This window comes from Thioalkalivibrio sp. ALE28, assembly GCF_000377425.1.
Lineage (GTDB): Bacteria > Pseudomonadota > Gammaproteobacteria > Ectothiorhodospirales > Ectothiorhodospiraceae > Thioalkalivibrio.
Genome location: NZ_KB898093.1, coordinates 112,973 through 341,444, shown reverse-complemented (window position 1 = coordinate 341,444; position 228,472 = coordinate 112,973). Strand labels below are relative to the sequence as shown.

Here is a 228,472-nt window from a genome sequence, read left to right as displayed (position 1 = left end):
CGGATGGGTATAGGCCACCGACGGGATCGCGCGCGCGTCGAAGTGCACCTTGTGCCCGGCGATCACCTCGGCCGCCACCTTGCCCTCGTGGGTGGCCTTGTGCGCCAGCATCGGCTGGCCGACCACGTCACCGATGGCGAAGATGTGCTCGACATTGGTGCGCTGCTGGCTGTCGACCTCGATAAAGCCGCGGTCGGTTACCTGCACGCCCGCCGCCTCGGCCTTGATCTTCGCACCGTTCGGGCTGCGCCCCACGGCGACCAGCACGCGGTCGAAGGTATCCTCTTCCGGCAGGCCCTTGGCCTCGCCCTCGAACTGGCAGACGATGCCGGCCTTGGTGGCCTTGGCCTCGGTCACCTTGCTCTTGAGGAAGATGTTCTCGAAACGCTTCTTCGCGCGCTTCTCGAACGGACGCACGATGTCGCGATCCGCCCCCGGCATCAGGGTGTCGGACAGCTCGACCACAGTCACCTTGCTCCCCAGCGCCTCGTACACGCAGGCCATCTCCAGACCAATGATGCCGCCGCCGACCACCAGCATGCGCTCGGGGATCTCCGCGAGATCCAGGGCGTCGGTGGAGTCCATCACCCGCTCGTCGTCCCAGGGGAAGCCGGGCAGCTTGATCGCCTGTGAACCGACCGCGATGATCGCGTGCTCGAAACCGATCACCTCGCGACCGTCATCGCCCTCAACCGCGATGCTGTTGGCGCCGACAAACTCGCCGACACCCTGCACCACGCGCACCTTGCGCTGCTTGCACAGCTGCTTGAGCCCGCCGGTCAGCTTCTTGACCGCGTTGCCCTTGTAGCCACGCAGTCCGTCGAGGTCGATCTCCGGCTCGCCGAACTTGATGCCCAGCGCGGCGAAGCGCTCGGCCTCGTGCAGCACCTCGCCGGCATGCAGCAGCGCCTTGGACGGGATGCAGCCAACGTTCAGGCAGACCCCACCGATCTGCGGGTAGCGCTCGACCATCACCACGTCCAGCCCCAGGTCCGCCGCACGGAAGGCGGCGGTGTAGCCGCCGGGGCCGGAGCCCAGCACCAGCACCTGGCACTGGCTGTCGGTATTCGGGTCGGCGGCCGCCTTGGGCGCGGCCTTCTGCGGCTCGCTCGCGGCGCCGGATTCCGCTTTGTCGGACTCGGTCTTGTCGCCGCCGGACACGGGGGCGTCATCGCTTCCGCCCGCGGCCTCGCCGCTGGCCTCAAGATCGAGGAGCTTGCTGCCCTGGGACACCTTGTCGCCGACCTTCACGTGCAGCTTCTTCACGGTGCCGGCCTCGGGGGCGGGAACGTCGATGGTCGCCTTGTCGGACTCCAGCGTGATCAGCGGGTCCTCCGGCGCAATCTCGCTGCCCGGCTGTACCAGGACCTCGATGATCTCGACGTCCTTGAAATCCCCGATATCCGGGACCTCGATGGTCTTGGTCTGGCTCATCCAGTCACTCCGGTTCGAATTGGCTTACAGCAACATGCGGCGCATGTCGGACAGCAGCGCGCTCAGCGTGGTGGCGAAGCGGGCGCCCAGGGCGCCGTCGATCACCCGGTGATCGTACGACAGCGCCAGCGGCAGGATCAGGCGCGGCTCGAACTCCTTGCCGTTCCAGACGGGCTTCATGCTGGAGCGCGACACACCGAGGATCGCCACCTCGGGGGCGTTCACGATCGGCGTGAACTGGGTGCCGCCGATCCCGCCGAGGCTGGAGATGGTCAGGCAGCCGCCCTGCATGTCCGCGGGCTTGAGCTTCTTGTCGCGGGCGCGCTGGGACAGGTCCATCAGCTCGGCGGCGATGTCGACCAGGCTCTTGCGGTCGACGTCGCGCACGACCGGGACGACCAGGCCGTCCGGCGTATCCACCGCGATGCCGAGGTTGTAGTACTGCTTCAGGATCAGGTTCTCGCCGGTCGCATCCAGCGAGGCATTGAAGCGCGGGTACTGCTTGAGCGCGGAGACCACCGCCTTCATCAGGAACGGCAGGAAGGTGACCTTCACGCCCTTCTTCTCGTACTCGGCCTTCAGCGACTTGCGGAAGTCCTCAAGCTCGGTGATGTCGGCCTCGTCGAACTGCGTCACGTGCGGGACGGTGACCCAGTTGCGATGCAGGTTCTTGCCGGTGAGCTTGTTGATCTTCGACAGCGCCTGGGTCTCGATCGGGCCGAACTCGGAGAAGTCGATCTCCGGCATCGGCTCCACGCCCAGGCCGCCGCCGGCACCCTGGCTCAGGGCGCGCTTCACAAAGCCCTGCACGTCCTCACGCAGGATGCGGCCCTTGCGCCCGGAACCCTCGACCTTGCTGAGGTCCACGCCCAGCTCGCGCGCGAACTTGCGCACCACCGGCGAGGCATGGGCCTTGCGGAAGGCCGACTCGTCACGGATGTGTTCGGTCGGCGACGGCCGCGGATCGGCCCGGTCGGCGGCCTTCGGGGCAGGCTGCGACTTCTCAGCCTCGGGGGCCGGCTCGGCCGGGGCTTCCGCGGAAGACGACGCTTCCTGCTTCGGTGCCTCGTCCTTGGCGGAGGTGTCCTCGGCGGCACCCTCGTCGGAGGGCTCCAGTTCCAGGATCGGGTCGCCCTCGTTCACGCGGTCGCCGGCCTTTACCTTCAGCGCCTTCACGGTGCCGCCCTGCGGGGCGGGGATCTCGATGGAGGCCTTGTCGGACTCCAGCGTGATCAGCGGATCCTCGGGGGCCACGGTGTCGCCGGGGCTGACGATGACCTCGATGATCTCGACGTCCTTGAAGTCGCCGATATCCGGGACGTGCACAGTAGTCGTGTTGCTCATGTCTGCTCCTGCCTCGGGTCCGGCGGCCTCAGGCCTGCAACGGGTTGGGCCGTTCGACGTCGATCTTGTACTTCTTGATCGCGTCACTCACGGTCTTGACCTCGACGGTCCCGGCATCGGCCAGGGCCTTCAGGGCCGTGACCGCGATGTGGTAGCGATCCACCTCGAAGTGGCGGCGCAGCGCGGCGCGGGTATCCGAACGGCCGAAGCCGTCGGTCCCCAGCACGCGGTAGTCGGCCGGCACAAAGGCACGGATCTGGTCGGCATAGGCCTGCACGTAGTCGGTCGCGGCGACCACCGGCGCATCCAAATCACCCAGGCATTCCTCCACCCAGGATGTGCGCGGTTTGGCGTCCGGGTGCAGGCGCGCATGGCGCTCGGCATCGCGGCCGTCGCGGGCCAGTTCGTTGAAGCTGGTCGCGCTCCAGACCTCGGCGGCCACGCCGAAGTCCTGGTCCAGCAGTTCGGCGGCGGCAATGGCCTCGCGCAGGATGGTACCGGAGCCCAGCAGGCGCACCTTCTTTTTCTTGCGCCCGCCCGCCTGCAGCCGGTACAGGCCGCGGCGGATGCCTTCCTCGGCGCCCTTCGGCATGGCCGGCTGCGGGTAGTTCTCGTTCATCACGGTGATGTAGTAGAAGACGCTTTGTTGCTCCGCGTACATGCGGCGCATGCCGTCCTGCACGATCACCGCCAGCTCAAAGGCGAAGGTCGGGTCGTAGGCGATGCAGTTGGGCACGTTGGCGGCCATCATCAGGCTGTGGCCGTCATCGTGCTGCAGGCCCTCGCCGGCCAGCGTGGTGCGCCCGGCGGTCGCCCCCATCAGGAAGCCGCGGGCACGCATGTCGCCGGCGGCCCAGATCAGGTCGCCAACGCGCTGGAAGCCGAACATCGAATAGAAGATGTAGAACGGCACCATCGCCACGCCATGCGTGGAATAGGACGTGGCCGCCGCGATCCAGGAGGACATGGAGCCGGCCTCGTTGATCCCCTCTTCCAGGATCTGGCCCTTCTTGTCCTCCTTGTAATACATCACCTGGTCCTTGTCCTGCGGCTCGTAGAGCTGGCCGACCGAGGAGTAGATCCCCAGCTGACGGAACAGCCCTTCCATGCCGAAGGTACGCGCCTCGTCGGGCACGATCGGGACGATGTTCTTGCCGATCTTCTTGTCGCGCGCGAGCAGGGTCAGCAGACGCACGAAGGCCATGGTGGTGGACATCTCGCGCTCGCCGGAGGCCTCCAGCAGACCATTGAAGGCATCCAGGCCGGGCACTTCGAGCGGGGTGGCCAGCGGGCGGCGCACCGGCAGATGGCCGCCGAGGTCCTTGCGCCGCTCGTGCATGTACTTCATCTCGTCGGAATCGGGGTCCGGCTTGATGTACTCGGCCTTCTCCACCTGCTCGTCCGACAGCGGGATATTGAAGCGGTCGCGGAACTGCTTCATGTCGTCCGCGTCCATCTTCTTCTGGCTGTGGGTGCGGTTCTGCGCCTCGCCCGCCGCGCCCATGCCGTAACCCTTCACCGTGTGCGCGAGGATCACGGTCGGCTGGCCCTTGTGCTCGGCCGCCGCCTTGTAGGCCGCATAGACCTTGACCGGGTCATGGCCGCCGCGATTCAGGCGCCAGATGTCTTCGTCGGACATGTTGGCCACCATGCGCTTGAGCTCGGGGTACTTGCCGAAGAAGTGCTCGCGCACGTAGGCGCCGTCGCGCGACTTGTAGTTCTGGTAGTCGCCGTCGACCGCCTCCATCATGCGTTTCTGCAGCAGGCCGTCGGTGTCCTTGGCCAGCAGCGGGTCCCAGTAGCGACCCCACAGCACCTTGACCACGTTCCAGCCGGCGCCGCGGAAGATCGCCTCCAGCTCCTGCACGATCTTGCCATTGCCACGCACCGGGCCGTCCAGACGCTGCAGGTTGCAGTTCACCACCCAGGTCAGGTTGTCCAGCTTCTCGCGCGAGGCCAGGGTAATCGCGCCCAGGGTCTCCGGCTCGTCCACCTCGCCGTCACCGACAAAGCTCCAGACGCGACGGTTCTCGGTCTGCGCCAGGCCGCGATCCTGCAGATAGCGCATGAAGCGCGCCTGGTAGATGCTCATGATTGGTCCCAGACCCATGGACACGGTCGGGAACTGCCAGAAGTCCGGCATCAGCCACGGATGCGGGTAGGAGGACAGGCCCTTGCCATCGACCTCGCGACGGAAGTGGTCCAGCTGCTCCTCGCTCAGGCGGCCCTCCATGAACGCGCGGGCATAGATCCCCGGCGAGGAATGCCCCTGGGCAAACAGCAGGTCGCCACCATGATCGTGCGACGGGGCATGCCAGAAGTGGTTGAAGCCGACGTCATACAGCGTGGCGGCGGACGCGAAGGTCGCGATATGCCCACCCAGCTCGGCCGAGGCGCGGTTGGCCTTGACCACCATGGCCATCGCGTTCCAGCGGATGTAGGAACGGATGCGGTGCTCCACCGCGCCGTCGCCCGGATACTCGGGCTCCAGGTGGGTGGGGATGGTGTTCACATAGGCGGTATTGGCGGAGTACGGCAGGTAAGCCCCGCTGCGGCGCGCCTTGTCGACCAGCCGTTCGAGGAGGGCATGCGCCCGCTCGGGGCCATCCGTCTCCAGCACGGAGGCCAGGGCGTCGATCCACTCCTGAGTCTCCTGCGGGTCGATATCGTGTTCGGTCGCGTTCGGGTCCATGCGCTCTACCCCTGAAAACGGGTTGGAAGTCGGGTTGCCACTAAAGGGCCGGGCCACCGGGCGGTCGGGCATTTGCTACCATGCGCCGGTGTCGGGCGGGCATAAAAGGCGCAAGTATCCCGACTGTGCCGCCAACAGGTCAAGCGAAAGCCTTCTATGGCGCCGATCGTCGGGGAAAACTGAGGGAACGTGCGCAATCCGCCCCCCATTCCGACCGGCCCAATGGAATCCGGACCGGCACCCGACCCGACACCGCCCACATCCCGAACCAACGCCCCGCGCGAAACCGAGTACCCCAATGCCCGAATCCCTGCAGCTGGACCCCAACCACCGCCCGATGGCGAACCGCTTCCGCGGCTTTCTTCCGGTGGTCGTCGACGTGGAAACCGGTGGTTTCGACTGCCGCCGGCATGCCCTGCTGCAAATCGCCGCGGTATTCCTGCGTCGCGACGCGAACGACCACCTGGTGCGCGATCGCACGGTGAGCCTGCATGTGCGCCCGTTCGAGGGCTCGGAACTGGACCCGAAGTCACTGGAAGTAAACGGGATCGACCCCTACCACCCGCTGCGGGCGGCCTGGCCGGAGGATCAGGCCATGGGCAAGCTGTTCAGCGAGGTGCGCCGGGAGGTCAAGGTGAACCACTGCAAGCGCGCGGTCCTGGTCGGGCACAATGCCCACTTCGACCTGGGCTTCGTGCACGCGACGGCGGAACGCTGCGGCATCAAGCGCAACCCGTTCCACCCGTTCTCCAGCCTGGACACGGTATCGCTGGCGGCCCTGGCCTTCGGCCAGACCGTTCTGGCGCGCGCGGCCGATGCCGCGGGGCTGGGATGGGATACGGAGGCCGCCCACAGCGCCTCCTTCGACGCGGAAAAGACGGCGGACATCTTCTGCCAGATCACGAACCGCTGGCAGGACGGGGTCGGCGTACCGGCGAACGCCCTGCGTCTGCCCGATCCGGAAGAACTGCCACCAGGCAGCTGAGCCCGACGTCGCCCCCGTCATGACGAGGCGCCGCAGGGTCGGTGGCACAAAAGCGCGAAGGGCATTGAAAGGCCGCGGGGCCACCCGAGGAGATCGCCACGCCGCTGCGCGGCTCGCGATGACACAACCGCAACCCCGTCATTGCGAACCCCGCAGGGGTGAAGCAATCTCCCGGCGCGCGGGCACGAAGCGGGGGCAGGTGGCCACGTCAGGAGATCGCCATGGCCCCGGACGGGGCCTCGCGACGACGGATCTCGGGTGTGCCGCAGCCAGCGGCTGCGGCACAAGCCGCTTTAGCTCGCGGCGCGCTTGGCGTGGGCCTCGTCGACCATCTTCTTCAACTCGCCGCTCTCGAACATCTCGAGGGTGATGTCGCAGCCGCCAATCAGTTCGCCGTCGATATAGACCTGGGGGAAGGTCGGCCAGTCGGCGAAACGCGGCAGGTTCTGCATAACCTCCTGGTCCGCGATCACGTTCACGTAGCCGAATTCCTGGTCGCAGCGCTTCAGCGCCTCCACTGCACGGCTGGAGAAGCCGCACATGGGGAACTGCGGGGTGCCCTTCATGAAGATCACCACCGGGTTGTCTTCCACCTGCTGGCGGATACGATCCATTACGTCCATTACTGTACTCCGAGATTGGGTGCCGAACAGGGCGCCAGGCGGCAGGGCCCGACGCCCCCGGGTCAATTCCTAGTATAACGCTCAGACATTGAAGCGGAAATGTACCACGTCGCCTTCCTTGAGCACGTATTCCTTGCCCTCGAGGCGCCATTTCCCCGCGTCCTTCGCGCCCTGCTCGCCATTGTGGGCCACGAAGTCCTCGTACCCCACCACCTCGGCACGGATGAAACCGCGCTCGAAATCGGTGTGGATCACCCCGGCCCCCTGCGGCGCGCTGGAGCCCTGGCGCACGGTCCAGGCGCGGACTTCCTTCTCGCCGGCGGTGAAAAATGTCTGCAGGCTCAGCAGGCGATAGGCGGTGCGGATCACCCGGTCCAGCCCCGGCTCTTCCAGCCCCAGATCGGCCAGAAATTCCGCGCGCTCCTCCGGGTCGAGCACCGCGATCTCCGCCTCGATGGCAGCGCAGACACTGACTACCTCGGCACCCTCCTCGGCCGCGCGGGCCTGCACTGCCTCCACCATCGCGTTACCCCCGGCAAGCGAGGCCTCGTCGACATTGGCGATGTACATCAGCGGCTTGAGGGTCAACAGATGCAGGTCGTACAGTGCCCGGCGCTCGTCCTCGTCCAGATCCTGGGCCCGCGCAGGAATCCCCTGATCCAGGCCGGCCCCGACCTTCTCGGCGGCCTTGAGCTGGGCGATCGCGGTCTTGTCCTGCGACTTGGCCGCCCGTTCCAGACGCTTCAGCGCCTTGTTCACGGTCTCCAGATCCGCCAGCATCAACTCGGTGCTGATGGTCTCGATGTCGGCGATCGGATCGACCTTGCCGGCGACATGCACAATGTCGTCGTCCTCGAAGCAGCGCACCACCTGCGCGATGGCGTCGGTCTCGCGGATGTGCGCCAGGAACTGGTTGCCCAGCCCCTCGCCCTGCGCCGCCCCTGCCACCAGCCCGGCAATGTCCACGAACTCGACCGTGGTGGGAAGCGTGCGCTGGGGCTTCACGATCTCGCTCAGCCGGGTCAGGCGCGGATCCGGGACCTCCACCACGCCCACGTTCGGATCGATGGTGCAGAAGGGATAGTTCTCCGCGGCGATCTCCGCACGCGTGAGGGCATTGAACAGGGTGGACTTGCCGACGTTCGGCAAGCCCACGATCCCGCATTTAAGACTCATCGGGTTTCCTCGGAATTCGTGGCCGGCTTCGAGTTGCCGCCATGCAGATTGCGCACCGCCTCGTCCCAGCGTCCGGCCACCAGCGCAGGCACCTGATCCAGCGCCTTGTCGATGGCTTCCTCGATCGCCTGCGTGTCGGCCTTGCCGGGACGATCCAGCACGAAGGGCACCACATCATCGCGATGCCCCGGGTGGCCGATGCCGACCCGCAGCCGAGCGTAGTTCGGGCCGCCCAGGTGTCGATGCAGATCCCGCAGGCCATTGTGGCCGCCATGCCCGCCACCCATCTTCAGCCGCACCACGCCCGGATCGAGGTCCAGTTCGTCATGGACGACCAGGATGGCCTCGGGGGGTATACGGTAGAAATCGGCGCACTTGCGCACCGGCAGGCCGCTCTTGTTCATGAAGCTCATGGGCTTGAGCAGCCAGCAGTCGCCCGTGGGCAGGCTGAGGCGGGCCGCCTCGCCATCGAAGCGGCTCTCGGGGCGAAAGTCCACGCCATGCCGGCGGGCCAGGGTGTCCACAAACCAGAAACCCGCGTTATGCCGGGTTTCGGCATAACGCGGGCCCGGGTTGCCCAGCCCGACCACCAGACGGATCGGTTCGGGTTGGATCGCCATCGTTCAGGCGGCAAGCCGCAGGGGCTTACTCCTTGTCCCCGGACTCCGACTCGTCGCCGGACGCCTCTTCGCCACCCGCGGCTTCCTCGCCACCTTCGGCCTCGGCAGCCTCGCCTTCCCCGACCTCTTCTTCCTCGGTCTTGGCGGCGCGCGGCAGCAGGACGCTGACCACGGCGTAGTCGTATTCCTCGCCATGCATCAGCGCGACACTCTGCACGCCTTCCGGCAGCTTCAGCTCGGAGATATGCAGGGTGTCGCCGACATCCATCTCGACGACATCGATATCGATGGACTCGGGCAGATCGCCCGGCAGGCACTCGACCTCGAGCTCGTTGATCATGCGGCTGACCATGCCGCCGCCCAGCTTCACGCCCTTGGCCTCTTCCTCGTTATGGAAGTGCAGCGGCACGCTGACGCGGATCGGCTGGTTGGCGCTCACGCGCATCAGGTCGACGTGGTAGATGGTCGGCTTGAACGGATGGCGCTGCACGTCGCGCAGGATCGCCTTCTCGGTCTTGCCGTCCAGCTTCACGCTGAGGATGTGCGAGTAGAACGCGTCTTCCTTGAGGTTATGGACCATCGCGTTGTGATCCAGCGTGATGGCCACGGCGTCCTTGTCCGCCCCGTACAGGATGGCGGGCAGCTTGCCGGCGCGACGCAGGCGGCGGCTCGCACTCGAACCCTGTTCGTCACGCTTCTCGGCTTCAATGGTAAAGCTCATGCTCATTGCTACGGTCTCCAAAATGAAAGGCGCTTCACCCGAAGCGCCCTGAACACACCCCGCCCGCGACCAGGCGGGGCGCTGAAGGGAGGCGAACCTCCCGAAATCGTTTTCGGCCCGACGCTCTCGCTAGTCCATGAACAGCGAACTGACGGATTCCTCGCGGTTGATGCGGCGGATGGTCTCGGCCAGCATCTCCGCCACCGACAACTGCCGGATCTTGTCGCAGCTCTGCGCGTTGGGCTGCAGGGCCAGCGTGTCGGTCACCACAAGCTCGTCAAGCGCCGAACCGTTTATGTTATCAATTGCCGCGCCAGAAAGCACGGGGTGCGTGGCGTAGGCCATCACCGAGTGCGCCCCGTGTTCTTTCAGGGCCTTTGCGGCCTGGCACAGCGTGCCGGCGGTATCCACCAGGTCATCGATGATGATGCAGGACTTGCCGCGCACGTCACCGATGATGTGCATCACCTCCGACTCGTTCGCGCGCGGGCGGCGCTTGTCGATGATCGCCAGGTCGGCGTCGTCCAGCCGCTTGGCGATCGCGCGGGCGCGCACCACCCCGCCGACATCCGGCGACACCACGGTCAGATCGCCCGAGACATGCCGCCAGACATCGCCCAGCAGGACCGGCGAGGCATAGATGTTGTCTACCGGGACGTTGAAGAAGCCCTGCACCTGGTCGGCGTGCACGTCAATCGTCAGCACGCGGTCCGCGCCGACCGCCTCGATCATGTTCGCGACCACCTTGGCCGAGATCGGCACCCGCGCCGAGCGCACGCGCCGATCCTGGCGCGCGTACCCGAAATACGGGATCACCGTGGTAATGCGGCCGGCCGAGGCGCGGCGCAGCGCATCCACCATGATCACCAGCTCCATGATGTTCTCGTTGGTTGGCTGGCCGGTCGGCTGGATCAGGAACACGTCGCGACCGCGGACGTTCTCCAGCAGCTCGACCTGCACCTCGCCATCACTGAAACGTCCGACGATGGCCTTGCCCATGGGCAGCCCCAGGTGCTCGGCAACGGCCTGGGCGAGACGCGGGTTCGCATTGCCCGCGAAGATCATCATGCGATTCTTGTCGACCACGGTTCGTCCCGGTCTGGATGGAGTGGGGCGGGCTGCGATATCGCCCGGGCCCCAGTATAGACCCCGGTGCTGGGCCGGGGTCTTGGTAGCTGATGACCCGTACCAACGGCGCGGATCAGGTTGTATGGCTGGGCCGGCAGGATTCGAACCTGCGCATGGCGGGATCAAAACCCGCTGCCTTACCGCTTGGCTACGGCCCAATAACTCGCTGGACTCTATTGTACTGCCTGGCCGGCATCGTGCCCGGTCCATCCCGCGGATCGGCGTTGCCGATCCGGGCCGGCAGGATGATGGCGCTGCGCGCCACCCTTACGGGCCGTCACCTTCGGCGACGGTCGGTCGCGGCTGCGCCGCTCGCGTCGAACCTGGCGCTTAGCGGGATCAAAACCCGCTGCCTTACCGCCTGGCTACGGCCCAATAACTCTGGACTTATTCTGTCTCGACACCGCCTGGCGGCAGCCAGGCCCGCAGGGGCGACACGTTTACCAGCGGTGTCACCCAGCTGCGCCACGGAGCCGGCTGCGCGGACTGCGCCGCCCCAGCGGCCGCTTCGTCGGGGAACACCCCGAACACGCAACCGCCACTCCCACTCAGGCGCGCCCGCGGCGTCTGCTCCGCCAGCCAGTGCAGCGCCCGATCCACCTCGGGATAACGAGCCCGCACCACCGGTTCGAACACGTTGACGAACCGGCTGGCGTCGACGGCGGACGAAATTGTCTCGGTGGGGCAGTCGCGTGTCAATTCCGCACACCCGAACATCGCCCCGGTGGCGACCGAAACCCCGGGGTCGATCAGCAGGATCCAGCCGGTATCCGGGGCCACGGCCGTGAGCCGCTCGCCCACACCCTCGGCCCAGGCTGCCTGGCCGACCACGAACACCGGTACGTCGGCACCCAGCTCCAGGCCGATCCCCACCAGCTGCTCGACATCACACCCCAGCTCGAACAGGGCATTCAAGGCCACCAGCGTGGTGGCGGCATCGGAACTGCCGCCCCCCAGGCCACCGCCCACCGGGATCCGCTTGTCGAGATGGATACGCACGCCAAATGGGGTCTTCGCCACCCGGGCCAGGCGCCGGGCCGCGCGCAGGCACAGGTTGTCGGCCCCGTCGATGGCCGCGCCCGCCATCTCGAAGCGCCCCGCCGGCAGGGGCTCGAAGCGCAGGCGATCCTCCAGCCCGAGGAACTGGAACACCGTCTGCAGCTCGTGATAGCCGTCCGCCCGCCGGCCGGTGATATGCAGGAATCGATTGATCTTGGCGGGCGCGGGAAAAGTGGTGTCGAAGGCCCCGCCCGCGACGGCAGCGGTCATGACGGATCACCACCAAGCTGCCAGCGACCGATGCGGGCCCGCAATTCCACCCCTTCGCGCTCCAGCACCATGGTGACCGGCATCGCCAGGCCGTCGATTTCCTCGAACTCGTTGTACTCGATGGTCCAGCCGGACTGGTGGATCTCCAGTGGCCGCCCGTCCGCGTCGATATCCAGCTGGTACGAGGCCTCGGGGTGGAGCAGGCCACGCACCCAGTAGACCATGCCGCTGACCGGGATCGACTCGCCCAGGACCCGCGCAACGAGCGCATCCGGGTCCTGCGCCTGGAAACGCTCGCCGGACCGGGTCACCAGCAGCGCGCGGCCGTTCTCCGACAGCGTCAGCCGACCACCACCGCGCCCCATCGGGCCGGACAGGTCCAGCACGTGCTGACCTTCCTGCACCCGCCAGTTGAGCTGGGCGGACCAGTATTCCTCGCCGGAGGCCAGCCCCAGGCGCGCGACCAGTCGCCAGCTGTCCAGCGCCTCCAGCTGTGCGGTGCGGGCCTCGAAAGCGGCCTCGGCGGCCGGCGAGGTATCCGCCTCTGGCAGGGGCGCGGCACAGCCACCCAGCAGAAGACCCAGGCCGACCAGCAGACCGGCCAGCCTCGCCCCGCCCGCAAGATCCCCGGGCTTCCGCATCCCCGCAGCCCGGATCATTCGATCAGGTCGTTGCGTACGCGCTGCAGGCGTTCATGATCGGGCTCGCGCTCCAGCGCAGCCTCGAGGATCTCCCGCGCCTCGTCGCGCGCACCACGTTCCCAGAGGACGACGGCCAGATTGCTGGCGATCTCGCCGTCGTCCGACAGCGAGTACGCCCGGCGAAGCTGCGTCTCGGCCTCCTCCAGCCGGCCCAGGCGGTACAGCACCCAGCCGTAGCTGTCGATGATGGCGGCATCGTCCGGCTCCTGCTCGTAGGCACGCAGGATCAGGTCATAGGCCTCGTCATACCGCTCGGTGCGATCCGCCAGGGTGTACCCCAGCGCGTTCAGGGCCGCGACGTTCTCGGGATCGGACTCGAGGATCGTGCGGAAATCGGCCTCGGCGGCCGCGATGTCGTCCTCGCGCTCGTGGACCAGACCCCGCAGGTACAGCAGCCGGGTATCCCCGGGGAACTGCACCAGCCCGCGATTCAGCCGGGCGCGTGCCTCGGCATAGTCGCCGATCTCGCGCAGTGCGTTCGCCTCCGCCAGGTAGGCGCGGCGGGCCAGATCGTCGTCCACGCCCTGCTGCATCGGCGCAAACAAGTCACGCGCCGCCTCCTGGCCCTCGTGCCGGAGCGTCAGGCGCGCACTGCGCAGGCGCGCATCGTCGGCGTGATCACCCCCCTCTACGCGGCCATAGGCGGCCAGGGCGGCGTCCGGCTCGTCGGCCATCTCGTGCAGCCGACCGAGGTAGTACGCGACATCGTTCTCGCGCTCCCCCAGTGCGTCCAGGCGCTCCAGGTAATCCCGGGCCGGCCCCAGCTGCTCTGCCTCCAGGTTCATCAGGGCCAGCGCCAGCAGGAGCTGGGTATCCTCCGGCGCCAGCTCCACCAGGCGATCCATCTCCTCGCGGGCGAAGGCGTCATCCTCCATTTCGGTCAGGACGCGCGCATAGCCCAGCCGGGCCTCGCGGCTCTCCGGGTGCGCCTCCACCGTCGCGCGCAGGGTCTCGATTGCGGCGTCCTCCTGCCCGGCCTCGCTCTGGGCCCGCGCATGCAGCAGCTGCAGCGGCACCGAATCCGGGAAGCGCTCGCGGGCCGGCCCGGTCACCGCCAGCACCTCCTCGCCCGGCTCGCCGAAGCGGAGCGCGGCCTCGGCCAGTACACGGTGGACACCGACATCGTCGCTGCGCCGCTCGGCGAGCAGCCGCATGGTCTCCAGGGCGGCGGCCTGATCCTGGGCCTGGCCGATCACGCCGCCCAGCGTGGCGTTGGGGTCGCCACCCTGCACCACCACCCGATTCATCAGCGAATCCAGCTGTTCGGCCGCCTGTTCGGCATCCCCCGCATTAATCCGCAGCACCGTCGAGACCTGGCTGGCCTCCATGCTCTCCGGCGCGAGCCGCAGCCAGCGGTCAGCCGACCGCTGGGCCTGCTCGTGATCGCGCGCAAACAGCGCGATGCGCGTGGCGCGTTCGGCAATGGCGGGGTCGTCGCTCAGCAGAGCCGCCGCCCCGTAGTAACGCGCGGCCTCGGCATGCTCGCCGGAACGCACCGCGATCTCGGCGGCCAGCACGCTGAACATCAGCGCGGCCTCCGGATCCTCGGTCTGCATCAGCGGGAGCACCTCGGGGCGATCCGACTCCGGCGGTTCCGAGGCATCCAGTTGGGTGTGCGCGCAGCCCGCCAGGGAAAGCACGGCGGTCAGCGCGAGCAGGCTTCGAATCATCTTGTATCCAGTCGGCATCAGCACGGGCATACCGGGTGGGACGGGCCAGGCAGCTGCGGGGTTCCATCCCCGCCGCAATCCAACGCAAGCCTACAGCACAGTACACTATCGGGAAATTCGGCCACGCGCCCGCGTTTTCCGGCACAATACGCGCCAGCATGCTGTTCACTCTCGGGATCAATCACAAGACGGCACCGGTCGCCATTCGCGAACGGCTTTCCGTCAACGAGCACGAGCTCGGCGAGGCCCTGCACTCGCTGCGCTCCGGCGTGCTGCTGCCGGAAACCGCGATCCTGTCGACCTGCAACCGCACCGAGGTCTACTTCCGCGAGGGCGACCCCCACAGCGAACAGCGCGTGCTCGACTGGATCGGCGGCTACCACGGCATCGACCGCGACGAACTGAAGCCCTACCTCTATCTGCACCACGACGGCTCCGCCGTGCGCCACACCCTGCGCGTGGCCAGCGGGCTGGACTCCATGGTCCTGGGCGAGCCGCAGATCCTGGGACAGATGAAGACCGCCTACCAGCATGCCCACGACGCCGGCACGCTGGGGCGCTCGCTGGAACGGCTGTTCCAGCACGCCTTCGCCACCGCCAAGGACGTACGCACCCAGACCGCCATCGGCCAGAGCGCCGTTTCAGTCGCCTTCGCCGCGGTCTCGCTGGCACGCCAGATCTTCGGCGACCTGAAGCCCCTGACCGCGCTGGTCATCGGTGCCGGCGAGACCATCGAACTGGCCCTGCAGCACCTCTCCGGTGGCGGCATTGGCAACGTGATCGTGGCCAACCGCACGGTCGAGCGCGCCCGCGCGGTGGCCGGGCGTTTCGACGCCGAGGCCATCAGCCTCGACCAGCTCCCGGACCGCCTGGCCGATGCCGACATCGTGATTTCCTCCACCGCCGCGCCGCTGCCCATCCTGGGCAAGGGGGCGGTGGAACGCGCCCTGCGCAAGCGGCGCCACAAGCCGATGTTTATGGTGGACATCGCCGTGCCGCGCGACATCGAGCCCGAAGTCGGCCAGCTCGAGGACGTCTACCTCTACACCGTCGACGACCTGCAGGAGGTCATCGACGAAAACATGGCCTCGCGCCAGGCCGCGGCCGAACAGGCCGAAGAGATCATCACCCAGCGCGCCGGCGAATTCATGCGCTGGCTGCGGGCCCGCGACTCGGTGGACAGCATCCGCCAGCTGCGCCAGCGCGCCGACAGCGTGAAGGCGGAAGCCCTGGCGAAGGCCGAGGCGATGCTGCGCGCCGGCAAGTCGCCGGAGGAGGCGATGCAGCTCCTGGCGCACAACCTGACCAACAAGCTGATGCACGCCCCCTGCAAATCGCTGAACACCGCGGCCCACGAGGGCGACGCCCGCCTGCTGGAGGCCGCGCACCGCCTGTTCCAGCTACCGGCCCCGGAAGACGACCCCGGCAACGATCCCGACTCCGGCACCCATTCGTGAAGGCCTCGTTCCGCACCAAGCTCGAGGGCCTGGCCGAGCGCCACGCCGAGATCGCGCAACTGCTGGCCACCCCGGATGCCGCCGAGGACCCGGACCAGCTGCGTCGTCTGTCTCAGGAATACAGCCAGCTGGAGCCGGTCGCCGAGGCCTGGAAGGCCTGGCACGAAAACCACGCCGCACTGGACGAGGCGCGCGCGATGCTCGCGGAGGACGACCCCGAACTGCGTGCGATGGCCGAGGCCGAGATCGAGGCCCTGACCGAGCAGACCGAGGCCCTGGAGGCCGAGCTCTACCGCCACCTGATCCCGAAGGACCCGCACGACAACGCCAACGTGTTCCTCGAGATCCGCGCCGGCACCGGCGGTGACGAGGCCGCGCTGTTCGCCGGCGACCTGCTGCGCATGTACACCCGCTACGCCGAGCAGAAGAACTGGAAGCTGGAGATCCTCAGCGCCAGCGAAGGCGAACATGGCGGCTACCGCGAGGTGATCGGGCGCCTGGCCGGTCAGGGCGCCTACTCGCGACTCAAGTTCGAATCCGGCGCCCATCGCGTGCAGCGCGTCCCCGAGACCGAATCCCAGGGCCGCATCCACACCTCCGCCGCGACCGTCGCCATCCTGCCGGAACTGGAGGAGGTCGAGATGCCGGAGATCAACCCGGCCGACCTGCGCGTGGACACCTTCCGCGCCTCCGGCGCCGGGGGCCAGCACGTCAACAAGACCGACTCCGCGGTGCGCCTGACCCACCTGCCCACCGGCATCGTGGTCGAGTGCCAGGAAGAACGCTCGCAGCACAAGAACCGCGCCAAGGCCATGACCTACCTGGCCGCGCGCATGTTCGAGGCCGAACGCGAGGCCCAGGCCGCCGCGCAGAGCGCGGAACGCAAGGGCCTGGTCGGCAGCGGCGACCGCTCCGAGCGCATCCGCACCTACAACTTCCCGCAGGGCCGCGTAACCGACCACCGCATCAACCTGACCCTGTACAAGCTGGAACAGGTGATGGCCGGTGATCTCGACCCGGTCATCGACCCGCTGATCCACGAATACCAGGCCGAGCAGCTCGCCACCCTCTCCGAAACGTAATGGAAACCCCGGCCACGCTGGACAGCCTGCTGCGGGACCTGCGTGCCCGCCTGGAGGCCGCCGGGATCGAGGCGCCCGGACTCGAGGCCCGCATGCTGCTGGGCGCCGCCACCGGCCTGGACACCGCGCAGCTGATCGCCCACGGCACCGACCCCGCCACGCCCGAACAGGCCGCCCGCGCCGACACGCTCTGCCAGCGCCGCTGCGCCGGCGAACCGATGGCCCACATCCTCGGCCGACGCAGCTTCTGGACACTGGACCTGGGCGTCTCCCCCGCCTGCCTGATCCCGCGCCCCGAAACCGAGCTGCTGGTGGAACAGGCCCTCCTGGCCATCGACACGCTCGCAACCGACACCCCCTGGGTGCTGGACCTCGGCACCGGCCCCGGTACCATCATCCTGGCACTGAAAAGCGAACGCCCGCGCATCCGGGCCTTCGCCAGCGACCGCAGTCATGCGGCGCTGCAACAGGCGCAGACCAACGCGCGCGACCTGGGGCTGCCGGTCGGGCTGTGGCAGGGCGACTGGCTGGACGCGCTGACGCCAACGGCAGGGCTGGACATCATCACCTGCAACCCGCCGTACATCGACCCGGATGATCCGCACCTGACCCGTGGCGACCTGCGCTTCGAACCGCGCTCGGCCCTGGCGGCGGACGCCCATGGCCTGGCCGACCTGTACCGGGTGATCGATACCGCCCGGCCCCACCTGAATCGCGGCGGATGGCTGCTGCTGGAACACGGCTTCGATCAGGGCCCGGCCGTGCGGGACCGCCTGCAACAGGCGGGCTACCGGGCGATCCGGACCTTGAGGGACCCCGCCGGCCACGAACGGACCACGCTGGGGATGCACTGACCCGGGGCGACCGCTGAATCAGTTGGCGCTTGCAACCATCACAAAAAAGCCCCGGCCATAAGCCGGGGCTCGCAGTGCGTCGGGGGCGCGTCCGGATCAGAGCGGCAGGCGCAGGTGCAGGTTGACCGAGCCGCTGGGCGAAGAACGGTGGCGGTAGCGGCTCGAGCGGTTGTCATAGTAGTGGTAGTGATGATGCTCGTAGCTGCGCGAGCGCTTGTGATGGCCGCGGCCGCGCTGTTTCGCGCGCTTGGCCTGCTTGTGGCCGTGGGCACCCGGGTGGCCGCGGTAGTGCTTGTGCCCCCGAGAATGTCCATGCCGCACAGGCTGCAGCGCGGCGGCATCGAAGCTGGCGCCGGCCACCGCCGGCAGCGCGCCGGTGACCGGCTGGGCCGCGTGGGTGGGGGCGGCCAGGGCAAGCGCCAGCAATGCCGCAGGTACCAGAATCGTGAGTCGCTTCATGAGTGATCCCTCCTTCCATTCGGGTCGTCCGCGCGTTCCTCAGGAGCGTCGACCGACCCGTGGTTGTGGCAGGATTGCCAGGATTCAGCCTATTCCGCGTTCCTGAACGGTACCCAACTGAGGCCGCCGGCGAGCGTGACGCCGGTTACAATTTCGGCCTTTCTCCGGAGACCTGCTCCATGGATGACGACCAGCTCCTGCGGTACAGCCGCCAGATCATGCTCCCCGGCGTGGGGGTGGAGGGTCAGGAGGCCCTGCGGCAGGCGCATGCGGTGATCATGGGACTGGGCGGACTGGGCTCTCCGGTCGCCGCCTACCTGGCCGCAGCCGGCGTGGGCCGCCTGACCCTTGTGGACCCGGACCACGTCGAGGTGACCAACCTGCAGCGCCAGATCCTGCATACCGATGCCGACATCGGCCGCGACAAGGTCGCCTCGGCGACCGACCGCATCGCCGCGATGAACCCCGCCTGCCGGGTGGAGGCGCGCGCCGAACGTCTCGACGACGCGGCCATGCGCCGGCTGTTCGCCGACGCCGACGCGGTCCTGGACGGCACGGACAACTTCGCCGCCCGCGGGGCCATCAACCGGGCCGCGCTGGCAGCCGGCACGCCACTGGTCTCCGGCGCCGTGATCCGTTTCGAGGGGCAGCTGACCACCTTCGACTACCGCGATCCCGAGGCGGCCTGCTACCACTGTCTCTACGGCGAAGGGGGCGGCGACGAGGACACCTGCGCCGCAAACGGGGTGCTGGCCAGTCTGCCCGGCGTGGTCGGCAGCCTGCAGGCCACCGAGGCGCTGAAGCTGCTGATGGGCCTGCCGACCCTGAGCGGCCGGCTGCTGATCCTCGACGGACTGGCCATGCAGTTCCGGGAGATTCGCCTGCGGCGCGACCCCGGCTGCCCCGCGTGTGGCCACCGCCACGCCCCGTCCTGAACCCGGGGCAACCCCGATTCAGGCGCAGGAGCGCGGATTAAACGGCAGGACCTTGCCGGAGGCCGCCGGCGGCCCGGCCTCGGCCAGTGCGGCCGCGAGCTCCGGCTCCATCGCCGACAGGGTGCGGTTCATCACCATGCTGGCCATGGCGTGGAACAGCAGCAGTTCGCAGGCCACTGGGCGATGCAGGCTGCGCCGCCCCCGGGAGTGAAAGGCGGTCCAGGCGACCACCGGCATATCGTTCAGCACCCGGTCGACCACAATCCACGCATCGCGCTGGAGGATCAGGTCGAGATGCTTCAGCCCCGGCGGCGACAGGCGCACCTCCGGCCCCAGACGGGCCAGGGCACGCCGCACCTGGTTGAAGTAACGCGCCTCCACCAGCCAGCCGGGGCGGACATCCAGGGTCGGGATTTCGGTATGCCGGGAATACATTGCGCCCCCGTCTGCGAACGCTGCTAGATCAGTCCTGCTTCTATAGCAAGACCACGGGCGCTCGGGGGCTCGGCCCGCGCCCGGCCGGCGACCGGGGGTCACGGCGGGCTAACGAGAGGGTGCGGCGGGAGGGCCGCAAAGGGCTGACTACTGACGGGTGTCCGGGGTCGGGGGCTGGGTACCCTCGGCGGCGCAGAGGGCCTCGGCATCGACCGGGTCGAAGTGGTAGTGGGCGTTGCAGAATTCGCAGGTCACATCCACCGCGCCCTGCTCCTCGATGATGCCGCGGATCTCGTCACGGCCGAGGCTGCGCAGGGTCTCGCCGATACGCTCGCGGGAACACGGGCAGTGAAAACTGACGCCCGTGCCGTCGAACAGGCGCACGCGCTCTTCGGCGAACAGCCGGCCCAGCAGCGTGCCGGCATCCAGCTCCAGCAACTCCTCGGCGGTGGTGGTCTCGGCCAGGATCGTCGCGCGGTTCCATGCCTCCGAGTCCCGCGTGACCGCATCGCCGCCCTCGCCCGGGAGCGCCTGCAACAGCATGCCGGCCGCGGACTCCGACCCGCTGGCCAGCCACAGCCGGGTCGGCAGCTGCTCCGAACGCTCGAAGTAGACATTCATGGCATCCGCGAGGGTCTCGCCCTCCAGCTCGACCACACCCTGGTAGCGCTCGCCACCGTCGCCGGGGTCCAGCGTCAGCATCAGCCGCGCGTCCTCTCCGGCGCACTCGGCCAGTGTGGCGCCCTCGGGCGGCGTCTCGCGAAAGCGGGCGAGCCCGCGCAGCCGGCCCTGGCCATCGGCCTGGGCCACGATCATGTGCACGGGGCCGGGACCGGTCACCTGCAGGATCAACGAGCCATTGAACTTGAGCGTGGCCGCGGTCAGGGCCACGGCCGCATAGGCCTGGCCCAGCAGATCGCGCACCAAGGGCGGGTACTCGTGGCGCTGCAGCAGGGCCTGCCAGGCGGCGTCGAGGTGCACCCATTCACCACGCACCCCGGCCTCCTCCAGCATGAAGCGATGCAGGGTGTCGGCCTCACGCATGGGATCGCGGTCCGCGCATCAACCGTCCAGCTTCGCCTTCAGGCGCTCGTTGACCTGGGCCGGGTTGGCCTTGCCCTGGGTGGCCTTCATCACCTGGCCGACGAAGAAGCCGAACAGCTTGTCCTTGCCGCCGCGGTACTGCTCGAGCTGCTGCGGGTTGTTGGCCATGACCTCGTCGATGATGGCGTCGATCGCGCCGGTGTCGGTGATCTGCTTGAGGCCCTTGGCCTCGATCACCGCGTCGGCGTCGCCCTCGCCGTTCCACATCGCCTCGAAGACCTCCTTGGCGATCTTGCCGGAGATGGTCTCGTCCTGGATGCGCGCGATCAGTCCGGCCAGGCCGTCGGCGTTGACCGGGGCCTCCCCCAGTTCCACCTCGGAGCGGTTGAGCGCGGCGGAGAATTCGCCCATCACCCAGTTGGCGGCCAGCTTGGGTGCATCGCAGCCGGCGGCCACGGCCTCGTAGAAGTCGCCCATCTCGCGGGTCGCGGTCAGCACGCCGGCGTCGTAGTCCGACAGGCCGTACTGCTCGACGAAGCGCGCGCGCTTGGCGTCCGGCAGCTCCGGGAGCTTTTCGCGCACGGTCTCGATGAAGGCGCTGTCCACGACCAGTGGCAGCAGATCCGGATCGGGGAAGTAGCGGTAGTCGTTGGCCTCTTCCTTGCTGCGCATGGAACGCGTCTCGTCGCGGTCCGGGTCGTATAGGCGGGTCTCCTGGACCACCGTGCCGCCACTCTCGATCACGTCGATCTGGCGTTCGACCTCGAAGTTGATCGCGCGCTCGACGAAGCGGAAGGAGTTCAGATTCTTCAGTTCCGCGCGGGTACCGAACTCGGTCTGTCCCTTCGGTCGGATCGAGACGTTCGCGTCACAGCGGAAGCTGCCTTCCTGCATGTTGCCGTCGCAGATATCGAGATAGCGCACCAGCGAGTGCAGCTTCTTCATGTAGGCGACGGCTTCCTTCGCGGAGCGCAGCTCCGGCTCGGAGACGATCTCGATCAGCGGGGTACCGGCGCGGTTGAGGTCGATACCGGTCATCGCCTCGAAGCCCTCGTGCAGGCTCTTGCCGGCGTCCTCCTCGAGGTGCGCGCGGGTCACCCCGATGCGCTTGGTCGTGCCGTCTTCCAGCTCGATATCCAGGTGCCCCAGGCCCACGATCGGCAGCTCGAACTGCGAGATCTGGTAGCCCTTGGGGAGATCCGGATAAAAGTAGTTCTTGCGCGCGAACACCGAGCGCGGGGTGATCTCGGCGTTGATCGCGAGCCCCAGCATCACGGCCCGTTCGACCGCGCCCTGGTTCAGCACCGGCAGCACGCCCGGCATGCCCAGATCCACCGGGCAGGCCTGGCGGTTGGGCTCGGCGCCGTAGGCGGTGGGCGCCCCGGAGAAAATCTTGGAGACGGTATTGAGCTGGGCATGAATCTCCAGCCCGATGACGGTTTCCCATTCCATGCGGCGATCCTCAGGCGAAGGCCGCCGGCACACGCGTGTGCCAGTCGGTCTCTTGCTGATACTGGTGGGCGACGCCGAGCAGGCGCGCCTCGTCGAAGTAGTTGCCGATCAGCTGCAGCCCCACCGGCAGGCCGTCGATCTCGCCGGCCGGCAGGGACATCGCCGGCAGCCCGGCGAGGTTCGCGGCGATGGTGTAGATGTCCGACAGGTACATGCTGACCGGATCGGCCTTGGCACCAAGTGCGAACGGCAGCTCCGGGGTGGTCGGGGCCAGCAGCACGTCCACGTCCGCAAACGCGCGGCGGAAGTCATCGGCGATGATACGGCGGACCTTCTGCGCCTTCAGGTAGTAGGCGTCGTAGTAGCCGGCGGACAGCACGTAGGTGCCGACCATGATGCGGCGCTTCACCTCGTCGCCGAAGCCCTCCCCGCGCGAGCGGGTGTAGAGGTCCATCAGGTCCTCGGGGTTCTCGCAGCGATAGCCATAGCGCACGCCGTCGAAACGCGCGAGGTTGGAGGAACACTCCGCCGGGGCGACCACGTAGTAGGCCGGCACCGACAGGTGGCTGTTGGGCAGACCGACCTCGCGCACCTCGGCACCGCGGCCCTTGAGCACCTCGATGGCCGCGTCGATTACGCCGCGCACGCGCTCGTCGAGGCCCGCCTCGCCGAAGAACTCGGTCGGCAGCCCGATGCGCAGGCCCTTGAGGTCCTGGTTCAGACCGGCGGTGAAGTCCTCGGCCGGGCGTTCGACGCTGGTGGAGTCGCGCTCGTCGAAGCCCGCCATCGCGTTCAGCATCCGGCCGCAGTCCTCGGCGGTCGCGGCCATCGGCCCGCCCTGGTCGAGACTGGAGGCGAAGGCGATCATCCCGTAGCGCGAGACGCGGCCGTAGGTCGGCTTGAGCCCGGTAATGCCGCAGAACGCGGCCGGCTGGCGGATCGAGCCGCCGGTGTCGGTGCCGGTGGCCCCCGGCACCAGGCGCGCGCCCACCGCGGCGGCGGAGCCACCGGAGGAGCCACCCGGGACCCTCTCGGTATCCCAGGGATTGCGCACGGGCCCGTAGAAACTGGTCTCGTTGGAGGAGCCCATCGCGAACTCGTCCATGTTGGTCTTGCCCAGCATCACCGCCCCGGCGGCGTTCATGCGCTCAACCACGGTGGCGTTATAGGGCGAGACGAACGGATCCAGCATGCGCGAGCCGCAGGAGGTGCGCACGCCCTCGGTGCAGAAGATGTCCTTCTGCGCGATCGGAACACCCAGCAACGGCGCTTGCTCGCCCTGGGCCAGACGCGCGTCGGCGGCGTCGGCCTGCGCCAGCGCCTGCTCGGCGGTCACGGTGATAAAGCTGTTCAGTTGCGGATCGAGGCGCTCGATCCGGTCCAGATACAGCTGGGTCAGTTCGCGCGAACTGATCTCGCGGGCCTGGAGCTTGCGCACCCAGCCGGACAGGGTTTCCTGGGCCATGGTTTCGGGGACTCTTGCTGGCTAGAAGCGTGACGGATTCAACAGAACGGCGACAACGTGGATCACGCGCGGGGGATCACTCGATCACGCGCGGGACAAGGTACAGCCCGCCCTCGACGGCCGGGGCGATCGCCTGGTAGGCCTCGCGCCGGTCCGGCTCGGTGACCGCGTCCGGGCGCAGGCGCTGCTCGGCGTCCAGCGGGTGGGCCATCGGCTCGACACCCTCGATGGCCGCCCCATCCAGTTGTTCGACAAAGGCAAAGATATCGCTCAGCCCTCCCGCGAAATCCCGGGCCTGATCGTCGTTCATGGCCAGACGGGAGAGATGGGCGATGCGCCGGACTTCGGAGGTATCGACGGACATGGCGGGAAGGGTCCTGTTGCGTTCAGATTTTAGGGGAACACTGATCAATGAACACGCTCGCGCTCGAGTCGCTTTTGTGTGCGAACAAGGCGCGGCGACTGCCGTGCAGTCATTCTGCACAAGGGAACCGCAACGCCGTTCCCGCGCCCGTTTTCGACAACAACGGGCGGCCGAGCCCCTCGGGGTTGGCACCCCAGGTTCCCCGATCCGGCGTTGCGCCGCTTGCGGGTAGAACCACTACCCGCTGCGCGCCGCGCCTGGTCTCGGAAAACCTGGGGTGCCAACGCGAGCGTGTTCATTAATCAGTGTTCCCCTGAGGGCAAAACGGAGCGCAAACTTACCACAAAGCCGTTGTTGCCCAAACCCCGGGCGCTTGCTAGAGTCGACGGCTTTCCCGCCCGCCCACTCAAGCAGGTTTCTTCTTCATGTTCAAACGCCTCCTGGGGTTGTTCTCCAACGACATCTCCATCGATCTCGGCACCGCCAACACCCTTATCTATATGCGCGGCCAGGGCATCGTCCTGAACGAACCCTCCGTGGTCGCCATTCGTCAGGACCGCGGCCCGGGCGGCCCGCGCTCCATCGAGGCCGTGGGGATCGAGGCGAAGAAGATGCTCGGCCGCACGCCGGAGCACGTGGTAACGGTGCGCCCGATGAAGGACGGCGTGATCGCCGACTTCACCACCACTGAGAAGATGCTGCAGTACTTCATCAAGAAGGTGCACGAACGCCGGATCTTCCGGCCCAGCCCGCGCGTGCTGGTCTGCGTGCCCTGCGGGGCCACCCAGGTGGAACGCCGCGCGATCCGCGAATCGGCCTTCGGCGCCGGGGCGCGCAAGGTTTACCTGTTGCAGGAACCGGTGGCCGCGGCCATTGGCGCCGGCATCCCGCTGGACGAAGCGGTCGGTTCGATGGTGCTGGACATCGGCGGCGGCACCTCCGAAGTCGCGGTGCTGTCGATGAACGGCATCGTCTACTCCGAATCCGTGCGCATCGGCGGTGACACCTTCGACGAGGCCATCATGGCCTATGTGCGCCGCAACTACGGCGTGCTGATCGGCGAGGCCACGGCCGAACGCATCAAGCACGCGGTGGGCTCCGCCTACCCGGGCAAGGAACTGCTGGAGATCGAGGTCAAGGGCCGCAACCTGGCCGAGGGCGTGCCGCGTTCCTTCACGCTGAACTCCAACGAGATCCTCGAGGCCCTGCAGGACCCGCTGTACGGCATCGTCTCCGCCGTGCGTACCGCGCTGGAGCAGACCCCGCCGGAACTGGGCGCGGACGTTGCCGAGCGCGGCATCGTGCTGACCGGCGGCTCCGCCCTGCTGCAGCAGCTGGACCGCCTGCTGATGGAGGAAACCGGCATTCCGGTGGTCATCGCCGACGACCCGCTGACCTGCGTCGCCCGCGGCGGCGGCCGCGTGCTCGAGATGCTCGACGAAAAGCGGGTCGACTTCCTGGCAATGGAATAACCCCCACTCCGGCCACGGGGCCCCGGCTCTCCCGCGGCCGGTGACTCGGGTTACACTCCGGACCGCAACTGGTCGGCAGGATCGCGGGTACAACACTCCGCAACCCTGCCTCGTCGACGCGATCCGCAACCGGAGGTCACGCCATCAGCAAGCCGCTGTTCAGACTGGGTGTCTCGCCCACTCTGCGCCTGCTCGCGGTCATCCTGCTGGGCCTGGCGCTGATGGCGCTGGACCACCGCGTCAATGAACTGCAGTTTGTCCGCAGCACCCTGGCCACCGTGACCTACCCGCTGCAAGTCGCAGTGGACACACCGGTCCGTGCGGTCAGCCGGGTGTTCGAGTCGTTCACCCGCCGCGAGGACCTGATCACCGAGAACCGCATCCTGCGCAGCGAGAACGCGGAACTGCGCGCCCGCCAGCTGCGTTTCGAGGCCCTGCAGCAGGAGAACGACCGCCTGCGGGCCCTGCTCAATACCGCGCAGCAGGCCGAGGAACGCGTCGAGATCGCCAAGCTGCTGGCCGTGGACCTGGACCCCTTCCGCCAGCAGATCGTGCTCAACAAGGGGCGCGCGGACGACGTCTACGCGGGCCAGCCGGTCATCAATGCCGACGGCGTGATCGGGCAGGTCCTGTCCACCCGCCTGACCAGTTCCGTGGCCCTGCTGATCTCCGATCCCAGCCATGCCCTGCCGGTGCTCAGCGCGCGCACGGGCCTGCGGGGGCTGGTGGTCGGGACCGGCAACCCGCAGCGCCTCGAGATGCGCCACGTCCCGCTGCAGGAAGACGTCGAACCCGGCGACCTGCTGCTGACCTCCGGGCTGGGCGGCCGTTTCCCGGCCGACTATCCAGTCGCCCGGGTCACCTCCGTCGAGCGCCCGCAGGGCCAGCCCTTTCTGAGCATCCAGGCCGAGCCGCTGGCGGCGCTGGACCGTTCCCGCGAGGTCCTGCTGCTGTGGACCGAGGGCATCATGCCGGGCATCGCCCCCCTTGAACTGGATGAGGATGCGGAGGCAAGGCCGGGCGCATTCACGCCGGAACCCGAGCCGGACGACAACGCGCCGGCAACGCCATGACCCGCGCCATCGGCATCCCCTGGCCGGTGGCGCTGACCCTGCTGGCGGCCCTGGCCCTGGCCATCGTGCCAATCCCCGAGACCCTGCGCCCCGCGCGGCCGGAGTGGCTGGCACTGGTCCTGATCTACTGGGCCATGGCGTTTCCGACCCGCGTGGGCATCCTGACCGCCTTTGTCGCCGGCTTGCTGCTGGATACCCTGATGGGGCAACTGCTGGGGCAGAATGCCATCGCCCTGGCGGTGATCATCTACATCGTGCTACAGATCCATCCGCGCCTGCGGGTGTACCCGGTCTGGCAGCAGATGATGGTGGTCGCGATCCTGATCGCCCTGTACAAGCTGCTGGCCCTGTGGCCCCAGGGGATTACCGGTTTTCCACCGGACCGGATTACGTACTGGGCCCCGGTGATCACCAGCGCCTTGCTCTGGCCGCTGATCTTTTTCCTGCTGCGCGACGTGCGCCGGCGCTGGCTCCTGCACCTGACCTGAGGGAGACGCCGATTCGTGCACATACCCGCGCCCGGCTCGAAGCAGCGTGAACGGTCACGCATACTGTGCCCCGCCAACCCGAAACAAGGAGCCCTGCCATGGACACGAACAAGCAAACCGAGATCGAGGCCGCCGTATTCCGCCGCCTGCTGCAGCATCTGGACGAGCGCAAGGACGTGCAGAACATCGACTTGATGAACCTGGCCGGCTTCTGCCGCAACTGCCTGTCCAAATGGTACGTGGCCGCCGCCGAGGAACGCGGCGAGTCGATCGACTACGAAGGGGCGCGCGAGATCGTCTACGGCATGCCCTACAGCGAATGGAAGGCGCGCTACCAGAAAGAAGCGACCCCCGAACAGAAGGCGGCATTCGAGGCCAGCCAGAAATCGCACGATGCATGATCATGGCCTGATCGAGACCCCGGAGGCCCTGCAGGGCTTTCTCGACACCATTGCCGGGACCGACTGGATCGCGCTGGACACCGAGTTCATGCGCGAGAAGACCTACTACCCGCGCCTGTGCCTGATCCAGCTGGCCACCCTCGACCAGATCGCCTGTGTCGACCCGCTGCGGCTGGATATGGGCCTGCTTGAGCCCCTGCTGTTCGATGCCGGCGTGACCAAGGTCTTCCATTCGGCATCACAGGATCTCGAGGTCCTGTATCGCGAGCTCGGGCGCGTCCCCGCCCCGGTATTCGATACCCAGATCGCCGCCAGCATGCTCGGCTACGGCGAGCAGATCGGCTATGCCAACCTGGTCAAGGCAATCCTCGACCGCGACCTCGACAAGAGCCAGACCCGCACCGACTGGTCACGCCGCCCGCTGAGCGAGCAGCAGATCCGCTACGCCGCGGACGACGTGCGCTTTCTGGCCACGGTGTTCATGCGCCTGCTGCATGAACTGGAGAGCCACGATCGCATGCACTGGCTGCGCCCGGAGATGGAGGCGCTGAGCAACCCCGCCCTGTACGAACCGGATCCCGACGGTGCCTGGCAGCGCGTCTCCGGCGTCAAGCGGCTCAAGCCGCGCGAGCGCGGCGTGCTGAAGACCGTGGCGGCCTGGCGCGAACGCGCGGCACAGGCGAGTGATCGCCCGCGACGCTGGATCCTGGCCGACGATATCCTGATCGACATCGCCCGGCGCACCCCTCAGGACACCGCGGCCCTGCACCAGCTGCGGGGCTTTCCCGACGGCATGAAGCCGCCGCGTCAGGAAGAACTGCTGGAGGCGATCCGCGAGGGCCAGGCCCTGCCGCGCGAGGAATGGCCACAGCTCCCGGAGAAGGCGAAGCTTACCGAGGCCGAGGAGGTCCTGGCCGACATCGGCATGGCCCTGCTGCGCGAATGCGCGCGGCGCAACCAGATCACCGCCGCCGCGATCGCCCAGCGCAAGGATGTCATCGAGTTGCTGAAGGGGGACGGCACAACCGGCCGCCTGGGCAGCGGCTGGCGCCACGAGATCGCCGGAAAGACCATCGCCCGCTGGTTTGCGGGCGATGGCGAACTGGCACGTACGGAGGAGGGCTTGCAGATCCGCCCGTGAGCATCGAACGGGCGGATCTGCGGGGCGGTCAGGCCGCCTTGTAGATCCCGCGACGCGGCGAGGTCAGCCGGCCCTGGCGCTTCAGGTAGGCCAGGGTCTGGCTGATGTTCTTGGTATCCAGACCGATCTTCTCGGCCTCGGCCTTGATCTCCTTGATACCCATCTCCGGCTTTTTCGCGACAATCTCGCACAGCTTCTGGCTGATCGACTCGCCTCCGGCGCGCCGCCCGCGACGACCACCGCCGGTGCTGGCGGCTCGGCCCACACGGCCGCCCAGTTCGCGGATCTGGCGCTCCAGCTCGTTGAGCTCCTTGCGGTGGCGCGCCAGCATCTCCTTGCGCTTTTCCATCAGCTTCTCGCGCTTCTGGCGGCGCTCGGCCTCCTTGCGCTCGGCCTCTTCCTTTTCCCGCTGGCGCGCGAGGGCGTAGAGTTCTTCGGCTGAAAGATCGGAGGCCTTCTTGTTATCCATGCTCATGCAACACTCCCGGATTCTGAAAATCGATTCAATGACAGGTCTGGGCCACAGGGGGTTCATAACCCCGCCCCATTCTCTAAAACTAGGGAAACACTGGTTAATGTACACGCTCACGTTGGCTCCCCAGGTTTTCCGAGCCAAGGCGCGGTGTGCAGCCGGTAGTGGTTCTACCGGCAAGGGCGGCAACGCAGGATTGGGGAACCTGGGGTGCCAACCCCGAAGGGGCTCGGCCGCTTTTGTGCGTGAACGGCGTTGCGGCTCCCTTGTGCAGAATGACTGCACGGCAGTCACCGCGCCTTGTTCGCACACAAAAGCGACTCGAGCGTGAGCGTGTACATTAACCAGTGTTTCCCTTGGCCACGGCAGAATAATACGAACCCATGGAACGATGCCAGAAAGATTATAAGAATGCGCAGGAAATACAAGCGTCCGCTCGCACTCTTTCTCCTCAAAAGAGAAAGCAGATATGTGACGAGGTGGCACGGCTGTATCATTTGATCGAAGGCACACCGGACAAAGACCTCCCGGCCATTCGATTTGATCTGAAAGGCCGGGCAGCCGGGCAATGGCGCCTGAGAAAGAATGCGGAAACCCTGCGCTTCAATCCGGAAGCCTTCAGCCTGGAATGGGATCAGCATTTTCCCGAAACGGTGGCGCACGAGGTGGCCCACTCGCTGGTCTACCGCGCCCACGGCACACGAAGGGTTCGGCCCCATGGCCCCGAATGGAAAGGGCTGATGCGGGCGCTGGGTTTCCCCAATCCGAGTGTCACGCATGCGACGGCGCTGACCACTCGCACGATGCGCCAGTACGACTATGTATGCGGATGCGGTCCCCAGCCCCTGAGCGCTCGCCGACACTTTCTCATTAGCAAGCGCGGCTATCGGTACCAATGCCGCCAATGCGGCCAGTGGCTGCGACGCTCCGGCAGCGGTTGCAGCTGATACCGCGCGCACCCCCGATCAAGCACACGCATCCGGGCGCGCCGGGATCATATGAAAACCCGGCACCCCGCCGTCATCATCCCGGGAAGGAATGTCGGTTCAGATACTCCAGTAAACGCGCCGTTGCACCCTGATTCTCTGCAATAAAAGCGGCTGCGCGCTGCCGGATAATCTCGCGTCGGGACTCATCCTCCCCCAGCCACGCAGCCATCCGCGCGACCGCCTCCTCGGCATTCCTTGAACGCCATAGCAGATCCGCGGCCTCCATGCGTTCCACCAGAAGTTCAAAGTTGTCGACATGCGGCCCCATGACGACCGGACAATTCCACAATGCGGCCTCCAGCGGGTTGTGGCCGCCAACGGAGACCAGTGAACCCCCAACAAAGGCGACATCGGCCAGACCAAAGAAACGTTTCAACTCTCCCAGCGTGTCCAGCAGCCAGTAATGCGTGGCGGCGTCCGGCACCCCTTCGCTGCGGCGAACGAAGCTTTGCCCGGAACGTTCCAGCAGGTCTGCCACTTCGGGAAACCGCTGCGGATGGCGTGGTGCCACGATCACCAGAAGGCGTGGATACTCAGCGCGCAAGGCGTGCAGCCCCGGCAGCAATTGGGCCTCTTCGTCGGCATGGGTACTGGCGAGAATCACCACCGGGCGCCCGTCAACCACCGGACGCAGAGACCGGACCTCCTGGCGATCGTCCTCCTCGATGTGGATGTCGAACTTGATATCGCCATTGACCGTCACGCGATCGGGCACGGCCCCAAGGGCGACGAAGCGCTCCCGGTCCAGCGCATTGCGACAGGCAATCCAGTCAAATCCGCTCATGGCCGGCGCGATCAGCCGCGGGATCCGGGCATAGCGTCGGGCCGAACGTCCGGACATCCGGGCGTTCGCCAGCACGACCGGCACCGCGGCACGCCGCGCCTCCGCCAGCATGTTCGGCCAGATCTCGGTCTCCATGACCACGATGGCGCGCGGTCGCACGGCACGCAGGAATCGGCGCTGCAGCCAGGGCAGGTCCAGTGGCAGGAAACGATGCATGACCTGACCGCCGAGCCGCTCCGTCAGCATGGCGGCACCGGTCGGCGTCGTGGTCGTCACCAGAATGCGCCGCGGGCCGGCGTCCAGCAGCCGGCGAATCAGGGCTTCCGCCGCCAGCACCTCGCCGACCGATACCGCATGAATCCAGATCTCGGCCGGCTCCGGCGCGCGCGCCCAGCCCATGACCTCGCCCAGCCGGACACGCACCGAAGCCCGACGGCTGCGCAAGCCGTGGCGGATCAGCAACAAGGGGGTCAGCAACGCAAGCAGCGCCGTGTAGACTACGCGGGTCATTCGCAGGGAGACTCCGATCCGTGACGGCACGGCCCGAACCATCGAGCGCGACCGAACGCCCACCCCGCGGTCCCACCACCTGGCCCATGTGGGCGGTCATCGGCCTGGCACGGCTGGTCATCCAGCTGCCCATCCGCTGGCAGCAGGCACTCGGCCGCGGCATCGGGCGACTGTTCTACCGCTTCGGCCGCGAGCGTCGTGCGATCGCCCGCACCAACCTCGAACTGTGCTTTCCCGACCAGTCCACCGAGCAGCGCGAACAGTGGCTGCACGAGCACTTCGAGGCGGCCGGAATGGGGATCCTCGAGATGGCCATGGCCTGGTGGGGACGCGACACGCAACTCAAGGGACATTACACAATCCACGGGCTGGAACATCTGGACAGGGCACTGGAGCAGGGCAAAGGGGCCCTGCTGGTCAGCGCCCATTTCACCACACTCGAGCTCTGCGGGCGCCTGCTGGGCCTGCACCGGGACTTTGCCGCGATGTACCGGCCCAGCGAGCGCCCGCTGATCAATTACCTGTTCAAGGTCAACCGCGACCGACACACGGCGGGCGTGATCGCCCGCGACGACGTGAAGGGCCTGCTGCGCACCCTGCGCAACAACATGCCCGTGTGGTACGCGCCCGACCAGGCCACCAGCGGGCGCCAGACCGAACTGGTCCCGTTCTTCGGCGAACCCGCCAACACGCAAACGGCCACCCATCGCATCGCCCGGGTCAGCGGCGCCCCGGTCCTGCCCTTCTTCGGCTACCGCCGGGACGACGGCCACTATGTCGTGACCATCCACCCCCCGGTGGAAGACTTCCCTACCGAGGACGCCTACGCCGACACCCTGCGCATCAACCACATCATCGAAGAAGCCGTGATGGACGCCCCGGGCCAGTACTTCTGGACCCACAAGCGCTTCAAGAAGCGCGCGGGCATGCCCGATCCTTACGCGGGCTGAGGCTCGCGCGCGATCAGTCTTCCAGACCCAATTCGCGGCGGATATGCGCAGCCACCTTCGGCGTATCGTTGACCGGCGCGTAGGACCACTGATCGAGCGCCCCGCTAAACGGTCGGGTCACGCCTTCCGCCTCCAGGGCAGAGTGAAAGGCCTGCAGGCGACGGCCGAGCGGCCCCAGGGCCACCGTGTATACGGGGACACCGGTCGCCGCCGCCTCCGAGACCATGGACACGGAATCGGCACTGACCACGATATGGTCGGCTGTTGCCAGCATCGCCATAAAGGGGTTCTCGCCCTGCCCGTCCCAGACAAACCCGGGAACATCCGCCAGCCCCTCGACCAGTCGTCGCGTGCTGGCCGCGCCCGTCCGCCGCGAGGGCGTGACCAGCACACTTCCCCAGGAGGCTTCTGCGGCCGAACGCAGGTCACGGATCAGGGCATCCAGTCGCTCCTGCCCCAGATCACCGCGCTGCGTAGCACCCCCGATCAGCACCGCGATCCAGGGACGGGGAAACGCCGCCCAGGCGTCACCCAGCCCCCTGCGCGCAGCCTCCAGCCGCTCGGCTGTCACCCGGTGCAGGGCGCCACGCGTCGCAATCACGTTGGGGCCGGCCAACCCGTCGTGACGCGGCGGCACCACCCAATCGAAGTGGCGCGGAGAGATCTGCGGGTCCTGCACATGCACGGTCATGATGGCGCCACCACTGGCGCGCTTGAGAGCGACCGCGACCGCAGCGCTCCGCCGCCCGCAGGAGATCAGCAGGCGCGGCCAGGGTGGCGCCAGGGAATCGCTATCGGCAGTCAATCCTCGCAACACGCCGGGGGCAAAGGAGCCGCGCATCCAGCGCCAGGGCGCGCGCAGCCCCACCGTCTTGTGTTCATAGGGCAGCCCAACAGCCTCGGCCAGCCCACGGACCTGACTGGTCATCCCGGCCTCGCCGGTCGTCAGAGTCCAGCAATGCGGCACGTCAGTCATAGCGTAAGACTCTGAAGCGAATCAGGCAGCATCGATCCCTCTTTTGGCACTCATCCCTTGATCCCGCCTTCGGCTTTCCCAAGTCAGCCTCCCAACGCGGGCAAGAACCGCTATCGCCGCGCGACCCCGCAAGCCGAATACGCTTCAAGGACTCGAGAGCTCTTCGCCACCATCCTGCCCAACACTCGCAGCCGCCAGCATATCGGCGTACAGATCGACAACTCGCGGCAGCACGACCCCCTCGAAATAGCTCTCGCGGTACCGGACCAGTGCAGACTGGGCACGTTCCCTGGAGTCAGCCGGCGACCCAGCTGCACTACGCATTGCCCGCAACAGATCTTCCATGCTGTCGACTTCACACATAAAGGCATACGGTTCACCGAGAATCTCGAGCGGCCCCTTCGTTTTCGTCGAGACGATCGGGACACCGCATGCCATAGCCTCCAGGATGGCAATGCCGAATGGCTCATCACGAGATGGCAGTACGAAGACATCCGCCTGTTCAAGAAAGCCCCTGATGTCTGTCACCCACCCCGGGAACTCGACAGACCCTTCGATACCCAGATCCAGAGCCAGCGCTTTGAGCCGTTCTGCCTCTTCGCCGTCTCCAGCCAGCACTAATCGTGCGTCGGGATACTCGGTGAGCAAACAGGCAAAGGCCCGCAATAGCAGGTCAAACCCCTTTTTGTGTACAAAACGCCCAAAACTTGCCCAAACCTTTAGCCGAGAATCCGTCTTACCTTCTACACAATCCTTTGGTGGAAACGACGAGAAGTTCGGAATCACCCGAATGCGGTCCGGTTCGATCCCATGGCTCAGGAGGTAGTCACGCTGGCTGCAGGTGGTCACGTTGAACCAGTCGATGTGTCGGTAATACTTGAGTTTTACATAGTTGTGAAGCTTCGTGACGACAGGAAGGCCCAGCTCCCGTGCCGCATTTCCGCCCAGCCAGGCACCCCGAGCCATATGGGTATGCACCAGATCCGGCCCGAAGCGGCCGACCACCCGCCGAATCACTCGCCGGGCCAGTGGGTCCCAGGCTCCCAGAACACGAACGGGTTCGACGGCGATAGCCGCGTGCTTCGTCAATTCGCCATGGGCGACCGATCCGTGCCTGCAGACAGCCAGCACGGAATAGCCGCGATCGGCGAGAGCGCGACAAAGGTCCACGTAGTACCGCTCCGCTCCACCAAATCCCTGACTCAGCATAATCTGAGCGATCTTCATCGGCGCCCCCAACAAGACAGGCGTCGACGTAGAAGAAATCGCCGCCTTGAGCCTTCCAGTCTTAAAAAGCGATCAAGCTGGTACACCCCGCTGAACGGGAGTATCCGGCGAGGCCAGCTCGTGGCGATTGCGCCAATCTTCGGTCACATAGTTGATGATCAACGAGCGTCGCACGCCTTTCAGGGGACGAAGGTGGTAGCCATGCCAGGTGTTGTCCGCTGGCACGAATACCAGCGCGCTGTTGTAGGTGCCGGGCGCCGTCTCGTAATGCGTGTCTGCGTCCACGTACACGTCCGTGCCCCAGGCCTCGTAACCGGGGTCGGTGGACAGGTACAGCAGCATGGTGAATTTCTTTACACCCAGGTCCGTGTGCGGTGCCAACCAGAAACCCTCCGTATCCAGGCAGTGCTCAATGCGCAGGTAATTGCCGCTCACGTCCACGCCGCACACATCAAAGATCGCATCCAGCACCTGCGGACTCTCGAAGGCCGCCGCAACGCTCTCGCAGACCTCGAAGGCCTTCCGATTCTCGGCGTCGAAGAAGCGGCGGGAGCTGTTGTGCGTCTCGCGCTTGCCCTCGGTATCGCCGATCGCCGGCGCTTCGAACGGCAGTGCCTCCACCGCTCGCGCCGCCGCCTCGGGCAGCACCGCCTGCGGATACCACCGCCGATACGGATACGGCTCGGACAGCGCCCCGCGCAACGACGCCTCAACCTGCTCTGCCACTTCGACCGCTGAATTCATTCAAGACACCTGAGGTTCCACTGGGATCATTGTATGCCCTTCGGAAGAGACGCCCAACCGCACCCATCCCTCGGCCGCCTGATAGACTCACTGTTTTTCTCCACCCGCGTGCGCCATGGCTACCGTCCTTCAGATCGTGCCCGCTCTGGAATCCGGCGGCGTGGAACGCGGCACCCTCGAGGTCGCGCAGGCCCTGGTCGAAAACGGGCATCGCTCCCTGGTGATCTCGGCGGGCGGCCGCATGGTGACCGAACTCGAGTCCCGGGGAAGCGAGCACTTCGCCTGGCCGATCGGGCAGAAGTCCCCCTGGACTTTCCGGCTGGTGCGCCCACTACGCCGCTTTCTGCAACAACAACGCGTGGATGTGATTGATGTTCGCTCGCGCATGCCGGCCTGGGTCGTCTGGCGGGCCTGGTCGCGAATGCCCGCAGTCACGCGCCCCCGGCTGGTGACTTCGGTGCACGGATTCAATTCCGTTAACCGCTACAGCGAGATCCTCACCCGGGGCGAACGGGTCGTGACAGTATCCGAGACCCTCAGAGAATTTTTGATCGCTCAATATCCACGGCTTGATCATGAGCGCATTGAAGTGATCCATCGCGGAATCGACACACGCGACTATAAACCCGATTTCCAGCCCGCAACTTCCTGGGTCACCCAGTGGCAAACCGCCTTCCCGCAGCTTCAGGGGCAGTACATCCTCACGCTTCCGGGCCGCATTACCCGACTGAAAGGGCACTTCGACGCCCTGGACATACTGCAGGGCCTGCTACAGCGGGGCATCCCTGCACACTTGCTGATGGTAGGCGGCACCGATCCGCGCAAGCAGGCCTATCATCGCGAACTGGAAGGCCGCATCTCGCAACTCGGACTTGAGCCCCGTGTGACCTTCACGGGCCAGCGTTCCGATCTACGCGAAATCCTGGCGGTTTCGGATGTGGTGTTATCACTCTCCACCCAACCCGAGTCTTTCGGGCGCACTACCCTGGAGGCGCTTAGCCTGGGGCGCCCTGTGCTCGGTTATGATCACGGCGGCGTTGGCGAACAACTCACAGAACTGCTGCCCGAAGGGCGCATACCCCCTGGACAAACCTCGACCGCGATTGAGCGTCTTGCCGACTGGGCGGGAGGAGATGCCCCGACACCTCGATGGCCCCACGCGTGGGACCTGGACACCATGCGCCGCCGGACGATCGATCTCTACGAGGCACTCGCCGGCCGCTGACCGGCTGGTCGGCCCTGGCGGGCCGCCGCCTCCCCTCGCACCAGAGGCGCCAGCGCGAGCGCGACCACCAGCCACAACACCGCTGTCGTGTAGGAACTGTAGATTGTCCAGTGGACATTGACTGGATTCAGTGCCACGAAGATCGCCACGCCTCCAACGACGTAGAGCGGAAGAAGGTCTCGCTCGCTTCTCCTCGCGCGTCGCCACAATGCCAGGAGGATCGCCAGCAACACCCCCAGGTAGGCCACCAGCCCGACGATCCCGGTCGAAACCAGCACATCCAGGAAATACAAATGGATGTGGGCAAAGGCCATATCCGTATAGCCGCGGGCTTCGGCCACAGGCTCGACACCGCGCACCCCCACACCCAGGATCGGCTCGTCCATCGCCACGCGCCAGGAAGCAAGCCAGATCGTCCCGCGCTTCGCCGTCGCCTCATCGATGGCTTCGATGCTGAGCTCAGAGGCCTTCGGGACGACCGCCAGACGATCCCGAGTCTCGGGCGACACCCACAGCGCCACGACAATCCCTAGTACGAGGATGCTCAGGAACGCGCTCACCGTACGCATACGCAGCTGGTAATACCCGACGAGGAAGAGACCGTAGACGAACAATACGATCAAGGTCGCCACCATGGCCGCCCGGGAACCCGAGAGGAGTATCGCGACGATCACGATCAGAGGCAGCAGGGCCGCCAGCCGATTGGTATAGGTCAGGCGCCGCGACGCCTCCAGAACAAACGGCAGGAAATGCGCCAGCACGATGCCTAACCGCATGTTCGGATGAAACAGCCCGTCAATACGGCGTCCGTTGTACGGGTACCCCAATACGTTCGCGCCGGTGACAAACTGAAAGATCCCGTCCAGCGACCAGAAAACGGCCAGCGCCAGCACAACGTATAGCAGGGGCGTACCCACATCACGGCGACGCGCGAACCACAGCAGGGGGAGGATCGCGATGGCAAACAAGGGGTAAGTAAGGGCTGTCCGTAGCGCTCGGTCAAAATCGACCGCCACGATCAGCGATAGTAGTTGCGGAACCCAGAGCGCCAGCAACAGCAACAACGCCCAGCGAATCCAACGCTCCGCCCACAATCCAGGCAGTCCGACGGCGAGCAAGACAAGGCCAGCGAGAGAGAGCGCCGCCAGGGGGAAAAAAACCCCTGTCCCAAACGGCAGCACAAAAAGGGCCAGCCCCGCCAAGGCCAACACCAACATCAGACTGAAGGACCAACGCTCTTGCGCGCCCCCTGCCGAACCGTGCCTGGATTCCTTGCCTAGAAAAATCATGCCCACCCCATTCGCAGGCGCGTGATATTAACCCAAAGTAGCGTGGTCGTTAGCCGACCACACCAACTCCAGCTCCGTGCCATGACACGACATCCAGCCCTGGGGGATAATCACGTCAGCACATCAATCGGGGGCCCCATGCAAGAACAACCAGGTTCAGTAACCATTGAGGTCGGTGCCGGCGAACTGCTGGACAAGATCACGATCCTGAAGATCAAGAACGAGCGCATCAGCGACACTGAGAAGCTCCGGAACATTCGCCATGAGCTGAATGTACTTCAGGAAACCTGGATTCAGGCCGGTCTGGACGGCCCCGAGGTTGAAGGTCTAGAGCGGGACCTGCGCGAAGTGAACTCGAAGCTCTGGGAGATCGAGGACGAGATCCGCGAGTGCGAAGCGAAGAAGGACTTCGGCGAGCGTTTCGTGGAATTGGCGCGTTCGGTCTACATCACCAATGACGAGCGCGCCCGCATCAAAAAGGCCGTCAACACGCTTTGCAACTCGGCGATCGTCGAGGAAAAGTCGTATTCGGACTACGAGAGCTAGCCAGGCCGAAGATCCGCAATCACCTCGCGCAACACAGTCTCCACCGGGAGACCCTTCAGGTCGTCCGCCTCGATCGCCCGGAAGTGGGCGCGGGACAGCCCGGTTCGAACGGGCGACGCATGCGGCCCGAACAGGGCCAGTCCCGGCTTGCCGAGGCAGGCCGCAACATGCGTCGGCCCCGTGTCGTTTCCGACCACGTATGAGGCGCCCCGGATCGCCCCCGCTAACCCGAACCAGTCGAGCACCTCGTCATGGGCGCCAAACAGGGGCGTCGCAGGGATTGCCCGACAGAGCTCGATCTCGTCGGGCCCCGGTACGGTGACCACTTGATACTCCGTCTGGTTAGCGATTGCTGACGCAAGGGCCGCGTAATGGGGCCAGCGCTTCTCGGGGTGACGGGCCGAGGACCCCGGAATCAAAACGATGTACTTTTCGGTCACACCGCGGGCCTGAAGGATGGGCGCGACATCCTCCGCCATCCATCCCACATCAGGATCCAGGGTGTGCGTGGTTTCCAGTCCGGCAGCCGCCAACTGCCTCTGGAATGCCGAAAGGGGGGACTCCTCGCCTCGCCTGCGCTCGCCACAGATCCAGGTCGGTTGCCTCAGGATACGGCGCCGATAGAACGATGTTCGGCTCGAATTCTGCAGATCGTAGACACGATCAAACCGTTCGGACCGAAGCACCCGCGCCAGACGCCACCAGAGTACGAGCTTCCAAGCCTTCGGACGTGTCTCCGTCAGGACGCGATCCACATGCGGGCAACGCTCGAAGATCGAACGGTATGGGGGCGTTGTAAGAATCACCAGTTCATCATCCGGGTGGTGCCGGCGGATATCGCGTAACGCACCATCCGTTTGCACGACATCGCCGAAAGCGCCGTGCTTGATTACCAGAATCTTGCCCATTCCGCTCCCTCGTGGAAGGCGGCGGCTTCTCGCCAGGCGGCCAACTTCGGCGTCGCCGAAGCCAGGTTCAGCCGTCGTCCTTGAGGATGAACTGGGTGCCGCAGTAGGGGCACTGGTAGCGGCCGTCCGGGGTCTCGTCGATCGGGAGGAAGACACGCGGGTGCGAGGCCCACAGGGCCATCTTGGGCGTGGGGCAGTGCAGCGGCAGGTCCTTGCGCGTAACCGTGATCTCGGTCTGCGCGTTCGGTGTCTGGTACTGGTCCTGATGGTGGGCGGTATCGGGATTCACCATGATTCTTCTCGCATCCGGTTGACGGAAAATTCGGGCGCCTCAGACGAAGGTCAGCCAGCCCTCGTGGCGGCTGTCGCGCCCCTGCACCACGTCGAAGTAGCGTGACTGCAGGCGCTCGGTGATCGGGCCGCGGGTGCCGGTGCCGATCGGGCGATCGTCGACCTCGCGGATCGGGGTCACCTCGGCGGCGGTGCCAGTGAAAAAGGCCTCGTCGGCAATGTACACCTCGTCGCGGGTGATGCGCTTCTCAATGACCTCCAGCCCCTCCTCACGCGCCAGCTCGATCACCGTGCGGCGGGTGATGCCGTCCAGCGCGGAGGTCAGGTCCGGGGTAAACAGCACGCCGTCGTGCACGATGAAGATGTTCTCGCCACTGCCCTCGGCCACGAAGCCCTCGGTATCCAGCAGCATGGCCTCGTCGTAGCCGCAGCGGGTGGCCTCCTGCAGGGCCATCATGGAGTTCATGTAGTTGCCGTTGGCCTTGGCCTTGCACATGGTCACGTTCACGTGGTGGCGGCTGTAGGAAGAGGTGCGGATGCGGATTCCCTTCTCGATCCCCTCGTCGCCCAGGTAGCTGCCCCAGTGCCAGGCCGCGACCATCGCGTGCACCAGCAGGTTGTCGGCGCGCAGCCCCATGCCCTCGGAGCCGAGAAAACACATCGGCCGCAGGTAGGCGCTTTCCAGCCCGTTGTCGCGCACGGACGCGATCTGCGCCTCGTTCAGCGCCTCGGCGGTGTAGGGGATGGTCATCCCGACGATCTTGGCCGAGTTGAACAGCCGTCGGGTGTGATCCTGCAGCCGGAAGATCGCCGGGCCCCGCGCGGTCTTGTAGGCGCGCACGCCCTCGAACACCCCCATGCCGTAGTGCAGGGTGTGAGTCAGTACGTGGGTCTGCGCCTCGCGCCAGGGCACCATCTGCCCGTCCAGCCAGATCACCCCGTCGCGGTCGGCCATCGACATCGTCTTGTTCCTCTATGCGTTCTGGTTCGCGGCCGTTTGCGGCTCGCCGAACAGGTCATTCCAGGCTTCGATCACGCGATCGCGCACGGCGCAGAGCGCGTCGTCGGGCGCCTCGACTCGGGCATCCGACCCCGCCAGCGTGAGGCGGTGGATGCGATTGCGCAGATCCCGGTAGGCATCCGCCAGCGCCTCGCTCAGGCTCGCGTCGATCACACCCTCGCGCCCGAGCGCCTCCAGCGTGCGGATCTTGTCCGGCCAGTCGCAGACGGCGGGGTGCTCGTGCGCGGATACCAAAACCCAGTATTGAACCATGAATTCAATATCAGTGATACCGCCACGGTCGCGCTTGAGATGGAAGCCCTGGCCCTTCTTCGAGGCGTGTTCCGCCAGCATGCGATCGCGCATCTCGACGACCTCGGCCCGCAGCGCCCCGGCGTCGCGCTCGCGGGTCAGGACCTCGCGGCGCAGGGCGTGAAAGCGCTCGCCCAGCTCGGCATCCCCGGTCACGAAGCGGGCCCGCACCAGCGCCTGGTGTTCCCAGGTCCAGGCGGACTCGTCCTGGTAGCGCCGGAACGCCTGCAGGCCACTGACCAGCAACCCCGCCGTGCCACTGGGCCGCAGCCGGGTATCCACCTCGTACAGGCGGCCCGCCGGGGTAAAGGCCCCCAGCAGGTGCACCACCCGCTGGGCCACCCGCGCGAAGAACTCGGTGTTGTCGATCACCTTCGGGCCCGCCGTCTGGGCTTCATCGCCTTCACTGTCGTGCAGGAACACCACGTCCAGATCCGAACCATAGCCCAGCTCGAAGCCGCCCAGCTTGCCGTAGCCAATCACCGCGAAGCGCGCCACCCGCCGCGCGTCCGACGCCCCGCACTGCGGCTCGCCGTGGCGCTCGACCATCTTCTCCCACGCCAGTTGCAGCACCCGCTCCAGCAGGACCTCGGCAAGCCAGGTCAGGTGATCGGAGACCTTCATCAGCGGCAGGAAGCCCATGATGTCGGCGGCCGCCACGCGCAGCGTCTGCACCTGCTTGAACTGCCGCAGGCGGTCCAGCATCTGTTCGTGGTCCTGCTCGGGAAACTGCGCCAGTTCGGCCTCCAGCTCCTCGCGCAGCCCGTCGCGATCCGGCGGTGCGTAGAGCGCACGCGGATCCAGCAGCTCGTCCAGCAGCACTGGATGCCGGGTCAGCTGTTCGTTGATCCACGGGCTGGCGGCCACCAGCTTCACCAGCTGGGACAGCGCCAGCGGGTTTTCCACCAGCAGCGACAGGTAGACCGAACGCCGGGCGATGGTGCGCACCATCTGCAGGGCCCGGGGCAGCACCGCATCCGGGGCCTCCATCTCCGCGATGGCCCCGATCAGCAGCGGCATCAGGCGGTCCAGCCGCTGGCGCCCGGTCACGCTCATCGCACGCACGCCCGGGCTCTCGCGTAGATCGGCGATGCCGCGCAGGGCCTCGTCCGCATGCTGGAAGTCCATCGCCTCCAGTACCGCGCGGGCATCATCCTCCGGGAGCGCCCCCTGCCAGAGACGATTCAGCTGCTGCTCGCGATCCGCCTCCGGCGAGGCCTCCATGGCCGCCCCGTCCGCGCGCTGCGGGGCGCTGAAGACCTGCTCGAAGTGGGCATGCACCCGCCGCTGCTCGCGCAGCAGCGCCATCTCGAACGCGGCCTCGTCGTCGAAACCCAGCGACAGCGCCAGGCGGTGGCGATCATCCCCGTTGGAGGGCAGGCGGTGCGTCTGCTGATCATTCAGCATCTGCAGGCGATTCTCCACGCGGCGCAGGAAGCGATAGGAACGCTCCAGCTGCTCGACCGCGTAGGCCGGCAGGAGCTCGCGCTCGCGCAGCACCCCCATCACGCCCAGCAGGTCGCGACGCTGCAGCGCCTGGTCGCGTCCGCCCCGGATCAGCTGGAACGACTGCGCGATGAACTCGATCTCACGGATCCCGCCCTCGCCGTGCTTCACGTCCTCGAACCGGCCGCGCCGCGCCGACTCGTCGTTGATCATCTGCTTCAGCTCGCGCAGGTTGGCGAGGGTGCCGTAGTCCAGGTAGCGCCGATAGATGAAGGGGCGCAGCCGCCGCATCAGCCGCGCGCCGGCCTCGGGGTCGCCCGCCAGCGGGCTGGCCTTGATCAGGGCATAGCGCTCCCACTCGCGCCCGTGCGCCTGGTAGTAGTCCTCCATGGCGTCGAAGTGCATCACCAGCGGGCCGGAATCGCCGAAGGGACGCAGGCGCATGTCCACGCGATAGCAGAAGCCATCCGCGGTCACATCCGACAGCACCGCGATCAACTGCCGCCCCAGGCGCTGGAAAAACGCCTGGTTCTCGATCACCCGTTCACCATCGGTCTCCCCCGCCTCCTCGAAGGCGAAGATCAGATCGATGTCGGAGGAGAAATTGAGCTCGCCGCCGCCCAGCTTGCCCAGCCCCAGGACTACCATGGACTGGGCCTCGCCCTCCGGCCCGCGGGGCTGGCCGTAACGCTCCTGCAAGTGCCGGTCCAGCCACTGCAGCCCGCCCTCGATCAGGGATCGGGCCAGCCGGCTCAGGTCGTGCATCACCTCGTCGAGGTCTGCCTGGCCCGACAGATCGCGCCAGGCCACGCGGATCATCTCGCGATGCCGGGTCTCGCGCAGCACATGCCGCAGCGCGGCCTCGTCGGTGGCACCTTCCAGTCGCGCCTGGAGGGTGCGTTCGAAAGCGGCATCGTCGCAGGCCGCCACCCGGCCCTCCGGGTCCAGGGCCTCGAGCAGGTATTCCGGGTGCTGGCGCACCGTCTGCGCCAGGTAATGGCTGAAGGCCAGCGCCACGGGCGTCGCCGCGAGGAAGGTATCCGGCCAGGCGTATTTCTCGTCCAGCTCGGCCAGCAGGTCGCGAACCTCCTGCTGCAACGACACGGGCAGGGACGCGGGGGATTCGGGCAGAGGCTTGTCCATGTGCCAAGCCTATCAGCGTTGCACCCGATTGGGTGCCCGGCCCAGCGCGCCGCCGACCCAATGGGTATTGACACGGGATGAGAACACAAATAACAATCGTTCTCGTCTACTAGATACCAACACCTGACCATTCTTCAATGAGGAACCGCACCATGACGCTTCGTCCACTTGCCTGGCTGATCGGCACCGCCGCGGCCATCGCCGTCAGCATGCCGCTGGTCGGCTGCAGCCCCGCCGATCAGGACGAGGTCAACCTCTATTCGGCGCGCCAGGAAAACCTGATCAAGCCGCTGCTCGACGACTTCACCGATCAGACGGGCATTCAGGTCAACCTGGTGACCGGCGGTGCGGACAGCCTGCTGCAGCGCCTGCGCCACGAGGGCCGCAACTCCCCGGCCGATCTCTTCATCACCGTAGATGCGGCGCGCCTGCATCAGGCCCGCGAGGCCGGCGTGCTGCAGGGAATCGAGTCCGAGGTGCTGCACGAGAACATCCCCGAACGTTATCGCGACCCCGACGGGCTGTGGTTCGGCCTGTCCTCGCGGGCCCGCCCGATCCTTTATCACGAGGATCGCGTCGACCCGTCCGAGCTGTCGACCTACGAGGCCCTGACCGATAGCCAATGGGAAGGCCGCATCTGCATCCGCTCCTCCAGCAACGTCTACAACCAGTCGCTGGTGGCCGCGATGATCGCGACCGAGGGCACCGACGCCGCCCAGGAGTGGGCCAACGGAATCGTCGCCAACATGGCGCGCCAGCCGCAGGGCGGGGATCGCGACCAGATCCGCGCGGTGGCCGACGGGGTCTGCGACATCGCGATCGCCAACACCTACTACCTGGGCCTGATGCTGGACGGCGAAGGGCGTGACCGCGAAGTCGCCGAACAGATCGGCGTCTTCTGGCCCAACCAGGACGGCCGCGGCACGCACGTCAACATCAGCGGCGCCGGTGTCACCGCGCACGCCCCGAACCAGGACAACGCGATCCGCCTGCTGGAGTTCCTCTCCGCCACCGAGGCCCAGGAGTGGTACGCCGAGGTCAACCAGGAGTACCCGATCCGCGACGACGTCCCGGCGAGCGAGATCCTTCAGGGATTCGGCGACTTCAAGGCCGACGACATCGAGCTCTACCGGCTGGGCAACCACAACGCCGAGGCCGTGCGCGTGATGGATCGGGCCCGCTGGCGCTGAGCCTGAACCATCACACCATGCACCCCACTCGCCCCCGGCCCTCCGGGGGCGTTTTGTTTGCACTCCGGAAGACATCGGAGATTCGGATGCAAAGAAGCCGCCATCGCGCCGGCGTCAATCCGCCAGTCCTGAAGCGGCCATAGTGGTATTCGAAACAAGAACCTTTACTATTCGCACTCCATGAGCGCACAGACGACCAGCACGGCCGCCCCAGCGGCACCCCACGCGACCCGCCGGCGCCTGCCGTCGAGTCCGTGGACGGCGATCGCCCTCGTCGTGGCGCTGACCCTCGCCCTGCCGATCCTGGTCATCTTCGGGCACGTATTCATCCCCGCCGGGGAGGTCTGGACCCATCTGCGCGAGACTGTCCTCGCGGATTACGTGTTCAATTCCCTGGCGCTGCTGATCGGGGTTGGTATCGGGGTCCTGCTGATCGGGGTGCCGGTGGCCTGGCTGGTCAGCGTCTGCGACTTCCCCGGGCGCGGCATCTTCCAGTGGGCGCTGATGCTGCCGCTGGCCATGCCGGCCTACATCATTGCCTATACCTACACCGGCATGCTGGATTTCAGCGGCCCGGTACAGGTGCTGATCCGCGACCTGACCGGCCTGGGCTACGGCGAATACTGGTTCCCCGAGATCCGCTCGCTCGGCGGCGCCATGGCCATGCTCACACTGGTGCTGTACCCCTATGTCTACCTGCTCAGCCGGGCCGCCTTCCTGGAACAGTCGGTGTGCGTTCTGGAGGTCTCCCGCACCCTGGGCGCCGGCCCGTTCGGCGGTTTTCGCCGGGTCGCCCTGCCGCTCGCGCGCCCGGCCATCATCGCCGGACTGACCCTCGCCCTGATGGAGGTCCTGGCCGACTACGGCACGGTCGCCTACTTCGGCGTCAGCACCTTCACCACCGGGATCTTCCGCACCTGGTACGGCCTGGGCGACCCGGCCGCCGCCGCCCAGCTGTCGGCCGTACTGCTGACCTTCGTCTTCGTGCTGATCGTGCTGGAACGCTGGTCCCGGGCCCGGGCACGCTTCCATCACACCAGCCGCCGCTATTCCACCCTGCCGCGCTATCAACTGCGCGGCTGGAAGGGCGCCGCGGCCTTCGTCGGCTGCCTGCTGCCGGTGCTTCTCGGGTTCCTGCTGCCGGCCCTCCAGCTCGGCCTGTGGACCGTGCAGACCACCGATCACTGGATGAACCCGGCCTTCGGGCGCCTGGTGTTCAACAGCTTCTGGCTGGCGATCGCGGCTGCCGTGATCGCCGTCGCCCTGGCCCTGCTCCTTGCCTATGCCCGGCGCATGGAAGGCGGTCGTTTCACGAACGCCGCCGTACGCGTCGCCGGGATGGGCTATGCGGTGCCCGGCATCGTGATCGCGATCGGGGTGATGATCCCGTTCGCCGCGTTCGACAACGCCCTGGACGGCTTCATGCGCGACACCTTCGGGCTGTCCACCGGATTGCTGCTGTCGGGTACCGTCTTCGCCCTGCTGTTCGCCTACACCGTGCGCTTCCTGGCGGTCTCGCTGCAGACGGTCGAGGCGGGGCTGGGCAAGATCCAGCCGAGCATGGATGACGCCGCCCGCTCGCTCGGGATGCGCCCCCTGCAGACCCTGACGCGGGTGCACCTGCCGATCATGCGCGGCACCCTGCTGACCGCGCTGCTGCTGGTGTTCGTCGACGTGCTCAAGGAGCTGCCCGCCACGCTGATCCTGCGCCCGTTCGACTTCAACACCCTCGCGGTGCGCGCCTTCGAGCTGGCCGGCGACGAACGCCTGGCCGAATCCTCCTCCGCCGCACTGGCGATCGTGCTGGTGGGCCTGGTTCCCGTTATCCTGCTGTCCGTGACCATCGGCCGCTCGCGCCCCGGCCAGCAGGGCCCGACCCGCGCGGCGGACGAACAGCCGCCGCAGAAACCCCTCGCCATGCCCGCAGGCACGACGAATTCCCCATGACCCAGCCCGCCATGACCCAGCCCATCGACACCAGCCTGCAGGTGCCTCACACGCCGCTGATCGCCCTCGATCAGGTCGACATCGGCTACGACGGCACCGCCGTGGTCCACCAGGTATCGCTGGCCCTGTCCAAGGGCCAGATCGGCTGCCTGCTGGGCCCCTCCGGCTGCGGCAAGACCACGCTGCTGCGCGCCATCGCCGGGTTCGAGCCGCTGATGGCCGGCCGCATCCAGCTGGACGGGCGCAGCGTCAGCGACGCCCGGGGCACGGTGCCGCCGGAGAAGCGCGGGGTCGGCATGGTGTTCCAGGACTTCGCCCTGTTCCCGCACTTGAGCGTGGCCGACAACATCGCCTTCGGCATTCGCCACTGGGGCCGCGAGGATCGCGACGAGCGCATCCGCTCGCTGCTCAAGCTGGTGGGCCTGTCGGGCTATGGCGAGTCCTTCCCGCATGCCCTGTCCGGCGGCCAGCAGCAGCGCATCGCGCTGGCCCGGGCCCTGGCCCCGCGGCCCAAACTGCTGTTGCTGGACGAGCCCTTCTCCAGCATGGACGTGGAGCTGCGCGGCGAGCTCGCGCGCGAAGTGCGGCGTATCCTGCGCGCGGAGAACACCACCGCCATCCTGGTCACCCATGACCAGCACGAGGCCTTCGCCTTCGCCGACCGCATCGCGGTCATCCACCAGGGCCGCGTGGCCCAGTGGGATACCGCCTACAACCTCTACCACCGCCCGGCGGATCGCTTCGTCGCCGACTTCGTCGGCGAGGGCACGCTGATCCCCGGCATGGTCTGCGCCGAGCATGTGGTGGATACCGCCTTCGGCGAGATCGAGGGCACCCTGTCGGAGCAACTGCCGCCCGGCACGGCCGTGGATGTCCTGGTCCGCCCGGACGACATCGCGATCGACAACGAGGCCGGCACCATCCGCACCGAGATCCTCGACAAGGCCTTCCGCGGAGCGGACTTCCTCTACACCCTGCGTCTGCCGGACGGGCTCAGCGTGCTGTGCATGGCCCCGTCCCACGACAACTTCGTGATCGGCGAACACGTACGCCTGCGTCTCGATTTCACCCACCTGGTGGTGTTCTCGCGGGGCAGCGGGGTGGACTGCCCGGCGACCTGATCCGCCGCCGGCGTAACGCAACGGCCGGTCGGGCGGGAACTCGCGTGAGTTGGCGCGTTCCGATCCTCACACGCGCCCCGCTTCGCAACCGCTATCATCGTTCCATGACCCGTCTCCGCGCCCTGTTCATTCGCCGGTTAGCCCTGTCGCGCGTCGGCGGGGTCGCACTGGTAATGCTGGCGCTTGCGGGCCTGGCAAGCCCGGCCGGCGCCGAGAACGGCGTCACCCCGGGCCTGCAGATCGAGGGCGGGACCGACGCCCAGCGCGAGAACATCCGCAACAGCATCAACCTGGCGCGGCACCCCTGCGACCTGCCGGGGTTTCGCGAACGCCGGGTGCTGCGCGACACCGAGGAACGCGCCCGCAACGCCCTGCGCGCCATCGGCTTCTACGACGCCGAGCTGGAGCTGGACTTCGAGCGCGGCGAGGACTGCTGGGACGTCCGTATCACCCTGGACCCCGGGCCACCCACCACGGTCGAGCGGATCGATATCCAGATCACTGGCGAGGGGGCCGACGACCTGGGCTTCGAGGCCGTGCGCAGCCAGACCGAGATCCGCGTGGGTGACACCCTGCGCCATGATCGCTACGAGGCCCTGCGCAACCGTATGACGCGGATCGCCGCCGATCGCGGCTACTTCGACGCCGATCTCCACACCCGGCGCCTCGAGGTAGACCGCGCCGCGCGCGCCGCCACCATCCGCCTGCACATGGAGACCGGGGATCGCTACCGCATGGGCCAGGTCCGTATCGACCAGGACATCCTCGCCGACGACTTCGTCCAGCGCATGGTGCCCTTCGAGGCCGGCGACCCGTACAGCTCGGCACAGATCATCGCACTGCAGCGCAACCTGAACGACAGCGGCTACTTCGGCGGCGTCCGCGTGCGCCCGCAGCGCGATGCGGCGGTCGGTCTGGAAGTCCCGATCCTCGCGGAGCTGGAACCGCGCAAACGCCACAGCTACGAGGCCGGCATCGGCTACTCCACCGATATCGGACCGCGCATCCGCCTGCGCTACGAACATCGCTACGCCAACACCCGGGGCCACCGCTACCAGGCCGAGATCGAGGCGTCCCCGGTGCGATCCGGCATCGGCTATAACTACGAGATCCCGCTGCGCGACCCGCTGCGTGAACGCCTGAACCTGTTCACCACCTACCGCACGGAAAAAACCGACACCCAGGAATCCGACCGCTTCCAGATCGGGGCCAACCGTATCCTCCAGCGCCGCAGTGGCTGGCAGACCACCGAAGGGCTGCGCTACGAATACGAGGAATACACCGCCGGCGAGGACGACAGCGGCCGCAGCCAGCTGCTGATCCCGTCCTACCGCATCAGCCGCATGGATGCGGACGATCCGATGACCCCGCGGCGCGGCTACCGCTTCGAGGCCACCGTGCAGGGCGCGCGCGAGGAGATCCTGTCCAGTACCTCGTTTGCGCAGGTACTGGCCAGCGGCAAGATCGTGCGCGGCCTCGGCCCCGGACGGGTACTGGCGCGCGCGGACGCCGGTTTCACCGAGGTCGACGCGGTGCAGGAGCTCCCCAGCTCCCTGCGCTTCTACGCCGGCGGTGACGCCAGTATCCGCGGCTACGGCTATCAGCGGGTCGGCCCGCGCAACGAGGACGGCGATGTGATCGGCGGGCGCCACAAGGTGGTTGGAAGCCTGGAGTACGACTACCCGGTCGTCGGCAACTGGAGCGCCGCGGCCTTCGTGGACGCCGGCAACGTGGTCAACGAGTGGGACGAATTCGACCCGGTCTACGGGGTCGGGATCGGCGTGCGCTGGCGCTCCCCGGTCGGCCCGATCCGGGTGGACCTGGCCCACGGCCCGGATTCGGACGACGACTTCCGCATCCACTTCTCCATGGGGCCGGACCTGTGAAGTCCGTTCTGCGCGCCAGCCTGTGGGGGCTGTCCACGCTCCTGACCCTGGTGATCGTGCTGCTGGGGACCCTCGGCGCCCTGCTCGCCACCGAGTCCGGTACCCGCTGGCTGGCCGCCCAGGGCGAGCGCCTGGCCCCGGTCGAGCTGCGCATCGACCGGGTCGAGGGAACGCTGTTTACCGAACTGCGGCTGCACGGCCTGTACCTGGCCCTCCCCGACGGCCCGGTCATTGATCTGCCCACGGGCCGCATCGGCGTCAGTGCCCGCAGCCTGCTGCGCGGGGAACTGAACATCCAGGTGCTGGCCGCCACGGGCATGCGCGTCGATCTACCGTCGCCCGACCCCGAGGCGGCCTCCGACGATGAACCCTTCGCACTGCCCGAATCCATCCGGCTACCGCTGGCCGTGCGCCTGGGCCAGCTACTCGTCGAGGATCTGGAGATCCTTCAGACCGGTGAGCCACTGGCTACCATCACCCGCCTGACGGCCGGCGCCCGGGCGCGCGGTTCGCGGGTCGGGCTGCAGACGCTGGAACTGGATATGCCAGAGATCCGCGCCCGACTGACCGGGGAGATAGAGACCGACGGGGACTATCCGCTCGAGCTGCGCGGCCAGTGGCAGGCCCCCCTGCCCGAGACGGCTGCCGAGGGCCTGGGAACCGACGAGGCACACGGCGAGCTGCGGGTCACCGGGGCCCTGCGGGAACGCGTACAGGTGGACCATGACCTGCGCGCCGGCATCGAGCTGAGCCTGCATGCCAGCGCCCGCGAACTGTTCGCCACGCCGGAGCTGGAACTGACCGCGCAGTGGCAGCCCTTCGCCTACCACATCGATCCGGAACAGCACGTCGACATGGAGGCCGGGCGCCTTGAGGTGCACGGCACACCGGAGGCCTGGGCCCTGGAGATCGACACGGCCGCCACCCTCGCACCCTGGCCGCGCATCGCCGTGAGCACCCGTGCACGGGGAGACCTCGAATCGCTGCAGCTTGAAGGCCTCGAGATCGCTTCCGAAGCCGGTCGGATCGCCCTGTCCGGCCCGGTCCGCTTCGACGACGCCCTGGACTGGGACCTGGCCCTGGAGGCCCATCAGCTGACGCCGACGCCGCTGGGTCTGGACGTGGATGCCGGGATCGAGCATCTCAAGGCGGAGCTGCAGGGTCACCTGCCGCTGGGGACCGACGCCCCGCCCCTGGCCGCCCTGGAGGCACGCGCGAGCGTCACCGAACTGGAAGGACATTTCGAGGATCAGCCGCTCAGCGGGAGCCTGAACGCATGGGTGGCCGATGGCGAGGCCGGCATCGAGGACACCCGCCTGGCCATCCGCGACCTCGCGCGGCTGAATCTGGCGGGTGCGGCCACGGGCCTGGCCGGCGACCTGACCGATCCCGATCACCGCATCGCCTTCGACCTCGGGCTGGACCTCGCGGCCCCGGAACTGGCACGCCTGCACCCGGAGCTGGACGGCCGCATCGAACAACTGCGCGTGGCACTGGACGGCGACTACGCACCCGCCAGCGGTGGCCTCGCCGCGCAGCTCGAGCTGGCCCCGCTGCAGGCCCGCCTGCGCGGGATCGACATCACGGGTGACGCCCGGGTCGCGCTGAGCGAGACCGGTGGCCAGATCGAACGGCTGCAGCTCGCTACCGACACGGGTGCCCGGCTGGCCCTGAGCGGCGACCTCGACTGGACCGAAGGCCTGGCGTGGGATCTCGCGCTGGACGGCGAGAGGCTGGACCCGTCACTGGTGGCCGCCGAGCTCCCCGGCCAGCTCACGCTGGCCCTGACCAGCGAGGGACACCTGGACGCCGACGGCCGCCCGCGCCTCCAGGCCCGACTACAGCGCTTGGAGGGCCGCCTGCGCGAACAGCCCGTTTCCGGTCAGGCGGAACTCGCGCTGGAGGGCGAACACCTGCGCGTGGACCGCCTGGACCTGGCGCTGGGTCGGAACACGCTGAGCGCCCGCGGCGAGTGGACCGACGCCCTCGACTTCGAACTGCAACTGGATGCACCGGAGCTGGACCGGGCCTGGCCCGACCTTGGCGGCCGGCTGGAACTGGATGCGCGTATCACGGGGGACCCCGAGCGTCCGCGCGTCGCGGCGCGCGGCAGCGGCGCCGGCCTGCGACTGGCGGACATCACCCTGGAACGGCTGGAATTGCAGGCCGATGCGGGCCTCGAAGTAGCCGCACCCGCCGAGATCGAGCTGCGCCTGGCCGGGCTCGAACCGGGCGACGGTACGCGGGTGGAGTCTTTGCGGCTGGACGCCTCTGGCCGCGTGGATGAACACCGCGCCACCCTCGGCGCAGATGCGACAGACCTGGGTTCACTGGAACTGGCGCTGCGCGGCGGCCTGGACCCCGAGACCCTGCACTGGCGCGGACAGCTCGCACGACTGGACCTGGACCAGCCCGCCGCCGGGGCCTGGCACCTGGCCGAGCCGGTCGCGCTGGAGGGCGGGCCCGAGCAGGCGCGGCTGGAGCGCCTGTGCCTGGCGCGGGACGACGCGCGCCTGTGTACCGAGGCCCGCTGGAGCGGCACCGCAGGGGCGGAATTCGATGCCGACATCCGGGCCCTGGACCTGGCGTGGCTGGAACCCTTCCTGCCGCCGGAACTGGCCATCGCCGGCGAGCTGAACGCCGACGCCAGCGGCCGCCTCGAGCCCGACGGCACCCTGGCGGCCGACCTGGCCGTGACGCCGACCGACGGCCACCTGATCGTGCGGGACGAGGACGGGGATCTCGAAGAGGTCCCCTATCGCGATGGGCGCCTGACCGCCCGGATACGCGACCGCGACGTGGACGCCGCCCTGCGCCTCGACTTCCTGGAGGGCGGAACCGCCCGCAGCGACATCCGCCTGCGCCCGGACGGCGAGGACCTGCGCCTGGACGGTGACTTTGTCGCGCGGCTCGAGGACCTGGCCTGGCTGGCCGCCCTGAGCCCCGAGATCCAGCGCCTGAGAGGGTCGCTGGACGCCCGCCTGGACTTTGGTGGCCGCCTCGACGCACCGCTGGTGGAGGGTGAGGTGGCCTTCCGCGACGGGGGCGTGCTGATCCCGGAGGCGGGTATCGACGTCGTGATCCCCGAGATCACGGCCCGCGTGGTGTCGGCCGAGGAGCTGACGCTCGCCGGGCGGCTGGAGTCGGGCGATGGCGGCATCGACCTCGACGGCCGGGTCGATCTCGGGGGCGACGGCCCGCGCGCCGAACTGAATCTGGCCGGCACGGACTTCCTGGTGGTCAATCGGGTGGACGCGGAGGCCCGCATCACACCGGACCTGCAGCTGGTCTTCACCCCCGCCGACGGCATTCGCGTGCGCGGCGAGGTGTTCCTGCCCTGGGCGCGCATCCGCCCGCCGGACCTGCCGCCGGGCGCGATCCGGGTCTCCGGCGACGAGATCATCCTCGGCGAGGAGATCCAGGAGGCCCAGGGGCTGAAGACCGACATCCGGATGCGGATCCGGCTGGGCGACGACGTGCGCTTCGACGGCTTCGGCCTGACCGCGCGCTTCGCCGGCGAGGTGGATGTCGAGGAGATCACCGGGCAGCCCACCCAGCTCTTTGGCGAGATCACCATCCCCGAGGGGCAATACAGCGACTACGGCCAGGATCTGCGGGTGGAACGCGGCAGCCTCGTCTTCCAGGGGCCGGCGGAGAACCCGGAACTGGACCTGCGCGCGGTGCGCACCGTGCGCGAGTACAACGTGACGGTCGGCCTGGAGATCCGGGGTACGCCGGACAACCTGCGCTCGCGGGTCATCTCCGACCCACCGATGGACGAGACCGAGGCGATGGCGTTCCTGCTGACCGGGCGGCCCCTGTCGGGCGCGTCACAATCGGACGGCAACATGATCGCCGCCGCCGCGGCGGCCTACGGCCTGGAACAGGGCGCGGTGATCACCGAGCGCATCGGCCGCGAACTGGGCCTGGACGAGGTGGAACTGGATACCGAGGGCGGGCTGGACGAGAGCGCGCTGACGCTGGGTCTGTACCTCTCGCCAAGGCTCCTGCTGCGCTACTCCATCGGGTTGTTCGACAACACCTCGAAGGTTTTGCTGCGCTATGAACTGACCCGCAACCTGAGCGTGGAAACCGCCTCCGGCACCACGGAACAGTCCGTCGACCTGATCTACCGCATCGAACGCTAGGGCACTGTGGATTGGGAACCCGAGGTGTTGTTCACCACGAAGCACACGAAGGCACGAAGAAAAAGCGGTTCGGATGCAGGCATTAGCACACCAAGCTCACCGAAACACCGCGCTTTCTCGCAACGGCTGACCGACACTCGAATCACGACTACTCCCCGAGAATCTTCTCGAGGCCGGCGCTGCCCGACCGGTCATCGCGAGGAGCGAAGCGACGTGGCGATCGGTGAGGCATCCACTCCAACGCGCCCACGTCACCACGCCGAACCGACACGGTGGGCGTCCAGAGTTCTCTGTTAGCTCGAGGCGTCGCGGGCCCCGTTGCGCGCCGCCTCGATGCGGGTGCGGATCTGGCTGCGGTACAGCTGCTCGTTGGGGATGCCCACCAGCGGCGTCCCGGCCGGACGACCCTCGGCATCGAAGGCCATGATGGTCGGCACGACGCGCACCCCGTAGTTCCGGCCGAGGCGATTCCCGGGCAGCGTCTCGCCATCAAAGTCGCGGACCTCGTCCCGGTCCAGCATCACCTTACGGATATGCACTCCGGCAAAGGCCGGATCCTCGGCCATCGGGCCCAAGTGCTGTTGTTCCGCCCGGTCACAGTAGGGGCAGCTACTGGAGGCGAACATGATCACGGTCGGCCGACCATCACCGTTACCGGCCAGGGCCCGCAGATCGGTCGCGCGTTCCACGCCGCCGGCGGCCGCGGGGGTCGTCAGCAGCAAGCCCGCCATCAGGGTAACGCCCCCCAGCAGGGCCGCGAACGGATTGCGTCTCGGGATTCGATGGATCGTCATGATGATCGGCCTCTCCAGATATCTGGTCCCAGTCTAGGGGCACAAGATTAACGCAGACTGAAGGGGGTTTCGCGCCAACCCGGCCAGCCCGGGAGCGGAGAGGGGTTCATCGGCGACCTGGCGGGGAAACTCGCACAAAAAAGCCCCGCTGGAGCGGGGCCTTGCACCGGCTCGCCGGCGAACCGGCGACCGGGGTGTTGCGAGCGACCTTAGTTGGCGCGCTGGCGCACGTCGGAGGTCACTTCCACGCGGCGGTTGGCCTCACGACCAGCCTGGGTGGAGTTGTCGGCGGTCGGGCGGTCTTCGCCGTAGCCGACGGTGCGGATGTCGCTTTCACGCACGCCTTCGCTGGCCAGGAAGTCGGCGACGGCCTGGGCACGACGCTCGGACAGACCCTGGTTGTAGTCGGCCGGGCCGATGGTGCAGGTGTGACCTTCGACCAGCACCGAGCTGTACTCGGCGTCGTCGGCGGTCAGGCTGCGGGCCAGGTCACGCAGGGCGGAACGGCCTTCGGAGCGCAGCTCGGCGCTGTCGAAGTCGAACAGCGCCTGGGCGCTCAGCGTGGTAGTGGTGAATTCCGGCTCCGGCTCCGGCTGCGGGGCAGCGGCGGGCTCGGGCTCGGGGGCTTCGGCGGTTTCCTGGATGTAGCCCGCGCACTGTTCGAACTTCACGTTTTCCGGGGCCCAGGAACGCGTGCGCACGCACTCACCAGAGCGATCGACCACGACCTTGCCGCTGCGGTCGGTGACGTTCGCGGCCGGCGGTTCCTGCGCAACGACCTGCCCGGCGGCGCCCAGCACCAGCGAAGCCACGGACGCGGCCAGAAGATTCTTAACGAGCTTATGATTCATTGCATAGCCTCCATGTAAAAACAATCGACGTCGGACCCCGTTTGCGGTCGTGCGGAAACCAGTGTCGCACGCGCATACGTAATCCAAAGCAGCGAGCTCCTTGCGCCAAGCCCTCTACAGTACCCTGATACTGGCACACAAGTTCGGGTTTTGCACGCAACGAGACGCAATTTTTGTATCGGCATCACAACGCCGTCACATTCCGCAAACTGGCCGGGATCCAGCCACTTTCGGCGGGACTGTCACGTCATTGCAACAGCCCCTGCGGGGATCCCGCGTATCTCAAGGGACACACAGTCGCATTAAGGGTTCCCTGACGCGGCGCCGACCCACGAGACCACACTGGGGCCGATCGTCTCGCCAGACAAAAAGACCCCGCCGAAGCGGGGTCCCGGGTACATCGGCGATGTACGGAGAAGGCGCGGCTTACATCATGCCGCCCATGCCTCCCATACCGCCCATGCCACCCATACCGCCCATGTCGTCGCCACCGGCGCCGCCACCGTCATCCTTCTTCGGGATGTCGGCGATCATGGCCTCGGTGGTGATCAGCAGGGCTGCCACGGACGCGGCGTTCTGCAGTGCGGAACGGGTCACCTTGGTCGGATCCAGGATGCCCATGTCGATCATGTCGCCGAACTCGCCAGTGGCGGCGTTGTAGCCGTAGTTGCCCTTGCCTTCCAGGACCTGGTTCAGGACCACGGACGGCTCGTCACCGGAGTTGTAGACGATCTGGCGCAGCGGCTCTTCCATCGCACGGCGGCAGATATTGATACCCGCGGTCTGCTCTTCGTTGTCGCCCTTGAGCTTGGTGATCGCGGCGCAGGCACGCAGCAGGGCCACGCCACCGCCGGGGACCACGCCTTCTTCCACCGCCGCACGCGTGGCGTGCAGGGCGTCCTCGACGCGGGCCTTCTTCTCTTTCATCTCGACCTCGGTGGCGGCACCGACCTTGATCACCGCAACACCGCCGGCCAGCTTGGCCACGCGTTCCTGCAGCTTCTCCTTGTCGTAGTCGGAGGTCGCTTCCTCGATCTGCGCACGGATCTGGTCAACACGGCCCTTGATGTCCTTGTTGGTGCCCATGCCGTCGATGATCGTGGTGTTTTCCTTGGTCACCTGCACCTTCTTGGCGCGGCCCAGGTCTTCCACCGTGGTCTTCTCCAGCGACAGGCCGACCTCTTCCGAGATCACCTGGCCACCGGTCAGCACGGCGATGTCCTGCAGCATGGCCTTGCGGCGATCGCCGAAGCCCGGGGCCTTCACGGCGGCGACCTTCACGATGCCGCGCATGGAGTTCACCACCAGCGTGGCCAGGGCCTCGCCCTCGATGTCCTCGGCGATGATCAGCAGCGGCTTGTTGGCCTTGGCGACGCCTTCCAGGATCGGCAGCAGATCACGGATGTTCGAGATCTTCTTGTCGAACAGCAGGATGTAGGCATCCTCCAGCTCGGCGCTCATGTTCTGCTGGTTGTTGATGAAGTAGGGCGACAGGTAGCCGCGATCGAACTGCATGCCTTCCACGACATCCAGCTCGTTTTCCAGCGAGGAACCTTCCTCGACGGTGATCACGCCTTCCTTGCCGACCTTGTCCATCGCATCGGCAATGATCTCGCCGATGGCGGTATCGGAGTTCGCGGAGATCGAACCGACCTGCGCGATCGCCTTGTGCTCGGTGCACGGCTTGGACAGCTTCTTCAGCTCTTCGGTCGCGGACTTGACGGCCTTGTCGATACCGCGCTTGAGGTCCATCGGGTTCATGCCGGCGGTGACCGCCTTCATGCCTTCGCGGACGATGGACTGGGCCAGCACGGTCGCGGTGGTGGTGCCGTCACCGGCGGCGTCGGAGGTCTGCGAGGAGACTTCCTTGACCAGCTGCGCGCCCATGTTCTCGAACTTGTCTTCCAGTTCGATCTCCTTGGCCACGGACACACCGTCCTTGGTCACGGTCGGGGCGCCGAAGGCCTTGTCCAGTACCACGTTGCGGCCCTTGGGACCGAGGGTGACCTTCACGGCGTTGGCCAGGGTGTTCACGCCCTTGGCCATGCGGGTACGGGCGTCGGTACCAAAGCGTACTTCTTTAGCGCTCATGATTCGTTCTACTCCTGAAAATTCGTGTTAGACGGACGCGGGACGGGGCCTCAGCCCTCGATGACGGCCATGATGTCGTCTTCGCGCATCACCAGGACGTCTTCGCCCTCGACCTTGACCTCGGTGCCGGAGTACTTGCCGAACAGGACCTTGTCACCGGCCTTCACGTCCAGCGGACGGGACTCGCCGTTATCCAGGATCTTGCCGTTGCCCACCGCCAGGACCTCGCCGCGGATCGGCTTTTCGGCCGCGGAATCCGGGATCACGATGCCGCCGGGGGTGGTGCGCTCTTCTTCCATACGCTTCACGATGACTCGATCGTGCAAAGGCCGCAGGTTCATGGTGCGAACTCCTTATAAAGTGTCTGCAACAGGAAAGTTGGGGTGTCGGACGGGCACCCTGTTAGCACCCGCCCCTGACGAGTGCTAATAATAGGGGCACACAAAGGCGAGTCAAGGGCGCGCGTTACAAATCCGGAGACCGCGGGGAGATCAGCGACGGTCGTCGTGATCGAGCCGGTCGTCAGGCGGCTCGCCACCGTCCTCGTGACGGCGGAACTCGCCCTCGATGGTGTCGCTGCCCTGTGCGCCGCCAGGGCCAGCCCCACGTGCGCGGACCATGCCGCGACGCAGGATGCCGTCCGCCGCCCAGCGCCGCAGCGGCGGGATCAACAGCACGAAGCCGGCGGCATCGGTGAAAAAACCCGGCAGCAACAGCAACACGGCGGCGCTCATCAGCAGCCAGCCTTCGACCAGACCCCGCGCCGGCACCTCCCCGCGCGCCAGGCTCTGCTGCAGACGGCGCCAGTGGTAGAAACCCTGCAACCGGAACAGCAGCAGCCCGGCCGCGGCCGTGATAATCACCAGCGCCACCGTCATCAGGGCGCCCACGGCGTCACCCACCCAGGCAAAGCCGAAGATCTCGAGCAGTACCAGACCAAGAAAGACAAACAGGGGAAAGAGGGGGTTGCGCATCGAGGGGGTTCCGCAGATCAGGCCCGATTATTGGAACATGCCCCCCGGGTGCTGTCGATTGGAACCCCGGTGCGACGCGGATACTCCAAAAACCATTGACACCGGAACGCGCTGGCCGCGACCCGTTTTGTCCTTGCAAGGGGAAGGGAATTAAGCCAGTCTTCCGCACGTCTTTGGTGCATACGCCTGACGAGATATTCCGGAGAGCAAACGAACCATGCTGCGCACACCGATCCTGATGCTGGCCCTGCTGGCCTTCCTCGTCCCGGCCCTGACGACCGCCGCCGTGGAAGACCCGCGCGATCCGGAACACCACTTCTTCGACCCGACCTTCGGCGAGTTCCCCGAGGAGCTGGAGGAGGCGCGCGCGGCCGGCAAGAAGGGCATCCTGATCTTCTTCGAGATGGCCGACTGCCCGTTCTGCCACCGCATGAAGAACCAGGTGCTGAACCAGCCCGAGGTTCAGGAATACTTCAGCGAGCACTTTCTCGTATTCAGCGTCGACGTCGAGGGCGCCATCGAGATCGTCACCTTCGAGGGCGAGACCAAGACCCAAATGGACTGGGCCACCCGTGACTACCGGGTGCGCGCCACGCCCGTGTTCCAGTTCTTCAACCTCGAGGGCGAACCCATCGCCCGGTTCACCGGGGCCACGCGCGACGTCCGCGAGTTCCTCCAGCTGGGCGAGTTCGTAGCCGAGGGGCATTACAAGGACCAGAACTTCACGCGCTTCAAGCGCGAACAAGACGGCCGCTGAGCCCCATCCGCTCAACCCGCGAGGATCGACGCCTGATGTCGCCGATGCACCCCCGCTCGTCCGGCCCCCACCACCGGCGCCGACTGGCCCGCCTGCTGCTGGCCGGCCTGCTCCTGTGGCCGCTGGCCGGAGCGGCAATGGCACAGGACAGCGTCGGCGCGGCCGATGCCGGGCCCTTGCCCAACCCCATGCGGGTCGGTGACGCACTGGAACGCGTCGACGCCCTGCACCCACGGGTGCGCGCAGCACGCGCTGACCGCGAGCAGGCCCGCGCGGAGCTGGAAGCGACCCGTGCCGAACGCGACGTCAGCGTAAACGCCCGGCTCGAGGCCCGCTGGATCGAACCCAACGACCAGATCGAGGACCGCAGCCGCAACGACTCACGCGCCGCCATCGTGGCGCGCAAGCTGCTGAGCGACTTCGGCCAGTCCCACGCGCGCGAATCGGCCAGCGAGCAGCGTCTGGTTGCCGCCCGCCAGCACGAGGAACTGGCCCACGCCCGCCACCGCATCCACGTCCTCGAGCGCTACTTCGATGTGCTGCTGGCCGATCTGGCCTTTGCCCGCGACACCGAGGCAATGGCCGCGGCCTACGTCTCCAAGGAACGCGCCGAGGAGCGCAACCAGCGCGGTCAGGTGTCGGATATCGAGGTCTTTCGCCTTGAATCCGAATATCAGACCCTGCGCGTTCAGCGCACCCGCGCCCTGCAGAACCAGGCCCGCACCCGCGCCGCCCTGGCCGAGGCCCTGAACCGCCCGGACCGGCGTGTGCGCACCGTGCTCGCTCCCATGCTGCCGCTGGACCTGCCGGAACTGCCGGATCTGGACACCCTGCTGGCCGAGCTCGACAACACCAGCCCGCGCCTGCTGGCCGAACGCCGCCAGGTCGAGGCCGCCAGCCGCGAGGTGGCCGCCTCGCGCGCCCAGCGCCGTCCGCGCCTGTATGCGGAGGCCGAATCCGGCTGGTGGAACCGCGACCTCGGCGGCGGAGACCGCAACCCGTTCGCCGCCGGCCTGGTGCTGGAGATCCCGCTGTACGAAGGCCGTCGCCACGACAGCCGCGTCGGCCAGGCCGTCGCCGCCCGTCACCGCGCCGAGGCCGAACTGGGCCAGGCACGCATCGAGGCCCGCAACCGCCTGCGCGAACTGCACGACGAGATCCGCGCCCTGCGCACCCAGCGCGACGAGGCCGCCTGGCGCATGGACTACCGCGAGCTCTACATCGACCGCGCGCGCTACCTCTACGACATCGAGGACCAGGCCGATCTGGGCGACTCGATGGTGCAGCAAAGCGCCGCGGCGCATTTCAATGCCAGCACCGAATACCAACTGGCCCTGGCCTACGAGCGCCTGGCCCTGCTAAGCGGCCGTGACGAGTTGAGCCCGTTCCGCGCCACCCAGGAAACCCCTTGAGCCGCCGGCCCACTGGCGACCGGACGGGAGAACTGCCCATGTCCCGCGTATTCACGAGCCCATCCCTGCTGACCACGGCCAGCCTGCTGGCCCTGCTCGCCGTCACCCCTGCGCCCTTGCTGGCCGAGGACGGCTTCGCGGCCCAGCTCGACTGGGGCGAGCGCTACCGCATCACCGCCCCGGTTGCCGGCCGCATCGAGTCGATCGAGGCCCGCGCCGGCGATCAGGTCGAAGCCGATGCCGTGCTGTTCCGCCTGGACACTCGACGCACCGATGCCGACCTGCGGGCCGCCCGGGCCACGCTGGAGCGCCTGCAGATGGAACTGGACGAGGCCGAACGCGAACGCGACAAGGCCGAGGACCTCTACGACCAGACCCTGATCGCCGCGCGCGAGCTGGAACTGGCCCGCATCGACTACGCGACGGTCGCCGCGCGCCTGGCCGAGGCCCGCGCCCAGCGTGACCGCATCCGCGCCGATCTTGACGACGCCACCATCCGCGCCCCGGCCAGCGGGCGCCTGGTGCGCGTCGAGGCCAACCCCGGCCAGTACGTGAACCCGGCCCTGCTGCCGCCGGTGCTCGCGATCCTCGGCACCACCGACCCGATGCGTGCCACGGCGACCGTCCCGGCCGACACGGCCACGACCCTGGAACCCGGGACCGAGGTTACGGTCGTAGTCGGCGACCAGCGCCTGCCCGGCACCATCGCGCGTGTGGGCTGGGAGCCGACCGGCGAGGAGCCCGAACGCGGCTACCGCGTCGAGGTCGAGTTCTCCCCGGCGGACGGTGTGCCGCTGCGGCCGGGCCAGACGGCGCGCATCGAACGGGATTCCTGAACCATGAGTACCACCCGGCAAGCCACCGAAGCCCGCGCCTGGCTGGTGATCACCACCCTGGATGACACGGCCGCGGCCGAGACCCTGGCCGGCACCCTGGTGGAACAGGGCCTGGCGGCCTGCGTGCACATCCTGCCGCCCGGACGCTCGGTCTACCTGTGGAAAGGGAATATCGAGAGCGACGCGGAAGTCACTCTACTGATCAAGACCTCGCCCGCACGTCTGGACGAACTCCAGACGCGCCTGGCGGACCAACACCCCTACGAGACACCCGAGATCATCGCCCTGCCGATCGAACACGGGCTGCCCGATTACCTGGACTGGATTACACAATGCACCTCCTGAACCCGCGCACCTGGCTGGCGAGCCTGCTCCTCGCCCTGACGCTGCTGCCCGCCCTGGCCCAGGCCGTCTTCGAGGACGACCTGCTGGACCCGGACGACGCCTTTGCCCTCAGTGCCGAGGCGATCGACGCCGACACTGTGCGCCTCACCTGGGACATCGCGGACGAGTACTACATGTACCGCGAGCAATTCGAGTTCACGCCGGAGAGCGACGGACTCGAACTGGGCGAAGCCCGGATCCCGGACGGCGAGGTCAAGGAAGACGAGTTCTTCGGCCGGGTCGAGACCTATCGTGGCCAGGTGCAGGTCGAGCTGCCGATCGTGGCGGCCGAGAGCACAACCATCGAACTGACCGCGCGCTCGCAGGGCTGCGCGGATCTCGGCGTGTGCTATCCGCCGCATTTCCAGACCGTCTCCATCGAGCTGCCCGGCCTGCCGGGCGGGAACGGCGAGGCCGACGCGGACGAAGAACCCCGCGACGAGCCCGCGGAGGAACGCAGCGCGCTGGGCGACCTTGGCGAACTGTCCGGTGATCTGGGCGCCGCCGATGACCTGCTGGAACCGGAAAAGGCCTTCGCCGCATCGCTGGAGGCCATCAGCCAGAACGCGGTGATCCTGCGCTTCGATATCGCCGAGGGCTACTACCTCTACCGCGAACAGCTGGATGTGCGCATCGCCGAGGGCGACGGCATCGAACTGGGCCCGGTCAACCCGCCGGACGGCGAGCTGCAGGAAGACGAATTCTTCGGCGAGAGCCAGGTGTTTCGCGACCAGGTCGAGATCCTCGTCCCGGTGCTGCGTGACGCGGACGACGTCGCCGACATCACCCTGGCGATCGATTACCAGGGCTGCGCCGACGCCGGCGTGTGCTACCCGCCGCTGACCCAGGAGGTGTCGGTCACCTTCGCCTCCGACCTGGCCGCCGAGGCCGACACCGATGCCCTGCCGGAGACCGGCGACGAGCCGCGCGAGGACGACGAGGCCGCCGCGCCCGTCACCCAGCAGGACCGCATCGCGGCCCAGCTGGCCGACGGCCAGATCTGGCTGGTGGCGCTGGCGTTCTTCGGCTTCGGGCTGCTGCTGACGTTCACGCCCTGCGTGTTCCCGATGATCCCGATCCTGTCGAACATCATCATCGGGCAGAAGAACCTGACCACGCGCAAGGCGTTCCTGATCTCGCTGGTGTTCGTGCTGGCGATGGCGGTGACCTACACCGTGGCCGGGGTGTTCGCGGGCCTGGCGGGTGCCAACCTGCAGGCCGCGTTCCAGAACCCCTGGATCATCGGCACCTTCGTCGCCATCTTCATCGCGCTGGCGATGTCGATGTTCGGCTTCTACGACCTGCAGATGCCGGCCGGGGTACAGAGCAAGCTGTCGCAGATCAGCAACAAGCAGGAAGGCGGCACCTACGTCGGCGCCGGGATCATGGGCTTTCTCTCCGCCCTGATCGTCGGCCCCTGCGTGACCGCGCCGCTGATCGGGGCCCTGCTCTATATCAGCCACACCGGTGACGCGGTGCTGGGCGGTATCGCCCTGTTCTCGCTGAGCATGGGCATGGGCGCCCCGCTGCTGGCCATCGGCACCTCCGCCGGACGCCTGCTGCCGAAGGCCGGCCCGTGGATGGACACCATCAAGGCGGCCTTCGGGGTCGGCCTGCTGGCCATCGGCATCTGGCTGCTCGAACGGGTCATCCCGGGCGAGATCGCGATGTTCCTGTGGGCCATCCTGCTGATCGTGACCGCGGTCTATATGGGTGCACTCAAGACCCTGCCGGAGGGCACCTCCGGCTGGCACACCCTGTGGAAAGGCCTGGGCGTGGTGCTCCTGATCTACGGCGTGCTGCTGATGCTGGGCGCGGCCACCGGCGGCAAGGACATCTTCCGCCCGCTGGCCACGCTCAATCAGCCCGCGGTGACCGCCAGCGGCGAACAGGCCGGGCCGACGGAGATGCAGTTCACCTACATCGACAGCCTCGAAGATCTCGAACGCGAGCTGGAGCAGGCACAGGGCAATAACCAGCCGGTGTTTCTGGACTTCTACGCCGACTGGTGCGTGGACTGCGTGCGCCTGGACCGCACCACCTTCCAGGACCAGCGCGTCATCAACGCGATGGCGGACGTGCACCTGCTCAAGGCCGATGTCACCGACAACACCTCGGAGCACCGCAACCTGATGCGCGAGTTCAACCTGTTCGGGCCCCCGGCCATGATCTTCTGGGACGCTGACGGCAATGAACTGCGCAACTACCGCAACGTCGGGTACCTGAATGCCGACCGTTTCCTGGCGCATGTGGAAAGCGCCATCGGGGTGACACCATGAGGCATCACACGCACGCGCTCCCCGGGCTGGCACTCGCCACGGCCGGCGCCTTCATGCTGGCCGCCTGCGGCGATCCGGAACCGGAGATGGATACCGCTGGCGCCACCACCGACGCGGCCCCCGAGGTCGCAGCCGAGGAGGCCTCGGGTAACCAGCGCATCGACTTCACCCTGCCCGATCTCGCGGGGGACGAACGCCAGCTCAGCGAATGGGACGGCGACCTGATCGTGCTGAACTTCTGGGCCACCTGGTGTCCGCCCTGCAAGAAGGAAATGCCGCTGTTCCAGGACACCTACGAGGCGCACCGGGACGACGGCTTCACCATCGTCGCGGTGGCGGTGGACGAACAGACAGCCACCCAGCACTTCGTGGACGACTTCGGGATCGAATTCCCGGTCCTGATCGGTCAGGACGAGGCGGTCGCCGTGGGCCGCGAATACGGCAACCGCATTGGCGCCCTGCCCTACACCGTGCTGATCGCCCGCGATGGCACCATCCTCGACACCCATCGCGGCGAGGTGGAACCGGAAGACCTGGACGGGTGGCTGGAGGCGCACCTGTAGCATCCCCAAGTGCCGGAGTGGCGCGCCCGGCGCCCTTGCGCCACAAGGCTGGTAAGTTAGGGAGACACTGATTGGATTGCACGCTCGCGTTGGTACCCCCTGTTTCTCGAGACAAGGCGCGGTGCGCAGCCGGTAGTGGTTCTACCGGCAAGGGCCGCAACGCAGGATCGGGGAACAGGGGGTGCCACCCCCACAATTTATTTCACGAAGGGGCTCGGCCGCTTTTGCGTGGGAACGGCGTTACGGTTCCCTTGTGCAGAATGACTGCACGGCAGTCACCGTGCCTTGTTCGCACGCAAAAGCGACTCGAGCGCGAGCGTGCAATCCAATCAGTGTCTCCCTAAGCCGCCATGACCGAGCGCGAACGCCTGTGGGAACTCGCCCGCCTGATCCGACTGGATCGCCCGGTGGGCATCTACCTGCTACTGTGGCCCACCTTCTGGGCCCTGTGGGTAGCGGCCGACGGCTGGCCGCCCGCCTATCTGATCTTCATCTTCACCGCCGGCGTGGTCCTGATGCGCTCGGCCGGCTGCGCGATCAACGACTACGCCGACCGTGACTTCGACGCCCACGTGGCCCGTACCCGCGACCGTCCGCTGGCGATCGGCACGATCACCCCGCGCGAGGCCCTGGGCACCTTCGTGGCGCTCAGCGTGGTCGCCTTCGTGCTGGTGCTGTTCACCAATGTGCTGACCATCCTGTATTCCCTGGTGGCCGTTGCGCTGGCCGGCACCTATCCGTTCTCCAAGCGCTTCCACCACTTCCCGCAGGTCCATCTGGGCGCGGCCTTTGCCTGGGCCGTGCCAATGGCTTTCACCGCGGTCACCGGCGAGCATCCACCGCCCGTCGCCTGGCTGCTGTTCGTGACGGTTCTGGCCTGGACCGTGGTGTACGACACCTTCTACGGCATGGTGGATCGCGAGGACGATCTGAAGATCGGCGTGAAGTCCACCGCGATCGCCTTCGGCGAGCTGGACCGCCTGATCACCGCCGGGCTGCAGGTCCTGGTCTGGTACGGGCTCTACCTGGTCGGCCAGCACGCCGGGTTCGGGGGCTACTACACGGCCGGGCTGGTGATCGTGGCGATGCTGATGTTCTACCAGCAGTTCCTGATCTTCGAGCGCGAGCCTGCCGACTGCCTGCGGGCCTTCAAGAACAACCACTACCTGGGCGCCGTGGTCCTGCTAGCGATGATCGCCGACCATCACCTCGGCGCCTGACGCGCCCCCTGGGCGGCTCAGGCACGCGCCAGTACCAGCCCCTCCACCCGCTCGGCACCCGCCCGCCGCAGCACGCCGGCCAGCGCCGACAGCGTCGCCCCGGTGGTGGCCACATCATCCACCAGCAGCACATGCCGCCCCGCGAGATCCTCGCCGCGCCAGGCAAAGGCCCCCTTCACATTGCTCCGGCGGGCCTTGCGGCCCAGCGCCTGTTGCGACGCGGTGGCCCGAATGCGCCGCAACGCCCGGGTCTCCAGCGCCGCCCCCAATTCCGCCGCCACGCGCCGGGCCAGGACATCCGACTGATTGAAACCGCGCTCGCGCAGCCGCCGCCCGTGCAGCGGCACCGGCAGCACCGTATCGGGCGAGGACCGACGTCCCTGGCCGCCACCGTCAAAGGCCACCCGGGCGACATGGCCCGCCAGCGCCGCCAGGGCCCGCTCGGCCCGAACATTGCCGCCATGCTTGTAGGCGAGGATCAACTGGTCCAGCGGCCAGGCATAGGCCCATCCGGCGTGCAGCGCGTCCAGCGCCGGGGGCTGGCGCACGCAGGCCGGGCACACCCCGGCCGTCGGCAAGGGGAGCGCACAGGTGGGACACGGGCGCTCCAGTGGTGGCAGATCGCCCCGGCAGCCCGTGCAGACCGCCGGTCCGGGCGCCAGGCACAGGCCGCAATGGGACGGGTACAGGGCCTCCGCCAGCCACTCGGCGCAGGCAGCGGACCAGGCCGTCCAGCGCGCGGCCACGGCATGCACAGGGCCCGGTTGCGATGAAGGGGTCAGGGGCATGATGGTATGCTCTGCGTTTTGCATGCAGGGTAGACCATGGCCACCAGGACCGTCTCCGGGCGCAGCTCTCGGCGCGCCGCGTCGATGTTCGACATCGGCAACCTGATCAGCGTGTCGATCGCCGGCATCCCGCTGTTCGTGGTCAGCAGCGAGGGCGTCGGGGTCGGTTTCATCATCGCCGCGATCATGGGGATCGTCCCGCTGGTCCTGTGGTTCGGCGGCTCCATGCTGGTCTACGCCCTGAACAAACACCACCCCGATCCGCGCGTCGGCCATCACACCCAGTGGGCCGCGTACCGCTACTACGCCCTGATGGGCGCGCTGATCGTGGTCGCCACCTTCTTCCCCCCGGATCTCGACTACTACCGCGCCTACTGGGCGATCGCCGCGGCCATCCTGCTGCCCTGGACGATCTACGCGCTGTTCACCATCTACCGCGAGCCCTGGGCGGATGTCGAGATCCCCGCCGAATCCGACGAGGACCACCACCTATGAGCACACCCCGCCACGACTGGAATACCGACGAGGTCGAGGCCCTGCTCGACCTGCCGCTGAACGACCTGATCTTTCGCGCGCAGACGGTGCATCGGGAGCACTTCGACCCCAATGCGGTGCAGGTGAGCACGCTGCTGTCGATCAAGACCGGGGCCTGCCCGGAGGACTGCGCCTACTGCCCGCAGAGCGCGCACCACGACGTGGAGCTGGAGCGCGAGCGCCTGCTGCCGCTGGAGGAAGTGCTCGAGGCCGCGCGCAATGCCCGCGCCCAGGGCGCGACCCGCTTCTGCATGGGGGCCGCCTGGCGCAACCCCACCGACAAGAACCTGGAGCGCGTGATCGAGATGGTGCGCGCCGTCAAGGACGAGGGGCTGGAGACCTGCATGACCCTCGGCATGCTGAAGGCCGAGCAGGCGAAACGCCTGTCCGAGGCGGGGCTGGACTACTACAACCACAACCTCGACACCTCGCCGGAGTTCTACGGGCACATCATCTCCACGCGCACCTACGAGGACCGCCTGGAGACCCTGGAGCATGTGCGCGAGGCCGGCATGAACGTCTGTTGCGGCGGCATCCTCGGCATGGGCGAGTCGCGGCGCGACCGCGCGCGCCTGCTGCAGCAGATGGCCAACCTGCCGAAGCACCCGGAATCGGTCCCGATCAACCAGCTGATCCAGGTCGAGGGCACGCCGCTGCACGGGATCGAGGACCTCGACCCGCTGGAGTTCGTGCGCACCATCGCCGCGACCCGCATCCTGATGCCGGCCTCCTACGTGCGCCTCTCCGCCGGGCGCACCGAGATGTCCGACGAGATGCAGGCCCTGTGCTTCCTGGCCGGCGCCAACTCGCTGTTCTACGGCGACACCCTGCTGACCACGCCGAACCCCGGCGAGAATCACGACCTCGCGCTGTTCGAACGCCTGGGCCTGCGCCCGGAGACCGGACCAGAGGCCCCTGCGGAATCGGATCGGCCCGCCTCCGCATCGGCCTGAGCCAGACGAGCGGAGGGCACAACAGTGGGCGGCGGATTCCCCGATCATTTTTCCGCCGTGGCGGGGGACTATGCCCGCCACCGTCCGGACTACCCCGCCGAGCTGTTTGACTGGCTGGCCGCGCACACCCCGCGCCACGAACGGGCCTGGGACTGCGCCAGCGGCAACGGCCAGGCCGCGCAGGGCCTGCAGCCGCACTTCCCGCAGGTCGTGGCGACGGATGCCGCCCCGGCCCTGCTGGCCGCCCTGCCGGCGACCACCGGCATCGACCGCATCGCCTGCGCCGCCGAGGCCTGCGCGCTGGCCGACGCCTCGATAGATCTCGCCTGTGTCGCCCAGGCCGCGCACTGGTTCCGCCATGCCGACTTCCATCACGAGGTTGCACGCGTCCTGCGCCCGGGCGGCCTGCTGGCGATCTGGGGCTACGGCATCCTGCGCGCCGAGGACCCGGCGCTGGACCGCCTGCTGACCGACTTCCACGACACCACCCTGGCGCCCTGGTGGCCGGAAGAGCGCAGCCACATCCGCAGCCACTACAGCGACCTGCCGTTCCCCTGGCCGGAGATCGAAACGCCCGAGTTTCGGATCGACCGCGACTGGGACCGCGACACCCTGCTCGGCTACCTCGGCACCTGGTCGGCCATCCGCCGCGCGCAGGCCGTCGGGCAGGATCCACTGGCCGCACTGGAGCCGGCCCTGCGCGCGCTGTGGCCGAATACGGACATCACCGCCCGCGTGCACTGGCCGATCTTCCTGCGCGCCGGGCTGCGGCCGTGAGCGATTCACCATGAGCGAGTCGCTGCAGGCCTTTCTGCAGGCCCGCCTCGACCGCGTGCGCACGGACGGTCGCTGGCGCCGTCTGCGCACGCTGGACGGGCCGCAGCAGCCGGAGCAGGTCATCGACGGTAAATCTATCGTCGCCTTTTGCTCCAACGACTACCTGGGTCTGGCGGCCGATCCGGCCGTCGCCGCCGCCGCCCGCGAGGCCCTCGACCGCTACGGGGTCGGGGCCGGGGCCGCCCACCTGATCAACGGCCACACCCGCGCCCATGTGGAACTGGAGCAGGCGCTGGCGCGCTTCACCGGGCGCGCGCGCGCGCTGCTGTTCTCGACCGGCTACATGGCCAACCTGGCGCTGGTACAGACGCTGGCCGGCCGCCACGACACGGTATTCGAGGACCGCTGGAACCATGCCTCGCTGATCGATGCCGTGCGCCTGGCCGGCGCGCGCAGCCAGCGCTATCGTCATGCCGATCCCGGGCACCTGCGCGATCGCCTGGAGCGAGCTCCCGATCGCGGGCATCGGCTGATCGTCACCGACGGGGTGTTCTCCATGGACGGGGATATCGCACCCCTGCCGGAGCTGGCCGCGCTGGCGCGCGAGTTCGATGCCTGGCTGATGGTGGATGACGCCCACGGCCTGTCGGTGCTGGGCGCGACCGGTGGCGGCAGCTGCCAACACCACGGCCTCGGCGCGGACGAGGTGCCGATCCTGATGGGCACGCTGGGCAAGGGCTTCGGCACCGCCGGGGCCTTCGTCGCCGGCTCCAAGGCCCTGATCGAGGCCCTGATCCAGACCGCGCGCCCCTACATCTACACCACCGCGATGCCGGCCGCCCTGGCCGCCGCCACGCTCGCCTCCGTGCGCATTGCCGAGGCCGCCGAGGATCGCCGTGCGCACCTGCAGGGCCTGCTGCAACGCCTGGGGGAAGGCCTGGACCGGCTCGGCCTGCAGCACCCGCCGCCCCTGACCCCGATCCAGCCGGTCCACATCGGTGACGCCCGCCGCGCCAGTGCCGTAGCCGAGAGACTGCTGGCCGCCGGCTTCCTGGTCCCGGCCATCCGCCCGCCGACGGTCCCCGAGGGCCAGGCGCGGCTGCGCATCACGCTGTCCGCCAGCCACACCGAGTCTCAAGTGGATACGCTGCTACGGGCGCTGGAGCACGCGCTCGCCGCCACCACCACGTGAAACCGCGCACAGTCCCGACACGCAGCCGTTCACGCTTCCGCAAAACACCCCGCCACGTTAAACAACCGTTCAGCGAAACAACGCCAAGCTGGGCCCGTATCCGATCAAAAGGAGACGGACCATGGCACGGAAACGCACCCAATCCCGTCGCGGCCTGCCCGCGCACCTGAAGGTACTGGCCGCCGCACTGCTGTTCGGATTTGCCGCCGATACCCTGGCCTCGCCACCGCCCTGGGCACCGGCCCACGGCTGGCGCGCGCAGAACGACCCGGGCTATCACGGCTACCACGGTCACAGTTATGACCGCTGGGAGCGGGATTACGGCGTGATGGACGGGCGCTGCAACCGCGACGCGATCGGGGCCGCGATCGGTGGCGGCGCGGGGGCTGTGATCGGCCATCGGGTTGGCGATGGCGACCCGGTCGCGATCCTGATTGGCGCGGCCGGCGGCGCGGTGCTGGGCGGCATGATCGGCCGCCAGATGGATCGCAACGACCAGGCCTGCATGGGACACGCCCTGGAACTGGCCGAGACCGGCCAGACCGTGCACTGGCGCAATGCCCATGACCAGCCGGTACAGCTGACCCCGCGCCGCAACCGCGACAGTGGCTGCCGCGACTTCGAGATGACCATCGACGGCCAGCGTCACACCGGCACCGCCTGTCCGTCGGAGCCCGGGCACTGGGAGATCCGCGGCTGACCGGCGGGGCCAGCCAGGGACAAGGCGCTACAACTCGCCGCGCTCGGCCAGGGACACGCTCTCGTCGGCGACGATCACATGATCGAGGACCCGGACGTCCACGAGCCCAAGGGCATCGGCCAGGCGGCGGGTGATGGCGACATCCGAGCGCGACGGCTCGGCCACGCCCGAGGGGTGGTTGTGCGCCAGGATCACCGCCGCCGCGTTGTGCCGCAGGGCACGCCGCACCACCTCGCGCGGGTGTACGGAGGCACCGTCGATGGTGCCGCGAAAGAGCTCCTCGAAGGCGATCACCCGGTGGCGGTTGTCCAGGAACAGGACCGCAAAGACCTCGAAGGGATAGTCGCGCAGGCGCGCCGCGAGGAACTGGCGGGTCGCGGTTGGCGAGGTCAGTGCATCGCCACGCTCCAGGTCGGCGGCCAGGTGCCGCCGCCCCATCTCGAGTACCGCCTGGAGCTGGGCGTACTTGGCATCGCCCAGCCCCGGCGCCGCGCAGAACCCCGCCTGATCGGCCTGCAGCAGCGGCCGCAGCCCGCCGAAACGGTTAAGCAAATCGCGGGCGACATCGACCGCGCTCTTGCCGGCCACGCCGGTGCGCAGAAAGATCGCCAGCAGCTCCGCATCGGAAAGCGCGGCCGCGCCGCGCTCGATCAGCTTCTCCCGCGGGCGTTCGGCCGCGGGCCAGTCGGTAATCGCCATCCCCACCTCCCTGTGGTTCGGTCGTTTGGTTTTTCGGTCCAGGGCGCCGCTCAAGACATCCTGCAAGCCCGCCTGTTGCCCTCGGTCAGTCCTCGAAGCGGGAGATGTCGCGCACCGCGCCGAAGGCGGCGGAGGTCGTCATCAGGGCGTAGGCGCGCAGGGCCTGGGTGACCGGACGGGTCCGCGACTCGGGCTTCCAGGCCTTCGCGCCGCGGGCCTCCATCGCCTCGCGCCGGGCCGCCAGGATGGCGTCGTCGACGTCGATGCGGATCTCGCGCCCGGGGATGTCGATCACGATGGTGTCGCCCTCCTCGATCAGGCCGATCGCGCCGCCCTGCGCGGCCTCCGGCGAGACGTGCCCGATGGACAGCCCGGAGGTGCCGCCGGAGAAGCGCCCGTCGGTGATCAGCGCGCATTCCTTGCCCAGCCCCTTGGACTTCAGATACGAGGTCGGGTAGAGCATCTCCTGCATGCCGGGGCCGCCCTTCGGGCCCTCGTAGCGGATGATCACGACGTCACCCGCCTGGATGCGGTCGCCGAGGATTGCCTCGACGGCCGCGTCCTGGCTCTCGAACACCCGCGCGGGGCCGGAGAACTTCAGGATGCTCTCGTCGACCCCCGCGGTCTTCACGATGCAGCCGTCCGGGGCCATGTTGCCGTAGAGCACGGCCAGGCCGCCGTCGGTCGAGTAGGCATGTTCGATATCGCGGATACAGCCGTTCTCGCGGTCGATATCCAGGCTGTCCCAGGTCTTGTCCTGGCTGAACGCGACTTGGGTGGGCACGCCGCCCGGCGCGGCCTTGTACAGAGTCTCGGATTCGGCGGCGTGGCGCATCACGTCCCACTGTTCCAGGGCCTGGCCCATGGTGTCGGCGTGGACCGTCGGGATGTCGCGGTGGATCAGCCCGCCGCGATCCAGCTCGGCGAGGATGCCGACCACGCCACCGGCGCGATGCACGTCCTCCATGTGGTAGAGCTGGGTGGCCGGGGCCACCTTGCACAGGTTCGGGACCTTGCGCGACAGGCGGTCGATGTCCGCCATGGTGAAGTCGACCTCGCCCTCGCGCGCGGCCGCCAGCAGATGGAGCACGGTGTTGGTGGAGCCGCCCATGGCGATGTCCAGGCTCATCGCATTCTCGAAGGCCTCGAAGGTGGCGATCGAACGCGGCAGCACGGATGCGTCGTCCTGCTCGTAATAGCGCTTCGCAAGCTCGACCACGCGCCGGCCGGCCTGTTCGAACAGCGACTTGCGGCCGGCATGGGTGGCCAGCAGCGAGCCGTTGCCCGGCAGCGACAGGCCCAGGGCCTCGGTCAGGCAGTTCATCGAGTTGGCGGTGAACATGCCGGAGCAGGAGCCGCAGGTCGGGCAGGCGGAGCGCTCGATGGACTCCACCTCCTCGTCGCTGGCGCTGGAGTCGGCGGCCTTGACCATCGCGTCCACCAGGTCCAGATGGATGACCTTGTCGCTACCCGGGGCCTGCACCTTGCCGGCCTCCATCGGGCCGCCGGAGACGAACACCACCGGGATGTTCAGGCGCATCGCGGCCATCAGCATCCCGGGGGTGATCTTGTCGCAGTTGGAGATGCACACCAGCGCGTCGGCGCAGTGGGCATTGACCATGTACTCGACCGAGTCGGCGATGATCTCGCGCGAGGGCAGCGAATAGAGCATCCCGCCGTGACCCATCGCGATGCCGTCATCCACCGCAATGGTGTTGAACTCCTTGGCCACACCACCGGCCTTCTCCACCTCGCCGGCGACCAGCTGGCCCAGATCCTTCAGGTGCACGTGCCCGGGCACGAACTGGGTGAAGGAGTTGGCAATGGCGATGATCGGCTTGCCGAAGTCGCCATCCTTCATGCCGGTGGCGCGCCACAGGGCGCGGGCACCGGCCATGTTGCGGCCGTGGGTGGTGGTGCGGGAGCGATAGGCGGGCATGGTCGGGTCTCGTGAACGTTTACGCAGAAGCGGAATCGTACATAATGAGTCGTACAAACCCCAGTATCCCGAGGTCCCGGCAATGAAAATCGAGGTCGAGAACATCAAGTGCGGCGGCTGCGCCAGCTCCATCCGCAAGGGCCTGCTGCAGGTCGAAGGCGTCACTGAGGCCGAGGTCGACGTGGAAGGCGGCGCCGTCGAGGTCCAGGCCCCGGACAGCGCCCGCGAAGCGGTCGCCGCCAAGCTCGCCAGCATGGGCTACCCCGAGGTGGGATCGGTCTCCGGCTGGCGTTCCACCAGTGCCAAGGCCAAGTCCTTCGCCAGCTGCGCTGTGGGGCGCATGAGCGGCGATTAGGCCGTGCCACTCCGATCGCCGGGCCGGGCCTGGGCCGGGCTGGCCTGGCTGATCCTGTTCGTCGGCTTTGGCGCGGGGTGCGCGCAGGCCGAAAACGGGCTCCCGACGGCCGACCTGGACATCGGTGAACAGACCCTTACCGTCGAGATCGCCGCGACGGACCGCGCCCGCCGGATCGGCCTGATGCACCGCGACCACCTGCCGGACGACCACGGCATGCTGTTCATATGGCCGCGTCCGGCGCAGTACGGCATGTGGATGCATAACACCCGCATCCCGCTGGATGTGGCCTTTATCGATGCCGATTTCACCATCACCAACATCGCATCCATGACACCCCACTCCACCCGCATCCATGAGGCGAAACGCCCCGTGCGCTACGCGCTGGAGGTCAATGCCGGCTGGTTCGAGCGGCACGGCGTCGCGGCCGGCGATCGCGTACCCGACCTGGAGCGAATCGTCGGCGGGAACGACTGACACCTTTCCAGCACAACGCGGCCCGGGCTGCCGACGCGCAAATTGATCCGTGTTTTCACTAGGGAAACACGGATCAATGTACACGCTCGCGCTCGAGTCGCTTTTGCGTGCGAACAAGGCGCGGTGACTGCCGTGCAGTCGTTCTGCACAAGGGAGCCGCAACGCCGTGGGCATGCAAAAGCGGCCGAGCCCCTTCGGGGTTGGCACCCCAGGTTCCCCGATCCTGCGTTGCGGCCCTTGCCGGTAGAACCACTACCGGCTGCGCACCGCGCCTTGCCTCGGAAAACCTGGGGTGCCAACGCGAGTGTGTACATTGATCCGTGTTTCCCTAGACTGTCGGCTCAGGACATCCTCAGGAAACGGACGCGCACGTGACCACCACGCCCCACCCATCCGCCCGCCCCGGCGCACCCTTGCGCCGAGCCCCGCAGCCCGGGGAACTCGCGTGGTTCCGCGATGCCGTGCCCTATATCGCGGCCCACCGCGGACGCACCATGGTGATCGCGCTGGCGGGCGAGGCGGCCCTGGCGCCGGAGTTTCCGGCGCTGATGCGCGACATCGCCAAGCTCAATGCCCTCGGCATCCGGGTGGTGCTGGTCTATGGCGCGCGCCCGCAGATCGAGGCCCGCATGACCGAGCGCGGGCTGACGCCGGCGTACGCCAACGGGCTGCGCGTAACCGATGCCCCGGCGCTGGAGGCCGTGCTGGACGCGGTCGGCCGGCTGCGCCTGCAGATCGAGGGGCTGTTGTCCCGCAGCCTGGGCCAACCCGGCACCGGGAACGCGCGGCTGCGCGTGGCCAGCGGCAATTTCGTGACCGCCCGCCCGCTGGGTGTGCGCGACGGGGTGGACTTCCATTACACCGGCGAGGTCCGCGGGGTGGATACCAACGCGCTCGCGGCCTTGCTGGAGCGCGAGCAGGTCGCCCTGGTGTCACCGCTGGGCTACTCCCCCACCGGCGAGGTCTTCAATCTCTCCGGGGAAGACGTCGCCACCCAGGTGGCGATCGCACTGAATGCCGACAAGCTGATCTTCCTGACCGAGGCCGGCGTGCTGCGTGACCCGGAACACGGCGTGCTCGACCAGCTCACCGTGCCGGCCGCGCAGGAGTTGCTGGAGACCAGCCCCGACCTGCCGGAGGAACTGGCGAACCATTTGAGGAGCGCGATCGATGCCTGCCACCAGCGCGCGATGCGGGTGCACCTGGTGGATCGGCACGACGACGGCGGGCTGCTGACCGAACTCTTCACCCGTCAGGGGATCGGGACCCTGGTCTCGCGCGAGCCGCTGGAACGCCTGCGCCCGGCCACGCTCGACGACGTGGGCGGCATCCACGCGCTGCTGGAACCGTTGGAGGCCGAAGGCATCCTGGTGCACCGCGCGCGTGAACACCTGGAGCTGGAGATCGACCGCTTTCAGGTGCTGGAGGCGGACGGCCTGATCATTGGCACGGCCGCGCTGTATCCGTTCGAGGCGGATGCGGCGGAGATCGCCTGCCTGGCCCTTCACGGCGACTACCGCGGCAGCGGCCGCGGCGACCGCCTGCTGCAGGCGATGGAACAGCTGGCGCGGGAGCAGGGGATCCGGCGGGTGTTCGTGCTGACTACGCGCACCGCGCAGTGGTTCCAGGAGCGTGGCTACACCCCGGGCCAGGTGGATGACCTCCCCGCGAGCCGCCAGACCCGGTACAACCAGGCGCGCAACTCGCGGGTCTTCACCCGCAGTCTGGCGGAAGACTAGCCGCGCTATTGCGCGTAGCGGGCCTCGTCGCGCTCGTGGGCCTCCTGGGCGGCAACGCTCAGGGTGGCGATGGGCCGCGCCTCCAGTCGGGCAATCCCGATCGGCTCGCCGGTCTCCTCGCAGTAGCCGTATTCGCCGCGGTCGATGCGCGCCAGCGCCGCGTCGATCTTGTTCAGCAGCTTGCGGTAGCGATCCCGCGTGCGCAGCTCCAGGCCGGCATCCGTTTCGTGGCTCGCCCGGTCGTTGGGATCGGGCTCCTGCCAGCTCTCGCTGCGCAGGTGCTCCAGAGTCTGTTCCGATTCCTCGATCAGCTCGGCACGCCAGGCCTCGAGCTTGGCGCGAAAGTAGTCCAGCTGACGCGGATTCATGTAGGGTTCGTCCTCGGACGGGCGGTACCCGGAATCCGGGCGGGTCTTGGCATCTTGGCTCATCTCGGGCCCCTCGCCAGGCCCCTTTCCGCCCCATGCGGAAAGGCCCCGGCGCGATACGCGGTACACCCGATCGAGTATAGGGCAATCCCCCCGTCGGGCGGCAAACAGAAAAACCCGCCCCGATGCACATCCCTGGAACCACGGACACCGACACAGCCCGCATGCAGCGCATCCTCCAGATCAGCGACACCCACCTGGGCCGGGAGCCAGGCCCGATCCGGGCCGGCTACCCCGACAGCGACCGCCAGCTCGCACGGGTCCTCGAGGCACTGGCCCGGAACGAGGACCGGCCGGACCTGCTCTGGCTGACCGGCGACCTGGCCGAGGATCCCACGCCGGCCGCCTACGCGCGTCTGCTGGGCCTACTCGACCAGCACGTAAAGGGCTGGCCCGTCGCCGGACTGGCCGGCAATCACGACGACTGGCACACCCTGCACCGCGCGTTCGACACGGCCGGGTACCCCCTGGACGGCCACCGCATACAGGGCGACTGGCTCCTGATCGGCGTCAATTCGGCGGTCGCGGGCCAGGCGACCGGCCGTATCGAACCCGCCGAGCTGGAACGACTGGATCAGTTACTGACCAGCCATCCGGAGCACTGGGGCTTGATCGCCATCCATCACCCGGTCGTCCCGATTGGCAGCGCATGGATGGACCGGATCGGCCTGACCAATCCGGACGACCTGTTCGCGGTGCTGGATCGCCACCCGCGTGTGCGCGCCTGCCTGTTCGGCCACATCCACCAGGACTTCCGCGGCAAACGCCAGGGCATCGAGCTGCTCGGCTGCCCCTCCACCTGTATCCAGTTCGCCCCCGAATCCGAACGCTTCGCGCTGGATACCGAGGCCGCCGGCTATCGGGTGCTGGACCTGCACCCGGACGGGCGGATCGACACCCGCATCCAGCGCGTGAGCGAGGAGGCTCGCACATGATCTCGGATGACGCCCGCAGCCATCAGCTCCAGGCCTGGCTCGCGCGCCAGCCAGGCGATTTCACGGACCTTGCCCTGTTGCGTGCGGATGCCAGTTTCCGCCGTTATTTCCGCCTGCACCGCGATGGCGAGCCGGTGGTGCTGATGGACGCCCCGCCGGAGCGCGAGGCCACCGAACCGTTCGTGCAGATCGCGGGGCTGCTGGAGTCGCTGGGTCTGCGCCCGCCGCGCGTGCTGACGCACGACCCGGCAGCCGGATTCGTCCTGCTCGAGGATCTGGGTGACCGGACCTTTACCCGGGCACTGGCCGAGGGGTCCGCAGAAGGCCCGCTGTACGACCGCGCCATCGACACCCTGCTCCAGCTCCACAGCGCCTGGCCGGCCAGGGCCGCGACGGCCCCGGCCCTGCCCGCCTACGACATGCCGCGTCTGCTCGACGAGGTCGCCCTGTTTGTCGACTGGTACTGGCCGGAACAGCGGGGAGCGCCGCTGGCGACGGCCCGGCGCGACGCCTTCCTGCAGGCCTGGCGATCGGCGCTGGACGGGCGCCCGAGCCTGGACGGGACCCTGGTCCTGCGCGATTTCCACGTCGACAACCTGATGCTGCCCCCCGGCGAGGACCGGGCCTGCGCCGTGCTGGATTTTCAGGACGCAGTCATCGGCAGCCCGGCCTACGATGTCGTCTCGCTGCTGGAGGATGCCCGCCGCGAGGTGTCGCCGGACACCGTGGCGCAGGGCCTGGAGCGCTACCTCGCGGCTGCATCCTGGGACCGCGCGGCATTCATGCACCACTACCGGGTCCTCGGCGTCCAGCGCACCACCAAGATCCTCGGGATCTTCGTGCGCCTCGCGCGGCGCGATGCCAAGCCCCGCTACCTGGAGCACCTGCCCCGCCTGCACCGCTTGCTGGCGCAGGGGCTGATGCATCCGGAGCTGGGGCCGGTCGCTGCCTGGTTCCGTACCGACATGCCCGAACGCTTGCAGGACAACTAGACCATGGGGACACACGGATCCATGCGCGCGATGATCCTGGCCGCCGGCCGCGGCGAACGCATGCGCCCGCTGACCGACCACTGCCCGAAACCCCTGCTGCCAGTCGGCGGGCGCCCACTGATCACCTACACCCTGGACCGCCTGGCGGCCGCGGGCTACCGCGAGGTGGTGATCAACCTGGCGCACCTGGGCGAGCAGATCCGCACGACGCTGGGCGCGCAGCACGCCGGTCTGGCGATCCACTACTCACCAGAGCCCGAGGGGGCCCTGGAGACCGCGGGCGGCATCCGCAAGGCGCTGCCGCTGCTGGGCGACGCGCCGTTCCTGGTCGTCAACGGCGATGTCTGGTGCGACCATCCGCTGACCCCGCCGGAGACCCTGCGCCGGTCCACCAACCGGCCCCTCGCGCACCTTGTGCTGGTGGACAACCCGGAGCATCACCCGCGGGGCGACTTCACCCTGAAGGACGCACAGATCGGACTCGACGACGGCGAGGCCCTGACCTTCAGCGGCATCGGCTGGTACGACCCGGCCCTTTTCCGCGATCTGCCGCCCGGCCGCCATGCGCTCGGCCCCCTGATGCGCCCGGCCATCGCCGCCGGCCGCATCACCGGGGAGCACCACACCGGAGACTGGCGCGACATCGGTACCCCGGAGCGCCTGGCGGCACTGGACGCCGAGCTGGGGAAACGCTGAGCGCCCGCCGTCACGAAGTGAACGGCACCCGCGCCATCGCCCCGATCAGGGCTTGATGTAGGTATACCCGGCGCGCTGCAACCGGGTCAGTTCCACGATGCCGCTGGGCACCACATCCTGCTCCGCCACCTCGTGCAGATCCTCGCGCTCCAGCCCGCGCGAGGCCATCGTGTTGCCGCACACCAGAAAACGGACATCCTGCAGTTTCAGGGTATTCACCGTACTGCGCAGATCCGGATCGCTGCGCGCGTGCTGCAGCAGGGTGATGCCACTGCCATGCATCAGCACCTTGATCTCCAGCGGTGAGCCATCAGGGCTGCCATCGATGTGATTCTGCAGATTACGCAGGGCATTCAGGTGGAGCTCCGGGTCATCGGAATTGATGTGATAAACCACCCGGAGCGGCTCATCGGCGGCCGGGGCGTCGGCGACCGTGCCAAACAACAATGCCGTCGCGCCGCCCGCGATCAGCATCAACAGAAACGCCCCGGCCAGAAACCAGCCGGGGCGTCTTGTGCGGTTCGCGGGCGACATGCGGGGTGCCGGCAAGGCCGGATCAGACCTTGATGTAGATCCAGCCCTCGGCCTGACGGCGGGCCGCCTCGGCGACGCCGGAATCGATCAGCTCGGCCTGCGGCAGGATGTCGACCGTCTTGCCCTCCTCGCGCGCCAGGCGGTTCAGGGTCTGGGCACAGGCGGTGAAGCGCAGCGTGGGGTAATCCTGCGCCATGCTGGCAACCCGCTCCGGATACGGGGCGCTGTCGGTACGCAGCAGGTCCATCGCATTGTTGTGCACCACGACCTGCACGTTCAGCTCGCGCCCGACGGCGGCCGCCTCGCGGTACATGCTCTCGATGTCATCCAGGAGCTCCGCCATCGCGCGGCGATCGGCTTCATTGATATGCAGCAGGATCTGGTCGGTCTCGGTGGCGGAAAACACCTGCTGTGGCGCCGCCGCGCCGCCCGCGACGTCATCGCTGGCGGCCATCTGCGCCATGGCCCCGGCGTCCTGATCGATCGCGGCCGACGGCTCGCCGCCGAAGAAACCGGCATCCCGGGTGATCTCGTAGCCGCCCAGCGAACCCACGACCAGCGCGAGCACCCCGGCGGCGACCGAAGGGAACCAGGCCGAACGACCGCCGCGCGACAACCGGCAGCGCCCGCCGGGGGCCCCGGTGCGACCGGCCGGCACATCCTCGTACGCCATGTTCACCAGCTCCTTGAGCTGGTGCATGTCGCAGACTTCGCGGCTCAGGTGCTCGCTGGAGGCAATCGTCTTCAGGGTGTAGAGACGATCCTCGGGAGAAAACTCGCCATCCACGAAGGCGTTGAGGATCTCCTCGCTGGGGCGGTTCCTTGCACTCAGTCGTTCATTCGACATGCCGATTCCTCACTACCTTGAGATAGGGTGTATCGGCCGCTTCCCCCGTGTCGGCCTGCTGCTCCAGCAGCACCTTCTTCAACTGTGCCCGAGCCCGGCTCAGGCGACTCATCACGGTGCCGATGGGTACATCCAGCACCTCCGAGACCTCGGAGTAGGCAAAGCCTTCGAGGTCCACCAGCGCGACCACCTGCCGGTGATCGGTGCTCAGTTCGGCCATCGCCCGGTGAACGTCCGCCACCATGCGGTTGCGTTCGGTCTGCTGCTCCGGGCAGTCCTCGCAGGGCAGCTCCATGCTGTCCACGTCCACCGTGTCCTTCTGCCGCCGCCCCCAGTCCCGGTAGCAGTTGGTCATGATCCGGAACACCCACGCCTTCAGGGCGCTCTCGTCCTGCAGCGACTTCAGCCGGGTCAGGGCCTTCATCATCGCCTCCTGCACCAGATCATCCGCCAGCGCGGCATCGTGACACCACGCAAAGGCCATGCGGTACATCTGGGGCCGCAGGTCGCACACCTTCTGGCGCAGCCTGCGCTGCGCGAACCAGGTTGCCATGTTGTGTTTCCTCCATCCGCAGGCCGTACATGCGGCCTTGCTTGTTCTTGTACCCTGTAGGACGCTACCGGGCGCGGGGCTATTCCGATACTCCGGCCTTGCGACCGCACAAATCGCGCATCCCCGATTCCGTCGATCAGGATACCCAATGCCATTCGATCCGCAACAACTGGAGCGCGCGTTCGCGTTCGACCCCGATACCGTGCAGGACCTGCGCGAGCGCTGGTCACGGCTGATCACCGACGCGGTCTGGGGCGAACTCAAGACCGGCACCATCGGGGCCGTCCCGCGTCTGCGCAAGCGCCTGCTGGAGCTGGGCGAGAACCTGCGCTCCATGCTGTCGGACCGCGCCTGGATCCCGCACGAGCGCGAACGCGTGAAGGGCGCGATGGCCGCCAGCCTCAACCTGCGCGACAGCCTGCAGCAGACCGACCGCGCCGCCAAGCTACTGAACGGTGGTGCCGATTTCGAGACCTTCGAGGCCGACTACCTCGCCTTCCGCAAGCACCTGCTGGCCTTCATCGAACACCACGAACAGATCTGGGGTGATCTCCTGGAGAGCCTCTACGACGAGGCCCCGGACACCGACGACCGGGACGAGGACTAGATCTTGGGCCGGGAAATCCGCGAGGAGCACTTCGGCGCGGCGGATTTCGACCGTTTTCACCAGGCTCTGGCCGACGAGACGGCCCGGCTGCTGGACTGGCTGCGCACACAGGCGGCCGCCGACCCCGCGCCGCCGCCGCGACTCGGCTTCGAGATCGAGGCCTGGCTGTGCGACGCACAAGGGCGCCCGCTGCCGGTCAACGAGGCCTTTCTCGCGGCGATGGACAGCCCGCTGGCCACCCGGGAGCTGGCCCAGTTCAATGTCGAACTGAACAGCAGCGTCTTCCGCGCCGGCCCCGGCTGCTTCGGCGGGATCCTCGAGGAGCTGCGCGAGACCCTGCGCCAGGCACGGCGAGCCGCCCGTCATGCCGGAGCCGACCTGCTGATGGCCGGGAGCCTGCCGACCCTGGAGCCAGCCGATCTCGGGCTCCACCACATGTCCCGGCAGGCCCGCTACCGGGCGCTGAACAGCGCCATCCTGGAACAGCGCGCCCAGCGCCCGCTGGAGGTGGATATCGTCGGCCACGAACACCTGCGGCACCGCCACGCGGATGTGATGCTGGAGGCCGCGGCGACCTCCTTCCAGGTGCATATCGAGACCCGGCCCGATCGCGCCCATCGGGCCTACAACGCCTCGCTGGTGGCGGCCGCTCCGGTCCTCGCCACCGCCGGGAACACGCCCTACATCTTCGGCCACGACCTGTGGGCCGAGAGCCGCATCCCGCTGTTCGAGCAGTCCGTGGAGGTAGGCGGATTCGCCAACTCGGCACGCGGCCCGATCCGGCGCGTGACCTTCGGCACCGGCTATCTGCATGACTCGATCGGCGAGCTGTTCACCGAGAACCTGGAGCACTTTCCGGTCCTGTTGCCGGTGGCACTGGACGAACCGGCCGACCAGCTGGCTCACCTCGCCTTCCACAACGGGACCATCTGGCGCTGGAACCGCCCCATCGTCGGCTGCGACGCCGATGGCCACCGCAGTCTGCGCCTGGAGTTCCGCTGCCTGCCCGCAGGCCCCTCACTGATCGACATGCTGGCCAACACGGCCTTCGCCCTGGGCCTGATCGAGCACCTGGTCGCCGAATCGCCGGACGGCACGCTGGAGACCCCGTTTTCCGAGGCCCGCGACAACTTCTACAATGCAGCCCGGCACGGACTGGACGCTCGCCTGCGCTGGGGCCACCGCGAACCGGCCCCGGCGCCCCGCCTGATCACCCGCGACCTGCTGCCCCGAGCAGCCGAAGGCCTGGAGCGCCTGGGCATCGAGCGCAGCGAACGCGACGCCCTGCTCGGGATCATCGCCGCGCGCGTGGCCAGCCGCCAGACCGGCGCACGCTGGCAGCGGGACTGGGTCGCACGCCACGGGCGCGACTGGCCCGGGCTGGTTCGCGCCTATCGTGGCTGGCAGAACACCGGCGCGCCGGTCCACACCTGGGGACTCTGAGGAAACCCGTGACGCAATCCATCATCGAACACTTCGAACTACCCGACGGCTTCCTCGAGGCCACGCCCGAGACGTTGCACCAGTGCGTGCCCGGCCCGGCCCTGATCCACCTGGAAGGCCAGCGCGAACCCGCGGTGGCCGTGGTCCTGTTGCTGCACGGCAACGAACCGGTGGGCCTGCATGCGGTACAGCAGCTCCTGCGTCATTACACCGGGCGGCCGCTGCCACGCGCCCTGACGCTGATCGTGGGCAACCCGCAGGCGGCGGCCGTCAATCAGCGCCACCTGGACGACCAGCCGGACTTCAATCGCATCTGGCCGGGCACCGAACAGGCCGGTTCGCGCGAGGCCGATGTCTTTGCCGAGCTCTGCCGCCGCCTGGAGGGACGCGGCCTGTTCGCCGCGATCGACCTGCACAACAACACCGGGCGCAACCCCCATTACGCCTGCATCAATCGCCTGGAGTCCCCGTTTCTGAACCTGGCCGCGCTGTTCGGGCGCACCGTGGTCTACTTCACCCGGCCGCGCGGGGTTGCCTCCATGGCCCTGGCACGCATCGCGCCGGCCGTCACTCTGGAGTGCGGCCACCCCGGTGACGCCGCCGGCGTGGACCACGCCCGGGAGATGATCGACGCGGTGCTGCACCTGGACCACTTCGTGCCCGAGCCGCCACGCGAGGGCGCCATCGAGCTCTTCCACACCGTCGCGCAGGTCCGGGTGCGCCCCGGCTTGCAGGCCGGGCTGGAGGCACAGCACGACGTGCGCCTGGAACCCGATCTCGACGGCCTGAACTTCCAGCTGCTGCCCGCCGGTTCCCGTCTGGTACAGGTGCACGAAGATGCCGACGAGCCGCTGGTCGCGATCGCCGAGGACGGCTCCGAGGTCACCGGGGATTATCTGGAGCGCGCCGGCCAGGAGATCCGGCTCAAGCGCCCGGCCATGCCGTCCATGCTCACACTGGACACCCGGGTCATCGCCCAGGACTGCCTGTGCTACCTGATGGAGCCGCTGTCCCTTCCCTGACGCGCCCCAGCGGCTGCCGTTGCGGCGGCCGCCACCCTACTTCTTGCTGCTGGCGCGGCGCTTCGACGCCGCCGTAGCCGCCTTGCCGCCGTCGTTCAGGCTGATGATCTGCGTCTTGCTCGTGCGGTGACGGTAGATCTCGCGCAGGTAACGGATCGCCTGCTTGACGTTCTCGCGGCTCAGACGGATGTCGTTGATCGAGACAAAGCTCTTCTCGTTGCTGCACATCTCGCGGTATTTCTTCTCGTACATCGGCTTGATCGCGTACCAGTTGGTATCGAGGATGCGCGTGGGGTTCTCGTGTTCGTTCAGCATCTCGTCGATGCGCGCCTCGTCGAACTCCTCGGCCCGGATGAGATCCAGCACCGCATGGTCCAGGGTGTCGTCGAAGCGCGTCTTGTCGTTGGCAAAGCAGCGCTTGATGTAGGCGACGAACAGGGTCAGGAAGTCGTCCGACAGGCACGGGCTCTTCACCACCAGGGTGGTCAGCGACAGATTGGCCGAGGCGCCAATAACCAGGGCGTAGCGCTTGAGTGTGGTATTCGGGAACAGGCCGTTCAGGTGGGACTTCAGGCGATTCAGGTCCATGTAGGACAGCTTGTAGTCCTTCGGCAGGGACAGAATCGTGACAATGGACGAGCAGTTCTTGAAGAAATGCAGATCGCGCAGGTGCGTCGCGTCCATGTCCGATTCCTTGTACCCCTTCAGTGCCTCGCGGTAGCGCGGGGCGTCGATCGGCAGCAGGCTGATCCCTTCGATGGCCTCGGTCTGCTTGTTGAAGTGGGGCAGGTCGATCGAGCGGAAGAACAAGTCGTCGATATCCAGCGCAGAGCTCTTGGAGGAAGCCTCCTCGCCAGTAGTCACCTCCGATTCCGCGTAGGCGACCGCAACCGGACCGGCCAGACTCATGAACAGGTCGTTGGCATCCAGGCGAATGGTTTCGCCGATATCCACCCCGGCACGCCGGAAGTAGTCCTCGTCGTAGTCGGTGGTCACCGCCTGCGCGGTCAGGATGTTGAAGATCTGCTGGGAGATGTACTGGTTGGCGTAACGCTCCATCGCGTTCACGTCGACGTGGCGGATGTTGCCGTCGTCGGTCTCCTCCGCGTAGCGCATGATGTCGTTGGATATCAGCATCATCGCGTTCCACGGCCGGATGCGATGCATCATGTCCTCGTCACGCGTCTCTTCGGCCTCGAAGTTGTAGGAGAAGTCCCATTCCTCCGCCAGGTACTTGCACAGCAGACGCCCCGCGTTGATGTGCAGCGCCTCGGACATCTCGACGCGGTTGTCCTGGATGTTCGGCAGGATGCAGATCCCCGCCGCGAAGATCGGCTCGAACACGAAGGAATGGTCGCGATTCGCGGCCTCGCGCTTCTCCAGCTTGGGATCGAAGGTCTTGCGCATATAGGAGTACTGCTGCGCGAGGCCGAATTCGGAGGCCATCCCGGAGCCGGTGCCGCCGCCGGCACTGAAGATATAGAAGTACAGTCGTGACTGATTCGCCTTGATACCGCAGGAATCGATCAGATAGGAATGGATGAACTTCCAGTCCTCGTTGGCGAACTGGTCGGTGTCCTTGTTCAGAATGATGCGCGCAAGGTACTGGCCCAGGATGGGGGCATTGCCCGCGCCACCCGCGTGCACCTCGGACAGGTCCATGATCTTCATCTTGTTGTAGTTGTCGATGAAGTTGTTCTGCCCCGCCCGGTTGGAGAAGCGGATGCGGCCCTCGATGTCCTTGTCGAGGTCGCCCAGCATCACCATCGGCTCGATCAGGAAGACGGGCTTCACCGCGTTGGCTGGCGGCAGATTCAGGCTCTTGCGAATCCAGCGCAGCGGACGGCCTTCCTTCTCGCGCCCACCGGCCTCCTCGTTATCCAGTTCGCGCAGATAGTTGGAGCGCGCACTGTGCACCAGCGCCGCCACGTCCAGCGCGATGTTCGAACCGCAGCGGCCAACGCCAATAAGACACACCGACGGGAAGAACTGCTGCTTTTGTTCCTCGGTCGGGCTGCCCTTGGTCAGGCGCGGGAAGACCGAATTGCGCAGGTGGTCCAGATTCTCGAGGATCCGGTCCAGATCGCGTTCGGTGAAGTAGTGGGGCTCGCCGCCGCGCTCGACCTGACCCTCCAGAACATTCGACCGCGCCGCGTTGCGCGGCTGGGTCGCCCGGGCCGCCCGCGATGGATTGCGGATCGAGGTCTCGGTATCGGCAGTCCGGGTCGCCTCCGGCTCGGTCTGCACTGCGTGGTCCATGTTCTCGCTGGTGTCTTCTGTCGGCATGGTCAACGACTCCTGCAGTCCGAGCGGCCGGAATAGGCCCCAAAAATGTGATGCAATTCCGTTTGTGCCCCGCACTAAAGCACGCAGGGGGGCATGTTTCAACCACGAGGAGGCACAAAGATGCGAAGGACGCCGTTCGCGGCATCCAGTCGGTCAGGATGACGTGATCATGCGAGCACCGGTCGGGCGACCGGCGGACAGACGGAGGCGGTCAGGCGTCGCGTTCGACGCGCTCGAGGACCTGGGCGACGTGATCACCCTTGCGGTAGTTGGGGAGGTCGCGCTGCATGTCGGCCAGCGCCTTCTCGCGCGCCTGTTCGCTGTCGTACCAGCGATAGGATTCCCAGTCCGGCCCCAGCAGGTGCGGCATGGCCATGGTGCTGCCTTCCGGCAGGCGGATGCGGATTCCGTAGCGTTTCATGGATTCGTCCGAGGTTGCTCCCTTGAGGGGCCGCCCGCGCGCAGGCACGCGACCCGGCGCGCAGTCTATCCGAGCCCCTGCATACCGGCAATACAACACCGCCCCACCCGGGGCCCCAAACAAAACAGGGGCTGCCATATCGCTGACAGCCCCTGTCCGGGATTCGATGGTGGCTACGCCCTGATTCGAACAGGGGACCCCATCATTATGAGTGATGTGCTCTAACCAGCTGAGCTACGTAGCCACGCGGGCTGCGAATTCTCCGGAGGCCGGCGCATAAAGTCAAGCCAGCGCGGCGCCGGGCGGGGTTCAGATCTGCAGGCGTTCGACCACGCGACCGTTCTTGAGGTGTTCTTCCAGGATCTCGTCGATGTCGCGCTCGTCCTGGTAGGTGTACCAGACGCCCTCCGGGTAGACCACCGCGACCGGACCCTCGTTGCAGCGATCCAAGCAACCGGCGGTGTTCACGCGCACCTGGCCCTTGCCGTGGATGCCCATGGCCTTGGCCTGGGTCTTGGCGTAGGCGCGCATCTCGGTCGCCCCGTGGTCCTCGCAGCAGTTGCCGTCCTCGCGGCAATTGGTGCAGAAGAAGATATGGCGCTGGTAGTAGCCCATGGAAGTCTCCAGTGATCCCTGCGGCTTATGATAACCCTGCCGCCCGCAACACGACGGATGGCAACGTTCGCGTCGGTGCCTTCAGCGCGCCGACGCTTCAGCGAAAGCGATAAACCAGACTGACGTCCGTGATGGTGTCGGTATTTTCCACGCCGGGCTCGACGTCGGTGTTGTGCTTGACGGTAAAGCTGGTGCGCAGGGACATCCGACTGGTGACATCCGCGGTCAGGGCGAGGATGTTCTCGATCTCGGTGTTGTCGCTGCCGGTCAGGATCAGCAACTCGTCGGTGAGACGGGCGTTCTCGCTGATCTCCCAGCGGAAGTTGCCGGCCAGGCGGCCGACCGGCTCGCTCTCGGTCTCGCCGGTGGTGCGGATGCGCACCTGGCGCATACCGGCACCGATCTCGCCGTCCAGCCGCACGCGTTCGCCGTCGATCAGGCGACGACCGTAACCGGCCGTGGCCGAGCCCTGGTAGTCGTAGTTGCTGAAGCGATCCCGCTCGTAGCGCAGCGCCCCGAACAGATAGTCGTGTTCGCCCAGCTTGCGGTCCGCCTGGTAGCCGGCGACGTAACGCTCGCCGGTGGTCTCGTCATCCTCCTCGTGGAAGTAGGCATCCAGCCGGATGCGATTCCGCCAGTCGATGGTGGTGTGCTCGGCGCGGAAGCGGCCCGTGGCCGTGGTGGATTCGGTGTTCCCCGTGGTCTTGGAAGCCCCCAGCTCGATGGTCGACTGCCAGCCTTCGGCCTCCCAGGCCAGGCCCTGCGAGACTGGTATGCTCAGCAGGATGAGCGAGGCAAACGCGGACCCGACGGGCCGAAACGAACGCACGAGCATGGGAAACCTCCCGGAATCAAATGAAGGCGAAACCGTAGCAAAGCCGCTGGGGGCATCGGACCAGCCCCTGAGATTCTCGGGGCTTTCCGCCGCCGACCAGTGCGTACACTGCGGGCTGTGCCTGCCGCACTGCCCGACCTATGGCTGGCACGGCGTCGAGGGCGACTCTCCGCGTGGACGACTGACCCTGATGCAGGGTCTGGCGCAAGGCCGGCTTGCGCCCGAATCCGAGCGCCTGCGCGGGCACCTCGAGGGGTGCCTGGGCTGTCGTTCCTGCGAGGCAGTGTGCCCGGCACGGGTGCCCTTCGGGGCGCTGATCGATCACGCCCGCGAGATCCTCGACGAGCACCCGGCCACCCCGTCGCGGGCGGACCGCTGGCGGCACAGCGTCCAGCATCGGGCGCTGCTGCATCCAACCCTGCGCAGCCTTGGGGGACTGGTCGCGCGGACCGGTGCACGCCTGGGGGCGGAGCGCCTGCTCCCGCGCGGCGGCTGGGAACGCAGCCTCGCCCATACTCGGGACTCCCTGGCCCCCGCCCCCCGGCTGCGCCCAACCGCGACGCCGGACGACGCCGACGTCCTGCTGTTCACCGGCTGTATGGACCGCTTCTTTACCGGGCCCGACCTGGACGCGGCGCTGCACGTCCTCGAGGCCCTCGGTCTGCGCGTGGCGATCCCGCAGCGGCAGGTCTGCTGCGGCGCGCTGGATCAGCACACCGGCCATCGCGCGGCCGCGCAGGCCCTGCAGACACGAAACCTCGAGGCCTTTGGCGACGGGGATCAGCCAGTCATCGCCCTCGACAGTGGCTGCGAGGCCACGCTGCGCGAATACCCCGAAGGCACCCTGGGCCGGCGCAGCCTGAGCCTCACGCGCTTCCTGGCGCAGCACCTGGAAGCGGGCACCACCGCGGACCTCTGGGATGACACCCCCGTCCGGATCGCGCTGCATCTGCCCTGCACCCAGCGCAACGTCACCCGCGAGGCGCGCGAACTGCCCGCTTTGCTGGAGCGCCTGTCCGGGGTCTCCCTGACGCCTGTGGCCGGCGCACCGAATTGCTGCGGCGCGGGTGGCACTGCGATGCTGACCCAGCCGGCCATGGCGGACGGCCTGGGCACCGAGACGCTGCAGGCGCTCTGCGATGGCGCGCCGGACGTGATCATCAGTCCGAATGTCGGGTGCAGCGTGCACCTGCGCGCCCTGGCCGGCGACCAGGCGGATATGCCGGCCATCCTGTCGCCCGCGCGATTCCTGGCGCGGCGCCTGAAAAACCCTGCTCACGGCCCGGCTGGGCGCTGATCCCCGGCCCTGCTTGCGGTACCCTTGAGGGGTACGCCTTGATGCCCCAACCGGACCGGAACCATGCGCCGACTCTCCCCGCTGGATCACCTGATCAACCAGGCCGATGCCTTCGTCAAGGTCATCTCCGGCCAGGCCCGTTCCACCGGCCGCCCGTCGCCGGGCGGGGACGATATCGGCCCGCATCTGGAGGATCATGAGCGCGACCTGTCCACCCGTCTGATGCGCGTGAACCACGCCGGGGAAGTCGCGGCGCAGGGGCTTTACCAGGGCCAGATGCTGACCGCCCGCACCCCCGCGATCCGCGACCACCTGGACCAGGCCTCGCGCGAGGAGGGCGACCACCTGCACTGGTGTGCGCGTCGGGTGCACGACCTGGGCGGGCGCACCAGCCTGCTGGGGCCGTTCTGGTATGTCGGCTCGTTCGGGATGGGTGCCCTGGCCGGCCTGACCGGCGACGCCTACAGCCTGGGCTTTATCGACGAGACCGAGCGCCAGGTGGAACGCCATCTGGACCGCCACCTGGAGCGGCTGCCGGCCCAGGACGAGGTCTCGGCGCGCATCCTGGCGCAGATGAAGCAGGACGAGGTGGAACACGGCGCGCATGCCATGGCGCTGGGCGGCAAGGCGCCACCGTGGCCGGTGCGCAATCTGCTGATGCCCCTGACCTCCAGCGTGATGACGCGCACCGCCTACTGGATCTGACTCGCCAGGCGAGAGGACGGGCGTCAGGTGCCGCGCGCAACGCGCGGCGCATGCCGCTCAGCTCGGGCGGCTCATGTTCTTGCCGTAGAAGATCTCCATCATCTCGTGCTTGAGCAGCTTGGAGATGCGCTTGGCCTCCTTGGCCGAGTAGTCATCCTTGCCCAGCCCGAACAGGTAGCTGTCGAGGTCAAAGTCCTTCAGCACCATCTTGGTGTGGAACAGGTACTCCTGGTACACGTTCACGTCCACCATCTGGTACTTCTCCTTGGTATCGCGCGAGAGGAAGTCCTGGATGGAATTGATCTTGTGATCGATGAAGTGCTTCTTGCCGCGCACGTCGCGGGTAAAACCGCGCACGCGGTAGTCCATGATCACGATGTCCGACTCGAAGCTGTGGATCAGGTAGTTCAGGGCGCGCAGCGGCGAGATGCGCCCGCAGGTGGACACATCGATATCGGCACGGAAGGTTGCAATCCCGCCCTCCGGGTGCGCCTCCGGATAGGTGTGCACGGTGATGTGGCTCTTGTCGAGGTGACCGACCACCGTCTCCGGCAGCGGGCCGGGGCCCTCGGTGTAGCCGATCTTCTCGGTGGCCACCGGCTCCTCCGAGATCAGCATGGTCACCGACGCGCCCTGCGGATCGTAGTCCTGGCGCGAGATATCGAGGATATTGGCCCCGATCAGATGGGCCACATCGGAGAGGATCTGCGTCAGACGCTGGGCGTTGTACGCCTCGTCGATGTACGCGATGTATTCGTCGCGATGCCGGTCACCCGAGGCATAGCAGATATCGTAGATGTTGAAGCTCAGGCTCTTGGTCAGGTTGTTGAAACCGTGGAGCTTGATCTGCTTCTTGTGACGAGGCATGGCGTGTCCTCTTGCCCGGGCCGCAGCGAGCGGCGAATTGTAGACGCCTCGGCCTCCGAGTCCAAGGAAAGAACCCGGGTTCCCGTTCAGCGCGGGGCCGGCCCCTCGACGATCTCGAAGTCGTGGGTCACCTTCGCCGAGGCCCCCAGCATCAGCGAAGCCGAGCAGTACTTCTCGGCCGAGAGCCCGACCGCGCGCCCCACCTGCTTCTCCGACAGGTCATGGCCGTACACCCGGAAATGCACGTGGATATCGGTAAAGACCTTGGGCACGGTCTCCGCCCGGGTGCCTGCGACCGTCACCTCGCAGTCCAGCACCTGCTGGCGCGCCTTCTTCAGCATCGCAATCACGTCAAAGCTGGTACAACCGCCCATCCCCAGCAGCAGCATCTCCATCGGCCGCGCGCCCAGGTTGCGGCCGCCCGCGTCCGGCGCGCCGTCCATCACCACCGCATGACCGCTGTCGGTCTCGCCGACAAAGGCCACCTGGTCCAGCCATTTCACTTTCACCCGCATCGCGCTCGTCCTTTAAAGATGTGCCGATCAATGAATCAGTGCTCCCTTCCTGCTGTTGGATGAAGGGATCCATGCCTATACTTCAGAGGGACTCTACTCAGGGCGGACCTGCTGCACAAAATCAGTGGCCTGTCGGCGGATTTTGTGAACGGTTCCAGCCACCCCGGCGTGCGGGGGCCAGATGCTGCATTACACTGGCGCACATCCACAGGAAGCTGCTATCGGACGTGACCATGGAAGCCTTGAACAACCCGTTCGTCTACCGCCCGGCCCAGCCGTCGCCCGCGCTGGAGCGTTTTCTCGGCTACTGCCACCGCCGCCAGTACCGCAAGCGCACCACCATCATCCATTCGGGCACGGTTCCCGACACGCTGTACTACGTCGTCAGCGGGTCGGTCTCGGTACTGGGCGAGAACAACGGGCACGAGCTGGTGCTGGCCTATCTGAACAAAGGCGAGTTCTTCGGTGAGCTGGGCATGTTCGAGGACGACCCGCGCAGCGCGACCGTCACCACCCGCGAGGACACCGAGACCGCGGAGATCCCCTACACCCAGTTCCGCGAGATCGTCCAGCGCGACCCCGAGATCCTGATGCTGCTGACCAGCCAGATCGCCACCCGCCTGCGTCAGACCTCGCGCAAGGTGATGGACCTCGCGTTCGTCGACGTCACCGGCCGTATCGCCCACACCCTGCTGGATCTCGCCCGCCAGCCCGACGCGATGACCCACCCGGACGGCATGCAGCTGCGCATCACCCGCCAGGAGATCGCGCGCATTGTCGGCTGCTCGCGCGAGATGGCCGGTCGCGTGCTGAAGGATCTGGAAGAGCGCGGCCTGATCACCGCGCACGGCAAGACCATCGTGGTGTTCGGCACGCGCTGACGCCCGTGCCGCCGCGCCGGGCCCTGCGGCCGGAAAGGGCGTAGTACCTGGCCACCGCCTCCAGCCTGAAGGCACGACGCCCCGCTGGAGGCGGTTACGATTCGCCGCGGAACAACTGCCCCAGGGCCTTGCCCGGATCCTCGGTCCGCATAAAGGCCTCGCCCACCAGGAAGGCATGGATCCCGGCAGCCTGCATGCGCGCGACGTCCTCGCGGGTGTGGATGCCGCTCTCGGTTACCAGCAGCGCGCCCTCCGGCGCCTGATCCTTCAGCTCCAGCGTGGTTTCCAGTCGGGTCTCGAAGCTGTGCAGGTCGCGGTTGTTGATGCCGATCAGGTCGGCGCCGATCTTCCTCGCCCGTTCCAGCTCCTCGGCATCATGCACCTCCACCAGGGCATCCATGCCCAGCTCGCGGGTCAGGAAGTACAGCTCGTGCAGGGCCGTGTCGTCCAGCGCCGCGGCGATCAGCAGCACGCAGTCCGCCCCCAGCACCCGCGCCTCGTAGACCTGATAGAGGTCGATCACGAAGTCCTTGCGCAGGATCGGCAGCTGGCAGGCCACGCGCGCATCGCGCAGGTCGCCATCGCGCCCCTTGAAGAAGTCCACGTCGGTCAGCACCGACAGGCAGGTGGCCCCGTGTTCCTCGTAGCTGCGGGCGAAGGCCTCCGGGTTGAAGTTGGGGCTGATCTGGCCCTGACTCGGGCTGGCCTTCTTGATCTCCGCGATCACCGCGGCGCGGCCGGCGTCGATGTCGCGCTGCAATGCCGCGCGGAACCCCCGCGGCGCAGGCGCCGAGCCCATCCAGCCGCGCAGCTCGCGCAGCGGCCAGAACGCCTCGCGCTCCTTCAGCTCCTCGCGCTTGCGCTCCAGGATGCGCTGCAGGATATCGGGTACTGCGTTGGCTTCGGTCATTGTGCTTCCTTGTTTGCCAGTCGTGCGCTGGTCGCCTGCAGGCGCTCCAGCCGTTCGCGGGCCGCGCCGGAGTCGATGGCCCGGGCGGCGGCCTCGACGCCCGCGGCCAGCGTGTCCGCGCCACCGCCGGCGTAGATCGCCGCCCCGGCGTTCAGCAGCACGATGTCACGCGCCGCGCCCACCTGACCGTCCAGCACGCCGCGCAGCATGTCGGCCGAGGCCTCCACGCTGTCGACGCGCACGGCATCCAGTGCGGTGGTCGCCAGCCCGAAGTCCTCCGGACGGATGGTGTATTCCCGGATCTCGCCGTCCCTGAGCTCGGCCACCCGGGTGGGCGACGCGATGCTGATCTCGTCCAGGCCGTCCTCGGCATGCACCACCAGCACATGCTCGCTGCCCAGGCCCTTCAGGGCCTCGGCCAGCGGCCGCACCCAGGCATCCGAGAACACGCCGAGCACCTGGTTCGGCGCCCCGGCCGGGTTGGTCAGAGGCCCCAGCACATTGAACAGCGTGCGCACGCCGAGCTCCTTGCGCGGCCCGATCGCGTGTTTCATCGCGCCATGATGGGCCGGGGCAAACAGGAAGCCGACGCCGACCTCCTCGATGCAGGACCCGACCGCCTCCGGCGACAGCCCGAGATGGATCCCCAGGTGCTCCAGAACATCGGCGGAGCCGGATTTCGACGACACCGAACGGTTGCCGTGCTTGGCCACCCGCACGCCACCGGCCGCCGCGACCAGCGCCGAGGCGGTGGAGATATTGAAGGTACCGGAGGCGTCGCCGCCGGTGCCGCAGGTATCCACCAGCCCGGTTCGCGGCACGTCCACCCGAGTGGCCAGCGAGCGCATCACGCCGGCCGCCGCGCGGATCTCCTCGATCGTCTCGCCCTTCATGCGCAGGGCCACCAGGAACCCCCCGATCTGGGCATCGGTGGCCTCGCCGGTCATCACCGCCTGCATCACCGCGGTCATGGTTGCCGCGTCCAGGTCCTGGCGCTCGATGAGAGCCGCTATCGCTTGTTGCACCGTCACGGGTTGCTCCTGCGGAAAATCGAAGCCGTTAGTTTAACGTCCGCGCCGGGGCGCGACGACCACGCGCCTCCGGGCCGCTCCACCACAGCAGCGCCGCGGCGGCCCAGATTACCAGCGACCCGCCGATCAGCCACGGCAGGTGGTCGTCCAGTCGGTCCACCAGGAACAGCGCCAGCAGGGCACTGAACCCCAGTTGCAGGAAGGCCTGCATGGCCGAGGCCATGCCACGGGCGCCCGGATAGCAGTCCAGCGCCAGCAGGTTCAGCGACGGAACGGCCGTGGCCAGGGAAAAGCTGTACAGCGCGAACGGGAGCGTCACCGCGACCACCGAACCCTCGGTGAGGATCCCCAGCGCCACCAGCGCCAGCGAGATCCCGGCCAGCCCCACGCCGATACTGATCGCCAGCGGCGGACTCAACAGACTGGCGGTGCGCCCGGCCACAAAACCGCCCACCACCAGGCCGCCCACCAGCGGCAGGAAGAGCCACCAGAAGTCCTGTTCCTGTCCGCCCAGGTGGACATAGATCACCGTTGGCGAGGCGGCGACGAACAGGAACATCGCCCCGAACAGCCCGGCATGTACCAGGGCCGGGCGCAGGAACGGCGGGTTGCGCAGGGTCCCGAGATACCCCCGCAGGATCAGAGCCGGCTTGCCCGAGGCACGGCCGACCGGTGGCAGGGTCTCCGGCAGCCAGACCCGGATCGCCAGCAACAGGATCACGCCGTACAGGGTCAGGAACAGGAATACCGAGCGCCAGCCGAACCCCGCCTGCAGATAGCCGCCGACAATCGGGGCGGCCGCCGGGCCAATCGCGAACATCATGGTGATCAGCGCCAGGACACGGCGCGCATCGGTGGCCTCGAAGCGATCGCGCACCACTGCACGCCCGACCACAATCCCGGCCGCCGCGGACAGCCCCTGGGCCACCCGCAACCCGATCACCTGCCAGTATTCGACCGCCAGCACCAACAGCAGGGAACTGATCACGTAGCCGACCAGCGCCCACAAAACCACTGGGCGCCGGCCAAAGGTATCCGACAGCGGGCCGGCCACCAGGGTGGCGAGCGCAAAGGCGACCAGGTAGGCCGACAGGGTCGCCTGCATCGCGCCGGAGTCGACCCGCAGGGCCTCCGCCATCGCCGGGAACGAAGGCAGATAGGTATCCAGCGAGAACGGCGCCAGCATCGACAGCGGCGCCACCAGCAACGCGAAGCGCCACCGGGTGCGTCGAGTCTGGGTCACGCCGGCTGGGGCAGGCGACGGAGGAAGTTGTCGAGCAGTTCGTGGCCCTGGCGGGTCAGGATGGATTCCGGGTGGAACTGCACGCCCTCGACGTCCAGTTCGCGGTGGCGCAGGCCCATGATCTCGTCGCGCGCGCCGTCCTCGCGCTGGGTCCAGGCGGTGACCTCCAGGCACTCCGGCAGCGAGGACGACTCGACCACCAGCGAGTGGTAGCGCGTGGCCTCCAGTGGATTCTCGAGCCCGGCGAACACCCCCACCCCGGTGTGATACACCGGCGAGGTCTTGCCGTGCATGATCTCGCGGGCGCGCACCACGCGCCCGCCGAAGACCTGCCCGATCGCCTGGTGCCCGAGACAGACTCCGAGGATCGGGATCGCGCCGGCGAAGCGCCGGATCACCTCCAGCGATACCCCGGCCTCGTTCGGCGTGCAGGGTCCCGGCGAGATCACGATCCCCTCGGGGGCGAGTTCCGCGATCCCGTCCGGGGTGATGCAGTCGTTGCGGTGGACCACCACCTCGGCCCCCAGCTCGCCCAGATACTGGACCAGGTTGAAGGTGAACGAATCGTAGTTGTCGAGCATCAGGATCATGTCGAACGTCCCTGCAGAACGGAGGAAACAGGACCGCTACGCGAATCGATGTTCACGCGCGTGGAGCGGACAGGGCCCAGCATAACCCGGCCCCGGGTCCGCCGGCCCGCAACCGCATGGGCGCTGGCGAAACCCGGCACGCTCATCGCGGCAACAGCAGCGCGGCCAGCAGGGTGCCGTCGGCGGCCTCCAGCCGGTGCCCGCCGGGGCTCGGCAGGGTATGCGCCCGGCCGCGCAGGGCCGGGAGACGATTCATGTCCTGACTGGCCGCATCCACCCACGGGTCGGCCAGGCGCACCACCGACACGTAGCGGATGGGCGGGTGCTCCCGCGTATTCAGCCACTCGAGGTGGGCCGCATCCGGCGAGGTGCCCTCCGGCCCCCAGAGACCCTCGCGCCGGTGCATACCCCCGAGCCCGATAAACGGGGCATACAACCCCAGGGCAGAATCGGCCAGCGCATCCGTCACCGAACGCGCCAGGGCGGACCAGCCGCCCCCCGCATGCGGAGCGGAAAACGTCACCAGTGTGGAGATTGCCGGGTGCGGCTGGCGCACCAGCAGCTCGCGCGCCACAACACCGCCACTGGAATGCCCGACCAGCACCAGTTCCTGCCCCGGATGGCGCCGCGCCAGGGCCTCGACGACCTGACCCAGCGCCCGCGCGCGCTCGGGCGGCACTCCGCCCGCCGGCAGGTCCACGGTATAGAACTGGCGCGGGGCCGGGTCGGGAGCACGATCGAACCAGGGGGACTCCGGCCGAGCCCGGGCCCGGCCGCCATCGGCATATCCGGCGGCGTTCAGGGCCGCAGTGACGCCGGCATGGCGAAAGCCGTCGCCGCGATCCCAGCCACCGGGCACCAGCACCACGATCTGCGCCGCCGCCAGCCCCGGTAGCAGCCCTACCAGCAGCGCCAGCAACAGGATGCAAAGGCGGCCGCGCATAGTTGGTCTTCTCAGTCGCGGTGGCGCCGGGGCCCCAGGCCACCCAGGGCGGTCTCGGCCGCGCGCACCACCGCACGTCCCTTGTTCAGGGTCTCCTGCCACTCGCTCTCGGGTACCGAGTCGTGCACCACGCCGGCCCCGGCCTGGATATGCAGCTCGCCGTCGTGCAGCACGGCCGTGCGGATGGCGATCGCGGTGTCCATGTTGCCGGACCAGGAGAGGTAGCCGACCGCGCCGGAGTACGGGCCGCGCTTGACCGGTTCCAGCTCGTCGATGATCTCCAGCGCCCGGATCTTCGGCGCACCGGAGACCGTCCCGGCGGGGAAGGTCGCGCGCAGCACATCCATCGGCGAGTGCCCCGGGGCCAGGCGGCCCTCCACGTTGGAGACGATGTGCATCACGTGCGAGTAGCGCTCGATGCTCATGGTGTCGGTCACCTCCACCGAGCCGATCTCGCAGACCCGGCCGACGTCGTTGCGCCCGAGGTCGATCAGCATCAGGTGCTCGGCGCGCTCCTTCGGGTCCGCCAGCAGTTCGGCCTCCAGCGCGCGGTCTTCCTCCTCGGTGCGCCCGCGCGGGCGGGTTCCGGCGATCGGGCGCACGGTCACACGGTCGTCCTCCAGGCGCACCAGGATCTCCGGCGAGGCCCCGACCACGTGGTGGTCGTCGAGGTCCAGGTAGTACATGTACGGCGAGGGGTTCAGCGCGCGCAGGGCGCGGTACAGGTCCAGCGGCGGCGCGGAGAATGGCACGCTCATGCGCTGCGCCAGCACCACCTGCATCACGTCGCCGTCCATGATGTATTCCTGCGCCCGCGCGACCGCGGTCTGGAAGCCCTCGGCCGACCAGCCCGGCACGTACTCCGGCACCGCATGCGGATGCGGCAGATCCTCCGGGGGCACCAGGGGCTCGCCCAGACGGGTCTCCAGCTCATCCAAACGCGTGGCCGCCACGGCCTGGCCATCGGCCTGGGTCGCATCGGCGTGCACCACCAGGTACAGCCGGCCGGAGAGGTTGTCGTAGACCACGACCTCCTCCGAGACCATCAGCAGGATGTCCGGCAGCCCCAGGGCATCGGGCTTTTCCGGGCCTTCCAAGCGCGGCTCGATCAGGCGCACGGTCTCGAACCCGAAATAGCCGACCAGACCACCGGTGAAGCGCGGCAGGCCCGGCAGTTCGGCCACCTTGAAGCGCGCCTGGTAGGCCTCGACCCAGGCCAGCGGGTCGGTCTCCGTGGTCTGTTCGACCACCTCGCCATCGGTCTCCACCGTGATGTCATGGCCGTGCACCCGCACGCGGGTGCGTGCCGGCAGCCCGATAAAGGAATACCGACCCCAGCGCTCCCCGCCCTGCACCGACTCGAACAGGTAGGAGTACGGCCGGTTGGCCAGCTTCAGGAAGATGGACAGCGGGGTTTCGAGATCCGCCAGGACCTCGCGCACCAGCGGGATGCGGTTATAGCCCTCGCGGGCCAGCTGATCGAACTGTTCGGGGGTCATCACAACGGTTCCTGACAAGGGGGACGGACGGCGCGGCGGATCATTCGCCGTCTCGCCATCGCTCCGTTGTCCGGTCCGTTGCAATCATGGGTCCGTGTTTCCCTAGGCCGCCCGAGCGGGCAGCAGTCCGGGCAGTTCGTCCAGCCGGTCGAGAACCGCGTCCGGGTTCTCGTCGCGGATGTCGTCGCCGTGATTGTAGCCGTAGGTCATGCAGACGATCTGGAAGCCGGCCGCGCGTGCCGCCTTCACGTCGCTCTTCGAGTCCCCGACCATCAGCGCCTCGGAGGGGTCTACACCCAACTCCTTCGCCGCATGCAGCAGCGGCGCCGGGTCCGGTTTCTTCTGCGGCAGGGCGTCGCCGGCGACCACGATCTCGAAGTCGTCGAGGATGCCCTTCTCGCGCAGCAGCGGCACCGTGAAGCGCTCGGCCTTGTTGGTCACGCAGCCCAGGCGGAAGCCCGCGGCCTTCAGCTGGTCCAGCCCCTCGCGCACGCCCGGGTACAGTGGCGAGCGCCCGGCGGTGTTCTCCTGGTAGATGCGCATGAAGACGGGCAATGCCCGCTCGAAGGCCTCCGGGTCCGGCTCGCCCTCGAGGTCGTTCACCAACGCCCGCTTGACCAACCGTTCCACCCCGTTGCCGACCCAGTTGCGCACGGCCGGCTCGCCGCGTTCGGGCAGCCCCAGCTCGCGCATCATCGCGTCCACGCTGTAGGCCAGGTCCGGCACGCTGTCGATCAGCGTGCCGTCCAGGTCGATCAGGATCATGCGGGGGCGTTTCAGGGACATCCCGGTCTCCAGTGGCCGTCGATTCAGGCCTTGGCCAGCTCGTCGCGCATCTGCTGGATGATGCTGTCGTAGCGGTTCGGATCGGAGTCGCTGCCGGCACCGAAGATCGCGGACCCGGCGACGAAGGTGTCGGCCCCGGCGGCCTTGATCTCGCGGATGTTGTCGGCCTTCACGCCGCCGTCGATCTCGAGGCGGATGTCACGCCCGGAGTCGTCGATCATCTTGCGCGCGGCGCGCAGCTTGTCGAGGGTGTTCGGGATGAACTTCTGGCCACCAAAGCCCGGGTTCACCGACATCAGCAGGATCATGTCGACCTTGTCCATCACGTATTCGAGATAGGACAGCGGCGTGGCCGGGTTGAACACCAGTCCGGCCTTGCAGCCCTCGGAGTGGATCAGCTGCAGGGTGCGGTCGATGTGGTCGGACGCCTCCGGGTGGAAGGTGATGTAGCTGGCACCGGCCTGGGCGAAGTCCGGGATGATGCGATCCACCGGCTTGACCATCAGGTGCACGTCAATCGGCGCGGTCACGCCGTGCTTGCGCAGGGCATCGCAGACCAGCGGGCCAATGGTCAGGTTCGGCACGTAGTGGTTGTCCATCACGTCGAAGTGGACGGTATCGGCACCGGCGGCCAGGACGTTGTCGACTTCCTCGCCCAGACGGGCGAAATCGGCGGACAGGATGGACGGGGCGATGAAATCGGGTTGTGCCATGGAAAGCCTCGCAGGGATCTCTGGGATAGCGGGGCCGACCATCGGCCACGCTCTCGGAACCGCGAAACTTTACCGGATGCCGCCATGCCAGGCAAAAGGCGACGCATGTGACGCGCCCTCCAACGCAAACGGGCCGGGGGAAACCCCCCGGCCCGTCGCGGTCTCGCCTGCCAGCGGCAGTGCGCCCGGATCAGTTGAACTCGGCCGCCATGTAGCTGGACAGATTGGCGATGTCGTCATCGCTCAACCCCTGGGCCTGAGGACGCATCAGGGCCGTGTGGTCACCCACCTCCTCGCCGGCGCGATAGCGCTCCAGCTTGTCGGTCAGGTAGTCGGCGTCCTTGCCGGCCAGCGCCGGGAAGATCGCCTGGCCCTGACCCTGCGCGCCGTGGCAGCTGGCGCAGGTGTTCTGGTACTTGGACTGACCGGCCTGGATGTCGGCGGCCTGCGCCATGGTGGACAGCATCAGGACACTGCCGGCGATACCGGCCAGCACGAACAGCTTGGTTTTCATTGTTGTGGTCTCCTCGTTCACGATCCTGGACAGGGTCATCGCCCTGTCTTGAAGCGAACGGTAGCAGGGTGTTCCTGAATGCTGCATTAACACAGAATCAAACAGGGGCATCCCTGCAGCGCGGCACCAGGCCATTCTCGGCCTCAGCGGCCGTGGATGTAGCGCTCGTCCGACCAGGTCGCCAGCCACTCGGGGCGCACCATCACCAGCCCGGTAATCACGATCCCGTTGACCACCGCCTCGGGCAGCACCAGCAATGCCAGGTAGCGAAGGTAGTCGCGATAGATGTCGACCCAGGCCAGCTCGGTGAACAGGCCGTAGATCGCCGCCGAGGCCAGCACGGTCGCTACCACCGAAAGCGCGCCGCCGAGGAAGCCCACCGCATAGAGATAGATGAACATGTGCGCGGGCAGGTAGTTCTGGGACAGCCGCAGCAACCCCCAGGTGACCGCGACCGGCAGGATGCCGGCCAGCAGGACCGTCAGCGGGAAGGCCGCCAGCGGCAGGGCGCCGAACAGGCCCAGGGTCGCCACCACCAGAAACACCATCAGGATCGCCAGCTGCCAGCCGAACATCAGGGTCACGGTGGTCATGCCAAGGAAGTGCAGGGCGAGGCCATCGAGCGTCTGCGCCCGCAGGCTCCAGATCAGCAGCAGGCACAGCGTGGCGATCACGAACAGCTGCGCGCGACCGGGCACGAAGAAGGCCTCCCAGGGCATGCGCCGGAGCATCACCAGCATGCCGAGGCCCAGCAGCACGGCGGACAGCACGCGGAGCGCGACCGGGAGTTCGCCCGCCCCCTCGACCATGGTCAGTCGGGCTCGCGCACGGCGGCCGCGACAGTGTACTCGCGGCCCTGCTTGACCTTGTCGTAGTTGCCGAACACGTCCTTGAACCCCTTCTCGATGAACCGCCGCAGTCCGGTAATGGTTACGACATAGATGCGTCCGCCGGGGTTCATCTGCTCGTGGGCGTCCAGCAGATAGGTCTGCAGCATCTCGCGCCCGACCTTGGCCGGCAGATTGGAGGTCACCAGATCGAACCGCCGATCGCGGATGCGCGAGAAGCCGTTGCTGGTCAGACACTCCACATTGGCGATGCCGTTGAGCTCGGCGTTGCGCTGGCTGTACTCCACCGCCAGATAGTTGGTATCGACCAGGGTCGTCAGCCCCTGCGGGGCCTTGCGCGCGAGCGTCAGGCCGATCGGGCCGTAGCCGCAGCCGAGGTCCAGGCAGGCGTCCGCCGGATGCACCTCGATGCGTTCCAGCAGCATGCGGGTGCCGTCGTCGATTCGCCGCGGGGAGAACAGCCCCCAGGTGGTGCGAAACCGCAGATGCTCGCCCGCCAGGGTGTCCTCGAACTCAAGGTCGCGCTTGAGCTCCGCCTGTCGGGCGCGCCGCGCCTGGGTGTTGGGGAATGCCTCGGTCATGCCGCGCCCTCCCCGCCGGCACTGGCCAGGCCCTGCCACAGGGTCTCGGCAGTGGAGGCCACGGCGGCGGCATCATCCTCGCCCGGCAGGCCGAGTACGTTCACATGCCCCATCTTGCGCCCCGCGCGCGCCTCGGCCTTGCCGTACAGGTGCAGTCGCGCCCGGCCGGCCGCCAGCACGCCCCGCCAGTCGGGCGTGCCGCCCGCGGGCCACAGGTCGCCCAGCAGATTCACCATCGCCACCGGCGCGGTCAGCAGGGCCGGCGCCAGCCCCAGCCCACAGACCGCGCGCACCTGCTGCTGGAACTGGCTGACGGTGCAGGCATCCAGGCTGTAATGCCCGGAATTGTGGGGACGCGGCGCGATCTCGTTGACCAGCAGTTCGCCGTCCGCCGTGAGGAAGAACTCGACCGCCAGCATCCCCTGATAGTCGAGCCGCTCGGCGACGTGCCGGGCGATGGCCATGGCGCGCTCGCGCACCTCGTCCCCGGCCCGTGCCGGGACGCGCGTCAGGTGCAGGATGCCGTGGCGATGGGTGTTCTCCGCGACCGGAAAGGCCTCGGTGGCGCCATCGGCGGTACGCGCAACCAGCACCGACAGCTCGCGCTCCAGCTCCACCCGGGACTCCAGCACGCAGTCCACCTGGCCCAGCTCGGCATGCGCTGCCGGCAGTTCGCCGGCCGCGGCCAGCCGCACCTGCCCCTTGCCGTCATAACCCAGGCGCGCGGTCTTCAGGATCGCCGGGAAACCCGGGGCTCCGGCATCGGTTTGCACCTCGGGCGTCAGGCCCGCCGGCACCGCCTGCCACGGGGCCACCGCCACGCCGATCTCGCCGAGAAAGGCCTTCTCCTCGAGGCGGTCCTGGGCAACCGTCAGGGCGCGCGGCCCGGGGCGCAGACAGGCGTGGGCATCCAGCCACTCCACCGCGGCGCGCGGGATGTTCTCGAACTCGGTGGTAATCACCTCGCAGGCCCCGGCCAGCGCCTGCAGGGCATCGGGGTCGTCAAAGGCCTGGCACAAGTGGCGCGCTGCCACCCGCCCGGCCGGGCTGGCCGGGTCCGGGTCGAGCACCCAGACGGCATAACCCATGCCCTGCGCGGCCTCCACGAAATAGCGGCCGAGCTGCCCGCCACCGAGCAGCCCGAGAGTCGCGGGAGGCTGGATCATGACGGGTCCGGCGGCAGGGTCTGCCCGAGCACGGCCTGGCTCTGGGACTGGCGGAAGGCATCCAGACGCTCGCGCAGTTCGGGATCGGAATTGGCCAGCATCGCGGCGGCAAAGAGCGCCGCGTTGGCGGCCCCCGCCTCGCCGATCGCGAAGGTCGCCACCGGGATCCCGCGCGGCATCTGGACGATGGAGAGCAGCGAGTCCTGGCCCTTCAGGTGACGCGAGGCCACCGGTACGCCCAGCACCGGTACCGGGGTCTTGGAGGCGAGCATCCCCGGCAGGTGCGCGGCCCCGCCCGCCCCGGCGATGATCGCCTGCAGCCCTCGCCCGCGCGCCTGTTCGGCGTACTCGAACAGCAGATCCGGCGTGCGATGGGCGGAGACCACCCGGGCCTCGAACGGAATACCGAGTTCATCCAGCACATCCACCGCCCGCTCCATCGTGGCCCAGTCGGAGGTGCTCCCCATTACCACGCCCACGCGCGGCGCCCTATTGCCAGCCGTCTCAGTCATGGCCCGAACGATAGCGACCCCGGCCCCAACCGACAAGCCGTGTTCACCACGAAGCACACGAAGGCACGAAGAAAACCCCGGTCGGAGCTACAGAGACATGATGCGATTCGCTTTGCTCTGCACATCCTGCCGCCCCCGATACCATTACGGCCTTCTCTGTGCTCTCTGTGTCCTCCGTAGTGCAACCGCCGTTGACCTTCTTCGTGTCTTCGTGAGCTTCGTGGTGCATCAAGCCCGCGCCCGGTAGAATCGCCGCATGACCGATACCCTGCTCGAAAGCCATATCCCCGACCTGGAACTCGTCCATCGCGGCAAGGTGCGCGACCTTTACGCGGTGGATGCCGACCACTGGCTGATGGTCACCACCGATCGCCTGTCCGCGTTCGACGTGATCCTGCCGACCGGCGTGCCCGGCAAGGGCCGGGTGCTGACCGAGATCACCCGGTTCTGGATGGACAAGATCCAGCGCGAGCTGGGCATCCCCAACCAGCTGACCGATATCCCGCTGGAGCAGGTCATCCCGGACCCGGCGATTCGTGCCCCACTGGAAGGACGCAGCCTGGTGATCCGCCGGCTGGAGGCCCTGCCGGTGGAGGCCGTGGTGCGCGGGTACCTGATCGGCTCCGGCTGGAAGGACTACCAGGCGAGCGGCGCGGTCTGCGGCATTCCGCTGCCGGACGGGCTGGAACTCGCCTCGCAGCTCCCGGAGGCGATCTTCACGCCCAGCACCAAGGCGGACGTCGGTGACCACGACGCCAATATCGACTTCGATGCGGTGGTCGCCACCATCGGCGCGGAGCGGGCCCGCCAGGTCCGCGATGCGGCGCTGGCGATCTACGCGATGGCACGCGACTACGCGGCCGGGCGCGGGATCATCATCGCCGACACCAAGTTCGAGTTCGGCGTCGACGCCAACGGCACGCTGCACCTGATCGACGAAGTGCTGACCCCGGACTCCTCGCGCTTCTGGCCGGCCGACCAGTACGCGCCGGGGCGCAGCCCCGAGTCCTTCGACAAACAGTACGTGCGCGACTACCTCGAGACCCTGGACTGGGACAAGCAGCCGCCGGGCCCCGAACTGCCCGCGGCGGTGGTGGAACAGACCGCCGCGCGCTACCGCGAGGCCCTGGAGCGCCTGACCCGCGCCGCATGAGCGAGACCCTGCAGGGCCTGTTCGTCACCGGCACCGATACCGGCGTCGGCAAGACCTTCGTCGGCTGCGCGCTGCTGGAGTGCTGGCGGCAGCAGGGCCTGGCGCCGCAACCGCGCAAACCGGTGGAGTCGGGCTGCCCGCCGGGCCCCGACGGCCTGCTGCCCGAGGACGGGCTGAACCTGACCCGCGCGGCCGGCCTGCCGGACACCGCGATCGCACTGGTCACCCCCTGGCGCTTCCCCGATGCCATCGCCCCCGACCAGGCCGCCGCGAATCAGGGCGTGCACCTGACGCTCGCGGAACTGGCCGCGGCCTGCGCGGGCGAAGGCACGGGGCCACGGCTGGTGGAGGGCGCGGGGGGCTTCTACTCGCCGCTTTGTGCCGACGGCCTGAACGCGGACCTCGCCGAGCACCTCGGGCTACCGGTGCTGCTGGTCGCGGAGGACCGGCTGGGCACGCTGAATACCTGCCTGCTGACCCTGGAGGCGCTCGAACGGCGCGGCCTGAGTCTGGCCGGGATTGTGCTCAACCGCCGCCGAGCGGACTGCGACCCGCGGCTCGACAACGCCACGGCCCTGCGCGCCCGGACCCGCGCCCCGGTCATCACGTCACCGGAAGGCATCACCCGCGCGGCGCTGGTTCAGAAGCTCTCGATCTCGAAGTTGTCCGGGCGCACCCCGCCGGAGGACTCGCGCTCCTGACCACGGGCTTCGGAGTCGGCCGGGGCCGGCTCCTCGTCGGCGGCATCGGCACGGAAACCGGCCAGCGTCTCGCGCAGGGCGCGGGTCCCTTCGCGGTCGACCCGGCGGGTCTCGATGATATGCACCGGGCGCTGCGATTCGCCGTAGTAGGCCTCGTTGAAGTCGTCACGCACGGTCATACGCGAACCGGAGAGACTCATCCCCAGGTAGGCGCCGCGGGCGCGGGAATAGGAAAGGAAGTCGGCCGTGGGGGTGGCGCTGCGGCCGGCCCCTACCGGGCCTGCGGCGACCGACGCATCGGCCCCGAGCCGGATCGCGGAGCCGAACATGGAGTCGACCGCATCCTGGGTGCGCGCGACCATCACCACCTCGGCGGCATCGCCGCCGAACTGCATGCCGAAGCTGACGGAGCCGAGCGAGTAGAAGGCCACCGGGGAATAGTCGCCGCGCTCGTCGTCCCACGCGAGGAACACCCCGATTCCACCAGACCCCCCAATCAGGAAGGCACCGCGTGCCACGCGCGGGAAAATAACCACGCCGCGCGCGTCGCGCAGGTCCTCCTTCAGGGACTCGTACTCGGGATGGGTGGCCATGTTCTCCACCGTCGCCTGGGCGCGGTCGATAATGTCCTGCGGATCGATCTCGCGGCTGAACGGGTTGGCCTGAGCCGCTCCGGCGAACGCCACGAACAGCAGAAGAGCAAGAATCTGGGGCATCCTTCGGTGCATCGAGGAATCCTCCATAACGGTGTTCCGATGGCGGCATCATGGCACAAAAAAAGGGGGCCGAAGCCCCCTTTTTCGTGCTGCAATCCGCAGGATCAGTTGACCTTGGGATCCAGCTCGCCGGACAGGTAGCGCTTGACCATGTCGTCCAGGGAGATCGGCTTGATCTTGGACGCCATGCCGGCGCAACCGAAGGCCTCGTAACGGGCCTGGCAGATGTCCTTCATGGCCGCGGTGGAGGCCTTCAGGAATTTGCGCGGGTCGAATTCCTTCGGATTCTCGGCCAGGAACTTGCGCACCGCACCGGTGGAGGCCATACGCAGGTCGGTGTCGATGTTGACCTTGCGCACGCCGTGCTTGATGCCTTCCTGGATCTCTTCAACCGGCACGCCATAGGTCTCGCCCATGTCGCCGCCGTACTTGTTGATGATGTCCAGCCACTCCTGCGGAACGGAGGAGGACCCGTGCATGACCAGATGGGTATCCGGGATGCGCTTGTGGATCTCCTTGATGCGCTCGATGGCGAGGATGTCACCGGTCGGCGGACGGGTGAACTTGTAGGCGCCGTGGGAGGTACCGATGGCGATCGCCAGGGCGTCGCACTTGGTGTTCTTCACGAAGTCGGCCGCCTCGTCCGGGTCGGTCAGCAGCTGGTCGTGGGACAGGGTGCCCTCGGCCCCGGAGCCGTCTTCCTCGCCGGCCTGACCGGTTTCCAGAGAGCCCAGGCAACCCAGCTCGCCTTCCACGGAGACACCGCAGGAGTGCGCCATCTCGGAGACCTTGGCGGTTACGTCACGGTTGTACTCGTAGGTGGCCGGGGTCTTCATGTCGGGCATCAGGGAGCCGTCCATCATCACCGAGCTGAAACCGGACTGGATGGAACGCAGGCAGACCGCCGGCTCGGAGCCGTGGTCCTGGTGTAGCACGACCGGGATGTCCGGGTACTGCTCGATCGCGGCGATGATGTTGTGACGCAGGAAGGGCTCGCCGGCGTACTTGCGGGCTCCGGCGGAGGCCTGAATGATCACCGGGGAGTCGACCGCAGCGGCCGCTTCCATGATCGAGTGGACCTGTTCCATGTTGTTGGCGTTATACGCCGGCATGCCATAGCCATGCTCGGCGGCATGGTCCAGAAGCTGGCGAAGTGAGATCAGTGCCATGGATTCCTCCTTACGGGATTCGGACTGAGGTAGTAGATAAACCGATTCTTGACTGCTCGACCACGGGCGGTGCGCGGGTCAGGCCAGTTCGCCGACGCGCACGATCTTCATGGCGTTGGTACCGCCATGCTCGCCCTGCAGGTCGCCCTTCGTAATGATAACCAGCCCGCCATCCTGCACGACGCCCTCGGCCTTGAGCAAGTTCACCGCTTCACGGTTCACACTTTCGTGGCTCTCGGGGATCGGGTTCAGGGTCACCGGGTAGACGCCGCGATATAGCGTCATGCGGCGGCTGGTGGACTCGTGCTGGGTGAGCGCGTAGATCGGGATGCCCGAACTGATGCGCGACATCCACAGTGCGGTGGAGCCGGACTCGGTCAGCGCGGCGATCGCGGCGACATCCAGATGGTTCGCCGTGTACATGGTGGCCATCGCGATGGCCTCGTCGACCCGGCCGAAGGTCGAATCCATGCGGTGGTCGGACTGACGCGCGGCGCGCTGACGCTCCGCGGCCTCGCAGATCCGGTCCATGCTGGTGACCACGCGCGCCGGGTAGCGCCCGGTGGCGGTCTCGCCGGAGAGCATCACCGCGTCGGTGCCGTCGAGCACCGCATTCGCCACGTCGAACACCTCGGCGCGGGTCGGGATCGGGTTCTGGATCATGGTCTCCATCATCTGGGTCGCGGTGATGACCAGACGATTGAGGGTCCGTGCCCGGGTGATCAGGGTCTTCTGCACGCCCGGCAGCTCGGCGTCACCAATCTCCACACCCAGATCGCCGCGCGCGATCATGATCACCTCGGAGGCGGCGATGATCTCGTCGATCACCTCCAGGGCCTCGGAGCGCTCGATCTTGGCGCAGATCCCGGCCTCCCAGCCGGCATCCTTCAGCAGGCTGCGCGCCAGGTGCAGGTCCTGCGCGGAACGCGGGAAGGACACGGCGAGGTAGTCCACCTGCAGCTCGGCGGCCAGGCGGATGTCCTCGCGGTCCTTGTCCGTGATCGCCGGAGCGGAGAGTCCGCCGCCCTGGCGATTGATACCCTTGTTGTTGGACAGCTCCCCGCCGACCTGCACCGTGGTCTCGATCCGGCTGCCCTTCACCGCCTTGACCTTCAGCACGATGCGGCCGTCGTCCAGCAGCAGGATATCCTCCGGCACCACATCGGCCGGCAGGTCCTTGTAGGTCAGCCCCACCTGGGTGGCATCCCCGGCATCCCGATCCAGCTCGGCATCCAGCGCGAAGGGCGCGCCCTCTTCCAGATGCACCTTGCCCTGCTGGAACCGGTCGATCCGGATCTTCGGCCCCTGCAGGTCACCGAGGACCCCGACACAGCGTCCGGCGCGCTCGGAGGCCGCGCGCAACCGAGCCAGGCGCTGACGATGGTCGTCCGGGTCGCCATGCGAAAAGTTCAGCCGGACCACATCCACACCCGCCCGGATGATGGCCTCCATGGCATCGTCGCTGTCCGTGGCCGGCCCGAGGGTGGCCACGATCTTGGTACGTCTCATCCGCGTCGATCTCCGTCAGCGGTGGACGCGCCCGGGCGTCAGCCCTTGGCGCGTTCTTCCAGGATGGCGACGGCTGGCAAGGTCTTGCCTTCTAGGAACTCGAGGAAGGCGCCACCGCCGGTGGAGATATAGCTGATGCGATCGGCCAGGTTGTACTTGTCGATCGCGGCCAGGGTGTCGCCCCCACCAGCGATGGAGAACGCGTTGCTCTCGGCGATGGCCTCGCCCAGGGCCTTGGTGCCACCGGCGAACTGGTCGAACTCGAACACGCCCACCGGGCCGTTCCAGACGATGGTGCCGGCGTTGCGCAGGGCCTCGGCGTAGGTCGCCGCGGTCTCGGGGCCGACGTCGAAGATCATGTCGTCATCGGCCACCGCGTCGACCGACTTGGTCTCGGCCGGGGTCGATTCGGAGAATTCCTTGCCCACGGTCACGTCGGTGGGGACCGGGATCTCGCCGCCCTTGGCGCGGGCCGCCTCCATCAGGCGCTTGGACTCGTCCACCAGGTCGGCTTCAAACAGCGACTTGCCCACGCTGTGGCCCTGGGCGGCGATGAAGGTGTTGGCGATCCCACCGCCGACGATCAGCTGATCCACCACGTTGGACAGCGACTCCAGCACGGTCAGCTTGGTCGAGACCTTGGAGCCGCCGACGATGGCCACCAGCGGGCGCTTCGGGGTCTCCAGGGCATGGCCGAGGGCCTCCAGCTCCTTGGCCAGCAGCGGGCCGGCACAGGCCTGCGGGGCGAACTTCGCCACGCCGTGGGTCGAGGCCTGGGCGCGGTGGGCGGTGCCGAAGGCGTCCATCACGAACACGTCGCACAGGGCCGCGTACTTCTTCGCCAGGGCCTCGTCGTCCTTTTTCTCGCCGGCGTTGAAACGCACGTTCTCAAGCAGGATCACCTCGCCCGGCTGGGCGTCCACACCGTCGAGGTAATCGCGCACCAGACGCACCTCTCGGCCCAGCAGACCGGCCATGTGCTCGGCGACCGGGGCCAGGGAATCCTCCTCGGAGAACTCGCCCTCGGTGGGGCGGCCCAGGTGCGACATCAGCATCACGGCGGCGCCGCCGTCCAGCGCCTTCTGCACGGTCTCGAGGCTCGCACGGATGCGGGCGTCGGAGGTGACCTTGCCGTCCTTCACCGGGACGTTCAGATCCTGACGCACCAGTACGCGGCGACCCTGCAGGTCGAGATCGGTCATCTTGATGACAGACATGGGAGTACCTCTCGAAATACGGTTGAAAAGAAAGAAAAGGAAAAAGGCTTCGGGCTAGTCCCCGAAGGGACTGGCCCCAGGCCTCTGGACCCGGGAAGAGAAACGGCCGGACCCCGGAGAGGGCCCGGCCATCCGCCATTACTTGGCGACGTGCTCCACCATGCGCAGCATGTTGCAGGTGTAGCCGTACTCGTTGTCGTACCAGGCGACGACCTTCACGAAGGTCGGGTCCAGCTGGATGCCGGCGCCGGCATCGAATACGGACGGGGCGGTGTAGCCACGGAAGTCCGTGGAGACCACCAGCTCGTCGGTGTATCCCAGCACGCCCTTCAGCTCGCCTTCGGCCGCCTTCTTCATGGCCGCGCAGACGTCGTCGTACTTGGCGTCGCCGTTCAGTTCCACGGTCAGGTCGACCACGGAGACGTCGGAGGTCGGCACACGGAAGGCCATGCCGGTCAGCTTGCCGTTCAGTTCCGGCAGCACCTTGCCCACAGCCTTGGCCGCACCGGTGGAGGACGGAATGATGTTCTCCAGGATGCCGCGGCCGCCGCGCCAGTCCTTCATGGACGGGCCGTCGACGGTCTTCTGGGTCGCGGTGGCGGCGTGCACGGTGGTCATCAGGCCACGCTTGATGCCCCAGGTGTCGTTCAGCACCTTGGCCACCGGGGCCAGGGCGTTGGTGGTGCAGGAGGCGGCAGAGACCATGTTCTGGCCCGCGTAGTCACCGTGGTTCACGCCGTAGACGAACATCGGAGTGTCGTCCTTGGACGGCGCGGACATCACCACCTTCTTGGCGCCGGCGTCCAGGTGCTTCTGGGCGGTCTCGGCGGTCAGGAACAGGCCGGTGGACTCGATCACGATGTCGGCGTTGATGTCGCCCCACTTCAGCGCGGCCGGATCCTTCTCGGCGGTCAGGCGAATGCGGTTGCCGTTCACCACCAGGTGGTCGCCGTCGACGCTGATGTCGCCGTCGAAGCGGCCGTGCACGGAGTCGTAGCGCAGCATGTAGGCCAGGTATTCCGGGTCCAGCAGGTCGTTGATGCCGACCACCTGCAGGTTCGGGAAGTCCTTGGCGATGGCGCGGAAGGCCATGCGACCGATACGACCGAAGCCGTTGATACCAACCTTGATAGACATGGGAGTCTCCTCTCTATTGCTTATGCGAAATCGTTGCGGACTCAGCCGTTCAGCACGTCACGCGCGACCTGGGCGACGTTCGCCGGCTTGAAGCCGAAGTAGTCGAACAGGGCGCCCCCCGGAGCGGACTCGCCGAAGCGGTCCAGCCCGAACACCGCGCCGTCGAGGCCGGTGAACTTGTACCAGGTGGTCGTTGCGCCGGCCTCGATGGCGACCCGCGCACGCACCGCGTTCGGCAGCACGGCCTCGCGGTAGGCCGGGTCCTGCTGTTCGAACAACTCGACGCAGGGCATGGAGACCACGCGCACCTTCTTGCCCTCGCCGGCCAGTTCGTCGGCGGCCTGGACGGCCAGCTCGACCTCGGAACCGGTGGCGATGAAGATCAGGTCGGGGGTGCCGTCGCAGTCCTTCAGCACGTAGCCGCCGCGGGCGATGTTGGCGAGCTGCTCGCCATCACGTTCCATGTGCGGCAGGCCCTGACGCGACAGGATGAACGCGGACGGGCCATCGGTGCGCTCGATCCCGGCCTTCCAGGCCACCGCGGTCTCGACCGCGTCGCAGGGACGCCACACATTGAGGTTCGGGATCAGGCGCAGGCTCGGGGTCTGCTCGACCGGCTGGTGGGTCGGGCCGTCTTCGCCGAGACCGATGGAGTCATGGGTCAGCACGTACATCACGCGCTGCTTCATCAGCGCGGACATGCGGATGCCGTTGCGGGCGTAGTCGGAGAAGATCAGGAAGGTGCCGCCGTACGGGATGAAGCCGCCGTGCAGGGCGATGCCGTTCATGATCGCGGCCATGCCGAACTCGCGCACGCCGTAGAACACGTAGTTGCCGGCGGCGTCGTCCTTGCTGACGCCCTTGGAACCGCTGTACATGGTCAGGTTGGACCCGGCCAGGTCGGCGGAGCCGCCCAGCAGTTCCGGCAGCGCCGGGGCGTAACCGCCGATGGTGTTCTGCGAGGCCTTGCGCGAGGCAACCTTCTCGGCCTTCTCGACGGTCTCCTTGATGAAGGCACTGGCCTTCTCGCTCCAGTCGGCGGGCAGATCACCAGCGATGCGGCGTTCGAACTCGGCGGCCAGCTCCGGGTGCGCCTGCTTGTACGCGGCAAAGCGCTCCTTCCACTCGGACTCGGCCTTGGCACCCTTGTCCTTCGCGCTCCAGCCGGCGTAGATATCGTCCGGGATCTCGAACGGGCCGTGGTTCCAACCCAGCTCCTTGCGGGTCAGGGCCACTTCGTCGTCGCCGAGGGCGGCGCCGTGGCACTCTTCCTTGCCGGACTTGTTCGGCGAACCGAAGCCGATCACGGTGCGGCAGCAGATCAGGCTCGGCTTGTCGCTGTGCTTGCGGGCCTCTTCGATCGCGGCCTTGACCGCATCGGCGTCGTGGCCGTCCACGCCGCGCACCACGTGCCAGCCGTAGGCCTCGAAGCGGCCCGGGGTGTCGTCGGTGAACCAGCCTTCGACTTCGCCGTCGATGGAGATGCCGTTGTCATCCCAGAAGGCGATCAGCTTGCCCAGGCCCAGGGTGCCGGCCAGCGCGCAGGTCTCGTGGGAGATCCCTTCCATCATGCAGCCGTCGCCGAGGAAGGCGTAGGTGTTGTGGTCGACGATGTCGTGCCCGGGCTGATTGAAGTGGGCGGCCATCATCTTCTCGGCCAGCGCCATGCCCACCGCGTTGGAGATCCCCTGGCCCAGCGGCCCGGTGGTGGTCTCGACGCCGGCGGTGTAGCCGTATTCGGGGTGACCCGGGGTCTTGGAGTGCAGCTGACGGAACTGCTTGATCTCGTCCATCGGCAGGTCGTAGCCGGTCAGGTGCAGCAGGGAGTAGACCAGCATGGAGCCGTGGCCGTTGGACATCACGAAGCGGTCGCGATCCGGCCAGCTCGGGTTCGCCGGGTTGTGCTGCATGTAGTCGTTCCACAGCACCTCGGCGATGTCCGCCATCCCCATCGGCGCACCCGGGTGACCGGAATTGGCCTTCTGAACCGCGTCCATCGACAGGGCGCGGATGGCGTTGGCAAGCTCTCTACGGGTCGGCATGCTGATCTCCTGCTCTAAAGTAGTGTTGGGTTTGGCTGATGGCGGGCGGCGGCGCGAGGCGACAGCGGCGACCGACCCGGACGAGTCGGCCGAACGAGGGGCTCACGGTTATCGGCCGGCGCTCCGGCGCGCGGCGGCCCGAGCAGCCTGCGGGAGCAGGTACCACCCGACGGCGCAGCCAGCGCGGCGGGCAGCTCTCCCCATCAAACGCGGTGCATTTTGGCCACTTTCGCGCACCGGGGCAAGTCGCCCCCAGGGCGCGCCACGCTGCGCCCTCGCCACCGACCAGGGGGGCACATGCCCCTACCCTCGCCGGGGAGGGGCTTAGAAAAATCCCGCGAGTCGCGTTACACTAGCGGTCGTTTTGCGCAAAACTAAATGGAAACGACCATAAAGGAACGCCTAATGTCCAACGATTACATCTTCACTTCCGAGTCGGTCTCTGCGGGTCACCCCGACAAGATGGCCGACCTGGTCTCCGACACCATCGTCGACGCCATCATCGAGCAGGATCCGCACGCCCGTATCGCCTGCGAAACCGCCACCAAGACCGGCATGGTCATGCTGCTGGGCGAGATCACCACCGGCGCGCAGATCGACTACGAGAAGCTGGTGCGCGAGACGGTCTGCGAGATCGGCTACGACGACTCCGACAAGGGCTTCGACGGCAAGACCTGCGCCGTGCTGAACGTGCTGGGCGAACAGTCCCAGGACATCGCCATGGGTGTGGACCGCGACGTCTCCGACCGCGCCACCCAGGGCGCCGGCGACCAGGGCCTGATGTTCGGCTACGCCGCGCGCGAGACCGACACCCTGATGCCCGCCCCGATCTTCTACGCCCACAAGATGGTGCGTATCCAGTCCGAACTGATGAAGAGCGGCAAGCTGCCGTGGCTGCGCCCGGACGCCAAGAGCCAGGTCTCCCTGCGCTATGAAGACGGCAAGCCGGCCGGCCTGGACGCGGTGGTCCTGTCCACCCAGCACAGCCCGGACATCTCGCAGAAGGACCTGAAGGAAGCGGTCTACGAAGAGATCTTCAAGAAGGTCCTGCCGGCCGAGTGGCTGAGCCAGGTCTCCGACGACCAGATCCACATCAACCCGACCGGCAAGTTCGAGATCGGTGGTCCCGTGGGCGATGCCGGCCTGACCGGCCGCAAGATCATCGTCGACACCTACGGCGGCATGGCCCGTCACGGTGGTGGCGCGTTCTCCGGCAAGGACCCGTCCAAGGTGGACCGTTCCGCTGCCTACGCCGGCCGCTACGTGGCCAAGAACATCGTCGCCGCCGGCCTGGCCGACAAGTGCGAGATCCAGGTCTCCTACGCCATCGGCGTGGCCGAACCGACCTCGATCACCGTCGACACCTTCGGCACCGGCAAGCTGGATGACCGCAAGATCGAAGGCTTCGTCCGCGAAGCGTTTGACCTGCGTCCGTGGGGCCTGGTCCAGATGATGGATCTGCTGCGCCCGATCTACAAGCCGACTGCCGCCTACGGTCACTTCGGCCGCGAAGACGTCGACCTCCCCTGGGAGCGCACCGACAAGGCCGAGGAACTTAAGAAGATGGCGGGCCTCTAAGAGCACCCGACATTTTGTAAGCGAAATACCCATCCGGCTGAGGAGCGCTGCAGCGGTTTAACCGTCAGGCTCAGCCGGATGCTCCCCTGAAACGTGAACACGGCGCTCATCCAGATAGACGGAGAAGTTAATCCATGAATGCTGTGATGAACGACAAGAAAACGACCGATTACGTCGTCAAGGACATCAACCTTGCCGAATTCGGCCGCAAGGAAATCGCGATCGCCGAAACCGAGATGCCCGGTCTGATTCAGACGCGCGAAGAGTTCGCGGCCTCCAAGCCGCTGAAGGGCGCGAAGATCGCCGGCTCCCTGCACATGACCATCCAGACCGCGGTGCTGATCCAGACCCTGGAAGCCCTGGGTGCCGACGTGCGCTGGGCCTCCTGCAACATCTACTCCACCCAGGACCACGCCGCGGCCGCGATCGCCGACAACGGCACCCCGGTCTTCGCCGTGAAGGGCGAAACCCTGGAAGAGTACTGGGACTACTGCCACCGCATCTTCGAATTCGACGGCGGCGCCAACATGATCCTGGACGACGGTGGTGACGCCACGCTGCTGCTGCACCTGGGCGCCAAGGCCGAGAAGGACCAGTCGGTCATCGCCAAGCCGGAGAACGAGGAAGAAGAAGCCCTGTTCGCCAAGATCAAGGAACGCCTGGCCGAACAGCCGACCTGGTACTCCGACATGCTCGCCAAGATCCAGGGCGTGACCGAAGAGACCACCACCGGTGTCCATCGCCTGTACCAGATGGCGAAGGACGGCGAGCTGGCCTTCCCGGCGATCAACGTCAACGACTCGGTCACCAAGTCCAAGTTCGACAACCTGTACGGCTGCCGCGAGTCCACCGTGGACTCCATCAAGCGCGCCACCGACGTGATGATCGCGGGCAAGATCGCCGTGGTTGCCGGTTACGGTGACGTCGGCAAGGGTGCCGCCCAGTCGCTGGCCGGCCTCGGTGCCACCGTGTGGATCACCGAGATCGACCCGATCTGCGCCCTGCAGGCCTCGATGGAAGGCTTCCGCGTGGTCACGATGGAAGAAGCGGCCGACAAGGCCGAGATCTTCGTTACCGCCACAGGTAACAAGGACGTGATCACCGAAGATCACATGACCCGCATGAAGGATCAGGCCATCGTCTGCAACATCGGTCACTTCGACTCCGAGATCGCCGTGGCTGCGATGCGCAAGTACGAGTGGGAGAACATCAAGCCGCAGGTTGACCACATCATCCTGCCGAACGGCAACCGGATCATCATGCTGGCCGAAGGCCGCCTGGTGAACCTGGGCTGCGGCACCGGTCATCCGAGCTTCGTGATGTCCAACTCCTTCACCAACCAGACCCTGGCTCAGATCGAGCTGTGGACCAAGGGCGACCAGTACGACAAGAACGTCTACGTGCTGCCGAAGCACCTGGACGAGAAGGTCGCGCAGCTGCACCTGAAGAAGCTGGGTGCCAACCTGACCCGTCTGACCGACGAACAGGCCAAGTACCTGGGTCTGCCGGTGGATGGCCCGTTCAAGCCGGAACACTACCGCTACTGATCGGCCAGCCTCACATTTCAATTCGTTGTTAATGTGAACGCCGGGGCGGGCCGCATGTTCGTGCGGTCCGCCTTCTTTTTGTCTGGAGGACAAACATGTCTGCACAAGAACGCGTCTACAGCGTTGAGTTTTTTCCGCCCAAGGACGAGGCCGGAGCCGAGCGACTGGCCAAGGCCCGCAAGCGTCTGGGCGCCCTGAATCCCGAGTTCTATTCCGTCACCTTCGGCGCCGGGGGTTCCACCCGCGACCGCACCCTGGAGACGGTCAAGGACATCATCACCAACGACGGCATCCCCGCCGCCCCGCACGTCTCCTGCATCTCCTCGACCAGGGGCGAGCTGCACGAGCTGCTGTCGAGCTACCGCGACATCGGGGTGAACCGCATCGTCGCGCTGCGCGGCGACCTGCCGTCCGGCACCAAGAACTCCGGCGGCGACTTCCGCTATGCCTCCGAGCTGGTGGAGTTTGTGCGCTCCGAGTTCGATGACCAGTTCAAGATCGAGGTCGCGGCCTATCCGGAGTTCCATCCGCAGGCCCCGAACGCCGAGAAGGACCTGGAGAACTTCAAGACCAAGGTGGACGCCGGCGCGGACGCCGCGATCACCCAGTACTTCTACAACGTGGATGCCTACGAGGCCTTCATGGAACGGGTGGAGAAGATGGGCATCACCATCCCGATCATTGTCGGGATCATGCCGATCACCAACTACACCCAGATCGTGCGCTTCTCCGAGATGTGCGGTGCCGAGATCCCGCGCTACATCCGCAAGCGGATGGAGGCCTACGGCGACGACAAGGAGTCGATCCGCAAATTCGGTATCGAGGTCGCCACGCGCCTGACCGATGACGTACTGAACAAGGGTGCCCCCGGGATCCACTTCTATTCGATGAACCAGGCCGGGCCGACCGAACAGATCTGGAAGGCCCTGGACCTCGACAACCGGAAGTAGCCCCCGTGCGCTGCCCCCGGCTGCTGCTCGAATCCGAGGCACTGGCCGCGGGGCGGTCGCTTCCCGCCCCGCAGGACCGCCTGCACTACGCCACCACGGTCCTGCGCCTGAAGAGCGGCGCCCCCTGCCGCGTCTTTGACGGCCTTGGCAACGAATTCGAGGCCACTCTCGAACTGAACGGTCGCCGCGACGGCACCTTCCACCTAGGCGAGCGTGCCGCGCCGCCGACCCACCCTGCCTTTCCGATCCACCTGCTCCAGGGCATTGCCCGCGGCGATCACATGGACCTGGCGATCCAGAAGGCCGTGGAACTTGGGGTGCAGTCCATCCGTCCGGTGCTCTGCGAACGCTCACGTTCGGCCGCCGCCCACAAGGGCCTGGACAAGCGCCAGCGTCACTGGCACGGGATCCTGCGCGCCGCGGCGGAACAGTGCGGGCGCAACGAGCTCCCCCAGTTGCAGGAACCCGCTCCACCGGACACGGTCCTCTCGGGCTGGCATGACACCCTGGCCTTGCTTGCCGAGGAAGGGGCGCCGGGACTGGATGCGCGCCTGGACGGCCGCAGCCGACCAGCGGCGGTCGCGCTGTTCGTCGGGCCGGAAGGCGGCCTCACGCCCGCGGAGATCGCGCTGGCACAGGACCGGGGATTCCTGGGGGTCGGGATGGGCCCGCGCACCCTGCGCACCGAAACCGCCGCGATGGCCCTGCTGACCCTGGTCCAGGCCCGCCTGGGCGACCTGCAGGGATAACGCCCGTCCCGCCCGGAGACCAATGCGGCCTCAGGCCGGCTGGGCCTCGGCAATCTCCAGCAGGCGCTGTTCGAGGGTGTCGAGGCGCAGCAGGTGCGTGGTCACACCGGAGGCCTTCACCCGCCAGGACCAGGGGGTGGCGTCGGAATCTTCCAGCGCGTAGATGTTCTGCGGGGTGATCTGCACAGGGTGCGGCGTCCCGCGCACCTCGAGCGCGTAGAACGGCAGGTGCTCCGGCTGCATGACCGCCTGCATCACCAGCAGGCGGGTAAAGCGGCGACGGTCCTCGCCGCTGTCGCGGCCAGGGTCCAGCAGCTGATTCACGTTGATCACCGGCACCTGCACGTCCTGCCAGACCAGGCTGGGCTCCAGCCAGGGGATCTCCGGGTGTTCGGCGTCCTGCTCCACGGCACCCGCGCGGGTGGTGACCTCGAGAAAGGCGCTGCGCGGCAGCAGGATGGAGCCTGTGTCCAGCTGCACGATCACGGCCTCGACCGCCTGGGTCTGTGCGTCGTCGCTCATGCCGGCACCTCCTGCAGCTGCTCGCGGATGGCATTCAGCAGATCATTCTCCAGATACGGCTTGCCCAGATAACCATTCACCCCGAGGCGGTCGGCCCGCTCCCGGTGCTTGGTGCCGCTGCGCGAGGTGATCATGATGATCGGCACCTGCCCGAAGTCCGGGTGGTCCCGCACATGGGCGGCAAACTCGAAGCCATCCATGCGCGGCATCTCGACATCCAGCAGGATCAGGTGCGGCCGGCGCTCGTCGAGCAGACCCACGGCGTCCAGACCGTCGCGCGCGGTCACCACGTCGTAGCCGTGGCGGGTCAGCAGACGGGCCGTGACCTTGCGGATCGTGATCGAGTCGTCGACCACCATAATCCGCTTCGAGCTCGAGGCCTCGGATACTGCCTGCGGGGCTTCCGGCAGCGACGCGGTGGCCTCGGCAAAGCGCACCAGCATACTGAGGTCCAGAATCAGCATCACCGAGCCATCGCCCTGCAGGGTGGCACCCGCCACCCCCGGGATGCGACTCAGCACCGGGCCCACCGACTTCACCACGACCTCCTGACTGCCCAGCAGGCCATCGATGCGAAGGGCCACGCGCCGGTCATCCGCCCGCACCAGCAACAGCGGGAAGGGATGATCCGGGAAGTGCTCGACCCCGGCCTGGCTCTCCACGCCCATCAGGTCGCCCAGGCCACGCACCTCGTAGTCCTGTCCGATGTAGTTGTAGGTCGCCTTGGCATCCTGCGAGTCGATCTCTTCGGCGCGGGCGCGGACCACGCCCTCGACCGAGGCCATCGGGACCGCGAAGGTCTCCTCGCCCACCTGGACCAGCAGGGCCTGGGAGATGGCCAGCGTGAACGGCAGGCGCATGGTGAAGCGCGAGCCCTTGCCGGGCGTCGACTGGATCTCCAGCGTGCCGCCGAGCTGCTTCACATCGCTGTTCACCACGTCCAGGCCTACCCCGCGACCGGCCACCTGAGAGACCTCCGCAGCGGTGGAGAAGCCGGACTGCAGGATCAGCTGCAGGGCCTGGGCGTCCGAGACTTCGGCATCGGGGGCGATCAACCCGCGCTCGAGCGCGCGGGCGCGGATGGCCTCGGCGTCGATGCCACGACCATCGTCGGTCACCTGCAGACGGATCTCGCTGCCCGACTGCTCCAGGCTGACATCGATCTGACCCTGGACCGCCTTGCGCGCCTGCTCGCGCTCGGCCGGTGCCTCGATACCATGGGCGATGGCATTGCGCAGCAGGTGTTCCAGGGGCGACACCAGTCGTTCCAGCAGGGCGCGGTCGAGTTCGGCCCCCTGGCCGGTGAACTCCACCCGCACCGGCTTGCCGAGATCCTCGCCCGCCTGGCGCACCACGCGGCGCAGACGGGGCGCCATGCGGGCGAAACGCACCATACGCTGGCGCATCAGCTGATCCTGCAGGTCCGTGCCGACGCGGCGCTGCTGCAGCAGGATGCCGCCGGCATTCTGGAGTTCGTCGCCGACTTCCTGCTTGAGGGCCTCGAGGTCACTGACACTTTCGGCCAGGGCCCGCGACAGCTGCTGGATCCCGGAGTAGCGGTCCATCTCCAGCGGATCGAAGTCCAGGGCCTCCTCGCCACTCTCCTCCTCCACCCGGAACAGGATCTGCGCCTCGGTCTCGATCTCGAGCTTGCGCAGCTGGTCGCGCAGACGCGCGATGGTGCGCTCGAGTTCGTCGACCTGGCCCTCGACCCGCCCGACCGTCTGCTCGAATCGACGATGGAAGGTTGCCAACTCGCCGGCGTTGTTCACCAGGCTGTCGAGGACCTCGGCGTCCATGCGGACCTGGTCCTGAATACGGCGCCCCTCGGATTCCGGCGGCTCGTGGCTGCGCTGGTCCCCCGCTGCGGCCGGCATTGCCGCCTCGGCAGCCGGTGCGTCGGTCTCCGCGTCGCCCGCATCGGCCTCGGTCTCCGCTGGTGCGCCCGCCTCAGGCTCGGGCGATTCGCCGGCCTCGCCGGCGGCCCAGCTCCGCAGCGCCGGCAGCGATTCGCTGGCCGACTCGTCCATCTGCCAGGCCCCGACCCCGCGCTCCACCAGATGCTGGACATCCGTCAGGGCGCGCTCGGTGAGCTGGAAGAAGCCATCGCGCGGCTCGAGACCGGTCTCGGTCTCCACGCTCAGCGCGCTCTCGAGCGCGTGCGCGATGGCGCCGACCACAGTGAAACCGGCCATGCGGGCACTGCCCTTCAGGGTATGCACCTCGCGCTGGAAGGCGTTCTGGTCCGGACCGGGCCGCCCCCCGGCCTCGCGCCAGCCATGGAGGGCGGCGAACGCGGCCTCCAGGATATCCCGGGCCTCCTCGATGAAGACCTCGGCAAACTCCCAGTCGATCTCCAGCTCGGGCTCGGGCTCGGCGCCCGCTTCCGGCACCGAGGACACCTCGGGCACCGCTTCGGCGGCTTCGGGTTCGTCGAATTCCGGCGATTCCTCCTCGTTGGACTGCTCCTCGGCACGCAGCAGTTGCTCGGCGGTCGCATGATCCAGCAGGGCGTAGACCTCGGGGGCCCAGGACGGCGGATCCAGCACCTTGGCCGGATCGGGTTCCTCGTCGGCCACCGCCTCGGCGACGTAGGTCTCCAGCCGGCGTAGCAGCTCGACGGCCTCGCCCGACAGGGCCCATTCCATATCCCGGTGGATGCGAATCAGGCGCTCGAACGGGCCGCAGACCGAGTAGATACCGCGGATGTCCGCCGTGCGCGCGCTGCCGTTCAGGGTGTGCAGCGCGCGCTCCAGATCATGATTCGGGATCCGGTCCGGGCGCCATTGCGATTCATCCAGCCAGCCCCGCAGGGTGAGCAGGTGCACCTGGGCCTCGGCGGCAAAGACCTGCCATAGCTGTGGGTCGGTCTCCATGCGCGCGGCCGAGTCTCCCGCCGAGGCCTCCGCGAGGTCCCCCTCGTCCGGTGCCGGTTCGTCGATCCCCGGCTCTCCGGGCGCAACCCCCTCCAGTTCCGGGGTATTGGCCTCCGGCTCGAGCGCGCCCTCCACGGGCAGCGAGTCGCCCCCCTCCAGGATCTCTTCCGTCACCTCGAAGGCATCGGCCGGGAGCTCGAGATCGTCCAGATCCAGCGGTTCGACATCCGGCGCGGAAGCCCGCAAGTCGTCGCTGCCCGCCACCGGGGCTGACTCCCCTTCCGGCTCTGCGTCGGGAACAGACGCGTCCGACTCGGGGACGGATGGCTCCAGCGCATCCGGCGGGAGGTCCGGCACGAACGCACCGGATTCCTGGAGGAGTTCGTCGGCAGCCTCATCCTGGTCTGGCTCCACAGGCTCCAGGGTCTCGCTGGATGCCACAGCGGCCGGGGCGTCCAGATCATCCAGGGTGCGCGCCAGTGCCTCGAATTCGGCTTCCGCACCCGACGGAGCGGCGGGGGCCATGGGCTCTTCGTCCGCCTCGGCCTCGGTTTCCGGCTCGCCACCGGCCAGGGCCCGCAGGCGCAGGGCGATATCGAGGACGGGGGTATCCGGTCCGGTGTCATCCCGGACCTCGCTCACCAGGCCCGGCAGGACCCCGATGGCGTCCTCGATAACCTGCAGGGTGGCGTGGTCCGCCTCATGCCCGGAATCCAGCAGGCGATTGAGGAAGGACTCCACCGCCCAGGCGAACTCGCCCAGACGCAGGGCCCCGGCCAGCCGCCCCGAACCCTTCAGGGTATGGAAGGAGCGGCGGATCACCGAGAGGGTGTCGAGGTCCGCCGGGTTGGACTGCCACAGCGGGAAATGCTGGGTCAGGCTGGCCACCTCCTCGTCCGCCTCCTCGAGGAAGATCTCGAGGATCTCCGGATCGACGTCGGGGCCACGCACCTGGTCCGCCAGCACCGCATCGTCAAAGGGCAGGGAATCACGTCCCCCGGCGGGCACCGAGCTCGTCGGGGGTGCAGCGGCCGCGACGTCGGTCGCGGGGATCCCGGCCTCGGCCCCCGGCTCCGGGGCGTTCTCCGCCGGCAGATCCTCGAGCGTGCCGGAGTCGAACGCCACCTCGTTGTCAGTCACCGGTTCGGCCGAGTCGTGCTCCGGCGCCGCCTCCGGGGCGTCCCCGGCCTCGGGAACCGCGGCCAGCGGCGCATCCGCGCCATCACCACCGGAGATCGCGCCGATGCGCTGCAAGGCCGCGATGCCGCGCTCGTGCACGCTGTCCAGTTCGCGCCAGGGCTGACCGGACGACTCGAGGGCCACCTCGATGCTGCTGAGGACCTCGGCCAGGGCCTCGACCTCGCCCTCCTCCAGCTCCGTGGCCGCCCTGCCGGCGCGGGCATCCAGATGCCGGATCAGCGGACCGAGGAGGGCATGCAATGCCTCGAAGCCCGACATCGACATGGCCCCCTCGATGCGCCGCAGGCCCTCGCGGGCCTCGTCGAGGCCACCCTCGCCGGCCTCCGCCCCGGCGTCGAGGAAACCAAGGAAGATGTCACGCACCCGGCGAACATCGACCAGGGCCTCCTTGTAGACCGCGGCCGCCAGCGCGCGATCGAACTCCGCCTGCGGCGTGGGGCTGTGGCTCTTCCGCCGCAGACCGGACTCGAGCAGGGATTCGAGAGCCAGCAGGTGTTCCGCCAGCACCATGTCGACCTGTTCGTCGGCCTCGCCCGCACGCTCGGGGGTCAGCGACGCCGCCAGGGCATCGGTATGGTCCTGCCCGGACTCCAGACCCAGCAGGCTGAGCGTGGAACCGATGCGCTCGACCTGTTCGCGCAGGTGAGCCAGATCCTCGGCCCCGCGCACCGGGGAGCGCATGAGTACGTCCAGCCGCTCGCGCACCTCGGCGAGGTCGTCTTCCAGCGCCTGGCGCAGGTTGTCGTAGACCGAACGACCGACGCTGCCGGCGTCGTCCTCGAGGCCGAGGCCGTCGAGGCCGAACACCTCGCGCACCGCAAGGGTCTGCTCCCCTTCCGAAGTGGCGCAGGCCACGTGGAACAGCAGGGTCTTGATCAGGTCCGAAGGCGCCGCGTATTCGGGCTCCGAGCCCGCATCGCCGCTCTCCAGGTGGGCCGAGAGCGCGTTCAGGTAGCGCCCGAGTTCACGGTCGACCCGCCCGACCAGGCGCCGCACGTCGGTATCGGCTTCGACACCCCCGGCGGCGACCGCCTCCAGCACCGCACCGGCGACCCAGAACAGGCGGCGGGCCTCGCCCGCCGGGACGACCTCCTCGACTGTGCGGACAGTCGCCTGCAGGCGTGCGGCCGGTGCCGTCGCATCCTCGCCGCGCACCAGTTCCAGGAGATCGCGCTGAAAACGGCGGCGCGCCTGCTGCAGGACCGGGAGCCGGGCCGCCGGGTCCAGCACCTCGCCACCGGAACCCACGCGGTCATCGTCGACGGCCTGCGGGTCCGGCATCAGCGCCGCGACGTCCAGCAACAGCGATGCCCCCCGGCTGCTGCGCAGCTCGTTCAGCAGGGGGACCAGGATCATCGGCGAGGGCAGTTCGCCATCGCCCTCGTTCTCGAGATAGTCCGGAAGCTGCAGGGACGCCCGCAGCAAGGGCTCGGTGGCCGCCACGTTGGGCTCGTCGGCCTGCTGCAGTTCGTCCAGGACCTGGAGCATCTCGTCGAGGATCAGGACCACGCTCTCGACCTGGACCATGACCAGGGTATTGCGGATCTGCTCGACCCGACTGCGCGCCTCGGCCAGACAGTCACCGCAGGTCGGGTCGTCGGAATACCGCCGCAATGCGTCCTGGACCTCGACAAACAGCTTGTCGAGCTCGTCGCGGACCCAGTTCAGTGCGCTGGATGCCATCGGCCGGGTCCGCCGTCAGGCCCGTTGTTCGTCGGAGGACGTCGTATCGGCGTCGGGATCGGGATCCATCGCATCGGGGTCCTCGCCAACGGCCTCGGTAGCGCTGCCCGGCTCGGGCAGCTTGAAGTCCGATACCGAGGACTGCAGCTGGGCCGAGAGCTGGGCCAGATCCCCGATCGCCGCCGCGGTGGACTGCGTCCCCTGCGTGGTCTCGGAGGTAATCTCGCGGATCTGCGCCATGATGGAGGTCACGTCCTGCGCCATCTCGGACTGCTTGCGGGCCGAGGAGGAGATACCGTCGATCAGGTCCGCGAGATCGGCGGAGACCTGTTCGATCTCGGACAGCGCCTCGCCCGCGGCCTGGGCCAGTTCGGCCCCCTGGACCACGTTGGCGGTACTTTGCTCCATGGAGCTCACGGCCTCGCTGGTATCCGCCTGGATGGCCTTGACCAGGCCTTCGACCTGACGGGTCGCGGAGGACGAACGTTCCGCGAGGCGCTGGACTTCGTCGGCCACCACCGCGAAGCCGCGGCCGGCCTCGCCCGCCGCGGAGGCCTGGATCGCCGCGTTCAGTGCCAGCACGTTGGTCTGTTCGGCGATGTCGTTGATCAGCCCGATGATGTCGCCGATCTCCTGCGAGGATTCGCCCAGTCGCTTGATCCGCTTCGCGGTCTCCTGGATCTGCTCGCGGATACTGTCCATGCCCTCGATGGAGCGGCGCACGGTGCCGGCCCCGCGGGACGCGATCTCCACCGAGTTACGTGCCACGGAGGCCGACTGCTCGGCATCCTGGGCCACCTTGTCCACCGAACGCGAGACCTCGTCGATCGCGTCATCCGCGCGCTGGATCTCGCGGGCCTGTTCTTCCGACTTCTCGGCCAGCCCCAGCACCTGCGAACGGGTGGACGCCGAGGACTCGCTGATGTCGGCCGCCACCGTGTTGATGGTCGCGACCAGGGTACGCAGGTTCTCGATCGCGTAGTTCATCGAGTCCGCGATGGCGCCGGTGAAGTCCTCGGTCACCGTCGCGTTCACGGTGAGGTCGCCATCGGCGAGGTTCATCATCTCGTCAAGCAGGCGCAGGATCGCCTGCTGGTTGCGCTCGTTCTGGGCCTCGGTCTCGGCCAGTTCGCGCTTGGTGTCGCGGTAGAGGAACAGCCCCATCGCGATCAGCAGCAGCAGCGCCAGGCCACCAAAGCCGAAGCCGATCAGGGCGATCACGCCCGCCCGTTCGGCCTCCCGCGTGATGGCGGTCTCGAACGCGCCGGTCGTCTCGAGCATCGCGCCACTGCTGGCCTCGACACTGGAGGCCGCGGCATTGACCTCGAACACCTGGGTGGAGGTATCCAGAACCCCTTCCACCGCCTCGCTGAAGGCCACGAACAACGTGGCGATTTCCTGCAGCAGGGCCCGTGCCTGCGGGTCGTCAACCGGCTCCACACCCAGCGGGGCGAAGCCCTCGATCAGCCCGTCCAGCACCCGCCCGTACAGCGTCGCGTCACGCTCGAAGCGTTCGATGGCGGCGGCCGCCTCGGCGCCACCCTGCAGCACCCGGCCGAGGTTGTTGGCGATCCGCTGGATCAGCATGGTCTGGCGTGCCGCCACATAGACCTGCTCGGGCGGCTCGCCGATCTGGGTCATGCGCCGCACGACATCATCGGACAGCCGCGACAGTTCCGGAGAGAAGGCCGCCACCGCGTCGGAGAACTCGGTGATCAACTGGATATCCGAACGCCCGAGGATGACCGTGTTGATGTGGTCCCGATAGGCGGACCACTCGCGGTCCACGGTGGCGATGTCCTCCTGCAGGGGTTCCGGCAGCGGCTGCAGCCCTTCGCCCCCGGTGCGGATCCGTTCCAGACGTGCCTCGAAGTCATCCCGCAGCGACTGCAGGTCGGAGAATGCCTGCTCGGAACCCGCGGCGGCCTCCAGCGAGCTGGTGGCCAGCCGCTGCGACAGCAGGCGCAGGTCGTTGGCCAGCGCGATGCGGTCGCGGTACTGGCTCTGCTCGTACTCGTGGTAGGTAAAGGCCCCGCCGGTCGCGATCAGGGCCAGCACCAGCAGCCCCCCGAGGACAAAATTACGTGCGCGACGACTCGATCCCATCAGTTCATACCCCCTGTCGCAGCCCCGCGCCCCGCGTCATCCGACTGCGGCTGCGGACTGTTCGCTACTGGATGTACCGGCCAAGCCCGTGCCGGTAAAGCGATTGTTGTCATTCAGCAGCAGATCCAGATCCAGCACCGGATGCAGCCGGTGCCCGAGATCGAATCCGCCGGTAATAAAGGGTCGGACAGCCTCGGGGACCGAGACTTCCAGACGGCGCTGGGACGGGATGCAGCGGCGCATCCCCTCGACCTGACTGACCAGCAGCCCGGCCATGCCCTGGCCCTGCGGCGCCACCACGATCCGCTGCCCGGTCGCGTCGTCCGGCAATGGCCGGTCCAGCAACAGCTTGCCCATATCGAACACCGGCAGCACCAGCCCGCGCAGGTTGCCCACCCCCAGCACGGCGGCATCCGCCAGCGGTACGCGGGTGAGCGTCATCGGATCGGCCACTTCGGCGATCGCGTCCATGTCGACCAGAAAGCGGAAATCGCCAACACGCAGCAAGACCCCGCGCCAGCCCGTACCAATGTCCCGCCGCAACTCGCGATTGACGCGGCGCCCTTCGCGATCAAGGCTCGCGATCAGCGCAAACGGCGAGGACAGGTCGGTCTTCATGCGGAGAGGTACTTCCCGATGGTTTCCAGCAGGTTCTTCTCGACCACCGGCTTGGTGATGTAGTCCCGGGCCCCCTGGCGCATCGCCCAGACCCGGTCGGTCGCCTGATCCTTGGTGCTGACCACGACGACCGGCACATGCGCCGTCTCCTCGGCCTGGGACAGCTGGCGGGTCGCCTGGAAGCCGTTCAGCCCGGGCATCACGACATCCATCAGCACCAGATCCGGGACCTGCGACTTCGCGGCCGCGACCCCGTCCTCGCCGCTCTCGGCGGTGGTCACCGAATGCCCGTGCTTCTCGAGCATGGTACGCAGCACGTGGATCTCGGTCGGGGAATCGTCAACGATCAGAATACGGGCCATGGGGTTCGTCTTTCCTTGGTTGGTGTGGCGGAACGCGTCATGCCGAGGGGCTGGCGTACTGACGCATGGCACCCAGGAGGTCGTCCCTGGTGAATGGCTTGGTGAGGTAATCCTCCGACCCCACGACGCGGCCTTTCGCCTTGTCGAACACACTGTCCTTGCTGGACAGCATGATGATTGGCGTGGCGCGGAACTGCTTGTTGTTCTTGATCAGCGCGCAGGTCTGGTAGCCATCCAGGCGCGGCATCATGACGTCGATGAAGATAATGTCCGGACGCGACTCGGCGACCTTGGACAGCGCCTCGAAGCCGTCCACGGCGGTAATGACCTCGGCCCCGTGCTTCTGCAGCAAGGATTCGGCGGTGCGCCGAATGGTCTTGCTGTCGTCGATCACCATGACCTTGAGTCCCTGAAACTCGGTGGCCGAGTCCGCTTCGGCAAGCGCGTTAGACACCTTCTCCCCCCCTGGCCATTTCGCCCCGAATCTAGCGGAAGCGGGGCCGCGTGACAAACAGCACACCATGATATTGCATCGCGCGCAGCGCAATGCATCGAACACCGCCACCACCCCCCGGGTGCCGCGCGAGCTTCGATCAGCGTGGCATACTGCCCGGACACCCCGCACGATCGAGGCAACGTGACCACGAACATTGCCATCCTGATGGACCCGGTGGCGGACATCAAACCCTGGAAGGACACCAGCTTCGCGATGATGCTGGCCGCGCAGGCCCGCGGGCACCGCCTGCACTATCTCGAGCCGGCCGATCTGTGGATCGAGGAGGGCCGCGCGAGCGCGCGCAGCCGCCCCATCGAGGTGCGTGACCAGCGCGACGACTTCTTCCGCCTGGGCGATCCGGAGACGGGCCCGGCGGCCCGTTTCGATGTGCTGCTAATGCGCAAGGATCCACCGTTCGATCTCGAATACATCTATGCGACCTACGCCCTCGACCTCGCCGAACGCGAGGGCGTGCGGGTGTCGAACCGGCCGCAGGCCCTGCGCGACGTCAACGAGAAGGCCTTTACCGCGCACTTCCCGCAGTGCTGCCCGCCCACGCTGATCACCCGCGACCGAAGCCGCATCCGCGCCTTCCTCGAGGTACAGGGCGATATCGTGGTCAAGCCGCTGGACGGGATGGGCGGGGCGTCGGTGTTCCGCATCCGCCAGGGCGACCCGAACACCTCGGTCATCCTCGAGACCATCACCGAATTCGACCAGCGCAGCGTGGTCGCCCAGCGCTTCCTGCCGGAGTTCACCGAGGGTGACAAGCGCATCATCCTGATCGGCGGCGAGCCCTGCCCCGATGCCCTGGCGCGCATCCCCGCCGCGGGCGAGAGCCGTGCCAATCTCGCCGCGGGCGGCCGCGGCGAGGCCCGCCCGCTGACCGAGCGCGACCGCTGGATCTGCCGCAAGATCGCCCCGGAACTCAAGGCCCGCGGCCTGGATTTTGTCGGCATCGACGTCATCGGCGACTACCTGACCGAGATCAACGTCACCAGCCCCACCGGCGTGCGCGAGCTGGACGCCACCGGTCACGACCTCGCCGGCCAGTACATCGACTATCTCACCCGCCCGATCGAAGGATGACCGGCATGCGCCGCGCGACGACCCTCACCCTGCTCCTGCTGCTCGCCACCCTCCTGCTGGCCGCCTGCGGCCGCGAGGAACCGGATACCGAACAGCTGGGCTTCTACGCCTTCGGGACTCTGGTGGACCTCAGCCTGTACCCCGCGGGCCAGTACGACGTGGAGGCCATCGGGACCGCGGTTCAGGAGGAACTGGAGATCCTGCATACCTCCTGGCATGCCTGGGAACCCGGATCCCTTGGCCGGACCAACGAACTGCTGGCCCTGCAGGGCGAATTCAGCGCCCCGCCCTCGGTCCTGCCGCTGATCGAGCGCGGCCGGGAGATGGAGGCCCTCAGCGGGGGGCTGTTCAACCCCGCCCTGGGCAAACTGGTGGCGGCCTGGGGCTTCCATCAGGACGAGCCCCAGGGCCCGCCGCCGGACGACGCAACCCTGGCGAAACTGCTGGACGCCCCCCCGAGCATGCAGGATATCGAACGCAATGGCGTGCGCCTGCGGGGCACCCACCCGGACCTGCAGCTCGACTTCGGCGGGCTGGCCAAGGGGCTGGCGGTAGAGCGGGTGCTGGACCTGCTCGCGGAACTCGGGGTGGAGGCCGCGATCTTCAACGCCGGCGGCGACCTGATGACCCTGGGCCGCCCCGAGACACGCCCGTGGCGCGTGGGCATCCGCCACCCGAACGGCGGCGTGCTCGGCAGCATCGAACTGGACGGCGGCGAAGCCCTGTTCACCTCCGGCGACTACGAACGCGGCTATGACTGGGACGGCACGCGCATCCACCACGTGATCGACCCGCGCACCGGCCGTCCGAGCCAAGGCATCGACAGCGCCACCGTGCTCCACCACGACCCCGCCCTGGCCGACGCCGCCGCCACCACGCTAATGATCGCCGGCCCGGAGGCCTGGCCGGAATACGCCCGCAAGATGGGCATCGACCACGCACTGGTGGTACTGGAAGACCGCATCGAGGCCACGCCGGCACTGGCCGACCGGGTACAACCCGGCCGCGACCGCGAGCCATTCGTGGTGCGCGAACTGCCGTGAACGCCGGCCGGCTGCGCTGGGGTGACGCGCTGATCGGCAGCCTGGCCGCCGGGATCGTGGTGGCGGCCTTCGTGCTGGCCTACACCCCTGCGGGCGATGCCCGGGTGCTGGTCATCAGCCAGGCCGGGGTCGCGCCGCAGCACGAACCCCTGGATCGCGCCCGGGTCCTCGAGGTCCAGGGCCCGGCCGGCATCACCCGTATCGAGATCGAACCGGGCCGGGCACGCTGTGCCGACTCCCCCGGGCGCCAGGACATCTGCGAGTCCAGCGGCTGGCTGCAGGCCCACGGCGACGTTGCCGTCAGCCTGCCCAACCGGCTGACGCTGCAGGTGCTCGGCACCGACCCCGGCTTCGACAGCATGCATTATTGAATCCCGTGGCGCCCGGGCATCCGCAGGCCGGCAGCGACGCCCGTGACCGGGCCATCGCCGCGCTCGCCGCCATCGCGATCGGCATCCAGATCCTCGAGGCCGCGATCCCCAGCCCGATCCCGGGCATCAAGCCGGGGCTGGCGAATATCGTCACCCTGATCACGCTGCTGGCCCTGGGCTGGCGCGCGGCCGTGGCGGTCACGCTGCTCCGCGTGGTCGGAAGCAGCCTGCTGCTGGGGACACTACTGAGTCCCGCCTTCTGGCTGTCGCTGGCCGGGGCCGTCGCGAGCCTCGCCCTGCTGGCGGTCCTGCGCCCCTTCGCCCCCCGCCATGTCGGACCGGTCGGTCTGGGCATCGCGGCGGCGATGGCGCACGTCGCGGGCCAGTTCCTGCTCGCCTGGGCGGTGATCATCCCGCATCCCAATCTGCCCCTGGTGCTGCCCCCGCTGTTGCTCGCCGCCCTGATCACCGGCAGCCTGACCGGTATACTGACCGCCCAGGTCCTCGCCGATCCGCGAATCCAGCGTCATGTCCACACTCCCCAGCCCAGCCAGTAGCCCCCGTCGAACCCGCGCGCTAGTGGGCGTCGGGGCCGTGCGTGGCCGCCCCGCCGGGCCGGAGGCGGCATGACGCCCCACGCCAGTCCGGGCACGCCCCCGCCGGAGACGCCGCGCGTGCAGGACCACCTGGGGACCATGATCTTCCTCGCGGTGGTCGCCCACGCGCTGATCATCCTGGGGATCGGCTTCGCGGTCGATCCGATCGAAAGCCCGACCCGCGAACCGCTGGACATCACCTGGGTCACCGACCCCGACGCCCCGCCGCCGGAGCCGGACGAAGCGGTCGAGCACATCGCCACCCGGGACCAGGCCGCCAGCGGCGAGGGCGAGGAGATCCAGGAGGCACAGGCGCCGGAGGCAGAGGATGCCGGGATCGGCGAGCCCGAGCCGGAGGGCCTCGATGCACCATTGCCGGAGGCCGGCCCGCTGGTCATGGACCCGGCACAGCCGGAACCCGAACCGGAACCCGACGCGGTCGCCGCCGACACGCCGGACGCACACGCCGCGGCTCCCGAGGTCGCCGACCCCGAGCCACTGGAGTCCCCCGACGCCGAAGACCGGCCCTCTGCAGCGACCCTGATGAACCGTGGCCTGGAGAGCGCCCGCGCGGCGCCCGCGGAGGAGCGCCAGGCATTCTCGACCCGGGCCAGCCGCACCCGCTACCTCGACAGCCTCGCCGCGCGCAGCGCCCCCGAGGCCGCCTACCTGCAGGCCTGGATCAACAAGGTCGAACGCCTGGGCAACCTGAACTATCCGGACGAGGCGCGGCGGCGCGGCCTGTCCGGGACCCTGGTCCTGTCGGTGCGCATCAACCCGGCGGGCGAACTGCTCGATATCCAGGTCGCCCGCAGCTCCGGGGAACCGGTCCTGGACCAGGCGGCGATCCGCATCGTGGAGCTGGCGGCCCCCTATGCCCCGTTCACGGACGCCATGCGCGAGGAATACGACGAACTGGTGATCACCCGCACCTGGGCCTTCCGCCGCGACCAGATGCAGCAGATCCGCTGACGGATCGGCCCGGCCCCGCCGGCTGCCTTGCGACCGGCCGGGTCAGCATCGATACTGGAGCCATGAATCCGACGACCGCCCGCCACGAGCCCGACAGCCTGCGCGATCACTTCCTGATCGCGATGCCGAGCCTGAACGATGGCTACTTCAGCCATGCGGTCACCTATATCTGTGACCACGACGAAGAGGGCGCGCTGGGGCTGGTCATCAATCAGCCTACCGAGTTCTCGCTGCGCGAACTGCTGGAGCACGTGGAACTGGAGCCCGGCGAGGACCTGCCGGAGATGCCGGTCTACCGCGGCGGCCCGGTGCAGCCGGAACACGGCTTCGTGCTGCATTCCGCCGAGCAGACCTGGCGCGGCAGCCAGCCCATCACCGACTCCATCATGTTGACCACCTCGCGCGACATCCTCGAGGCAATCAACGCCGGGCAGGGCCCGCGCCGAGTCCTGATCGCGCTGGGCCACGCCGGTTGGGGCCCTGGCCAGCTGGAGAGCGAGCTGGCCGAGAATGCCTGGCTCACCGCCCGCGCCGACGCCGACATCCTCTTTGACCGCCCCAGCGCCGAGCGCTGGCGCGCCGCCGCCGAACTGATCGGCATCGACGTCAATCTGATCAGCTCGGCCTCCGGCCACGCCTGATCGTGGGGCTGCTGGCGTTCGACTACGGGCGACGCCGAATCGGGGTCGCGGTCGGCGAAGAGCTGACCGGCTCGGCCCGCGGCCTGCGCACGTTCGCCAGCGACGCGCCCGACCTGTGGTCCGGCATCGACACGCTGGTGGCGGAATGGGCCCCGGAGGGTTTCGTGGTCGGCTGGCCGACCCAGGCGGACGGCAAGCCCACGCCACTGGCGCGGCGCATCCGGGGCTTCGCCCGGACCCTCGAAGAACGCTACGGGCAACCGGTATACTGGAGCGACGAGCACCTGACATCCCACCTGGCCCGCGAGCGCCGCCGGCCGGGACGCCACGACCCGGGGCTGGACGCCCATGCCGCCGCGGTCATCCTCGAAGGCTGGTTTCTGGAGAACGCATCATGACGCCGGACGTCCCGACCCTGCTCGACGACATGGCCGAACAGGCCCGCCACCATCTCAAGACCCACGGGATCGACCAGCCGATCGTCGTCGGCATCCATTCCGGTGGCGTCTGGATCGCGGAGCACCTGCGCGAACGCCTGGGGGTGGAGCGCCCCCTGGGCAAGCTCGACATCAGCTTCTACCGCGACGACTTCTCGCGCATCGGCATGCACCCGCAGGTACGCCCCTCCGAGTTGCCGGAGGATCTGGACGGAGAGCACGTGCTGCTGGTCGACGACGTCCTGTTCACCGGGCGCACGATCCGCGCGGCGCTGAACGAGCTGTTCGACTACGGCCGCCCCGCCTCGGTAACCCTGGCGGTGCTGGTCGAGCGCGACGGACGCGAACTGCCCATGGAGGCCGCGATCGTCGGGGCCCACATGGAGCTCGGCAAGACCGAACAGATCAAGCTGCGCGGGCCCGAGCCGCTGCGCCTGGAGCGGGTCGCCATCGACCCCGAGGACCTGAAGGCCTGAGCCAGCGGAAGCACGACGGATGACCGAGACCCTGATCGCCCACCCCGGCGCGCGCCTGCCCGAACCGGGCCCGCTGCCCAACCGCCTGCAGCTGACCGACGACGGTCAGCTGCGCCACATGCTGACCATCGAAGGCCTGAACCGGGAGCTCCTCACCGAGATCCTGGACACCGCCGAGTCGTTCGCCAACATGAACGAGAAGGCGGTGAAGAAGGTCCCGCTGCTGCGCGGCAAGACCATCGTCAACCTGTTCTTCGAGGCCAGCACGCGCACCCGCACCACCTTCGAGCTGGCCGCCAAGCGCCTGTCCGCGGATGTGCTGAACGTGAACATCAACACGTCCTCCGCGGTGAAGGGCGAGAGCCTGCTGGACACCCTACGCAACATCGAGGCGATGAACGTCGACATGTTCGTCGTGCGCCACGAGGAGAGCGGCACCGCGCACTTCATCGCCCGCCACGTGGCCCCGGGCATCAGCGTGCTGAATGCCGGCGACGGCCGCCACGCGCATCCGACCCAGGCGCTGCTGGACATGTTCACCATCCGCCGCCACAAGGGCGACTTCACCAAGCTGAAGGTCGCGATCGTCGGCGACATCCTGCACTCGCGCGTGGCGCGCTCGCAGATCCACGCGCTGAACATCCTGCAGACCGGCGAGGTGCGCGTGGTCGCACCCTGCTCGCTGCTGCCGGCGGATGTCGACCAGCTCGGCGTGCACGTCTACAACGACCTCGACGCCGGGCTGCAGGATGTCGACGTGATCATCATGCTGCGCCTGCAGCGCGAGCGCATGGAACACGCCCACCTGCCCTCCGAACACGAGTACTACCAGCTGTTCGGCCTGACCTCTCGGCGCCTGCAGCTGGCCCATCCGACCTGCCTGGTCATGCACCCCGGGCCCGCCAACCGCGGGGTGGAGATCGAGTCCGCAGTGGCCGACGGCCCGCACTCGGTGATCCTGGAACAGGTCACCTACGGCATCTCCGTGCGCATGGCGGTGATGTCCATGGTGATGGGGGCCCACCAGGCATGAGCGTGCTGATCGAGAACGCCCGTATCCTCGACCCGGTGGACGGCTTCGACGCCGTCGGCTCACTGTGCGTGCAGGGCAGCGAGATCCTCGCCCGCGGCCAGGCCCCGGACGGTTTCGAGCCGCGCCGGCGGATCGACGCCAGCGGGCTGTGGCTCATCCCCGGCCTGATCGACCTCGCGGCGCGCCTGCGCGAGCCGGGGCAGGAACACAAGGCCACCGTCGCCAGCGAGACCCTGGCGGCGGCCCGCGGCGGTATTACCAGCCTGGTGGTGCCGCCGGACACCGAACCCCCGATCGACTCGCCCGCCGAGGTGGAGCTGATCAACCGCCGCGCCCGCCAGGCCTGCGGCGTGCGGGTGTACGTGCTGGGCGCGCTGACCCATCAACTGGAGGGCCAGCAGCTCGCCGAGATGGCGGCCCTGATGCAGGCCGGCGCCCGCGGGGTCAGCAACGCCAGCAAACCGCTGGCCAGCCTGCTGGTCCTGCGCCGCGCACTGGAATACGCGACCACCTTCGGCCTGACCATCGTGCTGTCCGCCCAGGACCCGGCCCTGACCGGCTCCGGCTGCATGCACGAGGGCGCGGTCTCCACCCGCCTCGGTCTGGCCAGCATCCCCGAGGCGGCGGAAACCGCCGCGCTGGGCGCCATCCTGGCCCTGGTCGAACAGACCGGCGCGCGGGTCCATGTGGCCCGCCTGTCCACTCGGCGCGGCGCGGAGATGATCACCAAGGCGCGCGCCGAGGGCCTGCCGGTCAGCGCGGACGTGGCCGCCCACCAGCTGTTCCTGACCGAGGTGGACGTCGCGGAATACGACCCGAACTGCCATGTGATCCCGCCCCTGCGGGGCCAGCGCGACCGCGACGGACTGCGCGCGGCGGTCGCGCGCGGCGACATCAGCGCGATCTGCTCCGACCACCAGCCGCACGAGCCCGACAGCAAACTGGGGCCCTTCGCCGGCACCGAGCCCGGCATCTCGGCGCTGGAGACCCTGCTGCCGCTGACGCTGCGCCTGGTCGAGGACGGGCTGATGAGCCTGCACGAGGCGCTGGCCCGGGTGACCACCGGGCCGGCGGAGATCCTCGACTTTGCCCAGGGCCGCCTGACACCAGGGGCACGCGCCGACTTCGTGCTGTGGGACCCGACCGCGATGCAGGAGGTGCGGCGCGAGGACTGGCTGAGCGCCGGCCACAACACCCCCTTCTTCAACTGGACCTTCTCCGGTCAGGTCCGCGAGACCTGGGTCGCCGGACGCCCGGTCTGGACCCTGACTTCCGAGGACACCGCATGACTGCGCGCGAGACCGCCGCCCGCCCCCACCGGGGCACGATCTTCCAGGAAGAGGGGCGCATCCTGGACCACCACGATGCCGGGGCGGACCAATGGATCCTGCGGGTCTTCGCCCCCGAATGTGCCCGCGCGGCCCAGCCGGGGCAGTTCGCCCACCTGCAGTGCGCGCCGCGACTGCTGATGCGCCGGCCGCTGTCGATCCAGCGCGTGGACCGCGAGGCCGGCTGGGTGGAGTTTCTCTACAAGGTCGTGGGAGACGGTACCCGTGCGCTGTCGCAACAGGTCAAGGGCGACACCCTCAGCGTGCTGGGCCCGATCGGCCAGCCCTTCCGCCTGCACCCGGAGCGACCGAAGCGGCTGCTGCTGGGTGGCGGGGTCGGCATCCCGCCAATGATCTTCCTGGCCCATCGCCTGCACCTGCAGGGCGAGGCCGGGCAGACCCACGCGGTGCTGGGCTCCGAGGTCCCGTTCCCGTTTCACGCGCGCCCCTCCGAGATCCTGTGGCCGGGGCTCCCGGACGGCGCGATCGCGACCCTGCCGCTGCTGGAGGACTGGGGCGTGGCCTGTCGCCTGACCTCGAAGGCCGGGCTGCCGGGCGCCTTTGACGGCTTCGTGACCGATCTCGGGCGCGCCTGGCTGGCCGGGCTGTCGCCGGCGGAACGCGACCAGGTGGAGATCTTCGCCTGCGGCCCGCACCCCATGCTCGAGGCCTGCGCGGAACTGGCGGCGGAGTTCGACCTGCCCTGCCAGGTCTCGCTGGAGGAGTTCATGGCCTGCGCGGTGGGCGGCTGCGCCGGCTGCACGGTCCCGGTGCGCACCCCGGAGGGCGTGGCGATGAAGCGCGTCTGCGTGGACGGCCCGGTGTTCGCGGCAGCGGATGTCTTTCCGGAGCCGGAGCGGGCCTGAGGGAAAGACCCTGGCCTGACTTTGGCAGGGGCTTCGCCGGCGAGCCGGCTCCTACTTGTCAGGGAGCTTGAGCTCCTCCTCGGTTTCGTCGGCGGAGGATACACCGCCGCCGAAGTTCAGGCGCCATTCGAGATCGGCGCGCGAGTCGGCCTTGTTCAGGGCCTCGTCCAGCATCACATCTCCGCTCTTGAACAACTTCACGATGGCCTGATCGAAGGTCTGCATGCCCACGGACGCGCCCTTCGCCATCACCTCCTTGATCTCACTGATCTTCTCGTCCCGGATCAGCTCCGCGATGTAGGACGTATTGATCAGGATTTCCAGCGCGGCGACACGCCGCCCATCCTTGGTCTGCAGCAGGCGCTGGGCCACGATCGCGCGCAGGTTCAGCGACAGGTCCGACAGGATCTGCGGGCGGTTGTCCTCGGGGAACAGGTTGATCACCCGGTCCAGCGCCTGGGTGGCGTTGGTCGCGTGCAGGGTCGTCAGCACCAGGTGGCCGGTATCGGCGTAGGTCAGGGCCGCGCGCATGGTCTCGCGTGAACGCACCTCGCCGACCATGATCACGTCCGGCGCCTCGCGCATGCCCTCCTGCAGGGCATGGTCGTAGCTGGGGGTATCAATCCCCACCTCGCGCTGGCCCACGATCGAACGCTTGTGGCTGAACAGGAACTCGATCGGGTCCTCGACCGTGAGGATATGCCCGCTCTTGTTCGTGCTGCGGTAGTCGATCATCGATGCCAGGGTGGTCGATTTCCCGGTGCCCGTTGCCCCCACGATCAGCACCAGCCCGTCGTTGTGCGAGACAAACTCCTTCAGCACGGGGGGCAGGCCCAGTTGCTCGATGGTCGGGATCGCTACGCGGATGAAACGGATGACCATCGCGACCTCGCCGCGCTGGCGATAGACGTTCACGCGAAAGCGTCCCAGTCCCTCGCGCGACAGGCCAAAGTTGACCGCGGTCTCGCGCTCGAAGATCTCCGCCTGGTGCTCGTTCATCATCTCGCGGGCGATACTCTCGGCCTGGCCCGGGGCCAGCGCCTTGCGCGAGATGGGCTGGAGCTGGCCGTCGACCTTGATGCTGGCCGGCGCGCCGGTCAGGAAGAACAGGTCCGACGCGGCCTTCTGCGCCATCAGTTTCAGGTAGGGCTCGATCTGCAACTGGCTCATAGTCTGTTTCCCTGACCCGACGCGCTAGCGCAGGTTGAAGTCCTCGGCGCGCTCGTCGACCGCCAGACCCTCGCCTTCATCCTTCACCGCGGGCGCGCCGTCATCCTGGGCACGCTGGCTGTCGAGCTTGATGCGCAGGCGCAGATCGTTCACCGAGTCGGCGTTGCGCAGAGCCTCGTCGTAACTGATCTGGCGATTTTCGTAGAGATCGAACAGGGCCTGGTCGAAGGTCTGCATGCCCTGCTCGCGCGAACGCGACATCAGCTCCTTCATCTCGTGTACTTCGCCCTTCAGGATCAGGTCCGACATCAGCGGGGTGTTGATCATGATCTCCACCGCCGGCACCCGGCCCTCGCCACTCTCCTTGCGCACCAGGCGCTGCGAAATCACTGCCTTCAGGTTCAGCGACAGGTCCATCAGCAGCTGCTCGCGCCGGTCCTCGGGGAAGAAGTTGATGATCCGGTCCAGCGCCTGGTTGGTGCTGTTGGCATGCAGCGTCGACAGGCACAGGTGACCGGTCTCGGCGAAGGCGATGCCGTAGTCCATGGTCTCGCGGTCGCGGATCTCGCCGATCAGGATCACGTCCGGCGCCTGGCGCAGGGTGTTCTTCAGCGCGATCTCGTAGTTCTCGGTGTCCACCCCGACCTCGCGCTGGGTGATGATGCTCTTGTCGTGCTCGTGCACGAACTCGATCGGATCCTCGATGGTGACGATGTGGTCGGCCGTGGTGCGATTGCGGTAGCCGATCATCGCCGCCAGCGAGGTGGACTTGCCCGACCCGGTACCGCCCACGAAGATCACCAGCCCGCGCCGCTCCTGGGTGATCTTCTCCAGCTGCGGCGGCATCTGGATGTCCTCGAATTTCGGGATCACCGAGTTGATCGTGCGCAGCACCATGCCCGGGCTGCCGCGCTGGGTGAAGACATTCACGCGGAAACGCGACACGCCCTGAAGGCCGATCGCGAAGTTGCATTCCTGGTGGCGCTCGAACTCGGCCGACTGCTTGTCGTTCATCAGCGAACGCACCAGCGCCTGGGTGTGCGAGGGCGTCAGCTTCTGCTCGGTCATCGGCACCACGCGGCCGTCGATCTTGGCCGCCGGCGGCATCCCCACGGTAATGAACAGGTCCGACCCGCCCCGGTCCACCAGGGCCCGCAGCAGGTCATGCATGTACTTGATCGCCTTGTCACGATCCATGGCGTTCTCCCCTGATACCCGGTGCGGCGTTCACGCCAAGCGGGCCGTATCGATCAAATGGAATCCGGGTTGGCCGCCTTGCGACGGGCATCCTCGCGACTGATCACGCCCTGCGCCAGCATGTCCTTCAGGCACTGGTCGAGCGTCTGCATGCCGGTGCCGGCACTGGTCTGGATGGTCGAGTACATCTGCGCGATCTTGTTCTCGCGGATCAGGTTCCGGATCGCCGGCGTGCCGAGCATGATCTCGTGCGCAGCGATACGACCGCCCCCAATCTTCTTCATCAGGGTCTGCGCGATGACCGCGCGCAAGGACTCGGACAGCATCGCCCGCACCATGTCCTTCTCCGCCGCCGGGAAGACATCGACGATCCGGTCGATGGTCTTGGCCGCGGAGCTGGTATGCAGGGTGCCGAACACCAGGTGCCCGGTCTCGGCCGCGGTCAGCGCCAGGCGGATCGTCTCGAGGTCGCGCAGCTCGCCCACCAGAATCGTGTCCGGGTCCTCGCGCAGCGCCGAACGCAGGGCCTCGCTGAAACCGTGGGTATCGCGGTGCACCTCGCGCTGGTTGACCAGCGACTTCTTCGATTCGTGCACGAACTCGATCGGGTCCTCGATGGTGAGGATATGCCCGTAGTCGTTCTCGTTGCGGTGGTTGACCATGCCCGCCAGCGTGGTGGACTTGCCCGAGCCGGTGGGGCCGGTGACCAGCACGATGCCGCGCGGGTAGTTCGAGATCTCCTCGAAGATGCGCGGGGCGCCCAGCTCTTCGAGGGTCAGGACCTTGGAGGGGATGGTCCGGAACACCGCGGCCGCGCCGCGGTCCTGGTTGAAGGCATTGACACGGAAGCGCGCCAGCCCGGAGACCTCGAACGAGAAGTCCGTCTCCAGGAACTCCTCGTAGTCCTTGCGCTGACGGTCGTTCATGATGTCGTAGATCAGGCCCTGGACCTCTTTGTGATCCATGACCGGCACATTCACCCGGCGCATGTCGCCGTCGATGCGCACCATCGGCGGCATGCCGGCGGAGATGTGCAGGTCCGAGGCCCCGTTCTTGACCGCGAAGGCCAGCAACTGCGTGATATCCATGCATCCCCCTGTTGTCGGGCGCCACGCCAAGGCGCGCCAGCACCCGGGTGGCAGCCGCAACCACCACGCCCTGTCGCTTGATGAAGGGCCGCGTAAAAATCCGCGGTGACCTTGTGTTCTTCCGGACTATATCATAGGGAAATGACCACACCAGACCATGCCCTGAGCACCGTTCGGACCCGTATCGACGCCGCCTGCCGCGAGGCCGGACGCGACCCGGATACGGTCCGGCTGCTGGCCGTCAGCAAGACGCGCGACGCGGACGAGATCCGCGCCCTGCATGCCTGCGGCCAGTCTGCGTTCGGCGAGAACTACGTGCCCGAACTGGTGGACAAGTACGACGCCCTGGAGGCACCCCCGGCGCCGCTCGGACTCGAATGGCACTTCATCGGCGCACTGCAGGGCAACAAGACCCGCGCGGTGGCCGAGCGGGCGGCCTGGGTGCATACCGTCGATCGCGAACGCATCGCGCGGCGCCTGTCGGACCAGCGCCCGGCGGGCCTGCCGCCGCTGCAGATCTGCCTGCAGGTCAACATCAGCGAGGAACCGCAGAAGGCCGGCGTGGCGCCCGCCGAGGCCGCCACCCTGGCCAATGCCGTGCGTGACCTGCCGGGACTGGAACTGCGCGGCCTGATGGCCATCCCCGCCGCCGAGGACGACCCGCGGCGCCAGCGGGAACCCTTTGCGCGCCTGCGCGCACTGCGCGATACCCTGAACAGCCAGGGGCATACACTCGACACCCTGTCCATGGGCATGTCCGGCGATCTCGAGGCCGCGATCCTCGAAGGCGCCACCCTGGTGCGGGTCGGCACCGCCCTGTTCGGCCCGCGTCCACCCAAATAAGGAGTCTGCATGACGGAACACCGCTTCGAGGTCGGCTTCATCGGGGCCGGCAACATGGGCGAGGCCCTGATCCAGGGGCTGGTCCAGTCCGGCCACGCCGCCGAACGCATCGCGATCGCCGACAAGAGCGCCGAGCGCGTGCGCGACCTGCAGGCCCGCTACCCGGGTCTGGCCAGCGCCGAGGCCACGGAACTGGCCGCCGAAGCCGCCACCCTGGTCCTCGCCGTCAAGCCGCAGACCCTGCCGGATCTGGCCCCGACCCTGCGCGAGGCGGTGTCCCGCGGCGAGCCCCTGGTGATCTCCGTGGCCGCCGGCATCACCACGGCCCAGCTGGCCGGCTGGCTGGGCGACGCCACGCGCCTGGTCCGGGCGATGCCGAACACCCCGGCCCTGGTGGGCGCCGGGGTCACCGGGCTGTACGCCGCCCCCACCGCCGACCCCGAGGACCACACCACCGCGACCCGGCTACTGGAAGCGGTCGGACGCGCGATCTGGGTCGAGGACGAGGAGCAGATGCACGCGGTGACCGCCACCTCCGGCAGCGGGCCTGCCTACGTGTTCCTGATGATCGAGGCCATGCAGGAGGCGGCGCAGTCGCTGGGCCTGCCGGCCGATACCGCACTGGAGCTGACCCTGGGCACCCTCGCCGGCGCCACCCGCCTGGCCACCGAGAGCGACGAGAGCCCCGCCGAACTGCGCCACCGCGTGACCTCCCCCGGGGGCACCACTGAACGCGCCCTGCAGGTACTGGAGGACGGCGACCTGCGCGACCTGATGCGCCGCGCAATGACCGCGGCCGCCGACCGCTCGCGCGAACTCGGCCGCTGAAACCCTGATTCACCACGAAGCGCACGAAGGCACGAAGAAGGGCCAGGTCAAAAGCGGTTAAACCACAGAGGACACGGAGGTCACAGAGTGGTTTGCAGGGGACGGAATGCGTTGCTGTTGATCCCCGAAGGCTGCTCCTGCGGGCGAGCGTACGCAAACCCCTGTCGCGAGATAACTTCCCGGCAACCACTACCGGGATTCGCTAACGCTGGAGCGACTCCTCGGGGCGCCAGGGCGAGGACAACGGCAAGGTAAGGTTTCCAAGGAATCAGCTAGCTGGATGGCCGGCCGGATATGTTGAGTATCCTGGCGGCAGAGAACGTCCACAGGTGGCGGCCCTGGCAGTGCATCCAGCCAATCAAAACTCCGTGACCTCCGTGTCCTCTGTGGTAAACCGCCCTTGACCTTCTTCGTGCCTTCGTGAGCTTCGTGGTAAAACCGCCCTTGCCTTTCAAAGTCTCGACGTGGGCCGTCAGCGCAGTTCGGCGAGGAGCTGGCGGATCATGCGCTCGGCCTGGGCGCCGTAGCCGCCGCCGAACAAGTGGTCGTGGTTGAGGATGTGGTAAAGGTTGTAGAGCGTACGGCGCACGCCATAGCCCGGGTCGATGGGCAGGATCTCCTCGTACGCGGCCACGAAGTCCTGCCCGGGGTGGCCGAACAGCTCCATCATTGCCAGATCGGCCTCGCGGTCGCCGTAGTACACCGCCGGATCAAAGATCGTCGCGCGCCCGTCCGCCAGGAATCCCCAGTTGCCGCTCCACAGGTCGCCGTGCAGCAGCGATGGCTCGGGGCGGTAGTCGACGAAGAAGCCGTCCAGGGAGGCCTCCAGCTCCTCCAGTGCCCCCAGCAACGAGCGCGAGGCCCCGCGCTCGCGCGCCAGCCCGCGCTGGAAGCCCAGGCGCTCGTCGCGGTAGAACGAGACCCAGTCGTCGTGCTCGGTATTCGACTGCGGGGTGCTGCCGATGAAGTTGTCGTGATCCAGCCCGAAGCGCGTCCGGGTCTTCCGGTGCATGTCGGCGATCCCGTGCCCCAGGGCCACACCGTCGCGACGCCCGCCCAGCGCGAGATCCTCCATCACCAGAAAGTGGGTACTGCCGGCGGAGCCAGTCCCCACCACCTCGGGGATCTTCAGCCGTTCGCAGCGCGCGAGTTCTTCCAGGCCGCGCGCCTCGGCGGCGAACATCGCGGCGCCATCGCCCCCGCTCAGCTTGACGAAGAAGCGACGCCCGTCGGTCCCGGTCAGGCGCTGCGCCTGGTTGATGGAGCCCCCGGAACAGGCCTGGCTTCCTGTCGGCTCGAACGGCGTTCCGGTATGGTCGGCAATGCACTGGGCCACCGCCGCCGTCACGGCATCGGGGCCCGCTGAATCGAATCGGTTCATCCTCGGCATCCGGGTTGCTCTGCTGTGTGCAGGGTACCGGCTGACGCAGGATTCGTCAGGAGACCCCCATGGCCTTTCGCAAGCTCGAACCCCTGTGCGACAAGATCGGCGCCGAGCGCATCCGCGCGGTGATCGACGACTTCTACCGCCGCCTCTCGGCCGACCCCGAGATCGGTCATCACTTCGAGCGCATTCAGGACTTCCCGGATCACGTGAACCGGATCGCCGATTTCTGGTACATGAACCTGGGCGGGCGCCTGGAACAGCCGCCGACCATCGACATGGTCGGCAAGCACGCGCCGCTGAACCTGACCGAGGCCGACCTGGCCATCTGGATGCGCCACTTCAAGGCCACCACCGAAGAACACCTGGAGGCCCCGCTGGCGGCCGAATGGCAACAACTGGCCGACGGCATCGCCAGCCGCATGCGCGAGGACATCATCCGCGGCTAGTTCCAGCACCCTGTTCTTCACCACGAAGCGCACGAAGACACGAAGAAGGTCAAGGGCGGTTTTACAGGAAGAAGGGAAGTCAGGAAGAGGTCTTGTGGGGCGGCTTCGGGGCACGGCCCCGCGCTGTTGCCTTTGCGGTCGCGGCTGACGCCGGCACCCAGCGGCGGCCCCAGGCCCTCAACCCATTTCCCTACTTCCGATCTTCCAACCTTCCTGTGAATCGCTTTTGACCTGACCCTTCTTCGTGCCTTCGTGAGCTTCGTGGTGAGCAGACGCCCTAGCAGGCGTTGTCGGTGTAGCCCGGGGCGTCGCAGAAGGCCCGACTGAGGGTGATGCCCGCATCGCCCGGCAGGGCGGCCAGGTGGCGTTCGCGGCTGGCGGCCAGGCGGTCCTGCGGCGTGACCGGATACAGCAGCGTGGACAGCGACGGCGGCTCCTGCCCCAGGCGCACCGCGTACAGGATTCGGTAGGCAAACACCCGGCGAATGTAATCGCGAGTCTCGGAGAACGGGATCAGTTCGGCCCAGATATCCGGGTCCATCGCCCGATCCTCCGGCAGCCAGGAACGCACACGGTGGGCCCCGGCGTTGTAGGCCGCGGTGGACAGCAGGCTGTGACCGCCAAAGCGGTCGAGGTTGCGCCGCAGGTAGTAGGTCCCGAGCCGGGCGTTGGTCGCCGGGTCGAGGATGTCCCAGTCGGAATTCACCCGTACCCCGGCCGCCGAGGCGATCGAGCGGCCGGTCGCCGGCATCACCTGCATGATCCCCAGCGCGCCGGCCCCGGAACGCACGTCATGCAGGAACGCGCTCTCCTGGCGCGCGATGGCCATGGCCCAGGCCGGGTCGATGGCCTGTTCGCGGGCCCCGGTCACGATGAGGTCGTCAAAGGCCAGCGGGAAACGCAGCTCGATATCGTCCCAGTTACGCGCCCGCGCAGCGGTGAAGATGGCTCGGTCATGCCAGCCCCAGTCGGCGAAGGTGCGCGCCGCCGACTCCAGTTCCGGCGTATCCCAGCCCGCGATGGCATGGGTCCACTCGCGGCGGGCCTCGGCGTAGCGATCCAGGCGAACCAACTCGCGCATGCGCTGCATGCCGGCATGCTCACGCATGGCCGCCCGCCGCCCGTCGTCCAGCACCAGGGGCTCATGCCCGATACGGTAGGGCTGGCCCAGCCGGTCAGCGGCCAGGAAGCCGTGGAAGTTCCGCTCGCGGGCGGCGCGCTCGTAGAAGCGCCGGGCAGCCTCCAGCGACTCGGTCTGCTCCAGCGCCCGGGCGTGCCAGTACTGCCACGCCGCCTCGTCACGCACGTCGCGATCCATGGCCCGGATCGCATCCATCACCGTCGCCCAGTCGCGCTCGTACAGGGCCGCCCGCACCTGCCACTGGCGCAACTGGGTATCGAACACCTCGGGTTCCAGGCGGGCCATGAAGTCCAGGGCCTCGGGGCGATAGCGCAGGGCCAGACGCAGGGCAAGTGCGTGCTGCACGCGCCCGGCGGCCTCGGTCGACAGCCCGAGCGCGTCCCCGGACGCCTCCCACCCCTCCAGCGCGGCGTCCAGGTCCTGCCGGACCCAGCGGATAAAGGCCCGCTCCAGCAGCGCCTCGGCCGAGCGGTGATCGTCGGCCTGGAAGTCGACCTCCACCACCCGCGCGGGGCGGCTGGCCAGGTCCAGCCAGCGTTCCGCCCAGCGGCGATCGGCATCCGCCAGATAGCGCCGCAGATAACGGGCGAGACCGGTCTGGCCGGCCTTCACGGCAAGCTCGAAACGCTCCCAGGCAAGCTCGCCGGTCAGACCGTCGGCGTCGCGCCAGGCGGCCAGCACGGGATCGCAGGCGGACGGGCGGGATTGCCCGTGCAGCCAGATGGACTCCATGTCTTCCAGTGCGGCATCGCGGTCGCCGGCCTTCAAGAGCGCCTGGCGCCGATAGCAGTCCTGCTCGACCGACAGCGACGGCTTCGCCCCGGTGGCCGCGACAAACTCAAGGTAGTCCTCCCACTGCTCCTCGCGCGCGAGGTGCGTCAGGTAACTACTGCGCAGCCGCGCGGCCAGCGGGGTGTCGTCATGTTCGCGCACGAAGTCGCGCACGGCGTCCGGTTCGGCGCGACCGAGATTGCGCGCGAGTTCGCGGTAATCCAGATAGGGGGTCAGCGGATAGCCGGTCAGGGTGCTGCGCGCGGCGCGGTAGGCGGTCATGTCGCCCCGGTTCAGCGCCCGCTCCGCCAGCAGGAACAGACTGCGCTCGAAGACGTAGCGGTCGTCCTCCGCAGCCGCCGCCGGCAGCGACGCGGCCAGAGCCAGCAACAGGCCGGCGAGCCCGACGATTACGTTCCTGGAAAGGCGCATGCCCTGCCCTCGCTTCAATGGTTGTTCATCATCGGCCAGCCCCGGGGCGCTTGCAACGGCTTCCGGGCGGTTTCGCGGGGGCATGTCGGCAGATCCGGCAAGAAGCGGCTCTGGATCAGGAATCCAGCACGCGAACCTCGCCGCGCGCCAGGCCGTCGAGGGTCCACGATCCGACCCGGTAGCGCACCAGACGCAGGGTCGGGTGACCCACTGCTGCGGTCATCCGGCGCACCTGGCGATTGCGCCCCTCGCGCAGGGTGATGGCCAGCCAGCGGGTCGGGATATGGCGGCGGAAACGCACCGGCGGATCACGCTCCGGAAGATCCGGTGGATCCATACGCTCCACCTTCGCCGGGCGCGTGAGGCCATCCTTCAGCTCGACGCCCTCGCGCAGGGCAGCGAGCGCGGCATCGTCGGGCTCGCCCTCGACCTGGACCCAGTAGGTCTTGCTGGTCTTGTGGCGTGGCTGAGTCAGGCGGGCATTCAGGCGGCCGTCGTCGGTCAGGACCATCAGGCCCTCGCTGTCGCGATCCAGGCGTCCGGCCGGGTAGACGCCGGGGATTTCGATGTAGTCGGCCAGCGTCGGCCGCCCCTCGGGGTCGGTGAACTGCGGCAGCACACCCCAGGGCTTGTGGAACAGGACAATCCGGGCCATGAACGGCGCGTCAGTCGCAGCGCAGGGTGACGCGCTCGGCGAAGTAGCGACCGAGGTCGTAATCGACGCTGGCGCCATAGTCCAGCGCCATCGCGCGCGCCACCATGGCCGGATCCGGGCGCGGACGCTCGAGCTGCGTCTGGCAGGTCGCATCCACCAGGCCGGAGGCATCGACAATGCGCGTGCCGTGCGGCTCCTGGTGCAGAATCTCGATGAAATACGTCGGGTCGTAGACCTTGTACTCCAGCGGCGCGACGGCGGGATCCACGGGGGTCTCCAGCTCCAGCCGGAAGCGGAAGTGCAGCAGCCCGTCCTCCATAGCCATGCGCGGTTCCGCGGCGGCGGCGATGCCGATCGCGTCGTCCGCCACCTGCAGATGGCTGTACCAGCGGTACTCGTCGAGGTTGTCCAGGATCTCGCGGGCCAGCCCCTGCAGGCGCGCCTCCGGGGTATCCCCCGGCTGATGCTCCTGGGCATCGTCGTGGAGGTATTGCCCGTAGGTCGGATCGAAGCGCCAGTGGTGGAGCATGTGGGTGATCTGCCCCGTGGCGTCGCGCTCGAAGCTGACGCGCAGGTCGATCCACGCATGCGGGTGGGCCTGCGCAGCGGCCGGCAGCAACAACGCCATCAGGATCAGGATCGCGGGGAATGTGCGGCTTGCGGTCATGCAGTCTGTCTCGTATCGGCGCCGGCCCAGGCATTGGCGGCGGCCAGCAGCGGTGCATGATAGGTTGGGGTCACCCCCAGATCCCGGAGCCAGACCGCTGCATCCGGGTCGGGGCCCCGGGGCAGCATCTGGTTGACTGCCGGCAGCCCCGGGATCCGGTCGGCGAGACCCGTCAGCCGGCGCGCACGGCGCAGGCGATCGGCCGCCCCGGCGATGGCCGCGGCGACCGCCGGGGCACGGCGGATATTGCAGCGGGCAACCGCCGCCGGGTCCGCCAGGACGGTGTCGAGGTCGCGCAGCCGGCGCAGGATGCGCGCGGCGCTTTTCGGGCCGACCCCATCGATCCCCGGAATGTTGTCGCTGGCGTCCCCGGCCAGCGCCAGCATGTCCGCGACCTGTTCCGGCCGAATGCGGAAGCGCTTCTCGATCGCGCGGCGATCCAGGTCGGTGCCGCGTTCCGGGTCATGCAGCCGGTCCGCATCACCCAGAATGACCTGGGTCAGATCCTTGTCCGCACTCTTCACGTCGATGCGATACCCGGCCGCGCGGCCGGAGCGGGCCAGACTGGCGATCAGGTCATCGGCCTCGTATTCCGGGTCGGCCAGGGTCGTGAAACCGAGCCTTCCCAGAAGCTCGCGGATCCGTTCGAACTGCTCGCGCAGCTCCGGCGGTGCCGGCGGGCGATGGGCCTTGTAGGCCGGATCGATGCGGTGACGAAAGCCCCGGCGCAGCCCGGTGTCGAGGCAGAACGCCACGGGCCCCGGAGCGCAGGCCGGCAACCACTGACAGAGCGAATGGACCAGGCCGTGCAGCGCGCCGCCCGGGCGGCCCTGCGGGTCGGGATCCAGGCCGCGCGCGAACCAGGCACGGAAGACGAAGATGCTGCTGTCGATCAGCGTCAGGGTCGGCCGTGGCACATCCGGGACCGGCGCGGATTCAGGCGAGGCGTTCAAGGTCCTTCCGCACCCCGGCGATCGACTGGTCGAAGGCGGCGCGCTCCGCGGCATTCAGGTCCAGCTCGATCGCCCGCTCCATGCCGCCCTGACCCAGAATGCAGGGCACGCCCATGGCAACATCGCGCTCGCCGTACTCGCCGTCCAGCAGCGCAACGGTGGGCAGCACCCGGCGCCGGTCCAGGGCGATCGCCTCGACCATCTCGGCGATGGCCGCGGCCGGGGCGCCGTAGGCGCTGGAGGTCTGTTTCAGGGCGAGGATCTCGGCCCCGCCGTGGCGGGTGCGCTCGACGATGTTGTCCAGCGCGGCCTGATCCATGAAGTGATGCAGCGGCACCCCGTTGACCGAGGAATAGCGCAGCATCGGGACCATCGCATCGCCATGGCCGCCCAGTACCAGCGCCTGGATGTCGTGGGTGGACAACCCGGTCTCCAGCGCAATGAAGGCGGCCATGCGCGAGGTATCCAGCACCCCGGCCTGGCCGAATATCCGGTCGCGGCTCCAGCCGGTCTTCTGCCAGGCGCGGTAGGTCAGCACGTCCACCGGGTTGGAGACCACCAGGATGCGGCTCTGCGGGGCATGGACCAGGATGTCCTGCAGGATCAGGTCGAGGATCTCGACGTTCTTGTCCAGCACGTCGGAGCGCGACATGCCGGGCTTGCGCGGCAACCCGGCCGTGATGATCACCAGTTCGGCACCGGCGATCACCGAGGGCTCGTGGCTGCCGCTCAGCCGGGTGTCGAAGCGCAGCAGCGGGGCGGTCTCCTGGATATCCAGGGCAGCACCAGCCGCCGCGCCCTCGCGCACATCCAGCAACGCGATCTCGCGGGCGACATCACGCCGCGCAAGGAACTGGGCGGTGGATTCACCGACGCGCCCGGCGCCGACGATGGCGATCTTCTGCATGCGCTGCTCCTCCTCTGCGGTTGGGGCGGGCTACAGGCGGGCGACCCCGCTGTCGCGGGCAGCCTGACTGATCGCCTGTGGCACGGTATCGATCAGGCGCGGATCGAACGGGGTCGGCAGGATGTAGTGCGGGCCGAACTCGAGCGCATCCCGCCCGTAGGCATCCAGCACGGACTGCGGTACCGGCTCGCGGGCCAGCCCGGCGAGCGCGTGGACCGCCGCGACCAGCATCTCGTCGTTGATGGTCCGCGCGCGCACATCCAGCGCGCCGCGGAAGATGAACGGGAAGCCGAGCACGTTGTTCACCTGATTCGGGTAGTCCGAGCGCCCGGTGGCCATGATCAGATCGTCACGGGTCTCGTGCGCAAGCTCCGGGCGGATCTCCGGGTCCGGGTTGGACAGCGCGAAGACCACCGGCTTCGGCGCCATGGACCGCAGCATCTCCGGGGTCAGCAGGTCCGGACCGGACAGGCCGATGAAGACATCGGCGTCACGGCAGGCATCCGCCAGGCTGCGCGCCTCGGTGTCCACCGCGAAGATCTGCTTGTACTCGTTCAGGTCGTCGCGCTGGCTGTGGATCACGCCCTTGCGATCCACCATGTACAGGTTCTTCTTGGCCGCGCCCAGGCGGACCAGCAACTGCATGGAGGCGATCCCGGCGGCGCCCGCGCCGACGCAGACGATCTTCGCCTCACTGAGCTTCTTGCCCTGGATCTCCAGCGCGTTGACCAGGCCGGCCGCGGTGATGATCGCAGTGCCGTGCTGATCATCGTGGAAGACCGGGATGTCCAGGCGCTCGGACAGACGACGCTCGATCTCGAAGCAGTGCGGCGCCGCGATATCCTCGAGGTTGATGCCGCCGAACCCGCCGGCGATGCGCGCGACGGTGTTGATGAAGTCCTCCGGCTGCGGGGCGTCCACCTCGATATCGAACACGTCGATATTGGCGAAGGTCTTGAACAGCACGCCCTTGCCCTCCATCACCGGCTTGGAGGCCAGGGCACCGACGTTACCCAGCCCCAGCACGGCGGTCCCGTCGGTGATCACCGCGACCAGATTGCCCTTGCCGGTATAGCGATAGGCCAGCTCCGGATCCTCGGCGATCGCGCGCACCGGCGCGGCGACACCCGGCGAGTAGGCCAGGGAGAGGTCGTCCTGGGTCGCCGTGGGCTTGGTGACCTGGATGGCCAGTTTTCCGGCCGGCTGCTGTTCGTGGTACTCCAGCGCGCGCTGATTGAAATCCTTGGACATGGTGTAGCGGGGCCTTTTTTCGATCGGGAACAAATAAACGGCGTGCCGCCCGGCGCGAGTCCGGGCGACGGGAGAGATCCTTCAGTTGACCGGGTGCGTGGGGACGCGGCTGTTGCGCGCCTCTTCGTACAGTGGCCGGAAGCGATCGGCCATCCGGGTGAGGTCACGCTGGCGCGATTCCGGCGCCGGGTGGGTACTGAGGAAGACCGGGTGGCGCCCGTTGGACTGGGCCGCCATCTTGCGCCACAGGCTCGCCGCGGCGTCGGGGTTATAACCCGCGCGGGCCGCCAGCTCCATACCGATCTCGTCGGCCTCGGCCTCCATCGCGCGACTGTGCGGCAGCTGGACCGCCAGTGCCGCGCCCAGCGCCGCCCCGGTCAGGGCAATCTGCGAACGATCCCCCGTCATGGCGTAGCCGGCAACCGCCATGTTGCTGGCCAGCGCCACCGACATCTTCTCCGCGGTGTGGGCCGACAGCGCATGGGCGATCTCGTGCCCGATGATCTGGGCCAGTTCGTCGTCGGTCAGCTCCAGCTGCTCGATGATGCCCGAGTAGATCGCCATCTTGCCGCCCGCCATGGCGAACGCGTTGATGGTGTCCGGGGCCTCGATGACCACGATCTCCCAGTCCCAGTCCGCGGTCTCGGAGCGGTACTTCACGGCCTGGGCGACGACCTTTTCGGTAATGCCATGCACTCGCGCGGTCATCTCGGGGTCGGCATTGATCCGGCCTTCCTCCCGTGCCGGTGCCAGCATCTCCACGTAGGCGGTACGCGAGGCACTGATGGCCTGGCTCTCGGAGACCAGCATCAGCTGCGAGCGACCGGTCACCGGGTTGGTGGTGCACCCGGGGATCGCCACCGCAAGGCCACCGGCAACCAGCACCGCCAGGAGCAGAGAGCCCAGGCGACCGCGGACCGGCCGCCACGACTTGGGAAACGCACGCATTATTCCAGCACCTCGCTAGTCCTCTACCTCGAGATCGAGCGGATGCCGAATGCGCATCCGGAGTCGGTCTCTCCAAGGATACACCTGACCGCGCGCGACCACCGCCTCACCGATCAAGGATTCGGGATCCAGCTCGGGCCAATGATCGCGGTCATCCCCGCGGATCAGCAAATCCAGGGGGCCCTCCAGCACCAGCACCCAGTGGCGCCCGGTCGCGCGCACCGCGGTCACCTCGGCCATCACCCGCAGCCGGCCCTGACGCAGCGCGCCATCCAGCGGGTCCAGTACCCGGGCGGGCATGGCCGCCGGGCGCTCCAGCCACAGCCCCCGTTCTGCGGCTCGCGCCTCGGCCTCGGCCGCGTACAGGCAGGCATCCAGCGGCACCGGTCGCGGCCCCGGCCGCGGCATCGCCGCGCCCGCCGCGATCAGATCCGCCGCCAGCAAGGCGCCATCTTCACTCCAGGCATGCATGCGCGGGGTACCTCCCGGGTCCCGCGCGGGGTCCGCGGGGCGCAGCTTCAGGCGCTGCCCCGCTGCAGCCAGGCGGGTTTCAAGGGCTTCACGTATTCCCTCATGCAGGCGCAGATCGCGCAGCGGAGTCAAGGCCTCCGGCAACGGGGCGGCCGGGGCCAGACCGATCAGGCGGATCGTCCGCCCATCGGCCAGGTGCAACCGGTCGAACCCCACGACACGCTCGACCTCGACCTCCTGCAACCCGCGCCGGTCCTGATCCGCCAGCCGGCACTCCGCCGCAGCCATTCCGGCCAGCAGCAGGAGCACGGCCCCCACAACGCAGACGAGGGCGCCCCGCAGGACGCCCTCGTCGGTTCGGACACGGCCCGCCATCGCGGTCACGCACCCGGTCGCGTTGCGCGCCTGACGGCGCGCCGCGGCTTCAGAATGCGAAGCGGCGGTTGAACTTGTCGACCTGGCCGGCGGTATCAACGATCTTCTGCTTGCCGGTGTAGAACGGGTGGCACTGCGAGCACACGTCCACATGCATCTCGTCGCCGGAGGCGAGAGTGGAGCGGGTCTCGAACTGCGTACCGCAGCTGCAGATAACCTTGACGTTGTGGTAGTTCGGATGGATGTCGGCTTTCATGGTCGGCTCACGCAGGTTCTGGCGAAAAGTCCAATAGGATAGCCGGCTCCGGGCCTTCAGCGCAAGACCGGTTTACGGTGCCATTTGGGCAGGGCATTTGAAATCCAGGCGGCAACCCCCTGAATGGCCACGTGGTTTTGCCCACCGGACAACCTGTGGATAACTTTGTGGACGAATTGTCGCACCCGGAACGAGACGCTCGCGGGACGTCAAGGGGCGCCGCCACCGATGAGACAAAAAACCCCCGCAACACCTTGATCTCAATTGTTTTACCCTCCGAAAACCACCACGACCCGGCGTCCGTGACGGAGACAGGCGTACCCGCTCGGACTGCGGAGACGGCTGTGCATAAAGCCGCGGTCCGCCCTCATCGCCCTGGCGAGTCCGGGACAATCGCCGTGTAGATGGCAGAGTAATCCGCGTCCGCCAGGCCCTGGGCCTGCGCCCGATCCAGCAGATCCGCCAGCAACGGCAACCATGGACCCACCAGATGGGCATCCTCGACCGCCTGCTCGGTCAGGCGCACATCCTTCAGCAAGTGCTTGACCGGAAAATTGGCCGTGCCGAAGTCGCCGGAGACCATCTTGCCCAGCTTCTTGTCGAAGGTCGGGGCGTACAGGGCGCTGTCACGCAGGATGTCCATGAAGGTATCCACCTCCACGCCCTCGCGGCGCACCAGCCCCAGACTCAGGGAAAACGCGGCGGTCAGGCTGGCGATCAGCTGGTTGAAGGCGAGCTTCAGGGCCGCGCCCTGGCCCACTGGGCCGACATGTCGCGGGGTCTCGCCCAGAGCCGCCAGCACCGGCTGCGCCCGAGCAAAGTCCGTGTCGCTGTCGGCTCCCGCCATGATCAGCAGCCGGCCGTCGCGCGCCTCCGGTATGGAGCCCAGTACCGGCGCCTCGAGATAGCATGCCCCGGCGGCCCGCACCCGCTGTGCCAGGGCGCGACTTTCGGCCGGCAGAATGGTCGCCATCTGGATCACGCAGCGCCCATCCAGCGCCCCGTCCGGCAGGTCGTCGAGCACCGCGCCAATGGCGCCGGCATCGCTGAGCATCAGCACCAGCACATCGGCCTCCGCGACGGCCGCGGCGGGGGCGTTGTGGACGGTGACCCCCTCGGCCGCCAGATCGCTCGCGCGAGCGACCGTGCGGTTGTAGGCCACCACGGGAAATCCGGCCTGCAAAAGACGCAGGCCCATGGGTTGCCCCATGAGCCCGCATCCCAGCAGCGCCACTCGGGACGCAGTCATGCTGACCCCCTACTTGATCTTGTCGTCCAGATCATCCGTGTACCCGAGCAGGGTATGCGGCGGCGGGGCCTCCTTCTGGTACTTGCTCGGCGTGACCGCCTCGGTCTGGTGCAAGCTTCGCCACAGGCCGATCACCATGATCAGCATGATGACCGAGAACGGCAGACCGACACTGATCGCGGCCGCCTGCAGCGCGGCCAGTCCGCCCGCCAGCAGCAGGATGGAGGCGACCACCCCTTCGAGGATGGCCCAGTACACGCGCTGGGTGACGGTCGGGTTACGCACGTCGCCGGAGGCCAGGGTGTCGATGACCAGCGAACCGGAGTCCGAGGAGGTCACGAAGAACGTCACGATCAGCAGCGTCGCCGCCGCCATCACCGCCACGGCCAGCCAGTCGAAGAGCGGCAGGGCCTGGAGGGTGACAAACAGCGCGGTGGACACGTTTTCCGAAACGGCGCCGGCCAGGTCCGCAACGCCGTCGAGCTCGTAGCTCATCGCGGTACCCCCGAACACGGCCAGCCAGACGAAGGCCGCGGCGGTCGGGGCCAGCAGCACCCCGGCGACGAACTCGCGAATGGTGCGCCCGCGCGAGACCCGCGCGATGAACATACCGACGTACGGGGCCCAGGAGATCCACCAGCCCCAGTAGAAGATGGTCCAGGAGGTGGCCCAGCCGGAGTCCTCGATGGTGTCGGCCCACAGGCTCATTTCAGGCAGGGACTGCACATAGACACCGGTGCTTTCCACCAGCAGACGCAGGATGAACAGGGTCGGCCCCATCACCAGCAGCAGGGCGATCAGGATCGCCGCCAGGCCAATATTGAAGTTGGACAGGCGCTTGATGCCCTTGTCCACACCCAGCGCCACCGAGACGACGGCAATCAGGGTGATGATCGCGACCAGGACGATCTGCATGAAGGTGGATTCCTCGATCCCGAACACGAAGTTCAGGCCCGAGTTGATCTGCATGACGCCAAGGCCCAGCGAGGTGGCCACCCCGAACATGGTGCCGAACAGCGCTACCACGTCGACGAGATGTCCCCACGGACCATAGATCCGATCACCGATGAACGGGTACAGCGACGAGCGGATCAGCAGCGGGAGGTTGTGGCGGTAGGCGTAGTACGCCAGCGACAGGCCAACGACGATGTAGATCGCCCAGGCGTGCAGGCCCCAGTGGAAGAAGGTGTAGCGCATGGCCTCGGTGGCCGCCTCGGCACTCTCGCCCTCCGCATGCGGCGGGCTGAGGTAGTGGAACATCGGCTCGGCGATGCTCCAGAACAGCAGCCCGATCCCCATGCCCGCGGAGAACAGCATCGCGAACCACGCGGCGTAGCTGAAACGCGGGGTCTCGAACTGGTCGCCCAGGCGCACGCCGCCGTAGCGGCTGAACATCAGATACAGGGAAAAGACCAGGAACACCGTCACGACCAGCATGTAATACCAGCCGAGATACTCCCCGATGCCACTTTGGAGCTGCTCGAAGATCGCCTCGGCGCGATCCGGGAAGATGGCCCCGAAAGCCACGAAGGCTGCGATTATCAGGCTGGCGGTATAGAAGACCGGGCTGCAGATCACGCCAAAGCCGCCGAGGCGGGTTTGCGTCAGACCCGGGGTGGACTGCTCATCCATTCGGTTTCCCCTTTTGTTCCTGTGGCAAGCGCAAGACCGAGCGGTCCGGTTCCGGAGTTTTCCGGAAGCCGCGCGGGGAGGCGCCCGATGGGCGTTGTCGCGGTAGGTGGGACAGCATCACCGTAGCGAAAGACTCGCCGCACTGCAAAACCGCGACAGGCGTCACGGCCCGCGCGGCCTCACGCCTCGGTGCGGGTCGAATTCCGGGCCAGCAGCAGGGCCCGAGCCTGCCCGCCCTGGCGCTCGCGCTCGATCTGCCAGCCCCCCGCGGCGAGAAAGGCGAGATCCGCCTCGGACTCGATCTCCACATAAACCCGGCTGTCGGCGTGCAGCCAGCCCTGCGCGAGCAGGGCCTCCAGCACCCGTGGGACATGCCCCTGCCCGAACGGCGGGTCCACCAGCACGAGATCGTAGGCAAGGCCCTCGGGGGGTGGGCCGGCCAGCAGGCGCCGGGCGTCATCCCGACGCACGCTGACCTGCCCGGCGCCCAGGGTCTCGCAGTTGGCCTGGAGCTGGGCCGCGGCGCGCGCATCGCGCTCGACCAGCAGCACCGCACCGGCCCCGCGCGAGGCCGCCTCCAGCCCCAGCGCCCCGGTTCCGGCGAACAGATCCAGCACCCGTGCGCCCGGCAACCGGGGCTGCAGCCAGTTGAACACCGTCTCGCGCAGGGCATCGGCAGTCGGCCGCAGGCCGCCCACCGCAGGGACCGGCAGCCAGCGTCGCCGCCAGGCGCCGCCGATGATGCGGATGCGCGCCGGGCGCCCGGCGGGGGCCCGCCTACTCCTGCCCACCCACGATCACCGTGACCATCGCATCCGGGTTGATGCGCTCGCGCAACCGGGCATTCAGTTCATCCAGCTCCACCGCCTCCATGCGCTCGATGTAGCGCTCCAGGTAGTCCAGCGGCAGGTCGTAGAAGGCCATCATCCCCAGCAGTCCGACGATATCGCTGTTCGAGGCCAGCGACAGCGGGAAGCTGTTGACCACGTTCTCGCGCGAGGCCTCGAGTTCTTCGGCATCGACCCCGTCGGCGTGCCAGCGCACGAGCGCCTCGCGCAGGGCGGTCACCGCCTCGTCCGCCTGGTCCACGCCGGTCTGCATACCGATACGGAAGGGGCCCTCGGCCGCCATCGGCTGCAGGCGACTGCTCACGGAATAGGCCAGACCACGCTGGCTGCGGATCTCCCGAAACAGCCGCGAGGTAAAGCCGCCGCCCCCGAAGGCGTGATTTGCAAGCGTCAGGGCGTAATGATCCTCGTCGCCACGTCGCAGCGCCGGGGCGCCCATCAGGATATGGGCCTGCTCGGAGGGAAACTCGATACGCTCCTCCACCGGCTCGTCGCGCGGCTCCACGGCCGGCAGCGGCTCCACCGCCGCGCCCTGCGGCAGCGCCGCGGAGATCCGGTCGGCCACCGCCTCAGCCTCCTCGCGCGTCAGGCCACCAGTGATCGCCAGGGCCCCGTTGCCGGTGGTGTAGAAGCGCTCATAGAACGCACGGGCATCCGCCGGCGCCAGGGCCTCCAGGGTCTCGCGCTTGCCGCCCGGCCAGTTGGCGTAGGGGTGGTCGCCATACATCAGTTCGTAGAAGCGCCGGCTGGCGACGCTGCCCGGGTCCTGGCGCTCGCGCTGCAGCCCCTGCAGGGCCTGGCGCCGGGCCCGCTCGAAGTCGGCCTCGGGGAAGGCCGGCGCGGCCAGCACGGCGGTCAGGGTCTCCACCGCGGTATTCATCCAGTCCGGCTCGGTCAGGCTGCGCAGGCTGACGATGGCCATGTCGCGCAGCGAATCGGTGCTGAATTGCGCGCCCACCGACTCGAAGCGCTCGGCCAGTTCGTCCGAATCCATCTCCTCCGTGCCGTGGCGCAGGGCGCTGCTGGTCAGCGAGGCCAGGCCGTGGTGGTCACCGTCGCGCGAGGCGCCGCCGTCGAACGTAAGACGCAGGTCGACCATCGGCAGGTCCGGCGCGGCCACATAGAGCACGCGCAGGCCCTCGTCGGTCTCCCACTGCTCGATCTCCACCGCCTGGGCCGGCAGCGCCAGCGCCAGCAGCCACACGAAGGCCGTCAGCCATCCCGCACGCATCATCTTGCCTCCCGTCATCACATGCCCCCCGCGGTTTCGCCATAGGGTTGCGCCGCACCCGGATCAGGCGGGTCTTCGCCATCCAGGGGCCGCGGGTCGAGGATTCCGACCGTGCGGCGCTGCGGCACCAGGTATTCGCGGGCCACGCGCTGTACATCCTCGGCGGTGACCGCCCGCACGCGCTCGACGAAGCGATCGCCTTCCTGCCAGCCGACCCCGATGGTCTGCAGCATGCCCAGCTGGAAGGCCTGCGAGCGCACCGAATCGCGCTGGTACACCTCGGAGGCGATCACCCGCGCCTGCACCCGCTCGAGCTCGCTGTCGCTGACCGGCTCGTCCTTCAGGCGCTCCACCTGTTCCAGCAGGGCGGCCTCCAGCGTGTCGACGTCGGTATCCGCCGTGGGCACGGCCGCGATCAGGAACAGGTCATCCAGCCGGCTGAAGGGGCTGTAGCGGGCCGACGTCGCGCCGGCCAGCTCCTCGCCGCGCACGATCTCGCGGGCAAAGCGCGAGGCCTCGCCGGAATCGAGGATCCCGGCCGCCACCATCAGGGCATAGGCATCCACCGGATCCTCGACGGTGTTCAGCACCGGAGTCTTCCAGCCCATCATCAGATAGGGGAGTTCGGCCGGGGCCTCCACCGTGATACGGCGCTCGCCCTTCTGCGGGGTCTCGCTGCGCGGCTTCGCCTCCGGCAGCTCCCCGGCGGGGATGTCGCCGAAGTGCTCGCGGGCGGCGTCGATCACCCGCTCAGCGTCGACATCGCCCACCACTACGACGACCGCGTTGTTGGGGTGGTAGTAGCGGTCGTACCACGCCTGGTTATCCTCCAGGGTGTAGGCCTCGATGTCGCTCATCCAGCCGATCACCGGGTTGCCGTAGGGGTGGTTGAAGAAGGCGGTGGCCATCAGCTGCTCGCGCAGCAGGGCGTTCGGCTGATCCTCCACCCGCAGGCGGCGCTCCTCCTGGACCACGCTCAGTTCCGGGCGGAACTCGTCTTCCTGCAGCTTGAGGTTCTGCATGCGTTCCGCCTCCATCGCCATCACCGTCTCCCAGTGATCGCGCCCGATCACCTGGAAGTAGCCGGTGTAGTCACGACCGGTAAAGGCGTTCTCGCGTCCGCCCAGGCGCGAGATGATGCGCGAGAATTCGCCCGGCTCGTAGCGTTCGGAGCCGCGGAACATCATGTGCTCCAGCATGTGCGAGATCCCCGTCACACCGCTGTGCTCGTCGGCCGAGCCGACCCGGTACCAGACCATATTGGCCACGACCGGGGCCCGCCGGTCCTCCAGCACCAGCACCGTCAGCCCGTTGTCCAGCGTGGCCTCGACCACGTCCGATTCGATCTCCGGCGGCGCGGCCGACCCGACCGCCGGCCAGGCGCACACCAGCGCTGTAATGAGCACTGTGACCAGTTTTTTACCGCGCATGATTCATGAATCCTCGTGCTAGCATTGGCGAACTCTCTACTTGACCACATCGAGCATGTTCGGTTTCCGCAAGAAGAAGTCCGAAGACTCCACGGCCGCCCCGCCGGAGACGGCGAACGCCGAGCCGGAAAAGCCTGCCCGCGGGGGCTGGTTCCAGCGCCTGCGCCAGGGCCTGGCCAAGACCGGGCAGGCCCTGGGCGGCGATCTGGGGTCGCTGTTCCGGCGCAAGATCGACGACGAACTGTTCGAGGAGCTGGAAGAACGCCTGCTCCTCGCGGACGTGGGCCTGGATGCGACCCAGCGGATCATGGATCGTATCACCCGCGAGGTAAAACGCGGCCAGCTGGATGATGCCGAGGCGCTGATGGACGCCCTCGAGGCGGCCATGATCGAGATCCTCGAGCCGGTCTCGCAGCCGCTGGAGATCCCGGAGGCCGAACGCCCGTTCTCGATCCTCGTGGTCGGCATCAACGGCGCCGGCAAGACCACCACCATCGGCAAGCTGGCGCACCACCTCCAGGCCAACGGCCGCTCGGTGCTGCTGGCGGCCGGCGACACCTTCCGCGCCGCGGCGGTGGAACAGCTGCAGACCTGGGGCGAGCGCAACAACGCCCCGGTGATCGCCCAGGGCACCGGGGCCGATTCCGCATCGGTGGTCTACGACGGGCTGCAGGCGGCGCAGGCGCGCGGCATCGATGTGATGATCGCGGACACCGCCGGGCGCCTGCATACCCAGACCAACCTGATGGACGAGGTGCGCAAGGTAAAACGCGTGATGGGGCGGCTGGACGAACACGCCCCGGACGAGGTCCTGCTGGTGGTGGATGGCGGCACCGGGCAGAACGCGCTGAATCAGGCGCGCCAGTTCCACGAGGCGCTGGGCCTGACCGGGATCGTGGTGACCAAGCTGGACGGGACCGCCAAGGGCGGCGTGCTGTTCGCGCTGGCCGAACAGCTGGGGGTGCCGGTGCGCTTCATCGGGGTCGGAGAGAAGGCCGAGGACCTGCAGGTCTTCGATGCACGCGCCTTCGTCCGCGCCCTGCTCGGCCGCGACAGCGACTGACCCGCTCCGGATGATCCAGCTGCAACGCGTCACCAAGCGGTTCGGCAGCGCGGCAGAGGCGCTCAGCAATGTCAGCCTGCGCGTGGATGCGGGCGCGATGGCCTTCATCACCGGGCCCTCCGGTGCCGGCAAGAGCACGCTGCTGCGACTGATCGCCGGGCTCGAGCGGCCCACCCGCGGCCGCATCCGCGTCAACGGCCACGACCTCGACCGCCTCTCCAGCCGCGCCATCCCCGGCTTTCGCCGCAGTATCGGACTGGTGTTCCAGGATCACCGCCTGCTGTTCGACCGCCCGGTGTTCGACAACGTCGCCCTGCCGCTGGAGATCCTCGCCTATCGCCGCCCGGAGATGCGCAAGCGCGTACGCGCGGCCCTCGACAAGGTCGGTCTGCTGCACAAGGAGGCGGTGAACCCGCGCACCCTGTCCGCGGGGGAACAGCAGCGGGTCGGGATTGCCCGGGCCATCGTCCACCGCCCGGTCCTGCTGCTGGCGGACGAGCCCACCGGGAACCTTGACCCGGCGCTGTCGCGCGAGATCCTGCAGCTGTTCGACGACTTCAACCGGGTCGGCATGACCGCGTTGATCGCCAGCCACGACCTGGGGCTGGTGGAACGCATGGGCAAGCCGGTCCTGCACCTGGAGGACGGCCGCATCGAGGCGCGCGGCGCCGCGGAGTCCGCGACGTGAAACCCGGACGCCGCCTCCTGGACACCGTCCCGGCCTGGCTGGAGGCGCACCGGGATGCCGCCCGGCGCAGCCTCCAGCGCCGCCTGCAGGCACCCGTCCTGAGCCTGATCAGTATCGCCGTGCTGGGGTTCATCCTCGCCCTGCCCGCCTACCTCTGGGTCCTGCTGGACAATGCGCGCGCATTGTCCGCCCACGTCGACCACGAGCCGCGCATCGCCCTCTATCTCGATGCCGTGGAGCCGGACACGGTGGCGGCGCTCGAACGCCACCTGGAGACCGATGCGCGGATCGAGCGCTGGACCTGGATCGACGCCGACGAGGCCCTGGCACGCTACCGCGAGGGCCTGAGCGACCCGGGCCTGCTGGACTGGCTGGATGACAACCCCCTGCCGGATGTCGTGGACGTGCTCCCGGCCACCGCCGAGCCGGAAACCGTCGCGGCCCTGCGCCAGGCGCTCGCCGACACGGCACCGGGCGCCACCGTGGTCAGCGACGACGAGTGGGTCCGGCAACTCAACAGCCTGCATCAGCTGGGGCTGCGCATCCTGGCGGTCGTCGGGGCGCTACTGGGTCTGGGGGCCCTCCTGATCCTCGCGCTGGCCACCGCCTCCGAACTGCGCGAACGCCGCGAGGAGATCGCCATCTCGCGCATCAGCGGGGCCAGCCACCGCTTCCTGCGGCGGCCGTCGCTGTACGGTGGTCTGATCACCGGGCTGGGGGGCGGGGTCTTCGCCGGCCTCCTGCTGCTGGTCGGGATCGGCCTCAGCCGGGCACCCCTGGAACAGGCGGCCGCGGCATTCGACCTCCCGTTCCAGCTCGCGCTCCCCGGAGGCAGCCATCTGCTCACCCTGCTGCTGGCCGGGCTGCTCCTGGGCTGGCTGGGGGCCCGACTGGGCAGCGGTCATGCGCTGCGGGATGCGCCCTAAGGAAACGCGATTAATGTACACGCTCACGTTGGCAGAACACAGCCGGAACTTTTACAGGGTTTAGCACTCTCACCCTCAGACTGCTAATCTAGAGCCATAGAATCGGGAGGAATCACCACGCATGACCCAGGCCCTGACCACCCCGCGCGTCGACATGCCCGTACCGGTGGGCGACCTCGATCACTACATGCAGGCCGTCGGCCGCATCGAGGTGCTGGACGCCGAACAGGAACGCGAACTGGCCGTGGCGCTGCACGAGCGCCAGGATCTCGATGCCGCGCGCCAGCTGATCCTGCACAACCTGCGCTTCGTGATCCACGTCGCGCGCGGCTACCAGGGCTACGGCCTGCCGCTGGGTGACCTGATCCAGGAAGGCAACGTGGGCCTGATGAAGGCCGTGCGCCGCTTCGACCCCAACCAGGGCGTGCGCCTGGTGTCCTTTGCCGTGCACTGGATCCGCGCCGAGATCCACGAGTTCATCCTGCGCAACTGGCGCATCGTGAAGGTGGCGACGACCAAGGCGCAGCGCAAGCTGTTCTTCAACCTGCGCAGCGCCAAGCAGCGCCTCGGCTGGCTGTCGAACGCCGAGGTCTCCGCCGTCGCGCAGGATCTGGGCGTGTCGGAGAAGGACGTCTGGGAGATGGAGCGCCGCCTGTCGAGCCAGGACGCGAGCTTCGACCCGGGCCCCGAGGCGGACGACGAACAAGGCTACCAGGCCCCGTCCGAACGCCTGAGCCTGGAGGACCTGAGCGACGACCCGGCGCACGTCACCGAAGACGAAGACTGGGACCGTCACTACCAGGAGCGACTGAGCCAGACCCTGGGCGAACTCGACGAGCGCGCCCGCGACATCCTGATGCGCCGCTACATGGCGGACCAGAAGGCGACGCTGCACGAACTGGCTGCGGAATATGGCGTCTCGGCGGAGCGCATCCGCCAGATCGAGAACAACGCAATCAAGCGCATCCGCGCCGCCTTCGACGACTGACCCGGGCCTGCGGCCCGGCGATCCCGGCCCCGAACGCAAAAAGGCCCCGGCACAAGCCGGGGCCTTTTGGGTTACCGAACGGGGCGAGATGGCCCCGCCGGCCCGTTCCGCGCCGGATCAGCCGAACAGGATCACCGAGAAGAAGCTGATCCAGGACCAGATGATCAGGGCTGCCGTAAAGGTCAGCGGGAAGTTCTCAAAGGTAAACCAGTCGCGCATCTCGCAATCCTCGGAATTTTCCAACCAGAATAGGCGAAGGGTAAGCGGCACCGCGACGCGGCGCAAGTTCGACCGACGTCAGCGCTCGGACTTTTGGCCCGGACGGCCCTCGCGGTCCCGCCCGGGCGGGTCGTCTCCCGAACGGGTGGGGATCCGCGGGTCGTCGTCATCCATCAGGATGCGGTGCGCCGGGCCCTGGAGATCGTCGTACTGGCCGGAACGGATCGCCCAGAAGAGCACCAACCCCACGACCAGGGCAAACAGCATCGCCAGCGGAATCAGGAGGTACAGGATGGTCATGGCCCCAGTGTACCCAGCCAGACCAGCCGCTTAAACCAGTACCTACACCGGCGGCCGCGGCGGCGCCACGGGCTCGGCAGGGCGAATGGGGCTGCGCTCCGCGGTCTCCCGCGCCGGTCGCAGCCGCAGGGCGTTGCCCACCACCAGCAGCGAACTGAGGGACATGCCCAGTGCCGCCAGCCAGGGGGTCAGCAGGCCGGCGGCCGCCACTGGCAGCGCCACCACGTTGTAGCCGATTGCCCAGGCAATGTTCTGACGGATCACGCGCCGGGTGTGGCGCGCCTGATCCAGGGCCTGCGGCAAGTGGTCCAGGCGATCCGACAGCAGGACCAGGTCGGCCTGGGTCTGGGCCAGCTGGGTGCCGCCGCCCATCGCCATCGACACGTCGGCGCCGGCCAGCACCGGGGCATCGTTGATGCCCTCGCCGGCCATCAGCACCACCCGGCCCTCGGCCTGGCGCGCCCGCACGTACGCGAGCTTGTCCTCCGGCGTCAGCCCCCCCTCGGCCTCGGCGATGTCCATCTGCGCGGCAAACGCCTTGGCGGCCTCGGGGCGGTCTCCGGTCAGCAGGACCACCCGCAGGCCGCGCGCCCGCAGGTCACCGAGCACATCCCGCACCTCCGGACGCGGGGTGTCGGCCAGCCAGAACAACGCGACGGGCTGATCGTCGACGACCAGCCAGACCGGCGTGGCCAGCGGATAGTCCGCGGGTGCGGCCGGACTCGGTGCGTCGACGCCGGAGGGCAGCATGGAGGCCCCGCCAATCGACACCCGGCGCCCCTCGATGCTGCCCTCGAGGCCCCGGCCCGGCAGGTTCCGGACCCCGGTGGCGTGGATGCGGGAGGCCCCCGCCGACCCGGCCAGGGCCCGGGCCAGGGGGTGTTCGGAATGGGACTCCAGCGCCGCCGCCCACGCCAGCCAGTCGTCGCTCTCGGGGGCGGGCTGCAGGTCCTCGCGGGCGACCAGGCGCGGCATGCCGGCGGTCAGGGTACCGGTCTTGTCGAGGCAGACCATGTCGACCCGCGGCAAGGCCTCCAGGGCACTGCCGCGGGTCACCAGCAGACCCATGCGCGAGAGTGCGCCGGTGGTGGCCGTCAGCGCGACCGGGGTCGCCAGCGCCAGGGCGCAGGGACAGGTCGCGACCAGCATCGCGACCATCACCCAGAGGGCGCGGGCCGGGTCGATCCAGGCGTACCAGACCAGGCCAGCCAGCGCCGTAAGTACCAGCACCGCGCCCACGAACCAGCCGGTTCCGGCCTCGGCGATGCGCGCCATACGGGGCTTCTCGGTCTGCGCGCGGTCGAGCAGGCGCTGGATCGCGGCCAGGGTGGTCTCCGCGCCGACGCGCTGGACCTCGACGGACAGAGGGCCGTCGACGTTGACGGTGCCCCCGGTCACGGCATCGCCGGGGCGCGCCGGGTGGGGCTCCGGCTCGCCGGTCAGCAGGGCGCGGTTGACCGTGGATTCGCCCGCGCGCACGACACCGTCGGTCGGGATGGTCTCGCCGGGGCGGACCCGCACCCGGTCGCCGGGGGCCAGTTCGCCGACCGGGACCGCCTCGATCTGCCCGTCGGGGCCCTCGCGGTTGGCAATCGCCGGCACCAGTCGATCGAGGCGGTCGATGGCATGGCTGGCGCGCTGGCGCGCGATCAGCTCCAGGTAGCGACTGGTCAGCAGGAAGAACACAAACATGACCACGGATTCGAAGTAGACGTGTTCACCGGTGCCGAGGATCACCGCGTAGAGGCTGGCGAGGTAGGTGACGATGATCGCCAGGCTCACCGGTACGTCCATGCCGAGCTGGCGATGGCGCAGGTCGCGCCAGGCGCTCTGGTAGAACGGGATCGCGGAGTAGAGGACCACCGGTGTGGTGAGCGCGGCGGCGACCCAGCGCATGAACTGCAGCAGGTCCTCGTGCTCGGTGTCCTCGGCGCCCAGCCAGAGGGCCACGGCCAGCATCATCACCTGCATCATGCCAAGGGCGGCCACGGCGATCCGGCGGAGGGCCAGCCCGCGTTCGCGGGCGATGGCCTGCTCGCGGGTGCCGGGGTCGTAGGGGTGGGCGTGATAGCCGATGTCGCGGATCGCCTTGAGGATATCCGACAGGGCGATCCGTTCGGGGTCCCAGACGACCTGGGCGCGATGGGTGGAATAGTTGACGCGAAAGCTCTCCACGCCCGGGAGGGTCTGGACATGGCGCTCGTTGAGCCAGACACAGGCCGCGCAGGTGATGCCTTCCAGCATCAGGGCCGCTTCGCGGCGCTCGCCGGCCGCACCCGCCGGCGTGACGAACTGCTGCTGCACGCCGGGATGATCGAACAGTTCCAGCTCGCGCAGCTCGTCCGGGATCAGGGGACTGCCGCTTTCCGCCGGCGGGGCATCGCGGTGATGGTAATAGGCCCCCAGGCCGCGCTCGATAATCGCCCCGGCCACGGCCTGGCAGCCGGGGCAGCAGGTAGGCTCTTCCCGCCCCTCGAAGGTGACGGGATAGTACGCGCCCGCGGGCACAGCGAGCCCGCAGTGGAAACACCGGGTCGGGGCCGCGGACGCTGCCGGGGCCTGCGAGTCGGACGCGAGCGCCACGGCGGGAGCGCGGGGGGTCAGCCGGACTGGGCGCTGCGCACGCGGGTCCGGGCCTGCTGTTCCAGGAGCTGGTCATCGCGCTGGACCTGGAAGCGCAGATCCCAGCGCCCCGGGGCCGGCAGCGCGACCTCGACCTGGTACAGGCCTTCGCCCATGTGCTGCATCTCGAAGCCCTGGTCGCGGCGCTCGTCGGCGAGCCACATGAAGATGCCGCGGATGCTGGCGTCGTTGATCGGGACGCCATCGGCATCCCGGACCTCTACCTGGAGCGTGGCGGCCTCGCCCTCGGTGGGGCGCTCGACCCAGCCCTGACGAACCTGCCAGCCCTTCTCGCGCTGGGCCTGGAGCTCCGACACGCGGTGTACGGCCAGGGCCTGCTTGCGGCTCTCCATGCCGGCCACGGTGCCCGGGAATGCCGAGGTCACCTGCTCCGCCCGGTTCTCCGGCTCCGGCAGGATGGAACCGATAAACTGCTGCGGCATCCCGTTATGGGCCAGCGTGATCAGGACGGCCTGGACGGACGCGACGATCGTGAAAAACCCCACGAGAACCAGCGGAGCCCAGTGCAGCCGGCCAATCTTGGCCTTGCCGCCACTCTCGGCCTCCGCCTCTTTCTGCGTGAAGACGATCCCCAGCCCGTAGGGCACGATGATGTACAGCGCGAGATGGATGGCGAAGACATCCGCGCCCTGCCAGGTCAGGATCGAGTAGGGAATGAACACAAACAGCATGAGGGCGACGACCACCGCCGATGTGCTGTAGGCCTTGAGCCGCGTGAAGCGGTAGATCAGCGCGAACAGGATGGCCAGGGCCGCGGTACCGACGCCGAGGGTAATGACGAGATTGCTCATGATGTCTTCTTCGTTTCCTGCGTGATCGCAAGCTAGGGGCTCGCGGGGTGCCGCGCGATTTCCGGCAGCACGAATACTGTTTCTCGCCCGGGCGCAGTGCGCAACGGAACACCGTTAGCGATGACTGAACTGGGACGTCACTTCGAGCGGTTCAATATGACCCTCGCGATCCGTAATCACAAAACGGAACGGCTGCGGCGAGGGGGCGCCCTCGGGCACGTCGTGGCGCACGCGCGCGACCACGGTGAGTCGCTCCCCGGGCTCCAGGCGGATCCGCTCCACCTGCCCGAGGTCGAGCTCCGCGCCGTCGAGCCCGGCGAGTCCGATCTGGAAGTCCAGCTCCCGGTCCGCGGTATTGTTCAGGCGAATCTCGTAGCCGTTCTGGATGCGCCCGTCGGACATCTGCACATACAGCGGCTGGCGCACCTGGTTCACGTTGGCGTCCACGGGCGGGCGACCCACGATGCTGGCAACCAGTGCAACGATAACGACCAGCACGGCCGCCCCATAACCCAGCGTCTTGCCCCTCAGGAACCGAGTCTTGCCGCCCTCCTGCTCGCGCTCCGAGGTATAGGCGATCAGCCCGCGTGGCCAGCCCTGCTTGTCCATGATCGTGTCGCAGGCATCGATGCACAGCGCACAGTGAATGCACTGGTACTGCAGCCCATCGCGGATATCAATGCCGGTCGGGCACACCTGCACGCAGTAGCCGCAGTCAATGCAGTCCCCGACGCCGGCGGCCTGGCGCTGCTCGCGGGTCTTCAGACCGGCCTGGACCTTGGCGCGGCCGGCGGTGCCCTCGCCGCGTGATTCGTCGTACGACACGATCATGGTGTCGCGGTCGAACATCACGCTCTGGAAACGCGCGTAGGGGCACATGAACGTGCAGACCTGCTCGCGGGCCAGCCCGGCAAACGTGTAGGTGGTGGCGGTCAGGATCCCCGCGGTCACATAGGCGGCGTACACTGCCTGGCCGGTAAAGAAGTCCGCCACGATGGAAGGCGCATCGCCCCAGTACAGGACGAACCCGAGCCCGGTGGCGAAAGCCACCAGCAGCCAGGACGCATGGGTGAGACCATATTTCGCCAGCTTTTCGGCGTTCCAGGGCTGTTTGGCGAGCCGGAGGCGCGCGGGCCGCTCCCCCTGAATCTTGCGCTCCAGCCACATGAAGACATCGGTCCACAGGGTCTGGAAGCAGAAGTAGCCGCAGAACACGCGCCCGGCCACACCGGTCACAAAAAACAGCAGCAATGCGGCGAGGACCAGAAAGCCTGCCAGCCAGAAGATATCCTGCGGATAGACAACCAGGTCGAAGATATGGAACTGGCGCCCGGGGATGTCGAACAGCACCGCCTGATCCGGCCCGTATTCACGTTCCCAGCGGATCCACGGCAGACCGAAGAATACCCCGTAGGCCAGGAGGAGAATTCCGGTCTTCAGGTTGCGAAACCGCCCCTTGACCGACCGCGGGTGGATCGGGATTCGCGCCTCGTACAGCGGCTGGGACTGGGACATCGGATCCTCCCGGAGCGTATCCGGCAGTGCGGCCCGGCGGCAATACGCGGGCCGCGGCAACAGTTCAAAACAAAAAGGGGCACCCTCGGGCGTCAATCCACCCGGCGGGCACCCCTGTCAACGCGTGCATCCTGGCAGGCCTCCGCACCCCCGGGGCTCGCCAGGTCGACGGAGCCGGCCTACTGCCCCCCGCCCAGGGAATGCACGTAGGCGGTCAGCATCTTGATCTCCGCATCCGACAGTCGATCACCGAATGCCGGCATCTCACGCTGGATACCATCGCGAATGAAATTGGCGACCAGACGCTGACGCTCGCTATCGCTTTCCGCGCCGCGCACGTCGACCAGACCCCACAGATCGTTGGTCAGGTTGGGCGCGCCCTGCGAGGTCAGCCCCTGGGCGTCCATGCCGTGGCACTGGAAGCAGCCACCGTCGGTCCCGGTAAAGATCCGGGCACCCGCATCGGCGTCGTCCTGATCCACGCTGTAGTCGTTCAGCGACAGCACGTAGGCGGCGACCTGATTCAGCTGGTCGCTGCTCAGGGTGTCGCGGTACCCGGGCATGTAGCCCAGGCGGCCCTGGTGCAGGGTTTCCTCGATCTGTTCGACCGTTCCGCCCCACTTCCAGTGGTCATTGCGCAGGTTCGGGTACTGCCCGACCACGCCCGCGCCACCGACCTGGTGACACGCCGCACACCAGGTACCGAAGGAGCCCTGGGCGTACGCGTTGACGAAACTCATGCTTTCAGCGTCCTGCAGGATCGTTTCGTAATCCTGGGCGGCCACCTGTTCCAGCATCTCGCGCTGGCGCACGGCATAGGTGCCGGTCTGCATGTCCTTCGCGAGCAACGCACGGGTGTTCCAGTGCATGGTGCGCTCTTCGCCGCCCTGCTCGAAGGTGATGGTGTTGAAGCCCTTGGTGAAGCTGTCGCCAATCGGCCAGGCCGGGTAGATCAGCCAGTACACCAGCGCGAACACGATCGTGGCGTAGAAGCCCCACAGCCACCAACGCGGGAGCGGATTGTTGTATTCCTGAAGGTTGCCGTCCCAGACGTGCCCAGTGGTCTCGACCTGGTTCGGGTCCTTATCACGGTTGTCCTGTGTGCTCATTGCTCGTCACTCTTGGTTTTGTCACGCCGGGCCACGGGCTCCCGATGTGAATCATCGTCGTCCAGAGGAATGTAGCGATACGTCTCGAACTTCCGGGCACGCCGACGATTGGAAAACAGGAAGATCACGACCCCGATAAAGGTGCTCATGAAGAGGATGAGGGCAACGATCTTGCTGTTGCCCATATCCGTGATCCATTCCCAAAGTCCCGTCATCGTGGCGCCCGTCCTCCCTTACCGGAATTCGGCAAAGTGCCCGTCGTCGTATTCGCTGAAGTCGACCATGGTCCCGAGGACCTGGAGATAGGCCACGAGGGCATCCATCTCGGTGATCGTCCCGGGGTTGCCGTCGAAGTTCTCGGCCTGCGCCTGCGCCACCAGATTGTCCTCGGCGTCGCGGATGTCGAACATCCGGGCGTGTTGCTCCCCGAACTTCTCGACGTTGGCCTGGTATTCCTCGTCGGTGAGCGAGTACGGCACGCCCACGCGCTTCAGCGCGATCATGCGACGATCGATATCGGAGTAATCGAGCGGCGTGGTCGCCAGCCAGGGGTAGCCCGGCATGATCGACTCCGGCACCAGCGACTGCGGGTCGATCAGATGCTGGACCTGCCACTCGTTGGAGTACTTGCCCCCCACGCGCGCCAGGTCCGGACCGGTGCGCTTCGAGCCCCACTGGAACGGATGGTCGTACTGCGATTCGGCCGCCAGCGAGTAGTGACCGTAGCGCAGCATCTCGTCACGGAACGGACGCACCATCTGCGAGTGGCAGGTGTAGCAGCCCTCGCGGACGTAGATGTCACGCCCGCGCTGTTCCAGAGGCGTATACGGACGCACGCCGTCCACTTCCTCGATCGTGTCGTCGATGTAGAACAGCGGCACGATCTCGACCAGGCCGCCGACGCTGATCACCGCCAGGGTGAGGATGATCAGCAGGCCGGCATTGGTTTCAACGCTTTCATGCTTCATGGATCTAGTCTCTCCCTAATCAGGCCGTGCGGGCTTCGGCGGACGCGGCCTGGGCCTCGCGGGCCTCGGCCTTGATGCCCGAGCGAACGGTCATCGCGATGTTGAACGCCATGATCAGCATGCCGGCCAGGAAGAACCCGCCACCAATGGCACGCACCACGTACGGCTTGTGCAGGAACACCACCGACTCGGTGAAGGTGTAGGCCAGGTTCCCGTACTGGTCAAAGGCGCGCAGCATCAGGCCCTGACCGATACCGGCCACCCACATCGCGGTGATGTACAGCACGATCCCGATGGTCGCCAGGAAGAAGTGCACATACACCAGCTTCAGGCTGTACAGGTTGACGTTCCACAGCCGCGGGATCAGGTGATACAGCGAGCCGAAGGAGATCATCGCCACCCAGCCGAGGGCGCCGGAGTGCACGTGGCCCACGGTCCAGTCGGTGTAGTGCGACAGCGCGTTCACGCTCTTCAGAGACATCATCGGACCCTCGAAGGTCGACATGCCGTAGAACGCCAGCGCGGTGATCAGGAACAGCATGATCGGGTCGGTGCGCAGCTTATCCCAGGCGCCCGACAGGGTCATGATGCCGTTGATCATGCCGCCCCAGGAGGGCAGCAGCAGCAGGATAGAGAAGGTCGCCGCCAGGGTGGAGACCCAGTCCGGCAGCGCGGTCCAGTGCAGGTGGTGCGCACCCACCCACATGTACAGGAAGACCAGCGCCCAGAAATGGATGATGGACAGCTTGTACGAGTAGATCGGGCGACCGGCCTGCTTCGGCACGAAGTAGTACATCATCCCGAGGAACGCGGCCGTCAGGAAGAAGCCCACCGCGTTATGGCCGTACCACCATTGGGTCATCGCATCCTGCACCCCGGAGAAGATGGAGTAGGAATGCGGGTGGAACAGGCCGACCGGGACCTGGATGTTGTTGAAGATGTGCAGCAGCGCGGTGGCCAGGATAAAGGCCATGAAGAACCAGTTCGCCACGTAGATATGCGGCTGGTTCCGACGCAGCAGGGTCATCAGGTAGATCATGAAGTAGGCGACCCAGACCACCAGGATGATGATGTCGATCTGCCAGTTGAACTCGGCGTATTCGCGGCCCTGGGTGATCCCCATCATGTAGGTGATCACGCCGAGGACCAGCGCCAGGTTCCACCCGTAGAAGGTGAAGCTCGCCATGGAGTCACTCCACAGCCGGGTCTGACAGGTCCGCTGCACCACGTAGTAGGACGTGGCGAACAGCGCGTTACCCCCGAAACCGAAGATCACGGCCGTGGTGTGGACCGGACGGAAGCGCCCGAAGGTGATCTGCGCGATATCGAAGTTCAGGAACGGGAACGCCAGCTGCGAGGCGATCCAGACACCGGCGGCCATCCCGAACACGCCCCAGAGGACGGCGGCAATGGCAAACCGCTTGATAATCGCGTAGTTGTACTGCTCGGAAGTCGCGACTGACGCTGCGGGTGCGGCACCCGCCGTAGTGGCTGCTTGTGACATGACTTTTCCACCTTGCTGCGGGGAACACGGATGTCCCGATGGTTCGGGGGCGTGAACTCTACCCCATTCCGGGCCCACAAAAAACCAATACCGCCTGTGTCACTCGGATATTGAGCGGGACGGGCGGAACTTTTCCCGCCAAAGAGAATACATCTTCCGGTGGATCGCCCGCGAGGGACGCGGGCGGCATTTTCGTTGATCCAGATCAACGAACCGGCTGAACCGGGATCACGCGCCCGTCTGGCCGCGACGGGGGCGGCGCATCCAGCACCCAGGCATGGCCGTAGACCACCTCCCAGGTCGCGGGCAGGCGACCCTCCACGCCGAAGTCGCGGGCATAGGCCTCGGCGACGGCCACCAGACGCCGGGGGCCAAACAGACCCGACGAACGCCCCGCCAGGGCGTTGCGCACCCCGACCCCGCGCAGGTCGCGGATCAGGCCGGTCAGATCCGGGTAGGTCAGGGTCAGGGCCTCCTGGTCCATCACCGGATCGGCAAAGCCGGATCGCACCAGGGCATCGCCGATGTCGTGCATGTCCATGAAGGCGTTGACATGTGCCCCGGCGCCGCCATCCACAGCCGCGAAGGCGGCGCGCAACTCGCGCAAAGTGTCCGGGCCAAAGGTGGTAAACAGCCACAGCCCGCCCGGGCGCAGGATACGCCGCACCTCGGCGAAGGCCTGGTCGAGGTCGCTGCACCACTGCAGGGCCGAGCTGGAGACCGCCAGATCAAAGGACCGCTCGGCGAGCGGCAAGGCCTCGAGGTCACCGCAGACCACCTGCGGCCGCCGCAACCAGCGCCCGCGACGCCGCGCCCGCGCGACCATCTCCGGGGCGAAGTCCACGCCGGCCAGGCGTGCCCCGCGGTAGCGGCGGCCCAGTTGATCCAGGGCCTCGCCGATGCCGCAGCCCAGATCGACGATGCGTTCCGGCTCCATCCGGATCCAGTCCAGGCGCTCCAGCATCCGCTCCTGCACCTCGCGCTGCAGGACCGCATGCTCCTCGTAGGTGGCGGCGGCCCGCGCAAAGGCCTCGCGCACCCTCGCCTTGTCGAGATCGAAGCTGTCGGGTCGGGTCATGCGGACTCCCCTGCACTGCAGTGATCCAGAAACTCGGAAACAAATCCGGCCAGCCGCTGCGGTCGCGCCCACCAGTCCGCATGACCGCCCGCCCCGCGACCGATCCGGCCATCGGGGCGCAAGCTCGTCATTCCCGCCTCCACCGCGGCCGGCACCAGCGCGTCCTCCGGCTCCAGCCAGCACGCCACCGGCGCCTGCACCTCGGCCCAGGCGGCGCGCAGGTCGGCGTCCTGTAGCAGGTCCAGACCCGCAGCCAGCCCATCCGGGGAGGCCGGGGCCGCCTGCATCCGATCCGCCAGCGCACGCGCGAGCGAGGCCGCATCGGGACTGCCGCGAGCACAGAGCATCGCCAGACGCCGATTGAGTCGGCGGCGGTCGCCTCCGAGGGCGGCGCGGAAGTCCTCCAGCTCGGCCAGCGGCAGGGCGGCCGGCCAGTCATCATTACGGATGAAGCGCGGCGTCGCCCCAATCAGCACAAGCCCCTGCGGGCCCGTCCACTGGCGCGCCGCCGCGAGCGCCACCAGGCCGCCCAGGGACCAGCCAGCCCAGACCGGGTACTCGACGTCCGCGGGCAGCGCGGCGATCAGGGCCGCGGCGGCGCCCTCCGCATCCGCCAGCCGCCAGCCGTCGCCCGCGGCCCCATGACCGGGCAGATCCGGCGCCAGTACCCGCGTGCCGGCCGGCAGCTTGGCCCGCAGGGGCGCCCAGACCGCGCCGGAAAAGCCCCAGCCGTGCAACAGCACCAGCGTCGGGTCATGGACCGGGCGGGTCGCAGCCTCCATCTCAGCGCGCTGAACGCCGGCCACCGGCTTGCGTATCATGTGCGCTCGCAATCTCTTGCCCATCCGCGCAGACAGGCTCACCGCTCATGGCTATTACAATCGGCATCATCATCGCGTATCTGCTGGGATCGCTTTCCACGGCCATACTGGTCAGCAAGCTGCTGCGCCTGCCGGACCCGCGCACCACCGGGTCGAAGAACCCCGGCGCCACGAATGTCCTGCGCTCGGGCGGCAAGAAGGCGGCCATCATCACGCTCATCGGGGATGTCGGCAAGGGCTGGCTGCCGGTGTTCGTCGCGCTCCAGCTGGAGCTCTTCCCCGGCTGGGCGATCGGCCTGATCGGCCTGGCCGCCTTCCTCGGTCACGTGTTCCCCGTGTACTACCGCCTTCAGGGCGGAAAGGGTGTGGCCACCGCACTTGGCGTGATCCTCGCAATCAGCCCGGCGGCCGGCGGACTGGTGCTGCTCACCTGGCTCGTGGTCGCCGCGATCTGGCGATATTCGTCGCTGGCGGCCCTGGTCGCGGCCGGCATGGCCCCGGTGTACACGATCCTGCTGGGCATGGATCACTGGATCAGCGCCGCGGTCGCGCTGATGAGCGTAATCCTGTTCATCCGCCACGACAGCAATATCCGCCGTCTGATGCGCGGCGAGGAATCGCGGATCGGCCAGAAGAACAAGGCCCCGGCCCCCGGAGACTGACGGCCCACCGAGCACGGGCCGGGCAGGGCTTCAGCCCGGTCCGGCCGGAACCGGCGCCTCCAGTTCGGCCAGGGGCCAGCGGGCCCGCGCGGCGACAACCGGGGCCCCGGCATCCCCTACGCCACCGGCCTGCAGCCGCCGCAGCCCGGCCAGCGCGATCATCGCCCCGTTGTCGGTGCAGAACTCCGGGCGCGGAAAATACACCGGCACCCCCTGGCGTTGCGCCATGGCCTGCAGCCCCGCGCGCAGCGTGGTGTTGGCGGCCACGCCACCGGCCACCACCAGCGCCGGGGCCCCGGTCTGCTCCAGACCGCGCCGGGTCTTTTCGACCAGGGTGTCAGTCACGGCCTCCTCGAAGGCGCGGGCGACATCCTCCGGGCGGTAACTTTGCTTCTTCAGCGCGGTCAGGACGGCGGTCTTCAGGCCGGAGAAGCTCATGTCCAGCCCCGGGCGATCCAGCATGGGGCGCGGCAGCCGCAGGGCATCCGGCTCGCCCTGTTCCGCCAGGCGCGCCAGCGCCGGGCCACCCGGATACCCCAGCCCCAGCAGCTTGGCGGTCTTGTCGAAGGCCTCGCCGGCGGCATCGTCGATGCTCTCGCCGATCAGGTCGTAGTCGCCCAGGGCCCGGGCATGGATCAGCTGGGTATGCCCCCCGGAGACCTGCAGCACCAGGAACGGGAAGTCGAGCCCGGTATCCTCCAGAAACGGCGCCAGCAGGTGGCCCTCCAGGTGATGCACCGCCAGCGCCGGGATACCCCAGCCCCAGGCCAGGGAGCGGGCCACCGAGGCACCGGTCAGCAGCGCCCCCAGCAGTCCCGGCCCGCCGGTGTAGGCCACCGCATCCAGGTCCGGCCCGTCCACGCCCGCCTCCTCCAGCACCGCGCGCACCAGCGGCAGGAGCCGCCGGATGTGGTCGCGCGAGGCCAGTTCCGGCACCACGCCGCCGTAGATTGCGTGCAGATCCGTCTGGCTGTACAGCCGGTGCGCGAGCAGGCCACGGTCGCTGTCGATCAGCGCCACGCCCGTCTCGTCACAGGAGGTTTCGATACCCAGTACCTTCATGGCGCCAGCATGCCGGGTTTCGTCGATGCCACCAAGCATCCCCGGAACGACCGCGCCATTGCGCCAGGACCGGGGTTCACAGGCGCCCCCGGCGATCGGGGATACCCCCCAGCGGCAGATGCGCGCAGCCGCGACCGAGAGCCATGACCTGGAAGCGCTCGCCCATCTCGCCCGGCAGGGTCAGCATGCGCACGGCCTGCGCCGCCTGCATGGTCAGGCGGGCATCCTCGCCGCTACCGACGCGGGCCTCGAAACGCTGCGGCAGCCCCGCCCCCAGGAGGAACTCGCCCTGCCCGGCGTAGGCCAGCACATCGAGGCCCGCGGCATCCGCCGCCTCGGCCACAGCGGTGAAGTCGACACTGGCGGTCAGGTCCATCAGCCCCGGATAGGCCAGAGGATCCTGGATCATCTGCTGGCGGTAGTAGCCGACCAGGGTCCCCTGGTGCCGTTCCGGGGCGTAGTAGGCCGCCTGCGGAAAGCCGTAATCCACGATCACGGCCACCCCCTGCTCCAGCCCCTCGGCGAGCGCGCGCACCCACGCCGCCTGCGCCGGCCGCCACTCGGACAGGTAGCCCTCGGGCCAGGGGCCATAGTCGGCCGCCAGCCGCGTCACGGGTTCGGCCAGGGCCGACGGGGCCTCGCGTTCGGCCAGGGTCAGCGCCCCGTCCGCCTCGGTAGTGACGCCGACCTGCCACACGCGCCCCTCACGCCAGCGGAACAGCTCCACCGGCAGGGCATCCAGCACCTCGTTGGCCAGCACCACCCCACGCAAGGGGGCCTCGGGGAGGGCGTCGAGCCAGGCCACACGCGCGTATTCCGCCGGCTCCAGCTGGGCCTGCAGGTGGGCCTGCTGCCGAGCGCGCAGGTCCGGGCTTACCTCGATGATCCAGTACCTCTCCCAGGCGACCCCGAGCTCGCGCAGGGTAGTGATCACATCCCCCGCCAGGCGGCCACTGCCGGCACCGAATTCCAGCAGCGTGCCGGCGCCGTCGAGGTCATCGCGCAGCACCGGGGCCAGCCAGGTCGCCAGGGTCTCGCCGAACAGCGGCGAGAGCTCCGGCGCGGTGACGAAGTCCCCGCCCTCGCCCAGCTTGTGTGCCCCGTTCACGTAATAGCCCAGACCCGGCGCATACAGGGCCGCCTGCATGTAATCGACGAACGGAAGGAACCCCTGGCCCGCCGCAATACTCTGTTGCAGGTGAGTGCGCAGACGCGCGGCGATCTCCCGGGCGACCGGATCGTCGGCGGTGTTTGTGCTAGGTTTCGGCGGCAACATGGCGACGCATGGTACCAACCCGGGGATGGACGTGGCGCAGGCACCCACCGACAATTTGAGCAGGACACCCGACCCGGCGGGCGTGGTGCTGATCACCGGGGCCGCACGGCGCGTCGGCGCCACCATTGCCCGGCACCTGCACGCGGCCGGGTTGCGGGTGCTGATCCATTACCGCGGCTCGCGTGACGAGGCCGACGCGCTCGCCGCCGATCTGAACGCGGTGCGCCCCGACAGCGCCCGCACCCTGCAGGCCGACCTGCTCGACCCCCAGGCCATCGAAGTCCTCGCCCGCGACGCCGAGGCGGCTTGGGGGCGGCTGGACTTTCTCGTCAACAACGCCTCGACGTTCTATCCAACCCCCGTGGGCGAGATCCGCGAATCCGCCTGGGACGACCTGATCGGTTCCAACCTGAAGGCGCCGACCTTCCTCACCCAGGCGTGCAACCCGGCGCTGCAGCGGGCGCAGGGCGCGGTCGTCAACATCGTGGATATCCACGCGCTGCGCCCGCTGAAGGGCTACCCGGTGTATTCGGCGGCCAAGGCCGGGCTCTGGGCCCTGACCCAGGCCTTTGCCCGCGAACTGGGGCCCGGCGTGCGGGTCAATGGGGTTGCGCCCGGCGCGATCCTGGCGCCGGAGGATGCGCAGAATACCGGCACCCACGAGGCCATGATCGAGCGCACTGCCCTCAAGCGCGAGGGCAGCCCGGAGGATATCGCCCGTACCGTGCGGTTCCTGCTGCTGGATGCGCCCTACATTACCGGCCAGGTTATCCCGGTGGATGGCGGCCGCTCCGCGTCGCAGTAGCCGTACCCGGGGTCAGCCGCGCTACACTGGCCAGAACCAAGAACACGCGTCAGGAGACCACCCGATGATCGATTCCAAACGCTTCGACGACCTGGCTCGCCGGATCACCGAAAGCCTCCCGGAGTCCGTGCGCCACATGCAGGAAGACGTGCAGCGCCAGGTCCGCTCATCGCTGCAAAGCGGCTTCGAGCGCATGGACCTGGTCACCCGCGAGGACTTCGACATTCAGGTCGCCCTGCTGGAGCGCACCCGCGAACGCCTCGCCGAACTGGAGGCTCGCGTAGCCGCGCTGGAGGGGCGGCCGGACGACACCCCGGGGCAGTAGCCACCACTGAAACCACCCGCCGGGGACGGACCCCCGGCGGCCGAACGGAGGGGCACGGATGCCCGTCACCATTGCCTACGCCCGCGCCATCGACGGCATCCATGCCCCGCTGGTGACCATCGAGACCCACCTGGCCAATGGCCTCCCGGCCTTCCAGATCGTCGGCCTGCCGGAGGCCGCGGTGCGCGAGAGCCGTGATCGCGTGCGCGCGGCGATCCAGACCAGCGGCTTCGAATTTCCGCGGCGGCGCATCACCGTCAACCTGGCCCCGGCGGACCTCCCCAAGGACGGCGGCCGCTTCGACCTCGGGATCGCGCTGGGCATCCTCGCCGCCAGCCAGCAGATCCCGGCCGAAGCGCTGGCGGCGCACGAATTCCTCGGCGAACTGGGGCTGGACGGCCAGTTGCGGCCGGTGGGCGGCACACTGGCGGCCGGACTCGCCGCCGCGGATGCCGACCGCGCCCTGGTGGTCAACCCGGAGGACGGCGCCGAGGCGGCACTGGCGAGCCGTGCGCGAGTCCTCACCGGGTCACACCTGACCGCGGTATGCGCGGCGCTGGCCGGGCGCGACGCCCTGGCACCCGCCCGGCCGCCCGAGCCGGAACCGCCGAGCCACCCGGACCTCGCGGACGTACGCGGCCAGCACCAGGCACGGCGCGCCCTGGAGATCGCCGCGGCCGGCGGGCACCACCTGCTGATGGTCGGCCCGCCCGGGAGCGGCAAATCGATGCTCGCCGCCCGCATTCCCGGCATCCTGCCGCCCATGGAGGAGGCGGAGGCACTGGAGACCGCGGCCATCCACAGCCTGCGCGGCAGCACCCACCTGCGGGGTGACTGGCGGGCCCGCCCGTTCCGCTCCCCCCATCACACCGCATCGGGCGTGGCCCTGGTGGGCGGCGGGAGCACCCCGCGCCCCGGGGAGATCTCGCTGGCGCACCAGGGCGTGCTGTTTCTGGACGAACTGACGGAGTTCGACCGCTCGGTGCTGGACGTGCTGCGCGAGCCGCTGGAAACCGGCGTAATCCACATCTCGCGCGCCGCGCGCCAGGCCGAGTTCCCGGCCCGCTTCCAGCTGGTGGGGGCGATGAACCCCTGCCCGCAGGGTTTCGACTGCGACCTGGCCGAACGCTGCGAATGTACCCCGGAGCAGCGGGCCCGGCACCGCAAGCGCCTGTCCGCCCCCCTGCTGGACCGGATCGACCTCGCCATCGAGGTGCCCCGGATCCCGCCGGCCGACCTGGCTGGCGCGACCGAGCCCACCGAGACGTCCGCTGCGGTCGCGACGCGCGTGACCCGGGCGCGCGACCGGCAGCAGGCGCGCCAGGAGGGGCTCAACAGCACTCTGGATGGCGCGGGACTCGACCAACACGCCGCCCTTGCGTCCACCGACCGCGAGCTACTGGACAAGGCGGCCGAGCGCTTCCGTCTCTCGGCACGGGCCTATCACCGCATCCTGCGCGTGGCGCGCAGCATCGCCGACCTGGACGGCGCGGAAGCGATTGCCACCCGGCATCTGACCGAGGCCCTGAGCTACCGCGCCCTGGATCACTGGCGCACCCAATAGGCGGGGAAGCGTCGTCTCACAAACAAAAGGCCCCGCCCGGTCTCCCGGGCGAGGCCTTTTTACGCAACGTACTGCGCGACGATCAGTCTTCGAAGGTCGCCACGTAGACGGCCAGATCGGCGATGTCCTGATCCGACAGGTTCGCGGCGTTCGGCGCCATCAGGGCCGTCTGGTCACCAACGGTCTCGCCGGCGCGGTAGCGCACCAGCTTGTCGGCGATGTAGTCGGCATCCCGGCCGGCCAGCTTCGGGAACACCGGGGTGCCCTGACCCTGCGCGCCATGGCAGGCCACGCAGGTGTTGTAACGCGACTGACCGCGCTCGGCATCACCCTCGTCGACCGCAATGGCGGCCACGGCTTCGGCCTCTTCCTCGGCGGCCGCTTCGCCCGCGTCGGTGGTGGCCACCGGCTCCTCGCCTTCAGCGGCGGCGTCCGCGGCGGTGTCGCCGTTGCCGTTGCCATCGCCGTTACCGCTACCTTCGTAGTCGTGATCGACGCCCGCCTGGTCGAGCATGTAGGCCACGGCCTCGTGCATCTGCTCGTCGGTCAGGCTGGAGTCGCCACCGCGCGCCGGCATGGCGCCGATGCCGTTGATCGAGTTTTCGAACAGGGTCTCCAGACCCTTGTCGTTCAGGCGGTTGTTCCACTCGTCCGTGTCGTCCTTGAGCGGGGCACCGGAGGCGCCCGAGTCATGGCAGGCGGCGCAGACGTTGGCGTAGATGTCGCCCGGGCTGAGGTCCGCGGCTTCCTCGGCGGAATCCACCTCGCCAGAGACCACCCGGCCGATCGGCGCGATGCGCTCGGCAATACGCTCCTCACTCACGGCCTCCGCCTGGGAGCCCATCATGCCCCCAATCCAGCTCGCAAGGTGCGACACCAGAAACAGCACCGTGGCCAGCAGGGCCAGGGATGCGATAAAAAGCAACACCTTGTTCCCGGTGTCCATCTTGATCGGTTGATTTCCCACTTCTCTCCCTCCGAGATCCTGGCCATGCGTGGCCTTGTGGTGTGCCCTGTCAAAAAGCGCTCGCGCGGTACGCGCAAATCGGGCGCAGAGTATAGGGCATCATGCCAGGCGCGACCACAAACCCAGCGGCGCGGTCAAATATGGCTGGACGCACCCGCGGCCCCGCCCGTATCATTGCAGCCCTTGCGCCCGTAGCTCAGCTGGATAGAGCGCTGCCCTCCGGAGGCAGAGGTCAGAGGTTCGAATCCTCTCGGGCGCGCCATTACGCAAAAAGGGACCCTCGTGGTCCCTTTTTGCGTAATGGGGTGTCTGAGAGCCCGATTCGAACCTCCGTTCGAGCCGAGGCCCGCAACGCGGGCCGACGCGCGGTACCGCCGCAGGCGGTGCCGGCCCGAAGGGCCAAGCGACCGCAGGTCGCGCAGCGAGTCCAGCCCCTCGGCGGCAGCCTTGGGGCGTTCGCCGGCGCGAAGCCATGCTTCGCGAAACCCCGGCTCACCCTCTCGGGCGCGACGCCTGAACACCCCCGAACCCAACCCTGCCAACCTACCGTTCGAGCCGAGACCCGCGCAGCAGCCCTGGCATTCTCGCCTGCTTGCGGGATACGCACCGAAGCCCCACCGGCCTCCGCTCGCCCCACACCCGCCACAGCGACGTCCCGTGCATCCCGAATCGTCGCCCGGCATGATCTGGATCAAATCGGAGGCCGATTCCGGGGGCTAGCGTCGAAGGTGCATGGACCCAACCGGAGGAAAGATCATGCTGATGGAAATCATGTTTCAGTCGCCCATCGGAATCCTGACGATCGTGACGCTGGTGGGCATCGTGGCCTTCTTCGCGTACGTGGGGTACTTCATCATTCACGGGATGCACGAGAACGACAAGGGCCGGTAGGGCAGGACGGACCCCGCTCGGGGCGGGGCTGCCCCCTCGAAACAGAAAAGGCCAGGGCTGCAGATGACCGCTGCCCTGGCCTTTGATGCGGGTTACCCGGAGCGCCCGGGTAACCCGTGTGGTTGCGTCCGACTCAGGAGCCGGAGCCCCCGGGCGTATCGCCCAGTTCGGCGCGCGGCGCGTCGCCACGGCGAGTATCCGCGGCCACTTCCGGGCCGACACGGCTCGGCTCGGCCAGGGAGTCGGTGCAGGTCTGGGCACCGTGGTACAGGCGCACGACGTGCTTGGCCTCGGCGAAGAACAGCCAGCGCTCCATGCCGATCCCGACCAGGCTCGAGACCGCCGCCAGCCAGGCGATACCGGCCGGCGCACCGGAGAGGATCGAACCGAAGACCAGCACCGGGGCGATGAAGCCGAGCAGGAAGACGCCCATCTTGATGTTGTCGATGGTGTCCTTGCGCGGGTCGTAACCGAACTCGTCAGTCAGGAACGTACCGGCGGTGTGGCCGGTATCCAGCAGACGCACCGTCGCCCGGTTGAAGGTGGTCGCGGTGTTGATGGTCGGACCGTTCACGCGCGAGATCCAGAAGTAGTAGATCCCCTTGAGCAACGCGGCGGCCAGCAGCGCGACGATGGCCACGCCCGCATGCAGCGTGGTGGCATTGCCGAACACCGCGGCGATGGCGGCGAACAGCGTGGTGCCGGTCGCGATGCCCAGCATGATGTAATTCGCCGGGGTCAGCGCCGTGTTCCACTGGCGGATGGTCTTCAGGCAGCCGTAGATCATGCCGGTGGAGAACAGGGTGATCACGGCCAGCACGGCCGCGATCGCGCCGGCCATGGCGGGCAGCGGCCCGATGGCCGAACCCTGCAGCAGCACACCCAGGCCGTAGATACCGGCGAAGGGATAGAACAGCACCGCGAACACGGCCTCGCGCGACAGCCAGGAGGTCTTGAAGCGCATGAAGGAACGCCAGGCGTTCTTCTTGTTCGCCAGGTGGCCGGTGGAGAGCATCAGCCCCAGGGTGATCATGCCCAGCGACACCAGGCCGTGCGCCAGCAGCTCGCCGTGGCTCATGGCCGGGCCGATACCCGCGAGATGGAAGGCCGCCAGCAGGATGAACAGGCCGTAGCCCGCACCCGAGATGACGGTAAACAGGATGACGGAAAATGCCGGATGCATATGAATTCTCCCGTTCGGGCCGCGCCTAGCGCGCGACCATCTTGTTGACCCAGTCCTTCACCGAGGTGACGAGCTTGTTGGCGCGCACATCGTCGGTGGGGATCGGGCGGGTGATACGCGGGGGCAGATAGGTGTTGACCGGCTTGTAGCCCAGCTCCGGCATCTGCTTCACGCCGCCGCGCTCGCGCACCAGGCGGCTGACCTCGGAGTCCTGATCGTCGAAGTCACCGAAGAACCGGGCGTGCGCCGGGCAGGTGATCACGCAGGCGGGCTGGCGCTCTTCCGGCGGCAGCTGCTCGTCGTAGATGCGGTCCACGCACAGCGTGCACTTCTTCATCACGCCGTCTTCGCGGTCCAGCTCGCGGGCGCCGTAGGGGCAGGCCCAGGCGCAGTAGTTGCAGCCCATGCACTTGTCCTGGTCGACCAGCACGATGCCGTCTTCCGGGCGCTTGTAGGAGGCGCCGGTCGGGCAGACGTTCACGCAGTCAGCATGCTGGCAGTGCATGCAGGACATCGGGATGTTCACGGTCTTGTTGTTGGGATAATCGCCGACTTCGTAGTGGCGAATACGGTTGAACCACACGCCGCTGGGGTCCTCGCCATAGGGGCGATAGTCGGTCAGCGCGCCGGTGGTACCGCTGGTGTTCCACTGCTTGCAGGCCACCGCGCAGGCGTGACAGCCCACGCAGGTATCCATGTCGATTACGAGTCCAAGTCGCATTTCAGGTACTCCTCAAATTCTCTCGGGCCGCCGGCTTCGGCCGGCGGCATGGCCCGGATCCGTGATGCCTACTGTTCGTCGTCCAGCGAGCCGCGCGTCAGCACGTCGCGGATGGAACGGTTCAGGTGCACCGGCTTGTGCGCCGCGTAGCGGAGCTGGTCCGGGGCCTCGGACATGCCGGGCGCCGGCTTGATCGTGTCGAAGTCGGGCCAGGTGCTGGCCTCTTCCGGGTCGGCCGGGGTGATCTTGACCTTCAGGTCGTACCACGCGGCCTGGCCGGTGACCGGGTCGGAGTTGGTGATGTTGTCCACCGGGTCGCCCTTCTTCGGCAGCAGCTCGCTGATCAGGTGGTTCATCAGGAAGCCCTTGTTGGACTCGTTCGCGTCCGGCTTCAGGCCCCAGGCGCCCTTCTGCTTGCCGATGGCGTTCCAGGTCCAGACGGTGCTCGGCTCGCAGCCCTCGATCAGCTTGACCTGCACGCGGATCTTGCCGTTGTGCGACTCGAGCCACACCCAGGACATGTCGGCGATGCCCATGGACTCCGCCTTGCCGCGGTTCATGTACAGGTAGTTCTGGGCGCAGATCTGGCGCAGCCAGGCGTTCTGCGAATCCCAGGAGTGGTACATGAACATCGGACGCTGGTTGACCGCGTAGAAGGGATACTCCTCCTCGTCGATCCGGGTCTGTTCCAGCGGCTTGTGCCAGATCGGCAGCGGATCGAAGAACTGGGTCAGGCGATCCTTGTGCTCCTGCTTGGTCGGCTGCGGGCCGTCATACAGGCCCTGACCGGCCAGCTTGAAGCGCTGCTGGGTCTCGGAGTAGAGCTCGATGGTGATCGGGTCGGTCTTGCCCACCCAGCCGGCGTGCTTGGCCAGCTCCAGGTACTCCTTGTTGGCGTAGCGGTAGAACTGCTGGTTCGGCGCCAGGTGATGCACGAAGAACCCCTGGTTCTCGATGTACGCCTCCCACTGCTTCGGGTTCGGCTCGCCACGCAGGTGGGTCTTGCCGTCCTTGCCGCGGTAGCCGGACAGGAAACCGATGCCGGGCTCCTTCTCGAAGTTGACGATGAAGTCCTTGTAGTCCTCGAACTTGCGGCTGCCATCGTCGTTGGTGAACGCCGGGAACTTCAGGCGGCCGGCCAGCTCGACCATGACCTCCTGCCAGGGACGCACGTCGCGGTCGACCTCGAGGATCGGGTGGCGGATGGAGTCCGCCGCCGCGGCCGGCTCGGAGATCGGGCGGTCCAGCATGGAGATGGTGTCGTATCGCTCCAGATAGGTCGTATCCGGGAGCACCAGATCGGCAAAGTTGACCGTCTCCGAGTGGAACGCATCCGCGACCACCAGGAACGGGATCTTGTACTCGCCGCTGTCGTCCTTCGCCCGCAGCATGTCCATCACCTCGGCGGTATTCATCGAGGAGTTCCAGGACATGTTCGCCATGAAGAAGATCAGCGTGTCGATCGGATAGGGATCGCCGTTGACCGCATTGGTCACCACCATGTGCATCAGGCCATGGTTGGAGATCGGGGCATCCCAGGAGAACGCCTTGTCGATGCGCAGCGGGTTGCCTTCGTCATCGATGACCAGGTCCTCCGGCGCGGTCGGGAAACCGAGCGGCGGGCTCTTCAGCGGGGTGTTCGGCGCGCATTCCTTGGCCGGCTTGATGCCCGGCGGGACGTGCTTGGGATACGGCGGCTTGGCCAGGTGACCGCCGGGGCAGTCCACCGAGCCCAGCATGATCTGCAGCAGATGGATCGCGCGGCAGGTCTGGAAGCCGTTGGAGTGCGCGGAGATGCCGCGCATCGCGTGCATGGACACCGGGCGACCGAACACCTTGTCGTGCTTGCGGCCCCAGGAGTCGGTCCACTCGATATCGAGTTCGATCGTCTCCTTGAACGCAACGTGCGCCATCTCCAGCGCCAGGCGCTCGGTCTGGTCGGCCGGGACGCCGGTGACCTCGGCGGTGTTCTCCGGGGAATACTCGTCGCTCAGGTAGCGCTCGGCCAGCAGCGTCATCACGGTCTTGACCGGGCGGCCGTCGGGCGCGGTGTACTCGCCGAACAACGCCGGCTTGATGTCGACCTGGGTGCCGTCGACGAACGCCTCCTGTTCCAGCTCCCAGACCAGCGGGTTGCCGGCCTCGTCACGCAGGATCAGGCCATCGCCCTTCTGCCCCGGGGTCTGCACCACCAACTGGGTGGCGTTGGTGTAGCGCACCAGGAAGTCCCAGTCGAACTGGTCGTTCTTCAGCAGCACGTGCAGCATCGACAGCGCGAACAGGCCGTCGGTACCGGGCTTGATGCCCACCCACTCGTCGGCGATCGCCTGGTAGCCGGTGCGCACCGGGTTGATCGCGACAAACTTGCCGCCGCGGCGCTTGAGCTTCTCCAGACCGATCTTGATCGGGTTGGAGGCATGGTCTTCCGCCACGCCCCAGAGCATGTGGTACTTGGTGCGGTCCCAGTCGGGGTCGCCGAATTCCCAGAAGGCGAAGCCGGTGGTATACAGACCGCCGGTGGCCATGTTCACCGAGCAGAAGCCGCCGTGGGCCGCCCAGTTGTACGTGCCGAACTGGGTCGCCCACAGACCGGTCAGGGCCTGCATCTGGTCGCGGCCGGTGAAGAACGCCAGCTTGCGCGGGTCGGTCTCGCGGATCTTCTGCAGCCGCGTGGACAGCATGTCCAGGGCCTCGTCCCAGGAGATCGGCTCGAACTCGCCGGCGCCGCGCTCGGTGCCGGGCTTGCGGCGCATCGGCTGGTGCAGGCGCGCCGGGGACTGCTGCTTCATGATCCCCGCGTTACCCTTGGCACACAGCACCCCCTTGTTGATCGGGTGATGCCGATTGCCCTGGATATAGCGGACCTTGTTGTTCTGGACGGTAACCTTGATGCCGCAGCGGCAGGCACACATGTAGCAGGTGGTGTACTTGATCTCCTGCTCGCTGTGGTTCTCGAACTCGGGCAACGCGCTCATTCAGACGACCCCATAGATTACGGTTTGCTTATTCATGGGCCATATTGGCCATAAGCCGGGCTTTTGGCCAACGAAAAGTTCTTATCTTGGAATAAGACAAAATTATCTGTGAGAGATTTTGTTTATTGCCGCAACGATTCTGAGGCATTGTTGTTGCGTTCTCGGAGAAGTGGTCTACGATGTGTGTGATGAAACATATCGCCCCCATCGGCAGGACGGAGCACCCCATGGAACAGCCCCTCAAGGACGAGAACGCACTGGTGGATGCCTTCGGCCGCCGCATCGAATATGTCCGCCTCTCGGTCACCGACCGCTGCGACCTGCGCTGCTTCTACTGCATGCCCAAGGGCTTTCGCGACTTCGAGGAGCCGGATCACTGGCTCAGCTTCGAGGAGATCGAGCGCGTCATGGGAGCCTTCGGACGTCTGGGCACCCGCCGCGTGCGCCTGACCGGCGGCGAGCCGCTGGTACGCAAGAACCTCCCGGACCTGGCCGCACGCCTGAACGCCCTGCCTGGCATCGACGACATCTCGCTGTCCACCAATGCCACGCGCATGGCGCGCCATGCCCAGGAACTGAAGGATGCTGGCGTGGCGCGCATCAACGTCAGTCTCGACTCGCTCAAGCCGGAAGTCTTCAAGGAGATCACCGGCGGCAAGCTGGACAAGGTGCTGGACGGGCTGATGGCCTCCAAGGCCGCCGGGCTCGACCCGATCAAGATCAACATGGTGGTAATGGGCGGGATCAACGAGCCGGAAGTCGAGGACATGGTCGACTTCTGCATCGAGCACGGCTTCACCCTGCGCTTCATCGAGACCATGCCGATGGGCGACACCGGCCGCGAGGCGAAAGAGGGTCACTACGTGAACCTGCAGGACGTGCGCGCCCGTCTGGAGCAGCGCTACAACCTGGTACCCGGCGTGATGCCGGGCGGCGGCCCGGCGCGCTACATGCAGATCCCCGATACGCCGGTGCGAATCGGCTTCATTACGCCGATCTCGCAGCACTTCTGCGATACCTGCAACCGCGTGCGCCTGTCGGTGGACGGCACCATCTACACCTGCCTGGGCAACGACCACAGCCTGAACCTGCGCCCCTACCTGCGCGAGGGCTGCACCGATTCCGAACTGGAGGATCTGGTGGTCCAGGCCATCAACCTGAAACCGGAACGCCACGAATTCTCCGAGCGCCCGGAAAAGGTCATGCGCTTCATGTCCATGACCGGCGGCTAGCGTCACGGCGGGGCTGGCCTCCTACATGCCTGGGGCCTCGACACCGCGCGAGCATTCCACAGGAACGAGGAAGGCCCGCTGGAAAGCGGGCCTTCTACGTGTCGGCGAACGGCGATCGGGCTCAGTCGACGGCGCCTTCCGGCGGCAGCTTTTCCTTCATGGAGTCGGACAGCGGCACGTCGTGCACGACCAGTACCGGCAGGCGGGCGTTGCGCACCAGCCACTCGGTCGCGGAACCGGAGAGCATGTTGGCGATCTGACTGCGCCCGCGGGTCCCCATCACGATCATATCCGCGCCCCACTCCTCGGCATGACGGGAGATCTCCTCCGGCGCACTGCCCACGGCGATGGCGACCTCGTCATCTGCCTCCGCCCACTCCTGCAACTGCGACCGGATTTTTTCTTCCGCCGAATGGCGCATTTCCTTTGCATTCAGGGGCGACGACCCCGCACCACTGAACGCACCAGCGGAACTGGGCCCTGCCACGTCCGACGGCTTCATCACATAGAGCAGCCGCTTCTTCGCCCCAGGGCAGTGCTGGCGTGCAACAGCCAGGGCCGCGGCAGAGGCGGGCGAGAAGTCGACGGCGATGATGACGCGCTGCAGCATGAAGATCCCCAATTGAACGCATGGAAGAGCCCCGACAAAGGCTTGAGCGGGGCGGCAAACTTCAGGACGGGCTTATGAAGTGCTAGACTTTGTCGCCTTTCCTGGCGGTTTCAGTCTGTACCGGCATTGAACCGCTTGCAACCGCGCCATCCACTGGTGGCAACCGGGCCCGGCTACTTCGCACAAGTCTCTGGTACCTGTTCGTTCACCCGTTGATCCCGACGCATGTCGGCTTCGGCGCGCATCGGTATTGGGGAACGTAACGTGCAGCAGACCCTACAAGACTTCCTGTCCCGCCAGCGCAAGATCTGGTTGTTCAATGTGCGCGGCGACCTGATTGCCGGGATCGTGGTCGCGCTGGCCCTGATCCCGGAGGCGATCGCGTTTTCCATTATCGCCGGGGTGGACCCGAGCGTGGGCTTGTACGCGTCCTTCACCATGGCGGTGGTGATCGCCTTCGCCGGAGGGCGCCCCGGCATGATCTCGGCCGCGACCGGGGCCATGGCCCTGCTGATGGTGACACTCATCGCCGAGCACGGACTGCAGTACCTGCTGGCCGCGACCATCCTGACCGGCATCATCCAGATCCTGTTCGCCTGGGCCAAGCTCGCGCGCTACATGATGTTCATCCCGCGCACGGTGCTGGTCGGCTTCGTGAATGCGCTGGCGATCCTGATCTTCCTGTCCCAGGTGCCCTACCTGGTGGATGGCGACACCACCATGTGGGCGCTGGTCACGGCCGGCCTGATCATCCTCTATGGCCTGCCGATGATCCCTGGCTATCCGAAGCTGCTGCCGCCGCCGCTCGTCGCGATCGTGGTGCTCAGCGTCGTGGTCTATTTCATGGGGCTGCCGACGCTGGAGGTCGGCGACATGGGCGACCTGCCGGACGGCCTGCCGGTGTTCCTGTTCCCCGACATCCCGCTGAACTGGGAGACGCTGCAGATCATCTTCCCGACCGCCTTCGCGCTGGCGATCGTCGGCCTGCTGGAGTCGCTGCTGACCGCCTCCATCCTCGACGATCTGACCGACACGCCCTCCGGCAAGAACCGCGAGGCCCAGGGCCAGGGCATCGCCAATGTCGTCACCGGCTTTTTCGGTGGCATGGCGGGCTGCGCGATGATTGGGCAGTCGGTGATCAACATCAAGTCCGGGGGGCTGGGGCGGTTGTCCACGCTGTCGGCGGGCATCTTCCTGCTGCTGTTCATCGTGTTCCTGGGGGATCTGGTCTCGATCATCCCAATGGCCGCGCTGGTCGCGGTGATGATCATGGTCTCCATCGCCACCTTCGACTGGGGCTCGCTGACCACCCTGCACAAGCTGCCGCGCACCGACGCCACCGTGCTGATCGTGACCGTTGGCACCACCGTGATCACCCACGACCTGTCGCTGGGCGTGTTCGCCGGCGTGCTGCTCTCGGCGATCTTCTTCGCGCGCAAGATGGTCAAGGCGGTCGAGGTCACCAGTGCGCTCTCCGAGGACGGCCGGACCCGGATCTATACCGTGCGCGGCCAGTTGTTCTTCGTCGCCGTGGACAAGTTCATCGACAGCTTCGACTACCGCGAAGGCATCCATCACATCGAGATCGACCTGACCCGCGCCTCGCTGTGGGACAGCTCGGCGGTGGCCGCCATCGACAAGGTCGTCGGCAAGTTCCGCCGCAACGGCATGGAGGTCGAGGTGAAGGCCCCGCGAGGTGAAAGTGGTGAACTGCACGACAAGCTCGCGCAGCACGACAAGGGCGCCGACCTGGGGCCGGGCGGGCACTAGCACCGCCACCGTCATTGCGAGGAGTGCAGCGACGAAGCACAAAGGCGCGAAGCGCGTTGAACGGCCGCAGGCCGGCCCGAAGGGCGAGCGCAGCGAGTAATCTCCCTCCGAAACCCTCGGACCCCGACACTGCGCAAGCTTCAGGAGGTTGCCGCGGCCCCTGCGGGGCCTCGCAATGACGGTGCCCGTGGCGGCGCCGGGGGATTGGAGAGATTGGACCTCTTGTCCAGGCGTGGCAGGCTAGGCGGATGATGAATCTTCGCCGGCCGGCACCCCCGGCCGACCCCCGGGCCGAGCAGGAGCGGATTCGGCGTGCGCTGCTCTGGCCCATGCTGGGGGCCGCCATCCTGATCGTGATCCACGCCCTGCACGACCTGCTGGGCGGGGACTGGTCGCGGCTGGGCATCCTGCCGCGCGACGCGGTCGGGGCGCTGGGCATCATCACCTCGCCGCTGATCCACGGCTCCTGGGGCCACCTGCTCGCCAACGTGCCCACCCTCTGGGTGCTCGGCATGCTCACCCTCTATGGGTTCCCTCGCGCCACGCGCGTGGCGGTCCCGTTGATCTGGCTGATGGGTGGCCTCGGCGTCTGGCTCTTCGCCCGCGAAGGCCTGCACATCGGGGCCTCGGGCCTGACGCACGGCCTGATGTTCTTTGCCGTAGTTATTGGCATTCGTCGGCGCGACGCGCTGTCCATCGCGCTCGCCATCATCATCCTGTTCCTCTACGGCAGCATGATCTGGGGCATATTCCCCAGCGCGCCCCGGGTCTCATTCGAGGCGCACCTGTTCGGCGCCGTGGTCGGTGCGATCTGCGGCTGGTTCTTGTACCGGCGCGACCCGCTACCGCCCGCGCGACGGCCCTCCTGGGAGGAGGACGACGGGACGGATCCGGAGACCCTGCGCAAAATCGAGCAGGGGCGACTGGACGAGATCGAGCCGAAAGAACCGCTGGAGGGGCCCGGGCGTCGCGACTAGCCGAACACCCGTCCTTAATGCAGCTCCCGTCGGTCGGGGCATCCCGCGACGTTGCGGCGACGGCCCCTCTTCATGGCACCGTCATTGCGAGGAGGCGAAGCCGACGTGGCAATCTCCGAACGCTGGCAACGCGGTGCTTCCGGAGGGAGATTACTCGCTGCGTTCGCCCTTCGGGCCGGCCTGCGGCCGTTCAACGCGCTTCGCGCCTTTGTGCTTCGTCGGCTGCGCCTCCTCGCAATGACGGTGCAGGGTCCGGCTTGGTGGCGCGCGCTAGCGCCCGAAGGTCATGCGCATGCCGGCCATCAGGGTCAGGCCGGGGGCCGGTTCGTAGTAGCGGCGGTTGCCGTCGTTGATGCGGATGTTGTCGACGTGGTCCGCATCCAGCAGGTTGTTCGCGGCCACGAAGGCCTCGACATGGGCGTTGCCATCCTGCCAGTGGCGGCCCGCGCGCAGGTTCAGCGTGGTCTGTCCGCCCACTCGTTCGTCGTTGGCGTCGTTCACGTAGCGCCCGCCTGTGTACAGCGCATCGATGGTGAAAAAGTAAGGCCCCTGGCGCCAGTCGGCCTCCACGAACAGCTGCTCGCGCGGCAGCCCGGGCAGGCGGTTGCCATCGCGCCGCTCACCCTGCTGGTCCACGAAATCCCGATAGCGGAAGTCGTTCAGGCTGAGCGCGCTGGACAGCGTCCACTGCTCGGTCGCGGCCCAGTCGACCGCCAGCTCGAAGCCGTTGCGCGCGGTTCGGCCGGCGTTGGTGTAGAACGTGCGACCGTCCACGTTGGGCTCCTCGAACGGGGCGATCTCGTCGCGCACGCGGGTCGCGTAGACCGAGGCATCCCAGGCCAGGCGAGCGGTCTCGCGGCGGATCCCGACCTCGATGCTGCGTGCCCGCTGGGGGTCGAGGGCGTCGTTGAAGCCACCCCCGCCCTCGGGGTTCGCGAACTCGGTGAAGGTCGGGGTCTCGAAGTTGGTGGCCACGTTCACGTAGGCCCGGTAGTCCGGCTGGAAGTGCCAGATCAGCCCCGCCATCGCGCTGGTCTCGCGGAAGGTCCTCGCATCCGAGCGATCCGGTTCGCCGACCCGGTCAGAGAAGTGGTCGTCGATGGACATGCGGATGCGGTCGTGGCGCGCGCCGAGCACCATGTTCCAGTCCGACCCCAGCGCGGTGTCGGTTTGTATAAACACTCCTCGCGAGCGGGCGCGCTCTAGCTGGTCCAGGGCCAGATCTCCAACGACTTCGTCTTCGTCACAGTCCAGCCCCGGTGCGAAAGTCCCCGACGTACAGCGCCGGGTGCGGTCGTCACGCTGCTCTTCCAGGTCGATCCCGGTCAGCACCCGGGTCGGCCCGATGTCCTGTTCGTACTGGGCGTTGAGGCCGTAGAAGTCGCGATCAAAGGCCACCCGCGAGTCACCGGGGAATGGCAGTTGCTGCGCGTAGTCGCGCTGGGTCCAGAACCCCCCGAGGCGCAGCTCGCCGGGTCCGAGGGACTGTTCCCACTGCAACCCCGTCGTGAGCTGCTCGGCCGCCTGGGTACTGTCAAGGGCCGTGGCCAGCGGGGCGGCCGCGCGCCGGTTCTGACGCATCTCCTCGCGGGTGAGCCCGCCGGGGTCGTCGGTGCGCGGGGCATCGAGGTAGCGCAGGTGGAAGTTCAGCGTGCCGGCCTCCAGCTCCGAGGCGGTGTGCAGGCGCAGGTAGCGCTTCTCGGCGGTGGACTGGTCGCGGTAGCCGTCGATCGCGAAGTCGTGGGCGGTCAGGGAATAGCGATGGTTGCCGTGGTCCTGTTCGGCGATGGCCTCGGCGCGGCGATAACCGTAGCTGCCCAGCAGCACCCCGCCACCAAAGCCACGCGGGTCGCGGCCGTCGCGGGTGCGCGCCGAGATCACGCCTCCGGAGGCATTGCCGTACAGCGCGGCGCTGGGTCCGCGCAGGACCTCGATGTCGCGCAGGTTCAGCAGGTCGATCGCGTCCACCTGTGACTGGCCGTCGGGGGTGGTCTCCGGGATGCCGTCCTGCAGGATGCGCAGCCCGCGCACGCCAAAGGGAGCGCGCGATCCGAAACCGCGGATCGAGATCCGGACATCCTGGGCAAAGTTGTAGCGGTTCTGGGCGAACAGGCCCGGCACGCGATTGAGCGCCTCGTCCAGCTGCAGGCCCTGCCGCCCCTCGGTCGCCTGGCGCTCGTCCACGCGCGATACCGCGGCCGGCAGGTCCGCCAGCGGCGTGGCCAGGCGCGGAGCAGTGACAGTCACTTCGACTGGATCCAGGACCGTGGGCCCGTCGTCGGCCTGTGCGGTGACCGCCACCAACAGGCTGGCGAACAGGGGCCAGCGCACTCGCCCAGAGAACGTCGGATCCGGCCGTCGCGCCACCACGGTCCCTCCCATTCGGTACTGCATCGTGACGGGCCTCGAACCCGCTCACCCTTTAGAGGACTCGCCGCTCGCTAGCAGGTTCCCGGCCCAGGTGTTTCATTTGCGCAACAGTGTCGCGTTTTAACGCGATCTTCACCGCCCCGTAACGGACACGTCACTCGCCCTCCCCATGCTTGCGCCCTGTCGGGACGCCCTCGCGGCCCGCCAACCTGCACACTTTATGAAGGGGAGAATCCCATGAATCGCAAGCACCTGCTGACCAGCCTCATCGCCGCCGGACTCGTCGTACCGGCCCTGGCTACCGCCGACTGGACGCTGTACGGCCGCGCCCACCTGTCCGCCGATGTCCTCGACGACGGCGCCGACTACAACGAATTCAATGTGTCGAGCAATTCCAGCCGCCTGGGCTTCAAGGGCGAGCGCGAGTTCCGTGAACAACTGGTCGGGATGTTCCAGATCGAACAACAGATCAATTTCGACACCAACGGGACGAATTTCGCGACTCGCGATACCTTCGTCGGCATCAAGGGCTCCGAGTGGGGCATGCTGCGCATCGGCAAGTTCGACACCCCCTTTAAACGCGCCCGCGGTCCGGCCAACTTCTTCGGCGACCAGGTCGGTGACATGCGCAACCTGACCCGTTCCGCCGCGCAGACCGGCCGCTTCGACGAACGCTTCAATAACAGCATCCACTACCAGACCCCGAGCTTCGGCGGCCTGACCTGGAACATCCAGTACTCGAACGAGACGGACGGCGCCACCACCGCCGACGGGGCCCCGAACAAGGCCTACTCCACATCTCTGAAACTGAGCATGGGCGACCTGACCGGCGCCCTAGCCTACGAAAAGCAGGAAGATGGCGATGTGAACCCGGATGCCTGGCGCCTGGCCGTCGGCTATCGCATCACGCCCGCCTTCCGCATGGGCGCGTTCTACCAGAATTCCGAGACCGTCGGTGGCGACGACGCCGATGTCTACGGCCTGGGCGGCCAGTTCCGCCTGACCCCGAGCATGTACCTGAACGGTCACGTCTTCCAGCTGGATTCCGATCTGACTGATGCTGACGCAACGATGTACGCCCTGGGCCTGGAATACCGCCTCGACAGCGACCTGCGCTTCTACGGCAACATCGCAATGGTCGACAACGACGACAACTCGGCCCTGGCGCCGTGGAATGCCGCCAAGAGCGTCAGCCAGCCGGGTGTGGGTGGCGAGAACGCTACCGCCCTCTCGATCGGGATGCGTTACGACTTCTGACCGAGCAATACCGGGGCCGGCGGCCAGGACCGCCGTCCCCGTTTTCCGAGCCCCGCCGGACTACGCCCCGGCGGGGCTTTTTTGTGAGCTCAACGAGGCGCTGGCGGCGCAATTCCGTTGCGACACCGGGACCTTCAAGAATCGGGGAAATACAGGTAGAGATCGGTTTCGGTGCAACAGGCGCACACCGCAGTCCCGTTGGCGGGCTATCCGGGATGGGTTCATCGCCGCCGTTAAAGGATCGACACGGTCGCGCGCCTGCGGGGCAGATGCGCGACCGGCGATCGGCTCAGGGGCGTTTGGGGGTCTGGTATTCGGCTTCCTTCTGGAAGGGTTCCCAGATGGTCTCGTAGCCGACGAAGCCCTTTTCGTTGGGCTTCATCTGCCGGGTTACCAGAAAGCGCGACTTGCCGTCCGGCACTTCCGGGTGCTTCTTGTCAGATTGCTGACTCATGGTGCATTCACCTCGCTTCGATGAAAAAAGAGGGGCGGAGAACTGGCGTCGCCCTGCCCCGACATACTCACGCGCCGAACGCCTGCTCCATCACTCGATAGGGACCGCGCGCCCGCTGTCGATCTCCGGGCCCGACTCCACCTTGCCACCGTGTGCGATTTCCTCGTCGGTGGCATCGCGTACCAGCAGGATGTTCAGCTTGAAGATCACCTGACGGCCGCACAGTGGATTGTTGCCGTCGATGGTGATGGTCTTGTCGTCGAGCCGTGTCACCAGAAAGCTCTTGGTCTGGCCGCGATCGTTCTCCATCAGGATGGCGGTCCCCACCTCGCGGTACTCCTCCGGCACGTTTTCGATCGCGTCCGTGATCACGAGCGACTCGTCGCGCGGGCCATAGAGGGCGTTGCAGTCGATCGGCACTTCGATGGTTTCGCCTTGGGCGCGGCCTTCCAGCTCGCCCATGACCTGGGGCGACAGGACCTCGTTGACGCCGTGGACATAGCCCAGCGGGAACTCGACCTCGGTCAGCACCTGGCCGGTTTTCTGGTCGATCACCTGGTAGTTCAGCTCGACGTACTTGTTGTCCTGGATTACTTCGGTCATGAACAGTCCCGCATTGTCAGAAAATGGACGCACCAAAGATGCGTACCTCGCCTTCCTCGTAGCCGAGGACCATCCGGCCCAGCCACTCGCCCTCCTTCTTTGTGCTGCGCACGCGATACAGGACGGTGACATGCTCGCCACGGCGAATAATGCCCAGGAAATCCCAGTCCTCGCTGAGATTGCGGGTCAACTCGCTCTGGGCGAACTGCTTGCCCACCTCGACCTCGTTGAGGCCAAACAGCAGGTGGTAGGAGAACCGGCGGACGAACTTGCCGTACTGCCCCTTGTTGGAGTGCTTGATTAGGTCGCTCCAGATGGGGTGGGCAATCTCGAGGATCTCCTGGTCGGAGTGGTCGATGATGTTCATCGAGGTCTCCGGCAACGTCTGTGCTTCAGCTGCACTGGTCATATTGAAAACCCTCAGGTGTGGCGGTTGAAAGGGATGACCGACGCGCGAACGCGTGGGTCATCGCGGCTGCCGAGCATGGTGGCGGGGCCGGCTGCGGCCCCGCCACCGCAGCACCCTAGGCTTCCTCCTTCTCGGCCTCCTTGGCCGGCGCCTCGTCCTTGTCGACCAGGTGGTAGCAGGGCGCCTTCTCCATGGTGTACTCGCCCGTCTTCGGGTCACGACGCGAAACCGTCAGGTGGTGCCAGTTCTTGTCATCGAGCTTCATGTAGTCGCCGCGGTAGTAGTAGCCCGGCCAGCGGGTTTCCTTGCGGAACAGGGTGTGGTGGAAGACGCTCTCGGCGGTGCGCACGCGGTGCTTCAGCTCCCAGGCACGCAGCAGCTCGTGGATGTCCTCCGCCGCCAGCTTGTCCAGATCCTCTTCCAGGATCTTCATCTTCTTCAGGCCGATATTGAGCAGCTTCTCGTTGGTCATGTAGCTGACCGTTACGCCGCCACAGTATTCATCCATCAGCTTCTGCAGGCGGTCAAGACCCTGGCGCGGGTTGATGAAGTTCGGATTGACCGAACCGGCCACGACCTCGTTGCTGTAGATCTTGTAGTGCTCCAGCGGCTTGTAGATCTCCTCTTTCAGCTTGTTGATCTGCGAGTCGGAGACCCGGATACCGTCGGCCTTGCCATCGTCGATGTACTTGCAAGCGGCCTTGGCGGCCAAGCGGCCCTCGGTGAAGGAACCGGAGGAGAACGCGTGCGGCGTCCCGCCCACGGCATCGCCGGCACCGAACAGGCCCTCGACGCTGGTCATGCGGTTGTAGCCCCAGAAGTACTCGGGCGGGGAGACATCCTCCGGACCGGAGCACCAGGCGCCACAACCCGTGGCGTGCGAGCCCATCACGTAGGGCTCCGAGGTGGTGAGCTCGGGGTTCTCGTTCTTGGGGTCCACGTCGGTGGCGGCCCACAGCACGGCCTGGCCGACGGTCATGCCCAGGAAGTTCTCCCAGCCCACCTCTTCAAGGTGCGGATCCTGGAAGGCCTCCATGGTGACCATGTGGATCGGGCCACGACCGGCATTCACCTCGTTCAGGAATGCGTGGTTGCGCAGGCAGGTCGGGATCGGGCGATGGGTCCGGTGGGAGGCCTCCGGATCGAGGTACTCCTTGCCGACCATCTCCTGCAGCTGCGGCCACCACTTGGATTCGTACTCTTCGCCATTGCAGTTCTGCGTACGGGTCTTCAGATGCAGGAAGTACGCACCCACCGGACCGTAGCCATCCTTGAAGCGGGCCAGCACGATGCGGTTCTCCATCTGGGTCATCTTGGCACCGGCGTTGATCAGCAGGCCATAGGCCGAGCCGGACGACCACGGGGCATACCAGACGCGACCCGCACCCTCACCGACCGAACGCGGCTTGAAGATCATCGAGGCGCCTCCGGCGGCCACGATCACCGACTTCGACTTGAAAACGTGGTAGTTGCCGGTGCGAACGTTAAAGCCCACGGCGCCGGCGACCCGGTTCTCCTTGGACTCGTCCATCAGCAGATGGGTCACGCAGATGCGGTTGTAGATCGTGTCCGCGGACTTCTTGGCGGCCTCGGCCACGATCGGCTTGTAGGACTCGCCGTGGATCATGATCTGCCAGCGACCTTCTCGCTGATAGGCGCCCGTCTTCGGGTCGCGCATCAGCGGCAGGCCCCACTCCTCGAACTGGTGCACGGTGGAGTCCACGTGGCGCGCCATGTCGAACAGCAGGTCCTCGCGCACCATGCCCATCAGGTCGATGCGGGCGTAGCGCACATGGTCCTCGGGGTTGTTCTCGCCCCAGCGGGTGCCCATGTAGCAGTTGATCGCGTACAGGCCCTGGGCCACCGCACCAGAGCGGTCGATGTTGGCCTTTTCGGCAATCACGACCTTCTTGTCCTGCCCCCAGAAGCGGGCTTCCCAGGCGGCACCCGTGCCGCCGAGCCCGGCGCCACAGACCAGGATGTCGATGTTGTCTTCGACGATTGTCTTGTAGGCCATCAGTAGTACACCCCTTCTTTCAGTTTGAGACCGGCGGCCTCAAGCGTGTGCAGATCCCCCTCATCCATCCGGATGTACTTGGGCTCGTTGAACAACAGCTGGCTGTCACGCATGGATTTGTCCGGTGCGGGGACGTCCGCCAGCTGCGGGATGTGCTTGCCCCAGGGCTTGGTGGTAATCGGCGACAGGAAGTCCTTCTCCCGACCGTCGCGGAACTTGATCTTCCAGGCGATGGTGCCGCGCTCTTCGTCGCGATCGACGCGCACGCTGTGCCCCAGTGGGGCGAAGTCCGCGTAGCCGCGCACGTCAATCGCATGGTGCGGGCAGGCCTTCACGCAGGAAAAGCATTCCCAGCACATGTTGGGCTCGATGTTGTAGGCGCGACGGGTGGTTTCGTCGATATGCATGATGTCTGACGGGCAGATGTCCACGCAGTACCCACAGCCATCGCAACGGGTCATGTATACGAAAGTTGGCATGGTTGTCCTCGATCGATGCTGGTGTTCGGGTTAATGGCTAGTAGTGGTGCGGCGCTTCACGCTGGATGCCCTTCCCCATCTCCATCGGCGCATCGCGCAGCAGTTCCATCGAATGGCGCTGCTGTTGCTCGGGATCGTCGCGCGTGAGGGTCGGGAGGTTCTCGGCGGAGCCGTCGGCACGGGTAATGCGCTTCTGGTAGGCCGCGGCAGGCTTGAAGAACATGTGCGCGAACTTGGACCAGTAGACGGTCGCGAACAGGGTCGTGGTCGCCGCGAGGAAGAGCGCGAAGAACAGCCACCCGAGGGCGCCGGTGCCCTGGGTCAGCGACCACAGGATGGCGAAGGTCGACATCGCCAGCAGCGACACGATGAACAGATCGGCCCGGACCAGCTGGTACCAGCGACGGCCCTCGGAGTAGACGTCGACGCGAATGAAGAACCAGAACCAGTAGCCGCCGAAGGCCAGCGACAGGGCGCCCAGATGCCACAGGACCGGCCACACGCCCGCGGCGGGCTCGCTGGCGTAGCCAAAGATCAGGACCGCGGAGGAGACCACGAACAGGATAAAGCCCCACATGGTGAACAGATGGGACGCGCGTCGTTTCGGGTTCTTGAATTCACCGGAGGTGATGACCTCTTTCCCCAGGGTCTGCATGGCCTGGGAGAATTTCTCGCCGCCGCTCACGCTGCGGGTCGCGTTCTTCTCGGCTTTCTTGGCGTTCTCGAAGAAGTACTGGGCACTCCTCTTGTGCATCATGTCGAGGATCGTGCCGGCGGCCACCAGAATGACCATGAGCACGACATACGCCTGCATTGCGGCTGGTGGAATAAACGCAGCCAGTTCGGCAAAGGGATTGCTAGTGATCACGGCGTCAGGCCTCCTCAGAGTGTCCAATGGGCACACCGAGTCTGTGCCAACTCGATCTTTTGCTTCAAATCAAACTTGCTTCCCCGCGCATAAGCCCGATGAATGAGGTCATATGCTTATTTATGGAAACACTTATCTAGCGGCCCAGGCAGACGCCATCGCAAGCCGCCAGGCTGGCCCGGGGGCGGCACACCGCCCGCTGCCCGCAGCACGCGGGTCCGGGGCGCCAGCGATGGCACCGGAACGAACGCCCGGGCCGGGTGAGACAAAGGGAGAACGGCCGCTGATCGAGGCGCTCCCGGGGCAGGGCTGACGGCCCTGACGGGTGGACAGATCCGGATTTGCGGCTGCGGGGGCGGTCAAGAAACCCGAACCTTTATGGACTATCTTGTGCTACGTTCGGGGTCGACCAGCAGCGCGCCCGCCCCGTCAACCGGGTGGGCGCATGCGCCCCGAACACGACTTACGTGTGGCACAGACCACCCCATCCATGCAGTTCACATCCAGCGTCGGCAGGAGAGAAAGCCCCATGATCAAACCGCACGGTGCAGACACCCTGAAGCCCCTGTTCGTCTACGACCCCGATCAACACCACGCCCTGCTGCAGGAGGCCGAGACCCTGCCCTCCGTGGTCATCAGCTCCGGCGCCGCCGGCAACGCCGTCATGATGGGCGGCGGCTATTTCACGCCGCTGACCGGGTTCATGAATGTCGCCGACGCCATGAGCTGCGCGGAGAACATGCGAACCACCAGCGGCCTGTTTTTCCCGGTGCCCGTGGTCAACCTGCTGGAGGATGCGGACGCCATTCGCGGGGCCAAGCGGATTGCCCTGCGCGACCCGAACATGGAGGGGAACCCGATCCTCGCCATCCAGGAGGTCGAGGCGATCGAGGAATTCACGCCCGAGCAGATGGCGACCATGACCGAAAAGGTCTACGGCACGACCGACATGGAACACCCCGGGGTCGCCGCCTTCAACAGCGTGGGCCGCGTCTGCGTATCGGGGCCCATCCAGGTGCTGCACTTCTCGTACTTCCAGGACGATTTCCCCGATACCTTCCGCACCGCCGTCGAGATCCGCAACGAGATCGCGGAACGCGGCTGGAACCGGGTGGTCGCGTTTCAGACCCGCAACCCGATGCACCGCGCCCACGAAGAGCTGTGCCGCATGGCCATGGAGCAACTGGATGCGGACGGCGTGGTGATCCACATGCTGCTGGGCAAGCTCAAGCCCGGCGACATCCCGGCCCCGGTGCGCGACGCCGCCATTCGCAAGATGGCCGAGCTCTACTTCCCGCCGAACACGGTGATGATCACCGGATACGGCTTCGACATGCTCTATGCCGGTCCGCGCGAGGCCGTGCTCCATGCGCTGTTCCGCCAGAACATGGGCGCGACCCACTTCATCATCGGGCGTGATCACGCCGGGGTGGGGGACTACTACGGGCCGTTCGATGCCCAGACGATCTTCGACACCGAGGTACCCGCGGGCGCGCTGGAGATCGAGATCTTCCGGGCCGACCACACGGCCTACTCGAAGAAGCTAGACCGGGTGGTGATGATGTGCGATGCACCCGACCACACGAAGGAGGATTTCGTGCTCCTGTCCGGCACCAAGGTTCGCGAGATGCTGGGCCGAGGCGAGGCACCGCCGGTCGAGTTCTCCCGCCCGGAAGTGGCCAAGATCCTGATGGAGTACTACCAGGGGCTGAACCGGTAGCAGAAACGCGGTTCAGGCATCCGACCACCCGCACACTCGCGCGGGTGGCCGGATGTCGGCTCCGGCTAATAGGTCTTGGACAAGGTCGCCTGGATCTGCGCGAAGGTGCGGGCGACGTCGAAGGTCTGCACCTGAATCCCCAGCTGACGCCCGATCTGGGTCGCCGAGAATATCCCCCTTATGCGAGTCTCACCCGTCTGGGGATCCCGCTGACCGACCAGCGCATGCTGGCGCCCCCAGTCCTTCAGCGTGGCGACGATATCCGCCACGTCCGCCTGCATCACGCGCTGCATGTCCAGCAGGTCCACGTCATCCAGCGGCACCATCAGGTCACGCACCCGAAGGTCGTCGTACCGCATGCCGCGCTCGTTCACCATCTGGACCGGGCGCTCCCCCTGAGTGTCGCGGGCCGTGATCAGACCCAGCACGCGCTCCGAGTCCACTACGATCAGCAGCCGGACACCCCGGGCGATCATCTGCTCGGTCGCCTGGTTGAGCGTCGCCTCGGGACCGATCGTCGCAACCGGCACCCGGCGGAAATCGGTCATTACGCACAGCGCCGAGGAAGCCAGGGTGACCTGGGGGTCTTCCTCCGACACCTGCTGGAGCCCGATTCCGGGGGCCGCCTTTTGCGACGGAAGGGGCTTGTGCGGGAATTCTGCGGTCATCGCGTTTCTCCATCCACGGTGGAATCCAGAGGGACACGAATGACGCGCCCTCTCCTAGACGATGCCCTGAGACGAAGGCGCTGACAAGCGGGTCGATCATCCCGCGCCGAAACGCCACCCCGCTGCCGAATGCGGGCCGTATGACCGAGTCGGATCAGGCCGCGCTCTCCTCGGGTGTCGCCCGGATCGCGAAGTCCATGGTCTCGAGATCGCCCAGCGCCCAGGTCGCCCGCGGCGCCCCAAGCCCGGCCACGGTGCCCGGATTCACGAGCCAGGTGGCGCCATCCTTCACGTGCGGCTGCTGGCGGATCTCGGTCTCGTGGCTGTGGCCGCAGCAGACGAGGTCATAGTCCCCGGTGCAGGCCATCGCATGGGCGTAATGGGGGTAGTGCGTGACGAAGATGCGCCGGCCACCGAGGGTGATGGTGGCGTCCAGCCCGTAGTAGTGCAGGAGGCCATCGGACTGGTGCGCGATGCGCGAGATCGCGACCGGGTCCCCCAGGTTGTTGCCGTGCACCGCGTGGATCGGCACACCCAGCTTCAGTGACGCCCGCAGCGTGTTGCCGCCGATCACGTCACCACAGTGGATGACCGCCTCGGCGCCCTCGGCAATGCCGGCCTCGATCGCGCGGGCCAACATCGGGCCACGGTCGTGACTGTCGGAAACAATGCATACCTTCATGGGTTGGCAGGCCTCTGTTGTGAAATTCCGGTGCCGGAACGATAACACTGCCGCGCCCCGCCCTGCGTCCGGGCCCGATTCGGGGCATCCGAACGGGCGCGAAGAATCCATCTTTGACTCCCTTGTGGTGGATACCCCGGAACTGCATAGTGGGGGTAACCCCGATCGAAGTAAGGGGTATTGCAGTATATCGCGATTGTCTAACTTACAAGGCGTTGACGATTTATGGCACAGACCCCGTCGCAGGAAATCAAGAACACCACCTGTTACATGTGCGCCTGCCGCTGCGGCATCCGGGTGCACCTGCGCGACGGGGAGGTGCGCTACATCGATGGCAACCCGGAGCACCCGATCAACGAAGGCGTGATCTGCGCCAAGGGCGCCTCCGGGATCATGAAACAGCACTCGCCCGCGCGGCTGACCCAGCCCCTGCGGCGCAAGGCCGGCGCCGAGCGCGGGGATGGCGAGTTCGAGCCGATCTCCTGGGAAGAGACCTTCGAGATCCTCGCCGAACGCCTCGGGCACATCCGCGAGACCGACCCGAAACGCTTTGCCCTGTTTACCGGGCGCGACCAGATGCAGGCCCTGACCGGGCTGTTCGCCAAGCAGTTCGGCACCCCCAACTACGCGGCCCACGGCGGCTTCTGCTCGGTGAACATGGCCGCCGGCATGATCTACACCATCGGCGGCTCGTTCTGGGAGTTTGGCGGCCCCGACCTGGAACGCTCGAAGCTGTTCGTGATGATCGGCACCGCGGAGGACCACCACTCCAACCCGCTGAAGGTGGCGATCTCCAAGTTCAAGCGCCAGGGCGGGCGCTTCATCTCCATCAACCCGGTGCGCACCGGCTACTCGGCCATCGCCGACGAATGGGTGCCGATCCGCCCCGGGACCGACGGTGCCCTGCTGCTGGCACTGATCCACGAGATCATCAACAAGGGCCTGTACGACCGCGACTTCCTGGTCCGCTACAGCAATGCCGGCCAGCTGGTGAACATGAACGAGGAGCAAGACGACTTCGGCATGTTCCTGCGCACCGAGGATCCGCCCGAGGAGGGCTGCTACGACGCGCAGAACCAACTGTGGTGGGACCGCAAGACCGGACGCGCGGTGCCGACCCACACGCCGGATGCCGATCCCTTCCTGCTCGGCGAGTTCACCCTGGATGACGGCACCCCGGCCAAGCCCGCCTTCCAGCTGCTGCAGGACCGGGTCGCCGAATACACGCCGGAATGGGCCGCCCGGATCACCGGGATCGATGCCGAGGACATTCGCCGGCTGGCCCACGAAATGGGCGTTACCGCGCGCGACCAGCGCATCGAACTCCCCATTGCCTGGACCGACTCCTGGGGCGTGGAACACGAATCCGTCACCGGGAACCCGGTGTCGTTCCATGCGATGCGCGGACTGGCCGCGCACTCCAACGGCTTCCACACCATCCGTTCGCTGTCGATTCTGATGTCGCTGCTGGGCACCATCGACCGCCCCGGCGGCTTCCGCCACAAGGCGCCGTTCCCGCGTCCGATTCCACCCTGCGCCCGCACGCCCAAGGGGCCGGAGGGCGTGCAGCCAGGCAAGCCGCTGGACGGCATGGTGCTCGGCTGGCCCGCGGACCCGGACGACCTGTTCGTGGACGACAAGGGCGAGCCGGTACGCCTCGACAAGGCCTTCTCCTGGGAATACCCGCTGGCCGTGCACGGCATGATGCACAACGCCATCACCAACGCCTGGCGCGGGGACCCCTACCCGATCGACACCTTGCTGATCTTCATGGCCAACATGGCGTGGAACTCGACCATGAACACGGAAGAGGTCCGCAAGATGCTGAACGACAAGGATGACAACGGGGACTACAAGATCCCGTTCCTGGTCGTCGCGGACGCGTTCCAGTCCGAGATGACCGCGTTCGCGGATCTGATCCTTCCGGATACCACCTATCTGGAACGCCACGACGTGATGTCCATGCTGGACCGCCCGATCTCCGAGTTCGACGGCCCGGTGGACTCGGTGCGGATCCCGGTGGTGCCGCCCAAGGGCGAGTGCAAGCCGTTCCAGGAAGTCCTTATCGAGCTCGGCTCGCGCCTGAAACTGCCGGCGTTCGTGAACGAGAACGGGGAGCGCAAATTCCGCGACTACCCCGACTTCGTCGTCAACTACGAGACCGAACCGGGCTCCGGTATCGGCTTCCTGGCCGGCTGGCGCGGCAAGGGCGGGGAGAAATCCCTGCGCGGCGAACCCAACCCCAACCAGTGGGAGATGTACGCCCAGAACAACTGCGTATTCCAGTACGAGCTGCCGCGCAGCTACCAGTACATGCGCAACTGGAACAAGGGTTATCTCGAGTGGTCGCAGCGCAACCGCATCACGCGCTTTGGCGAGCCGATCCTGATCCACCTCTATTCCGAGGTGCTGATGAAGTTCCGCGCCGCCGCCCAGGGCAAGGGCCCATCGCGCAAGGCCCCGGCGCATCTGGCCAAACGCGTGGAGACCTTCTTCGACCCACTGCCGTTCTACTACGACCCGCTGGAGTACCAGACCACCAACAAGCACACCTACCCCCTGGCCGCGATCACCCAGCGTCCCATGGCGATGTACCACTCCTGGGACTCCCAGAACGCCTGGCTGCGACAGATCCACGCGCACAACCTGCTCTACGTGAATTCGCGCACCGCGCGCGCCGCCGGGATCAACGACGAGGACTGGATCTGGGTGGAAAGCCAGTGGGGCCGGGTACGCTGCATGGCCAAGTACTCCGAGGCGGTCGAACCCGGAACGGTCTGGACCTGGAACGCGATCGGCAAGGCCGCGGGGGCCTGGAACCTGACACCCGAGGCCAACGAGTCGCGCAAGGGTTTCCTGCTGAATCACCTGATCTCCGAGGAGCTCCCGGGCGATGAAGGCCCGATCTCCAACTCCGACCCCGTCACCGGGCAAGCCGCCTGGTACGACGTGCGCGTGCGCATCTACAAGGCCGAAGAAGGGGCGCCGCAGGAGACATCGCCCCAGTTCAAGGCCCTGCACCCCTACCCCGGCCAGTCCAAGCGGGCCCGTGTGGTGAACTTCTTTGCGGGCCTGGGGAAACGCTGAACAATGTACACACTCGCGTTGGTACCCCAGGTTTTCCGAGACAAGGCGCGGTGCGCAGCCGGTAGTGGCTCTACCGGCAAGCGGCGCAACGCAGGATCGGGGAACCTGGGGTGCCAACCCCACAAACTATTGAAAAGCAGGGGCTCGGCCGCTTTTGCATGCGCACGGCGTTGCGGCTCCCTTGTGCAGAGTGACTGCACGGCAGTCGCCGCGCCTTGTTCGCACGCAAAAGCGACTCGAGCGCGAGTGCGCACATTGTGCAGCGTTTCCCCAGGAGGCAAGAAATGACCCAACTCGCCCTTGTCATCGATCTCAACGTCTGCGTGGGCTGCCACGCCTGCGTCACCAGCTGCAAGGAATGGAACACCTCGGGCGATGCCGGCCCGCTGGTCGACCAGAACCCCTACGACGCGGACCCCACCGGTACCTTCTTCAACCGCGTGCAGAGTTTCGAGGTCGGTGAATACCCGAATACCGAGACGGTCCACTTTCCCAAGTCCTGCCTGCACTGCGAAGAGCCTCCCTGCGTGCCGGTCTGCCCGACGGGGGCCTCCTACAAGCGCGAGTCGGACGGCATCGTGCTGGTCGATTACGACAAGTGCATCGGCTGCAAGTACTGCTCCTGGGCCTGCCCCTACGGGGTGCGCGAGGTAGACAGCGAAAGCAAGGTGATGACCAAGTGCACCCTGTGCGTGGACCGCATCTACAACGAGGAGCTGCCGGAGTGGGATCGCAAGCCGGCCTGCGTACGGGCCTGCCCGACCAACGCACGACTCTACGGGGACATTCATGATCCCGAATCGGTCGTCTCGAAGGCGATCCGCGAAGCAGGCGGCTATCAGCTGATGCCGGAATGGGGCACCAAACCGGCCAATCACTACCTGCCACGACGCAAGACTCAGCTGACCATCCGCGAGGACGAGGTGGAGCGCGCCGACAACCCGCTGAAGATCGACAGTCAGCTGCCGAAGCCCGGGCAGGAAGAACCCTCGCTCGACGACGTCACCAGCTGGTAAACAGGGACGAAGACACTATGCATCCAGCCTTCTCGGTTATCTTTCTCACCACCCTGATCGGCGCCGGCCAGGGCCTGTTTCTCGGTCTGTTCGGTGCCGAGTCTCTCAGTCTTCTGGGCGTGCTGCCGCCGCCCGGTTCGGACTTCCTGGCGCTGGGCTCCGCACTCGCCCTGGTCTTTCTGGTCCTCGGGCTGGTCGCCTCGTTCTTCCACCTGGGGCGCCCGGAACGCGCCTGGCGCACCGCCACCAAGTGGCGCACCTCGTGGCTGTCGCGCGAGGTAATCGTGCTCCCGGCGTTCATGGGCGTGGTCTTCCTGTACGGCGCGGCCCACGCGTTCGGGTTCAACCCGCCTCTGGGCACGCTGGCCGGGGACGTCCCCATCCTGCCGACCGTCGTGCTCGGTGCCATCGGCGCGCTGCTGGCGATCGTTCTGTATGTCACGACCGCGATGATCTACGCCTGCATCAAGTTCCTGCAGGAATGGCACTCCCCGCTGACCGTGGTGAACTACACCGTGCTGGGCGCTGCCAACGGCTTCACGCTGGCGGCTGCCTATGCGGCCTGGGCCGGTGTCCCGCTGGTCGCGTTCCTGGCGACGGTGGCGATCGTGCTGACGCTGCTGGGCCTGGCCACCCGCATCGCATCGCTGGTGCGCAACGCCCGTATCAAGTCGAAATCCACGGTGCAGACCGCGATCGGCGTGAAGCACCCGAAGATCCAGCAGAAGTCCCAGGGCTTCATGGGCGGTTCGTTCAACACCCGGGAGTTCTTTCACCACATGTCCGCGACGTTCCTGCGCGGGATGAAGTGGATCTTCCTGCTGGGGGCGTTCGCGATCCCGGCGCTCCTGCTCCTGATCGCCCTGGTCACCCGGGTCGACCCGGTCAATGTGCTGATCGCCGCGTTTGTCATCCAGTACCTGGGACTGGTGGCCGAGCGCTGGTTCTTCTTCGCCCAGGCCAACCACCCGCAGAACATCTACTACCAGTCGGTCGCCTGACCCCGGTCGGGGGGCGGCCTGGCCGCCCCCCCGTCCACCCCCACTACGGGCCCTGTTTCAAACAGACCGCTCAGGTGGCAGGCCAGCCCTCCGTCGCGATGCCTTCCCCCAGATCGACCTCTACCAGGCGGCGACGCACCTCCAGCAGCTTCTCGACCAGGGCCGGTTCGACGCGCTCGTAGGCCTCCGCGTCCGGCACCCGGTTAACCACCACCCCCAGCAGTTCGGTGATCGCGTTGCCGATCGAGTTCTGGCTGATCGTCACGATCAGACGGCCCTCGTCATTGCGGTAGATCAGCTGCTTGAAGGCCGGCTGCCAGCGAATGGCATGGGCGTACTTGGCATCGGTAAAGCAGCGGTCGCGCACCTTCTTGGCAGTCTTCAGGAAGTCGTTGTTGAACAGCAGGACCTCCTCCACCGCATCGGGAAAGTGCACGCCCTCGGGCATCGGGGCATTGCGGGTGGAGACCTGGGAGAAGAAGGTGCGATAGAAGTCCAGGAAGCCCTGCAGGATGGCGTCGTATTCGCGCCAGAAGCGGATGTCCTTCAGCGCCTCGACCCCGCCCTGGATCTCCCAGCTCGGCAGGCCGTGCGGGTAGCCGGTCAACCCGAGGCGCGCCTCGTGATCGGACGCAGGGCGCAGGATCTGCAGGTCCAGGGCCCGGGTAAAGAACGCCCGGTAGACCTCGCGCATATAGGCCTGAAACAGGCTGTGCTGCCCGCCATCAGTCAGATTGGGATTGCCCGGATCCGCCAGCGGCGCATCGGCCAGTTCCGACTTCGGAAAGACGATGAAATGGTTGTGCAGCATGCGGATGCTGGGCACCCCCGGCGCGGTCAGCGGCCACGTCGCGTCCAGGCTGGCCTCGCCCGCCAGCACCAGGGCCTCGGCCGGGTCCGGGTACTGCTCCAGCATGTACTCGATGATCACCCCGTTCATCCGGTTCCAGACATGCCGCACCGGCTCCGGCACCTGGGTGCGCCGCACCGGGCGGCCCATCGGGTCGAGGATGGTCTGCGAGGTGTTGTAGATGATGGAACAGTCGAACTCGTTGCTGTGCCCCAGCGCCTTGCGATAGAGCAGCAGGTTTTCCGGATTCACCAGCAGCCCGTTGTTGTGGACCAGGTCCGCCAGGTTTTCGGTGCTGTTGAAGAATTCGTTGGGTTTCATGCCCTCCGGGATGTCCAGGGGGATGGGCCGAAACGGCGTGGTGATCTCGCGGGGGCCGGCTTGCATGACGGTCAGTGACTCCTTGCAGAGGGGCGATGCCAGGGCGGCGCGGGCGGACTTGTACCTACAACCACAATGCCTGTACTGTAACTTGCGCGGCTCGGGAGTGTCTGCCGCGACCATAGCACAACCACCCACTCCTCAGAGGAGCGAGAGCATGCGACTGATTCTGTTGGGGGCGCCCGGCGCCGGCAAGGGCACGCAAGCCCAGTACATCTGCGAGAAGTACAACATCCCGCAGATCTCTACCGGCGACATGCTGCGCGCGGCGGTGAACGCAGGCACCCCACTGGGCATGAAGGCCAAGGAGGTCATGGATGCAGGCGGCCTGGTCTCCGACGACATCATCCTGGGTCTGGTGAAGGAACGCGTGGAGCAGCCCGATTGCTGCGACACCGGCTTCCTGTTCGACGGCTTTCCGCGCACCATCCCGCAGGCCGAGGCCCTGAAGGAACAGAACGTGCCGCTCGACTTTGTCGTGGAGGTGGATGTCCCGGACGAAGAGGTGATCCGGCGCATGAGCGGGCGGCGGGTGCACCCGGGCTCCGGTCGCACCTACCACGTCGAGTTCAACCCGCCGAAGGTCGAGGGCAAGGACGACGTCACCGGCGAGGACCTGATCCAGCGCGAGGACGACAACGAAGAGACGGTGCGCAAGCGCCTGGAGGCCTATCACAGCCAGACCCAGCCGCTGGTCGAGTTCTACTCGAAGTGGGCGGACAGTGATGACCCGTCGGCGCCGCAGTACGTCCACATCAAGGGAACGGGGTCGGTGGAAGACATCCGCGACCAGATCTTCAAGGCTCTGGGCTGACGATCTCGCGGAAGGCCCGGAAAGTGCCTCCCACGAGGTAAAAAGGCCCGCCCGGAGCACCGGGCGGGCCTTTTCGATTCGGGGACCAGCCAACCGGCCAGCCCCTTCTCCTGCCGAGCGGGCCGCGACTAGCGCCCCAGGACTTTGGTCACCTTGTTCTGCCGCAGCCGGTAGGCATCCGGCATGCCCGAGCCCAACAGGGGCCGCAGGTACATACGGAAGGCATCGGTGACATCGGTGCCCGAGGCATCGATGAACTCGTCCGGCATCACCTTGGTCTTGCCGGCGACCGCCTCCAGCGGCACATACTCGTAGTCCACCGAATAAAAGCCGGTGCGCTTGATCGCCACCGAACCGTCGCGACCTTCCCACATCGCGAACTGCACAGCCTTCTCGCCCACCTCGCGGGCTTCGCGCTGGTCGACATCCGAAACACAGCCAATAAAGGCCCGCTGCAGATAGCCGAAGGTGTCGCCACGCACCCGCTTCACCCCCAGCTTGTCGCGGATCTCGCCACACAGCATGTCCGCCAGCGCCCCGGTACCGGAGAGCTGGACGTTACCGTGGGCATCCTTCTCGACATCCTTCGCCAGCTTGGTCGCGATGGGTTCATCGTTGGCATCGTGGATGCCTTCGCTCACAGCAATCACGCAGCGGCCGTGGCGATCCATGGTGGCCTTCACATCCTTCAGGAACTGGTCGACCTCGAACACCCGCTCCGGCACGTAGATCAGGTGCGGCCCGTCATCCGGGAATTTCTTGCCGAGCGCGGAGGCCGCGGTGAGAAAACCGGCATGACGCCCCATGACCACCGCCAGATAGATCCCCGGCAGGGCGTAGTTGTCGAGGTTGGCACCAATAAAGGCCTGCGCCACGAACCGTGCCGCCGACGGGAAACCCGGCGTGTGGTCGTTCTCCACCAGGTCGTTGTCGATCGTCTTCGGGATGTGCACGCAGCGCATCGGATAGTTGGCCTTGCGCGCCTCCTCGCTGACGATGCGGACCGTGTCGGAGGAGTCGTTGCCGCCGATATAGAAGAAGTAGGTGATCTCGTGGGCCTTCAGGACCTTGAAGATCTCCTTGCAGTAGTCAAGGTCCGGCTTGTCGCGCGTGGACCCCAGGGCGGACGAGGGCGTCTGCGCGACCATCTCCAGGTTGTGGGTGGTCTCCTGGGTCAGGTCCAGGAATTCCTCGTCGATGATCCCGCGGACCCCGTGGAAGGCCCCGTAGACCAGTTCGACGTCGGTGAATTTCCGGGCCTCGAGGACCGCACCCACCATGGATTGATTGATTACCGCCGTCGGGCCTCCACCCTGGGCGATCAGAACCTTGGCCATCTTCGTCCTCCTTTTGCGACTTGCGTGCGAACCATCGGTGAACCGGCCGCATAGCGACCGGGGCATCTCGATGCAACAAAGCCCGAAGATAGCAAATTCCGCACCCTGTGTACGGAATTGTTTAATTGTATTATCAGAAACTTATTTAATGGCGCACAGCCCGGCGGGCCTACCTGCATAAGCGTCAGTTGTGCCCCCTGGCAGGGGGCAAGGCAGAACTCAGTCGGGCAGGTGCTGATTGACGAAGTGCGTGACCCGAATCATCGCGTCGCGCGAGGCGAGGTCATCGGCGAAGGTGCGGTTATTGCCGTTGCGGAAGTCGAAGCCGCGACCCACACCGGGATATTCGATCCAGGTGACATCACCGCCGCGGCTCTCCAGTCCATCCGCGGCCATGCGCGCGGTACGGTGGCGCTGGTACTGCTCCTCGTCGCCGATCAGGATCATCATCGGGATCTCGAGCTGATTGACCTCGTTGGCGTAGCGGTACACCTGGTGCGGCTCGCCCAGATTCGGGTCCTGCAGGTGCGGGTAGTAGCCGGCCCAGCAGGCGACATCCTCGACCTGGCGCTCGAAGGTGACGGCGACCTTCAGGGTCTTGTAGCCGCCACGAGTGATGGAGACCAGGCAGGCACGGTCGCCCGCGATGTCGTCACGCGCCAGCAGGACATCCAGCCCGCTGTTCAGATCGCCTTCCAGCTCGTAGTCATGATCCAGCGGGTGGCTCTCCATGAAGCGGCCGGTGTACAGGTCCGGCGCCAGCACCACGAAGCCGCGGGCGGCCAGGCGCTTCACGTGCAGTTCGGCCAGGTCGTCCAGGCCGCGCCGGCCGTGGGTCCAGAGGATCGCCGGATAGGCCTCGCCATCGGCCGGTCTTGCCACCATCGCCGGGATGTCGATGCCGTCGCGCTGGTATTCGATGCGTTCAATGGTGACCTCGTGGTTCTCCAGATCGGAATACATCACGCCGTCTTCCCACCAGTCGTCATCCCACCACCAGTTGTCGGAACCGGTGGGTTCATCGGCCGCCAGCGGCGCTACGAACAGGCTGGCAGCCGCCAGGAACAGGAGAGGACGCAGTACAGAAACCATCGGGAACCTCGTGCGGATCAATGTGGACAGGGCCGTCACAGGGAGACGGGCCGCTCGCGGGCTTTCTTCCGAGGGTAGTGCAAATGGCGAGGCCCTGCCGGGGGGCGCAGCAGATCGCCCAGATCCGACAGACTCCTAGTCTCCGCCGGAAAACCCGAGCTGGCGCCAAGCCTCGTAGACGACCACGGCGACTGCGTTGGAGAGATTCAGGCTGCGGCTGCCGGGCTGCATGGGCAGGCGCAAGCGCTGCCCGGGAGGCAGGGCTTCGAGCACCGAGTGGGGAAGACCGCGGGTCTCGGGGCCAAACAACAGGGCATCGCCAGCGCGGAAGGCCGGCGCATCATAGCGGGCGTGGCCGCGCGTGGTGATGGCGAAGACCCGGTCGGGCCGCACCGATTCCCGCCACTGTTCGAGGCTGTCATACTCTTGCACCCGGGCCAGCTCGTGATAATCGAGCCCGGCGCGGCGCGCCCGCGCACTGTCCAGCTCGAAGCCGAGCGGATGGATCAGGTGCAGCGCAGCGCCGGTATTGGCTGCCAGACGAATGATGTTGCCGGTGTTCGGCGGGATCTCCGGTTGAAAGAGGACGATGTGAAGCATGAGTGATTCGCGCACCGATCCGCGGCTGGCCCTGGAGTTCTGCGGGCTGCATTTGAACACGCCGCTGGTGCTGCTGTCCGGCTGCGTCGGCTTCGGCGAGGAGTACACCCGCGTGGCCGGCTTCTCCAATCGCGACGCCGGTGCGATCTGCCTGAAGGGCACCACCGGCCAGGCCCGTCTGGGCAACGCGCCGCACCGGGTCTACGAGACCCCGGACGGCATGCTCAACGCCATCGGCCTGCAGAACCCGGGCGTGGACCACGTGGTGGACCACACCCTGCCGCAGCTGGACTTCGAGGAGACCCGCTTCTTTGCCAATGTCTCCGGCTCCACCATCGAGGAGTACATCGAGGTCACCCGCCGCTTCGACGACTCGCCCATCGACGCCATCGAGATCAACATCTCCTGCCCCAATGTAAAGGAAGGCGGCGTCGCCTTCGGCAACGACCCGGACATGTCCGCGCGCGTGGTCGAGGCCTGCCGCAAGGTCACCTCCAAGCCGCTGATCACCAAGCTTTCGCCCAACCAGACCGACATCGCCGAAAACGCCCGCCGCTGCATCGAGGCCGGCACCGATGCTTTTGCGGTGATCAACACGCTGATGGGCATGGCGGTGGACGTCGAGAACCGGCGCGCAGTGATTGGCAACAACCAGGGCGGACTCTCGGGGCCCGCGATCAAGCCGATCGCGCTGCTGAAGGTCCAGCAGGTCTATCAGGTGGCCGCGCCCCACAACGTGCCGATCATCGGACAGGGCGGCGTGATGAACGCCACCGACGCGCTGGAATTCCTGATCGCCGGGGCCAGCACCGTCGGCGTGGGCACCGGGCTGTTCTACGACCCGCTGTGCCTGCCCAGGATCCTCCACGGCATCAGCGACTACATGGACCGCCACGGCTACACCCACGTACGCGACCTGACCGGCACCCTGCAACTCAACGGCGCCGTCTCCGCCTGCGCCCCGCCCGCCCCGCAGGACCCCACCACCTGAAGGCCTGTTTCACCACGAAGCACACGAAGGCACGAAGAACGGCCAGGTCAAAAGCGATAGAGCATTAACAGGAAGATGGGAAGGACGGAAGAATGCGGGAATGGTGCCCCGGGACTGATCAACCCGCCGGGCAGGCCCCAGGACACGGGCCAGCGGCCTTTACCCAAAAACCCTTCCCATCTTCCCTTCTTCCTGTGAACCGCTTTTGACCTGGCCGTTCTTCGTGCCTTCGTGGGCTTCGTGGTGAAATCAGCCTAGTCGTCGTCGAGGCCGAGTTCGTGGATCTTGCGGGTGAGGGTGTTGCGCCCCCAGCCGAGCAGGGCCGCCGCCTGCTGGCGGTGGCCGCCGGTGGCGTTCAGGGCCTCGCGGATCACCGTGCGCTCCAGTTGCGGCAGCACCGAACCCAGCAGGTCCTGGTCTCCACGCTGCCAGTGCTGGCGGGCCACCTGGGCCAGTTCGGCCGTCCAGTCCCGCGGGCCGGCGACCACGCCGGCCGGACCACCGTCCGGCTCGGCCCGGGTCTCGGCGGGCTGGTGCAGCTCGGCCGGGAGGTCGTCCAGGTGGACCTCGCGGCCCGACGCCATCACGGTCAGCCAGCGGCAGGTGTTCTCCAGCTGACGCACGTTGCCCGGCCAGGGCAGGCGCTGCAGCTCCGCCACCACCTCGGGGCGCATGGTCTTGGCTTCGACCCCCAGTTCCTGCGCCACCTCGGCCATGAAATGCTGCACCAGCAGCGGGATGTCCTCCGGGCGCTCGCGCAGGGACGGCACATGGATCCGGATCACGTTCAGACGGTGGAACAGATCCTCGCGGAACAGCCCCGCGCGCACGCGTTCCTCCAGATCCTGGTGGGTCGCGGCGATGATGCGCACGTCCACCCGGATCGGCGTATGGCCACCCACGCGGTAGAAGGTGCCATCGGACAGCACGCGCAGCAGCCGGGTCTGCAGGTCGAACGGCATGTCGCCGATCTCGTCGAGAAACAACGTGCCACCATCGGCCTGTTCGAAACGGCCCTTGCGGCTCTGGTTGGCGCCAGTAAACGCACCACGTTCGTGGCCGAAGAGTTCACTCTCCAGCAGATCCTTGGGGATGGCCGCGGTATTCAGGGCAATCAGCGGCTGATCGGCGCGCGGGCTGTGCTGGTGCAGGGCACGGGCGACCAGTTCCTTGCCGGTGCCCGACTCCCCGTTGATCAGCACGGTGATGTTGCTGCGCGACAGGCGGCCGATGGCGCGGAACATCTCCTGCATCGCCGGGGCCTCGCCGATGATCGGGGTTTCCTCGATCTCGGGGCCAGCGGTGCCGTTGTCCTGCCCGGCGCGCCGCGCCTCCAGTGCCCGCTGCACCAGAGCCACGGCCTCGTCCACATCGAACGGCTTGGGCAGGTACTCGAAGGCCCCGGTCTGGTAGGCGCCCACGGCGCTCTCCAGATCGGAGAAGGCCGTCATGATGATCACCGGCGGCGGATCGGGGCGCGTCTGCATGCGCGCGAGGAAGTCCAGGCCATTCAGGCCCGGCATGCGGATATCGGCGACGATGGTGTCCGGCACCGGGTCCCGGTCGAGCGCCGCCCAGGCGGCGTCCGCGGTCTCGAAGCCGCGCACCGCGATCGCGTGACGCTGGAGGGCACGCTCCAGCACCCAGCGAATCGAGTCGTCGTCGTCAATGATCCAGACAGTGGGCTCCATCACTTCCTGGCCTCCCGGGCCTTCGGGGGTTCAAGGGGCAGCAGGATGTCGAACGTGGTCGCCCCCGGGCGCGAATGGCATTCGATCAGACCGTCGTGCAGCTGGATCAGGCTCTGGGCAATGGGCAACCCGAGCCCGGTCCCGGCGGCGCGGCCGGTCACCATGGGGAAGAAGATGCGTTCGCGGATCTCCTCCGGGATACCGGGCCCGTTGTCGCGCACGCTCAGCTTGGCGACCAGGCGGTGGCGATGGCCGGAGATGGTGTACTGGCGCAGGATGCGCGAGCTCAGGGTGATCTCGCCCCCGTCCTCCAGCGCATGCACCGCGTTCTGCACCAGATTCAGGATCGCCTGCACCAGCATGTCGCGATCGGCCTGCACGTCCGGGATGCTGGGGTCATAGTCGCCGCGGATCTTCAGCCCCAGCGGCAGCTGCACACTGACCAGGCCCCGCACGTGCTCCAGCACCTCGTGCAGGTTGACGGGCTCGCGCCGCGGCAGGTTGTTCGGCCCCAGCATGCGATCGACCAGGCTGCGCAGCCGGTCGGCCTCGCGAATGATGATCTGGGTGTATTCCTTCAGGCCCGAGTCGTCCAGTTCGCTGGCAAGCAACTGCGCCGCCCCCCGCAGTCCGCCCAGCGGGTTCTTGATCTCGTGGGCCAGCCCCCGGGTCACCGCGCGGGTGATCGCCTGCTGCTTCTGTAACTGCTCCTCGCGGCTGATGCGCTCGTGGCGATCGATCGCATTCAGCTCGAACAGCAACTGCCCCGGCTTGTCGCCCTCGCCACGGAGCGGGGTGATGACCACGTCGGCGAGGAAACTTTCGGCCCGCAGCGGCTCCATCTGGCGCGCGCGCAGGGTGATCGGCTGATCCAGCGTCAGCGCCGAGCGCAGGCGGCTGGACAGATTCCGGTCCAGCTTGAGCCACTGGCCCAGACCATGCCCGACGATGCGTTCGCGACTGAGACCGAGCAGCACCTCGGCGGCGCTGTTCATGCTCAGCAGGCAAAGCTCGGCATCGGTCACCAGCACGGCCGTGGAGAGGTCGTCCCACCAGGGCGGGGTGGCCGGGCCGGAATTGGAAGCGGGCGTGGTCATCAAGAGGCCTCAAGCAGGAATCGCGCCAAGCAGGAATCGCCAGGCGGGGCGCCGAAGCCGGGGGCACGGTCACAAAACGCAGCCGAATCGCCAACCCCCAGAACCCAAAACGCCCTATGATGGTGCAATCATAGCACCATCATGGGGCGTTGTTTGCGCTATTTAAGTGCAGAGATCGAGGTTGTTAATTCGGAGCCGGCGTCACCGGCCAGGGAGACGCTGATTGAATCGCGCGTTCGCGCTCGAGTCGCTTTTGCGTGCGAACAAGGCGCGGTGACTGCCGTGCAGTCACTCTGCACAAGGGAACCGCAACGCCGCTCCCCCGCAAAAGCGGCCGAGCCCCTTCTTTCAATAGCTTGCGGGGTTGGTGCCCCCTGTTCCCCGATCCTGCGTTGCGCCGCTTGCGGGTAGAACCACTACCCGCTGCACGACGCGCCTTGTCTCGGAAAACAGGGGGCACCAACGCGGACGTGCGATTCAATCAGCGTCTCCCTAGGGCGCCCTGGGTGCCTGCGGGGCCCTGGGCGCCTGCGGCGCACCCCCGGGCGGGAATTGCTGCGGCCGCTGCTGCTGTTGCTGCTCGCGCGGAATGGCCATCCGCAACACGTTGAACTCGATGGTCGCGCTCGCCCCCAGCTCCTCGCCGGATGCGTCCACGATCCGGGCCTGCAGCGTATGCTCGCCGCGGTTCAGCCCCTCGAAGGTCGCCGTGGGCGACTGGCCCTCGCCCGCCTCCTCGCCGTTCAGCACCCAGATCACGCGATGGCCGGCGTCGGCATCCAGCGCTGGCTCGAGATCCAGCTCGGCACTCACATTGCCGTCGTTCGCCCGCACCCCCGAACCATCCTCCGGACGGGCAATTGCGACCCGCGTGTACGCACCCTCCGCCTCCGGCTGACCGCGGGGCCGCACGGGCCGCTCGAGAATCTCCCGCGCACCTTCCAGCGGGACCGCGCGCATGGGCTCGCGCACGTCCACGGGCTCGCTGGCGCGCCCCTCGGGCGGGCGGTCGCCAAAATGGACATTGCCCTGATCGTCGGTCCAGCGGTAGACGTCGGCACTCGCAAGCGCCGGGGCGAGAAGGACAGCCAGCGACAAGGCCAGCCAGAGCGTGGTTCGGAACATGGGTCTTCCTCCTTGGGCGGGATGGCGCGGCACCACCACCCTGCCTCCCGTGTACGTTCGGACCACCACAAGCCCGGAAGCTCCCGCGCCACCGGCACGGGCCAGCCGGGATCAGGCGGCCGCGCGAACCCAGACGCCCTGCAGCCGCGCCGCATCGGCCTGCAGGGTCGCGAGGCGATCCCGCTCGGCCGCCGCGGCCGCTCCCGACTCCAGCGCGGACAGCCAGTCATCCAGCGCAGCCAGGCGGAGCATCGTGGGCGCCGCCCCGCGTTCGATTGCAGTCAGTGGCCGCCGGGCATTGAACCCGGCCAGCACGGCCCGGTACCGCTCGGCATCCGGCTGCCCGGAGGCGTCCACGGCGAGCGCCAGGGCGATTCGCGCGAGCTGCCAGAAGGCCGGTACCGGCGCGGGCGGGATCACCAGATCGGCAAGACCGGCACCTTCCGGGTAGATGCGCACGGACTGCCAGTAGCTTCCCGCCAGCGGCAGGTCCTCGAAACGGTAGAGCCCCTGGTGGTGCAGCTCGGCGTCCAGGATCGCCCGGGACTCGGCATCCAGCGTGGACGCCATCGCATCGGCGCGCTCGCGCATCTGCTGCTGCAGCACCCCGCGCCGGTAGCCCTCGCCGACGGGCAAGGCCCCGGCCGTGTGACGCCCCTGCCAGTCGGCGGCGCGCTCGCCCAGGGCCTCCAGACTGCCGGGCCCCTCGGCCGCAACCGCGCCCTGCAACGCCTGACCGCGCTCCAGCACCAGCAGGACCTCACCAGGATCGGGATCCGCACCCCGGCCGATCACGCGACCGCAGCCGCCAGGTACCTCGCCGAGCGCGGATTCGAGCGCCGGCGCCACGGCGGATGCCAGGCGCAGACACTGCACCGGCCGGCCATCCAGTTCGAGGCCGCTCGGGCCATGGGTCAGGGCCAGGCCGGTCGCATCGGCGCAGGCCCGGGTCTCAGATTCGTTCTCTACCATCGGAAAATCACCCAGGACGGGGGTACGAAGTTGGGGTCGAGCTCGTTGCGACGGCCGTCCAGCGTGCCGTCGCCCGTGGTGTCGATCAGGTAGTAGGTCGGGCCCACGGCGGGCGTGACCTCGACCATCACCAGCTCGCCACCCATGCGGTATTCGCGCCGGGTCTCGCCGTCGCGCTCGATGATGATGATGTCGGCGTCCTCGAGCGAGCGCTGTTCGCGGGCGCGTTCATCCAGCACCGGGGGCGGCGGATCCGCGCCCTCTTCAAGCTCCGGCGGCGGCGGGGCATCCCCCCACTCGCGGTCTTCCTGCGCCAGCGCCGTGCCGGAAACCAGCAGCAGGGCCGCCAGCAGCGACAGGGGCAGGCTCGCACGCATCGAGGTCATCATCACAGTTCCATCAGTCGTTTCTTTTCTTCCGCGGACGGCTCGAAGCTGCGCGCCTCGTAGTACTCGAAGATCACGTCCACCACGTCTTCCGGTGAATCTACCAGCGAGTATAGCTGGAGGTCTTCCTCGTCAATGGTGCCCTGCTCCACGAGCGTATCCCGGAACCAGTCGAGCAGGCCCTTCCAGAATTCGCTGCCCACCAGCACGACCGGGATGCGCCGGGTTTTGCCGGTCTGCACCAGGGTCAGGATCTCCGCCAGTTCGTCCAGCGTCCCGAAGCCCCCGGGCAGCACCACGTAGGCCGAGGCGTACTTGACGAACATCACCTTGCGCGAAAAGAAGTGACGAAACCCCAGGCCCACGTCCTGGTAGTCGTTCGCGCTCTGCTCGTGCGGCAACTGGATATTCAGGCCGATGCTGGGCGAGCGGCCGGCGAACGCCCCCTTGTTGGCGGCCTCCATGATGCCCGGACCGCCGCCGCTGACCACCGCGAAACCGGCGTCCGAGAGCTGCCGCGCGGTTGCCTCGCCCAGCTGGTAGTAGCGATGCTCCGGCGGGAAGCGGGCGGAGCCGAAGATGCTCACCGAGGGCTTGATATGCGCCAGGCGTTCGAAGCCCTCCACGAACTCCGCCATGATCTGGAAGATCTTCCAGCTCTCGCGGGTCAGGGCGGAGTCATCGATCGGGCGCAGGCCCGGGTGTTCGGCACGTTCGCGGTTGTTCATGCAGCGGGTTCCCAAGGGTGAAGGCTTCAGCGTACCGGCGCCCCCGGGCGCGCACAAATGGTCGCGGCCCGGGCCGGGCCTGTAGAATGGCGCGCGTTCCCTGTCCGGATTCCACCTTCATGTCGCAAGCGCCTCTTGTCCTGGTCGACGGCTCGTCGTACCTGTTCCGCGCCTTCCATGCGCTGCCGCCGCTGACCGCGCCGGATGGCGCCCCGACCGGGGCGATGATTGGTGTGGCCAACATGCTGCGCAAGCTGCGCGCGGACTACGGCCCGGAGCACATGGCGGTGGTGTTCGACGCCAAGGGCAAGACCTTCCGCGACGACATCTATCCGGAATACAAGGCCACCCGCCCGCCGATGCCGGACGAGCTGGCCGCCCAGATCGAACCGTTGCACGAACTGGTGCGGGCGATGGGCCTGCCGCTTTTGTGCGTCGAGGGCGTGGAGGCCGACGACGTGATCGCGACCCTGGCCGACCAGGCCGCCGCAGCCGGGCACGACGTGGTGATCTCCACCGGCGACAAGGATCTCGCGCAACTGGTGAATGACCGCATCACGCTGGTCAACACCATGAGCGGGGTCACGCTGGACCCCGAGGGCGTGCAGGAGAAATTCGGCGTGGCCCCGGAGCAGATCGTCGACTACCTCGCGCTGATGGGCGACAGCGTCGACAACATCCCGGGCGTGGACAAGGTCGGCCCCAAGACCGCGGCCAAGTGGATCGCGAAGTACGGTGACCTCGACACCATTCTGGAACAGGCCGACGACATCGGCGGCAAGATCGGCGAGAACCTGCGCGCCGCGGCCGAGCGCCTGCCCACCTCGCGCGAACTGATCACGGTCAAGCGCGATGTCGAGCTGGACGTCGGCCCCGACGACCTGAACATCCGCAAGCCGGATCACGAGCGCCTGCTGGAGATGGTGCGCCGCTACGGCTTCACCCGCTGGCGCGCGGAGCTGGAGGACAGCGAGGACGAGGCCGCCGGCGGCAATCCGGGCTCGTCGCAGGCGAAGGGCGACTACCGCACGTTGCGCGAGGCGGCCGAACTGGCCGAGCTGCTGGAGCGCCTGGACCAGGCCGAGCGGGTCGCCTTCGATACCGAGACCACCAGCCTGGATGCGATGCGCGCCGAGATCGTCGGCATGTCCTTCGCCTTCGAGCCAGGCACCGCCTACTACCTGCCGCTGGCCCACACCGGGCCGGATGCCGACCCGCAGCTGCCGCGCGCGGAGACGCTCGAACGCCTGAAGCCGTGGCTGGAGTCGGAGCGCCACGGCAAGCTGGGGCATCACCTGAAATACGACCGCAACGTGCTGGGTAATCACGGCATCACCCTGCGCTGCATCGTCGACGACACCCTGCTGGAGTCGTTCTGCCTGGACGCCGGGGCCAACCGCCACGACCTCGACTCCCTGGCCGAGCGCCACCTGGACTACCAGACCACGCACTACGAGGACGTGGCCGGCAAGGGCGCGAAGCAGATCCCGTTCGCCGAGGTGGATATCGGCATCGCCACCGATTACGCCGGCGAGGATGCCGACATCTGCCTTCAGCTGGATGCGGTGTTCCAGCCGCGCCTGCAAGAGGCTGAAGGCCCCGCGTTCGTCTACCGCGAGATCGAGATGCCGCTGGTCCCGGTGCTGGCGGATATCGAACGCGTGGGCGTAAAGGTGGACCCGGATCTGCTCGGCGAGCAGAGCCAGGAGCTGCTGGCCGAGATGGAGCGCATCGAGCGCGAGGCCTTCGAGGAGGCCGGCGGCGAGTTCAACCTCGGCTCGCCCAAGCAGATCCAGGAGATCCTGTTCGAGCGCCTGGGCCTGCCGGTGCTGCGGCGCACGCCCAAGGGCCAGCCCTCCACCGCCGAGGACGTGCTGGAGCAGATGGCGGACGACTACGCCCTGCCGCGCCTGATCCTCGAGCACCGCGGCCTGTCCAAGCTGCGCAGCACCTACACCGAGACCCTGCCCCGGCGCATCCACCCGGAGACCGGACGGGTGCACACCTCCTACCACCAGGCGGGGGCAGCCACCGGGCGGCTGTCGTCCTCGGAGCCGAACCTGCAGAACATCCCGGTGCGCACCGAGGCCGGCCGGCGCATCCGCCGCGCGTTCATCGCGGATGAGGGACACCAGCTGCTGGCGGCGGACTACTCGCAGATCGAGCTGCGCATCATGGCCCACCTGTCGCAGGACGCGGGCCTGCTGAAGGCCTTCGGCGAGGGCCAGGACATCCACCGCGCGACCGCCGCCGAGGTCTTCGGGCTGGACCCGGAGCAGGTCTCCGGCGATCAGCGCCGCGCGGCCAAGGCGATCAACTTCGGCCTGATCTACGGCATGTCCGCCTGGGGCCTGGCGCGCAACCTCGGCATCGAGCAGGGCGAGGCGCGCGAGTACATCGACCGCTACTTCAATCGCTATCCCGGCGTGCACGACTATATGGAACGCGCGCGCGCCTCCGGGCGCGAGAACGGCTATGTCGAGACCCTGTTCGGCCGCCGCCTGTACCTGCCGGAGATCAACAGCCGCAACGGGGCGCGACGCCAGCAGTCCGAGCGTGTCGCCATCAACGCCCCGATGCAGGGTACCGCCGCCGACATCATCAAGCGCGCGATGGTGCGCGTCGCCAACGATCTCGCGAACTCGAATATCGACGCCCGCATGATCATGCAGGTGCACGACGAACTGGTGTTCGAGGTGGCCGATGCGGCCGTGGAGGACCTGACCACGCTGGTGCGCCAGGCCATGAGCGGGGCCGCCGAGCTCGACGTGGAGCTGGTGGTAGATGTCGGCACCGGCGCCAACTGGGACGACGCACACTAGATGTCGGATTCACTGGCCAAGGGGTTCAACCGGCTCGCCCCCTGGCTGGTCGCGGTCCTGTTGCTGGCGACCGCCTGGGTGCTGGCCGAACGCTATCTGGACACCGGTGGTTCCGGCGGGATCACCATCGTCCAGCCGGAGGACTGCGACCTGAACGCAGGGCCCTGCAGCGCCGACCATCCGGCGGGCGGTACGCTGACCCTGGGGATCACGCCACGCCCCGTGCCGATGCTGCAACCACTTGAGCTGACCCTGGAGCTGGACCCGGCGGCCCGGGGCAACCTCGGCGAACCCGAGGCCCTGGAACTGGATCTGGCCGGGGTGGAGATGTACATGGGCTTCCAGCGCCCGCGGCTGGAACACACAGGCGGCGGGCGCTATGTCGGCGAGACGACGCTGCCCATCTGCACCACCGAGGCCATGACCTGGGCCGCCACCGTGATGCCCGCGGGCGATGCGGATGCGGCCCGGGTCCAGTTTCGTTTTGTCACCCGCCGCAGCCACAGCGACAACCCCTGAGGAAAACCGACATGCAGCGTATCCCGCTGAGCAGCCTGCTCTGGGTACTGGCCGTGCTGGCGGCCGGCGCCCTGCTCGTCTTCGTGATGCTCCGCCCGGCACCACCCCCCGTGTCCCAGGGGGCCGACCACGAACGCCTGCCGGTGGCCGATGCGGTATCCGGCGGGCCGATCGAACTGCCCGTTTCCACCACGGGCGAGCGGTTCCGGCTGGCGGACCTGGAAGGGCGATACGTCTGGGTCTACTTCGGCTACACCGCCTGCCCGGATGCCTGCCCGACCAGCCTGGGCTGGATCAGCGCCGCGCTGGACCGCCTGCCGCCCGAGCTGGAGGGCGAGGTCGCGGCGGTACTGGTAAGCGTCGACCCGGAACGTGATGACCGCGAGCGCCTGGAGACCTATGTGGGGCACTTCCACCCGGCCATCCAGGCGGCGACCGGGTCCCACGAAGAGCTGCAGCCGATCACGGAACGCTACGGCGTATTCTACGAACGCACCGAGATCGACTCGGCCATGGGCTACGTGGTCGATCACAGCTCGTCCACCTACCTGGTCGGCCCGGAAGGCGACTTGCTGCAGATCTACCCGCACGGGACACCCGCCGCCGAACTGGTGGAGGGCCTGCGAACCCATGCGGAGGCCACCGGGACAGCCAACTGAGCCACACCCCGGACGGCAACGATGGATTCTGTGAAAAAATTCGCAATCGAGAGGCACGCGGCAGGAACTTTGCCCGCGCAGTGCTTTCTCACTTACTGAGCGCTCTAGCCCAGCGCGGCCCGCTTCTCTCCCTGAGCGGGCAATAGGCCTCTCTCCCCCCTGTAGAGGCCGAAATTAGCCCCGGTCCCACCCCAAGGCCGGGGCTTCTTTTTGTCTGCGTTTCGTGTATCCGCTCGACCGTCGGGCAGAGACGGGCCTCAGCCGGTCGCGGGAGCCGACTCCGGATCATGCTCGGCCAGCCAGCCACCCAGCAGGCCGCGCAGGTCATCGACACCCTGGTTCTTCAGCGAGGAGAAGGTCTGCAACGTCGCCTCGACGCCCATGGCCTCCAGCTCACCATGCGCCTTGCGCAACTGGCGGTCGGCCTCCTGGCGCGAGAGTTTGTCCGCCTTGGTCAGCAGGCAGTGCAAGCGGCAGCGCTCCAGAGGCACCCAGTCCAGTAGCTGGCGATCCAGCTCGGTCAGCGGCCGGCGGATGTCCATGATCAGGACCAGACCGATCAGGCACTGGCGTTTTTGCAGGTAGCCACCAAGGAGCTGGTCCCATTCCGCGCGCTTGCCGGCCGAGACCTTCGCGTAGCCGTAGCCCGGCAGGTCGACCAGCCGCCAGTGCTCGGCCGGCGGCAGACGGAAAAGATTGATCTCCTGTGTGCGCCCCGGGGTACGGCCGACCCGCGCGAGCGCCTTGCGCCCACACAAGGCGTTCAGGGCACTGGACTTGCCGGCGTTGGAGCGCCCGGCAAAGGCGATCTCGACACCGGTGTCGGCCGGGAGCTGGGCAATCTGCGCCACGCCACGCAGGAAGTCGGTTTCGCGAAATCGGGGTTCCATGGGGCGAGAGAGCGTCCTAGGGAAACACTGATGAATGTACACGCTCGCGCTCGAGTCGCTTTTGCGTGCGAACAAGGCGCGGTGAGTGAAGTGTAGCCGAGCTACATAAGCGAGCCGCAACGCCGGGCGCACGCAAAAGCGGCCGAGCCCCTGCTTTCAATGGCTTGTGGGGTTGGTGCCCCCTGTTCCCCGATCCTGCGTTGCGCCGCTTGCGGGTAGAACCACTACCCGCTGCCCGCCGCGCCTTGTCTCGGAAAACAGGGGGCACCAACGCGGACGTGCGATTCAATCAGCGTCTCCTTAATCATGGGGGAGCAACCGCAGATTGCAACGGGTTGGCGTTGGTCCGGACGGGCAGAGCCGGTATGATTCCCGGCGTCATCCGCATGGGCCCCGGCACGCCAACGATGAATTCCTCCCAGGAGCTGCTCGATCACTTGAGCCGCAACAGTTCGCCATACCAGGATCCGCTCACGCGGATTCGCTGGGATGCGCTGTCGCCGAAGGACTTCTGGATCCCGGAAGAGGCCGTCTCGCTATTTGGTACGCCGGAATACTCGGCGTTGTCCGCCGAGCAGAAACGCCGCCTGTCGCAGTACGAGTTCCTCTACTTCATCAGCGGGGCACTGTGGCTGGAGGGCCTGTTCATGGAGCGCATCTCGCGCATCTCCATGCACTCGACCGGCCGGCTGGACCGGCTGAACTACCGCCTGCACGAGCTGCGCGAAGAGGCCGGGCACAGCCTGATGTTCATCGAGTTCATGCGGCGCAGCGGCCTGGAGCTGCCGGAGAAGCGCTTCCCGAAGCCACGTCTCGCCACGCTGGTCGGACGCTTCGCCCCGTTCGAGTCCTCGATCTTCTGGATCGCGGTGATGATCGGCGAGGAAGTGCCGGATCGGATGAACCGGCTGATCCACCAGCGCCGCGACCAGATAAGCCCCACGGTGCATGACGTCGTCACCACCCACATGATCGACGAGGCCCGCCACATGGCGCATGCCCGCGACACGCTGGAAAGCTACCTGGACTCCCTGCCCGCCTGGCAGAAGACCACCTACCGGCCGCTGATGCGCCGGGTATTCCGTCAGTTCGTGCACGCCTTCTACTACCCGACGGCGGATATCTACCAGCTCGCGGGCCTGCCCGCGGGTCCGGACTACCGCCGACTGGCACGCGACAATCCGCGCCGGGCCGCCTTCATCGACACCTGTGTCGACCCCGCGCTGCAGATCCTGCGCGCTCAGGGGCTGGTCCTGAACTGGCGATAGGGAAACATTCCGGCCAGGACCAGCACCCGGACCCGGCGCCGCCGCGTCCCGCGCGGCCACGCCGCTTGATTGGGTATCATCCAGTCCATGGCCCCGCACCTTCAGCTCCGACCTCCAAGCACGACCTGGCGTCAGATCGAGCTCGGCATCTTCATCGTGCTGCTGGTGATGATTGGTCTGCGGGTCTGGTTCCAGCCACCCTCTGCACTGGAGCAGCTCACCTTTCGCGAGGAGTTGCAGGTCGTTCTGGTGGACACTCCACTTGGCCGTTCGGAACTGACCATGGCCAACGGCCACGACCAACTGGACCTCGACTTGCTGCACGGCTTTGCGCGGGAGCTGGGCACGCGCATCCGGGTCACCCGCGTGGACACAGCGGCCGAGGCCCACCAGCGTCTGCGCGAACAGCGCGTGGATCTTGCCGCCGGCTTGCTGGTCGATCCCGGCGATCCCGCGGTCAAACCGGGCCCGGAGATCCTCGCGATCCAGCAGCTCCTCGCCTTCTGGCGCGGCAACGAAGCGAACGCGGCCCTGTCCGCCCTCGACGATCTGCCTGCCGGAACCCGTCTGGGGTTCACCGCGCAATCCCCCTTGCCGGAACGCCTGCGGGACCACCTGGCCCAAGTCGAGGCCTCAAGACAACGGAGCTCGACCCTGGCGGAGGGCCCCGAATCCGCCGATCCGGAAGAGAACCCCTTGGAAACGCTGAGCGACGAGCCACCTGACCCAGCGATCGACCTGGTACCGCTGGGCACCGCCGAGGCGCTGCGCCAGGCCCTGGCCGCAGGCGAGATCGACTATGCCCTGATGAACTCGCTGGAGTTCGGGCGGCTGCGGCGCCTGCATCCGGAGCTGCGCACCGCGTACGAGTTCGAGCGCGGTGCGACCGTCACCTGGCTGTTCCCGTCCGGGTTCGACCACAGCCTGATCGAAGCGGCGGAACGCTATATCGAGCGCCTGCGCGAGAGCCGCGAACTGGAGCTGATGACCGACCGTTACCTGGGCCACCTGGAGACCCACGACCTGGTGGACGCCCTGACCTTCGCCCGCCGAGTGGAGGACCGCCTGGATCGCTTTCGCGACCTGTTCGAGAGCGCCGGCGAGCAATACGGCCTGGATTGGCGCTTCATCGCGGCGGTGGCCTATCAGGAGTCACACTGGAATGCCAACGCCGTGTCGCCCACCGGCGTGCGCGGGCTGATGATGCTGACCCAGAACACCGCTGCGGGTCTCGGCATCGACGACCGCACCGATCCCGCATCGAGCGTGGACGGTGGCACGCGATACCTGCTGGATCTGCGCGAACGACTCCCGGAGCGAATCCCGGAACCGGACCGCACCTGGATGACCCTGGCGGCCTACAACGTCGGCCTCGGTCACCTGCACGACGCCCGTCGCCTGGCGGATGCGCATGGCGACGATCCGGATCGCTGGCTGGACGTGATGCAGTGGCTCCCGCGCCTGGCCGACCCCGAATGGTACGAGCGCACCCGCTATGGCTACGCCCGTGGCTGGGAGCCGGTCGTCTACGTGCAGAACATCCGCAGCTACTACGACAAGCTGATCCAGCGCTTCCCCGAAAGCGGCGACCACAGACCGCCGCCCCCCGAGCCGTATCGCCGGGTCCCGGTGTCGCTCTAGGTGTGGAATCTCACAAGGATGTCCACGGGACGACCGGACTGCATTCAGCACCGGCGGATCAATATCGAGCCCTCGTGCGTCTCTCCCCGAACACCCTCCGGAAAGGCCTGCATGACCCGTTCTCTCGCCGTTGTTCTGCTCACTCTGGTAGCGCTTCTGGGGACGCCGCTTATCGCCCTGGCCCAGGATGCCGGGGATCCAACCGGCGCTGCGAACGCAGCCGCCATCATCGAGGCCGGCGGCGCCGAGGTCCCGGTGGAGCGCTATCGCGCCGACGGCGACGCCGTGCTGCTGTGGTTCCCGTCCGAGCACGGGTTGCGCGACGGCCACCGCACCCAGGCCCTGGCCCTGCAGGCCATCGGCATCGAGGTCTGGCTGGTTGACCCCTTCAGCGGCCACTTCCTGCCGGAGGCGGCCTCCAGCTTCGATGATATGCCCACCACGACGGTCGCGGACCTGATCGAGTCGGCTCACGCCGATACCGGTCGCGCCGTCTTCGCGTTCGGCCACGACCGCGCCCTGCCCTGGCTGCTCACCGGGCTTTACCAGTGGCAGCTCGCCCACCCGGATGCGGACCACATGGCCGGCCTGCTGATGGCCAGCCCCTACCTGCACACCGGCGTGGACACCGAAGGTGCCGAGCTGCAGGCCATCGTCGGGCTGACCAACCTCCCCGTGTACATCCTGCAACCGGCGCAATCCCCACAGCGCCAGCAACTCGGCCGCATCCGCGCGGGTCTCACGGAGGGCGGTAGTGCCGTGGGGGCCCGCCTGCTTCCCGGCATCCGCGACCGGTTCTTCTTCCGCCCGGATGCCACGGCCGGCGAGCAACTGGCGAGCGAGCACTTCCATCGCGAGATCGCCTTCGGCATGGAGATGCTGTCGCGCCTGCCCCGCCAGCGGACGCCGGCCGTGGCCGATGCGGACACCGACCTGGCCGTGCGCACCCCCACCGGCGGCGACGCGCAACTGAATACCCTGGACGAGCCCGTGGCCGCCCCGCCGCTGGAACGGCCCGACCTTGCCGGCGACACCCGTCGTCTGGAGGACTATCGCGGCGAGGTCGTGCTGGTGAACTTCTGGGCCAGCTGGTGCCCGCCCTGCGTGCACGAGATGCCATCCATGCAGTTGCTGGAGGATGAACTGCGCGCGGAAGGCTTTCGCATCCTCGCGGTGAATCTCGGCGAGGACGAGGCCACCATCCGCCGCTTCATCGAGGACGAAGTGCAAACGGACTTCACCATCCTCCTCGACCCGGACCAGGCCTC

Annotated in this window: 213 protein-coding genes, 3 tRNA genes and 1 riboswitch (2 of these 217 cut by a window edge); of the genes, 89 read left to right on the top strand and 127 right to left on the bottom strand. The window is 67.5% G+C overall.

Features of this window, described 5'->3' with window-relative positions:
- The 3 genes in view from lpdA to aceE are tightly spaced (at most 24 nt apart) and all read right to left on the bottom strand, a layout consistent with a single transcriptional unit that may run on beyond the window.
- On the bottom strand, positions 1-1,434 hold the 5' portion of the coding sequence (gene lpdA / locus D105_RS0101630) for a dihydrolipoyl dehydrogenase (protein WP_018865840.1). 351 nt of this gene lie to the left of the window's left edge; only the first 1,434 of its 1,785 coding nucleotides appear in the window; the start codon lies at positions 1,432-1,434; its stop codon lies off the left edge, out of view.
- Between the two features lie 24 nt (positions 1,435-1,458).
- Positions 1,459-2,865, bottom strand: a complete 1,407-nt coding sequence (aceF, locus tag D105_RS0101625; protein ID WP_081619263.1) for a dihydrolipoyllysine-residue acetyltransferase — start codon at positions 2,863-2,865, stop codon at positions 1,459-1,461.
- Entirely contained in the window at positions 2,807-5,470 is a 2,664-nt protein-coding gene (gene aceE, locus D105_RS0101620) for a pyruvate dehydrogenase (acetyl-transferring), homodimeric type (RefSeq protein WP_018877280.1), read from the bottom strand. Before aceE ends, aceF begins: the two co-directional genes overlap by 59 nt.
- A 298-nt stretch (positions 5,471-5,768) precedes the next feature.
- Between aceE and rnt the strand changes: the two genes are divergently transcribed.
- Positions 5,769-6,455 (top strand): ribonuclease T, encoded by a 687-nt coding sequence (gene rnt, locus D105_RS0101615; protein ID WP_018877279.1) that lies wholly within the window; start codon positions 5,769-5,771, stop codon positions 6,453-6,455.
- 293 nt (positions 6,456-6,748) lie between these two features.
- Here the strand turns inward: rnt and grxD are convergent, their stop codons facing one another.
- From grxD to D105_RS0101570, 9 genes are all read right to left on the bottom strand, one after another.
- Positions 6,749-7,078, bottom strand: a complete 330-nt coding sequence (gene grxD / locus D105_RS0101610) for a Grx4 family monothiol glutaredoxin (RefSeq protein WP_017940669.1) — start codon at positions 7,076-7,078, stop codon at positions 6,749-6,751.
- 81 nt (positions 7,079-7,159) lie between these two features.
- The gene (gene ychF, locus D105_RS0101605; RefSeq protein ID WP_026280389.1) at positions 7,160-8,254 is read right to left on the bottom strand and encodes a redox-regulated ATPase YchF; all 1,095 of its coding nucleotides are present in this window, start codon (positions 8,252-8,254) and stop codon (positions 7,160-7,162) included.
- Positions 8,251-8,874: an aminoacyl-tRNA hydrolase gene (gene pth, locus D105_RS0101600; protein ID WP_018877277.1), complete on the bottom strand. Its 624-nt coding sequence runs from the start codon at positions 8,872-8,874 to the stop codon at positions 8,251-8,253. Before pth ends, ychF begins: the two co-directional genes overlap by 4 nt.
- Positions 8,875-8,899: 25 nt before the next feature.
- Positions 8,900-9,601 carry a 50S ribosomal protein L25/general stress protein Ctc gene (locus D105_RS0101595; RefSeq protein ID WP_018877276.1) on the bottom strand — a complete coding sequence of 234 codons (702 nt, stop codon included), beginning with the start codon at positions 9,599-9,601 and terminating at the stop codon, positions 8,900-8,902.
- A 123-nt stretch (positions 9,602-9,724) separates the two neighbouring features.
- Positions 9,725-10,663 carry a ribose-phosphate diphosphokinase gene (locus D105_RS0101590; RefSeq protein WP_196799341.1) on the bottom strand — a complete coding sequence of 313 codons (939 nt, stop codon included), beginning with the start codon at positions 10,661-10,663 and terminating at the stop codon, positions 9,725-9,727.
- Between the two features lie 143 nt (positions 10,664-10,806).
- Positions 10,807-10,881, bottom strand: a tRNA-Gln gene (locus D105_RS0101585).
- A 229-nt stretch (positions 10,882-11,110) separates the two neighbouring features.
- Entirely contained in the window at positions 11,111-11,992 is an 882-nt protein-coding gene (gene ispE, locus D105_RS0101580; protein WP_018876038.1) for a 4-(cytidine 5'-diphospho)-2-C-methyl-D-erythritol kinase, read from the bottom strand.
- A complete protein-coding gene (gene lolB, locus D105_RS0101575) occupies positions 11,989-12,633 on the bottom strand; it encodes a lipoprotein insertase outer membrane protein LolB (RefSeq protein WP_018877275.1) in 645 nt (214 codons plus the stop codon). Before lolB ends, ispE begins: the two co-directional genes overlap by 4 nt.
- A 14-nt stretch (positions 12,634-12,647) precedes the next feature.
- The gene (locus D105_RS0101570) at positions 12,648-14,363 is read right to left on the bottom strand and encodes a tetratricopeptide repeat protein (RefSeq protein WP_369772630.1); all 1,716 of its coding nucleotides are present in this window, start codon (positions 14,361-14,363) and stop codon (positions 12,648-12,650) included.
- Positions 14,364-14,521: 158 nt separating this feature from the next.
- Here D105_RS0101570 and hemA point away from each other — a divergent pair, with 158 nt between their 5' ends.
- The 3 genes from hemA to prmC are packed head-to-tail and all read left to right on the top strand — an operon-like array spanning position 14,522 to position 17,756.
- Entirely contained in the window at positions 14,522-15,820 is a 1,299-nt protein-coding gene (hemA, locus tag D105_RS0101565) for a glutamyl-tRNA reductase (protein WP_018865851.1), read from the top strand.
- A complete protein-coding gene (gene prfA, locus D105_RS0101560; RefSeq protein ID WP_018876034.1) occupies positions 15,817-16,902 on the top strand; it encodes a peptide chain release factor 1 in 1,086 nt (361 codons plus the stop codon). Before hemA ends, prfA begins: the two co-directional genes overlap by 4 nt.
- Entirely contained in the window at positions 16,902-17,756 is an 855-nt protein-coding gene (gene prmC, locus D105_RS0101555) for a peptide chain release factor N(5)-glutamine methyltransferase (protein WP_018877273.1), read from the top strand. The genes prfA and prmC overlap by 1 nt, the downstream gene beginning before the upstream one ends.
- A gap of 96 nt (positions 17,757-17,852) precedes the next feature.
- On the opposite strand, the gene D105_RS0101550 is transcribed toward prmC, so the two are convergent.
- Positions 17,853-18,215: a hypothetical protein gene (locus D105_RS0101550; RefSeq protein WP_018877272.1), complete on the bottom strand. Its 363-nt coding sequence runs from the start codon at positions 18,213-18,215 to the stop codon at positions 17,853-17,855.
- 179 nt (positions 18,216-18,394) lie between these two features.
- Here D105_RS0101550 and D105_RS0101545 point away from each other — a divergent pair, with 179 nt between their 5' ends.
- Entirely contained in the window at positions 18,395-19,150 is a 756-nt protein-coding gene (locus D105_RS0101545; RefSeq protein ID WP_018877271.1) for a molybdopterin-synthase adenylyltransferase MoeB, read from the top strand.
- 18 nt (positions 19,151-19,168) lie between these two features.
- Here D105_RS0101545 and D105_RS0101540 read toward each other — a convergent pair whose 3' ends face one another.
- From D105_RS0101540 to gatC, 5 genes are all read right to left on the bottom strand, one after another.
- The gene (locus D105_RS0101540; protein WP_018865856.1) at positions 19,169-19,585 is read right to left on the bottom strand and encodes a hypothetical protein; all 417 of its coding nucleotides are present in this window, start codon (positions 19,583-19,585) and stop codon (positions 19,169-19,171) included.
- A gap of 147 nt (positions 19,586-19,732) precedes the next feature.
- On the bottom strand, positions 19,733-20,629 hold the full coding sequence (gene hslO, locus D105_RS0101535) for an Hsp33 family molecular chaperone HslO (protein WP_018877270.1): 897 nt from the start codon (positions 20,627-20,629) through the stop codon (positions 19,733-19,735).
- Between the two features lie 18 nt (positions 20,630-20,647).
- Entirely contained in the window at positions 20,648-22,081 is a 1,434-nt protein-coding gene (gatB, locus tag D105_RS0101530; RefSeq protein WP_018876030.1) for an Asp-tRNA(Asn)/Glu-tRNA(Gln) amidotransferase subunit GatB, read from the bottom strand.
- Positions 22,082-22,091: 10 nt separating this feature from the next.
- The gene (gatA, locus tag D105_RS0101525) at positions 22,092-23,546 is read right to left on the bottom strand and encodes an Asp-tRNA(Asn)/Glu-tRNA(Gln) amidotransferase subunit GatA (protein ID WP_018877269.1); all 1,455 of its coding nucleotides are present in this window, start codon (positions 23,544-23,546) and stop codon (positions 22,092-22,094) included.
- A gap of 76 nt (positions 23,547-23,622) precedes the next feature.
- A complete protein-coding gene (gatC, locus tag D105_RS0101520; protein WP_018865860.1) occupies positions 23,623-23,910 on the bottom strand; it encodes an Asp-tRNA(Asn)/Glu-tRNA(Gln) amidotransferase subunit GatC in 288 nt (95 codons plus the stop codon).
- 425 nt (positions 23,911-24,335) lie between these two features.
- On the opposite strand from gatC, the gene D105_RS0101515 reads away from it, so the two are divergent.
- From D105_RS0101515 to rnd, 5 genes are all read left to right on the top strand, one after another.
- Entirely contained in the window at positions 24,336-25,382 is a 1,047-nt protein-coding gene (locus D105_RS0101515; protein ID WP_018865861.1) for a rod shape-determining protein, read from the top strand.
- A 221-nt stretch (positions 25,383-25,603) separates the two neighbouring features.
- Positions 25,604-26,455, top strand: a complete 852-nt coding sequence (mreC, locus tag D105_RS0101510) for a rod shape-determining protein MreC (protein WP_018865862.1) — start codon at positions 25,604-25,606, stop codon at positions 26,453-26,455.
- On the top strand, positions 26,452-26,943 hold the full coding sequence (mreD, locus tag D105_RS0101505; protein WP_018865863.1) for a rod shape-determining protein MreD: 492 nt from the start codon (positions 26,452-26,454) through the stop codon (positions 26,941-26,943). The genes mreC and mreD overlap by 4 nt, the downstream gene beginning before the upstream one ends.
- A 98-nt stretch (positions 26,944-27,041) precedes the next feature.
- Positions 27,042-27,344 (top strand): DUF1244 domain-containing protein, encoded by a 303-nt coding sequence (locus D105_RS0101500; protein ID WP_018877268.1) that lies wholly within the window; start codon positions 27,042-27,044, stop codon positions 27,342-27,344.
- Positions 27,337-28,485 carry a ribonuclease D gene (gene rnd / locus D105_RS0101495; RefSeq protein ID WP_018877267.1) on the top strand — a complete coding sequence of 383 codons (1,149 nt, stop codon included), beginning with the start codon at positions 27,337-27,339 and terminating at the stop codon, positions 28,483-28,485. Before D105_RS0101500 ends, rnd begins: the two co-directional genes overlap by 8 nt.
- 28 nt (positions 28,486-28,513) lie before the next feature.
- On the opposite strand, the gene D105_RS0101490 is transcribed toward rnd, so the two are convergent.
- Entirely contained in the window at positions 28,514-28,960 is a 447-nt protein-coding gene (locus D105_RS0101490) for a hypothetical protein (RefSeq protein WP_018877266.1), read from the bottom strand.
- 380 nt (positions 28,961-29,340) lie between these two features.
- Between D105_RS0101490 and D105_RS14405 the strand changes: the two genes are divergently transcribed.
- The gene (locus D105_RS14405) at positions 29,341-29,904 is read left to right on the top strand and encodes a SprT-like domain-containing protein (protein ID WP_231366830.1); all 564 of its coding nucleotides are present in this window, start codon (positions 29,341-29,343) and stop codon (positions 29,902-29,904) included.
- Positions 29,905-29,980: 76 nt separating this feature from the next.
- Here the strand turns inward: D105_RS14405 and D105_RS0101480 are convergent, their stop codons facing one another.
- On the bottom strand, positions 29,981-31,240 hold the full coding sequence (locus tag D105_RS0101480) for a 3-deoxy-D-manno-octulosonic acid transferase (protein ID WP_018877264.1): 1,260 nt from the start codon (positions 31,238-31,240) through the stop codon (positions 29,981-29,983).
- Between the two features lie 20 nt (positions 31,241-31,260).
- On the opposite strand from D105_RS0101480, the gene lpxL reads away from it, so the two are divergent.
- Positions 31,261-32,190: an LpxL/LpxP family Kdo(2)-lipid IV(A) lauroyl/palmitoleoyl acyltransferase gene (lpxL, locus tag D105_RS0101475; protein WP_255349538.1), complete on the top strand. Its 930-nt coding sequence runs from the start codon at positions 31,261-31,263 to the stop codon at positions 32,188-32,190.
- A 13-nt stretch (positions 32,191-32,203) separates the two neighbouring features.
- Here lpxL and D105_RS0101470 read toward each other — a convergent pair whose 3' ends face one another.
- The 3 genes from D105_RS0101470 to D105_RS0101460 all read right to left on the bottom strand — a co-directional run bounded on the left by D105_RS0101470 (position 32,204) and on the right by D105_RS0101460 (position 35,137).
- Entirely contained in the window at positions 32,204-33,166 is a 963-nt protein-coding gene (locus D105_RS0101470; protein ID WP_026280388.1) for a mitochondrial fission ELM1 family protein, read from the bottom strand.
- Between the two features lie 144 nt (positions 33,167-33,310).
- Entirely contained in the window at positions 33,311-34,393 is a 1,083-nt protein-coding gene (locus tag D105_RS0101465; RefSeq protein WP_231366829.1) for a glycosyltransferase, read from the bottom strand.
- A 72-nt stretch (positions 34,394-34,465) separates the two neighbouring features.
- Positions 34,466-35,137, bottom strand: coding sequence for a 2OG-Fe(II) oxygenase (locus D105_RS0101460; protein WP_018877260.1), 672 nt, complete (start codon positions 35,135-35,137; stop codon positions 34,466-34,468).
- A gap of 115 nt (positions 35,138-35,252) precedes the next feature.
- On the opposite strand from D105_RS0101460, the gene D105_RS0101455 reads away from it, so the two are divergent.
- Positions 35,253-36,362, top strand: a complete 1,110-nt coding sequence (locus D105_RS0101455; protein ID WP_018877259.1) for a glycosyltransferase family 4 protein — start codon at positions 35,253-35,255, stop codon at positions 36,360-36,362.
- Here the strand turns inward: D105_RS0101455 and D105_RS0101450 are convergent.
- The gene (locus D105_RS0101450) at positions 36,338-37,651 is read right to left on the bottom strand and encodes an O-antigen ligase (protein ID WP_018877258.1); all 1,314 of its coding nucleotides are present in this window, start codon (positions 37,649-37,651) and stop codon (positions 36,338-36,340) included. The genes D105_RS0101455 and D105_RS0101450 overlap by 25 nt on opposite strands.
- Before the next feature lie 138 nt (positions 37,652-37,789).
- Between D105_RS0101450 and D105_RS0101445 the strand changes: the two genes are divergently transcribed.
- Positions 37,790-38,197: a DUF6165 family protein gene (locus tag D105_RS0101445; RefSeq protein ID WP_018877257.1), complete on the top strand. Its 408-nt coding sequence runs from the start codon at positions 37,790-37,792 to the stop codon at positions 38,195-38,197.
- Here the strand turns inward: D105_RS0101445 and D105_RS0101440 are convergent.
- The 4 genes from D105_RS0101440 to glnE all read right to left on the bottom strand — a co-directional run bounded on the left by D105_RS0101440 (position 38,194) and on the right by glnE (position 43,297).
- A complete protein-coding gene (locus D105_RS0101440; RefSeq protein WP_018877256.1) occupies positions 38,194-39,105 on the bottom strand; it encodes a glycosyltransferase family 9 protein in 912 nt (303 codons plus the stop codon). The genes D105_RS0101445 and D105_RS0101440 overlap by 4 nt on opposite strands.
- A gap of 67 nt (positions 39,106-39,172) precedes the next feature.
- Positions 39,173-39,397: a zinc-finger domain-containing protein gene (locus D105_RS0101435; protein ID WP_018877255.1), complete on the bottom strand. Its 225-nt coding sequence runs from the start codon at positions 39,395-39,397 to the stop codon at positions 39,173-39,175.
- 39 nt (positions 39,398-39,436) lie between these two features.
- On the bottom strand, positions 39,437-40,357 hold the full coding sequence (locus D105_RS0101430; protein WP_018865877.1) for a branched-chain amino acid transaminase: 921 nt from the start codon (positions 40,355-40,357) through the stop codon (positions 39,437-39,439).
- 12 nt (positions 40,358-40,369) lie between these two features.
- Entirely contained in the window at positions 40,370-43,297 is a 2,928-nt protein-coding gene (gene glnE, locus D105_RS0101425; RefSeq protein WP_018877254.1) for a bifunctional [glutamate--ammonia ligase]-adenylyl-L-tyrosine phosphorylase/[glutamate--ammonia-ligase] adenylyltransferase, read from the bottom strand.
- Positions 43,298-43,449: 152 nt separating this feature from the next.
- Here glnE and D105_RS0101420 point away from each other — a divergent pair, with 152 nt between their 5' ends.
- The 5 genes from D105_RS0101420 to D105_RS0101395 all read left to right on the top strand — a co-directional run bounded on the left by D105_RS0101420 (position 43,450) and on the right by D105_RS0101395 (position 53,589).
- A complete protein-coding gene (locus tag D105_RS0101420) occupies positions 43,450-44,487 on the top strand; it encodes a Fe(3+) ABC transporter substrate-binding protein (protein WP_018877253.1) in 1,038 nt (345 codons plus the stop codon).
- 180 nt (positions 44,488-44,667) lie between these two features.
- A complete protein-coding gene (locus D105_RS0101410; RefSeq protein WP_038032636.1) occupies positions 44,668-46,434 on the top strand; it encodes an iron ABC transporter permease in 1,767 nt (588 codons plus the stop codon).
- Between the two features lie 11 nt (positions 46,435-46,445).
- The gene (locus D105_RS0101405) at positions 46,446-47,555 is read left to right on the top strand and encodes an ABC transporter ATP-binding protein (RefSeq protein WP_038032647.1); all 1,110 of its coding nucleotides are present in this window, start codon (positions 46,446-46,448) and stop codon (positions 47,553-47,555) included.
- Between the two features lie 62 nt (positions 47,556-47,617).
- Positions 47,618-49,441, top strand: a complete 1,824-nt coding sequence (locus D105_RS0101400; RefSeq protein ID WP_038032645.1) for an autotransporter assembly complex family protein — start codon at positions 47,618-47,620, stop codon at positions 49,439-49,441.
- 8 nt (positions 49,442-49,449) lie between these two features.
- Positions 49,450-53,589, top strand: coding sequence for a translocation/assembly module TamB domain-containing protein (locus tag D105_RS0101395; RefSeq protein ID WP_026280386.1), 4,140 nt, complete (start codon positions 49,450-49,452; stop codon positions 53,587-53,589).
- A 293-nt stretch (positions 53,590-53,882) separates the two neighbouring features.
- On the opposite strand, the gene D105_RS0101390 is transcribed toward D105_RS0101395, so the two are convergent.
- The 5 genes from D105_RS0101390 to D105_RS0101370 form a co-directional block, all read right to left on the bottom strand.
- Positions 53,883-54,383: a thioredoxin fold domain-containing protein gene (locus D105_RS0101390; RefSeq protein ID WP_018876009.1), complete on the bottom strand. Its 501-nt coding sequence runs from the start codon at positions 54,381-54,383 to the stop codon at positions 53,883-53,885.
- 209 nt (positions 54,384-54,592) lie between these two features.
- A complete protein-coding gene (locus D105_RS0101385) occupies positions 54,593-55,234 on the bottom strand; it encodes an OmpA family protein (protein WP_018865885.1) in 642 nt (213 codons plus the stop codon).
- Positions 55,235-55,660: 426 nt separating this feature from the next.
- Positions 55,661-57,325 (bottom strand): chaperonin GroEL, encoded by a 1,665-nt coding sequence (groL, locus tag D105_RS0101380; RefSeq protein ID WP_018865886.1) that lies wholly within the window; start codon positions 57,323-57,325, stop codon positions 55,661-55,663.
- A 50-nt stretch (positions 57,326-57,375) separates the two neighbouring features.
- Positions 57,376-57,666, bottom strand: a complete 291-nt coding sequence (gene groES / locus D105_RS0101375; RefSeq protein WP_017942807.1) for a co-chaperone GroES — start codon at positions 57,664-57,666, stop codon at positions 57,376-57,378.
- A 150-nt stretch (positions 57,667-57,816) separates the two neighbouring features.
- The gene (locus tag D105_RS0101370) at positions 57,817-58,299 is read right to left on the bottom strand and encodes an FxsA family protein (protein WP_018865887.1); all 483 of its coding nucleotides are present in this window, start codon (positions 58,297-58,299) and stop codon (positions 57,817-57,819) included.
- Between the two features lie 217 nt (positions 58,300-58,516).
- Between D105_RS0101370 and D105_RS0101365 the strand changes: the two genes are divergently transcribed.
- The 7 genes from D105_RS0101365 (at position 58,517) to ubiA (ending at position 65,750) form a co-directional block, all read left to right on the top strand.
- Entirely contained in the window at positions 58,517-59,056 is a 540-nt protein-coding gene (locus D105_RS0101365; protein ID WP_018865888.1) for a thioredoxin family protein, read from the top strand.
- A 35-nt stretch (positions 59,057-59,091) separates the two neighbouring features.
- Complete coding sequence (locus D105_RS0101360) at positions 59,092-60,468, top strand: TolC family protein (RefSeq protein WP_018877247.1); 1,377 nt, start codon at positions 59,092-59,094, stop codon at positions 60,466-60,468.
- A gap of 38 nt (positions 60,469-60,506) precedes the next feature.
- Positions 60,507-61,304 carry an efflux RND transporter periplasmic adaptor subunit gene (locus tag D105_RS0101355; protein ID WP_018865890.1) on the top strand — a complete coding sequence of 266 codons (798 nt, stop codon included), beginning with the start codon at positions 60,507-60,509 and terminating at the stop codon, positions 61,302-61,304.
- Positions 61,305-61,307: 3 nt separating this feature from the next.
- Positions 61,308-61,649 (top strand): divalent-cation tolerance protein CutA, encoded by a 342-nt coding sequence (cutA, locus tag D105_RS0101350; protein WP_018865891.1) that lies wholly within the window; start codon positions 61,308-61,310, stop codon positions 61,647-61,649.
- Positions 61,637-63,967: a protein-disulfide reductase DsbD gene (dsbD, locus tag D105_RS0101345; RefSeq protein ID WP_018877246.1), complete on the top strand. Its 2,331-nt coding sequence runs from the start codon at positions 61,637-61,639 to the stop codon at positions 63,965-63,967. The genes cutA and dsbD overlap by 13 nt, the downstream gene beginning before the upstream one ends.
- A complete protein-coding gene (locus D105_RS0101340) occupies positions 63,964-64,530 on the top strand; it encodes a peroxiredoxin (RefSeq protein ID WP_018865893.1) in 567 nt (188 codons plus the stop codon). The genes dsbD and D105_RS0101340 overlap by 4 nt, the downstream gene beginning before the upstream one ends.
- A gap of 350 nt (positions 64,531-64,880) precedes the next feature.
- Positions 64,881-65,750 (top strand): 4-hydroxybenzoate octaprenyltransferase, encoded by an 870-nt coding sequence (gene ubiA / locus D105_RS0101335; protein ID WP_018865894.1) that lies wholly within the window; start codon positions 64,881-64,883, stop codon positions 65,748-65,750.
- 17 nt (positions 65,751-65,767) lie between these two features.
- On the opposite strand, the gene D105_RS0101330 is transcribed toward ubiA, so the two are convergent.
- Entirely contained in the window at positions 65,768-66,328 is a 561-nt protein-coding gene (locus tag D105_RS0101330; protein WP_018876003.1) for a ComF family protein, read from the bottom strand.
- 246 nt (positions 66,329-66,574) lie between these two features.
- Between D105_RS0101330 and D105_RS0101325 the strand changes: the two genes are divergently transcribed.
- The 5 genes from D105_RS0101325 to D105_RS0101305 all read left to right on the top strand — a co-directional run bounded on the left by D105_RS0101325 (position 66,575) and on the right by D105_RS0101305 (position 70,694).
- Complete coding sequence (locus tag D105_RS0101325) at positions 66,575-67,033, top strand: hypothetical protein (RefSeq protein WP_026279170.1); 459 nt, start codon at positions 66,575-66,577, stop codon at positions 67,031-67,033.
- A complete protein-coding gene (gene bioB, locus D105_RS0101320) occupies positions 67,030-68,025 on the top strand; it encodes a biotin synthase BioB (protein WP_018865897.1) in 996 nt (331 codons plus the stop codon). Before D105_RS0101325 ends, bioB begins: the two co-directional genes overlap by 4 nt.
- A 24-nt stretch (positions 68,026-68,049) precedes the next feature.
- Positions 68,050-68,802 carry a methyltransferase domain-containing protein gene (locus D105_RS0101315; RefSeq protein ID WP_018877245.1) on the top strand — a complete coding sequence of 251 codons (753 nt, stop codon included), beginning with the start codon at positions 68,050-68,052 and terminating at the stop codon, positions 68,800-68,802.
- A gap of 10 nt (positions 68,803-68,812) precedes the next feature.
- Positions 68,813-69,994 (top strand): 8-amino-7-oxononanoate synthase, encoded by a 1,182-nt coding sequence (bioF, locus tag D105_RS0101310; RefSeq protein ID WP_018877244.1) that lies wholly within the window; start codon positions 68,813-68,815, stop codon positions 69,992-69,994.
- A 121-nt stretch (positions 69,995-70,115) separates the two neighbouring features.
- Positions 70,116-70,694 carry a glycine zipper domain-containing protein gene (locus tag D105_RS0101305; protein ID WP_018865900.1) on the top strand — a complete coding sequence of 193 codons (579 nt, stop codon included), beginning with the start codon at positions 70,116-70,118 and terminating at the stop codon, positions 70,692-70,694.
- Between the two features lie 27 nt (positions 70,695-70,721).
- Here D105_RS0101305 and radC read toward each other — a convergent pair whose 3' ends face one another.
- Both radC and ilvD read right to left on the bottom strand, forming a co-directional pair.
- On the bottom strand, positions 70,722-71,393 hold the full coding sequence (gene radC / locus D105_RS0101300) for a DNA repair protein RadC (RefSeq protein ID WP_018877243.1): 672 nt from the start codon (positions 71,391-71,393) through the stop codon (positions 70,722-70,724).
- 85 nt (positions 71,394-71,478) lie between these two features.
- Complete coding sequence (gene ilvD, locus D105_RS0101295; protein ID WP_018865902.1) at positions 71,479-73,332, bottom strand: dihydroxy-acid dehydratase; 1,854 nt, start codon at positions 73,330-73,332, stop codon at positions 71,479-71,481.
- An 82-nt stretch (positions 73,333-73,414) separates the two neighbouring features.
- Between ilvD and D105_RS0101290 the strand changes: the two genes are divergently transcribed.
- From D105_RS0101290 to argA, 3 genes are all read left to right on the top strand, one after another.
- Positions 73,415-73,687, top strand: coding sequence for a heavy-metal-associated domain-containing protein (locus D105_RS0101290; RefSeq protein WP_018865903.1), 273 nt, complete (start codon positions 73,415-73,417; stop codon positions 73,685-73,687).
- 3 nt (positions 73,688-73,690) lie between these two features.
- Positions 73,691-74,164, top strand: a complete 474-nt coding sequence (locus D105_RS0101285) for a DUF192 domain-containing protein (protein ID WP_018865904.1) — start codon at positions 73,691-73,693, stop codon at positions 74,162-74,164.
- A gap of 371 nt (positions 74,165-74,535) precedes the next feature.
- Complete coding sequence (gene argA, locus D105_RS0101280) at positions 74,536-75,903, top strand: amino-acid N-acetyltransferase (RefSeq protein WP_038032632.1); 1,368 nt, start codon at positions 74,536-74,538, stop codon at positions 75,901-75,903.
- A gap of 5 nt (positions 75,904-75,908) precedes the next feature.
- On the opposite strand, the gene dksA is transcribed toward argA, so the two are convergent.
- Positions 75,909-76,334, bottom strand: a complete 426-nt coding sequence (dksA, locus tag D105_RS0101275) for an RNA polymerase-binding protein DksA (protein ID WP_018865906.1) — start codon at positions 76,332-76,334, stop codon at positions 75,909-75,911.
- Between the two features lie 161 nt (positions 76,335-76,495).
- Here dksA and D105_RS0101270 point away from each other — a divergent pair, with 161 nt between their 5' ends.
- Genes D105_RS0101270 through murU form a run of 3 tightly spaced genes read left to right on the top strand, consistent with a single transcriptional unit; the run spans position 76,496 to position 78,954 of the window.
- Entirely contained in the window at positions 76,496-77,266 is a 771-nt protein-coding gene (locus D105_RS0101270) for a phosphodiesterase (protein ID WP_018877241.1), read from the top strand.
- Positions 77,263-78,258, top strand: a complete 996-nt coding sequence (locus D105_RS0101265) for an aminoglycoside phosphotransferase family protein (RefSeq protein ID WP_018877240.1) — start codon at positions 77,263-77,265, stop codon at positions 78,256-78,258. Before D105_RS0101270 ends, D105_RS0101265 begins: the two co-directional genes overlap by 4 nt.
- Positions 78,259-78,279: 21 nt before the next feature.
- Positions 78,280-78,954 (top strand): N-acetylmuramate alpha-1-phosphate uridylyltransferase MurU, encoded by a 675-nt coding sequence (gene murU / locus D105_RS0101260; RefSeq protein WP_018865909.1) that lies wholly within the window; start codon positions 78,280-78,282, stop codon positions 78,952-78,954.
- A 45-nt stretch (positions 78,955-78,999) separates the two neighbouring features.
- On the opposite strand, the gene D105_RS0101255 is transcribed toward murU, so the two are convergent.
- The 3 genes from D105_RS0101255 to D105_RS0101245 are packed head-to-tail and all read right to left on the bottom strand — an operon-like array spanning position 79,000 to position 80,888.
- Positions 79,000-79,488, bottom strand: a complete 489-nt coding sequence (locus D105_RS0101255) for a DsrE family protein (RefSeq protein WP_018865910.1) — start codon at positions 79,486-79,488, stop codon at positions 79,000-79,002.
- A gap of 22 nt (positions 79,489-79,510) precedes the next feature.
- Positions 79,511-80,335 carry a hypothetical protein gene (locus D105_RS0101250; protein ID WP_018877239.1) on the bottom strand — a complete coding sequence of 275 codons (825 nt, stop codon included), beginning with the start codon at positions 80,333-80,335 and terminating at the stop codon, positions 79,511-79,513.
- Positions 80,325-80,888 (bottom strand): RNA polymerase sigma factor, encoded by a 564-nt coding sequence (locus D105_RS0101245; protein WP_018877238.1) that lies wholly within the window; start codon positions 80,886-80,888, stop codon positions 80,325-80,327. Before D105_RS0101245 ends, D105_RS0101250 begins: the two co-directional genes overlap by 11 nt.
- A gap of 148 nt (positions 80,889-81,036) precedes the next feature.
- On the opposite strand from D105_RS0101245, the gene D105_RS0101240 reads away from it, so the two are divergent.
- From D105_RS0101240 to D105_RS0101230, 3 genes are read left to right on the top strand one after another with little or no spacing between them, the layout of a single operon-like run.
- On the top strand, positions 81,037-81,495 hold the full coding sequence (locus D105_RS0101240) for a hypothetical protein (RefSeq protein ID WP_018875992.1): 459 nt from the start codon (positions 81,037-81,039) through the stop codon (positions 81,493-81,495).
- A 3-nt stretch (positions 81,496-81,498) separates the two neighbouring features.
- Entirely contained in the window at positions 81,499-82,938 is a 1,440-nt protein-coding gene (locus D105_RS0101235) for a glutamate-cysteine ligase family protein (RefSeq protein WP_018877237.1), read from the top strand.
- A gap of 8 nt (positions 82,939-82,946) precedes the next feature.
- Positions 82,947-83,960 (top strand): M14 family metallopeptidase, encoded by a 1,014-nt coding sequence (locus D105_RS0101230; RefSeq protein WP_018865914.1) that lies wholly within the window; start codon positions 82,947-82,949, stop codon positions 83,958-83,960.
- A gap of 36 nt (positions 83,961-83,996) precedes the next feature.
- Here the strand turns inward: D105_RS0101230 and D105_RS0101225 are convergent, their stop codons facing one another.
- The 5 genes from D105_RS0101225 to D105_RS0101205 all read right to left on the bottom strand — a co-directional run bounded on the left by D105_RS0101225 (position 83,997) and on the right by D105_RS0101205 (position 88,117).
- On the bottom strand, positions 83,997-86,246 hold the full coding sequence (locus D105_RS0101225) for a hypothetical protein (RefSeq protein ID WP_018875990.1): 2,250 nt from the start codon (positions 86,244-86,246) through the stop codon (positions 83,997-83,999).
- A 211-nt stretch (positions 86,247-86,457) separates the two neighbouring features.
- Positions 86,458-86,667: a hypothetical protein gene (locus tag D105_RS0101220; RefSeq protein WP_018865916.1), complete on the bottom strand. Its 210-nt coding sequence runs from the start codon at positions 86,665-86,667 to the stop codon at positions 86,458-86,460.
- A 167-nt stretch (positions 86,668-86,834) separates the two neighbouring features.
- A tRNA-Met gene (locus D105_RS0101215) sits at positions 86,835-86,911 on the bottom strand.
- 65 nt (positions 86,912-86,976) lie between these two features.
- A complete protein-coding gene (locus D105_RS0101210; RefSeq protein WP_018865917.1) occupies positions 86,977-87,282 on the bottom strand; it encodes a ferredoxin in 306 nt (101 codons plus the stop codon).
- Between the two features lie 97 nt (positions 87,283-87,379).
- The gene (locus D105_RS0101205) at positions 87,380-88,117 is read right to left on the bottom strand and encodes a YdiY family protein (RefSeq protein ID WP_018865918.1); all 738 of its coding nucleotides are present in this window, start codon (positions 88,115-88,117) and stop codon (positions 87,380-87,382) included.
- Here D105_RS0101205 and D105_RS0101200 point away from each other — a divergent pair.
- Both D105_RS0101200 and coq7 read left to right on the top strand, forming a co-directional pair.
- The gene (locus D105_RS0101200) at positions 88,116-89,414 is read left to right on the top strand and encodes a (Fe-S)-binding protein (RefSeq protein WP_018877236.1); all 1,299 of its coding nucleotides are present in this window, start codon (positions 88,116-88,118) and stop codon (positions 89,412-89,414) included. The genes D105_RS0101205 and D105_RS0101200 overlap by 2 nt on opposite strands.
- 63 nt (positions 89,415-89,477) lie before the next feature.
- Positions 89,478-90,119: a 2-polyprenyl-3-methyl-6-methoxy-1,4-benzoquinone monooxygenase gene (gene coq7 / locus D105_RS0101195; RefSeq protein WP_018865920.1), complete on the top strand. Its 642-nt coding sequence runs from the start codon at positions 89,478-89,480 to the stop codon at positions 90,117-90,119.
- A 57-nt stretch (positions 90,120-90,176) separates the two neighbouring features.
- On the opposite strand, the gene speD is transcribed toward coq7, so the two are convergent.
- Positions 90,177-90,986: an adenosylmethionine decarboxylase gene (gene speD / locus D105_RS0101190; RefSeq protein ID WP_017942843.1), complete on the bottom strand. Its 810-nt coding sequence runs from the start codon at positions 90,984-90,986 to the stop codon at positions 90,177-90,179.
- A gap of 86 nt (positions 90,987-91,072) precedes the next feature.
- Complete coding sequence (locus tag D105_RS0101185; RefSeq protein ID WP_018877235.1) at positions 91,073-91,501, bottom strand: OsmC family protein; 429 nt, start codon at positions 91,499-91,501, stop codon at positions 91,073-91,075.
- A 233-nt stretch (positions 91,502-91,734) separates the two neighbouring features.
- On the opposite strand from D105_RS0101185, the gene crp reads away from it, so the two are divergent.
- Entirely contained in the window at positions 91,735-92,382 is a 648-nt protein-coding gene (crp, locus tag D105_RS0101180; protein ID WP_018865922.1) for a cAMP-activated global transcriptional regulator CRP, read from the top strand.
- A 94-nt stretch (positions 92,383-92,476) separates the two neighbouring features.
- On the opposite strand, the gene trpC is transcribed toward crp, so the two are convergent.
- The 13 genes from trpC to purE all read right to left on the bottom strand — a co-directional run bounded on the left by trpC (position 92,477) and on the right by purE (position 103,718).
- Entirely contained in the window at positions 92,477-93,292 is an 816-nt protein-coding gene (trpC, locus tag D105_RS0101175) for an indole-3-glycerol phosphate synthase TrpC (protein WP_018877234.1), read from the bottom strand.
- A complete protein-coding gene (gene trpD, locus D105_RS0101170) occupies positions 93,289-94,323 on the bottom strand; it encodes an anthranilate phosphoribosyltransferase (protein ID WP_018865924.1) in 1,035 nt (344 codons plus the stop codon). Before trpD ends, trpC begins: the two co-directional genes overlap by 4 nt.
- A gap of 28 nt (positions 94,324-94,351) precedes the next feature.
- Complete coding sequence (locus tag D105_RS0101165) at positions 94,352-95,530, bottom strand: multidrug effflux MFS transporter (RefSeq protein ID WP_018877233.1); 1,179 nt, start codon at positions 95,528-95,530, stop codon at positions 94,352-94,354.
- A 32-nt stretch (positions 95,531-95,562) separates the two neighbouring features.
- On the bottom strand, positions 95,563-96,156 hold the full coding sequence (locus D105_RS0101160; RefSeq protein WP_018865926.1) for an aminodeoxychorismate/anthranilate synthase component II: 594 nt from the start codon (positions 96,154-96,156) through the stop codon (positions 95,563-95,565).
- A 142-nt stretch (positions 96,157-96,298) separates the two neighbouring features.
- Complete coding sequence (locus D105_RS0101155) at positions 96,299-97,099, bottom strand: triacylglycerol lipase (RefSeq protein ID WP_018877232.1); 801 nt, start codon at positions 97,097-97,099, stop codon at positions 96,299-96,301.
- A gap of 11 nt (positions 97,100-97,110) precedes the next feature.
- Positions 97,111-98,598, bottom strand: coding sequence for an anthranilate synthase component I (gene trpE / locus D105_RS0101150; RefSeq protein ID WP_018877231.1), 1,488 nt, complete (start codon positions 98,596-98,598; stop codon positions 97,111-97,113).
- Positions 98,599-98,700: 102 nt separating this feature from the next.
- Complete coding sequence (locus D105_RS0101145) at positions 98,701-99,384, bottom strand: phosphoglycolate phosphatase (protein WP_018865929.1); 684 nt, start codon at positions 99,382-99,384, stop codon at positions 98,701-98,703.
- A 23-nt stretch (positions 99,385-99,407) separates the two neighbouring features.
- Positions 99,408-100,097: a ribulose-phosphate 3-epimerase gene (gene rpe, locus D105_RS0101140; protein ID WP_018865930.1), complete on the bottom strand. Its 690-nt coding sequence runs from the start codon at positions 100,095-100,097 to the stop codon at positions 99,408-99,410.
- 190 nt (positions 100,098-100,287) lie between these two features.
- Complete coding sequence (locus tag D105_RS0101135) at positions 100,288-100,611, bottom strand: c-type cytochrome (protein ID WP_026279172.1); 324 nt, start codon at positions 100,609-100,611, stop codon at positions 100,288-100,290.
- Between the two features lie 143 nt (positions 100,612-100,754).
- A complete protein-coding gene (locus D105_RS0101130) occupies positions 100,755-101,420 on the bottom strand; it encodes an energy-coupling factor ABC transporter permease (protein WP_018875970.1) in 666 nt (221 codons plus the stop codon).
- 2 nt (positions 101,421-101,422) lie between these two features.
- Positions 101,423-102,040: a class I SAM-dependent methyltransferase gene (locus tag D105_RS0101125; RefSeq protein WP_018865933.1), complete on the bottom strand. Its 618-nt coding sequence runs from the start codon at positions 102,038-102,040 to the stop codon at positions 101,423-101,425.
- Positions 102,037-103,206: a 5-(carboxyamino)imidazole ribonucleotide synthase gene (locus D105_RS0101120; RefSeq protein WP_018877230.1), complete on the bottom strand. Its 1,170-nt coding sequence runs from the start codon at positions 103,204-103,206 to the stop codon at positions 102,037-102,039. Before D105_RS0101120 ends, D105_RS0101125 begins: the two co-directional genes overlap by 4 nt.
- Positions 103,203-103,718 (bottom strand): 5-(carboxyamino)imidazole ribonucleotide mutase, encoded by a 516-nt coding sequence (purE, locus tag D105_RS0101115; RefSeq protein WP_026280383.1) that lies wholly within the window; start codon positions 103,716-103,718, stop codon positions 103,203-103,205. Before purE ends, D105_RS0101120 begins: the two co-directional genes overlap by 4 nt.
- Positions 103,719-103,974: 256 nt before the next feature.
- On the opposite strand from purE, the gene D105_RS0101110 reads away from it, so the two are divergent.
- Complete coding sequence (locus D105_RS0101110) at positions 103,975-104,871, top strand: phosphoribosylaminoimidazolesuccinocarboxamide synthase (RefSeq protein WP_018877228.1); 897 nt, start codon at positions 103,975-103,977, stop codon at positions 104,869-104,871.
- Positions 104,868-105,572: a dethiobiotin synthase gene (bioD, locus tag D105_RS0101105; protein ID WP_018877227.1), complete on the top strand. Its 705-nt coding sequence runs from the start codon at positions 104,868-104,870 to the stop codon at positions 105,570-105,572. The genes D105_RS0101110 and bioD overlap by 4 nt, the downstream gene beginning before the upstream one ends.
- On the opposite strand, the gene D105_RS0101100 is transcribed toward bioD, so the two are convergent.
- The 6 genes from D105_RS0101100 to tkt all read right to left on the bottom strand — a co-directional run bounded on the left by D105_RS0101100 (position 105,512) and on the right by tkt (position 113,362).
- Positions 105,512-106,288, bottom strand: coding sequence for a lipid-binding SYLF domain-containing protein (locus D105_RS0101100; protein ID WP_018877226.1), 777 nt, complete (start codon positions 106,286-106,288; stop codon positions 105,512-105,514). The two genes, bioD and D105_RS0101100, sit on opposite strands and share 61 nt — an antisense overlap.
- Before the next feature lie 104 nt (positions 106,289-106,392).
- The gene (fba, locus tag D105_RS0101095; RefSeq protein ID WP_018865939.1) at positions 106,393-107,457 is read right to left on the bottom strand and encodes a class II fructose-bisphosphate aldolase; all 1,065 of its coding nucleotides are present in this window, start codon (positions 107,455-107,457) and stop codon (positions 106,393-106,395) included.
- Positions 107,458-107,535: 78 nt separating this feature from the next.
- Positions 107,536-108,966, bottom strand: coding sequence for a pyruvate kinase (gene pyk, locus D105_RS0101090; protein ID WP_018875965.1), 1,431 nt, complete (start codon positions 108,964-108,966; stop codon positions 107,536-107,538).
- 38 nt (positions 108,967-109,004) lie between these two features.
- The gene (locus D105_RS0101085) at positions 109,005-110,183 is read right to left on the bottom strand and encodes a phosphoglycerate kinase (RefSeq protein WP_018865941.1); all 1,179 of its coding nucleotides are present in this window, start codon (positions 110,181-110,183) and stop codon (positions 109,005-109,007) included.
- A 138-nt stretch (positions 110,184-110,321) separates the two neighbouring features.
- On the bottom strand, positions 110,322-111,320 hold the full coding sequence (gap, locus tag D105_RS0101080; protein WP_018865942.1) for a type I glyceraldehyde-3-phosphate dehydrogenase: 999 nt from the start codon (positions 111,318-111,320) through the stop codon (positions 110,322-110,324).
- A gap of 41 nt (positions 111,321-111,361) precedes the next feature.
- On the bottom strand, positions 111,362-113,362 hold the full coding sequence (tkt, locus tag D105_RS0101075; RefSeq protein WP_018875963.1) for a transketolase: 2,001 nt from the start codon (positions 113,360-113,362) through the stop codon (positions 111,362-111,364).
- 405 nt (positions 113,363-113,767) lie between these two features.
- Between tkt and metK the strand changes: the two genes are divergently transcribed.
- The 4 genes from metK to D105_RS0101055 all read left to right on the top strand — a co-directional run bounded on the left by metK (position 113,768) and on the right by D105_RS0101055 (position 118,186).
- Positions 113,768-114,940 (top strand): methionine adenosyltransferase, encoded by a 1,173-nt coding sequence (gene metK / locus D105_RS0101070; protein ID WP_018865944.1) that lies wholly within the window; start codon positions 113,768-113,770, stop codon positions 114,938-114,940.
- 33 nt (positions 114,941-114,973) lie between these two features.
- A riboswitch (S-adenosyl-L-homocysteine riboswitch) is annotated at positions 114,974-115,055 on the top strand.
- Between the two features lie 19 nt (positions 115,056-115,074).
- Positions 115,075-116,487, top strand: a complete 1,413-nt coding sequence (gene ahcY / locus D105_RS0101065) for an adenosylhomocysteinase (RefSeq protein ID WP_018875962.1) — start codon at positions 115,075-115,077, stop codon at positions 116,485-116,487.
- Between the two features lie 95 nt (positions 116,488-116,582).
- Entirely contained in the window at positions 116,583-117,437 is an 855-nt protein-coding gene (metF, locus tag D105_RS0101060) for a methylenetetrahydrofolate reductase [NAD(P)H] (protein WP_018865946.1), read from the top strand.
- A gap of 5 nt (positions 117,438-117,442) precedes the next feature.
- Positions 117,443-118,186 (top strand): 16S rRNA (uracil(1498)-N(3))-methyltransferase, encoded by a 744-nt coding sequence (locus D105_RS0101055; RefSeq protein WP_018865947.1) that lies wholly within the window; start codon positions 117,443-117,445, stop codon positions 118,184-118,186.
- A gap of 30 nt (positions 118,187-118,216) precedes the next feature.
- Here the strand turns inward: D105_RS0101055 and D105_RS0101050 are convergent, their stop codons facing one another.
- The 6 genes from D105_RS0101050 to D105_RS0101025 are packed head-to-tail and all read right to left on the bottom strand — an operon-like array spanning position 118,217 to position 128,007.
- Positions 118,217-118,708: a hypothetical protein gene (locus D105_RS0101050; protein ID WP_018865948.1), complete on the bottom strand. Its 492-nt coding sequence runs from the start codon at positions 118,706-118,708 to the stop codon at positions 118,217-118,219.
- Positions 118,705-124,467: an Hpt domain-containing protein gene (locus D105_RS0101045; protein ID WP_018877225.1), complete on the bottom strand. Its 5,763-nt coding sequence runs from the start codon at positions 124,465-124,467 to the stop codon at positions 118,705-118,707. The genes D105_RS0101050 and D105_RS0101045 overlap by 4 nt, the downstream gene beginning before the upstream one ends.
- Before the next feature lie 15 nt (positions 124,468-124,482).
- Positions 124,483-126,573, bottom strand: coding sequence for a methyl-accepting chemotaxis protein (locus D105_RS0101040; protein WP_018865950.1), 2,091 nt, complete (start codon positions 126,571-126,573; stop codon positions 124,483-124,485).
- Positions 126,574-126,609: 36 nt separating this feature from the next.
- On the bottom strand, positions 126,610-127,191 hold the full coding sequence (locus tag D105_RS0101035; protein ID WP_018865951.1) for a chemotaxis protein CheW: 582 nt from the start codon (positions 127,189-127,191) through the stop codon (positions 126,610-126,612).
- A complete protein-coding gene (locus tag D105_RS0101030; RefSeq protein ID WP_018865952.1) occupies positions 127,188-127,553 on the bottom strand; it encodes a PleD family two-component system response regulator in 366 nt (121 codons plus the stop codon). The genes D105_RS0101035 and D105_RS0101030 overlap by 4 nt, the downstream gene beginning before the upstream one ends.
- Positions 127,554-127,590: 37 nt before the next feature.
- The gene (locus tag D105_RS0101025; protein WP_026279175.1) at positions 127,591-128,007 is read right to left on the bottom strand and encodes a PleD family two-component system response regulator; all 417 of its coding nucleotides are present in this window, start codon (positions 128,005-128,007) and stop codon (positions 127,591-127,593) included.
- A 183-nt stretch (positions 128,008-128,190) separates the two neighbouring features.
- On the opposite strand from D105_RS0101025, the gene gshB reads away from it, so the two are divergent.
- The 11 genes from gshB to D105_RS0100970 all read left to right on the top strand — a co-directional run bounded on the left by gshB (position 128,191) and on the right by D105_RS0100970 (position 136,901).
- On the top strand, positions 128,191-129,138 hold the full coding sequence (gshB, locus tag D105_RS0101020; RefSeq protein WP_018877224.1) for a glutathione synthase: 948 nt from the start codon (positions 128,191-128,193) through the stop codon (positions 129,136-129,138).
- A 5-nt stretch (positions 129,139-129,143) separates the two neighbouring features.
- On the top strand, positions 129,144-130,181 hold the full coding sequence (locus D105_RS0101015; protein WP_018877223.1) for an FAD:protein FMN transferase: 1,038 nt from the start codon (positions 129,144-129,146) through the stop codon (positions 130,179-130,181).
- The gene (locus tag D105_RS0101010) at positions 130,178-130,552 is read left to right on the top strand and encodes a NusG domain II-containing protein (protein WP_018865956.1); all 375 of its coding nucleotides are present in this window, start codon (positions 130,178-130,180) and stop codon (positions 130,550-130,552) included. The genes D105_RS0101015 and D105_RS0101010 overlap by 4 nt, the downstream gene beginning before the upstream one ends.
- 5 nt (positions 130,553-130,557) lie before the next feature.
- Positions 130,558-131,109: a Gx transporter family protein gene (locus D105_RS0101005; protein ID WP_018877222.1), complete on the top strand. Its 552-nt coding sequence runs from the start codon at positions 130,558-130,560 to the stop codon at positions 131,107-131,109.
- A 69-nt stretch (positions 131,110-131,178) separates the two neighbouring features.
- Positions 131,179-132,120 carry an energy transducer TonB gene (locus D105_RS0101000; protein ID WP_018877221.1) on the top strand — a complete coding sequence of 314 codons (942 nt, stop codon included), beginning with the start codon at positions 131,179-131,181 and terminating at the stop codon, positions 132,118-132,120.
- Positions 132,121-132,182: 62 nt separating this feature from the next.
- Positions 132,183-132,761, top strand: coding sequence for a YqgE/AlgH family protein (locus D105_RS0100995; RefSeq protein ID WP_018877220.1), 579 nt, complete (start codon positions 132,183-132,185; stop codon positions 132,759-132,761).
- A 2-nt stretch (positions 132,762-132,763) separates the two neighbouring features.
- Positions 132,764-133,159 carry a Holliday junction resolvase RuvX gene (ruvX, locus tag D105_RS0100990; RefSeq protein ID WP_018865960.1) on the top strand — a complete coding sequence of 132 codons (396 nt, stop codon included), beginning with the start codon at positions 132,764-132,766 and terminating at the stop codon, positions 133,157-133,159.
- The gene (gene pyrR, locus D105_RS0100985) at positions 133,156-133,674 is read left to right on the top strand and encodes a bifunctional pyr operon transcriptional regulator/uracil phosphoribosyltransferase PyrR (RefSeq protein ID WP_018865961.1); all 519 of its coding nucleotides are present in this window, start codon (positions 133,156-133,158) and stop codon (positions 133,672-133,674) included. Before ruvX ends, pyrR begins: the two co-directional genes overlap by 4 nt.
- A gap of 19 nt (positions 133,675-133,693) precedes the next feature.
- Positions 133,694-134,707, top strand: coding sequence for an aspartate carbamoyltransferase catalytic subunit (locus D105_RS0100980; protein WP_018865962.1), 1,014 nt, complete (start codon positions 133,694-133,696; stop codon positions 134,705-134,707).
- A complete protein-coding gene (locus D105_RS0100975; protein ID WP_018877219.1) occupies positions 134,704-135,996 on the top strand; it encodes a dihydroorotase in 1,293 nt (430 codons plus the stop codon). Before D105_RS0100980 ends, D105_RS0100975 begins: the two co-directional genes overlap by 4 nt.
- Positions 135,993-136,901: a dihydroorotate dehydrogenase electron transfer subunit gene (locus D105_RS0100970; RefSeq protein ID WP_018875957.1), complete on the top strand. Its 909-nt coding sequence runs from the start codon at positions 135,993-135,995 to the stop codon at positions 136,899-136,901. Before D105_RS0100975 ends, D105_RS0100970 begins: the two co-directional genes overlap by 4 nt.
- A 51-nt stretch (positions 136,902-136,952) precedes the next feature.
- On the opposite strand, the gene D105_RS0100965 is transcribed toward D105_RS0100970, so the two are convergent.
- From D105_RS0100965 to D105_RS0100955, 3 genes are read right to left on the bottom strand one after another with little or no spacing between them, the layout of a single operon-like run.
- The gene (locus tag D105_RS0100965) at positions 136,953-138,071 is read right to left on the bottom strand and encodes a PilT/PilU family type 4a pilus ATPase (protein WP_018875956.1); all 1,119 of its coding nucleotides are present in this window, start codon (positions 138,069-138,071) and stop codon (positions 136,953-136,955) included.
- Between the two features lie 24 nt (positions 138,072-138,095).
- Complete coding sequence (locus D105_RS0100960) at positions 138,096-139,268, bottom strand: PilT/PilU family type 4a pilus ATPase (protein WP_018865966.1); 1,173 nt, start codon at positions 139,266-139,268, stop codon at positions 138,096-138,098.
- A 53-nt stretch (positions 139,269-139,321) separates the two neighbouring features.
- Complete coding sequence (locus D105_RS0100955; protein ID WP_018865967.1) at positions 139,322-140,356, bottom strand: type IV pilus twitching motility protein PilT; 1,035 nt, start codon at positions 140,354-140,356, stop codon at positions 139,322-139,324.
- A 141-nt stretch (positions 140,357-140,497) separates the two neighbouring features.
- Between D105_RS0100955 and D105_RS0100950 the strand changes: the two genes are divergently transcribed.
- On the top strand, positions 140,498-141,199 hold the full coding sequence (locus tag D105_RS0100950) for a YggS family pyridoxal phosphate-dependent enzyme (protein ID WP_018865968.1): 702 nt from the start codon (positions 140,498-140,500) through the stop codon (positions 141,197-141,199).
- Positions 141,200-141,208: 9 nt separating this feature from the next.
- The gene (gene proC / locus D105_RS0100945) at positions 141,209-142,027 is read left to right on the top strand and encodes a pyrroline-5-carboxylate reductase (protein WP_018877218.1); all 819 of its coding nucleotides are present in this window, start codon (positions 141,209-141,211) and stop codon (positions 142,025-142,027) included.
- A gap of 472 nt (positions 142,028-142,499) precedes the next feature.
- Here the strand turns inward: proC and D105_RS0100940 are convergent, their stop codons facing one another.
- Positions 142,500-143,408, bottom strand: coding sequence for a fructosamine kinase family protein (locus D105_RS0100940; protein WP_018877217.1), 909 nt, complete (start codon positions 143,406-143,408; stop codon positions 142,500-142,502).
- A gap of 68 nt (positions 143,409-143,476) precedes the next feature.
- Between D105_RS0100940 and D105_RS0100935 the strand changes: the two genes are divergently transcribed.
- The gene (locus D105_RS0100935; RefSeq protein WP_018867778.1) at positions 143,477-143,860 is read left to right on the top strand and encodes a group III truncated hemoglobin; all 384 of its coding nucleotides are present in this window, start codon (positions 143,477-143,479) and stop codon (positions 143,858-143,860) included.
- Between the two features lie 277 nt (positions 143,861-144,137).
- On the opposite strand, the gene D105_RS0100930 is transcribed toward D105_RS0100935, so the two are convergent.
- The 14 genes from D105_RS0100930 to D105_RS0100865 form a co-directional block, all read right to left on the bottom strand.
- On the bottom strand, positions 144,138-146,204 hold the full coding sequence (locus D105_RS0100930; RefSeq protein WP_038032629.1) for a transglycosylase SLT domain-containing protein: 2,067 nt from the start codon (positions 146,202-146,204) through the stop codon (positions 144,138-144,140).
- 115 nt (positions 146,205-146,319) lie between these two features.
- Complete coding sequence (locus D105_RS0100925; RefSeq protein WP_018867776.1) at positions 146,320-146,859, bottom strand: pseudouridine synthase; 540 nt, start codon at positions 146,857-146,859, stop codon at positions 146,320-146,322.
- 10 nt (positions 146,860-146,869) lie between these two features.
- A complete protein-coding gene (locus D105_RS0100920; RefSeq protein ID WP_018877215.1) occupies positions 146,870-147,526 on the bottom strand; it encodes a DUF1007 family protein in 657 nt (218 codons plus the stop codon).
- Positions 147,523-148,479, bottom strand: coding sequence for a 5'-3' exonuclease H3TH domain-containing protein (locus tag D105_RS0100915; RefSeq protein WP_018877214.1), 957 nt, complete (start codon positions 148,477-148,479; stop codon positions 147,523-147,525). Before D105_RS0100915 ends, D105_RS0100920 begins: the two co-directional genes overlap by 4 nt.
- The gene (gene mdh / locus D105_RS0100910) at positions 148,463-149,386 is read right to left on the bottom strand and encodes a malate dehydrogenase (protein ID WP_018867773.1); all 924 of its coding nucleotides are present in this window, start codon (positions 149,384-149,386) and stop codon (positions 148,463-148,465) included. Before mdh ends, D105_RS0100915 begins: the two co-directional genes overlap by 17 nt.
- A 30-nt stretch (positions 149,387-149,416) precedes the next feature.
- Positions 149,417-150,637 (bottom strand): malic enzyme-like NAD(P)-binding protein, encoded by a 1,221-nt coding sequence (locus tag D105_RS0100905; RefSeq protein WP_018867772.1) that lies wholly within the window; start codon positions 150,635-150,637, stop codon positions 149,417-149,419.
- A gap of 81 nt (positions 150,638-150,718) precedes the next feature.
- Complete coding sequence (locus D105_RS0100900) at positions 150,719-151,585, bottom strand: M48 family metallopeptidase (RefSeq protein WP_018867771.1); 867 nt, start codon at positions 151,583-151,585, stop codon at positions 150,719-150,721.
- Positions 151,586-151,600: 15 nt separating this feature from the next.
- Positions 151,601-152,431 (bottom strand): hypothetical protein, encoded by an 831-nt coding sequence (locus D105_RS0100895; protein WP_018867770.1) that lies wholly within the window; start codon positions 152,429-152,431, stop codon positions 151,601-151,603.
- A gap of 49 nt (positions 152,432-152,480) precedes the next feature.
- Complete coding sequence (gene rpmE / locus D105_RS0100890) at positions 152,481-152,687, bottom strand: 50S ribosomal protein L31 (RefSeq protein ID WP_018867769.1); 207 nt, start codon at positions 152,685-152,687, stop codon at positions 152,481-152,483.
- A 367-nt stretch (positions 152,688-153,054) separates the two neighbouring features.
- Positions 153,055-153,936 (bottom strand): NAD(P)-dependent oxidoreductase, encoded by an 882-nt coding sequence (locus D105_RS0100885; RefSeq protein WP_081618653.1) that lies wholly within the window; start codon positions 153,934-153,936, stop codon positions 153,055-153,057.
- 9 nt (positions 153,937-153,945) lie between these two features.
- On the bottom strand, positions 153,946-155,568 hold the full coding sequence (locus D105_RS0100880) for a BCCT family transporter (protein ID WP_018867767.1): 1,623 nt from the start codon (positions 155,566-155,568) through the stop codon (positions 153,946-153,948).
- A 179-nt stretch (positions 155,569-155,747) separates the two neighbouring features.
- Entirely contained in the window at positions 155,748-156,359 is a 612-nt protein-coding gene (gene rsmD, locus D105_RS0100875) for a 16S rRNA (guanine(966)-N(2))-methyltransferase RsmD (protein ID WP_018877212.1), read from the bottom strand.
- On the bottom strand, positions 156,346-157,650 hold the full coding sequence (locus D105_RS0100870; RefSeq protein WP_018877211.1) for a pitrilysin family protein: 1,305 nt from the start codon (positions 157,648-157,650) through the stop codon (positions 156,346-156,348). The genes rsmD and D105_RS0100870 overlap by 14 nt, the downstream gene beginning before the upstream one ends.
- 14 nt (positions 157,651-157,664) lie before the next feature.
- Complete coding sequence (locus D105_RS0100865; protein WP_026280380.1) at positions 157,665-159,077, bottom strand: pitrilysin family protein; 1,413 nt, start codon at positions 159,075-159,077, stop codon at positions 157,665-157,667.
- Between the two features lie 55 nt (positions 159,078-159,132).
- Between D105_RS0100865 and ftsY the strand changes: the two genes are divergently transcribed.
- From ftsY to rpoH, 4 genes are all read left to right on the top strand, one after another.
- Positions 159,133-160,140: a signal recognition particle-docking protein FtsY gene (gene ftsY / locus D105_RS0100860; RefSeq protein WP_018867763.1), complete on the top strand. Its 1,008-nt coding sequence runs from the start codon at positions 159,133-159,135 to the stop codon at positions 160,138-160,140.
- Positions 160,141-160,150: 10 nt separating this feature from the next.
- On the top strand, positions 160,151-160,828 hold the full coding sequence (gene ftsE / locus D105_RS0100855; RefSeq protein ID WP_018867762.1) for a cell division ATP-binding protein FtsE: 678 nt from the start codon (positions 160,151-160,153) through the stop codon (positions 160,826-160,828).
- Positions 160,825-161,754 carry an ABC transporter permease gene (locus tag D105_RS0100850; RefSeq protein ID WP_018877209.1) on the top strand — a complete coding sequence of 310 codons (930 nt, stop codon included), beginning with the start codon at positions 160,825-160,827 and terminating at the stop codon, positions 161,752-161,754. The genes ftsE and D105_RS0100850 overlap by 4 nt, the downstream gene beginning before the upstream one ends.
- A gap of 121 nt (positions 161,755-161,875) precedes the next feature.
- A complete protein-coding gene (gene rpoH / locus D105_RS0100845) occupies positions 161,876-162,742 on the top strand; it encodes an RNA polymerase sigma factor RpoH (protein WP_018877208.1) in 867 nt (288 codons plus the stop codon).
- Between the two features lie 297 nt (positions 162,743-163,039).
- Here the strand turns inward: rpoH and ccoS are convergent, their stop codons facing one another.
- From ccoS to D105_RS0100790, 10 genes are all read right to left on the bottom strand, one after another.
- The gene (ccoS, locus tag D105_RS0100835) at positions 163,040-163,261 is read right to left on the bottom strand and encodes a cbb3-type cytochrome oxidase assembly protein CcoS (RefSeq protein WP_018867758.1); all 222 of its coding nucleotides are present in this window, start codon (positions 163,259-163,261) and stop codon (positions 163,040-163,042) included.
- A gap of 42 nt (positions 163,262-163,303) precedes the next feature.
- Positions 163,304-165,844, bottom strand: coding sequence for a heavy metal translocating P-type ATPase (locus D105_RS0100830; protein ID WP_038032625.1), 2,541 nt, complete (start codon positions 165,842-165,844; stop codon positions 163,304-163,306).
- Between the two features lie 17 nt (positions 165,845-165,861).
- On the bottom strand, positions 165,862-166,695 hold the full coding sequence (locus tag D105_RS0100825; RefSeq protein WP_018867756.1) for a FixH family protein: 834 nt from the start codon (positions 166,693-166,695) through the stop codon (positions 165,862-165,864).
- A gap of 114 nt (positions 166,696-166,809) precedes the next feature.
- Complete coding sequence (gene ccoG / locus D105_RS0100820; protein WP_018867755.1) at positions 166,810-168,210, bottom strand: cytochrome c oxidase accessory protein CcoG; 1,401 nt, start codon at positions 168,208-168,210, stop codon at positions 166,810-166,812.
- Between the two features lie 179 nt (positions 168,211-168,389).
- A complete protein-coding gene (ccoP, locus tag D105_RS0100815) occupies positions 168,390-169,319 on the bottom strand; it encodes a cytochrome-c oxidase, cbb3-type subunit III (RefSeq protein WP_018867754.1) in 930 nt (309 codons plus the stop codon).
- The gene (locus tag D105_RS0100810; RefSeq protein WP_026279315.1) at positions 169,316-169,534 is read right to left on the bottom strand and encodes a cbb3-type cytochrome c oxidase subunit 3; all 219 of its coding nucleotides are present in this window, start codon (positions 169,532-169,534) and stop codon (positions 169,316-169,318) included. The genes ccoP and D105_RS0100810 overlap by 4 nt, the downstream gene beginning before the upstream one ends.
- 18 nt (positions 169,535-169,552) lie before the next feature.
- Positions 169,553-170,287: a cytochrome-c oxidase, cbb3-type subunit II gene (gene ccoO / locus D105_RS0100805; RefSeq protein ID WP_018877206.1), complete on the bottom strand. Its 735-nt coding sequence runs from the start codon at positions 170,285-170,287 to the stop codon at positions 169,553-169,555.
- A 19-nt stretch (positions 170,288-170,306) separates the two neighbouring features.
- The gene (gene ccoN, locus D105_RS0100800) at positions 170,307-171,791 is read right to left on the bottom strand and encodes a cytochrome-c oxidase, cbb3-type subunit I (protein WP_028485053.1); all 1,485 of its coding nucleotides are present in this window, start codon (positions 171,789-171,791) and stop codon (positions 170,307-170,309) included.
- A 205-nt stretch (positions 171,792-171,996) separates the two neighbouring features.
- Positions 171,997-172,869 carry a malonyl-ACP O-methyltransferase BioC gene (gene bioC / locus D105_RS0100795; RefSeq protein WP_018877205.1) on the bottom strand — a complete coding sequence of 291 codons (873 nt, stop codon included), beginning with the start codon at positions 172,867-172,869 and terminating at the stop codon, positions 171,997-171,999.
- Positions 172,866-173,690, bottom strand: a complete 825-nt coding sequence (locus tag D105_RS0100790) for an alpha/beta fold hydrolase (protein WP_026280379.1) — start codon at positions 173,688-173,690, stop codon at positions 172,866-172,868. Before D105_RS0100790 ends, bioC begins: the two co-directional genes overlap by 4 nt.
- 47 nt (positions 173,691-173,737) lie before the next feature.
- On the opposite strand from D105_RS0100790, the gene plsY reads away from it, so the two are divergent.
- Positions 173,738-174,352, top strand: a complete 615-nt coding sequence (gene plsY, locus D105_RS0100785) for a glycerol-3-phosphate 1-O-acyltransferase PlsY (RefSeq protein ID WP_018875941.1) — start codon at positions 173,738-173,740, stop codon at positions 174,350-174,352.
- 30 nt (positions 174,353-174,382) lie between these two features.
- Here the strand turns inward: plsY and tsaD are convergent, their stop codons facing one another.
- Entirely contained in the window at positions 174,383-175,414 is a 1,032-nt protein-coding gene (gene tsaD, locus D105_RS0100780; RefSeq protein ID WP_026280265.1) for a tRNA (adenosine(37)-N6)-threonylcarbamoyltransferase complex transferase subunit TsaD, read from the bottom strand.
- A 76-nt stretch (positions 175,415-175,490) separates the two neighbouring features.
- Positions 175,491-176,690: a class I SAM-dependent methyltransferase gene (locus D105_RS0100775; protein WP_018877203.1), complete on the bottom strand. Its 1,200-nt coding sequence runs from the start codon at positions 176,688-176,690 to the stop codon at positions 175,491-175,493.
- 82 nt (positions 176,691-176,772) lie between these two features.
- On the opposite strand from D105_RS0100775, the gene D105_RS0100770 reads away from it, so the two are divergent.
- From D105_RS0100770 to D105_RS0100760, 3 genes are all read left to right on the top strand, one after another.
- The gene (locus D105_RS0100770; RefSeq protein ID WP_018877202.1) at positions 176,773-177,495 is read left to right on the top strand and encodes a pteridine reductase; all 723 of its coding nucleotides are present in this window, start codon (positions 176,773-176,775) and stop codon (positions 177,493-177,495) included.
- Between the two features lie 64 nt (positions 177,496-177,559).
- Positions 177,560-177,820: an accessory factor UbiK family protein gene (locus D105_RS0100765; RefSeq protein WP_018867744.1), complete on the top strand. Its 261-nt coding sequence runs from the start codon at positions 177,560-177,562 to the stop codon at positions 177,818-177,820.
- Between the two features lie 58 nt (positions 177,821-177,878).
- Positions 177,879-179,384 (top strand): YifB family Mg chelatase-like AAA ATPase, encoded by a 1,506-nt coding sequence (locus D105_RS0100760; RefSeq protein WP_018877201.1) that lies wholly within the window; start codon positions 177,879-177,881, stop codon positions 179,382-179,384.
- A gap of 82 nt (positions 179,385-179,466) precedes the next feature.
- On the opposite strand, the gene D105_RS0100755 is transcribed toward D105_RS0100760, so the two are convergent.
- Complete coding sequence (locus D105_RS0100755; protein WP_018877200.1) at positions 179,467-180,351, bottom strand: c-type cytochrome; 885 nt, start codon at positions 180,349-180,351, stop codon at positions 179,467-179,469.
- Between the two features lie 185 nt (positions 180,352-180,536).
- Between D105_RS0100755 and D105_RS0100750 the strand changes: the two genes are divergently transcribed.
- Together D105_RS0100750 and D105_RS15330 are read left to right on the top strand one after the other, a co-directional pair.
- Positions 180,537-180,613 (top strand) — tRNA-Arg (locus D105_RS0100750).
- A gap of 494 nt (positions 180,614-181,107) precedes the next feature.
- Complete coding sequence (locus D105_RS15330; protein ID WP_018867741.1) at positions 181,108-181,242, top strand: hypothetical protein; 135 nt, start codon at positions 181,108-181,110, stop codon at positions 181,240-181,242.
- Positions 181,243-181,375: 133 nt separating this feature from the next.
- On the opposite strand, the gene D105_RS0100740 is transcribed toward D105_RS15330, so the two are convergent.
- The 3 genes from D105_RS0100740 to D105_RS0100730 all read right to left on the bottom strand — a co-directional run bounded on the left by D105_RS0100740 (position 181,376) and on the right by D105_RS0100730 (position 186,121).
- Complete coding sequence (locus D105_RS0100740) at positions 181,376-182,425, bottom strand: DmsC/YnfH family molybdoenzyme membrane anchor subunit (RefSeq protein ID WP_018877199.1); 1,050 nt, start codon at positions 182,423-182,425, stop codon at positions 181,376-181,378.
- A gap of 25 nt (positions 182,426-182,450) precedes the next feature.
- On the bottom strand, positions 182,451-183,146 hold the full coding sequence (locus D105_RS0100735; protein WP_026279312.1) for a 4Fe-4S dicluster domain-containing protein: 696 nt from the start codon (positions 183,144-183,146) through the stop codon (positions 182,451-182,453).
- 68 nt (positions 183,147-183,214) lie between these two features.
- Positions 183,215-186,121 carry a molybdopterin oxidoreductase family protein gene (locus tag D105_RS0100730; RefSeq protein WP_018877198.1) on the bottom strand — a complete coding sequence of 969 codons (2,907 nt, stop codon included), beginning with the start codon at positions 186,119-186,121 and terminating at the stop codon, positions 183,215-183,217.
- A 227-nt stretch (positions 186,122-186,348) separates the two neighbouring features.
- Here D105_RS0100730 and moaA point away from each other — a divergent pair, with 227 nt between their 5' ends.
- The gene (moaA, locus tag D105_RS0100725; RefSeq protein ID WP_018877197.1) at positions 186,349-187,353 is read left to right on the top strand and encodes a GTP 3',8-cyclase MoaA; all 1,005 of its coding nucleotides are present in this window, start codon (positions 186,349-186,351) and stop codon (positions 187,351-187,353) included.
- Between the two features lie 121 nt (positions 187,354-187,474).
- Here moaA and D105_RS0100720 read toward each other — a convergent pair whose 3' ends face one another.
- Complete coding sequence (locus D105_RS0100720) at positions 187,475-187,963, bottom strand: universal stress protein (protein ID WP_018880902.1); 489 nt, start codon at positions 187,961-187,963, stop codon at positions 187,475-187,477.
- A 264-nt stretch (positions 187,964-188,227) separates the two neighbouring features.
- Between D105_RS0100720 and D105_RS0100715 the strand changes: the two genes are divergently transcribed.
- Together D105_RS0100715 and D105_RS0100710 are read left to right on the top strand one after the other, a co-directional pair.
- Complete coding sequence (locus D105_RS0100715; RefSeq protein WP_026280264.1) at positions 188,228-189,733, top strand: SulP family inorganic anion transporter; 1,506 nt, start codon at positions 188,228-188,230, stop codon at positions 189,731-189,733.
- 248 nt (positions 189,734-189,981) lie between these two features.
- Positions 189,982-190,710, top strand: coding sequence for a rhomboid family intramembrane serine protease (locus D105_RS0100710; RefSeq protein ID WP_018877195.1), 729 nt, complete (start codon positions 189,982-189,984; stop codon positions 190,708-190,710).
- A gap of 270 nt (positions 190,711-190,980) precedes the next feature.
- Here the strand turns inward: D105_RS0100710 and D105_RS0100705 are convergent, their stop codons facing one another.
- Positions 190,981-193,092, bottom strand: a complete 2,112-nt coding sequence (locus D105_RS0100705) for a TonB-dependent receptor (RefSeq protein ID WP_231366832.1) — start codon at positions 193,090-193,092, stop codon at positions 190,981-190,983.
- Between the two features lie 225 nt (positions 193,093-193,317).
- Here D105_RS0100705 and D105_RS0100700 point away from each other — a divergent pair, with 225 nt between their 5' ends.
- A complete protein-coding gene (locus tag D105_RS0100700; protein ID WP_018877193.1) occupies positions 193,318-194,337 on the top strand; it encodes a porin in 1,020 nt (339 codons plus the stop codon).
- Positions 194,338-194,626: 289 nt separating this feature from the next.
- Here D105_RS0100700 and D105_RS15170 read toward each other — a convergent pair whose 3' ends face one another.
- From D105_RS15170 to D105_RS0100670, 6 genes are all read right to left on the bottom strand, one after another.
- On the bottom strand, positions 194,627-194,791 hold the full coding sequence (locus D105_RS15170; protein ID WP_017942944.1) for a hypothetical protein: 165 nt from the start codon (positions 194,789-194,791) through the stop codon (positions 194,627-194,629).
- A 90-nt stretch (positions 194,792-194,881) separates the two neighbouring features.
- Entirely contained in the window at positions 194,882-195,394 is a 513-nt protein-coding gene (locus D105_RS0100690; protein WP_018877191.1) for a peptidylprolyl isomerase, read from the bottom strand.
- A gap of 16 nt (positions 195,395-195,410) precedes the next feature.
- The gene (locus D105_RS0100685; RefSeq protein WP_018867728.1) at positions 195,411-195,761 is read right to left on the bottom strand and encodes a hypothetical protein; all 351 of its coding nucleotides are present in this window, start codon (positions 195,759-195,761) and stop codon (positions 195,411-195,413) included.
- 157 nt (positions 195,762-195,918) lie between these two features.
- Positions 195,919-197,820, bottom strand: coding sequence for an adenylyl-sulfate reductase subunit alpha (gene aprA, locus D105_RS0100680; RefSeq protein ID WP_018877190.1), 1,902 nt, complete (start codon positions 197,818-197,820; stop codon positions 195,919-195,921).
- A complete protein-coding gene (aprB, locus tag D105_RS0100675; protein ID WP_038028264.1) occupies positions 197,820-198,299 on the bottom strand; it encodes an adenylyl-sulfate reductase subunit beta in 480 nt (159 codons plus the stop codon). The genes aprA and aprB overlap by 1 nt, the downstream gene beginning before the upstream one ends.
- Before the next feature lie 37 nt (positions 198,300-198,336).
- A complete protein-coding gene (locus tag D105_RS0100670; protein ID WP_018867725.1) occupies positions 198,337-199,113 on the bottom strand; it encodes a hypothetical protein in 777 nt (258 codons plus the stop codon).
- Between the two features lie 583 nt (positions 199,114-199,696).
- Here D105_RS0100670 and sat point away from each other — a divergent pair.
- The gene (gene sat, locus D105_RS0100665; protein WP_018877189.1) at positions 199,697-200,887 is read left to right on the top strand and encodes a sulfate adenylyltransferase; all 1,191 of its coding nucleotides are present in this window, start codon (positions 199,697-199,699) and stop codon (positions 200,885-200,887) included.
- A 65-nt stretch (positions 200,888-200,952) separates the two neighbouring features.
- Here the strand turns inward: sat and D105_RS0100660 are convergent, their stop codons facing one another.
- Together D105_RS0100660 and D105_RS0100655 are read right to left on the bottom strand one after the other, a co-directional pair.
- Complete coding sequence (locus D105_RS0100660; protein WP_018867723.1) at positions 200,953-201,555, bottom strand: CBS domain-containing protein; 603 nt, start codon at positions 201,553-201,555, stop codon at positions 200,953-200,955.
- A gap of 154 nt (positions 201,556-201,709) precedes the next feature.
- Positions 201,710-202,237, bottom strand: a complete 528-nt coding sequence (locus D105_RS0100655) for a metallophosphoesterase family protein (protein WP_018867722.1) — start codon at positions 202,235-202,237, stop codon at positions 201,710-201,712.
- 225 nt (positions 202,238-202,462) lie between these two features.
- On the opposite strand from D105_RS0100655, the gene D105_RS0100650 reads away from it, so the two are divergent.
- From D105_RS0100650 to D105_RS0100640, 3 genes are all read left to right on the top strand, one after another.
- The gene (locus D105_RS0100650) at positions 202,463-205,324 is read left to right on the top strand and encodes a molybdopterin oxidoreductase family protein (protein WP_018877188.1); all 2,862 of its coding nucleotides are present in this window, start codon (positions 202,463-202,465) and stop codon (positions 205,322-205,324) included.
- Between the two features lie 284 nt (positions 205,325-205,608).
- A complete protein-coding gene (locus D105_RS0100645) occupies positions 205,609-206,340 on the top strand; it encodes a 4Fe-4S dicluster domain-containing protein (RefSeq protein ID WP_018877187.1) in 732 nt (243 codons plus the stop codon).
- Between the two features lie 17 nt (positions 206,341-206,357).
- Positions 206,358-207,341: a DmsC/YnfH family molybdoenzyme membrane anchor subunit gene (locus D105_RS0100640; protein ID WP_018867719.1), complete on the top strand. Its 984-nt coding sequence runs from the start codon at positions 206,358-206,360 to the stop codon at positions 207,339-207,341.
- 70 nt (positions 207,342-207,411) lie between these two features.
- Here the strand turns inward: D105_RS0100640 and D105_RS0100635 are convergent, their stop codons facing one another.
- Positions 207,412-208,578 (bottom strand): hypothetical protein, encoded by a 1,167-nt coding sequence (locus D105_RS0100635; protein WP_018877186.1) that lies wholly within the window; start codon positions 208,576-208,578, stop codon positions 207,412-207,414.
- 151 nt (positions 208,579-208,729) lie between these two features.
- Here D105_RS0100635 and adk point away from each other — a divergent pair, with 151 nt between their 5' ends.
- Positions 208,730-209,386: an adenylate kinase gene (adk, locus tag D105_RS0100630; protein WP_018877185.1), complete on the top strand. Its 657-nt coding sequence runs from the start codon at positions 208,730-208,732 to the stop codon at positions 209,384-209,386.
- A 128-nt stretch (positions 209,387-209,514) separates the two neighbouring features.
- Here adk and D105_RS0100625 read toward each other — a convergent pair whose 3' ends face one another.
- From D105_RS0100625 to D105_RS0100615, 3 genes are all read right to left on the bottom strand, one after another.
- Complete coding sequence (locus D105_RS0100625) at positions 209,515-210,723, bottom strand: 6-phosphofructokinase (RefSeq protein WP_018867716.1); 1,209 nt, start codon at positions 210,721-210,723, stop codon at positions 209,515-209,517.
- 219 nt (positions 210,724-210,942) lie between these two features.
- Positions 210,943-211,815, bottom strand: coding sequence for a dienelactone hydrolase family protein (locus D105_RS0100620; RefSeq protein ID WP_018877184.1), 873 nt, complete (start codon positions 211,813-211,815; stop codon positions 210,943-210,945).
- A 135-nt stretch (positions 211,816-211,950) separates the two neighbouring features.
- Positions 211,951-212,415 carry a tRNA (cytidine(34)-2'-O)-methyltransferase gene (locus tag D105_RS0100615; protein ID WP_018867714.1) on the bottom strand — a complete coding sequence of 155 codons (465 nt, stop codon included), beginning with the start codon at positions 212,413-212,415 and terminating at the stop codon, positions 211,951-211,953.
- Between D105_RS0100615 and D105_RS0100610 the strand changes: the two genes are divergently transcribed.
- The gene (locus D105_RS0100610; RefSeq protein WP_018877183.1) at positions 212,414-213,406 is read left to right on the top strand and encodes a dihydroorotate dehydrogenase; all 993 of its coding nucleotides are present in this window, start codon (positions 212,414-212,416) and stop codon (positions 213,404-213,406) included. The genes D105_RS0100615 and D105_RS0100610 overlap by 2 nt on opposite strands.
- A gap of 254 nt (positions 213,407-213,660) precedes the next feature.
- Here D105_RS0100610 and ntrC read toward each other — a convergent pair whose 3' ends face one another.
- The 6 genes from ntrC to D105_RS0100580 form a co-directional block, all read right to left on the bottom strand.
- Positions 213,661-215,097 (bottom strand): nitrogen regulation protein NR(I), encoded by a 1,437-nt coding sequence (ntrC, locus tag D105_RS0100605; protein ID WP_018877182.1) that lies wholly within the window; start codon positions 215,095-215,097, stop codon positions 213,661-213,663.
- Positions 215,097-216,194 (bottom strand): nitrogen regulation protein NR(II), encoded by a 1,098-nt coding sequence (gene glnL / locus D105_RS0100600; RefSeq protein ID WP_018875920.1) that lies wholly within the window; start codon positions 216,192-216,194, stop codon positions 215,097-215,099. Before glnL ends, ntrC begins: the two co-directional genes overlap by 1 nt.
- Before the next feature lie 492 nt (positions 216,195-216,686).
- Positions 216,687-217,319, bottom strand: coding sequence for a DUF4124 domain-containing protein (locus tag D105_RS0100595; RefSeq protein WP_018877181.1), 633 nt, complete (start codon positions 217,317-217,319; stop codon positions 216,687-216,689).
- 111 nt (positions 217,320-217,430) lie between these two features.
- On the bottom strand, positions 217,431-218,291 hold the full coding sequence (locus D105_RS0100590) for a hypothetical protein (RefSeq protein ID WP_018877180.1): 861 nt from the start codon (positions 218,289-218,291) through the stop codon (positions 217,431-217,433).
- Positions 218,285-218,680, bottom strand: coding sequence for a DUF2782 domain-containing protein (locus D105_RS0100585; protein ID WP_018875917.1), 396 nt, complete (start codon positions 218,678-218,680; stop codon positions 218,285-218,287). Before D105_RS0100585 ends, D105_RS0100590 begins: the two co-directional genes overlap by 7 nt.
- Positions 218,680-219,405, bottom strand: coding sequence for a TIGR00730 family Rossman fold protein (locus tag D105_RS0100580; protein WP_018867707.1), 726 nt, complete (start codon positions 219,403-219,405; stop codon positions 218,680-218,682). Before D105_RS0100580 ends, D105_RS0100585 begins: the two co-directional genes overlap by 1 nt.
- Before the next feature lie 119 nt (positions 219,406-219,524).
- Here D105_RS0100580 and polA point away from each other — a divergent pair, with 119 nt between their 5' ends.
- Genes polA through D105_RS0100565 form a run of 3 tightly spaced genes read left to right on the top strand, consistent with a single transcriptional unit; the run spans position 219,525 to position 223,405 of the window.
- On the top strand, positions 219,525-222,227 hold the full coding sequence (gene polA, locus D105_RS0100575; RefSeq protein ID WP_018877179.1) for a DNA polymerase I: 2,703 nt from the start codon (positions 219,525-219,527) through the stop codon (positions 222,225-222,227).
- On the top strand, positions 222,228-222,746 hold the full coding sequence (locus tag D105_RS0100570; protein ID WP_018875915.1) for a hypothetical protein: 519 nt from the start codon (positions 222,228-222,230) through the stop codon (positions 222,744-222,746). It abuts the gene before it with no gap.
- 11 nt (positions 222,747-222,757) lie between these two features.
- Positions 222,758-223,405: an SCO family protein gene (locus D105_RS0100565; RefSeq protein WP_018875914.1), complete on the top strand. Its 648-nt coding sequence runs from the start codon at positions 222,758-222,760 to the stop codon at positions 223,403-223,405.
- Positions 223,406-223,662: 257 nt separating this feature from the next.
- On the opposite strand, the gene yihA is transcribed toward D105_RS0100565, so the two are convergent.
- Positions 223,663-224,295, bottom strand: a complete 633-nt coding sequence (yihA, locus tag D105_RS0100560) for a ribosome biogenesis GTP-binding protein YihA/YsxC (protein WP_018867703.1) — start codon at positions 224,293-224,295, stop codon at positions 223,663-223,665.
- A gap of 407 nt (positions 224,296-224,702) precedes the next feature.
- Here yihA and D105_RS0100555 point away from each other — a divergent pair, with 407 nt between their 5' ends.
- The 3 genes from D105_RS0100555 to D105_RS0100545 form a co-directional block, all read left to right on the top strand.
- Positions 224,703-225,563 carry a diiron oxygenase gene (locus D105_RS0100555; protein ID WP_018877178.1) on the top strand — a complete coding sequence of 287 codons (861 nt, stop codon included), beginning with the start codon at positions 224,703-224,705 and terminating at the stop codon, positions 225,561-225,563.
- An 87-nt stretch (positions 225,564-225,650) separates the two neighbouring features.
- Positions 225,651-227,204: a membrane-bound lytic murein transglycosylase MltF gene (mltF, locus tag D105_RS0100550; RefSeq protein WP_018867826.1), complete on the top strand. Its 1,554-nt coding sequence runs from the start codon at positions 225,651-225,653 to the stop codon at positions 227,202-227,204.
- A 111-nt stretch (positions 227,205-227,315) separates the two neighbouring features.
- Positions 227,316-228,472, top strand: partial view of a peroxiredoxin gene (locus tag D105_RS0100545; protein WP_018877177.1) — the 5' portion only. It continues 154 nt past the right edge of the window; the window shows 1,157 of its 1,311 coding nt (coding positions 1-1,157); the start codon lies at positions 227,316-227,318; its stop codon lies off the right edge, out of view.

Coding starts and splice junctions, on each gene's coding strand:
- aceE (WP_018877280.1), bottom strand. CDS start 5,470: ATGGACCCGAACGCGACCGAACACGATATCGACCCGCAGGAGACTCAG.
- rnt (WP_018877279.1), top strand. CDS start 5,769: ATGCCCGAATCCCTGCAGCTGGACCCCAACCACCGCCCGATGGCGAAC.
- grxD (WP_017940669.1), bottom strand. CDS start 7,078: ATGGACGTAATGGATCGTATCCGCCAGCAGGTGGAAGACAACCCGGTG.
- ychF (WP_026280389.1), bottom strand. CDS start 8,254: ATGAGTCTTAAATGCGGGATCGTGGGCTTGCCGAACGTCGGCAAGTCC.
- pth (WP_018877277.1), bottom strand. CDS start 8,874: ATGGCGATCCAACCCGAACCGATCCGTCTGGTGGTCGGGCTGGGCAAC.
- D105_RS0101595 (WP_018877276.1), bottom strand. CDS start 9,601: ATGAGCATGAGCTTTACCATTGAAGCCGAGAAGCGTGACGAACAGGGT.
- D105_RS0101590 (WP_196799341.1), bottom strand. CDS start 10,663: ATGATGATCTTCGCGGGCAATGCGAACCCGCGTCTCGCCCAGGCCGTT.
- ispE (WP_018876038.1), bottom strand. CDS start 11,992: ATGACCGCTGCCGTCGCGGGCGGGGCCTTCGACACCACTTTTCCCGCG.
- lolB (WP_018877275.1), bottom strand. CDS start 12,633: ATGCGGAAGCCCGGGGATCTTGCGGGCGGGGCGAGGCTGGCCGGTCTG.
- D105_RS0101570 (WP_369772630.1), bottom strand. CDS start 14,363: ATGATTCGAAGCCTGCTCGCGCTGACCGCCGTGCTTTCCCTGGCGGGC.
- hemA (WP_018865851.1), top strand. CDS start 14,522: ATGCTGTTCACTCTCGGGATCAATCACAAGACGGCACCGGTCGCCATT.
- prmC (WP_018877273.1), top strand. CDS start 16,902: ATGGAAACCCCGGCCACGCTGGACAGCCTGCTGCGGGACCTGCGTGCC.
- D105_RS0101550 (WP_018877272.1), bottom strand. CDS start 18,215: ATGAAGCGACTCACGATTCTGGTACCTGCGGCATTGCTGGCGCTTGCC.
- D105_RS0101545 (WP_018877271.1), top strand. CDS start 18,395: ATGGATGACGACCAGCTCCTGCGGTACAGCCGCCAGATCATGCTCCCC.
- D105_RS0101540 (WP_018865856.1), bottom strand. CDS start 19,585: ATGTATTCCCGGCATACCGAAATCCCGACCCTGGATGTCCGCCCCGGC.
- hslO (WP_018877270.1), bottom strand. CDS start 20,629: ATGCGTGAGGCCGACACCCTGCATCGCTTCATGCTGGAGGAGGCCGGG.
- gatB (WP_018876030.1), bottom strand. CDS start 22,081: ATGGAATGGGAAACCGTCATCGGGCTGGAGATTCATGCCCAGCTCAAT.
- gatA (WP_018877269.1), bottom strand. CDS start 23,546: ATGGCCCAGGAAACCCTGTCCGGCTGGGTGCGCAAGCTCCAGGCCCGC.
- gatC (WP_018865860.1), bottom strand. CDS start 23,910: ATGTCCGTCGATACCTCCGAAGTCCGGCGCATCGCCCATCTCTCCCGT.
- D105_RS0101515 (WP_018865861.1), top strand. CDS start 24,336: ATGTTCAAACGCCTCCTGGGGTTGTTCTCCAACGACATCTCCATCGAT.
- mreC (WP_018865862.1), top strand. CDS start 25,604: ATGGCGCTGGACCACCGCGTCAATGAACTGCAGTTTGTCCGCAGCACC.
- mreD (WP_018865863.1), top strand. CDS start 26,452: ATGACCCGCGCCATCGGCATCCCCTGGCCGGTGGCGCTGACCCTGCTG.
- D105_RS0101500 (WP_018877268.1), top strand. CDS start 27,042: ATGGACACGAACAAGCAAACCGAGATCGAGGCCGCCGTATTCCGCCGC.
- rnd (WP_018877267.1), top strand. CDS start 27,337: ATGCATGATCATGGCCTGATCGAGACCCCGGAGGCCCTGCAGGGCTTT.
- D105_RS0101490 (WP_018877266.1), bottom strand. CDS start 28,960: ATGAGCATGGATAACAAGAAGGCCTCCGATCTTTCAGCCGAAGAACTC.
- D105_RS14405 (WP_231366830.1), top strand. CDS start 29,341: ATGGAACGATGCCAGAAAGATTATAAGAATGCGCAGGAAATACAAGCG.
- D105_RS0101480 (WP_018877264.1), bottom strand. CDS start 31,240: ATGACCCGCGTAGTCTACACGGCGCTGCTTGCGTTGCTGACCCCCTTG.
- D105_RS0101470 (WP_026280388.1), bottom strand. CDS start 33,166: ATGACTGACGTGCCGCATTGCTGGACTCTGACGACCGGCGAGGCCGGG.
- D105_RS0101465 (WP_231366829.1), bottom strand. CDS start 34,393: ATGAAGATCGCTCAGATTATGCTGAGTCAGGGATTTGGTGGAGCGGAG.
- D105_RS0101460 (WP_018877260.1), bottom strand. CDS start 35,137: ATGAATTCAGCGGTCGAAGTGGCAGAGCAGGTTGAGGCGTCGTTGCGC.
- D105_RS0101455 (WP_018877259.1), top strand. CDS start 35,253: ATGGCTACCGTCCTTCAGATCGTGCCCGCTCTGGAATCCGGCGGCGTG.
- D105_RS0101450 (WP_018877258.1), bottom strand. CDS start 37,651: ATGATTTTTCTAGGCAAGGAATCCAGGCACGGTTCGGCAGGGGGCGCG.
- D105_RS0101445 (WP_018877257.1), top strand. CDS start 37,790: ATGCAAGAACAACCAGGTTCAGTAACCATTGAGGTCGGTGCCGGCGAA.
- D105_RS0101440 (WP_018877256.1), bottom strand. CDS start 39,105: ATGGGCAAGATTCTGGTAATCAAGCACGGCGCTTTCGGCGATGTCGTG.
- D105_RS0101435 (WP_018877255.1), bottom strand. CDS start 39,397: ATGGTGAATCCCGATACCGCCCACCATCAGGACCAGTACCAGACACCG.
- D105_RS0101430 (WP_018865877.1), bottom strand. CDS start 40,357: ATGTCGATGGCCGACCGCGACGGGGTGATCTGGCTGGACGGGCAGATG.
- glnE (WP_018877254.1), bottom strand. CDS start 43,297: ATGGACAAGCCTCTGCCCGAATCCCCCGCGTCCCTGCCCGTGTCGTTG.
- D105_RS0101420 (WP_018877253.1), top strand. CDS start 43,450: ATGACGCTTCGTCCACTTGCCTGGCTGATCGGCACCGCCGCGGCCATC.
- D105_RS0101410 (WP_038032636.1), top strand. CDS start 44,668: ATGAGCGCACAGACGACCAGCACGGCCGCCCCAGCGGCACCCCACGCG.
- D105_RS0101405 (WP_038032647.1), top strand. CDS start 46,446: ATGACCCAGCCCATCGACACCAGCCTGCAGGTGCCTCACACGCCGCTG.
- D105_RS0101390 (WP_018876009.1), bottom strand. CDS start 54,383: ATGACGATCCATCGAATCCCGAGACGCAATCCGTTCGCGGCCCTGCTG.
- D105_RS0101385 (WP_018865885.1), bottom strand. CDS start 55,234: ATGAATCATAAGCTCGTTAAGAATCTTCTGGCCGCGTCCGTGGCTTCG.
- groL (WP_018865886.1), bottom strand. CDS start 57,325: ATGAGCGCTAAAGAAGTACGCTTTGGTACCGACGCCCGTACCCGCATG.
- groES (WP_017942807.1), bottom strand. CDS start 57,666: ATGAACCTGCGGCCTTTGCACGATCGAGTCATCGTGAAGCGTATGGAA.
- D105_RS0101370 (WP_018865887.1), bottom strand. CDS start 58,299: ATGCGCAACCCCCTCTTTCCCCTGTTTGTCTTTCTTGGTCTGGTACTG.
- D105_RS0101365 (WP_018865888.1), top strand. CDS start 58,517: ATGCTGCGCACACCGATCCTGATGCTGGCCCTGCTGGCCTTCCTCGTC.
- D105_RS0101360 (WP_018877247.1), top strand. CDS start 59,092: ATGTCGCCGATGCACCCCCGCTCGTCCGGCCCCCACCACCGGCGCCGA.
- D105_RS0101355 (WP_018865890.1), top strand. CDS start 60,507: ATGTCCCGCGTATTCACGAGCCCATCCCTGCTGACCACGGCCAGCCTG.
- cutA (WP_018865891.1), top strand. CDS start 61,308: ATGAGTACCACCCGGCAAGCCACCGAAGCCCGCGCCTGGCTGGTGATC.
- dsbD (WP_018877246.1), top strand. CDS start 61,637: ATGCACCTCCTGAACCCGCGCACCTGGCTGGCGAGCCTGCTCCTCGCC.
- D105_RS0101340 (WP_018865893.1), top strand. CDS start 63,964: ATGAGGCATCACACGCACGCGCTCCCCGGGCTGGCACTCGCCACGGCC.
- ubiA (WP_018865894.1), top strand. CDS start 64,881: ATGACCGAGCGCGAACGCCTGTGGGAACTCGCCCGCCTGATCCGACTG.
- D105_RS0101325 (WP_026279170.1), top strand. CDS start 66,575: ATGGCCACCAGGACCGTCTCCGGGCGCAGCTCTCGGCGCGCCGCGTCG.
- bioB (WP_018865897.1), top strand. CDS start 67,030: ATGAGCACACCCCGCCACGACTGGAATACCGACGAGGTCGAGGCCCTG.
- bioF (WP_018877244.1), top strand. CDS start 68,813: ATGAGCGAGTCGCTGCAGGCCTTTCTGCAGGCCCGCCTCGACCGCGTG.
- D105_RS0101305 (WP_018865900.1), top strand. CDS start 70,116: ATGGCACGGAAACGCACCCAATCCCGTCGCGGCCTGCCCGCGCACCTG.
- radC (WP_018877243.1), bottom strand. CDS start 71,393: ATGGCGATTACCGACTGGCCCGCGGCCGAACGCCCGCGGGAGAAGCTG.
- ilvD (WP_018865902.1), bottom strand. CDS start 73,332: ATGCCCGCCTATCGCTCCCGCACCACCACCCACGGCCGCAACATGGCC.
- D105_RS0101290 (WP_018865903.1), top strand. CDS start 73,415: ATGAAAATCGAGGTCGAGAACATCAAGTGCGGCGGCTGCGCCAGCTCC.
- dksA (WP_018865906.1), bottom strand. CDS start 76,334: ATGAGCCAAGATGCCAAGACCCGCCCGGATTCCGGGTACCGCCCGTCC.
- D105_RS0101270 (WP_018877241.1), top strand. CDS start 76,496: ATGCAGCGCATCCTCCAGATCAGCGACACCCACCTGGGCCGGGAGCCA.
- D105_RS0101265 (WP_018877240.1), top strand. CDS start 77,263: ATGATCTCGGATGACGCCCGCAGCCATCAGCTCCAGGCCTGGCTCGCG.
- murU (WP_018865909.1), top strand. CDS start 78,280: ATGCGCGCGATGATCCTGGCCGCCGGCCGCGGCGAACGCATGCGCCCG.
- D105_RS0101255 (WP_018865910.1), bottom strand. CDS start 79,488: ATGTCGCCCGCGAACCGCACAAGACGCCCCGGCTGGTTTCTGGCCGGG.
- D105_RS0101250 (WP_018877239.1), bottom strand. CDS start 80,335: ATGTCGAATGAACGACTGAGTGCAAGGAACCGCCCCAGCGAGGAGATC.
- D105_RS0101245 (WP_018877238.1), bottom strand. CDS start 80,888: ATGGCAACCTGGTTCGCGCAGCGCAGGCTGCGCCAGAAGGTGTGCGAC.
- D105_RS0101240 (WP_018875992.1), top strand. CDS start 81,037: ATGCCATTCGATCCGCAACAACTGGAGCGCGCGTTCGCGTTCGACCCC.
- D105_RS0101225 (WP_018875990.1), bottom strand. CDS start 86,246: ATGCCGACAGAAGACACCAGCGAGAACATGGACCACGCAGTGCAGACC.
- D105_RS0101220 (WP_018865916.1), bottom strand. CDS start 86,667: ATGAAACGCTACGGAATCCGCATCCGCCTGCCGGAAGGCAGCACCATG.
- D105_RS0101210 (WP_018865917.1), bottom strand. CDS start 87,282: ATGGGCTACTACCAGCGCCATATCTTCTTCTGCACCAATTGCCGCGAG.
- D105_RS0101200 (WP_018877236.1), top strand. CDS start 88,116: ATGGGAAACCTCCCGGAATCAAATGAAGGCGAAACCGTAGCAAAGCCG.
- D105_RS0101205 (WP_018865918.1), bottom strand. CDS start 88,117: ATGCTCGTGCGTTCGTTTCGGCCCGTCGGGTCCGCGTTTGCCTCGCTC.
- coq7 (WP_018865920.1), top strand. CDS start 89,478: ATGCGCCGACTCTCCCCGCTGGATCACCTGATCAACCAGGCCGATGCC.
- speD (WP_017942843.1), bottom strand. CDS start 90,986: ATGCCTCGTCACAAGAAGCAGATCAAGCTCCACGGTTTCAACAACCTG.
- D105_RS0101185 (WP_018877235.1), bottom strand. CDS start 91,501: ATGCGGGTGAAAGTGAAATGGCTGGACCAGGTGGCCTTTGTCGGCGAG.
- crp (WP_018865922.1), top strand. CDS start 91,735: ATGGAAGCCTTGAACAACCCGTTCGTCTACCGCCCGGCCCAGCCGTCG.
- trpC (WP_018877234.1), bottom strand. CDS start 93,292: ATGACCGAAGCCAACGCAGTACCCGATATCCTGCAGCGCATCCTGGAG.
- D105_RS0101160 (WP_018865926.1), bottom strand. CDS start 96,156: ATGATCCTGATGCTCGACAACTACGATTCGTTCACCTTCAACCTGGTC.
- D105_RS0101155 (WP_018877232.1), bottom strand. CDS start 97,099: ATGCGCGGCCGCCTTTGCATCCTGTTGCTGGCGCTGCTGGTAGGGCTG.
- trpE (WP_018877231.1), bottom strand. CDS start 98,598: ATGACCCCCGAACAGTTCGATCAGCTGGCCCGCGAGGGCTATAACCGC.
- D105_RS0101145 (WP_018865929.1), bottom strand. CDS start 99,384: ATGTCCCTGAAACGCCCCCGCATGATCCTGATCGACCTGGACGGCACG.
- rpe (WP_018865930.1), bottom strand. CDS start 100,097: ATGGCACAACCCGATTTCATCGCCCCGTCCATCCTGTCCGCCGATTTC.
- D105_RS0101135 (WP_026279172.1), bottom strand. CDS start 100,611: ATGAAAACCAAGCTGTTCGTGCTGGCCGGTATCGCCGGCAGTGTCCTG.
- D105_RS0101130 (WP_018875970.1), bottom strand. CDS start 101,420: ATGGTCGAGGGGGCGGGCGAACTCCCGGTCGCGCTCCGCGTGCTGTCC.
- D105_RS0101125 (WP_018865933.1), bottom strand. CDS start 102,040: ATGACCGAGGCATTCCCCAACACCCAGGCGCGGCGCGCCCGACAGGCG.
- D105_RS0101120 (WP_018877230.1), bottom strand. CDS start 103,206: ATGATCCAGCCTCCCGCGACTCTCGGGCTGCTCGGTGGCGGGCAGCTC.
- purE (WP_026280383.1), bottom strand. CDS start 103,718: ATGACTGAGACGGCTGGCAATAGGGCGCCGCGCGTGGGCGTGGTAATG.
- D105_RS0101110 (WP_018877228.1), top strand. CDS start 103,975: ATGACCGATACCCTGCTCGAAAGCCATATCCCCGACCTGGAACTCGTC.
- bioD (WP_018877227.1), top strand. CDS start 104,868: ATGAGCGAGACCCTGCAGGGCCTGTTCGTCACCGGCACCGATACCGGC.
- D105_RS0101100 (WP_018877226.1), bottom strand. CDS start 106,288: ATGCCCCAGATTCTTGCTCTTCTGCTGTTCGTGGCGTTCGCCGGAGCG.
- fba (WP_018865939.1), bottom strand. CDS start 107,457: ATGGCACTGATCTCACTTCGCCAGCTTCTGGACCATGCCGCCGAGCAT.
- pyk (WP_018875965.1), bottom strand. CDS start 108,966: ATGAGACGTACCAAGATCGTGGCCACCCTCGGGCCGGCCACGGACAGC.
- D105_RS0101085 (WP_018865941.1), bottom strand. CDS start 110,183: ATGTCTGTCATCAAGATGACCGATCTCGACCTGCAGGGTCGCCGCGTA.
- gap (WP_018865942.1), bottom strand. CDS start 111,320: ATGTCTATCAAGGTTGGTATCAACGGCTTCGGTCGTATCGGTCGCATG.
- tkt (WP_018875963.1), bottom strand. CDS start 113,362: ATGCCGACCCGTAGAGAGCTTGCCAACGCCATCCGCGCCCTGTCGATG.
- metK (WP_018865944.1), top strand. CDS start 113,768: ATGTCCAACGATTACATCTTCACTTCCGAGTCGGTCTCTGCGGGTCAC.
- ahcY (WP_018875962.1), top strand. CDS start 115,075: ATGAATGCTGTGATGAACGACAAGAAAACGACCGATTACGTCGTCAAG.
- metF (WP_018865946.1), top strand. CDS start 116,583: ATGTCTGCACAAGAACGCGTCTACAGCGTTGAGTTTTTTCCGCCCAAG.
- D105_RS0101050 (WP_018865948.1), bottom strand. CDS start 118,708: ATGAGCGACGACGCACAGACCCAGGCGGTCGAGGCCGTGATCGTGCAG.
- D105_RS0101045 (WP_018877225.1), bottom strand. CDS start 124,467: ATGGCATCCAGCGCACTGAACTGGGTCCGCGACGAGCTCGACAAGCTG.
- D105_RS0101040 (WP_018865950.1), bottom strand. CDS start 126,573: ATGGGATCGAGTCGTCGCGCACGTAATTTTGTCCTCGGGGGGCTGCTG.
- D105_RS0101035 (WP_018865951.1), bottom strand. CDS start 127,191: ATGAAGACCGACCTGTCCTCGCCGTTTGCGCTGATCGCGAGCCTTGAT.
- D105_RS0101030 (WP_018865952.1), bottom strand. CDS start 127,553: ATGGCCCGTATTCTGATCGTTGACGATTCCCCGACCGAGATCCACGTG.
- D105_RS0101015 (WP_018877223.1), top strand. CDS start 129,144: ATGCGCCGCGCGACGACCCTCACCCTGCTCCTGCTGCTCGCCACCCTC.
- D105_RS0101000 (WP_018877221.1), top strand. CDS start 131,179: ATGACGCCCCACGCCAGTCCGGGCACGCCCCCGCCGGAGACGCCGCGC.
- D105_RS0100995 (WP_018877220.1), top strand. CDS start 132,183: ATGAATCCGACGACCGCCCGCCACGAGCCCGACAGCCTGCGCGATCAC.
- pyrR (WP_018865961.1), top strand. CDS start 133,156: ATGACGCCGGACGTCCCGACCCTGCTCGACGACATGGCCGAACAGGCC.
- D105_RS0100980 (WP_018865962.1), top strand. CDS start 133,694: ATGACCGAGACCCTGATCGCCCACCCCGGCGCGCGCCTGCCCGAACCG.
- D105_RS0100975 (WP_018877219.1), top strand. CDS start 134,704: ATGAGCGTGCTGATCGAGAACGCCCGTATCCTCGACCCGGTGGACGGC.
- D105_RS0100970 (WP_018875957.1), top strand. CDS start 135,993: ATGACTGCGCGCGAGACCGCCGCCCGCCCCCACCGGGGCACGATCTTC.
- D105_RS0100965 (WP_018875956.1), bottom strand. CDS start 138,071: ATGAGCCAGTTGCAGATCGAGCCCTACCTGAAACTGATGGCGCAGAAG.
- D105_RS0100960 (WP_018865966.1), bottom strand. CDS start 139,268: ATGGATCGTGACAAGGCGATCAAGTACATGCATGACCTGCTGCGGGCC.
- D105_RS0100955 (WP_018865967.1), bottom strand. CDS start 140,356: ATGGATATCACGCAGTTGCTGGCCTTCGCGGTCAAGAACGGGGCCTCG.
- D105_RS0100950 (WP_018865968.1), top strand. CDS start 140,498: ATGACCACACCAGACCATGCCCTGAGCACCGTTCGGACCCGTATCGAC.
- proC (WP_018877218.1), top strand. CDS start 141,209: ATGACGGAACACCGCTTCGAGGTCGGCTTCATCGGGGCCGGCAACATG.
- D105_RS0100940 (WP_018877217.1), bottom strand. CDS start 143,408: ATGAACCGATTCGATTCAGCGGGCCCCGATGCCGTGACGGCGGCGGTG.
- D105_RS0100935 (WP_018867778.1), top strand. CDS start 143,477: ATGGCCTTTCGCAAGCTCGAACCCCTGTGCGACAAGATCGGCGCCGAG.
- D105_RS0100930 (WP_038032629.1), bottom strand. CDS start 146,204: ATGCGCCTTTCCAGGAACGTAATCGTCGGGCTCGCCGGCCTGTTGCTG.
- D105_RS0100925 (WP_018867776.1), bottom strand. CDS start 146,859: ATGGCCCGGATTGTCCTGTTCCACAAGCCCTGGGGTGTGCTGCCGCAG.
- D105_RS0100920 (WP_018877215.1), bottom strand. CDS start 147,526: ATGACCGCAAGCCGCACATTCCCCGCGATCCTGATCCTGATGGCGTTG.
- mdh (WP_018867773.1), bottom strand. CDS start 149,386: ATGCAGAAGATCGCCATCGTCGGCGCCGGGCGCGTCGGTGAATCCACC.
- D105_RS0100905 (WP_018867772.1), bottom strand. CDS start 150,637: ATGTCCAAGGATTTCAATCAGCGCGCGCTGGAGTACCACGAACAGCAG.
- D105_RS0100900 (WP_018867771.1), bottom strand. CDS start 151,585: ATGCGTGCGTTTCCCAAGTCGTGGCGGCCGGTCCGCGGTCGCCTGGGC.
- D105_RS0100895 (WP_018867770.1), bottom strand. CDS start 152,431: ATGGCGGGCCGTGTCCGAACCGACGAGGGCGTCCTGCGGGGCGCCCTC.
- rpmE (WP_018867769.1), bottom strand. CDS start 152,687: ATGAAAGCCGACATCCATCCGAACTACCACAACGTCAAGGTTATCTGC.
- D105_RS0100885 (WP_081618653.1), bottom strand. CDS start 153,936: ATGACTGCGTCCCGAGTGGCGCTGCTGGGATGCGGGCTCATGGGGCAA.
- D105_RS0100880 (WP_018867767.1), bottom strand. CDS start 155,568: ATGGATGAGCAGTCCACCCCGGGTCTGACGCAAACCCGCCTCGGCGGC.
- D105_RS0100870 (WP_018877211.1), bottom strand. CDS start 157,650: ATGATGCGTGCGGGATGGCTGACGGCCTTCGTGTGGCTGCTGGCGCTG.
- D105_RS0100865 (WP_026280380.1), bottom strand. CDS start 159,077: ATGCGCGGTAAAAAACTGGTCACAGTGCTCATTACAGCGCTGGTGTGC.
- ftsY (WP_018867763.1), top strand. CDS start 159,133: ATGTTCGGTTTCCGCAAGAAGAAGTCCGAAGACTCCACGGCCGCCCCG.
- ftsE (WP_018867762.1), top strand. CDS start 160,151: ATGATCCAGCTGCAACGCGTCACCAAGCGGTTCGGCAGCGCGGCAGAG.
- rpoH (WP_018877208.1), top strand. CDS start 161,876: ATGACCCAGGCCCTGACCACCCCGCGCGTCGACATGCCCGTACCGGTG.
- ccoS (WP_018867758.1), bottom strand. CDS start 163,261: ATGACCATCCTGTACCTCCTGATTCCGCTGGCGATGCTGTTTGCCCTG.
- D105_RS0100825 (WP_018867756.1), bottom strand. CDS start 166,695: ATGAGCAATCTCGTCATTACCCTCGGCGTCGGTACCGCGGCCCTGGCC.
- ccoG (WP_018867755.1), bottom strand. CDS start 168,210: ATGTCCCAGTCCCAGCCGCTGTACGAGGCGCGAATCCCGATCCACCCG.
- ccoP (WP_018867754.1), bottom strand. CDS start 169,319: ATGAGCACACAGGACAACCGTGATAAGGACCCGAACCAGGTCGAGACC.
- D105_RS0100810 (WP_026279315.1), bottom strand. CDS start 169,534: ATGACGGGACTTTGGGAATGGATCACGGATATGGGCAACAGCAAGATC.
- ccoO (WP_018877206.1), bottom strand. CDS start 170,287: ATGAAGCATGAAAGCGTTGAAACCAATGCCGGCCTGCTGATCATCCTC.
- ccoN (WP_028485053.1), bottom strand. CDS start 171,791: ATGTCACAAGCAGCCACTACGGCGGGTGCCGCACCCGCAGCGTCAGTC.
- bioC (WP_018877205.1), bottom strand. CDS start 172,869: ATGACCCGACCCGACAGCTTCGATCTCGACAAGGCGAGGGTGCGCGAG.
- D105_RS0100790 (WP_026280379.1), bottom strand. CDS start 173,690: ATGATACGCAAGCCGGTGGCCGGCGTTCAGCGCGCTGAGATGGAGGCT.
- plsY (WP_018875941.1), top strand. CDS start 173,738: ATGGCTATTACAATCGGCATCATCATCGCGTATCTGCTGGGATCGCTT.
- tsaD (WP_026280265.1), bottom strand. CDS start 175,414: ATGAAGGTACTGGGTATCGAAACCTCCTGTGACGAGACGGGCGTGGCG.
- D105_RS0100775 (WP_018877203.1), bottom strand. CDS start 176,690: ATGTTGCCGCCGAAACCTAGCACAAACACCGCCGACGATCCGGTCGCC.
- D105_RS0100765 (WP_018867744.1), top strand. CDS start 177,560: ATGATCGATTCCAAACGCTTCGACGACCTGGCTCGCCGGATCACCGAA.
- D105_RS0100760 (WP_018877201.1), top strand. CDS start 177,879: ATGCCCGTCACCATTGCCTACGCCCGCGCCATCGACGGCATCCATGCC.
- D105_RS15330 (WP_018867741.1), top strand. CDS start 181,108: ATGCTGATGGAAATCATGTTTCAGTCGCCCATCGGAATCCTGACGATC.
- D105_RS0100740 (WP_018877199.1), bottom strand. CDS start 182,425: ATGCATCCGGCATTTTCCGTCATCCTGTTTACCGTCATCTCGGGTGCG.
- D105_RS0100735 (WP_026279312.1), bottom strand. CDS start 183,146: ATGCGACTTGGACTCGTAATCGACATGGATACCTGCGTGGGCTGTCAC.
- D105_RS0100730 (WP_018877198.1), bottom strand. CDS start 186,121: ATGAGCGCGTTGCCCGAGTTCGAGAACCACAGCGAGCAGGAGATCAAG.
- moaA (WP_018877197.1), top strand. CDS start 186,349: ATGGAACAGCCCCTCAAGGACGAGAACGCACTGGTGGATGCCTTCGGC.
- D105_RS0100720 (WP_018880902.1), bottom strand. CDS start 187,963: ATGCTGCAGCGCGTCATCATCGCCGTCGACTTCTCGCCCGCCTCTGCC.
- D105_RS0100710 (WP_018877195.1), top strand. CDS start 189,982: ATGATGAATCTTCGCCGGCCGGCACCCCCGGCCGACCCCCGGGCCGAG.
- D105_RS0100705 (WP_231366832.1), bottom strand. CDS start 193,092: ATGGGAGGGACCGTGGTGGCGCGACGGCCGGATCCGACGTTCTCTGGG.
- D105_RS0100700 (WP_018877193.1), top strand. CDS start 193,318: ATGAATCGCAAGCACCTGCTGACCAGCCTCATCGCCGCCGGACTCGTC.
- D105_RS15170 (WP_017942944.1), bottom strand. CDS start 194,791: ATGAGTCAGCAATCTGACAAGAAGCACCCGGAAGTGCCGGACGGCAAG.
- D105_RS0100690 (WP_018877191.1), bottom strand. CDS start 195,394: ATGACCGAAGTAATCCAGGACAACAAGTACGTCGAGCTGAACTACCAG.
- D105_RS0100685 (WP_018867728.1), bottom strand. CDS start 195,761: ATGAACATCATCGACCACTCCGACCAGGAGATCCTCGAGATTGCCCAC.
- aprA (WP_018877190.1), bottom strand. CDS start 197,820: ATGGCCTACAAGACAATCGTCGAAGACAACATCGACATCCTGGTCTGT.
- aprB (WP_038028264.1), bottom strand. CDS start 198,299: ATGCCAACTTTCGTATACATGACCCGTTGCGATGGCTGTGGGTACTGC.
- D105_RS0100670 (WP_018867725.1), bottom strand. CDS start 199,113: ATGCAGGCGTATGTCGTGCTCATGGTCATTCTGGTGGCCGCCGGCACG.
- sat (WP_018877189.1), top strand. CDS start 199,697: ATGATCAAACCGCACGGTGCAGACACCCTGAAGCCCCTGTTCGTCTAC.
- D105_RS0100660 (WP_018867723.1), bottom strand. CDS start 201,555: ATGACCGCAGAATTCCCGCACAAGCCCCTTCCGTCGCAAAAGGCGGCC.
- D105_RS0100655 (WP_018867722.1), bottom strand. CDS start 202,237: ATGAAGGTATGCATTGTTTCCGACAGTCACGACCGTGGCCCGATGTTG.
- D105_RS0100650 (WP_018877188.1), top strand. CDS start 202,463: ATGGCACAGACCCCGTCGCAGGAAATCAAGAACACCACCTGTTACATG.
- D105_RS0100645 (WP_018877187.1), top strand. CDS start 205,609: ATGACCCAACTCGCCCTTGTCATCGATCTCAACGTCTGCGTGGGCTGC.
- D105_RS0100640 (WP_018867719.1), top strand. CDS start 206,358: ATGCATCCAGCCTTCTCGGTTATCTTTCTCACCACCCTGATCGGCGCC.
- D105_RS0100635 (WP_018877186.1), bottom strand. CDS start 208,578: ATGCAAGCCGGCCCCCGCGAGATCACCACGCCGTTTCGGCCCATCCCC.
- adk (WP_018877185.1), top strand. CDS start 208,730: ATGCGACTGATTCTGTTGGGGGCGCCCGGCGCCGGCAAGGGCACGCAA.
- D105_RS0100625 (WP_018867716.1), bottom strand. CDS start 210,723: ATGGCCAAGGTTCTGATCGCCCAGGGTGGAGGCCCGACGGCGGTAATC.
- D105_RS0100620 (WP_018877184.1), bottom strand. CDS start 211,815: ATGGTTTCTGTACTGCGTCCTCTCCTGTTCCTGGCGGCTGCCAGCCTG.
- D105_RS0100610 (WP_018877183.1), top strand. CDS start 212,414: ATGAGTGATTCGCGCACCGATCCGCGGCTGGCCCTGGAGTTCTGCGGG.
- D105_RS0100615 (WP_018867714.1), bottom strand. CDS start 212,415: ATGCTTCACATCGTCCTCTTTCAACCGGAGATCCCGCCGAACACCGGC.
- ntrC (WP_018877182.1), bottom strand. CDS start 215,097: ATGGAGCCCACTGTCTGGATCATTGACGACGACGACTCGATTCGCTGG.
- glnL (WP_018875920.1), bottom strand. CDS start 216,194: ATGACCACGCCCGCTTCCAATTCCGGCCCGGCCACCCCGCCCTGGTGG.
- D105_RS0100595 (WP_018877181.1), bottom strand. CDS start 217,319: ATGTTCCGAACCACGCTCTGGCTGGCCTTGTCGCTGGCTGTCCTTCTC.
- D105_RS0100590 (WP_018877180.1), bottom strand. CDS start 218,291: ATGGTAGAGAACGAATCTGAGACCCGGGCCTGCGCCGATGCGACCGGC.
- D105_RS0100585 (WP_018875917.1), bottom strand. CDS start 218,680: ATGATGACCTCGATGCGTGCGAGCCTGCCCCTGTCGCTGCTGGCGGCC.
- D105_RS0100580 (WP_018867707.1), bottom strand. CDS start 219,405: ATGAACAACCGCGAACGTGCCGAACACCCGGGCCTGCGCCCGATCGAT.
- polA (WP_018877179.1), top strand. CDS start 219,525: ATGTCGCAAGCGCCTCTTGTCCTGGTCGACGGCTCGTCGTACCTGTTC.
- D105_RS0100570 (WP_018875915.1), top strand. CDS start 222,228: ATGTCGGATTCACTGGCCAAGGGGTTCAACCGGCTCGCCCCCTGGCTG.
- D105_RS0100565 (WP_018875914.1), top strand. CDS start 222,758: ATGCAGCGTATCCCGCTGAGCAGCCTGCTCTGGGTACTGGCCGTGCTG.
- yihA (WP_018867703.1), bottom strand. CDS start 224,295: ATGGAACCCCGATTTCGCGAAACCGACTTCCTGCGTGGCGTGGCGCAG.
- D105_RS0100555 (WP_018877178.1), top strand. CDS start 224,703: ATGAATTCCTCCCAGGAGCTGCTCGATCACTTGAGCCGCAACAGTTCG.
- mltF (WP_018867826.1), top strand. CDS start 225,651: ATGGCCCCGCACCTTCAGCTCCGACCTCCAAGCACGACCTGGCGTCAG.